This is a genomic window from Saccharospirillum impatiens DSM 12546, assembly GCF_000423605.1.
Taxonomy (GTDB): domain Bacteria; phylum Pseudomonadota; class Gammaproteobacteria; order Pseudomonadales; family Natronospirillaceae; genus Saccharospirillum; species Saccharospirillum impatiens.
The window spans coordinates 27,701-258,386 of the sequence record NZ_AUIH01000001.1; the positions used below are offsets into that span (position 1 = coordinate 27,701).

Here is a 230,686-nt window from a genome sequence, read left to right on the forward strand (position 1 = left end):
AGAGTACGGACACGCTTGGTCCTGAAGAACCGAATTTTTGAGAAGCAACAGACTTGATTAGAGCGCATTCGGTGCGCTGTTACGAGCGGGCAGACCTGGCAACGGGCACTGCACAGAGCCGCCATACGACAGCCGCCAACCAGTTTGCTTGACGACGATAGAGCTGTGGAACCACCTGATCCCTTGCCGAACTCAGAAGTGAAACGCAGCCTCGCCGATGGTAGTGTGGGGTCTCCCCATGTGAGAGTAGGTCATCGTCAAGCTTTTAAATTAAATAACCCCGGTACCGAAAGGTATCGGGGTTTTTTATTGGGCGCAGGAAAGACAAACCGAAAGAGAACCTTCTTCCGCGGGACGGGAGAGGGGCGATGAGTTGGGGAAAGGTAACCGGCGCCAAGATAATAATGATCGTACAAAGCCGGCAAGTTTCTCTATCATAAACCGGAACTGACATTAAAAACCGGAACTGTCTGTATGCACCACGCCATTAGCCTGGGCGTTCAAAGCGATTTCATCGTCTCTCATCTTGAATCCGATCTAATCGATCAAGCCGACTTTGCGGTATACCGGACACTTGGATCACCTGATTTCCATTTCGGTAATTTCCTGGCTCTCAAAGTGCCACTGGCAACAAAAAATAGAGTCGACTGGGAGCAAGAATTTGACGTCTCTTTTTCGGGTGTCGAGGGCATTGCACACCGGAATTTCATCTGGCCGATCATCGCGTCGGAACCGACGCCGGTTATCAGTGACTATGAGAGGGCGCATTACGAATACATTGAAAACCATGTTCTGATGATGCCGAGCAATGCTCTGTTAACACCAAGCCGTTTGAACACCGCATTGCGCATTCAGCCTTTCCGTGACGATGAACAGATTTGGTCGCAATGGAGGGATATTTCAGTGGCTCAGCGCGATCAGGGGCATGATGAAGCGGGGTTTCGACACTATCTGGCGGGTCGCGAACGGACCTATCGAACCCTGGCCCGATTTGGCCATGGTGACTTCTACGCTGCCCTGCAGGGGGAGCGTCTGGTGGGATTTGCCGGGGTGTTCATGTTGAATGATATGGCACGGTATCAACTGGTGCGAGTTATCCCTGAGTGTCAGAATCAGGGTATTGCGCGTACGCTGATTCACCAGATGGCCCAATACGTTGGGAGCAAGGTTAGCCAGCAAATCATCATCGCCGATGCTGACTACCATGCCAGTGCTTTGTATCAACGCCTGGGATTTTCACTGGCTCAACGGGGAGGGTGTCTGTGTCAGTGGCCCGGCTATGCCAGGCCGCCAGTCGACGCCTAAGGGGGGCACACTGGCGAGAGCTCTATCATCGTACAAGGTCTATTAAGCGGTTCTGTACTCTATATCCCAGACACCATGCCCCAGACCGATACCACGGCGCTCGTACTTGGTTTCCGGGCGATGTTCGGGTCTGCCAGGTAAGTAGTTACCCTGGCCCTGAGTGTTTTCCCACCCTTCTGCCGCTTCCATTACTTCTACCATATGTTCGGCATAGTGCTGCCAGTCGGTAGCCATGTGGAACGTGCCACCCGGTTTCAGTTTATTGCGCAATAAGGCCGCAAATTCGGGCTGAACAATGCGTCGTTTGTGGTGGCGCTTCTTGTGCCAGGGGTCCGGGAAAAACAGTTGTACGGTATTGAGGCTGTTGTCGGCAATGCAGTGACTCAGAAACTCCACTGCATCTTCTTTGCACACCCGTAGGTTGTTAACGCCTTCTTCCTGAACATGGTGCAACAAGCGTCCGACACCGGGCGTATGGACTTCCACACCGATAAAGTCTTTCTCGGGAGCTTGTTGGGCCATGTTCAACAGGGAGTCACCGTTTCCAAAACCTATTTCAAAGATAACGGGCGCATTGCGTCCGAATACTTGTGAAAGATCGTAGTGACCGTTACTGAGATTGAGCCCCAATGTTGGCCAGCCTGTTTCCATTGCCAGCTTTTGGCCTTCGGTCATGCGACCAGTGCGCATGACAAAACTGCGAACCTTGCGTTGGATTGGGGTGAGTTCTTTGGTCATGGAGTTTCCAAGTTTGAGCTTGAGTTCGTCAGTGTTTACGGATCAGATACCAGGCCAGTGTAAACCAACCGCTGATTAACAGGAGGCCGCCTATCGGGGTAATGGCACCCAGCACAGGAATATTCAGCAAAACAAGAGCATATAGGCTGCCGGAAAATACCAAAGTGCCCGCTAGTATCAAGCCCGCGGAAACCATGACACCCCGACGCGGGTAGTGGTGTAAATACAGCCCGAGCCAGAGCAGCGCGATTGAATGAATCATATGGTAGTGAACTGCCGTGCCCCAGGTTTGCAGTCGTTCCGGGGTGACCATGGTTTCCAGTGCGTGACTGCCAAAGGCTCCCAGAGCGACGCTCAGCCCGGCCAGTAGCGCCGCTAAAGCGGTGAATCGTTGAATGTCAGGCATAATAAGTCGGTTTCCAGCTAACAACTGGGTTAGCAGATCTGGGTTAACAGGATTATCGCACGATTCACTCAGACATAAAAAAGCCGCTTTTCAGCGGCTTTTTCAGGCCTTTGTCATCATCAGAACTCGATGGACATGGCCTTTTTGACTTTCTTCATCGCATTCTTTTCAAGCTGACGTATGCGCTCGGCAGAGACACCATAGACATCAGCCAGTTCATGCAATGTTGCTTTGTTATCGCTCAGCCAACGCTTCTGAATGATGTCTTTGGACCGGTCGTCCAGGTCTTCCAGGGCCGCAAACAACTGGTCGTTTGCATCGGTTTCGTAGTTGTCCTGCTCTACCAGCGCTGCCGGATCGGCGCCCTGAGACTGCAGGTAGTGAACCGGAAACATGGCCGGGCCTTCGTCATCGTCTTCATTGGGCGCGTCGAAGGTGGCGTCATGGGCCGTCAGGCGACCTTCCATCTCGTAGACCGTTTTCAGGTTAACGCCCAGATCGTCGGCAATTGCCTGCGCCTCACGCTCGTTTAACCAGCCGAGGCGCTTCTTGGAGCTGCGCAGGTTGAAGAACAGTTTCCGTTGCGCCTTGGTCGTCGCCACTTTCACGATGCGCCAGTTACGCAGAATGTATTCGTGTATCTCGGCCTTGATCCAGTGCACAGCAAAAGAAACCAGGCGCACGCCCACTTCGGGGTTGAAACGACGTACAGCTTTCATTAACCCTACGTTGCCTTCCTGAATCAGGTCGCCCTGGTTGAGCCCATAGCCTGAATAGCTTTTGGCGATGTGAACAACAAAGCGCAGGTGAGACAACACCAGGCGGCGAGCCGAATCGATGTCTTCCTGATAGTACAACTGCTCAGCCAGCTCTTTCTCTTCCTCAGCCGTCAGCAGGTCAAACGTATTGACTGACTGAATGTACGACTCAAGGCTTTGACCCGGGGCCAAAGAATCCAAAGCAAGTGCAGGAACACTGTTGTTCAGTTTCACGTTTTCTCCCTCCCCCGGAAGCATCAGATTCAAGACTAATGCACGCGGTGGAAATCAAATTAATTCACCAACTATCTTAACAGAAGTCGGCTCTTGGACCCAGTATCGGCGGTAAATGTTGTGCAAACCAGCAATCAACTTTAATGTTTTCGATAGCGATATACTATAGCCAATAGTCATTGGGAGGTTGAGTTCAATTGGCCGCTGTAACACGGCCTTGTTACCCATATACACGCGGCGCAAGGCGCGCTGGTTCAACGAGGTTCAGCATCTTTTAGGTGGCGTTGCAGCGCAATATGGGCGCCGGCAAGGCTAACGCCGATCGAAGCGAGAATAAGGACCAGCGTATCGGTAAAGCCCAGCCAGGCTACGTTGGCTTCCAGCCCATAGGTACCCAAAAAGGCGGTGAGGGGACTGCGTAGCCACCAGGCGACCGTCGTAACCAGAATCCAGGCCGCAATACCGCCTAACAGGCCATACCAGATTCCCAGGTAGACAAAGGGCCGGCGCACGAAGGCTTCAGTGGCGCCGAGCAGCTTGATGACGCGAATTTCGTCCTTGCGCGACTCGATGGCCAGACGAATGGTGTTGCCAACCACTAGCAGTACGGCCACTCCGAGCAGCACTGCCAAACCGGTCACAACGCTGTAGATGAGTTCCAGAAACCGGTTCAGGCGATCGATCCAGGCCAGGTCCAATTGCACATCGTCAACCTCCGGCAGGCCTCGAATGATCAACTGCAGCGCTTCCAGTTGGCTGCTGTTTTGTTGTGACGGTATGACCACGATACTGGCCGGTAGCGGGTTGCTGCTGAATCCTAGGGATTGTTGGCTGAGGCTGAGGGTTGTCTGAAACGACTCCCAGGCATCTTCCGCACTGATGTAGTAGGCGCGGGCGACTTCCGGCCGTGCATCCAGCTCCCGTGTCAGTCGGTTACCGTCTTCGTCAGCCAGGCCCTGCTCCAGATAAAGGGTGATCTGACCGCCTTCCTGCCATTGTTCTGTTTGAGCTTGCAAGGATGACAGAGCGAGATAGAACAGAGTCGGTAAGGTCAGTGAAATGGCAATAACCAACCAGGTTAAGGCGCTGGATACCGGGCTGCGCAACAACCGCAGCAGGGAATCCCGGGCGCAATCGCGATGGTGGCGTAACCAGGCTGAGCGGTTACCGGTTGCACTGTCTCGCCGCCGGTTAGCTGTGTTTTGAACGGGCTTTTTGGCGACGGGCCGCTTCGGAGGTTGATGCTTCATGAGCGCCTCCCCTCAAATGGGGTGCTCATAAGCTTACCGTCCTGAAGCGACGCGACCCGGTAGTTGAGGCGCGCAATCAGACCCAGGTCGTGACTGGCAATCAGTACGGTAGTGCCAACCCGGTTGAATTCGGAGAACAGCTCCATGATGTCTCTGGATAAGCCGGGATCGAGGTTCCCGGTAGGCTCATCGGCCAGTAAAATGGCGGGTTTCTTAACCACTGCGCGGGCAATGCCAACGCGCTGTTGTTCGCCACCGGACAGCTGTATGGGGCGGTATTTTTCTCGCTCCAGCAGGCCAACCTTATCGAGTGCGGCTCTGACTCGTCGGGTCACGTCTTTTGGGTGTTCACCGGCGATGATGAGGGGCAGCGCGACGTTGTCGTATACGGTTTGATCCATCAGCAATTGATGATCCTGATGCACGATGCCCAGGTTTCGCCTGAAGTGCGGAATTTGGGAACGCCGTAAACGGTTCAAAATTTGACCATTGACCCTCAGTTGCCCGGAAGAGGCTTTTTCTATTCGGGTAATCAGTTTGAGCAGGGTACTTTTGCCCGCCCCGCTGTGACCGGTCAGGAATACCATTTCCCCTTTTTCAATGTGCAAACTGACACTTGATAAGGCTTCGTGACCGCCCTCGTAGCGTTTGCTGACCTGATCGAAATGAATCATTCGGCACGGGTATCCAGCAGAGCATCGACAAAATCGCGAGCGTTGAAGGGTCGCAGGTCATCGACTTGCTCTCCGACTCCGATAAATCGGACGGGAATGCCGAGTTTCTTTGCCAGAGCAAAGATAACGCCACCCTTGGCGGTGCCATCCAGTTTGGTCAGTGCAAGACCGGTCAGGTTGACAGCGTCGGTGAAGCTTTGAGCCTGATTGATGGCGTTCTGACCAGTACCGGCATCCAGCACCAGGAGTACTTCATGAGGTGCTGTGTCGTCCAGTTTCTTCATGACCCGGACCACTTTGGCCAGTTCATTCATGAGGTTGTCTTTATTGTGCAGACGGCCAGCGGTATCAGCGATGACGACGTCTACACCCCGTGATTGCGCCGCCTGGACTGCATCAAAGATCACCGAGGCACTGTCTGCCCCGGTGTGCTGGGCAATGACCGGAACCTTGTTGCGTTCACCCCATACCTGCAATTGCTCTACGGCTGCTGCGCGGAAGGTATCGCCGGCTGCCAGCAACACGGAATGGCCGTCGCCCTGAAATTTTTTGGTCAACTTACCGATGGTTGTGGTTTTGCCAACTCCGTTTACGCCGACCACCAGTATCACGTAAGGTTTTTGTGAGCCGTCTATTACCAGAGGTGACTCAACCGGCTGCAGTTGGTGTACCAGCGTATCGCGCAGTGCATAGAGCAATGCGTCACCGTCTTTCAATTCCTTGCGACCCACTCGCTCGGTGAGTTCTGCCACGATGGCAGCTGTTGCTTCTATGCCGACATCGGCCGTCAGTAGCTGGGTTTCCAGCTCTTCAAGCAGGTCATCGTCGATGCTTTTTTTGCCCAGAAACAGGGATGCCAGGCCATCGGTGAAGGTTGAGCGGGTGCGCCCCAGCCCCTGTCGAATGCGGGAAAACAAGGACTCGGTTTTTACTTCCGGCTTGTCTTGTTCAGTCTCGGGTGTAGATTTTTTTTTGCCAAAGCCCAGCATGGTGAGGTTGTTGCCTGTATAAACGGGTGAATGGTTCATTGCTGATCAATGCTGCGTATAGCAACAGACCTCGGGACTGGGCCCGATGTGTTGCCGGGCAGTTCAGAAAAACTGCAATAGAAGCCGCACTATGCTAGCAAAATGCACCCGTCAGCCAAAGTCTTATTCTACACAGGGGTGAATGCCTGTGATCCATGCGCAACGTTTGGTTGCCGGGCGTGTCTCCACCCCGCTCTGCTGGCATGGTATAAACGGGCGGGATTCAGTACATTGAAGCCCCCTAAAGGTTTAACACAGGAACCCCTCGCGCATCATGTTTCATTTCAGTCGCCGGACGCTCTGGCTCATCATCATTGTGACCATCCCGCTGATCGTGGTGCTCAACAGAGTGGGCCAGGATGAAACGGTTGATTCCGGCGTGCCGGAGTCCCGAACCTGGTCGCTTGATGAACTGGCCATTGAGCGGGATGACCAGAGCCCGGGTCGAAAGCTATGGACCGTTGATCTGGACCAGGCCCGCCAGTTGCGACTGACCATCACCCAGGAGCAGATACCGACGGAGCAACTGGGCATTGCCGTTGACGCGGCCATGGGTACCTCGCGCCAGGGTGGGCAGTTCCAGGTAACAGTGGTAAACCCGGCCGATACCTCTGCTTTGGAAGCCAGTGTTGATTTCCTGCAAACCTGGTTGCCCGATGGAGACAATCGAGCTGTCGTGCTCAGTGGTAAACTGGATGGCGAGCGTATTGCGATTGCCGAGCGTCTGCTGGAACCGCTGCAAGGCAGCGGCATGACCAATCAGGTGGCCCCACAACCCTCTTTGGGCCGGTTGAATTCTCCGCCTATGGGAACCAGCGAACAATTGGCCTTTTTGCTCTGGGTGGGCGTTTTGCAACAACGATTGAGTGGCTATGATCCGCAGGTTCGCTGGGATCATCGGGCCAACATCAGCCAGGTATTGATCAATCAGACATTGAATCCGGGTCTGTTCCAGCCGGTCACCGCCGAAGAGCTGGAGCCCCTTCGGGTTGCCTACGCCGCCTCGGCGGCCCAACGCAGCCGCAGTGCCGAACAGATCCATCGTTATCTGGTAACCTCTGCGGTTTATGATTTGCCATCTGATTTTCTGGTGTCACAACAGCAACGGTTGTCGGCGATTACATTGAGCGATGTCAATGCTGCCAGGGCGAACAGCCGGCCTTAACCGGACGTGAAATACCTATTATCGAGAGGACTTTATGCCCAGAACCGTTCGAAAGGGGCCTGCCAGGGGCGCTGGCTCGCTGCGAATCATTGGCGGACAGTACCGGGGAAGGCGGCTCGACATTGCCGATCTGGAGGGGCTAAGGCCCACCGGAGATCGCCAGCGCGAAACGTTGTTTAACTGGTTGCAGATACAGACCCCGGGTGCGCGGGTACTGGATGCCTTCGCCGGTACCGGCGCTCTGGGGCTTGAAGCAGCATCGCGAGGCGCGCAGCAGGTTTGGCTATTGGAAAAACAGCCTCGGGCCGTATCAAGCCTGAAGGCAGCGGTAGCCACTCTGGGTTGCACGGCGACCGTGGTTCAATGCGATGCCCTTGTTTGGCTTGCCCGGGCAGAAGCCGACCCTTTTGACCTGGTTTTTCTGGACCCGCCCTTTGCTGCCGTATTGTGGGAGGAAGCGCTTGCCGCGCTGATCGCTCACCAACGGCTCGCTGACCGGGCGGTCGTTTACCTTGAATGTCCACGCCATCAGGCAATTGCGGTACCGGCAGGGTTGGAATTGATGAAGGAAAAGCACAGCGGCGATGTCAGTATGAGACTCTATCAATGGAGCGGGCAGGCAATGGCCAGTAACTGACCGCCGCACATTGACCTGGCTTCGCTTGCTGACCTAGAGTGATTTTTTGCCTTGCATTGAGGTGCAAATGACTCCGGACATGCTCAGAACCCAGTTTGATCACCAGCAAGCCTCGTATCGGTTGCATCCTTATCCCAGTCTGGCTGAACGCCGGTATCGGTTGCAGCAGCTAAAACAACTGATTCTTGGCAACCAGGATGCACTGATCGAGGCTCTCGATCAGGATTTTGGTTGCCGTTCGGCTGGTGAGACGCTGAATGCCGAAGTGCTGCCGTCCATTCTGGGTATTAACCACACCTTGCGCCACTTAAAAGGCTGGATGAAGGCTCGTAAGCATCGCGTGCCCCTGTTGTTTCAACCCGCTCACAGTAAGGTGCTGCCTCAGCCGTTAGGCGTGGCCGGTATTATCGTGCCGTGGAATTACGCTCTTTACTTGGCGATTGGACCTATGACCGCTGCGTTGGCGGCGGGCAACCACTGTATGGTCAAAATCTCTGAGTACACGCCGGCCTTTGGTGCGCTTTTTCAGCAATTGGTCGACCAGACGTTTGACGACGGTGTGATAACCGTGATCAATGGTGACGTTGAGATGGCGCAGGCGTTTTCGTCCCTCCCGTTTGATCATTTGCTGTTTACGGGCTCCACCGAGGTAGGCAAAGCCGTTATGGCGGCGGCGGCTCAGAACCTGACTCCGGTTACGCTTGAGCTGGGCGGGAAAAGCCCGGCCGTCATCGACACCAGCATCCCCATTGAAGTAGCCGCTGAGCGTCTGGCGTTTGGCAAATGTCTGAACTCAGGGCAGACCTGCATTGCACCGGACTATGTGTTGTGTCCGCCGGACCGTATTGATGCTTTTATTGAGGCGTTTCACCGTTCAGTCAGTCGGATGTACGGTCAGGTGATCGACAACCCCGAATACACGTCGATCATTAATGATCGTCAGCGCCAGCGACTGGATACCTGGCTGCGGCAAGCTGAGACCGAGGGTGCTCACCTTCACTGGGGCGATCAGCGGCCCGGGCTGGACGCCGCCAGCGGTAAAATGGCGCCCGTGTTGCTGACCAATGTGTCACTGGACAGTCAAGTGATGCAGCAAGAGCTGTTCGGGCCAATCTTGCCCGTTATTCCCTGTGAAACCGAGCTGGAAGCGCAGCGATTCATTAACAGCCGACCCCGGCCGCTGGCCCTGTACCTGTTTGGGTACGACCGGGCCTGGCAGGCTAAGTTCGAACACAGCACCCACAGCGGTGCCCTGGTGATTAATGAGGCCCTGTTTCACGCAACCCTCGATAACATTCCATTCGGGGGCGTCGGAGCCAGTGGCATGGGGCATTACCATGGCAAAGCGGGGTTTGATACTTTTTCCAAACTGAAGCCGGTGGTGGGCAAGCAAAGGCTGAACAGCCTGAAACTGGTGTACCCACCCTACGATGGATGGGTGCAGCGGCAACTGAGGCGAATGTTTCTAAAGTAACCTAAAGCATGCGAGTGCAAGCGTGCGACTGCCGGGTACCGGCGGGAGTCTGCATTTGTGCCGTCCGGGCGGCTGGGGTAACATTCGCGCGCGTTGAATAACCGGGAGCGCAACATGGTACGCACCGTAGTATACCCAGGCACCTTTGATCCCATTACCTATGGGCACATGGACCTGATTGAACGTGGTCTGCGGCAGTTCGATAAGGTCATCGTTGCTGTCGCGGCCAGCCCGAAGAAAAAACCCCTGTTCAGCCTGGAGCAACGCGTTGCTCTGGCTCGCAAAGTGACCAAAGACATGGGCAATGTCGAAGTGGAAGGGTTTCGTAACTTGCTGGTCGATTTTGCCCACGAGAAGGGTGCCCAGACTATTCTGCGTGGATTGCGGGTGGTCAGTGACTTTGAGTATGAGTTCCAACTGGCTAACATGAATCGAGTGCTGGCGCCGGATGTCGAGAGCTTGTTTTTAACTCCCTCAGAGCAGTACTCGTTTATTTCGTCTACCTTTGTGCGTGAGATCTCGTTGCTGCATGGGGATGTCACCAAGATGGTGCACCCGGTTGTGCAAGAGGCACTCGCCGAGATATACCAGCAGAACGACTGATTCAACATCTCGCCCCGCGGCCGTGGGGCGACTTGTCAGAGGACAGTATAATGGCCCTGTACATCACCGATGAATGCATTAACTGCGATGTGTGTGAGCCGGAGTGTCCCAACGATGCGATTTCCGAAGGCGAGGAAATCTACGTCATAGACCCGCAACTGTGTACAGAATGCGTGGGGCATTACGATGAACCCCAATGTCAGCAAGTCTGCCCGGTCGACTGCATTCCCCACGACCCTTCCAGGGTTGAATCCAAGGTTCAGTTGCAAGACAAGTACGAACGCATCATGGCCGCTCAGGCCTGATAGGGACGTATCTGTTAGTAACTTAACTGAGTACCCGGGGCGATTTGCTGGTCCTTGCTGGCGATCATACCAATGCTCGCACCGGGTGACGTCAGAAAGGTATTGGTTTGGCTGAACAGGCGACCGGTCGCGGGCGCCGGGACCGGAATTCGTGCTGGTCGACTGCTATCCAACAGGACAATCTCTGCCAGGAGTTCGCCCTCATCTACCCAGTCTCCGAGCGACCGGTGATACACCACCAGACCATTGGCGGGTGAGGGAACCACTTTTACCTTGTCAACATTGATGCTTAGGGTCTCGCCCTGTTGTGGCTGGGCAGCGGCCCCGCTGTTTGAGACGAAGCCCTGCCGCTCTAGAAAAGCCAGCAGGCCTTCGGCGTCGCGCCGGGCCAGTGCGTCACTGACGTCTTTCTGGCCGCGCAATTCCACGGTAGCTGCAAAGCAGGGTTCAGCAAAGGGCATGCCTGTGCTCTCAGCCAGTGAGACCCAGGGTTGGGTGTGGCTGCCATCAAAGGCCACGGTGCCTCGAACGTCTTCTTCCAGACGAATGGCAAAGCCGAGACAATCGCCCAGCTGATCACCGGTTGAGCGTTGATGATCGCCGTAGAAAACATGCGGCAACGCCTCGTCATCACAATGCAAATCGAGCATCAGATGCGCGTCTATGGATTGGCTTAGCAGGGCTTTGTGCAAGGCTTCTATTTCATAGCCTCCAGATTTTTCGCTCACTAGCTGACGCATGGCTTCACGCAAATGACCATCGTTCAGTTCTGCGTCGGCTCCCAGTAAATGCCCAACTCTGTGGGTCAGTGCGCCGATGGACAGTGACATGCCCCGATTGAAATTTTGCCCGGTGGTGGCATCAAAACGCCCCGGAAATTTCCCAAACAAGCGCTGATTCATACCGACCGGGTTGGCAAATGGCACGATCACAACGCGCTGATGAATATGACCGGCCTGCTCCAGAGTGTCCAGGCTTGCCATCAAGTGCTGTAGGGTCAGCAAGCCTGGCCATTCATCGGCATGCAGGCCGGCCTGCAGATAAGCCTTGCGCGGGCCACTACCGTATTCATGGACCATCAGGTGGCGTTGCATGCCCGGTGCCGGCGATGGCAAAGGGAGGTGTTTGGTTATCATCGGTACATCCATCAGGGTATTGGCAGAGACCGCCAGTCTACTGGTGCCTGAATGGCAATAACAGGGGCATAAAAGACGGCCAGTTGGGGTTATTATCCTGTTTCGGCATTATAGAGGGGCAGACACCGGGTTGGCGCAATAGCAACCCCGTGCCAGTAACGGGATATGGAGCGTCGGGTCCCCCGGGCTGCTCAACTTGGTGTCGAGAAAGCTGGAGGTTGAGGTACAGGTAACACCGCTGTTGACGGGTCCGGCGTACACGAGGCTTCCATCGGATCGATGAACCATCACGAAAGGGGTTGCCGGTATGAGTGCTTGCATTGCCGCAGGCAAATCGTTCAACCGGGCTGAAGCAAACCGGGTCGACACGTCATAGCGCCCCTCAAGTGCAGCAAGGTGCTCCGCTGAGTAGCGATTGCATCGGCAACCTGGGTGCCGGACGATGGTCACCCGGGCTTTGTTGTCTGGCACGGTCGCTGGCAGTGCCCGGTGTAACGCTTCGCCATAATCCCGCACCCGGGGGTATTGGTTCAGAATAGACTGGTCGGCGTCGAAAGTGACGATGAGCCTGGCCTGAAACCACCAAAAGCCAGTTACGATGGCGACAATCCAAACGATAACCAGCACGCCGAGCAGGGCGGTTTTTGGGGTTAGCCTAGACATCAAATCGATTCAGCTCCAGGTTCAGTGCTTTAAATGTCAGGGTTAGGTTGCCCAGGTCGGATTTTGAATCACCCATGGCACTGGTAACCTTGCGGGTCAGTTCGGCCAGGGTGCCAATGTCTTGCTCCAACTGCCGTGTGGCGTCAGCCTGATCTTCAGTGATTCTGCGAATGCGGTCGTTTTCGGTGACGATAATACCGATCTGTTCATGCAATTGGGTGGCACGTTGCTGTACGCCCTGGGTTTGTACCGTATTGGTGTTTACTTGTTCAACGGCAGTCTCCATTGCCTCGACCGCTGCTGTTGATCGCTGTGTCAGGCGTTGCAAGACGTCATTGATTTCAACGGTCGATGATTGAGTTCGGGTAGCGAGCATGCGGACTTCATCAGCAACAACGGCGAAGCCGCGACCCTGCTCGCCAGCCCGCGCTGCCTCAATGGCTGCGTTCAGGGCCAGCAAATTGGTTTGCTCGGCAATGGTATTGATGACCGCCAGTGTCTTGCCGACTTCTGCACAATCGTCAGCCAGTTGGCCAATGACCGTGCGGGTATCGTTTAACTGTTCAGACAGTGATTGTGATGAAACCAGCGTTTCTGCCACCTCCTCTTGTACGGCATCGTTGACTGTCTTACTGTCTGCGGTCGAGATTGCCACGGTGTCGGTCGCTTCGGCGACATCCCGGGCGTTCTTAGACCATTGCTGCAACTGGTTCAGGGTTTCCTGAAACCGATGTTCCTGGTCCTGCGTATCACTGACCAGTTGCGCAATTCTGTTCTCCATTGCATCAGTGGCGGTGATCAGCACTTTACTCTCCCCAAGCGATTTGGCCGTCACCGAACGCATGTTTTCAAGCATCTCATTAAAGCTGCCTAATACCGGGCTGCCTTCATCGTTGGCCCGTCGGGTCAGATCAATTCGTCCCGCCACGGCGGTCATCAGGTGGCTGACCGCCGCCAATTCCCGGGCTGTATCCAGCATCAGACGGACCGGTTTGGTAAGCACAACCAGGATCAGCGTTTCAACAATGGCATAGGCCGCATGCAACAACACGAATCCGAGCGGTTTCAGTCCGGCCGATTGCAAGTACGCCAAGTCGTAAACATAGACCGGACTTCCCGTGTATTGCAGGTAGGCGAAACTGAGGTGATGTACGGCTATAACGGTCAGAGCTGCCAGCAGTGCCCAGATGTCCAGAAAGGCAAATACAACGGCCAACAGCACAAAGAATCCGAAGTGCATTTCGATCAGCCCGTGCATCTGATGCACGTGCAGGGCTGTCATTGCCATGAAGGCAGCTCCATAGGCCATACGTACCAGTCGTGTACCCGGGCTCAGACGGTTCAGTATCAGTGGTCCACCAGCAATGAGAGTCCCCAGCACCAGAGCCTCAAACCAGGTTTGGTATACTGAGGCCAGGCCGAGTGAAAGCAGCCAGAGGGCAATCAGCACCAGCGACAGCAAGTTGGTTATCTTTTGCTCAAACGTAAAGATCAGACTATCGGATTGCATGGCGTGTTACTCATTCAGAGGGATTGGAGCGTTACTGCGCAAACCTTGAAGCACCCTTGGCACAGTTATGCGTTTATATCGGCTATTCCATGAACCTACTTTAGTTGTTTTGAAGCTAAACGTGTGTGTCCGCCAATTGACCATCTCGTTGCGACGTCTATTTTAATAGTAGCGGCAAACTGCCATGTTGACCTGATAAAGGTCAGGCAACAGGCACTGGTTTGGCGTGTATCTTCTCTGCCAGCACGACGGACTGGAGCGCCGATAGCACGGCCCGCTGTGACGTTTGAATCTGCAAGAAGATCTCCTGGTGCAGTCCGGCATCCTTGTCGTCACTGGCTGAACATTCCAGGCTGTATTGCGCAAACAGCGTCAGTTCATGAAGGATGCCCGCCAGGTGATTCGGGCACTCGCAGTTAAGCGACGGTTTGATCTGCATCAGCGAACTGAGTTCTTCCAGGCTAAAGCCGCCGGTTCCTGGTGTCAGTTTGCCGAGCCGGTCCAGCAGCCAGCGGGTTGTCGGTCGGCCTTTGTGGCATTCGTAGCCCAGCCGCTCCAATTGATTCAGTTGCCGGCGGTTAGCGTATTCATACCAAATAATGGATAACACCTCGCGGCTTTCTGGCAGTTGTTCAAGTTGATCATCCGTCAGAGTAGGCCACTCGATCACCCAAACATCGGCGCCAGGAGGGCGTTTGCTCAGGGCGTCTGATGGCACAAAGTCAGCCTGCGGCACCTGGGCAGCAAAGGCGCTATAGAGACGACCACACCAGCCAATGACCAGTCGTCGCTGATTGCGCTCGGTGTGCTGGCGCAGACTGGCCATCGGCCATTCCGCCAGAGTGGCCAGGCTAAACCCTTGCTGGCGCAACCGGTCGATGCGCTGAATGCGTTCAATGTCCTGGTCACTGTAGCGACGCTGACCGCCTCCACTGTTGAAGCTGGGGCCAATGTCGTAGCGCCGGTGCCACTGGCGCAGTGCGTGCGCACTCAGGCCTGTCAGGGTGGCGGCCTCGCCGATCCGTTTTCCGGTGTTCATGGGGTCTCTCTGTGATTGACCCGACAGCAGGGCATCGGTTGCTGTACAGGTTCTGTCTAATCTCTGTGGTGCTCCAGCCCGATAATTAATCTAAAACTGCTACATCCTACGAATGAATGGACGAACCGTATCTTTCTACGCGGGTTGAATGCTGATGAATGTGGGCCAACCTAGTTGAGTGATTCGGTGAATGTCGAACGACTTGGTAAAGGTGCAACGATGAATGCTCATAATCCGGCCTGGTTTGCTGCGGCGGCCGACGCAGAGTACAACAGTTACGCCGAATGGAGCCGACTGCACCCCCTGCTGACGGCAGAACAGGAGCGCGCCTGGTTGCAACAGCATCAGGATGCGTCCCTGGCATTGGTGCGTCTGACACAGGGCATTGGAAAATCCTGGTGGCAAAGACGCTACCCTGGCCTGAACTGGGAGCAGCGCGACTGGGTGAAAACGATTTGGGACAAGCGTCCCAACCATGCGGACATGAACGCCTTGCGCCTCTGGTATCTTGAGCAACATAGCGGCCCTACGATGGTGCCGCGTCTGTGGAGGCGTCTGCTTCAAGCTCGGGAAATGTTACTTGGGTCAAACATTCGCCTGGTGTTCAGTGTGGCGCACCAGCACGTTAATCAGGGCCTGGAATTGACCGATCTGGTTCAGGAAGGTCAGTTAGGTCTGATGCGCGCTCTGGAGAAATTTGACGTGAAGCAAGGCACCCGCTTTTCCACGTACAGCCATTACTGGATTCAACAGTTCATTCGTCTCGGGCTGAAAAACCAGGCTGCGCTGATTCGTAAACCGACCAATGTGGTGGACGATGTCAAACGTTTCCAGCGCCAGTTGGTAATGGTGCAGCAAAGCGCTGGCAAGCCTGTGTCGGTGGCGACCATCAGTAAAGAGCTGAATATGGATGAGGCCCAGGTGCGTCATTTTCTCGAACTGGGGTTAAACCCTCTGTCACTCGATGCGCCTGTGTCAGACGATGGCTCTGACAGCTGGGCCAGCCATCTGGAAGCGACCGATCTGACAACCTACGAGGCAACCGAACAAAGTGAAGTCATTGACCGGATACGTCAGTCTTTGGGCGTGCTCGGCCACCGTGAGAAAGTGATAGTGGCGCTGCGCTATGGGATTCAGCAGGGGCGCGAGTATGGCTATCGCGAAATTGCTGATCAGCTTGGTGTTAGCCGTGAGCGAGTGCGTCAGCTGGAGAAAGAGGCGCTTAACAAACTGCGAGCACACTGGGACAGGCCAGACCCAATGGAAGCGTTTTAAAGCGCGAAGGGCCGCTTTACAGGCTCATAGTAAAGGCAGTCGGGCGATGATGTTTTCGCCTTGCTGCCACAGTGCTTCTCGCTCCGCTGAGCTCTTTTTGTCCAGGTTGCGATACATCAGACCCATGCGTCCATTGCTGCGAAAGCGGTCCTGATGACGCATCAGAAAATGCCAGTAAAGGCCGTTGAACGGGCAGGCGCGTGAGCCGGTTGTCTCCTTCACGTTATACCAGCAGGTTTTGCAATAGTTTGACTGTCGATTAATGTATTGGCCGGAAGCGGCGTAAGGTTTGCTGGTCATGCGTCCGCCGTCGGCGTGAAGCGCCATGCCCAATGTGTTGGGCCGTTCGACCCACTGATAGGCATCGACATAAACGCCAAGGTACCATTCACTGACCGCTTCCGGATCGAGACCTGCGATGAGCGAAAAATTCCCGGTCACCATAAGACGCTGAATATGATGGGCGTAACCGAGGGCTCGGGTTTGTCTGACGCTCTGCTGAACACACTGCATGCGTGTGTCCGCTGTCCAGAAATAATCGGGGAGGGCGTTGTGATGGTTAAGACTGTTTTGTGGCTCGAACAGGCGTAAATACCAGTACATGCCTCGCACATACTCTCGCCAGCCAATGATCTGGCGAATGAACCCTTCTGCAGCGTTGATGGGAATCCGGTCACGGTAATAAGCGTCTGCGACCGCTTCGCACACTTCCATCGGAGTCAATAAACCCTGATTCAGGGCCGATGAAAGCCGGCTGTGGAACAACCAGGGCTCGTCACTGGCCATGGCATCCTGAAAATCGCCAAAATGACTCAGATGACTGACTGCATGGGTTAAAGACGCTTGTGCCTGGCGACGAGCGACTGGCCACAGACCGGGTTGAACGTCCCCCCAGCCATCCGGGAAAAGTTGCTCTATCATGGTCGCGACGTTTTGGTCGATACTGTCCGGTTCGAACAGCATTGGCTCGGGGGCTGAGGGCTCGCCACGCCAGGCTCGTCGATTGTCGGCATCGTAGTTCCATTGGCCACCCTCTGGTTGATTCTCCTCATTCATCAGCAGGCCGGTGCGCTGACGCATCAAGCGGTAGAAATACTCCATACGCAGTGCTTTGCGACCTTGCGCCCAGTGGGCAAAATCGGCCAGCGACATGAGAAAACGAGTGTCTTCGAGCAGCTCAACAGGGCAGTTGAAGTGCGACTCCCAGTTTGCCATTTCCGATAGCAGACGCTGCTCACCGGGCTCGGTGAGGACAATGCGGTCAATTGAGTATTCATTTTTTACGGCGTCAACAGCTGCCTGCAGGCTGGCGAAGGCGGTGTCGCCGTCCAGTGGAAGGTAACGGACTTGCCAGCCCGCCGTCTCCAGCTCTTCGGCAAAATGTCGCATGGCGCTGAAACAGTTGAACAGTTTTTGCCGGTGGTGCGCCACATAGCGGGCTTCAGCCCAAACCTCGGCCATCACAATGATGTCTCGTTCGCGGTTCAGGCGCCGAAAGGTGGGCAGAGTCCGGGATAGTTGGTCACCGAGTATCAGACCGAGGTGCATGCAAGCCTCTGTAGAATTGAATTGAAGTCTGCTCAAATACGGTAAGAGTCAGTGTCTGGATGGCTGGTCCGGTTTAGAGCGTGTGTTGCCAGCGTTGCAGCCATTGCTGGCTGTCGCTGAGCAAGTCACCGGTATGTACGAAACCGGTTTGGGCGAGCACGGATTGAGACGCCAGGTTACCGGCGGCGGTGACAGCGACAACCCGGGTAAGGCCTTGCTCTGCAGCGAAGGCGCATAACCATCGCACCAGTCCGGAGGCATGTCCCTGTCGGCGCCAGTCAGGGTGAGTGCGATAGCCCAGCTCAACGGTTCCTTTGACGGGAGGCCCCTTGAACCCACCGGCAGCAATGGCGCTGTCACCTGCATAGACACAAGCCGGTCGATACCAGCGAGCCTGGGTTGGCTGCTTCTGCATCAGGGTGTGCAATTCCAGCAGCAGGGCCGGGTGCCCGAACAGAAACCGGCATTGCTCGGGCCGGGCCTGCAGGGCATTGATATCCGTGTCACTGAGCCAGTCAATTCGCTGGGATGCGCTCGGGTCTGACGGAGTCGGGGCGATCATTCGTTGTCCAGCAAATCCCGTGAACGCAAGTCGGACAGTCGCTTCATCAGGTGCTCGAGCTCGGCGTGCTTTTCACGGCGTTCATTGACCCGGTCTTCCAGAAAGTCGACGACCTGTTTTTGCAGCTTCACCTTGCTCAGACGGTTGATATTGGTGATACCACCCGGGTTGCAGACGTTGACTTCCAGCAGACGCTCGCCGATCAGATCCAGACCCACGAAATCAAGACCATCGGCCACCAGCTTGGGCCCAATCTTCCGGCAAACGCGTTTTTGTTCTTCGGTCAGCTTCCAGGCATGAGCACTGCCACCAGCCTGGATGTTGGCGCGAACGTCACCTTCTGCCGGCTTGCGGTGGTAAGCGCCAATGGCCTTGCCATTGAGCATGAGCACCCGGACATCGCCGTCTTCGGCCCCGTCGATATAGGCCTGAAGAATCACATAATTGTTGCGTTCACGGTCTATGTAGAAATCGAGCAAACTTTTGATGCTCGACTGGGCTGCCTTTTCCAGCACGATAACCCCGTGCCCGCCGCTGCCGTCGAGCGGCTTTAGAATCCACTTGGCCCGGTCACTTTCACGGATGACGCGCAGCAGGTAATCCTTGTTCTTGGACACATGGGTTTCCGGCAGAAAGTGGTTTTCCGGATCGTGAAAGGTCGTCGTGTAGAGCTTGTTACTGGCTTTGCGGACGCCGTCTACGTCATTGATGACCAGCGTCTCGTTCTTGACCGCATCGAGGAAGCTCAGGATGGTCGGGTCGATCGGCGGATCCTTGCGGATCATAATGCAGTCGAAAGCGTGCAACGGCAGCATTTTTTCATCGAACCGGATTTTTTTGTACAGGGTAGCAACGCTCTCCGGCACTTTGTCGATTGGCTGGATAACCCGTGAAAACCCGTTTACCACGTTGTTACGCACGGTCAGGTTCTGGGGGTAGAGCAGCGCTACTTTATGGCCGCGAGTCAGGCATTCCTGGATCATCACCAGGGTAGAGCTTTTGCCGGGTTCGATGTCTTCCCAGGCGTTGATCAGAAAAGCAATGTACATGGCTTACCCTTTGCGAATGGTCGAAGTTGGTCGTGATTTGGTGTGGTTGTTGAGTCAGCCTAACCCCTTGAGGGCCAGGCGGCAACCGGGCCGCGGAGTTTACGGTTTAAACCCCGGGTGCTGCAAAGGCTTTGTGAATCAGCCTGCGTCGGTAGCCTTTGCCGGGTCGTCCTTCAGGCTGTGATAGCCGCCAACCACCCGGGTCATGGTGGTGACTGCACAGAGCCCGAAAAAGCCCCAGGCTAGCCAGACAAAGTGCCCCGGAAACAAGCACATAGCCACCAGAAAGGCGATGGTTTCGGTGCCTTCAGCCAACCCTTCCAGATAATAAAACCCCTTGCTCGGGTAAGTCATGCTGCTCAATTTGCGGCGCTCTGCCAGAATGGCATAGGCGAGGAAGCTGCTGGCTGTGCCCATAAAACCCCACAGTAAAAAGGCGGCTGCCAGAGCATTATTCGCCGGGTTGGCCAGGGCGAAGCCCGCGATCACAGCGGCGTAAAAGACAAAGTCCAACACAATGTCGAGCAGCGCGCCTCCGTCGGTGGCGCCCTGCAACCGCGCCAGCTCGCCATCCAGTCCATCGGCCAGGCGGTTCAGTAAAATCGCGATCAGCGCTGCGGTATAGAGCTCCAGAGCCAGCAAGGGCACCACCAGCATGCCCAGTGCGAAGCCGGTTAACGTAACCTGGTTGGCGCGAATGCCTGCCCGGTCGCAGTGCCTGGCCAGTCGGCTCAGCGGCGGTTTGATCAGGGTGAGGGTCCAGCGATCAAGCATGGGAGGTCTCCAGTTCTATGAGCGGGCCCTGGCTGGGCCGGTCAGCCGGGTCGTGTGTGACCATCAAGGCCGGTATGCCCATGTCGGTGATTCGGCTGAACACCCAGTCCCGAAACTGATTGCGCAGGTGTTGGTCCAGTTTGGAAAAAGGCTCGTCCAGCAAGACCAGACGCGGCTCTGCCAGCAGGGTGCGCAACAGGCTGATACGAGCTCGCTGCCCGCCGGACAGGGTGGCGACGTCTCGCTGTTCAAATGAAGCGAGTCCGGCACTGCCCAGTGCCGAGGCGATGCGCTCGCGTTGCTGTGGCCGGGTCAGTCTGCCGGGAAGGGCGAAGACCAGGTTCTGGTAAACGTTCAGATGGGGAAACAGCAGGTCATCCTGAAACAGTATCCCGACCTGGCGTTGTTCGATCGGCACCGTTAGCAGGCTTTGGCCATTCAAAAGAATGTCGCCACTGAGGTCGAAAATCGGCGGCAGGGTTCCGGAAATAGCCGCCAGCAGGGTCGATTTCCCTGAGCCGCTCGGGCCCATGACGGTCCCGATCTCTCCGGGTTCCAGGCGCACTGTGAGCGGCTGAAACAAAGGTTTGTGGTTGAGCTTCAGGCTCAGGTGGTCGATGTTGAATGCCATGCGTTGTCCGTTCAGATCAGGTTTGGCCCTGTTGCAGGGCTCGGTGATGCCGGTAGCGCCAGGCGGCCAGAGACAGCGCCAGCGCAAAGCCGATCAACGGCAGTAGTTGTTGAACCAGCGCATAAACCGCCATGGTGCGCCGGTTGCTGCCACTGGCCAGGCTGACCGCTTCGGTGGTAATGGTGGCGAAGCGCCCGCCGCCCATGAACAGGGTGGGCAGATACTGGGCGACTGATACCGCAAACCCGGTCGCCAGGGTGTAGCCAATGGGCCGCCACAATTGCCCGAGTTTAATGCGCCAGAAGGTCTTCAGCCGGTGACCGCTGAGGCTCAGGCCGACCCAGACATAGCGTTCGTCAAACGCCCGGTAAGGGCCGCTGAGAGTCAAAAAGGTATAAGGCAGAACAAACACCAAATGCGACCAGACCAGCACCCACCATTGTCCACCGAGCTGTAGCCAGGCCAAACTGACCTGAAACCCGAACAGGAAGGCAATTTGAGGCACCAGCAGCGGCAGATACAATACCCAGAGCAGCCTCTGGGCGGTAAAACCGGGCTTTAGCTGGCGCAGCCGAACCTCGTTTTCCAGCGCACCAATAACCAATATTAGCGCGATCAGGGCTGCACTTAACCCGGTACTGAGCGTGAGCCACAGGGGGTCGAGAAGGCGATCGGGTGCGCTTGACCAGGCCCGCGCACTCAATGGGGACGGCCAGAGATCGGGGAAGCGCCATTGACCGGCAAATGACCAGAGGGTCAGCACCAGCAGCGAGGTCAAATAGAACAGGGTACCGGGCACCAGAACCAGGGATGCCCAGAAACGCAGGCCCAGCGCAAGGCGCGGGCGTTTGCCATTAGCCAGCAGGTGCCGGCACAACAACCGCAACGGGCGTTCAAAGCTGAACAGGACAGCCAGCGTCAGCACGGTGACCAGCAATAAGGTAGTGGCCGCGGCAGCGCCGGGTAATCGCAGTAGCAGGTCAGGGTCATTGAACAGCCGCGTTGCCATAACCGCCAGTGTAGGCGGAGCGGTAGGCCCGGCAATGAGGGCAATGTCGACCACCGACAAACTGAAAGCGACCACGGCGTAGAATGGCAAGCGCAACCGGTCATACAAGACCGGCCAGATCAGCGTGAGCCAAACCTTACCCGGGCGATATCCCAGGCTGGCCCCGAGCCAAAGTGTCTTGTCCACTTTGAGAGCGGGCAGCGAGGCCAGGGCCATAAACAATAGAAATGGAATCTCCTTCAGGGCCAGAACCAGTATCAGACTGAAGCCGTGGGGGTCCCGGAAGGTCATCCAATTGGGTGGATATTCGGGCCAGCCAGTGAGGACGGCAAGCCACCGAACCAGCCAGCCACTGGGTGCCACCAGAAAACCGATGCCAATGGCAAAGGCCGCATGCGGGACCGACAAAACGGGCGCCAACAGTTTTTCCAGGCGACGAAAGCCAGGCGACGGATAGAAGGCCATCAGAATCAGCAAGGTGGCCCCCAGTGCCAGCACGGCAGAACCGATGCCGGTCAGGAGCGACAGACGCAAAGCTGACCCGGCTCCGGGGTAATTCAGCAGGTCGATCCAGGGAGCGAGCGACAACGAGCGCTGCCCCAGCGCCGGAAACCAGCCAAAAGCCGGAAGCCAGGTTCCGGCGAGTCCAACCAGAACCGGGGTCAAAAACGCCAGCAACAGCAGGCGCGGAAACCAGGGCAGTATACGGGTGATCAACGTGCGTAACGTTGTTGCCAGGCACGTTCGAGAGCCGGAACCCAGCTTGCATCCGGTTCGCGCAACACCGCACCGAGTTCATCGGCAGAAAGTGTTGCCGGGCCTTGTGATCCTTGTTCGAACAGGGCCCGATCCGCGTCTGACAGCTTGTCGAGCGCCAGCACCGTGGGATCGCCCCAGACTTGGGTATCGGCCTTGTACGCCTGGGCTTCCGGCGACATCAGAAAGTTGGCAACCACTTGCGCTGCAGCAGTGCTGTCACTGTTGTAGGGAATGCCAACAAAGTGAGTGTTGCCGATGGAACCGGCATCGTGAACATAGGTGCGCACGGTATCCGGCAATTCGCCGTTGGCAATAGCATTGCTGGCATCGTTTGGATTGAATGACAGCGACAGCATGATTTCACCATCGTTCAACAACTGCGTCATCTCGGGTGCGCCACTGGTAAAGGTTTCGCCGTTGCGCCACATGAACGGGTGCAACAGGTCCAAATAGGCCCACAAGGGTTCTGTTACCGCTTCGAAGTCGGCGTCGTCAACCGGTTCGTAGAGGGGCGCGCGGTCAGCGGCCAGTTCCAGAAGCGCCTGCTTGAGGAAAGTGGTGCCGTGAAAGGCCGGTGGGGCAGGGTAAGTCACCCGCCCCGGGTTCTGCTGGGCGAAATCGAGCAAGTCGAGCATTGAACGAGGTGTTTCATCGACACGCGCTGTATCGGCCATGAACACCAGTTGAGCCATACCCCAGGGCGCCTCCAGATTGTCCACCGGTGTGGTGAAGTCATAGAGGGTGGTGGGTTTGTTGTCGGTGTCGACCAGTTCGTAGTTCGGCAGATTTTGGGTGAAAGGACCAAAGAGCAACTCATTGTCTTTCATTGCCGCAAAGTTTTCGCCGTTGATCCAAACCAGGTCGGCCGCCCCGCCGCTGTCCCTGCCAGCTGTTTTTTCCGACAGAATCTGGCTGATGGCAGAGCCAATCTCAGCGACTTTAACGTGCTCCAGTGTGACGTCGTAGTCGTCTTCAATTCGCTCAGCGGCCCAGCGCAAGTAATCGTTGATGACGTCGCTGCCACCCCAGGCGTGAAAATACACCGTCTGGCCCTGGGCCTGCTCAAGAGTGTCGGTCCAGTCGGTTTCAGCCAGGGCAGTGCCCGTGGCCAGTGTGGCAGTCAGGGTCGCGGCGAGCGCCCAGTGATTCGGTGTCATGCGGCATCCTTTGAAATAGATTGTCAGGCGTGGCATCGGGGCCACGGGGTCAGGCTATGCTGTTGGTTGTTGAGGCAGAGGTCTTCGGGACTTACCCATCCCTGTCGGGATTAATGGTACCTTAAATCAGAGTCGGACGATGGCCGGCTTTCTTACACCTGTTGATCCCAATGCCGTCCACTTTTGGTTTGCTCAAACCAATACGCTGTCTGCCAAGCAATTGGATGCGGTTTTCATGCGTCCCGGGTTTTGGCAGTATCCAACCACCCACGACTGGTAAAGAGAGAACTGCTGTGACACCACCCCCCCAACTCGACGCTGCTTATCAGGCCAGATATGAACAGGGCGTTTCGGCCGGATTGTCCGCTGAGGTTGCTGGCTGGCTGGCCAAGACGGCCGCCTGTAGCCCCTGGTTCGACGAGCTGCTGACATCAGCCGGTTTTGCTGAGGTTGCTGGTTGGGTGACCGACCCGCAGCCTGCTGAAGCTGAGCTGGATGCGCTCAGTGCGGATTGGGTACTGGACGAACCGGATAGGGTGAAGGCTGATTTGCGTGGCTGGCGCAACCGGCAAATGGCCTGGCTGATGGTTCAGGATGCGAACGGATTGTCGAGCGCCCGGAAAACCGCCCGTGCCGTTTCTGACTTGGCCGATGTAGCCATTCGTCGCGCGGTCACCTTCGCCGAGGCACACTGGACCGAGCAATGGGGGGCTCCCGGTCCGTCAGACTTTGAAGAGCAGCAACAAAGCCTGGTGGTAGTGGCCATGGGCAAGCACGGTGCGCGGGAACTGAATTTGTCGTCGGATATTGATCTGATTTTCGCCTTTCCCAATCAGGGTGAAGTCGTTAACGGGCGCAGTCACGAAGAGTTTTTTACCCGGGTCGGGCGCACCGTTATTCAATTGCTGGATACGCGCACGCCCGAAGGGTTTGTGTTTCGGGTTGATATGAGGCTGAGACCCTGGGGGCAAAGTGGGGCGCTGGTCAGCAACTTTGCCGCCATGAATCACTACTACACTCACCAGGGGCGCGAATGGGAGCGGTTTGCCATGGTCAAGGCGCGGCCAGTGACCGGTGCAAGGGCCGCACAGGCAGCCCTGGAACAGGATCTGAAGTCTTTTGTGTATCGCCGTTACGTTGACTTTCATGCGCTCGGTGCCCTGCGTCGTCTCAAATCGATGATTCAGAAAGAGGTGCGCCGGCAGCAGCTGGAAGACAACATTAAACTGGGTCAGGGAGGCATCCGTGAGGTTGAGTTCATCGCTCAGGCGTTTCAACTGATACGGGGTGGCCAGGACGTGTCATTGCAGGAACGCGGTACCTGGCCGGTGTTGACAATGCTGGCAGATGAAGGCTATTTGCCGGCTGAAGTGACCCGGGAATTGGTCGATGCGTACACGTTCCTGCGCGATCTGGAGCACCGAATACAGGCATTGCGCGACGAACAAACGCAGCGTTTGCCAGCGGACGAGACTGATCGGGCCCGTCTGGCCTGGTCGATGGGTCACAACTCGATCGAGGCTCTGTTGGAGCAGTTGGCCCACCACCGTGAGCGAGTGCATCATCACTTCCAGCAGGTGGTGGCTGAGGATGCCGGCTCCACCCGGACGCTGAACCCGGACATGGTGGCGTTGTGGCGTGATGGTCAGTCAGATTCGACAGACATTGAAAGCAGCGAGACTCAGGCCGTTCTGGCTTTTCGAAATGAAACGGCTGTGCAGCGATTGCAAGGCCAGGCACGCGATAACCTCGATCAGTTAATGCCTCTGCTGCTGACGGAATTGGCGGGCAGTGGGCAGTTGGGCCGTGGTTTTGAGGCCTTGCACCCAATTCTGGAGGCCATTCTCAGGCGGTCTGTGTATTTCGTGTTGTTGGCTGAGAACCCGGATGCACTGCACCAGCTCTGCCGGCTCGCCCCGGCCTCACCCTGGATCGCCAATCTTTTCATCCAGAAACCCTATCTGCTGGACGAACTGTCCGACCCCGACAGCCTGTATCGCTTGCCGCAACGCGGCGAACTGACCGACGACCTGCATCAGACCCTGTTGCGGGTTCCCGGCGATGACCTGGAACAGCAGATGGAAGTGTTGCGTCATTTCCGCCATGGCCGGGTGCTGCGGGCAGCCGCTTGTGAAGTCGCTGCCATGTTACCGCTGATGAAAATATCGGATTACCTGGCCTGGGTTGGCGAGGTCGTGGTTGAGCAGGCGCTCGCTCTGGCCTGGCAACAGATGGTGAGCAAACACGGGCGCCCCAGTCGTGACAATGGCGACTGGTGTGAGCTCGACTTCGGCGTTGTCGCTTACGGCAAAATGGGCGGCCTCGAGTTGTCTTATGAGTCCGATCTCGACCTGGTGTTCTTGCACCAGGCCTCGCCACAGGGCGAAACCGAAGGACCGAAAGTGATTGATAACGTCGTTTTTATGGCGCGGCTTGGCCAGCGTTTGATCCACCTGCTGAGCACTGCCACGCCCAGTGGCACCCTTTATGAGGTGGACACCCGGCTGCGACCCTCAGGAAACTCGGGTTTGCTGGTGACCAGTTTAAAGGCGTTTGAAAAGTATCAGAACAGCAAAGCCTGGACCTGGGAACACCAGGCTTTGGTCAGAGCCCGCTTCATCGCCGGAGACCCTGAGTTGCAGACGGCCTTTAACGCCGTCCGGCACGATATCCTGCAACGGCCCCGCGACCGCGCCACGCTGCGCGAAGACGTCATCCAAATGCGCCGGAAAATGGTGGGGCATCTGTCCAGCCAGGCTCAGAAGGGCAAGGCGGGTGAGGTGTTTCACATCAAACAGGATCCGGGTGGCATCGTTGACCTGGAGTTTTTGGTGCAATACCTGGTGCTGGCTTATGCCAGCGACCACCCGGACGTTGCCCGGTGGTCGGATAACGTTCGTTGCATAAAAGCGTTGCGGGATGCCGGGGTGCTGACGGATGAACAGGCCGAGCAGTGGCTCGATGCCTATCTGACCTTGCGCGAGCATACTCACCACGCTGTGCTGTCGGGAACCTCAACCACGGTGCCAGTAGCGCAAATGACCCCTGAACTTGCCCGGGTGCGGCAATTGATTCGGGATCAGTGGCAGCAGTGGCTGGGAGCAGAATCGCCGGCTGAGCAGGGAGATTAAGGAGCCTGTGAACAATTCCCCCGGGGAGTTCTTTAGAGGCACCCTTGCGTTTCGCTTCGCTGCCGGGGTGTCAGGTAGGGAATACAGTGTTGATAGGAATGCATGGTGCTCAGGGCTATTGTCTCTAGAGTCTGACTCTGCAGATGACATACAATGAGGCATCGTTTGCCCCACGGCAGGCGCCTCGACAACGGGCTTTTCAATTTGGGGCCCACAGCATTGGGAAATAGTAATGGCCGCATTTGGTACCGTATTCATGCCGCAGATGGCACTGGCTCAGTATGACAAGGGTGAGTGGAGTCAGACCGAGGTGGTGTCGTCCAATTCACTGACGCTGCACCCGGGCGCGCACGTTCTTCACTATTCCAGCACCTGTTTCGAGGGGCTCAAGGCATTTCGTCATGCTGACGGCTCGGTCAACATTTTCAGAATGGACGCCAACATTGAACGGATGGCACAAAGCAGCCAGTTGCTCAACTTGCCAGCCATCGACAAAGTTCAGTTGAAACAGATGATTATCGATATCGTTGCGCGGTTTAAAGATGAAGTGCCCGACACTCCCGGATCGATGTACATCCGGCCGACTCATATCGGTACCGAAGCGGCCATTGGCAAGGCTGCCGCCCCTACCGAGAGTTCGTTGCTCTATGTTCTGTTGTCCCCGGTCGGTGACTATTTCGCGGGCGGTGGTAAGGCGCTGTCACTGCTGTTAGAGGAAGATGGCATGCGCTGTGCGCCGCACATGGGCATGGTGAAGAGCGGTGGTAACTACGCCAGCGCGCTGGGCCCTATTCTGGCGGCGAAGTCGCGTCACGATGCTGATCAGGTGTTGTTTTGCCCGAATGGGGATGTCCAGGAAACCGGGGCTGCCAACTTTATCCTGATCGATGGTCAGGAAATCATTACCAAGAGCCTCGATCGTTCCTTCCTGCACGGCATTACCCGGGATTCGATTCTGACCCTGGCCAGAGACCGGGGTATGACCGTCAGTGAGCGTAGCCTGAGTGTCGATGAGCTGCTGGAGCGAGCGGCCAAGCCCGGTACCGAAGCCGCTTTGTCCGGAACGGCGGCCGTGCTGACGCCGGTGGGTACATTAATTCGGGGTGAACAACGATTTACGGTCGGGTCAGGCGAGGCGGGCGAGACAACGCTGGCCCTTCGCAAAGCCTTGAATCAGGTGCAATGGGGTGAGTCCGACGATCCGCATGGTTGGCTAACGCCGGTCAGATAGCCTTTCGTGGCCCTGCCGGTTGTTAATCGACCCGGATAGACGGGAGCTTACCAAAGTTTTACACCGGGCCCGGGTTACGTCCGCGCCCGGCTGCCGCCGCCGGGATCAGTTACCGAGTCGGGTGAGGTTGGATAGCTTGGGGTTGGGTTTCTTCGCTTTACGCAGCAGCAGGGCTACGCGGCCTATCGACTGAATCAGTATCGCTCCGGTCTGCTCACAGGCAGACTGGATCAGAGCATTTTTCTGGTCGCGATCGGCAACATTGACCTTAATCTTGATCAGTTCGTGGTCATTCAATGCCCTGTCGATCTCTGCCAACACCGTCTCTGCCAGGCCTTTTTCGGCGACAGTCACCAGCGGGTTCAGATCGTGACCTATGGTACGGTAGCGTTTTCTTTGTTCCTGACTCAAACTCATGGGTGTCTCTCAGACTCGGTTGCTTGCAAAAAACGGCATTGTACTTTAGAACACGCTGTCAAACACAGCCTATCCGGGGGGTACTGGCAATCAATTGGTGCGATAGCCCGGTTGTTCTTGCATTTTGAATCCGGCACCCCATTATTTCCGGGTGTGAAAAGCCTGCGCAGATCATTGCCAAAGGCTAAAGGGTGGGCTTATTTCCCGATTTCCGGGGAGGTCCGCCAACAGAATTTACGCGTAAATACCGGCTGAGTAACGCACTATCATGCTGGCATTGCGCATCCGGTTCCTGACTGCCCGAGGGTGAGTCGGGACGGAAACAAACGACCTATGCAGCCTGGCTGCCAACGAGGGTAAAAGTTGAACGATATGGCTAAAAATCTTGTTCTATGGCTGATTATCGCGGCAGTTCTGCTGGCCGTTTTTAACAATTTCGATACAACAGCCACGCCAGATGAAATGAACTACTCCCGCTTTGTACAGCAGGTTGAGCAAGATCAGGTTCGGTCTGTGGTGTATCAGGGGTTGACGATTAACGGTGTTCGTCGCGACGGTTCAACATTTGAAACGGTGCGGCCGCCGTACGTCGACGATTCCGAATTGATCGACAATATGATCGAGCACAACGTTGAAGTGCAGTCCAAGCAGCCGGAGCAGCAAAGCATCTGGTCCCAGTTGTTGGTTGCCGCCTTCCCGATTCTCATTATTCTGGCGGTGTTCATGTTCTTCATGCGTCAGATGCAGGGCGGCGCCGGTGGCGGTAAGGGCCCTATGAGCTTTGGCAAGAGCAAGGCCAAAATGCTCAGTGAAGACCAGATTAAAACGACGTTTGCCGATGTGGCTGGTGTAGAAGAAGCCAAAGAAGACGTTCAGGAGCTGGTTGAGTTCCTCCGCGATCCTGGCAAATATCAGCGTCTTGGCGGTCGAATTCCACGGGGCGTGCTTATGGTGGGCTCTCCTGGTACCGGTAAAACGTTACTGGCCAAGGCCATTGCCGGCGAAGCCAAGGTGCCGTTCTTCTCAATTTCCGGTTCCGACTTTGTTGAAATGTTTGTCGGTGTCGGTGCGTCGCGGGTGCGCGACATGTTCGATCAGGCCAAGAAACAGGCGCCCTGCATTATCTTTATCGATGAGATTGATGCCGTTGGCCGGTCGCGTGGCGTTGGCATTGGTGGTGGTAACGACGAGCGCGAACAAACGCTGAACCAGTTGCTGGTTGAGATGGATGGCTTCGAAGTGAACGATGGCATCATTGTTGTTGCCGCAACCAACCGTCCGGACGTACTTGACCCGGCGCTGTTGCGACCTGGCCGTTTTGACCGTCAGGTTGTGGTAGCACTGCCGGATGTGCGCGGTCGTGAGCAGATTTTGAAAGTTCATATGCGCAAGATCCCGATGGGTGACGACGTTGATGCATCTGTGATAGCGCGCGGTACGCCTGGATTCTCCGGTGCCGACCTGGCCAACCTGGCCAACGAGGCCGCACTGTTTGCTGCTCGCTTGAGTAAGCGCACGGTGTCGATGGAAGAGTTCGACCGGGCTAAAGACAAGATCATGATGGGTGCCGAGCGCAAATCGATGGTCATGTCCGAGAAAGAAAAGATCAATACGGCTTACCACGAGTCTGGGCACGCCATCATCGGCCGTCTGGTGCCCGAGCATGACCCGGTCTACAAAGTCAGTATCATACCCCGTGGCCGCGCCCTGGGTGTGACCATGTACCTGCCTGAAGAAGACCGCTACTCGATCAGCAAGCGCCAGTTGGAGAGCCAGATTTGCTCACTCTACGGTGGCCGGATTGCCGAAGAGATGACCAATGGCAAAGACGGTGTGACCACCGGCGCGTCGAATGACATTGAGCGGGCGACTCAACTGGCCCGCAACATGGTAACCAAGTGGGGCTTGAGTGAGCTTGGTGCACAACAATTTGAAGAGGAGCAGCAGGGGTATCTGGGTAATCAGTCGTCCATGGCCCAGTTGTCGTCCGAGACCGCCCGGGCTGTTGATAGCGAAATCAAGACAATTCTTGACCGCTGTTACAAGATCGCCAGCGATTTGCTTGAAGCGAATCGGGACAAGCTGGAAATGATGAAAGATGCTCTGATGCACTATGAAACCATTGATGCCGCGCAAATCAATGACATCATGAACGGCAATAAACCCCGCGCACCTAAGGGTTGGGATGATCGGGATTCCGGTGGCGGCGCGGCTAAGGCTGACGAGCCGGTCGATGCAGCGACGGATTCATCCGCTGAGAAGTCTGACCTGGACCGGGACGGCCAGACCGAATAAGCCACTCGCTCGGCAAGAAATCTCTAACGGCGCCTCGGCGCCGTTTTTTATGTAAGCAATTGTTTATGGGAGCCTGCGCGATGGCTGGTACTCAAACGCACCCGTCTGACTGGATGTTTGGCGACCGCTCACTGGACCTCGGCACCACCCGGGTAATGGGGGTCGTGAACGTCACGCCTGACAGCTTTTCGGACGGTGGCCGGTTTATCAGTGCCGATGCTGCGTTGGCTCAGGCTCGTCGTTTGATGGCGGCTGGCGCCAGTATCTTGGATGTGGGCGGTGAAAGCACCCGCCCGGGTGCGACACCGGTCAGCGTGCAACAGGAACTGGATCGGGTTGTGCCTGTTATCGAATCGCTGGCGCAAGAGACTGACGTCATCCTGTCGGTCGATACCAGTACACCGGAGGTGATGCGGGAAGCCGCGCATGCCGGTGCCCATTTGATAAACGATGTTCGGGCATTGTCGCGCGATGGCGCTCTGCGGGCAGCGATGGACACGGGTCTGGCGGTGTGTCTTATGCATATGCAGGGTCAGCCGGGTACCATGCAAATGAGTCCGGAATACGATGATGTTGTTGCCGAAGTTGAGCGCTATCTGAATGAGCGCATTTTGGCCTGTGAGGCTGCTGGTCTGAAACGTCAGCAACTTTTGGTTGACCCGGGGTTTGGTTTTGGCAAGACACTGGGCCACAATCTCAGTTTGTTGAAGCATTTGCAGCGGTTTACGCAGTGGGGGTGTCCCGTGTTAGTCGGAATGTCGCGCAAATCGATGATCGGTGATGTTCTGGATAAACCGGTGGACCAGCGCCTGTACGGGAGCCTTGCCGCCGCAGTAGCGGCTGCCATGAATGGGGCCTCAATAGTGCGTGTTCATGATGTGGCCGAGACGTCTGATGCAATTGCCGTGATCAATGCCCTTAACGGGGCCAGTTAAGCCGAGTGACCGTTTTGTGCGATGCCTCCGGCTGATTCAAGACAACCAAGGAGAAAAGTGAGTGACTCAGGAAAAGCAATATTTTGGCACGGATGGCATACGGGGCCGGGTGGGCAGCGGCGCTATTACTCCTGAATTTCTATTGAAGCTGGGCTGGGCTGCTGGCCAGGTGTTCGCCAGTGAAGGGCACAGCAAAATACTGATCGGAAAAGATACCCGAATCTCGGGGTATATGTTTGAGGCGGTACTGGAAGCCGGGTTATCGGCCGCCGGGTGCGACATTTTGCTCGTCGGACCTATGCCAACCCCCGCAGTTGCCTACCTGACCCGCGCGTTTCATGCGGATGCCGGCATTGTCATTTCTGCATCGCACAACCCCTATTACGACAATGGCATTAAATTTTTCTCGGAAGACGGGACCAAACTGCCTGATCACATAGAGTTGGCCATCGAAGCTCAGCTTGCCAAGGTAATGACCACGGCCGAAAGCCACCTGCTGGGTAAGGCGGTAAGAATCAATGATGCTGGTGGACGATATGTTGAGTTTTGCAAGAGTACATCGGGTTACCTGAATCTGGATGGACTGCACATCGTGCTCGATTGCGCCCACGGCGCGACATATGATGTTGCCCCTAAGGTGTTCCGTGAGTTGGGTGCCAGGGTCAGCCTGGTCGGTGCGACACCTGACGGTCTGAATATCAACAAAGGCGTAGGCTCTACTCACCCTGCCAGCCTGCAACGCGCGGTACTGGAGCAGGAGGCTGATCTCGGTATTGCCTTCGACGGTGACGGTGACCGGGTACTGATGGTCGATCATGAGGGTGAACTGGTCGATGGTGATGAGTTGTTGTATTTGCTGGCTGTTCATTTGCATAACCAGAACCTGTTGCAAGGCGGCGTTGTTGGCACGCTGATGACCAATCTGGGCCTTGAAGTGGCGCTGAAAAAAGAGGGTATCGAATTGGTTCGGGCCCAGGTCGGTGATCGCTATGTCATGGAGCAGTTGCATCAGCGTGGCTGGGTTCTGGGCGGCGAGAGTTCCGGGCACCTGGTTTGCAAGCACGTCACCACCACGGGAGACGGCATTGTCGCCGCGTTGCAAGTGCTATGTGCTTTGCGCACCGCCGACCAGACCCTGTCTCAGGCTAAATCCGGCATGCGCAAATACCCACAGGTGATGATCAACGTTCAGATGCCCACCAAAATGGATGTTCAGGCATTGCCAGAGGTGCAGGCTGAATTGACCGAGCAGCAACGAGTATTGGGCGACGCAGGTCGGATACTGCTGCGTCCTTCCGGAACCGAGCCGCTGGTAAGGGTGATGGTTGAGGGTGAGGACATCAGCCAGGTCAAGCGCAGCTGTGAGCGCCTGGCGAGCGTTGTGAAGGCGGCCGTCGACGGAACAACGGCATAATTGCTTGTTGCAGAAGCTTTGTAACCCGTGATTGTTGGGTACTGGATGGGGGGTTTGCAGGGTAAGCTGTTGTTTTAACCCTGTTTTTCCCCGATAGCCTGTTGCTCGTCCGATTGAAAGGCAGTACACTCTGCGCCCGATTTAAGGAGGTCAGGCATGCGACGCAAACTGGTAGCCGCAAACTGGAAGATGAATGGCGACAAGGCTGCAAACAGCGCTTTGTTGGCGGCATTTGTACAGGGAATCGATACCGCAGCGGTCGATGCTGTTGTGTTTCCTCCGGCCGTTTACCTGGATCAGGTAGCATCGGCGCTGACCGGAAGTGGCATTCGTTACGGTGTTCAGAATGTCCACGCAGCTGAGAAAGGGGCCTACACCGGTGAAGTTTCACTGGGTATGGTTAAGGATTTTGCGGCTGATTACGTCTTGGTTGGTCACTCAGAGCGCCGGGAACTGTTTGCTGAAAGCGACAGTATCGTCGCCAGTAAAGTCCAGGCAGCCCTGGCAGCGGGTGTCGTGCCCATGCTGTGCGTTGGTGAGACTCTGGACGAGCGCGAAGCGGACCAGACTGAAACCGTTGTCGGGCGTCAGTTGCAGGCGGTCTTGGATGTCGTCGGAATAGACGCGTTCACAACCGTCGTTATTGCTTATGAGCCTGTATGGGCGATTGGCACCGGTAAGACCGCATCGCCTGAGCAGGCGCAAGCGGTGCACGCATATATTCGTGGTTTGTTGGCGCAGGCTTCCGAGTCTGTCGCTCAGAAGTGCCGAGTGCTCTATGGTGGCAGTGTTAAGGCTTCCAGTGCGCAGGAATTGTTTCAGCAACCCGACATTGATGGCGGGCTGGTAGGTGGGGCATCGCTGCTCGCCGACGAGTTTGTTGCCATCTGTCAGGCTGCGAAAGGGGTTTAATCGAATGGCTATCGAAAATTTGGTGTTGGTGGTTCATGTTTTGCTGGGGCTGGGCGTGGTCGGTTTTGTACTGATCCAGCGTGGCAAAGGCGCCGATGCAGGAGCCTCCTTTGGTGGCGGTGCCTCGCAGACGGTTTTTGGCAGTGGCGGCAGTGCTAACTTTCTAACCCGCACCACAGCCGTGCTGGCAACCGGTTTCTTCCTGACCAGCTTTGGTTTGGCTTATATTGCCAAGCAGAAAGCCGAAGGGCTTGATGACCTGGGGCTGGACATTCCTGCGGCCGAACAGGTTGAGGATGCACCAGTAAGGCCAGAACAGAATACTTTGGATATACCGGCCGAGTAAGGAATAGCCCGGCCGGGTAGCGCTTTTGCCGACGTGGTGGAATTGGTAGACACGCCATCTTGAGGGGGTGGTGGGCTTATGCTCGTGCTAGTTCGAGTCTAGTCGTCGGCACCACTTAAAAGGCCTGTGCAAGCAGGCCTTTTTCTTTATTGGGGGACTTTCCGGGCTTTGCCTTGAAAGTCGGGCGGGGCATCCCTATAATGCCGCCGCCTGAGGAGTTTGAATTCCTCAGCGTTTTTATTGCGGGGTGGAGCAGTCTGGTAGTTTGTCGGGCTCCCCATCCCGAAAAGCCGAAGGGAGTCATCGACCTTCGGTTTATGAGTCCGACCCGGTTGGTCTCAGTGTTTGAAGATGGCACAGGTTTATTGCGGGGTGGAGCAGTCTGGTAGCTCGTCGGGCTCATAACCCGAAGGTCGTAGGTTCAAATCCTGCCCCCGCTACCAATTAGTAAGATGGTTTGCGAAAGCGCTCCGAAGGTCGTAGCCGGGGCGCCGGCCGGTTAAATCCTGCCCCCGCTACCATTTTATAAGGTGCAAGCAACCACTGAGGTGGTGTAAGCACCGAACAACATACACGGATGGTATGTTGTAGGGTCTGCAGACCCTCGGAAGCCAGAGGGCCTTCCGACTCATAGACTGGTCTGCGAGACCACGACTTGAAGCCCCTCCTAGCAGGGGCTTTTTGTTAGCAGGCTGGTTGGTTTTTGTGGAGGGTTATCCTGCGGGGTAGCTCACCTGCGTTAACCGCGAGTAATGCGGAACCGTTGGGATCTCAGTGCGTAATCAGTCTGGGCCTGCGGAGCCAACGGAAGGCGTTGGTTCCAAAGTCGCCCTTTTTTTGGCTCTGAAAAAGCCGTTGCCGACGCGGCAACGCAACCAAATTCAGGTCGGTGGCATGGCCGCTGACAACAAACAGGCCCGATCAAAGGGCTTACAGAGGGTTTTGAATGGCAAAGGTTGACGAACTGAACGCAATGATTGGTCCGGTTATTACCGGGTTGGGCTTTGTGTTTTGGGGTCTTGAATTTTCAGCGCAGGGCAAACACAGCACCTTGCGTGTCTACATTGACCATGAAGAAGGGATCAATGTAGACCAGTGCGCTGAAGTCAGCCGCCAGATCAGTGCAGTGATGGATGTGGAAGACCCCATCAGTCAGAACTACACCCTGGAAGTGTCTTCGCCGGGTATGGATCGTCCTTTGTTCAGCCTGGACCAGTTCGCAGCGTATCTGGGGGAATGGGTTCAGGTGCGTTTGCGTGCGCCATTTGAAGGGCGTCGTAAATTCAAAGGTGTGCTGTCTGCCATTGAAGATCAGGACATCTGTGTGACCGTTGATGGTATGGACTATTTGTTGCCGATCGAAAGCATCGACAAAGCCAGCCTGATACCGAATTTTAATAAGCAATAAACCGATTAACCGAAAGGAAAGCCCGGTCAACCGCCCGGCAAACAAGAGGCTGAGACGATGAGTAAAGAAATTCTCCTGGTCGTGGACGCAGTAGCGAATGAGAAAGGTGTGTCCCGAGAGGTCATCTTTGATGCCATGGAGCTGGCTCTCGCGGCCGCTGCCAAGAAGCGCTTTGATGAAGATGAAGAAGGCGAGATCGACATTCACGTTGTGATCGACCGGAAGACCGGTGAATACCAGACCTTTCGTCGCTGGACTGTGATGGGCAATGAAGGTGTGCCGACGCTCGGTTGCGAGTGGACGACCCAGGAAGCGCATGAGGTTGATAAGACCCTGCAGCCGGGTGACATCTATGAAGAGGTGATCGAAAACGCTGAGTTCGGACGCATCAGCGCCCAGGCAGCCAAACAGATTATTGTCCAGAAGGTGCGTGAAGCCGAACGGGCGAAAATTGTTGAACAGTACCGTGAGCGCGTTGGTGAAATGGTGCTGGGTACCGTTAAGAAAGTTACGCGAGACAACATCATTGTTGATCTTGGTAATAATGCCGAAGCCGTTATGCCGCGCGAGTCTGTGATTGGACGCGAGACTTTCCGGATCGGTGACCGGGTTCGCGCTGTCTTGCAGGACATTCGCGCCGAGGGCCGTGGCCCTCAACTGGAACTGAGTCGAGCCAGCAACGACATGCTGATTGAATTGTTCCGCATTGAAGTGCCGGAAATTCAGGAAGAAGTGATTGAAATTCGTGGCTGTGCCCGTGACCCGGGTTCTCGCGCCAAGATTGCAGTGAAGACCAACGACGGTCGTATCGACCCGGTCGGTGCTTGTGTGGGCATGCGTGGTTCACGAGTGCAGGCGGTATCGAACGAACTGAATAATGAACGTGTCGACATTATACTGTGGGACGACAACCCCGCTCAGTTGGTGATCAACGCCATGGCACCGGCTGAAGTTGCCTCCATTGTGATGGATGAAGACACCAACACCATGGACGTTGCGGTTGCCGCCGATAATTTGGCGATTGCGATTGGTCGCAGTGGTCAGAATGTCCGGTTGGCCAGTGAGCTTACTGGCTGGGTTATCAATGTGATGACCGAGGAAGAAGCTGACGAGAAACAGGAAGAGGAAGCCGGTCGCCTGGTTACCTATTTTGAAGAGAAGCTGGATGTCGACGAAGACATTGCTGCCATATTGGCGGAAGAAGGCTTCACCACACTGGAAGAGGTCGCGTACGTACCTCTAGAGGAAATGCTTGGCATTGAAGGGTTTGACGAAAACATCGTGACCGAACTGCGTCAACGAGCAAAAGATATGCTGCTGACGTTGGAACTGGCAAGTGAAGAGCAACTGGATTCCGCAACACCCAGTGATGACTTGCTGAGCCTGGACGGCATGGATGAGCACCTGGCGCGCCTGTTGGCGAGCAAAGGCATCGCCACGATGGAAGATCTAGCGGAACAGAGTATTGATGACCTGATGGACATCGATGATATGGACGAGGAACGTGCAGGCCAATTGATTATGGCGGCGCGGGCACCTTGGTTTGAGAATGAGTAATCACGGGTAGGAGGAATCCATGGCAGAAGTCACCGTTAAACAACTGGCGGAAAGCGTTGGTACACCCGTTGATCGTTTATTGAAACAAATGAGCGATGCTGGTCTGCCGCAAAAGTCTGAGGGCGAAGCGGTTAATGACGACCAGAAGCAGACACTGTTGACGTATTTGAAAACAAGTCACGGTGAAGACAGCGGAGCCCCCAAGAAAATCACGTTGAAGCGCAAGGTCACCACCACTTTGAAAACCAGTGGCGGCGGTCGTGGCAAGACGGTCAATATTGAAGTGCGCAAGAAACGCACCTACATGAAGCGCGATGCGGTGGAAGGCGGCGAAAGCGCGCCGACTGAAGCGGCCGCACCGACCAGTGCCGATACGTCGGCCAGTCGTCGTGCTGAAGAAGATGCCAAACTCGAAGCGGCCCGGGCACGGGCTGCTGACGAGAAGGTGCGCGAGGAAACCGAGCGTCGCGAGGCTGAAAAGCAGCGCACCTCGAAGGTAGAGCCCAAGAAAGTTGAGGAAGAAGTCGATCCGCAACAGGCGGTTGCCGATGCCGAGGCCAAAATGGCCAAGGAAGATCGCACTACCGACAAGAAAAAGCATAAGACCGAACGTCCGGTCCGGGTCGACGATGGCCCGGCAGCCGACAGCCGTAAGGCGGGTCACAAGAAAGGTGGTAAAAAGGCGGAAGTGGCTCAGCGTGTTAACACCGGTCGTGGTGGCAACAAGCATCAACAGATGCTGTCGGCCCTGGACGATGGTGATGGCATGGGTCGTCGTCGTCGTGCCAAGCGGGGTGGTAACAAGAAGCGTGATCACCAGTTTGAGCGTCCGACGGCACCTGTTGTGCGTGAAGTGCAACTGGGTGAAGCCATCACTGTGTCGGAATTGGCCAGCCAGATGTCGGTCAAGGCCGCTGAAGTGGTCAAGATCCTGTTCAAAATGGGCGTAATGGTGACCGTTAACCAGGCCATCGATCAGGACACTGCCATTCTCGTGATTGAAGAGATGGGTCACAAGTACACCGTGGTGAATGAAAACGCCATGGAAGACGATGTGATGGAAGTGAGCTACAGCGGTGAAGAGTCACCCCGCGCACCTGTCGTAACCGTAATGGGTCACGTTGACCATGGTAAGACCAGCTTGCTTGACCACATTCGTCGTACCCGTGTTGCATCCGGTGAATCTGGCGGTATTACCCAGCACATCGGGGCGTACCATGTCGAGACCCAGAAGGGCATGATTACCTTCCTCGATACTCCGGGACACGCGGCCTTTACCGCCATGCGTGCTCGTGGTGCCAAGGCTACGGACGTCGTGATTCTGGTGGTTGCTGCCGACGATGGCGTAATGCCTCAAACCGAGGAAGCTGTGCAGCATGCTCGCGCTGCAGGCGTTCCGCTGATCGTGGCCATCAACAAGATGGACAAAGAATCGGCAGATCCGGATCGGGTAATCAACGAGCTGTCTCAGCGCAATGTCATCCCTGAATCCTGGGGTGGTGACACCCAGTTTGTGCAGGTTTCTGCGCATACTGGCGCGGGCATCGATGAATTGCTCGACGCCGTTCTGTTGCAGGCCGAAGTGCTTGAGTTAAAAGCGCACCACGAAGGCCCGGGTAAGGGTACTGTTGTGGAATCGAGTCTCGACAAGGGTCGCGGTGCCGTCGCTACTGTGCTGGTTCAGTCTGGTCGTCTGAAGAAGGGCGATGTGGTTCTGGCCGGTACGTTCTACGGTAAAGTTCGTGCGCTGCTGGATGAAACCGGCAAGCAGATCGAAGAAGCAGGTCCCTCAATTCCGGTCGAGATTCTTGGCCTGAATGGTACGCCCGATGCCGGTGACGAGTTTGTTGTCTCGGAAAGTGAACGCTCGGCTCGTGAAGTGGCTGAAATGCGTTCCATGCGGACCAAAGAGTCTGCACATGCCCAGCAGCAGGCGGCGAAACTTGATGCCTTGTTCCAGGGTATGGGGTCGACAGACAAGAAAGTGCTGAACGTGGTACTGAAGACCGACGTTCGCGGCTCACTGGAAGCGTTGATTGCCTCTTTGCAGAAGTTGGGCAATGAGGAAGTTAAGGTGAACGTGATTGCCAGCGGCGTTGGTGCGATCTCGGAGTCGGATGCTAACCTGGCGATTACCTCTCAGGCGGTTGTCTTTGGCTTCAACGTTCGTGCCACTGGTAAAGCCCGGACGGTCATCGAGCAGGCAGGTCTGGATCTGCGTTATTACAACGTGATCTATAACCTGATCGACGATGTCAAAGCGGCGCTGAATGGCCTGTTGTCTCCGGATCTGCGTGAAGAGATTGTCGGCCTGGCTGAAGTACGTGATGTCTTTAACTCGCCCAAATTCGGGCAGGTGGCCGGTTGTATGGTCATCGAAGGCAGCATGCACCGCAGCAAGCGCATACGTGTACTGCGTGAAGAAGTGGTCATCTATGAAGGCGAGCTGGAATCCCTGCGTCGCTTCAAAGACGATGTCCAGGAAGTGCGGCAGGGCATGGAATGCGGTATCGGCGTCAAGAACTACACTGACGTTAAAGCCGGTGACAAGATCGAAGTCTTTGATGTTAAGGAATTTGCGCGCACCATCGATGATTGATGCGTAGTGAGTTTCAGACAACCCCGGCTAGTCCGGGGTTGCTTGTTTTATAACTCAAGTTTCGGCGTTCGGTTGGGCTAAGTGGCACTGGCCCGCACCGGCTACCTGGGGCACCTCTGTGGGGTCGGCGTAAATCCGTCCATGGAGCCTAGGCCGCAGCATCCTTGCTGCGGACTACCCCACAGAGGCGCCCCAGGTAGCCGCCGCTTATCCTTCCAGCGAACGTCGAAACTTGAGTTATAAATCCCAAGTTATTTCCCCTATTCGCAAGAGGGCCACATCATGGCCAAAGAAAACAGTCGTATCCGGCGCATTGCCGACCAGATGCAGCGTGACCTGTCGGTGATTATCCAGCAGGAAGTGAAGGATCCGCGCCTCGGCATGGTGACCCTGAATGATGTTAAGGTCAGCAAGGATTTATCCTATGCCGACATCTATTTTACCTGCATGGTGTTCGGCGAAAGTGCCGAAGCCGATATCGAGCGCAGTGAACAGGAAGCGGTGCTGAACAAGGCTGCTGGCTTTCTGCGTAGTAATCTGGCTCGTGAGCTTAAGCTGCGGGTTATGCCGTTGCTGCGCTTTCACTACGATCCAACGCTTGAGTCGGGTGCGCGCTTGTCGGGGCTGATCAACGAAGCCGTTCGGCAGGATAAAGCCAGAAACACCGACGTCGACGACGATTCAGGCGAAAACGTCTCAGACGAAGACCCTTCCTGATTCATGGCACGTCGCAGAAAAGGACGCGCCATCGATGGCGTCATCCTGCTGGATAAGCCATCGGACTGGTCATCTAACGGTGTGTTGCAGAAAGTACGCTGGCTGTTTCAGGCACAAAAGGCTGGCCACACCGGCGCGCTGGACCCACTGGCAACGGGCTTGTTGCCGATTTGCCTGGGCGAAGCGACCAAGTTTACCCGCTTTTTACTGGAAGCCGATAAAGCCTATCGTGCGGTTGCCCGGCTGGGTGAACGCACCGATACCCTCGATGCCGAAGGCGTCGTGACTGAGACGCGTCCTGTCCCCGAACTGGATTCGGCGACGGTAGAGGCGTTGTTGGCTGAGCGTTTTACTGGTGATATCGAACAAATCCCACCCATGTATTCGGCGCTCAAGCGCGACGGCAAAAAGCTGTATGAGTTGGCCCGCGAAGGCAAGCATGTAGAGCTGGAACCCAGGCCAGTCACTATTTTCAGCCTGGCTTTGGTCAGTCTCGACGGTGATGAGCTGGTGTTGGACGTTCATTGTTCCAAGGGAACCTACATTCGTACTCTGGTCGACGACATCGGTGAAGCCCTTGGTTGCGGCGCGCACGTCACTGCGCTGCGACGTACAAAGCACGGTCAGTTTTCACTGGAGAGCGCTGTCCCGCTGAATGCGCTGATCAGCGAACAGGAAGCAAACGGCCCCGAGTTTCTCGATGGGCACCTCTATAGTCTTGACGATCTGCTCGTCGACCTGCCGGTCGTCACCCTCAGTGAAGGCCAGACGCGCCGCTTCAGTCACGGTAACCCGGTTAGCGACGGCCTTGACCTTGAGCCTGGTCAATACCGGGTTAAGGATGTGGATAGTGGTTGTTTCTTAGGTGTGGGAGAAGTTGTCGCTGATAGTCTTTTACAGCCGCTTAGACTGGTTGCCAGTGGTACTTAAGCCTGTTAGAGGAGCCTGACAGTCGAGCGGTGGGTGTCGGTTATGCCTCTGAGGGGGAGTCCGGAGCATGGATGCTGCGGTCTAGGTCCCATGGAAGGGTTCACACCGACCCCTCAGAGGCATAACCGGCAGCCACAGCGGGCCAGAGCCACGGAAGAAACCCAGCCTCAGCACAGCTTTGTTCCTGATGAACTGTCATGTATAATCCCGCTCGGTTTTGGCCTTTGCGGCCGGGGCTGGAATGTCACTGTTAATATGCACGGTGGCCATTTCACATTGATCGCATATTCGTGGAGAGTTAGTACCATGGCATTAACTGTTGAGCAAAAAGCAGAATTGGTTAAAGAATTCGGTGGCAGTGAGAGCGACACCGGTTCTTCCGAAGTCCAGGTTGCCCTGCTGACCAAGAACATCGAAGGTCTGCAGAGCCACTTTAAAGAGCACGGTAAAGATCACCACTCGCGTCGTGGTCTGATCCGCATGGTAAACCAGCGTCGCAAGTTGCTGGATTACCTGAAGCGTAAAGACGTTTCCCGTTACGCCAGCCTGATCAAGCGTCTCGGTCTGCGTCGCTAAGCATTGGCTTCGTGTTTCAAGGGCTCCTGTCAGGGGCCCTTGTCATTTCTGAACTGCGCTCCCGGTTTGCCTCGCATGTTGCTAGACTTCCCCTCGCTGCTGTCCGGACTGCCCAGGCTAATTGCCCGTCGCACGCCTGACTGTCAGTGAAACATCAGGACTACCGTGAACAACGATATCTTCCCAGTGCCGGGGTTAACCCGCCTGAGGAGCTTCTATCACTGGGCTTTTGCTGCCCGTATGACTGGCTTGAAAGCCCAGTGATAGAAGCATCGTTGGGATCGGCGTCCATCTTTTACCGTGAACAACCTAAAGGAGACTCCATTGAGTCATTTAACGCCGAAAACGCACAGCTTTGAATTTGGTGGCAAAACCGTCACTCTGGAAACCAATCGTGTTGCCCGTCAGGCGACTGGTGCCGTTTGGTGCACCATCGACGAGACCGTCGTTCTGGCAACCGTTGTAGCCGTCAAGGAAGCCCGTCCGGATCAGCCTTTCTTTCCGCTGTCGGTTCACTATCAGGAAAAATTCTACGCCGCCGGTAAAATCCCCGGTGGTTACCTGAAGCGCGAAGGTCGTCCTTCCGAGAAAGAGACACTGACCTCGCGCCTGATCGATCGCCCGATCCGTCCTTTGTTTCCCAAGGGCTTCATGAACGAAGTTCAGGTCGTTCTGAACGTAGTCTCTTCCAATAAGGAAGATGATCCGGATATCTGCGCCATGCTGGCCACTTCAGCGGCCCTGGCGGTTTCGGGTGTGCCTTTCGCCGGTCCGATCGGCGCAGCGCGTGTTGGCTACACAGACGATAACGGCTATATCTTGAACCCGACTTACAGCCAGCTGGAAGACTCACGTCTGAACATGGTCGTTGCCGGCACCAAAGATGCGGTACTGATGGTTGAATCAGAAGCCGATGAGCTGTCTGAAGACCAGATGCTGGGCGCGGTCTTGTATGCCCATGAAGAGTATCAGGTTGCTGTTGCCGCCATTGATGCGTTTGCACAGGAAAACGGCAAGCCGAAGTGGGAATTTTCGCCTGCTGCGGAAAAGACGGCGCTTATCGAACAGATCAACAGCACTTTCGGGCAGCGCATCGCCGAGGCCTATCAGGTCTCTGACAAGATGGAGCGGTACGGAATCCTTTCCACGTTGAAAGCCGACATTGTTGAAGCGCTCGCCGGAGATGACGAAGGCCAGCCGTCTGCAGACGACGTCAAAGGCGTGTTCGCCAAAGTTGAAAAGAAACTGGTACGTGAGCGCATTGTCAGTGGTCAGCCGCGGATTGATGGTCGTGATAACAAGACCGTGCGCGCCATCGAAGTTGAAGTGGGCGTATTGCCGAGTGCACACGGCTCCGCGCTGTTTACCCGCGGTGAAACTCAGGCGCTGGTCACGACCACGCTGGGCACCATGCGTGATGGCAAAATGGAAGACATGCTGCACAAGACGGTCACCGACAATTTCATGTTCCACTACAACTTCCCTCCGTTCAGCGTTGGTGAAGCCGGGCGCATGGGGGGTGTTGGTCGTCGTGAAATTGGCCACGGTCGTCTCGCCAAGCGTGGCGTGTTGTCGCTGATGCCGAATGAAGAAGCCTTCCCTTACTCGGTACGGGTGGTTTCAGAGATTACTGAATCAAACGGATCGTCCTCCATGGCCTCGGTCTGTGGTGCCTCTCTGGCCCTGATGGACGCCGGTGTGCCGATTAAGCGTCCGGTCGCCGGTATTGCCATGGGTCTGGTCAAGGAAGGCGATGACTTCGCTGTACTGACTGACATTCTGGGTGATGAAGATCACCTGGGCGACATGGACTTCAAAGTGGCGGGTACCGATACCGGTGTCACTGCGCTGCAGATGGATATCAAGATCCAGGGCATTACCGAGCAAATCATGGAGATCGCGCTGGAACAGGCTCACGCGGCCCGTACCCACATTCTGGGTGAAATGGCACAAGTCATTTCCAGCTCGCGTACCGAACTGTCCGACAATGCACCGACCATGGATACGATGAAAGTCGACACCGACAAGATCCGTGACGTAATCGGCAAGGGTGGCGCTACTATTCGCTCCATCGTTGAGGAAACCGGTGCCCAGGTCGATATTCAGGACGACGGTACTGTGCGTCTGTACGCACCGACTAAAGAGTCTGCGTTGGCTGCCCGCAACAAGATCCTGTCGATTGTAACCGAGCCGGAACCCGGTTCTGTCTACCAGGGTAAAGTTGTTCGGATCGCCGATTTCGGTGCATTCGTCCAGTTCTTGCCGGGTAAAGATGGCCTGGTGCACATCTCCCAGATTGCTGATCGTCGCATCGCCAAGGTGACTGACGAGATCAATGAAGGTGACACGGTTATCGTGAAAATTCTCGATGTCGACAACCGTGGCCGGGTCAAACTGTCTATGCGTGAAGTAACGGCCGAAGAAAAAGCCGGTTTCGAAGACGCTGACGCGGTTACCGTCGAAGAATAAACCTCGTTGGTGTGAAACCAGTGCAGCCCCGACTCGTTCGGGGCTTTTTTTTGCCTGCAAGCTTTGCGCCGTAGTGGCCGGGAGGCAAGTTCCGCCCGGTGTAAAGGCCGATATGGCGGTTGCGCGCCGGCTCATCCAGTGGTTGAATGTTAACATTATGAAACCAGCTATCGATTCTGACATGGACACTTCCCGGTTCTGGGTACACCACCCTGACTCAACTCAGGCTGCTGTGCATCTGGCGCTGCAATGGCTTGCGTTTGTCTATCCCACCAGTGGAAAGTACCTTGATGCGACCTTGCATGACGCCTTGCCTTATACCGATGATGAGCTAAGCCAACGCTGGCGCGTTTTTCTGGAAGAGAAGGACATTGACCAGCATGTCCAGGCTCTGCAGTGGTTGTCATCCACCCTATCAAAAGAGCAGTTGCCTTTTTTGATCGAGAGTTGCTGGCGTTTGTTGCTGGTTAATCACGACCTGCCCAGTCACGTCCCCCTGGCACTGCGATTGCTCGGCAGAGTTCTGAAAGTCCCTGAGTTCCACATCCTCGATATTGGTAAAAAAGTTCAGCGAGAAATTGAACAGCAGCCGGCAGAGGTGTCACGCAGCCCCTTGTTGCCTGAAGATCCGCGTTATCTCGATCGGATTGAATGGCGTTTGTATGGTATGAGCGATCCTATTCGGCGCACCAGCAACACAGACGATATCAAACCCGGAGGTCGTTTGCGTCTGGCAAGTACCTTTATGGCTGGAGTTATCGTGGGTGCGGGTGCTCTGGCGTTCATGGTCTGGGGGCCGCCACAACTGGGTCGTGAACCGGTACCAAGAATGTCGCATCAGAGTGCCACTGAGCCTGCAGCCTCGGTAAGCGAGCGCAATGGTAGCCAGGCGACCACAAGCAACGACCCGGGGACGGTACTGAATACCGACACCTTTGATCAGTCAGCCTTGCCTGAGGCAGACTCCAGCCAGGCCAGCGAGCTTGCTCCGCCGCCAGAGAGCCTTGCCGACGAGGCAGTAACTGACGATGCAGAAGACAGCATCACCGGTGACGCTGCTGGCACGTCACAGGGCGAATCTGCGGCTCAGAACGCCGCCGCACCAGAACCCTCTGAAACTGACGCGGTTGTTGGCCGTGACGCAACGCCAGTAGTCGATGAGCCCGACGTTTTGATGAGCGTGACCGCATCGATACTGAACGTACGCGCAGCACCGTCTACCAACGCTGACATCATCATCAAGCTGGGCGAAGGGGCCAGGGTCTGGATGGAGCCGGAAGGCACACAGGGAACCTGGAACCGAATTCGGGTAGAGGGGCTTGTGGGGTACGCCAGCAGTAATTTCATGGAACCGGTGAACTGAGCAGTGTTCATCCGGGTCGCAGGATGATGAGGCGAAGCACATTAGCCAAACGCCTCTATTTTGGCAGTGAGACACTCACCCCAAGCGCTTCCAGCTGCTGTCGGCTGTGTTCGCGGTAACGTTCCCGTACCTCTGTGTGGGCCGGTTTTTCCAGGTAATAGGCCAGCTTATACGCTGTCGGGGCGGGCACACCGGCCTGCTCCAGTGCGCTGACCAGGTTCAGTTCCTCGCTGGTGTCGGGGTCCGGCAAGGCAATGGATGGCTCGCTAACCTCCAATTCCTCACCACGCGCTACCTGATTCACCCGTCCCTGATACGCCTTTTCAAAAGGCGGCCAGCTGTAGCGTTCTGCCTCAGTGCGCATTCTGAAAAAGCCGACATCGCGGGCCGCCAGGTGCACGGCGGCGTGCGACCAATGACGGTTGGCCGGTGAATGGCTGTTCTGGCAGGCCTCAAGATAAGCATCGCGGATGCCCGGCAAACCAAGGGCTTCGGGCTGTGGCTGAAGCAGCTGAACGAAGTCGGCTATGGTGGGTGGCCAGGTGAACTCGAGCTTACACCGTTCCAGCGCATACTCCACCAGATGGGCTGGTGTTCCGGCCAGGCTGTACGCCCACTCTCGCTTCGCCAGCGTCAGCGTGGATTCATCGCCGTAGGCGCTCTCGAACTTGTGCGTATAGATATGGTGAAACCGCGCGAAGATCATATTGACCAACAGCTTGGTCTCGTGGTCGAGTGCGCCGCTGCTACCAGTCGGTGTCCCGGATGTTGCGGAGAGCTTCCCGGACTTTAGCCCGTTTTTCGCGAGCAGGGTTTGCAGGCTCTTGGGTGTGCTGTTGGGTTCGCTCATGTCGGCCCTTGTTGTTCAGTTGATCGTGCCAGGAACGCTGGACCCAGTTCAAGAAGCGGACGTCCCAGCTGAATTCGGCTCTGTCTTTATCCTGATAATACTGTCTGAATTTTGCCAGTTCCGCCAATGCATAGGTCAACGGAATGTCGTGAAATGATAATAGCCCCGGGAATTCCGGACCGGGCTCCCATTCTGCGTGCATGCGCGTGCGCTCTGCGCGCACGGTGTTCATGTCGGGTTTTTCCGGTTTTAGATAGGCCAGATCATCCTGAACCTGGTTGCGGCGACGGGCATCATTCATATCCTGTGCCGGCGGGTTACCGGGTTCGGCTGCCTGTACAGGGCGGTTCATGGTTCTGACCGGGACTCTTTCGACCGGTATGTCTTCCCCGGCATTGGTGCCGGCCCCGGTAGCAGGCCAGGGCTGCTCTGGCGGGATTAAGCTGTCGTCGAGATCCTCCAGATGCACTTGCCAGGGGTCTTCATTATGGACGGTTAGTAACCCCTGTGCCTGAACCCGGCGCAAAACGGCACTGAGCTGAGTGTTGCTCCAGAACGGCAATAACTGTTGGCGATGCTGTTCGGTCAGGGCAACTCGCGGCCCAAGCAGCAAGGCCATTTCGGTCAGGAGTTGGTACAATAGTGCCTCTTCCAATCCCAGGGTTTCTGCCAGGGCGGGAGAGACCACTAATACTTTCTCAGGGATCACACAGAGTCCTCAACGGTTAAAGTCCGGCCAGGTTCCGCACTCGTCGTTAAATCTCAAACGGGTCGGGTTCGGGCCGGTTAAATGCAGACTGGCCAGTCTAGCACTGGCACCCCCCGGGCGGAAATGACTTATCGGCTATGGCGAGCGAAACCGGGTCACGGTACCCTGCCGCAGCGTTTTGGCGCCGGTTAGTGGCTGTTGGCGCGTGTTACCCCGGCTAACGCCGATACTTGAGTCCAGAAACAAGGCAATACGATGACCGACCTTCTCAGTGTGCACAATCTGGTGAAACGCTACAAACAGCTTACGGCCGTCGATGGCGTCAGTTTTTCGGTGGCTAAAGGACAATGCTTCGGACTCCTGGGGCCCAATGGAGCGGGCAAAACCACCACGATCGAAATGATGGAAGGCATCAGCAAGCCGACCTCAGGAGAGGTGAGACTCTTTGGCGAGCCGGCATCGCGCAAGGCATTCGAGCGTGTGGGTATTCAATTTCAGAATACCGCCTTGCAGGACTATCTGACGGTGGCCGAAACGTTGGCATTGTTTGCAGCGTTTTATACCAAAACCATTGACCGGGAAGAGCTGATCGGGCTGTGTTCTTTGGGCGATTTTCTGAACCGGGATGCGCGCAAATTGTCCGGTGGGCAACGCCAGCGTCTGTTGTTGGCACTGGCGCTGATCAATGACCCCGACCTGGTGTTTCTGGACGAACCAACCACCGGCCTGGACCCGCAGTCGAGACGCAATTTCTGGGAGCTGGTGCAGGCAATAAAACACCGTGGCAAAACCATTGTGTTGACCACGCATTACATGGACGAGGCCGAAACGCTGTGTGATGACATTGCCATCATGGATCAGGGTCGTATTGTCGAGCGGGGTTCTCCGGCGCAATTGCTGGAGCGCCATTTCGACGGCGTGATGGTGAATCTGCCGGCCACAGCGGTTGAGGGTAAGGTATTGCCTTTCGAGATGCTGGCAAATCGGGACCGGGTTGAGATTCAAACGACCGCGGTGGACGCCATCGTGCGCCAGCTCGCCGAGGCGCAAGTGCCTCTGACCGGGTTGCAGGTTAAAAGCCCCAACCTGGAAGACTTGTTTCTAAAACTCACCGGCCATGCCCTGCGCGCCTGATCTTAAGGAGACTACCCGATGATGAGCCGTCTGCTGGCTGTTTTTAATGCCCGTAACAAGGAGTTCTGGCGCGACCGGAGCTCTCTTGCCTGGAACTTTGCGTTCCCTTTTTTACTGGTTTTTGGCTTCTACTTTATTTTTGGTCAGGGCATGCCAATGTTCAAGGTAGGGGTCATCGGTGAACAGGATGCTTATATTTCACGACCCGCCTTCATGCAACTCAGTCACATCCAGTTCGTCCCTTATGACGAATTGGAAACGGCACTGAATCGGGCCCGGCGTCACCAGATTGATCTGGTGCTGGATCTCGATCGCCAGCTGTACTGGGTTAACGAAGAAAGCCGAAATGGTTATGTCGCCGAGCGACTGCTGGTCAATGCAGACCCGGACTTTAACCGGCGGGTGGTGCAGGGAGAGCCTATTCGATACGTTGATTGGGTGCTGCCTGGCATCATCGGTATGAACATCATGTTCAGTTCCCTGTTCGGGGTCGGCTACGCCATTGTGCGCTACCGGAAAAATGGGGTGTTAAAGCGTCTCAAGGCGACACCTTTGTCAGCCTTTGAGTTCGTATCGGCGCAGATTCTATCGCGGTTGTTGACCGTGATGCTGGTGGCTTCGATCATCTATTTTGGCAGCCACTGGGCATTGTCTACGTTGATGCTGGGTAACCCGTTCAGTTTGCTGCTGACCCTCTTTGTGGGGGCTCTGGCAATGATATCTCTGGGTCTCGCCGTGGCGAGCCGGTCACGCAGTGAAGAGTTGACTGGCGGTCTGATGAACATGGCGACCTGGCCGATGATGGGGTTGTCGCAAGTATGGTTCTCGCTGGAAGGGGCGCCGCCGACCGTCCAGTCCATTGCCAATGCGCTCCCGCTGACCCACCTGGTCAGCGCCGCCCGGGAAATCACCACCGAAGGCGCAACTTTGATGCAGGTCAGTGATCACTTGCTGGTGCTCGCCGGTATGACTGCCTTGTTTCTGACGATCGCCGCTCTGTTGTTTAACTGGGACAGCGATCACCGTTAGCTATTTTTTGCGCAAGGTCGACAACCCGAACGGCAAGTAAGCGGGGCATACGCGAACCGCAGCGGTGGCCACCAACACAACGCCAATGATGCCCCACCAACCGATGACACCGGTCAGGCCCAGTGCAATGAGAATGATCCCGGCGACGAGGCGGAGCGTACGGTCGGTTGTGCCCATATTGATTGTCATGACGATACTCCTTTAATTAGATTGATCTAATGTAGTAGAGAAGTTCGGTTTTGTCATCTGATTAATGCGATAGCGGGTATTTAACCCGCTTGATTTACACCGGTTTAGTCTATACTGCCGGGTTTCAATCTCTGTTCCAAAGCCGTACGGAAGTGGTATGCGTTCAATTCTGGTTTCGATCATGGCCCTGTTTCTGGGCATCTGTTTATTACTGTTGGGCAACAGCCTGCTGAGCACCCTGCTTGTGCTTCGTGGTGTCGCTGAGGGTTTCTCCGGACAGTATCTGGGGATCATGACCTCGGTGTACTTTCTTGGGGCTCTGGTGGCGACTCTGATGGCCTCGACCATGATCAAGCGCATGGGGCACATTCGCTGTTTTACTTTTTGTACCGCTTTGCTCGGCTGCAGTATTCTGGCGTATGTGCTGATTATTTCGCCAGTAGCCTGGCTGGTCATCCGGTTTTTTACCGGCTTCGGTGTATTTGTCATGTACACAGTGATCGAGAGCTGGCTAAACGGTCAGACTCAGGAAGCGTACCGCAGTCGGGTGTTTTCGATTTATACCCTGGTGAATCTGGTTGCCATTGCCGCGTCTCAGCAGTTGCTGCGTATTGACAGCGCGACCAGTTACACCTTGTTCATACTGGCCAGTTTTCTGGTAACGGCGGCCATTATGCCGGTCTCCTGGACCCGGCTACAGCAACCTCATGTACCAGTCGACATGCCGTCGATGAGCATTTTGAAGCTATTCGATGCGGCGCCGGTTGCGGTCACCGGCGTGGTGGTGTCCGGGTTGATCATGGGGCCTTTTTGGGGGCTGACACCTTTGTTTGTCGCAGGGCTGGGTTATACGGAAAACCAATTGGCCGCCTTTATTTCGTTATCGATTCTTGGCGGCGCACTGATTCAATACCCGGTGGGTCGCTGGTCGGACCGCATGGATCGCCGCCGGGTTATGCTGGTGGCGTTTGTTTTCGGTACCTTGCTGGCATTGGCGATGGCGCTCAGCGCCTGGTACTTGCCCATTGAGCGGGCTCTGATGACATCGCTGTCGGTTGTATTCTGCGGGCTGGTATTGGCTGTGTATCCTATTTCAGTAGCGCATCTGGTCGACAGGATTCACAAGGATCATCTGGTGGCCGGATCCAGTGGTTTGCTGATGCTTTATGGTTTGGGGTCGTTCGTCGGGCCCGCCATGGCTGGGGTTTCATTGCAATATCTGGGCGCTGGTGGCCTGCCAGCCTACTATCTGATCGTATTGGCACTGTTCAGTTTGGTCCTGAGTGTTCAACTGATTCGTTCGCGCATTATTGAGCGCCCGGAAGACCATGAAAGCCAGTATGTTGCCATGGTACGGACCTCCCCTAACGTCTTGCCGCTGCACCCGGAATCTGAACAAGCGGTAGGGAACCCTGAAGAGCGCCGCAGCGAGCAAAGAGAGTCAGCCCAGCCGGGCTGAGCTTCTTCCGGCAAGACGGGTTCCGGGGCACCGGTGTTTGGTGCAATCAGCAAACAGCACAGCTGCCTGCTGACCCTGTATTGGCGCAGGCTCCCTAGAGTTCGTCGGTACCGATTTCTTCAATATCTTCGTGCAGATCGGTAAAGCCTTGTTTGGCTTCATAGCGGTCCAGCGCGGCAGCGCATAGCTGGTAACCGTCGTCGATCATTTCACTCGCCAGGTGGTAGTCAAACAAGCCACCCACTCCCCTGGGGATTTCTATCAGAATATCGGGTTGATGCGCGGCCAGCTTCATGTGCGCGATGGTATTCTGCATGGTATCGATGGAGCGGTTCATGAGTTCGAGCATACTCCACTGACTCTGTGGCTCGGTGGTGTCCGTTTTCTCTGACCACCAGCGATCAATAAACCGGTTGATGGCGCGGTGTACGGTGTTCTGAGCCTCCACAGACACCTTGGCTGGCTTTTTGTGGTTGGCTTTTTCCGGTTTGCCAGGCATGTCGGCACGACCATTGAGGTTGACCGCCAGCGTCAGGTCGGTTTGGGTTCGCAAGGTGGGTGCAATGGGAACCGGGTTCAGTACCCCGCCGTCGACCAGCATCATGCCCCGGTAGGGGTGTGGTTTGAATACGGAAGGAATGGCGATTGAACCCCGGATCGCCTCAAACAGCGAACCATCGTTGAACCAGATCTCACGCTGGCGTTCGATGTCCACCGCGACAGCGGTAAACTCAATGGGCAAATCCTCGATTCGGGCATCGCCGACCTGGCGTTTTAACACTTCCATGATCTTGTAGCCTTTGAACAGGCCGCCACCGTTGAACGACAGGTCGAGCAGGCGCAGCACATCTCTGCGTTCCAGGGCACAGACCCAGCGTTCATATTGGTCCAGTTTTCCGGCAGCGTAAAATCCGCCCACCAGCGCGCCGATGCTCGCTCCGGCAATGTTGGCTATACTGTAATTGCGGTCTTCGAGGCAGCGAATAATTCCAATGTGAGCCATACCCCGAGCACCGCCACTGCCGAGTACCAGCGATACGGTTTTCTGTGCATTCACGCGATTGCTCCTTTGGTCATGAAGAGTGTTCAGAGCCTCCCTGAGGTCCCGTTGTTAAAGTATGATGCCAAACGGTTGAATTGCTACCCTGCGCGACAACCTGTGATAGTGGTTCCATCTGCGCGGCTGTACACTATTGCAGACCGCAGGCTGCTATATCGGCAGTAGGCCGTGAACCCTGAAACGCCCTGTTTAGGAGTCCTGAGTGTTAGATTCAGTCCAGATCGCCTTTGATCCTTCCAGTCTCGATATGTTGAATTTCATGCTCGCGATCATGATGTTTGGTGCTGCACTGTCGGTGAAAGTGGCTGATTTTCGTTATGTGCTGAAGTCGCCCAAAGCGCCCGTTATAGGGCTGATCTGTCAGTTCATTTTGTTACCCGCCGCTACCTACGGATTTACCCGTGTCATGGCACTGGAACCCTCGTTGGCACTCGGTATGATTCTGGTTGCAGCATGCCCTGGCGGGAGTTTCTCAAACATCATTACCTTCCTCAGTCGCGGGCACGTGGCTACCTCGGTTAGCATGACCGCCATATCATCGCTGGCGGCGATTATTATGACGCCCCTGAATTTTACTTTTTATGCATCACTGGCGCCTGAGACCCGGGCCATTGTGCAAGCCATTAACGTTGAACCTCTGGCTATGGTGCAGTTGATTGGTTGGGTGCTGGGTGTGCCACTGGCACTGGGCATGCTGGTGGGTCACAAGTTTCCAGCCTTTGCGGCCCGGGCAGACAAGCCCGCCCGCTGGGTCTCACTGTTAATCTTTCTGATGTTTGTAGGCGTTGCTTTCTCGCGCAATGGCGGGCTTTTTGTGGAACATGCCACGGCCTTTGCCGGCTTGGTTGTGTTGCATAACGCTCTGGCTCTGGGGTTGGGCTGGGCCGCGGCATCCTGGGCCCGTTTGCCCGATGATCAGCGACGAGCGGTGATACTTGAAGTCGGTATTCAGAATTCCGGTCTTGGACTTATCATCCTGTTTTCGTTTTACCCGAATCTCGGCGGTATGATGCTGATTACGGCGTTCTGGGGTGTTTGGCATCTGGTCAGCGGATTACTGCTGTCAGCTTACTGGTCTCGCCGGCCACCCCGGCTTGGTTTGGGCATCGTCTGATGGCCCAGTTGTCCGGTGGCTAATCGGTTTTGTAGCCATAAGGCCTGATCCGGCAGGCTGCAGTCTGCCGGCAGGTCACTGACCGCGATGACCTCGACTACCCGCATATGAATTGTCTGATGTTTGCCCAGGCGATACGCCCAAACCTGAACGACGGCACGCAAAACCGGGTGAATTCGATGCAGCAGTTGCCGCATCGGCGCCCGCGGCATTTGCACGTCTACCAGAACGATGGGTCGATCGGTCTCGCGAGCCAGGCGAACAATGCCGGTGCGCCAGGCCGGGTCGGTAGCATTTTTCCAAAAAGGCCGTGCCTGACTTAACCCTCCGGCTGGGGTAATGACCAGTCTACCTTCCTCGCGTAGCCATTGGCTGGCGGCGGTCAGTGTTTTGCTACCGCCAACAGAGCGACGTTCTTTGTCAAGGTTGACCGACAGGAACACTTTGCGCAACGGCCCGAAAATGTTCAGAAAATTACGCGCCATGATCCGGGTCGGCACTCTGGATTGACTGGCCAGCCAGGCCAGCCCCAGGCCATCAAACAGACCGTGTGGGTGATTACCAGCGACAATGCAACTGCCCAGCCCGTCGAGTAACTCGGTATTGTCTGCACTCAGGGAAAAATTATTACGGCGTAACAGCGAGTCGAGCATGCCATGCAAATCACCGTTGCCGGTTTGCCAGGCATCGTTCAATAATTGCTCCGCCCAGTTGACGCCCACCAATTTAAACAAGGTTCGGCGCAAAGGGCCGGGCCAATGATCTAACATAGTTGTGTATCCAGCTGGATCGTCCCTGACGTGATTGGTAGCGGGTTGGTCTAACGCCAACCTCAACCCGGAATATGGGCGTTCCGGTGAAATCGATGACTGCTCAGTGAGTTTTTAGCAGACCTGTTGGAAGAATAAGTCGGTTATACGGTGGATACAAGCGATGGTCTAACTATTGCCTGATGAGCGTTAGCCGGGTTGGCAGGCAGCTCGTACACTCTGTTCAAAATTAGCCAGTGGCACCGGGTAGCCGAAATAGTACCCCTGAAAAGCCTGGCAACCAAATTGCTTTAGTAGCATCGCTTGCTCGGCAGTTTCGACACCTTCGGCGATGGCGTTAATAGACATACTGGAAGCCAGTGAAATGATGGTTTTGGCGATGTCGGAATCATCCGGATTGATGGTCAGATCATTGACGAAAGACTGGTCGATTTTTAACTGGTCTAGTGGAAGTTGCTTAAGATAAGACAGTGATGAATAGCCGGTACCAAAATCATCGAGTGAAAACCCGATGCCATGCAAACGAAGTTGATGCATTTTCGCAATGGTGTCCTGAATGTTCTCCAGTAACATGCTTTCTGTCAATTCCAGCTTAAGTTGTGCAGCCGGTACTCCAGTGTGTTGAACAATGCGGACCACGTCGGCAACAAAGTCATGCTGGTGCAATTGTCGCGCGCTTATATTGACCGACATGGTCAGACCAGACAGGACAGAATCGTTCGCCCAGCCAGCGAGTATTTCGCACGAGCGCTCAATCACCCAGTGTCCAAGAGGATTGATCAGGCCAGTATCTTCGGCCACTTTTATGATCTCAGCCGGAGTCACCAGCCCCTTGGAGGGGTGATGCCAGCGCAGTAAACTTTCTGCACCGATAACGAGGTGATCGGAATCGACCTGAGGCTGCAAGAATAGCTCGAATTGCTTATCCTTGATGGCCGTGCGAATTTCGTTGGCCATCTGCAGATGTTCCGATACCCTGGCTTGCATGTCGGGGGTAAAAAAGCGGGCGGTATTCTTACCCGCATCCTTGGCCTGGTACATGGCCAGGTCTGCTTGTTTGAGTAGCTCATCGACATTGTGTGAGTGATTGCTGAACAACGTCATGCCAATGCTTAATGTGCTGAAGTGCTCAAGATTGGGCATGATGAAGGGTTGTCTGAAGGCATCAAGCACACTGGCCGCCAATGCTTCGGCAAACTGCCTTGCCTCTGCTTCGCTACCAGAGAGATTCTCCAACAGTATGATGAATTCGTCGCCACCAATACGTGCAACGGTATCGGTGTGGCGGATACGACTTCCGAGCCGCTCGGCAACTTGTTGCAGAAACAGATCGCCGGTGTGATGCCCCCGGGTATCATTCAGTGTTTTGAAATCATCAAGATCAATGTACAGCAGAGCGCCATATTGCTGACTGCTGGTGGCCACTATCAAGGCCTTGTTCAGTCGGTCAATCAGCATGCGTCGATTGGGTAGGCTGGTAAGCTGGTCGTAGAAGGCGAGTTGTTCGATGCGTTGCTCAGCAGCTTTACGTTCAGTCGTGTCGATGATGGTAACCACAAAATTCTGCACAACATCGCCTTCATCAGATAAGACCGCAGTAATGTGCATCCACTGCAAATAGTACTCGCCGTTTTTGCGTCGACCCCATGCCTCCCCCTGCCAGCTGCCATTGATGGCTAGGCTGTCTTCGATGATTTGGTTGATGCTCTCATCATGAAGGTCTGTTTCCACCAGATTCATCAGCTCGCCTGCAATGTCTTCCTGATGGTAACCGGTCATACGGGTGAAGGCTTTATTCACTTTCAGAATTCGGGTTGCCCCGTCTGTGACCAGCATTCCCTGTGCAGATTCAAAAACATTTGCAGCGATGTTCAGTTCGTAGACCATGCTCTGCATCGCGAGTCCGACCTGGTTGTGTTCATAGATACCGCCCGTTTCAAACGGAGCGGCTCTCGTGCCCTGGCGTGTGTTGGCGATGTATTGCAACAGGTTGCTGATACTGCGGTTGTGGTTCAGGTGTACCAGCCAGGTCGCAAGTGTAAATAACAGAATAAACCCGGCTGACAGAACAAAAAATGTCTGTTTATAGGTTTCCGCCACCGGTGGGAAATTATTGGCCGACAGACCGAGTTCAATCCAGGCGTCGTCGCGATTGCTGGCGATATTAAGCGGCAGTGTTTTTGAGTAGACATTGTCTTTTAAGACGACCCTGTCGAAAGGTTTAGCGTAGGAAGCGGCGCCTTTGTATTCCAGTTCGGTCTGTCGAATCAACTCCTGGTCACCCAACCCGACTTTAATGACATCAACGCCGGATTGGCTGGCAATATCGCTTACCAGGGCACGGTTTTGTCCGATGGCCAATCCTATATACAGGTAACCGCGAAGGCGCAGTGAGGCCGGGTCAAATAGTGGCGCCGCTTTAAGCACCACGGTCAGGGTGGTGGTGTGCTCGATCAGCCAGCGTTGGGTATAGTACACCGGTGAACGCAATGTTTGCATCATAGGGTCAATGTCGTATAAAGGCAGGCTTGCATCGAAAAGTAGCTGTCCGCTGGCATCGGTTATGAACAGGACATCGATGTTATTGCCTAATGCCGAGTCCTGAAACATGTAGGCAATGTCGTCGATCGCCGAATCGAGTCCGGTTGTGCCGCTGGCGATCGACGTGAATACCTGGTTGGCTGCTGCACTTTGCAAATAGGCATCAAGCAGGTCAAGTCGATTGGCGTAAAGGTTGGCAGCAGTGCGATGATGCTGGCGCAGCGCATTTTGAATTTCACTGTCGAGACTGTTCTGGGCGGTCTTGACAGCGTAGAGCATCGAGAAAAAAAGAGTGATTAGCCCCAGAGCACCGAAGACCAGAGCGATGCGGGTAATGAATTTCAGTTCGAGGAATCGCTTTCTCACTGACTGAGTAACGTTAATTGTCGAATGCTTAGGCATTCATACTCCGGTCGTGAATCAGTTTTGACTGTTCAGTTCTCATCAGGCTCACCGTACTCCTGAATCAACCAGCGATAGTCGTCAACTTGCTGTTCGAAGTAGGATTGAAGCCGGGCTTCATCCCAAAAGGTGATGGGCAGTCGTACTCGCCCGGTCGCTTGAATGAAGCGTGGGTCCTGTGTTGCTTTGAACAGAGCCGCGGAAAGAATGCTGACCTGATCGTCCGGGGTGTCTTCCGGGACCACCAGCACCCGCGGATTCTGCATTGACACGTCGTAACCGAGCTCGCCAATAGCTGGCGCATCAGGGTATCCAACCAATCGTTCTTCCACGAGTCCCATCAGCACGACCATCTCGCCTGATTCCGTGTACTGGGTGTGAGTACCGCCACTGAACGCGAAATCCACATCGCCCGCTAGCACCATGGGCGCCATACCAGCCCCACCGGTTGTAGGGACTATGCGCATGGGAATGCCTTCACGGCGTGAAATCATATTAATGACAAACCGATCCTGTGAAGTCTGGGAGGCGACCGTCAGCTCGTCTTTGCCCTGAGCGCGAGCGTACTCAAGAAATTCTTCCCAGGTTCGGTAAGGCTTGTTGCCACCGGTTACCAGAGCAGATTGATCCAGGGCCAGAGCCGACACATAGCGAAAACTGTTCAGATCGTAAGAGGCGTCGGTAACGAGTGGCGTAAAAGTGTAGGGCAGCGATGAGCCAAACATCATGAGATAGCCCTGGTCAGTACTGCTGGCAACAAGGGCGGCTGCAACGCCACCGCCAGCTCCGGGCAGATAGAGCCGTTCTACAGGTTGACCGAGTTCTTCTTCCAGGATGTCAGCCAGGGCCTGAGCCTGAATGTCAGTGCTGCCCCCCGGATTGAAGCCAATGACCATGGTCAGCGGGCGGTTTGGGAAGCCGGACGCATGAACACCCAATAGTGCGCTGAGAGCCAGTAGCCCGGCGACACACACCACAAAGGGGGACGATATCACCCGGCCCATTCTGAGCCTGAAGGCTTTGTTGTGCCTGCAAAGGGAGCCCCGGGTGGATACCTGCATCAGTTCACTCATACGTCAAACCCTGAGTTGTGTCGGGTGAACCCCGGTGGATTAAGTTTAGGATTGGACCTCGTCTTTGTCTAGGGAGTCTACGACGGGTGAATTGACTACCCGAAAGCGGAGCCGAGGTCCCACATGGGTAGAAATACTCCCAATGCCAGCACCAGAACCATCATGCCCATAAACAAGAGCAGGATGGGTTCTATGGCCTCAGCAAGTCGTTTCAGATCGTATTCAACTTCCTGGTCGTAGAAATCCGCAATGTCGACGAGCAGTCCACCAACGTTACCGGTTTCTTCACCGACCGCGATCATTTGCAGAATCAGGGGGTTGAACAGCCCACTGGCCGATGCGGTAGCCTGAAGGGACTCACCACGTTCAATACCAGACATCATCCCTTCAATGCCTTTGCCTATGTATTTGTTGCCCACCGTTCGACTGGCCACGCCCAGTGCTTGCAGCAGGGGAACGCCCGCTTCGAGCATCATGGCGAAAGGCCGGGCAAATCGTCCCAGCGCAATGCGTTCGTAAATGCCCCCCATCAGTGGAAATCGCAGAATCTGGCGGTCCCAGGTCAGTGCACCCTGAGGGGTTTTCTTCCAGCGTTTAAACGCGTAGACCCCGAGTACAATCAGACCCAGCAGGTAGGGCCAGGTACTGATCATGATGTCTGAGCTGGTCATCAGAATCCGGGTTGGAATGGGCAGGTCGGCGCCAAGTTTGGCAAATACGCCAGCGAAGGCCGGAATCACCATGAAGTTGATGACCACCATGGCCAGTGAAATAGCCGCTACCACAATGATCGGGTATCGGGTTGCCGAGGCGATGCGCTTGCGGGTGTCTTTTTCCAGTTCCAGATGACTGACCAGTTGTTGAAAGGCGGTATCAAGCCGGCCAGTGGATTCGCCCATGCGAATCATCGCGATAAACAGGTCGTTGAAGACATCCGGGTGGCTTCGAAACGCGGTCGACAGCGGCGACCCCTGAGTCAGAATGCGCGCGACATCGCTCAGCACTTCGCCCAGGCGGGGCGAGCGAGTGGCATCGGAAAGACCATTGATGGCACGCATCAGCGGAATGCCCGAGCGAGACAAGGCATACATCTGACGACAGAACATGATCAACTCGTCGATGCTGACTTTGGCCTTGCGCTGGGTGTAGCGACCAAGCAGAGCAGACACATCGATGTTTCGGGAAGTCGGTTTGGCAACTGGTTCAATGCGTGTTGCAATGATGCTCTGACGCCTCAGAAGTTGCAGCAATGCGCTTTGCGAAGCCGCTTCAAGCTGTCCCTCAACCTGGCGACCTTCCGCGTTGCGGCCCTGGTAGAAGTACTCAGCCATGGTCGGCCACCAGATCGTTCAGGTCGATGGAGATTTTGAAGACTTCGGACAGGTCGGTTGTGCCCTCCATCGCATATTCGAGTGCCCACTCTTCCATTGGTTTGAACTGGTCGTTGGCACGTGCGGCCTGGACAAAGGCATTGTGATCCTGGTCGCGCAGTGCGATCAGCATGGCTTCATCAAGTTCCAGCCATTCATAGACACCGATTCGACCGCGATAGCCGGTGTTATTGCAATGGTAGCAGCCAGTACCCCGGTAAAAGGAGTGCTGTGCAAAGCGACCGCCCGCCAGATTGTTGAGCCACAATTGTTCGCGCACTTCCGGTTTGTAGGGTTGGCGGCATTCTTCGCAGACTTTACGCAACAGTCGCTGTGCCATGATGCCACGCAAGGCGGATGCCACCAGATAGGATTCAACGCCCATATCGGCCAGTCGCATGGCGCTGGAGACTGCATCGTTGGTGTGCAATGTGCTCATCACCAGGTGGCCAGTCAGGGCGGCCCTGACACCGATGGAGACGGTTTCCTGGTCGCGCATCTCGCCGACCAGTATGACATCGGGGTCCTGACGCAACGCCGAACGTAGAATGCTGGCGAAGTCGAGATTGATGCGCGGGTTAACCTGTACCTGATTAATGCGCGACATGCGATATTCAATCGGATCTTCAGCCGTAATGATTTTTCGGTTGGGCTGGTTTAACAAATTAAGTGCCGAATACAGTGTCGTGGTTTTACCGCTGCCGGTCGGGCCGGTGACCAGGATTAAACCGTGGGGCCGTTCTACCATTAACTCGAATCGGCTGCGGATGGTGTCGGGCATGCCCAGGGCTTCAAGTGACAGCAGGCCGGACGACTGGTCGAGCAATCGCATGACTACCGATTCACCGTATTGCACTGGCATGGTGGATAGCCGCACATCAATTGATTTGTTATTGACGCGAATGTTGAAGCGTCCATCCTGTGGCATGCGTCGCTCGGAGATATCGAGATTCGACATGATTTTTAACCGCATCACCAATGCCGATGCCACCCGTTTTTCTTTGATAACCTGTTCCTGTAAAACGCCATCGACCCGCATGCGAATGCGAAATACGGATTCATCCGGTTCAATATGCACATCAGAGGCATTCACCGCCACCGCGTCTTCGAGCAGACTTTGCAGAAGTCGCACAACGGGCGCGTCTTGCAAGTCGCCGTCATCGGCCAGGTTGGCCAGGTCGAAGTCGCTCTCGCGCAGCTCACCTTCCAGCTCCACGGCAATGGATTCAATTTCACCGGTACGCCGGTACACCGAGTCCAGTGTGGCCAGCAGTTCGGCTTCACGTACGATGGCCGGTTTGACGGTTTTCTTCAGTCGCTTTTCAACTTCATCGATGGCCATCAAATCCAGAGGATCGGCCATGCCCAGCAGCAACCCATCGGCATTGTCGGCGAGCAGCAGGCAGCGAAAGCGTCGCGCGACGGACTCGTCCAGGCGCTGCATGACGTCTTGCTTAAGCTGAAACTGGCGCATCTCGATGAACGGAATCTTCAGGTGTTTCGACAACGTCGTGAGCAATTTGTTCTCGGGTACCAGTCCCATGTCGACCAATACGCGGCCGATTTTCTTGCCGGTGTGCTTTTGCTCTTGCAAAGCGAGGCCAAGCTGGCCTTCCGAAATCAGCCCGGCTTCGACCAGCAGGTCACCCAGGCGAATTTTTTTGCGGTTTTTCGGTTCGGTGTCCAGCGTGCGCGTTTCAGTCATTTAGCCAGCCAATATCGTTGAGCGTTGTTGGGCGAATTGTTGCAATTCGGGGTCATTGTTCAGCGCCAGGAATGTCTGATAGTTTTGTTTGGCATCCATGTTCAGTCGGGCGCGTTCCAGCGACAGTGCCAACTGCATATACCAGATAGGTTTCACCCGGGGCAGACAGGCGAGCTTTTGAAAGTGGTTGATCGCCAGCAGGTGCTTGCCCAGTGCCTGTTCAGCCAGGGCCATGTATTCGACCAGGGGATACACCGAAGGGTTGAGTTTTAGTCCGTTCTGGCAGCAGGTGATCGCGTCTTTGAATTGCTGGCAGCGGCAATAGTGCCAGGCCAGCAAAACCCGGATACGCATTGATTTGGGAAATTCCTCCAGCGCATCAATCATTAGCATTTCCGCTTCCTGGGCCTGATTCATCTGCGCCAGTTCAAGTGCCATGTCAGCGACCTGCTTTTCATCGGTACTGGTGTCGCGAAAAGACTTAAGGCTGGGCGTTGGAATAGGCAGGTTGACGCCAATGTCGATCAGTTCAATCTGGTCGACCGGCAGGTTGTCTTCAGTGATGCGATACCGGGTGGTATGAGTGTTGGGCTTGATCACCTGATGGCGCTGACGAGCTTCAGCCAGTCGCCTGAGCAGTGAATCTGCTTTCGGAAACAGGTCGTGTTTAAGCGCGATTTCCATAATGCCGGACAGCTTGATTTGCCTGGCCTGAATCAGCCGTCTACCGAGTTCACGTTCATCGTCTTCGTTGACCAGAGTGTGGTAGTGCTGCTCCAGTGCCTGTAGGCTGATATTTGAATGGTCTTTTAACAGTTCATATAAACGGTTCATGCCGTGTTACCCCGCCAGTGCCCGATAACGCTCTGTTGCAAAGGCTGTCAGCCGCGCGTTATGACCGGAAAACTGCTCCAGGTAAGTCTGGTACAAAAGCCGCGCTTCCGCCAGCCGGCCGCTGTTCTCCAGGTTGATGGCCCAATGCAGCCACCACTGAGGGTTACCGGCCTCTTCACGAGTCAGTGCTTCAAACACTCGTGCGGCATCGGAATAGCGCCCGGTTTTCTCAAGAATCAGCCCTCTTAACCCCAGCGCTTCATTGCTCTGCAACCCGATCAGCAGTGACTCGGCTTGTTCGGCACCCCCCTGGCTCAGAGTTACTTTTGCCAGCCAGATGCGGGGTTCTTCCAGTTGTGGCTCACGCGTTATCCAGGACTGCAGGTGTTGTTGTGCCAGCGCCAGGTCACCCCTGGCAATGGCGGTTTGAATAGCCTGGCGCTTAGCTGCGTGTTGCGGTGCTGCGCTGGCAACGCTGCTGACCGATGGGCGTTCCGCCACAACTCTGGTTACCACAGGGGTGGTTTCAGGCGGGTTATCGGCACGAGCGGGCAATTCTTCAGCAGAGTCCGGTATTGAGGGCTCACGCGCAGGCTCCACTGGTACCGGGGTTATGTGTTCAGGGGTTGACCGGTTAGCCGTATTGCTGGTTTCAATCGCCTCCCCGCGCAGTTCGGCGGTGGCTACGGGCGCTTCGGTAATGGACGTTTCTGCTGGCAGGGGTTCCGGTTTCTCGGGCAACACCGGCGTCGCTATGGCTGTATCAGTGGCTACAGGACTAATGGGTGTGGCGGTCGGCCCGGGTTCAGCTGGCAAGGTGTCGCCGGGGTTGGTCGTTGCGCTTGGCTCTGCCAGCGCAGTCGCAGCAATGGGTGCTGCTTGAGCAATAGCCGGTAAAATCGGGTTGGTTGCGGGGCGCCATTGCGACCAGGCGAGTACTGCCAGGGCAACCAGCATGGCCGCTGCGGCAATGATCCACCACGCCGATTGAGACTGGTGACCAGGGCGCTTCAGTGGATTGTAACCGCTGGTACGGCGCTGGCTTTGTGCTGCAGGGCGGTCGAGCGCTTGGTGCATCAGGCTCATAGCAGACTCCAGGCGGACACCAGTATCAGCAGAATCAGCGCGGCGGTCGCTGCCAGCGGCGCCAGTCGCGCTGACCGTGCGGGCGTATCCGGCTTGCTGTCGCGCCAGGCCCGGTCGAAATCGGTCGGATTCAGCCGTCGGCGCTGTTCGGCATAGGCTGACAGCAGGGCCTTGTGTGTCAAAACGTTGATCATGCGCGGCACACCACCCGAGAGGCGGTGCAGGCGTTTGATGGCGCGGTCGCTGATCAGCGCGGGTCCGTTGTAGCCACTCTGGGTCAATCGAAAGTCGAGGTATTGACGAACAGCGATGCGTGACAAGGGCTTCAGGTAGTGAGCGAACGTAATGCGCTGACGCAATTGCCGGAACCGGTTCTGATCGAGCAATTCATCGAGTTCAGGCTGGCCAAACAGGATCACTTGCACCAGTTTCTGTTGCTCGGTTTCCAGATTGGTGATCAGACGCAAGGCTTCCAGTGTGGCAGGCGGCAGGGACTGAGCCTCGTCAACGACAATAACCACGCCGCGCTGTTGTTGGGCAAGGCTGAGGATTTTCTGGTTGATGCGTTCGAGCAGGGCGGCATTGTCGGCCTGTAGCGGAGTATCGAGCCCCAGTTCCTGACCGACGGCGCGGTATAAGCCAACCGGAGACAGCATCGGGTTGGGAATATAGACACTGTGAAAACGGTCGCGCGCAACCGGGTCGTCACTGAGAAAACGCAGCAACCGACGGCACAGAATGGTTTTTCCAGTGCCGACATCCCCGATGACCTTCAAAAAGCCTTCACCGGTTTCGAGGACATGGGTCAGCAGCTGATAGCAAGCCTCGTGATCGTCCAGTCGCACGAACAGGGCCGTATCGGGAGACAGGCTGAACGGCGGCTGTTTGAGTCCAAAATGGGCTTCGTACATGGCCGTGAGTTGCCTCTACATCCGGTTCAAAACGCGGTCGAGATCATTGCGGGTGGTTTCTTCATCGTACACCACCGGTTTCAGCAGGATGACCAGTTCACTTTTCTCCTGAGACTCCCGGTTTTGACCGAACAGATAGCGTAACCCCGGCAATTGAGACAAGCCCGGCAAACCGGTTGCCGATGCACCCTGACGCTGGGACAAAAGACCACCAATGACGACAATTTGGCCACTGGATGCCCGGATGATGCTGTCGGTTTCGCGAATGCTGGAAAACGCCAGCGGCAAGTCGAACTCGGTACCGCCTACGGTAATGACTTTGGTGCGTTCAACCACTTCGGTCACCGAGGGTCGTACGTGCAGGATCACGTTGTTTTCAGCACTGATCTGGGGGGTGACGTCCAGCGCAATGCCGGAAAAGAAGGGCGATAGGGTGAATTCCGGCGAGCTGGAAGTGGCATCGTCGTCGTCATTGTCCCGCGAGCTGACTTCGGTGACAAAGTACTCGTCGGTGCCGACTTTGATGACCGCTTTCTGGTTGTTTACGGTAGAGACGCGCGGGCTGGACAACACCTGAACATCGCCCTGGTTTTGCAGCAATTGCAGCATGGAATTAAAGTTGCCGTCGCCCACGCTTAAGCTGAATACTCCGCCGATATCCCCAATACCACTGAGAGGGTTGGCGCTGAGCCCGGCGCTGGAGTCGGTACCGACGGCGATAAGGTCGTTGGCAAAGGTGTTCCAATTGATGCCGGAGCGAAATTCGTTGTTGAGCGTTACCTCCACCACCTTGGCCTCAATGACGACCTGGCGTTGCAAACTCAGTTGCGCGTCATCAAGAAACTCGGCAACCACTTCGTGTTCGCGCGGTGTGGCCCGAACAACGAGTAAACCGGACTGGGCGTTGACCACAACCTGACGATCTTCGGCTTGGTCGAGAAGTCCCATGATGGTCATTTCCATGCCTTGCCAGAAATCAGCACTGGTTTCTGTAGCGACGCTGCTGCTTTGGTTGTTGGCGCTGTCTTGCTGGCTGATCTGACCCCCACTGACGGTGGTGTCGGAGCGACCGGAACGGGCGACGTTCAAGTAATTGAGGCGGTAGATGCGAGTGGCAATTTGATTGGGGAGCACCCGGTAGCCGTAATCGGTGCGTTGATAGTCGTATCCGTAAATATCACGTACCGCCGACATAACCTGATCGAGCGTAACCGAGGTCATGTTCAGGGTCAGTGTGCCGGTAATGGCAGGATCAACCAGGATGTTAACACCCTGGGTACGGCCCAGGTCAGAGAAAAACCGAGTCAGGGGCACATCGGTCGCCTGAACATCGAACCGCTGGCGGGTAACCGGCGCCTGGCTGAAATCGAGCAGGTCACTGCTCAGTTCCTCCGGTGCAGTGACCGGGCTGCGTTCTGGCGCTGGCGGCGTGGCGTCGTTGAGTTCCTGTTCGATCACTGACCGGGTATCGAGCCCGGGTGCCTCAGCTGGCTCCCGGGGCTGGGATATGGAGGTACAGCCTGTCAGGCCCAGGGCGACGACCAGAGCAACAGCGCGCGCGCTGCCCTGACTGGCGGTTACCGGGTATTTGGCAATCCAGGTAAGTAGCGGGTAGGGCACTGGGTTATTCCTCATCAGTCGGGGTAATGGCCAGGGTGCCGGCCTGTTGTAAGGTCAGGGTTCGGGTTCGATTGCCGCGTTGCAACAGGACCCGATCGCTGCGTATGGCCATCAGTTGATAGTTATTAAGGGTGTCATTGACGCTGAGCCACTGGCCATTGATGACCGCATAGGCTTGCTGGTCCAGGCGGTAGATCGAGGTCAACCGAAAGGTCGGCTCGGGCTGTACCACTGGGGCCGGTGCTGTTTGTGGCTCGGGCCTCAGTGTGTCAGGACGCATCGGGTCGGCCAGGGCATGTCCGGTGATGAACATGGCCGTGAATGACAGCACCAACAGAAAGCGTGTTGTGAACCCTGCTTCAGAGTTAGACATTCAGCCAGGCCTCCTGATCGCTCAGCGTATGGACTTTCAGGCGAATACGAAGATCGGGGTATTGGTCGGTTTCGACACTCAGCTCATCCCAGAACAAGCGCCAGGGCAGTGCCTCAATGGTCCGCAGGTAGCGGGTCAGAGCGTCGAAATTACCGGTTAACTCGATATCCAGCTGATGCCTGTACAGCTGTGCTTCTCCGGTATCGTCCCGGGCCAGTGGTTGCGCCGACAAGGCACCAAATCGAATCAGCGTCAGGTCACTGCTGCCCAGTAACTCGCGCAGCAGGGTGGCCATGGTGTCAGGTGGGATCAGAACCTCGGTGATGCCGCTGATACGATCATTGAGCTGCTGTACTTCCTGGCGCAGCCGTTCATTCTGATTGCTCAGTGTTTGCACTTGCGGATTATTGCTGGCTTGTTCCAGTGCCAATTGTGCGTTTTGGTTGTCGATCGCCTGGCTTTGCAGTTGTGCGATTCGGTCGCGCACCGTGCTTTGGTCTGTCCAACCCAGGTACCACAGCCCCGCATAGCTTATACCGGCCAATAACAGCACCATACTGACCAGCAGGATAGCGCGCTCCCGGATGGACAGTCGATCAATGACCAGGCGCAGTTGAAACAGGGTCGCATTCATTGGCTTTGCGCCCTGCGATTCAGTGCAGCGCCTACATTGGCTGAGTCCGCCAGTGTAAACCGCCACAGACTAGGATCATCGGGGGCTTGTTCGATGTTCAGGTTTTGAATACTGATGCCGCGAAAAACAGACCCTTCGAGTTGACTGAGATACCGGGGCACCAACCCGGGCTGACGAGCAAAACCAGCCAGACCGAGATGTTGCTGACTATTGCGCAGTTCAATGTGGCTCAGCCAGAGTCCGTCGAAATCAATGTCCGATAACTGGGCCAGTGGAGTCGAAAATCCGCGAGCTGATTCTCCCAGCTGCGTGGCCAGGCCACTGTAGGCCGTCTCACGAGCGTTCTTCTGGCGAGTTAACTCGGCATTTTCCTGAATCAGCGCGGCTTCTGTATCGAGTTGAGGGCTGACCGAACGGGCTTGCCTCAGCGCCTGTTCACTGCGTGCCACCTGCTGCTGCCAGTCGGCAAGATCGTCCTGTAAACGTTGTTGCTGATGCCAGCTAAGCGCGATCCAGGCGGCAGACCCGACCAATGCCAGCACCAGTACACCCATAAAGGCGGGCAATTGCAGGCGGCCATGCCCTGGCAGCATATCAGCCTGCATCAAATTGATGTGGCGGGTCATGCGGCATTCTCCCGAAAGGCGGCGCCCAGGGCCGGTGTTAGCTCGACCGGCCAGTCCGTTTCGCTGGGGGTCAGAATGAAGTCTTCCGGATGCAGCAGGCTGAACCGGGTATCGAGTTTGGCGCTCAACTTCTCGCCAATACCGGGGTCCAAAGGCCAGCCAAGTAGCGCCACTTCAGCGATGGCGCCGAGCCCCAGCTGGGCTTCGTAGTAATCGAAAGAGCGGCGAATTTCCAGCGATAATGAGTCAAGCTGAATGTCTGCGTTGCCTTCCAGCTCCAGCCCGGAATCGCCTTCAACGGCAAGCCCCAGGTCGGTATAGCCAATCTCGAACTGGCGGCTGAGTACGATCTCCCGGTTATACAACAGGATCAGCCGGCAGCGGTCTGCTTCCATGTACAGCAGGCCGCTCTGGTCCCGCTCCAGAGTGCGAATGGCGGTATTGCGCAAAGTAAGTTGGTCGATGTCGATGCATTCGATGCGCTGTCCACGCCGGGCCATCGCCATGGCCCAGTCGGTCAGGGGCTTCTTTTGCGCAGCGATGACAAACGCCATGCGCAGCCGACCACGGTAGGCTTCGGCCGGTAGCAGAATGACGTCAATGCTGGCGTCGTCGAGGTCGTAGTTGATCAACTCGGCCGTTTTAAAGCGCAGGGCGGCATCCATCTCGGCGGCGGGAACGTCAGGAACATCAACCAGCAGCATCTGGTAGGCCGGGTCACTGAGCAGCAGGTTAAGCTGACCCCGGGTGTGCTTGGCTACCCAGTCTGCCAGTAGCTCTGCGTTCATCAGAGGAGTCTCCTGCTCACGCCACAAGCTGGTGATCACCCTGGTGATTCCCTGGCGGGAGTGCTCCAACACAAGCACACCGATGCCCGTTTCGGTCAGGTAGACCCAGGTTTGCTGGCGTGCTGGTCGTTTGCGCCGTTTTATGTCACCCAAAAGTTCGCTTCTCCGCTCGTTCGCTGTTTGAGTCTAGCAATAACCGTGCGCATTGTTCGGACACAGTGAGCATGGGGTTTTTGGTGTGCAGCGGCATTGTAGATTTGCGATTCACACGTTCTGTTTTATTCGGTCGAAAAAGTCGGTAACCACCCACGGGGCCGCCTGGCAAGATCATACAGACTGGAGTTCGTTGGTAATGGTTCGAAATTGAAGACTGCGTCACATTCTAGGGCAACAAAAGTCAAATGTAACGACCGTAGCCTGAATGAATACGGTCAGTCGTCAATTTCGCGGCGGGTGAAAAATGATTGGGTGACGTAGAGCGTCAATTATTTGCTGTCCGGGTCGCCATGGGCGTGTCTCTTTTTAACAGCCTCCGGTAAAACCCTGTTGGCGCCAGGCTTCGTAACTGACCAGAGCAACAGCGTTTGACAGGTTCATGCTTCGATTGTTGGGCAGCATGGGAATGCGCAGGCACTGTCCGGAAGGCAGCGCTTCACGAATCGCGGCGGGCAGCCCGGACGTTTCTGAGCCGAACAATAAGACATCCCCGGGTTCAAAGCTAACCTCAGCATAGGTGTGGTCGCCTTTGGTGGTCAGCGCAAAGATGCGCCTGTCTCCCATCGCTTTCAGGAAGGTCGGGTAATCCGGGTATCGGGACATGCGGCCCAGGTCCTGATAGTCGAGCCCGGCCCGGCGCAGTTTCTTTTCTTCGAAATCAAAACCCAGCGGTTCAATCAGGTGCAACTGACAGCCGTTGTTGGCGACCAGCCGCATAATGTTGCCGGTGTTGGGCGCGATCTGGGGTTCGTGCAAAGCAATGTGAAACACGGTGTATCCCTGTCTGGTTCTTTGGGCGGTGAAGGTTCGGTGCGGGAGCGAGCCCCTGTCAACTGGCTCGGGGGCGACCCAGAGCAGTGCTGATCAGTGGGCGTTTGACCAGAGGCAGCCGGTTCAGTTGGCTCATGCCCCAGTTGCGGCCCAGTACAGCCAGTGGGTTATCGCTGCCATACAAACGCTTGAACCCCTCCATAGCAGCCATGGCAGCCAGGTTGTGGCCCTGACGCTGGCGCTGATAGCGGCGCAGTGTGCGCTCACTGCCCGGGTCTTCGCCACGCTGATGGGCCCGGTGCCATTCTGCCGCCAGCGCAGCGGCATCCTGAAACCCCAGGTTGACCCCCTGGCCAGCCAGCGGGTGCAGGGCGTGCGCGGCATCGCCGACCAACGCCAGGCGCGGGGCAATGTAGTGTTTGCTGTGCATTTGTTGCAGCGGAAAACTGAAGCGCGGGTCGCAGTCAGTCAGCTCCCCAAGCGTGTTTTCGAAGGCCCGGTTCAGGGCCGTCAGGAAGTCCGCTTTGGGCAGGTCGAGCAGTGTTTGCACGGCATCGTTGTCGACACTCCAGACGATGGAGCTGGCCTGCTGGTCGCCGGTTTCATCCTGCAGCGGGAGAAAGGCGAGTGGACCCGTATCCAGAAAGACCTGGTGCGCAACACCCCGGTGAGGCTGGCGATGGCGTACGGTGGTGACGATGGCCTTTTGCTGGTAGTCCCACTCCCGGGTGGCCATGCCCGCTTCGCGTCGAATGGTCGAGAAACGGCCATCACAGGCTGCCAATACCGACGCAGTCGCAGTAGTGTCATCGCTCAGCCTGGCCTGTACCTGTTCACCTTGAAGGGACCAGTGCTGCACCGTTCGGCCTGCCAGCACAGTCAGACCCGGGGTGTGTTCAGCCTGGTGCCACAAGGCACTGATCAACCAGCGGTTTTCAATGATATGGCCGAGATTATCGGCTTGCACTTCATCAGCATGAAAACCGATACGGCCCTGACCCAGACGGTCCCAGACCTTCATTTCGTGATAAGCGCAGGGGCGTTTGGCCGGCAGGTGTTGCCAGACGCCCATAGCGGTCAGCCAGTCCCGGCTTTGTCGGCTGATCGCGCTGACCCGGGGTGAATACACCCCGGCAACCGGTGTTTCGGGCTCGGGCAGCTCCTGTTCCACCACCAATGTGGCCAAGCCCTGACGGGCGCTGTCTATGGCCAGCGCCAGGCCAACCATGCCGCCACCCACAATCAGAATGTCGTAAGCGGTGCGCGCAGAGTCGTGCGAAGTTTGGGTCATGGTGACATCAGTCCATCGGTGGCCAGGGTGGGTTCCGGGTGTGGTAAAGGGGCACCTTGCAGCAAACCCATGCTGGCCAGTGCAAAGCTGCGTCCCAGTAGAGGGTGCCGGTCCAGTGCATTCAAGCCCAGGGTGCGACCGAGTTGCAACCAGGGTCGGGCTGACCCAAAGCTGCGCACCAGGGTGTCGGAAAAGCCGGCGGTGACCGACTGGTCGGCTTGAATGGCGGCGGCCAGAGCATGCAGCGGCCCGATGGCACCGGCGTCTTCGCCCAGAATCAGGTGCTGATTCAATACGGTGGCGGTGCGCAAGACGCTGCGCAAGGCCAGGTTAAAGCCTTGTCCGGCGACCGGGTGCAGTGTCGCTGCTGCATTGCCCAATACCAGCAACCGATGTCGAACCAGTTCAGTAGCGGTGCGACGCTGCAGCGGGTAGCCGGTCAGCGGGCCCAGTTCGGTGATTCGGCCCAGGCGTTGTCCGAAGTGCTGATTCAACAGGGTCAGGCGATCATTTTCGTTCAATGCCTGAAACCGCTTTTCCAGGCGTGCGGGTATGGTCCAGACCAGGGCTGAGAAATCTCCGAAGGGCAACAGAGCGATGGGGCCGGATTCTGTGAACCGCTCATAGGCCCTGCCGGCATGAGGCTGCTCGGTTCGGGCAGTGGCAATGACGGCACGGGCATTGTAGTTACGTTGTGTGTGCCCTATGCCCAACTGTTCGGTCAAAGGCGAGCGCCCGCCATCGCACAGGATGATCAGACGTGCCGACAGGGTTTCACCATTGTCGAGCTTGAGGGTGCTGTTTGTCTGTCCCGGTTTGATCTGCTGTACCCGGGTGCCGAAATACCAGTCCGCGCCAGGCAATGACTGAACACCTTGCCACAGTATCTGCCCGAGGGCAGCATTGGCGATAACCCGACCAAAGGCACCGTCTGAGTGATGGGCGGCATCCATCACCTGGTAGCCAGCGTGCCCCCTGTCGCTGACCTCAATCCAGCGAATGGCGCTGCTGTAGCGCTCAACCGGCTCTCCCAGTCCCAGTCGGCTCAGGGCCAGGCAAGAGTAAGCAGACAGAGCGGTAGCCCGGTCATCAAAACTGGGTGATTGTGGCGCCTGATGGGTCGGTTTGGGTGCCGGGTCAATCACGACCAAACGTGCACCGGCAGTGAGTGCCGGTTGCAGCGCACGCACCAGGGTCAGGCCCACCAGGCCACCGCCGACAATCGCAATATCAAAGGGTTTCATCATGAAGCGACCTTAAAACACAGGCCGCCGATAATAACAGGCGCGACCGAAACGGTCATCGGTCGATCTACTTAACCGCCCCTGACGTCAGTCCGCTGATCAGCTGCTGAGAGAAAAACACATACAACACAAGAATCGGCAAGACGGCCAGAGACAGTGCTGCCAGAACCGAATTCCAGTCGGTTGCATACTGGCCAATGAATTGTTGCACGCCCAGTTGTATGGTTCTGGTGGCGTCACCCGGTGCCAGGATCAGGGGAAACCACAGGTCGTTCCACATCGGCACCATGGTGAAGACGGCTACCGTTGCCACCGCTGGCCGAACCAGAGGCAGTATGATCTGAAAAAACAGTCGAATCTCGCTGATGCCATCGCAACGTGCGGCCTCTTTTAGCTCGTTGGGCACCTGGCCGATGAACTCAGTCAGAATGAAGATGGCCAGCGGCAGCCCCATGGCGGTATAGACCAGTATGAGGGCCATATGAGTGTTCACCAGGTTCAACGTCACCATCGTTTCCAGAATACTGACCGTGCCCAGCCGGATGGGCACCATGATGCCCATGGCGAGAAACAGGGCCAGTAGCCGACTGCCGCGAAAGCGGTATTCACTTAAAGCCCAGGCAGCCATGGCGCCAAAGAGCAGAACCAGAAACAGCGGAATCACCGTTACCAGCAGGCTGTTGCCGAAATACAGCAAGATGTCGGACTCTTGCAGTACCTTGGTGTAGCCGATCAGGGTAAAGCTGGTGGTGTCCGGCAGGGCGAGCGGGTCATTGAAGATCGCTGACCGGGATTTAAACGAATTGATGATGACCAGCGCGATGGGAAACAGCGCAATCAGGGTATAACCCAGCAAGGCCAGATGGACCAGGCCCATCCGGGCTTTCTCCTGATATCGATAAGACGGTGTCATGCGTGGCTCCTTATAACTGGTAGCGGGTCAGGCGGCGTTGAATGAGGTAGAAATAGGCCATGACCCCCATCAGAATGACCAGGAACATCATGGTAGCGACGGTGGCACCCATGGTGGCGCTGCCCAGTTGCGACTGGTAGCCAAAGAACGTCCGGTAGAAAAAAGTGCCCATGATGTCGGTTGAATAATCAGGGCCTGCCAGCGCGCCCTTGACGGCATAGACCAACTCGAAGGTATTGAAGTTTCCAACAAAAGTCAGAATGGTCACCAGCCCCAGGGTGGGCAAAATCAGGGGGATTTTGATCCGCCAGAATATCCGAAGTGGTGAAGCACCATCGACTTTTGCTGCCTCCAGTAACTCATCGGGTATCGACAGCAAGCTTGCGTAAATCAGCATCATGGGAATGCCGATGAATTGCCAGACGGAGATCAGGGAGAGCGTGATCAGCGCGGAGCTTTCCTTGCCAAGCCAGGCATCAAAGAACTGACCCAGCCCCAGTGCATACAGGAAGTTTTCCGACACGCCCCACAGCGGGCTTAGAATCAATTGCCAGATAAAACCAATAATGACGACGGATAACAGAGTCGGTAGAAATATCAGTGTCCGGTAGGTGCGGGCACCGCTAAGACCTTTGAGGCTCAGCAGGGCTGCCAGGCCCAAACCAATAGGGTTTTGGACCAGCAAGTGAATCAGAAAAAACTGGGTGTTGTTCCACATGGCATTCCAGAATGCCCCGGACCAGACAGCGTTACCCAGCAGCGTTGCAAAATTACTCAGCCCGGAAAAGCTGCGCTCGCCACTGTCGCTGTCGGTAAAAAAACTCAGTCTGAGGGTGTCGAACAATGGGTAGGCACTAAAGACGGTATAGATGAGAACCGCCGGAGCCAGAAAAAAGATCAGATGCCAGGGAAATGCGCGTTGCATGAATGCTAACCTCGGTGTGTTACATGAACCGTGTGGAAGGTGTGCGTAGGAACCGGCCGGGATAGAACTGGGAGGCTGGTAAAAAGGAGAGCGTCTCGCTGTAGAAAGACGCCCTCAAAACAGCCCGATCAGTCAGGCTGAGGTTCATACCATTGAGCAAAGCCAGCCTGGATGCGTTCGGCCGCGTCTTGCGGCGTTATTTCGCCGTTTAATACCTGGCTGCTGACGATCCACAATTCCTGTTCCATGTTAGGCGTGCCACGATTCATGACCTGGGCATTCAGGCGAATGGTGGAATCGCATTGATCACGCCAGCCGATCATTTCAGCGGCAACCGGGTCGTTCACGTCAACCGGATGGTTTGACAATGAAAAGAAGCCGGTGACCTCATTGGTAAACAGGTCGGCAAAGTCAGCACTGGCAACCCAGTTCAGAAAGGCTTTTGCCGCTTCCGGGTTGTCCGAATTCGGGTTAATGCCGATCCCCATGTCGGTGTGGTCGGAGATATAGCACGAGTCACCGGCAGCGGGAACGGGTGGTTTGAACGCCCCAAACTCAAAACTCGCCTGGTCGTTAAAATAGGACGTGTCCCAGCTCCCCGTTGGGTAGATCGCCGCACGACCCAGCGCGAACAGGTTTTGTGAATCACCGTAGGTCTGAGCCGGGTAGCCGCGCCCCATATAGTCACTCCAGCGTGCCATTTCTTCCCAGGCAGCCACGTAGGGCGCGTCGGTAAACGTTGCATCGCCACTGATCAGTGCCAGGCGGCCCGCCTCGCCTTGCCAGAAGTTGGGGCCGATGTTGGTAAAGACGATCTGGTTGGCTTCCCACTGGTCATTGGTACCCAGGGCGATGGGCGTGTAACGGGATTCCGATTTCACCGTTTCCAGTACGTCATGGAACTCATCCAGCGTATGTGGCGGCTCAAGGTTTAACTCGTTGAAAATGTCCTTGTTGTAGAAAAAGCCGTGAATGACAGAAGCCATGGGCAGGCAAAAGGAGGTTGCGCCATCGTCAGTACTCCAGGCGCGCTTGGCAAAGTCCTGATAGTGGTCCAGTCCCGGTAAACCGCTGAGGTTCATGAGATGACCCTGGCGGTAGAGGTTCAGTGACACATCAAAGGGCCGGCAAATGACCAGGTCACCGGCTGTTCCGGCTTGCATGCGCGCATTCAACGATGAGTCGTACTCGGTAGGCGATGTCGGATTGAAACTGATCTCGATGTCAGGGTGTTGCTGATTGAATGCCGGGATCAGCACATCTTCCCAGAGATCTTTGTCGTCGACTCGCCAGCTTTCGATGGACAGCGTTTGCGCCTCGGCAGCGAGACTGAGTGTGAGAATGGCCGCAGTCAGTGACAGGGCGGGTTTTGGCGACAGCATGTTACTTCCTCTTCTTGTTGGTATTGAGGGGGGTACTGGATGCTCCGGTAAGTTGAATCCAGTGTCATGACTGTATGACGAACGGCCGTCTTACCGGAAAACAGGTATCGGTTATTGCGAAAGGTGAGAGGCGGCGATCTAACAAATTGATTTATGGGTGGTTTATGTGAAAGGTATTGACATGCCAGTCCTTTCGGGAGGTTACAAAGCGCGGTTGATCATAGGGTGGGATAGTTCCCGGTAAGAATTTGATAGAAATATTGGAGACAGAGTAAGGTAAGATTCCGGCAGGTTTGAACCGAATAATAATGATGAACAATGTGAAAGTGTGCCTGGTACTTTCTTTTCTGTGCATGGTGACTGTCGGCCATTCGACGATGGCCTCTGCGATGCGATCCATTGAGGTGTTGCACTGGTGGACTTCCAGTGGCGAACAGCGCTCCGCAACTGTGCTCAAGGAAGGGTTGGCCGCCAGCGGCGTGAACTGGATCGATTATCCGGTACGGGGCGGAGGTGGAGATTCAGCCATGGCGGTACTCAAGGCTCGTGTTATTGACCGGTCACCACCCGGAGCAGCCCAGATTATCGGGCCTGATATTCAACACTGGGCGCAACTGGGTTTTTTGAGTCCGCTGGATCATGCTGAACTGAACAATACGGCACTGTTTTACCCGGTTATCAATGAATTGATACGGCTGCAGGGGCAAACCGTTGCGATCCCTTTGAGCATTCATCGCATCAACTGGATGTGGCTGAATCCCAGGGTGTTTGAGCGCCTCGACATTCCATTGCCAACGACCTGGAGCCAGTTGGAATCGTCAGCGCCGATTTTGCGCGATGCGGGCATCATTCCCCTGGCTCACGGCAACGAACCCTGGCAGAACGCCACACTGTTTGAGATCGTCTTGCTCAGTCAGGCAGGAGCCGGGTTTTACCGGAAGTATTTTGTCGATCGCGATGAACAGGCCCTGACCGACCCGCACGTGGTCGCAGCGTTTCAACAATTGCGCGAGCTGAAATTGTTGATGGACCCGGGAATCAACCATCGTGAATGGCAGCAAGCCAGTCGTCTTGTAGCCGACGGAGAGGCCGCCATTCAAATCATGGGCGATTGGGTGAAAGGCGAATTCAGTGCCTGGGGGCTGGTCCCCGGAGAAGACTATCTGTGCCTGCCCGTTCCAGGAACCAATGAGCAGCACCTGTACAGTATCGACACCTTCGTGATGTTTCACGATCAGCCTGGGTCCATTCCGATGTCTACGTTTATTGATACGCTCTTGTCACCGGCTATTCAACGCGATTTTAGCCGGGCTAAAGGCACCATCCCGGCTCGAATGGACATACCGGTTGGCGCGTTCGACGATTGTTCACGGGCGTCTCACTATGTGTTCGGGCAGGCGAGCCAGCAGGGGCTGCTGGCACCGAGTATTGCGCATTCAATGGCGATGTCGCCGGAATCCGAAGATGCTGTTTTTGAAATCGTCCATCGTTTCTTTAACGAAGAGCGAATGACCCCCGAACTGGCGGCGATTCAATTGGCACAAACGCTGAGGGCCCTGAAATGAAAGCGCCTAAACACATTTATGTGGTTGATGATGATTATAAAATTCGTGAACTACTGAAAACCTATCTTGAGAAAAATAATTATCAGGTATACGCCGCAGCGGACGGTGAAACCTTTCTGGCTGAATTTGAGACACGCAGCAAAGAGGTCTCCCTGGTCGTGCTTGATATCATGTTGCCGGGTCAGGATGGTTTCAGTGTATGTCAGAAACTGCGCACCGCATCCGACGTGCCGATTATCATGCTGACCGCCAATGCCGAAGAAACCGATCGGGTTGTCGGCCTTGAAATGGGTGCGGATGATTACATTGCCAAACCGTTCAGTCCGCGCGAACTGCTGGCGCGCATCAAGGCCATCCATCGACGATACGAACCGGCCCAGTCCGCTAACGAAGGCGGGCGATTCTACCGGTTTCGTCATTACCTTCTGGATTCCCTGGAGCGTTCGCTGCAGTTGCCCACGGGCCAGAGCATCACCCTCAGCGCAGCGGACTATCAGATGCTTGTTCTGTTTCTGGATCAGGCCGGTGGTGTCTTGTCACGCAGCTTTTTGATGAAGGCGACACGCGGGCGAGACCCTGGCCCGCTGGATCGCTATCTGGATGTACAGATCAGTCGGTTGCGAACCTGTCTGGGAGATACCGGTCGAAACGGACAACTCATTCAAACCGTACGCAATCAGGGGTATGTGTTTACCGCTGAGGTTGAGCGCTTTAACCATAGGCCCGATGGCTCGGCGGGGGCATTGTGAACAGCGCCTGGCAATGGTTACCCCGTTCGCTGTTTGCTCGCCTGCTGTTGGTGATGTTATCGGGTGTCTGCGTGGCCCAGATAATGACCAGTCTGATCTGGGCGGGTCAACTGGACAGCGACAGCCGCAACCGGGTAGCGGAAAATGCCCAGTATCTGGCCATTACCCTGGCCGCCACCATACGCTATTTTCAAGCCTTACCCGATAACGTGCGACCCATTGTGATCGATCAGCAACGAGAGGTGGGTGGCAGTCGACTTTTTATGAGCGTCAACCAACAAAGGGTGATCGACGAAAGTTCGTTTTCAGCCCCGCTGAAAGAGGCTTTTCTGGTTGCAATAGAGGGCCAGCTGACAGCCGATCTGGGTCAAAGTGGAGTCCAGCTGGCTCTCGCCTTACCCGAAGAAGTGCGCGTGTATGATCAGCGGGTGCCCATCGCTGACATTCCGATACGCTGGATTCGTCAAAGCCTGATTCTTGAGCCGGAACCGGCACCCATACTCACCGTACAGGTACCACTGCCCAGCGGTGAATGGCTGTATTTGGCAACCTTGCTGCCCGACCCCTATATCCTCGATAAAAACCGGGTGCTTACGCGTGAGCGGTGGTGGTCTCTGGGGGTGACTCTGATGGCGGTTGGGGTGTTGGGTTTCTGGTTTGTTCGCTGGCAAACCCGGCCCCTAAGGCGGCTGGCCGATGCGGCCGATTCATTTGGTCGCGGAGTCGCCCATGAACCGCTTATTGAATCAGGCATGCGCGAACTTGATGCGACTGCCGAAGCGTTCTCGGCGATGGAGTTGCGCATTCAGCGTTACCTGGATGACAGAGAGCGTCTGTTTGCCGCTATTTCACATGATCTGCGCACGCCCATCACCCGGTTGCGTTTGCAAACAGAGCTGATCGAAGACGAGGCATTGCGATTGTCACTGGAGGAGGATCTTGAGGAGCTCGATATCATGGTCAAAGGCGCGCTTCAAACCGTGCGCGATTCGGACATTCACGAAGACCCCAAAATCATTGAACTGGGCACGTTGATCAACAGAATAGCCAGTGAAAAGCAGCTGGGCGGGCACCGGGTTTTGGTGCAGCAGATGGCGCCACTGGAAGTGGTGGGCAAGCCCCTGGCGTTAAAACGGTGCCTGACCAATCTGATCGACAATGCGGTCTTTTACGGGGACGAGGCCGTGATCACCCTGGCCGTTGAACGGGGGCAGGCGGTCGTGCGTATTCGCGATAGCGGACCGGGCCTGGGCGCAACTGACCTTGGCCAACTATTCAAACCCTACACCCGGTTAGCGCATGGCCAGGCACGCAATGCCGGTGGTATGGGGCTTGGGCTGGGTATTGCACAAAGCATCGTGCATGGTCATGGAGGCGAGTTGACGTTGTGTGATCATCCACAAGGCGGTCTTGAAGTGACGGTTCATTTACCCTGCGACTATACTGCCAAGCCGAGCAGTCAACAGGAGCGCAGTCTTCGACCAAGGTTTGATTGACCGGAACCCCTGTGGTTTGCAAGGGTGTACAGGTTGTTACGCAAGAGGCGTTCAGTGCCATCCTGGCCCAAACCCTCTTCAAAACACTGCTAGGAGGTTTATTCATGCCATTTGCACTTTCGCCCATGACCTTAACCAGTTCCGACTTTCCGGCCGATGGCGTCATTCCCCGCGATTGCACGGGCGAGGGGGCAGACCGGTCGCCCGCGTTGAGCTGGGATCAGGTACCGGAAGGAACCCAGTCTTTTGCCGTCATTTGCCATGACCCGGACGCACCGCTGGTGTCGTCTAATGGTAACTACGGTTTTGTACACTGGGTCTTGTATAACTTGCCAGGCACTGTGACCGGACTGGCCGCTGGCAGTGACCTTGGCACCGCTGGTCAGAACAATTTTGGCCGTTCCGAATACGGTGGGCCCATGCCACCGGAAGGACACGGCACCCACCGGTATTATTTCTGGGTGCTGGCACTGGACACTCAGGAACGCTATGCACCGGATCTGACCCTGTGGCAATTACTGGAGAGAATCGAACCCAACATTATTGGCATGAACCGGCTGGTTGGGACCTATCGGCGAGAAGGCTGATGATAGAATGTACGCCGGAATCAATCCGGCGTTTTGATCTGGTGCCATTGTTGTTGTAACGCGTCGAGCACGTCACGGGCATCCTGCTCACCGTACCCCATATGCGGAATAAACTGAATCAACTGAGGAATCGGAAAACCGAGCGCTATGCCAAACATGGGGTGCGCATCGGTAAACTGCAGCCGGTCCAGTTCTTGTTGCAGAATGGGGGCGGTGCGGCTGTCACTGAGCCAATCTTTAACGGTGTCATCCAGCGTTGGGAGAAGCCGGACATCGGTGTCGGATTCGAGAGTCACCCAGGTGGTCAGCCTGATATCCCGGGAAGAAAACCCCAGGCGCAATTCGAACCGGCCACTTTCCTCTGCAAAACGGCCCAGGTGCGGAACAAAGTAGGCGAAGGCATGTTCGTCCAGTGGCAGCGTGATCGTGCGTTTTTCTCCGGGTACCAGCCTGATTTTCCGAAAGGCTTTGAGTTCGTGAACCGGACGCTGGTAGGTGCTCGCTTCATCATGAATGTACAGTTGGACGACTTCGGCTCCCTCGGCGGGCCCCTGATTGGTGATGCTGAAACTGACCTGGCGTTGTTTGCTGTGGTAGTTCAGATCGGCCAGCGTAAACTGGCTGTAGCTCAGCCCGTGGCCGAAAGGGTACTGCACGGGCAGCGCCTTGGTGTCGTAAAACCGATATCCGGTAAAAATGCCTTCACGGTACTCAACGGTGTCTTTGGTGCCGGGAAAGGTTTCAAAGGTCGGGTTATGTTCCAGGCGCACCGGAAAGGTTTCACTCAGTTTGCCACTGGGGCTGGTTTCGCCAAACAGAATGCGGGCCAGGGCTTCGCCGCCGCCTTCGCCGGGTAACCAGGCTTGCAGAATGGCAGGAACCTGATGCTCGAACTGGCGGGTTTCAATGGCCGAGCCGGTGTGCAGCACCAGGGTTAGATTGGGGTTGGCATCGGCGATGGCGCTGATCAGCATCAGGTGATCCGGTGCCAGTTTCATATCGGCCCGGTCGAAGCCCTCGCTTTCCATCGAATCGGTTGTGCCGGTCAACAGGACCACCTGGTCTGCCTCGGTGGCGGCCCTGATCGCGGCTTCCAGCTGTTCTGGCGTCACCCGGGTTTCGGTATATCCATCAGCAAACACCACCTCAGCACGCTGTCCGATGGCGTCCAGCGGGGTGCTGAGCTGGTGGGGCGTCATGTGTGAACTGCCACCCCCCTGAAACCTCGGGTTCCGGGCAAAGTCACCGATCACAACCAAGCGTTTGCCCGGCGACAGTGGCAACTGATTCGAGTCATTTTTTAACAGCACCATCGACTCAACCGCCAGTTGGGTGGCGAGTTCATGGTGCGCTGGCCATTCAACCGTGACGGTTCGGTTCTGATCCAACACCTGTTTGATCAGGGTCAGTACGCGCGCCACACGCCTGTCGAGTTCGGCTTCGCCGAGGCGGCCATCGGTCAAAGCGTCATGCAATTGCGCATCGCGCTCACCCGGGCCAGGCATTTCCAGGTCCAGTCCGTTGATGTGCGAGGCGGCTTTGTCTTTGACCGCCACCCAGTCAGACATCACCAGGCCATCGTAGCCCAGCTGATTGCGCAGAATACGCTGTAACAAGTCGGCAGACTGGCAGGCGTGTTCGCCGTTGACCGCGTTATAGGCCCCCATCATTGTCCAGGGTGGGTTCTCACGAAGGACCTTGGCGAACGGCTCAATGTAGAGCTCCTGCAAGGTGCGCTCGTCGATGTCGGCATTGATCAGAAAGCGGCGGGTTTCCTGTTCATTGCCGGCAAAATGCTTCAGGCAGGCGCCTACGCCGCGCGACTGGATACCCCGCACAAAGGCGCTGGCCATGGCCCCTGACAGAAACGGGTCTTCCGAAAAGTACTCGAAGTTGCGACCGCCCAGGGGCGTACGCTTTCCGTTCACACCAGGACCGAGCAGGATGCCGACGTCCATTGACTGGCATTCTTCGCCGATGGCTGCGGCCACTTGCTCCAGCAACTCCGGGTTCCAGCTAGCGGCCATGGCGGCCTCGACCGGAAACACCGTGGCTGGCAACGCTGAATTATCCAATGCCTGGGATTCGCTTAACCGAACGCCATGAGGGCCGTCGGTCAGGGTAATGGCGGGAATGCCCAGGCGCTCGATGCCATGCAGGTGCCAGGCGTCTTTTCCGCACAACAACCGGACTTTTTCTTCGGTACTGAGTTGGGCCAGAGTGGTGGCTACATCAAACACAAGCGACTCCTCATGCTACTGCTGTCGTTACAGCTCAAAGGTGCCCAGAGAGGGGCGCTGCAACCAGTTTTCGGGGGCATAGGTGTATTGGCCATCGACCACGTGAAAGGTCAGCGCCAGTCGGGATTTGTCTGAGCGGTTGGGCGCGCTGTAATGCGGCAAGTGGCCATGGAATACCAGTAAGCTGCCGGCTTTGACGGGCATGGGTGTGCCCGATGTGTTGTCGGGCCAGGGGGTGTCGTTCAAAGGTTCCATGCGCAAGTCACGTTTGTCGCGATAGTAGCGCTCACGCAAGGGCCCGGTATGGCCACCCGGTTCAACCCAGAGACAGCCGTTGTCGAGGGTGGCGTCTTCCAGTGCAAACCAGTAGGTGATAACACTGGTGGGGTCGGTATAAAAGAAAGTCGCATCCTGGTGCCAGGTCACTTCGCCGCCGATGCGCGGTTGTTTGAAAATCACCATGGTCTGATACAGGTTCGGGGTCGAGAGCCCCAGATCGCGGGCAAGCGCACCGAATTCCGGACGTTTGGCAAAAGCGTTATAGACGTCATCGAAATCGTGCAGGGCATGGCCGATTTTGTTGATACTTTGCGCGCGAGGTTGAGTCAGTTGACCCTGATCATCAAAGGCTTTTTCTTCGAAAAAACAACGGATGGTCTCGGCAGAGTCAAGAAAGAAGTCGTTGTTGATTTGCGCCCGGTCAGTGGTCGAGAACCGGTTATGTTCGGTCAGGTCCGCCTGCTCAATCAACTGATAAGCCCGTTCGATCAGTTGCTGTCTCAGGTCAGCCGGAACCCAGTTTTCCAGCAACAGTAAGCCGTCTTCCCGGTATTGCTGTTGCTGCTGCGGGGTCAGCACGGTGGGTGCGGTTTCAGGCAAGCGTTGGTCAGTACTCGACATCAGGTGAGCTCCGGATTGCATTAGCCCCGATCAGGGACTTCTTCTGCGTCAATGGTTTCGGTTTCGTTACCGGCATCATCCAGCCAGGCTTGCAGTGCTGGCAGGTCAAATAGCTGGTCAATCCAGGCGGTAACCAGCTCGGGCGTCTCTATCCGGTAACCGCGCAGACGGATTGCCACGGGGGCAAAAAAAGCATCGGCAATGGAAAAACGACCGAGCAGGAAGGGTCCGTCAGATTGTGTCAGGCAGGCAGTAAGCAGGGCGAGCATGCGTTCGATGTCTGCCTGGGTGGCGGTATCCGGTGTGAAACCGCTGACGACGCGACGGCAGTTCATTGGCATGGTCTGGCGTAAAGCGCCAAAGGCGCTGTGCATCTCGGCACAGGCTGAGCGGCCAATAGCGCGTAAATCCGGGTTGGATGGCCAGCCAGCGCCTTGCAGAAAGCGCTCGTTGACGGTTTCACAAATGGCCAGTGAATCCCAGACACTCAGCTTGCCGATTTTCAGTACCGGTACTCGTCGGTTCGGGCTGTGAGTGTCCATCAGCGCAGGCGTGTCGGGTGTATCCAGGGGAATACGAACTTCCTGAAAATTGACTTTGAACTGGGTCATCAGCAGCCAGGCGCGAAGCGACCAACTGGAGTAGTTCTTATTGGCTATGACGAGCGTTAGGTTATTCATCCCTGGTCTCCGGCTGAGTTGGGCTCAGCAATTGGGTTTGCAGCTTTTTGGGTAGGGAGCGAACGACAAGCTGGTAGGAGTCGTCGATCCAGTCAGTGATCAAATCCGGTTCCAGCCCGGCGGTCAAGTCGACCGTATTCCAGTGCTGCTTGTTCATATGATAGCCGGGTGTGACCGCAGTGAAAGCCTCTCTCAGTATCAGCGCATCCTGAGGGTCGCATTTCAGGTTCAGAATAAAGCGATCGCCCACGCCAATCAGGCCGAACATCTTGCCGGCCACTTTGTAAACCAGGGCATCGGGGCCGAAGGGTGTGTCTTCCTGGCTCCCCGGCTTGGCGAGCATGATTGCGCGCCAGCTTTCCAGTGATTGCGCCATACGCCCTCCTTGTTTAACAGTCGCTGCTTTGTGTTCGCTGAGTCGAGCTTACCACAGGGACAGGTGCACCCGGTCGCCGCCAGGCGTTCAAAACGCCCGTTTGATTCTGGCCCAGCAACCCCGGTAAAGGAGCAGCAGGTCTGCATGGTTCAGCAACAGAGGCATTAGAGGCTGTTAAGGCGGCGTTCTATCGAGGCTTGCAGGCCCGTCGCGTCCAGACCAGCACTGGCCAGTAAGTCCTGAGGTTTGCCATGGTCTATGTAGGTGTCTGGCAAGCCCAGCTGCAGCACAGGGGTCGTCAGACCAGCCTGATGCAGGCACTCGGTCACAGCAGAGCCCGCGCCACCGAGTATGGCGTTTTCTTCGGCGGTGACAATCAGGTCGTGGGTGCGTGCCATGTCCAGCACCCGAGCGGTATCCAATGGCTTAATGAAACGCATGTTCACCAGGCTCGCATTCAGTGCTTCGGCTACGCTTCTGGTCGGTTCGACCATGCTGCCGAAGGCCAGAATGGCGACGCGTTTACCGTTGCGCAGGGTTTCAGCCTCGCCCAACGGCAATGTCGTCAGCGCCGGATCTATGGTCGTGCCCGGCCCGGTGCCGCGCGGGTAGCGCACCGCTGCTGGTCCGGGATGTTGGTAGGCGGTACTGAGCATCTGACGGCATTCGTTTTCGTCTTTGGGCGCCATAATGACCAGGTTGGGGATGCAGCGCAGAAAGCTCAGGTCGAAGCTGCCCGCGTGTGTTGGCCCATCTTCACCGACCAGTCCGGCGCGGTCGATGGCGAAGGTGACATCAAGGTTCTGAATGGCGATGTCATGAATCAGTTGGTCATAGGCGCGCTGCAAAAAGGTTGAATAGATTGCGACCACCGGCTTGGCACCCTGGCACGCCATGCCTGCGGCGAGAGTCAGGGCGTGCTGCTCGGCAATGGCGACGTCGAAGTAACGGTCCGGGTAGCATTCGGCAAAGGCGACCATGTCCGAGCCTTCGCGCATCGCCGGGGTAATGCCCAACAGGCGGTGGTCGCTGGCGGCCATATCGCACAGCCACTGGCCAAAGACATTGGAGTATTTCGGACCGGCTGGCGGTTTGGCGGCGGGTTCTATGTCTTTCTTTTCCAGTTTGGTGATCGCGTGGTATTTGATCGGTTCGTTCTCGGCTGGGGTGAACCCTTTGCCTTTCTGGGTGGCTACGTGCAGAAACTGGGGGCCGTTAAACGACTTCAGGTTGCGCAGGGTATGCACCAGCTCAATGACATCGTGGCCGTCAACCGGACCGACGTAGTTGAACCCCAGTTCTTCAAACAGAGTGCCGGGTGACACCATGCCCTTAACATGTTCTTCTGCCTTGCGCGCGAACTCCAGGATGGGCGGCAGGTTTTGCAGTACTTTTTTGCTGTTTTCACGCATGTGCGAATAGGTTTTCGAGGAAAAAACCCGGGAAAACGTCTTCGACAGTGCACCCACGTTTTCCGAGATCGACATGTCGTTGTCGTTGAGCACAACCAGCATGTCGGCGCCATCGTGGCCGCCATGATTGAGCGCTTCAAAGGCCATGCCGGCCGTCAGGGCACCGTCGCCAATTATGGCGACACTCTGGCGCGGAGTGCCGGTCAGCCGGTCGGCGATCGACATGCCCAGTGCCGCCGAAATGGAGGTGCTGGAGTGGCCGACGCCAAAGGTGTCGTACTCGCTTTCATCGCGCTTGGGAAACGCGGCCAGACCATTGGCCTGACGCATGCTGTGCATGCGTTCGCGTCGCCCGGTCAGAATCTTGTGCGGATAGGCCTGGTGTCCCACATCCCAAACCAGTGATGCCGCCGGGGTTTCGTAGACGTAATGCAAGGCAATCGTCAATTCTACAACGCCCAGCCCGGCGCCAAAGTGGCCCCCCGTCTGGCCGACGGTGTACAACAGGAATTCGCGCAATTCGTCGGCCAGGCGGGGCAGTTCGTCCAGCGTGAGCAGCCGCAGATCTGCGGGCGAGTCGATGGTGTCGAGCAGGGGCGTGACGGGTGGTGTTTTGGGAATGTGCGTAAAAACCTTCATGAAAATGCGCTTACCTGCCTTCGAGCCTGTTTCTGCAATGGAAACAGTGATAATCATTAGGATGTGGGCGTCCTGGCCTGCCTCGCCCGGGCTCCGCATTGTAACGGAAAGCCCAGTCAGACCCTAGTGGACCGTGCGCAAAGTTCCGTTACTGTTCGCGTCGCCAGCAAGCGCAGTGCCTGAGCGGCGAGTCTTGACCGTGCGGTGCTATTGCGGTGATCTGTCTACTCGCCCTGAACAGGTTGGCTGCGCACCCTAGTCACCTCACATTAAGCATGGACCACGCTGACCTAGTAGTCCCGGTTCAGCACATAGCCAGTCAGTGCTCGTAAGGGAGACTGGGCATTAACGCCCAACTGATCCAGTGCCGCCAGAGCGGCTTCCGTGTGCTGGCGAGCTTCGCGCCGGGCACCCTCCAGGCCGAGCAGTTGGACATAAGTAGACTTGTTCAGCGCCATATCACTGCCTTGTGGCTTGCCCAGCGTAGCGGTATCGGCGGTGACATCAAGAATGTCGTCGGTGATCTGAAAGGCCAGCCCCAGTGCCTGGCCGAACAGTGACAGGTTGCTGCGGGTAGCGCTGGACAGAGGTTCGTTGGTGCACAGCGCACCCAGATGCAGGGCTGATTCAATCAGTGCACCGGTTTTAAGACGGTGAATGTGGGCCAGGTCGTCCAGCCCCAACTGTTGCCCCTCCGCCTGCAAATCCAGCATTTGGCCGCCTGCCATGCCAGCGTGACCAGCCTGGCGTGCCAGAAGGCCGACCATCGTTAACCGGTTGTCGGCACTGAGGCCCGGTGCCAGGCTGAGGTGTTCAAAGGCAAGGCTTTGCAAGGCGTCGCCCGCCAGTATGGCGGTGGCTTCATCGAAGGCGCGATGGTTGGTGGCTTTGCCGCGGCGCAGATCGTCGTCGTCCATGGCTGGCAGATCATCGTGGATCAGGCTGTAGACGTGCACCATTTCGAGTGCGGCGGCCGGGTAGAGCCAGGTGTCAGCCTCTGCTTTAAGGCTCTCGGCTGCAGCGCGGACCAGTGTCGGGCGCAGGCGTTTGCCACCGTCGAGCAGGGAATAACGCATTGCCTCGGCCAGGCGGGTTGCGACCGGGTTTTGCAACAGGCCGTCAAGGTGTTGCTCGAGTCTGTGGCGGGTATCGTTCTGGAAAGACGCAAAGGTCATCAGGGCTTTGGCTCACTCGGAATCGGTTAACGGGGAAAGCTTTTCCTGTCCGGGCTCGCCCAGTAAAACTTGTACGGTTTGTTCGGCCTGGTCGAGTGCAGACTGGCATTCACGCGTCAGCTTGATGCCCTGCTCAAACGTTTTCATGGCATCGTCCAGTGATAATTCGCCAGACTCCAGTTGACTGACCAGCGTTTCCAGCTGGCCCATTTTGGCTTCAAATGAATCGGTTTTGGTATCGGTCATGTCAGAATCCTGGGTGGTTACCGGGCTGGGATTGCCGCGTAAGGTACGAGGGCGAACCTGAAGGGTCAACCATTGGCTCCCTAGCCCATACTTTACACTCTGCTGATATTCTTTTCCCGAAATGGGCGTTTTGCAGTCAAACATTGATCACATCTGCCGATACACCGGTTAAGATGTGCTCAGCGGCCCTGTTAGCCGGGGTTGGGCAGGGGATGTGCAACACCAACACCTGCTAGACTGTAACCAGAATAACAGGATAGATGATTCAACGGGACCAGACCGGGAAGCTTACACTGTGGATTTAGCGATGATCATAGGCCTTATCGGGGCCTTTGCGATGGTTTTAATGTCGATGATGCTGGGTGGCAGCATGGGCATGTTCATCAACGTACCCTCCGTGCTGATTGTGTTCGTCGGCTCTATTTTCGTATCCATGTCGAAACTGACTCTGGAAAAATTCCTGGGCGTCGGAAGTGTTGTGGGTAAGGCGTTTTCATTCAAAATGGTGACGCCAGACGACATGATCGACGAAATTGTCGAACTCGCCGATGCCGCCCGAAAGGGCGGTTTGTTGTCTCTGGAGGGTCGCGAGACCAGTCATGAGTTTCTGTCCAAAGGCATTCAGTTGCTGGTCGACGGGCACGACCCGGAGGTGGTCAAACAACTGCTTACCAAAGACCTGAAAATGACCTCGGCCCGGCACGACGAAGGGACTACGTTTTTTACCGCCCTGGGCGATGTGGCACCTGCGATGGGCATGATCGGCACCCTGATTGGTCTGGTCGCCATGCTGGCCAACATGGACGACCCTAAATCCATCGGGCCCGCCATGGCCGTTGCGCTGCTGACAACACTCTACGGCACTCTGATGGCCACCGTCGTCGCGATCCCCATTGCGGACAAGCTAAAATTTCGTGCCATGGAAGAAGAGCGTATTCAGAAAATGGTAATAGACGGGTTGTTGTCGATACAGGCCGGGCAAAACCCGCGCATCATTGAATCCATGCTGAAGAGCTATCTGCCGACCTCGAAGCGCGGTGCGGAATAACAAGGTGATGTTGCACTGATGAGTGACGAATTCGAAGACGACTGTCCCGAATGTAAAAAAGGGTTGCCAGCCTGGTTGGCTACCTTCGCCGATCTGATGGCGCTACTGATGTGCTTTTTCGTCTTACTGCTGTCGTTTTCGGAAATGGACGCCCTTAAGTTCAAGCGGCTCGCCGGGTCTTTGCGCAACGCCTTCGGTGTGCAGGCTGAATTGCAGTTCAACGAGGTGCCCAAGGGCACCAGCATCATTGCCCAGGAATTCAGCCCGGGTCGCCCTGACCCAACCCCGCTTAATGTGATTCGCCAGGATACGGTCGACGACCTGAGGGATTCGCTGGAGGTTCTTTGCCAGGATACGACGCTGATGCAGGAGGAGGCTGAGGGTGAGTCCGGCTTGCAGTCGCGTCAGGTTAGGGTCTCGGATGCCGAAGCCCAGCGTCAGGTGGATGAGCAGGCTGAGCGGATCGCAGAAGCACTGGCGGATGTCATCGCCGATGGCATGCTGGATATAGAAACCGTTAACCAGACGATCATTATCAGGGTTCGCGAACAATCGTTTGGCGCGGGCACTGACTTTGTGGCCGATGAGTATCTGCCCATTCTGGATCGGGTTCGGGATTTGCTGGTGACGGTGCCCGGTACCTTGTCAATTGAAGGGCATACAGACGATGTACCCATAGCGACGGCGCGGTTTCGCAGTAACTGGCTACTCAGTGCGGCCAGAGCCCTGTCGGTTGCCGAATACCTTTGGGCGGCTCCCGAAATGAGTGAAAACCGCTTTACCATTGTCGGCCACGGATCCACCAAACCCATTGCCAGCAATGACACACCGGAAGGCCGTGCGACCAATCGCCGGGTGGAGATCATCGTGCGTCAGGATAACCCGGATTTCGACGGCGAAGTAACGCCGGAAGAAGAGCAGGGTGAGGCTGTAGACCCGGGCGACCATTCTCTGTTCGGGCTGGACCCAGCCGATATTTTTTAGCTTGGTGGCAAGTGGCGGTACGCTTGTCGCCTGATGGCCACAAGCGACGTCAACCTCTAACCTCTAACCTCTAACCTCTAACCTCTAACCTCTAACCTCTAACCTCTAACCTCCCATTGGGCAAAGACGTGCTGTCCGCTCCATCAAGGTGCGCATCGGTTCATAATTTGCCAGTTAATTGACTTTCATTAGGGGTGAAAGCTCCGTTTGAGGCGTCAGATAAACGTCAATGCTGTTTAAGTCGAGGTTTTATGTTTCGATTTTTAATGGTTTGTGTGAACTGCCTCTCGATTGCAACATGGAACGCTGCGTCTACGATTGCCTGCGTCGTACCCTGTCAAGGGTCACGGTAACCTCAAGTCAGGCTAACATCCGGTTACATTTAGCAGAGCAACGCCGAACCGGACCGCTTGCTGATCATGGTAAAGCAGCTTGGCCCGCCCAATATCTCAAGTCAATTGCCGAGCAGGCTTTGCCTGATGGGCAGTTATCACCACAAACAACAACGAATGTGACGGGTCATTTGTCGGCTAAGGCTGTGAGTGGCCTGTCTGGTGTAAGGAGCGCTCATTGTATGACGGACAGCAACCACCGGTTGACGGTTAATCCAGGTAAACGCTTACCTCTGATTTTCCTGGCAATTGCCGGTTTGGCCAGCTTGGTTGGCACTGCTCAGGCAGAGGAATTCCAGTTTCGGTTGCATCACTTTTTAGGCCCAGACTCCCCGGCTCAGAAAGTCTTGCTGGAGCCTTGGGCTGAACGTATCCGCGAGCAAAGCAACGGTCGCATCGATATCAGTATTCATCCGGGCATGTCGTTGGGTGGCGCACCTCCGTCGTTGCTGAATCAGGTTGAAACGGGTGAGGTGGATATGGTTTGGACGCTGGCCGGTTACACGCCAGGTCGATTCCCGCGTACTGAAGTGTTTGAATTGCCTGCCGTTCATTTTCGCAGTGCCTATGCCACCAACCGGGCCATCTTTGCCAACTATGATCTGATAGAAGCCGATTACCGCGGACTGAAACCTTTGCTGGTTCACGTGCATGCCGGAAATGCGCTCCAGATGGCTGAACAAAATATCACTGAGCCGGCTGATTTGCGCGGCCTCACCATACGGACACCCTCCCGCACAGGAGGCTGGTTGATCGACGCCTGGCAAGCCGAACAGGCAGCGATGCCGGCGCCGCGTATTCGTGACGCACTGGCCGAAGGCAGTATCGACGGTGCGCTGATTCCATTCGAGGTGTTTTCGTCGATCGGTCTGGAAGGGCTGGTCGGGCGCTCGGTCGTTGGGTCTGACGGAAGTCGCTTTGGCACGTCGGTGTTTCTGTTTCTGATGAACCAGGATCAGTTCGATGCGCTGCCTGCTGATCTGCAACAGGTTATTGATGACAACATTGGCATCGATTTTGTGAAAGAAATGGGCCTGGCCTGGGATGATCTCGAAGTCCCCGGGCGGATGGTGCAGTACTCGAACCTGACCAAATTGTCGGTCGATGAGATCTACGCCTTTGAGGACATCAGTGAGCAGGTGGTTGAGCGTTGGATCAATGATGCCTCTGCGCAAGGTATCGACGGTCGGGAGCTGGTCGATGAAGCGCGCCGTTACATTGCCCGCTACTCACGCATTATTACAACACTGGACTAGCCAAACTCGCTAACGGTTGTGCCTTCCCTGGGTGGCCCGGAATATCCAGGGGAGGTTGTCAGGCCAGCAGTTTGGTCAGATCGTAGAGGTCCTGTTTGAACGGACGAGGCATATTTTCGATGGCATCGATGATGTCATGATGCACCAGCCGGTTGCTTTGCAACCCAACGCACCGGCCACCGTGGCCCTCCATTAATAACTCCACCGCATAGGCGCCCATCTGGCTGGCCATGACCCGATCAAACGCACAGGGCACACCCCCGCGTTGAATGTGGCCGAGTATGGTTGCCCGCGTTTCCAGGCCGGTTCGCGCTTCAATGCGCTTTGCCAGCGCGCTGACATCGGTCACGTGTTCGGTGATGGCTATAATGGAGTGCTTCTTGCCAGTGATGACGTTATTGGCGACGGTTTTAATCAGCGAGGCCTCATCGAACCCCTTCTCCGGAACGATGGTGTACTCGGCACCGCCACCGATTGAGGCCATGATGGTCAGGTCACCGCAATACCGGCCCATGATCTCGACAATGGAAATGCGATTGTGCGACGAGCAGGTATCACGCAGTCGGTCTATGGCGTCGAGTACGGTGTTCAGCGCCGTGTGAAAGCCGATGGTGTAATCGGTTCCGGCGACGTCGTTGTCGATGGTTCCTGGCAGGCCGACACAGGGAAACCCCATTTCAGTTAGCCGTTTGGCGCCCATGTAGGAGCCGTCGCCGCCGATGACAACCAGGGCGTCGATGTCGTGCTTGCGCAGGTTGTCGATGCATTCGCGTCGAACGGATTCTTCCTTGAACTCAGGAAAGCGAGCGGACCCCAAAAACGTGCCGCCGCGATTGATCATGTCGGATACATCCTGACGTTTGAGCGGCGCGATCCGGTCCAGATGCAAGCCCAGATAGCCATCCCGAATGCCATAAACCTCCAGGTCCTTGATGATGGCATTGCGCACTACGGCTCGTATGGCCGCATTCATTCCGGGCGCATCGCCACCGCTGGTTAACACTCCGATTTTCTTGATCATGGCAGCACAACCTATATCGGCTCCAAAGCTCCGTATCTGCGGATCAGACCCCGGGCCCCGGGCAATAGAAGAGAATTCCTGATGCAGAATGTAACAAAATTACAGGTTCGGTGGCGAGTTTTTACCGAAGGGAGTCATTGATGCCATAAATAGCCCCGGTAGCGGCCACTGACTTTAGCGTCGATGTATAAACTTGAAGAGCAAGGCTTATGCGAGCGGTGTCAGATAGCTTTTTACCAAGGTAGTAAACTTCCATCCCAGCTCAAAAAGGAACCGCTGTCTGCCGGGGTGGCCTGGTCGATCAGGTTTGCCAGAGTCTGGCCGGTATACTCCGGGCTGTGCAGCTGGCCTTCGGGCAGGCGTTTTTGAAAGGGAGCCGACAGGCCAGAATCTGTGGTGCCCGGGTGAAGTGCCAGTAACGTACTTTTGGGCAGTCTGTGGCGCCACTCGATGGCGGTGGTGCGTACCAGCATATTGAGCGCCGCCTTGCTGGCCCGATAACTGTACCAGCCCCCCAGATTATTATCGCTGATGGAGCCAACCTTGGCTGAGATCACCGCCAGAGTAATGCCCTGGTCACGCCGGGCCCGGGTGGTGACTGCGGCAGCCAGTTCGCCAAACGGCTGGGTGTTGATGGCGACTGAGCGGGTGAACCAGTCGCGGTCAAAACGAGTAATGCTTTTTTCCGGCTGGTTGTCAGCGCCGTGAAGGATGCCGGTACACAGCACCAGGGTGTCGGGCAGCTCCGGTCCGGCGGCGTCGAGCAGGTCGTCGGCCCAGCCTGGCTGTAGAACATTACAGGGCAACCAGTTCTGTTGGCGCTCATCGGGTTGATGTTGAAAAAAGGTACCTATCCGGTCTTTGCCTTCCCAGGCCTTCATTAGGCCCTGGCCTACGCCACCGCTGGCGCCAATGATCAATTTCATAACGATACTCCGATCAGTGCAGCGGCCGCGGGTACATGGCTGGCGGCCACGCCCCAGCTCAGCAATGTGCGTAACCGCCGGTAGTCTGGTGTGTAGCCTTGGAAAAACCGGTCCCGTTCCTGCCACCACAGTGCCGGGTAGGCGATGCCAAGCAATGCCAGGGCTATGGGGGCGGGCAGGAATAAGGCCAGCCACGCCAGTAAAAAGTACCCCATGGTGAGGTTGAGCGTGCGTCGGTTTCGACGCGTATCCTGGCTGGCACTCTGGACCCAGAGGCTGCCAGAGAGAAAGCTCAGAATCAGGGCGCTGAAACTGATGTATATCTCGACCCAGGTCGGGTCTAAAAACAGCAACAGAGCGCCTACCCAGAAAAACATCAGGCCCCCCAGGGACCAAAACAGCAAGGTCTGAGTAGGTGTCATTGAGCAGACTCCGGTTCGTCGGGGTGAGTTAGGCGAATGGGGACTCGCAGCGTATTGTCGGCCTCATCCAGGCCGATCATTTCGCCAAAGGCTGAGCGATGGACCAGCTCTGCCTGGTCCAAAGGCAATTGGTTGAGCAAGACCCGCACGCCAGGCAGTGACTTCACTTGAACCGGACGGCCCTCCTCGTCGACCAGCAAATGACCTCGCTTGTTGTCGAACAGGTGAATCTGGTAGAAAGTGCCCATCAATGCCTCGACTTCCGCCCGGTTAAAACGGGCATTATGGTGTCGGGCTTGCTTGAGTGTCAGCGACATCCGGGGTTCCAATAAGACTGTCCCTTACCTACGAAACCGTTCTGAAATCGGCTTACTCTGGAGCCTGGAGAGTTAACGTGCTGTAATCAGGATCCATCTTTCAGGGGCCGGGATTATGAAGGTTGTCGCTATTCACAGCCAAAAAGGCGGGGTCGGAAAAACCTCGATCACCCTGAATCTGGCTCATGAGGCCATGTCCTACGGGTTCGAGACCCTGGTCATCGATATGGATGCGCAGGGCTCCGCCACGTTTCTGCTTGGCCAGGGCAGTGCTCCCAGGTTACGCGCCAAAGACTGGCTCAAGTCTGACATTGACTGGAACTCGTTTATTGAAACGACGCCCTATAACGGCGTCTACATACTGCCGGCACGCAAAGGGTTGCGGAAGCTGGACCGGTTGATGAGTGATGCGGTGTCAGCAAAGCACCTCAAACAGCTGCTGAAGTCACTGAAAAAACAATTTGATCTTGTGCTGATTGACTGCCCGGCAGGCATTAATACGGTGACCGAACAAGCTTATCGGGCGGCTGATCTGGTGCTGGTGCCCCTGACCCCAACGCCCCTGTGCCTGCAGAGTTATGCCGACCTCGAAGACTACGCTACTCGTGAGATTAACGTAGAGGCGGGTAACATTGCGCCATTCTTCAATCGCGTCAATCAGCGTTTGGCTCTGCATCGCGAGTGTCTGGGTAGCTTTGCTGCTGGTCAGGCACTGCCGCCGCTGGGGTGGGTCCGCTCGACGACACTGATGGAGCGGATGGCGCTGAACAAGCAAGCGGTAACGGACAGTCATCCTGAGCATCCGGTCTCTAAAGACATCGATGAGCTTTGGAAAGCCGTGGTTCGGCGGCTGGATCTGCACCATTCGCGTTGATTATTAAGCAGTCACTGTAAGGAAAGTGTCGGCTATACGACAAATACGGGTCGGCCTTGTAGTCTTTGTTGCCTGAGTTCTGAAAACGATGTCGTTTGAACAGTTTCAGGTAAACCACAGTAACAGATCAGGGAGCCGACCAATGGGAGATACCGTTTTGCCCGGGGAAATGCCGGTTGAGAAATCACCTGCGAATCACTTAACCGATCCTGCATTTCTCGCGGACCTTCGGCGACAAATGCTCAAGTTCGCTGTTTTGCAGCTTGATAATGAAGCTCAGGCCGAGGATGCGGTGCAAGAAGCGCTGGTTGGTGCGCTGAAAAACGTGGCCTCGTTTGAACGCAAGGCGGCGCTTAAGACGTGGGTGTTCGCCATTTTGAAGCATAAGATTACCGACCTGCTGCGTTACCGGCAGCGATGGGTGGATGTAGAAAAGCACCGGGAACTCCCCGACGAAGAATCCCTGCCTTCCGTGTTTGACACCCGAGGGTTCTGGCACCAGGACGATCGTCCCAACCGTTGGGCTCAGCCGGTTGAAGCCATAGACGATGCCCATTTTTGGCGGGTTTTCGAGGCCTGCCTGGAAGATTTACCGCCCGCACAGGGTCGGGTGTTTATGATGCGGGAATTTATAGAGCTCGACAGCGACGAAATTTGCCAGTCGGTTGATATTACCACCAGTAATCTGCATGTCCTGTTACATCGAGCCCGACTGCGATTGCGTCGGTGTCTTGAAATGCACTGGTTTTGTGAGGACGAAGCGTTATGATGAATTGCGAACAAGCGACCCGGCTGATGTCTGATTCACGCGAGCGAACGCTTACTCTTCGGGAGCGAGCGGCGATCAAAGTCCATAATCTTTTGTGTGACGGCTGCAAAAATTTCAACGTTCAAGTGCAAGACCTTGGCCAGATAGCGCGTCGCTACGCGCGGGAACGGGATGATTCTCAGGCCAAAACGTCTCATAAGCCTGAACAGCCCCGGTCTACGGAGTAGGCTCGTGTGGCGAGCCACTGGCGCGACTGTTTTTCCAGGCGCTGTACCAGGCCACGCAAAATGGAACGGCGTAATTCATGATCACATGAGGCACGCTGAGCGTGCCAGCCCCCCAAAGAACATCCCCCTGATTGATCAGATTCAGAACGGTCCCGACAAACAAGGCAATTTTTAACGAATTGGTCGTCCGCTCCCGGTCTATTCCCATGGTTTCCAGATGCCTTGAGTCTTCAGTTCACAGCAAGGATAGGCCGTGTAATTCGCCGCGTAAAATGCTTTTGTGAACAGAGGGCAGGTGCATGACTTCGTTTTTTAAGAGAGTCAGTGGTCACCACTGACTCTCTTTGCTGGCTGGTGCTGGTATGGTCAACCTGACTCGAGGCTTATGTAGCGGACGGAGGTGCCCAGGCAAAGGACTCCAGTTCCGGGTTCAGGGCCGGTTGAGTGAGGTGGTTGCTGTAGTTCGACAGCGTTTTCAGAGCTACCGCTGTAATCACGTCAAACACAGCCGCTTTGCTGAACCCGGCGTTTAAAAACGCATTAACATCAGCATCGCTGGCCCAGCCACGTTCGCGAACCAGTGTTTGGGTGAAGGTGACCAGAGCCGCAAATGTGCCATCGCTCGGTGTTGTTCCGGTTCTCACCGCTTCGATGATGCCTGGCTCTACCTTGGCCATAGTGCTGCCCGCGCTGTGGGCAGCCACGCAAAAACGGCACTGGTTTTCAACACTGGTCGCCAGCAGGGCAACCTGCACTTGTTGTGGTGTCAGGCTTGAGTCAGCCAGAAGGGTGTTGAGTTCATTGTAAGCTTTAATAGCTGTCGGTGACTCTGCAATGTAGCTGTATAGCGTGGGTACGAATCCCATCTTGTTGCTGACGCCTTGCAATAGGTTTGCACTGGCTTCAGGTGCGCTTTGCTCAGTATGTTCAGTAAACAAGGTATTTCCCCTGCAATGAATGTAACGGCAATTCTAAGGCGACTGTTGATCTGATACAGTTCATTATGTATCAATAAGATGCTTAGGCGTATCAAATGACACCTTTTGACGACTATTTTCGATTGCTGCAACTGAGCTGCACGGTTTACCATAATCAACAGGTATGCGGTGACTGGGCGCTGACTGAACACCGGATTGGTCAGACCTGTTTTCATCTGGTGACGTTTGGTCACTGTACTCTGGACGTGGGTGGCCAGCATGATGTCCTGGGTGCGGGCGATATCGTTTTGTTTCCGAGAGAATTGCCGCATCGGCTCAGGCCGGTTAAGCCCTCCTCCGGTGAAATGCAACAACGGCCTGTTACCGACACTCGAATGCCTGACAGCACGGGCTTGCTCTGTGCCGAAATTCAATTTGAGCACGCGGCATCGACGTCCCTACTCGACACTCTGCCGGACTATTTGATCATAAGGGCCGATTCATCCGAAGCGGTGGATGTCAGGCCGGTGCTGGGCGAACTGATGCGTCACAGTTTGGTCAGCGGACCCGGGGGAGCGGTGGTTGTAGACCGCCTTGCCGAGGTTGTGTTCCTGTTAATGGTGCGCCAGGGGTTGGCCCAGACCCGGGCCGACGTATTCGCAGCCTACGCGCATCCTGTACTGGGCCCTGCTTTGGTGGCGTTTCATCAGTCTCCCGACCAACCCTGGACGCTTGCCGACATTGCCACCCAGGCTCATGTTAGCCGGGCCAGCTACGCGCGGCTGTTTAAACGAGTCAGCGGTAGAACCTGGAACGAGTATCAGCGTTGGTGGCGAATGCAACTTGCCTGGGTACTATTGGGGCGCGGTGAGTCTGTACTCTCAACGGCCCTATCTGTGGGCTACCAGTCGGAAGCCGCGTTCTCGCGGGCGTTTAAAGATCAGTTTTCCAGAAGTGCAGGCGAGGTTCGACGCAGTAGAAAGGTGCGCATTTGAACCAGTATTTCCAGTCGGCCATAGTCACAGATTGACGACCAATCGAGCATGGAGCATAGGCAGCAGGCACGGGTTACTTACGCCGTGATGCGGTGATCAAAGGGGCCTCTGATGCTGCGAGTATTTCGCATGAGTGAGCGTTGCCCCTGACCTTTTGGTTCAGCCGCAAAAATAATGTCATTGATTTATACATTCTGTGTAATGAATTGACTCTGTCTTACGACAGATCAGTACGAGAACCTGCAGTCAATACTGATTTGGTTGCCGTCCGGCTGGCCCGAATGACGGGTGTCGATTTCAACAGAATGGAGTAACAAACAATGAAACATTCCATGTCTATTACCACTGCACTTCTTGCCGGTTCAGTGATGGCCATGTCTGGCCATTCACTGGCAAAGCCAAACAATGGCTTGTCACTTGAAGCAAGCGCACCATCCAATGTTCAGGAAAACTTTCAGAAGTGGATGGCGGGTGAGCGGGTTGCCGGTCGGAATGATAAATGTTTCGGCATTGCACTGGCCGGAGAAAATGATTGCGCGGCCGGGCCGGGTACCAGTTGCGAGGGCACCGCCACCCTGGATTATCAGGGTAACTCCTGGACTTATGTGCCCCGCGGTACCTGTGATTTCATCGTCACGCCGGATGGCGAAGCAGCGTTGTCTGCGCTGGACCGGAACCTGCCTTAAGCCGTTTTGTCGAACCTGGTTGCTGGATTTGGCACTAAAGCGAATAAGTGTCGAGTCCGGTAATTCTGTATGAATGACGCATCACAGGTGACCCTTATGTCCGCCCCTGAGTTACCGACATGGTCAGCCACACATGTCAGTGCCGGTGTCAGTCTCAAGCCTCAGCATTTCGATCAGGCGATGACCAGTCGTATGAGCGGAATTTGGTTTGAGGTGCATCCGGAAAACTATCTGATGCAGGGCGGACCCCGGCTTCGTGGGTTAAAACAGATCGCTGCTGAGCGTGACATCAGCTTTCATGGCGTTGGCGCGTCTCTTGGTGGGCCTGGTACGCCAGACGCCGGGCATTTGAAAGCCATTCGCAGGTTGGTTGACGAACTCAATCCGATTCGACTGTCCGAACATGCTGTATGGTCTGCTTTTGAACAGCAGTATTTTGCAGAATTACTGCCTCTGCCCCGAACTCACCAGGTGCTATCGCAATTGGTAGCTGGAGTGGATGCGTATCAGGCGGCTATGGGTCGCAGCATTCTGATCGAGAATCCGACGAACTATCTGAGTGTCCGCAGCGACATGGATGAAGCAGACTTTCTGTTGGAAGTGTCCCATCGTACCGGTTGTGGACTCTTGCTGGATATCAATAATCTGTATTTGTCGGCCCATAACACCGGCGTCGATCCCAGGGCCTATATTGACGCCCTACCTCCGGATAGCGTTGGTGAACTGCATATCGCAGGGTTCGATGCGGATCCGCAATTTGGTGACCGACTGTTGATCGACAGTCATGCCTCGGCGGTGGCCGATCCTGTTTGGTCATTGCTCGACTATGCGCTGAAGCAGTTTGGCCCCAAGCCGGTGTTGATCGAACGCGATGCCAATCTGCCCGCGTTCTCGGTACTGGAGCAGGAAGTTCGCAGGGCGCAACGAATGCTGGCCAATAGCCAGGAGTGCGACCATGCATGACAGTTACCAGGGGCTGAGTGACTTTCTTCAGCAGGGTAAAACCGATGGGCTACACCAGATTTTCACAGATGCAAACCCGGAGAAAGTAGCGGTTTTGTATCGCAATGGTTATCTTCGCGCTTGCCGTGAAGCGCTGGAAGCCCGGTTTCCTGCAGTGGCTATAGCCATGGGGGATTCCGAGTTCCGTTCAGCGTGTTATGCCTTCACTCGCGAGGCTCCGCCGACCCAGCGAACCCTTACCTGCTATGGTTCAGACTTCCCGGACTGGTTGGCGCAATATGACCGTGCCAGGTTAAACCCAGTCTGGCCGGACCTCGCGCGACTCGATAATGCCTGGCTCGATTGCCTGTATGGTCTGGACGAGACGCCGTTAACTGCGATTCAGTTGAATGAGCGACTCCAGTCCGTTGGCGGGCTAACGGTTTCACCGCGACTACCACGTAACGCCTGCCTGGTTCCGCTTGATCTTTCGGTGTTTGACGCCTGGGTTGCAATCCGACAGGGAGCTGCTGTGGCGTTGAATCAGGTTCAGCAGGAACCCGGGTTCGTCTTGTTCTGGCGCCCTGATATGACAGTGTTCAGTCGTCAGCTGAATGGCTGGGAGGTGGCCTTTTATCGGGTTTTTCTGGTCACTGGCAATTTGGAAAAAGCTGTTAGCTATTGGTCGCCACCGACCATTGAGAACGTCGACTACCCGGTAACCCTGGATCAGTATTTCGCTCAACTGATCAAGGCTGGCTTGCTAACTTTTGGGGTTTAAAACAATGACATTTACCGAACGGGTTCAGCGGGGCTATCAGGTTTCCACGCAGTGGCTATCGAGGTACCTTGAGCCGATTGCATTACTGATGATGCGCTTGCTGGTGGCACGGGTCTTCTTGCAGTCAGGCCTGTCGAAGTGGCATGGCTGGTTCGACTTTAACGAAACGAAGTACGATTTGTTCCTGTACGAATTTTTCTGTCCGGATCCGGTTCGACCGGGGGCTTTATTGTTGTGCGATCCGCAAACACTTGATTACCAGAACGGCTCTCTGACCGTGACCCTGATTGAAACGCTGGCGTTGGTCGCGGGCATCGTTGAGGTGCTGTTGCCGTTGATGCTGGTTGTTGGCTTGCTAACGCGACCAGCGGCCCTGGGGCTGATTGCCATGACATTGTTTATTCAATTGGCGGTATTTCCAACCTGGAGTCACTGGTGGAACCCGGCTGCCTGGTGGTTTGTCGTACTGCTCGGAATTTTTGCAGCCGGACCGGGAGCGCTGTCACTGGATCGTTGGGTTAAGCTGGAAACCAGACGAAGTTAACCTGCTGTCATGTGAGATTAATGATGGCCTGATAAAAAACGCGTGTTAGGAATCTCTGCAGAGGTTGCTTTGTCGGCCACACTGATTCTGGTGGGGCTGATTATCACGCATGGATCGCATGTATTACCCGGAGCGCAATGGTAATGTGCACATACTGGTCTGATCTCTGGTTCCTGAAACGTTCCGCTTGGGTGTTCTTCATGTTGAGCATGCTGACGACCGCGTTCGTGGCTGCTGAGCAGATAAGCGGAGCAAGGTTTGCCAAACCGGTAGATCGATACGGGCATTTTGCGCTGGGACGGCCGCATGAATATGCGCAATTGGTCGCTACGACGGATAGGGGGCAGGATGTGGTTCTGGAACTGCCTGGTCACGAGGTGTTTGAAGATCTGTCACCGCGCATGGTGACATTGACAGACCATGGGGCCATTCGGTTGTTGGCGATCGTCAGTTCAGTCGATCAGGGCGCTCGCCTTGTTCTGTTTAAGCTTGAAGAGAATCAATTGGCCATACTGGCCCAGTCGGCGCCGATCGGTACACCCAACCGATGGCTTAACCCGGTTGGCGTGGCGGATCTCAACGATGACGGAGAAGCAGAAGTAGCCGCCGTCATAACCCCGCACATTGGTGGTACCTTAAAGGTTTACCGACGTGAAGGTGCGCGTCTGGTTGAAATCGATTCATTGCCCGGCTTTTCCAACCATGTCTATGGTTCTGCTGAGCTGGAGCTGTCAAGAGCGGTGCTCGTCGGCGGTCACCGTCAACTGCTGGTGCCTGATGTTTCCAGAAAAACGATACGGGCCATTCGGCTTACCAGAGATGGGCTGACTGAAACTGAACGGTGTTTTTTGAGCGTTCCTGTTACAGGCCCGGAGGCATTGGGTGACTGCGACATTCAATTGAATAGCTCGCCAGGTAGTGAGTAGGTCTGTGCTCTTTCCCAATATGCAGGAGCTTCAGGTTGTCGTTGAATGGCGGTAACGATCACGCAATACCAACGGTATCAGGCCATTTCTCCTGACTCAGCGTGACCCGGGATGGTTTCAAAGTAAAGAGTGGGATCGAGACGCGCGTCATGATGTTGGGTTTCGGACACCTGCACGATCAACTGAACGACTCTGACGATGTAAAAGGTGAGAACCCATTCCAGGATGTTCGTGTCCGTCGGGCAGCATGGCAGGCTAATAACATCGATGCGGTGAACCGGGTGGTGATGCGCGGCCAGGCGGAGCCGGCCAGTCAGTTAATGCCTCCTGGCCTGAGTGACTATTCCAGCGTGTATGACGAACGCCTGCATTATGATCCGGAAGCGGCTCGGGCGCTGCGGCAGAAACAGGCTAAAATTAAACGTTGGCTACCTCAAGTGCACGGAAATAGGATGCTGTGGCGGGTGCCTGACCGATGGTATCCGGTAAACGAATACCTTTCTGCTCAAGCAATAATTTGATGTACGCCAGGTGATGAATGTTGTGGTGAATCACGTACATTACTTCCCGCCACAAGGTCGACTGCAGAACCAGGGTCTGGTGGTCTGTGACACTGATTTCCGAGCGCACCTCGACAGGCCGATCCGACAAGTCAGCGCTGAGCCAGGCTTGTCTGAGTTGCTGGCTGGTCGTTAGCGCTATCTGGAAATCCTGTTCCCCGGGGTCACTCCGGTGGCGCTTGTTGTAGTTGACGACACCACTGCTCAGACTGTCTTGAACCGCGCGTTCATGATCGTGCATGTGTCGCAGGTGCCGACTGACGCCTGACCCGGTAAATGCGGCTAATTGATGGTTGGTATCCAGAGCATTCAGTTGGTCGAATACCACACTGGTCTGGTCGTGGAGACTATTGATGGCGTTATGCAACATGCCGATCCTCCCGGGTCATAGGGGGGACATTCATAAGACGGAACCGGTCGGCCCCGGAGCGACCCAGGTAGCGATTCAGATACTGGTCGGGAGTCTGGCGCAGGTCGACCATGATCAAACCGTCGAGCGATTGGTTGAAACCGTGGTTGACGGTAAAGCTGAGGAACTTGCCGTTAAGGTTCAGGTAGTGGCGGATCAGGGTCGGAATTTTCCGTTCGGTCGGGCAGTGGTCGAGCAGTGCGTTGACGGCGGAGACGTTAGTCAGGGTTGATATCAGATCATCGGTCCACAATCGACGTTTGAACTGCAGGGGTGCCCGTGGCCTGATCAGTGGGTGCAGGTTACTGTCTGCCCGGTGGTGGGCGAGCAGGGAATCAGCGAGCAATGCCCGGGCGACAGGGACGAACCGTCCTGAGATGCTCACACAGCCGAACAGAGTGTGTACCTGCGGTTGCTGATTGACAAAGGCACCGATGCCTCGCCAGAGCAAATCCAGGGCTCTGGGGTGTCGCTGGTAATCTTCAGTGACAAACGAACGACCCACTTCAACGCAATGGCCCAGTGCTGTCAGGAAGGCATTGTCATAGTCGAACAGAGCATGGCTGTATAATCCGCTCAACCCCTTGCTTTTAACAACCTCTGTTACGCGTGCCAAACGATAGCCGCCAGTGATTTTCTCGGCGGCACGGTCCCAACCCCAGATGTGCCAGTAATGCGGGTCGAAGCGGTCTACATCCTGCGATAGGCCGGTGCCTTCACCGGCAGCGCGAAAGCAACGTTCACGTTCCACCGCCAGATGCTCGGCAATGTCTCCCAGTTGTTCATAGGGCGCCAGATACACCGATAAATCACCTTGCTCGGCGACTTTGAACTCAGCCATGCGTGCCATGCTGGCTTTCAGGTTCGAGTGTGCATTGGCCAGAGTTTTGTGGTTGGCCAGCGTCGACTGGCCGGAGCCGGACGGATCAAGCAATTCGCAGCTCACGCGCAGACGCTGGGTTAAAGAAGCAGCCGTCGTTTCGGCTTTTTTTTCGCCTGCATCGAACAGGGGGCCGAGCGTCGCTGCGACTGTTTGCCCCCGGTTTGCCAGCATGGCCCTGGGCAGTAAGGCGGTGCGCAGGCGTTTGTTGATCACACCCGCCCAATAAAACCACATCGGGTTTCGCCCTTGAATATGAATCGGTAGTACCCGGGCCTGGTGTCGAAGTGCCAGATGACCGGCAAGGGTGTTCCAGAGCGCGTCGTCAATCTCGCCGGTTCGCGGGTCCAGTCTTGAAACGGTGCCCGCGGGGAAAAGCAGCAGGGCACCCCCTTGTTTCAGGTGACGGTCTGCGTCTCTGAGCCCCCGAGCATTGCGTCGCTGCTGACCCTCGTGCAAAACATCGACACCTATGAACAATGACTGGAATTCAGGCAGCGACAATAAGATCTGATTGACCATGACTTTCAGGTCCGGTCGTTTGCGCAATAGCCACTGACTGAGCAGCATGCCTTCAAGGGCCCCAAGGGGGTGATTGGCCACCACCAGAAACGGGCCATGCCCTGGCACCTCATCTGCCCGTTCGGGATTGCTAATGGTCAGGGTAGCGTCCAGTTTGCCTAAACTGAAATCAAGAAACCGGGCCGCTACGGAAGCCCCCGGTGTGCTGGCAGGCAGGTCGCGAATGGCGAGCCATTCGTCGTACCAGTTGCGCAGTACAGACAGCCTGGCGATGCCATTGAGTAAGGTCTTGAATACCGGGTTCAGACCGGTCATCGCAAAGGGATTGGAAGCCGGTGTGGCGGTGCTGTTGTTGGCACTGCGTTGCGCTTTACGCTGAATTGGCTCATGCATTCTTGTCATCCTCACTCGGTCTCCGGGTAGTGTCGGGTGAGGCGTTTTTCCAGACGCCAGTGTCGGATGAGTCGGCGTATACCGGGTGGCGTCAATCCCTGCTGTCGATGGTAGGCACCCAGGCTGAACAGGGTGCGGTATTGCCAGAGCAGGGTTTTGATGGCATCAAGTAGCCGGGCATCTTTGTCCCAGATGTGAATCGATTCTGCACTGGCGCCGTTGATCTCGACGATCTCCAGTGTTTGACCCTTGCGCAATGAGTCGATATCGGCAAATTTCACGTCGAGCCTGCCGTAATAGAAGTCAGGCAGGTCTGCCATGATGCGTTCGATGCTGGCGTTCAAGGCTGGCGTGATGTCCGCCCGTGCATCCTTGAAGACCGCTCCCCGACAATGGCTGGCTGAGAACACCAATCGTTTTCGCTCGCCCTGATCCAGCACCCGATGCCAATCCTGTTTCAGGCGGGATTCATAGAGGTGTTGCAATTCACCGGCCCGGGCATCCCGGGCAACCAGTTGCTGCAGGGTATGGACGCCATCACCCGTGACTCCCGGTGAGTGCTTGTAGGTCAGTGACACAACCTGACCGCGTCCGGTATCGGGGTCTTTGACGTAGAAAATCCCCACCTCGGGTTCCCAACTGGCCAGTTTCTGGCAAAGCAAGCTTGCGCCTTCGGGGTAAACGCTGATGGCTTCGGCCAGTGCGTCCTCTGTACTCACCAGTCGAATGCCAGCGCCCCGGCAGCCGATGTCCGGCTTGCAGACAAAGGGCAGTTTTATCCCAGCGCGCTCTGCCTGTTCGATGCAGTGGCGAGCTTGCTGTTGTGGACTCTGTGCGTTGCGCTGGTGACAGATCCAGGGCAATAGAGCATTTCGGCACAGGCCTGTAGCCTGGCTCATGAGTTCATGCTTGGACTCGCCCACCATACCGGCAAGTGGCAGTCTGGGATTGGCCAGCAGTGGCAAGGTCAGGGAGCGGTGCTTCAAGGCCAGCCAGAGCCATTGCAAGACAACCGGAGCGTACATCAGCCAGGTTGGCCAGAATTCAAACACAGAGGTTGTTTTACCCTCAGAGCGGGCTTGGTTCGTACTCGTTTCGTGCACTGGTTCAGTGACCATTGAGGTTACTCCGACTGGATAGCTGGTTGCCTGGGCGTATGGAACAGCGTTGGTTGTTTGAATGAGTCGGTCGCGGCGGGTTGTTCTTACAGGTGGCCTGATTCAAGAGCTTCAGATGACGGCGAGAGGGTAGAGTGGGCTGGAACGTTTTGCTGAGCCAACAGGTGTAAGCAATTTCGCTTAGCAGCGACTGTTCACTGACTCCATACTGCCGTTGAGTACCATGAATAAAACAATACCCGCATTACAGCCGCCTCAGGTGCTGCCAGAACTGGCGTTGAAGGACATTAGTGGCGAACCGATTGCCACACCGACTGGCAGGAAACTGATGATCTCACTCTTTCGCGAGGCGAGTTGCCCGTTTTGTAACATTCGTGTCTATGAGCTGACCCGGCATCATCGCGAGCTCAAGTCGCTGAATATCGATATCGTTGCGGTATTTCAATCCACTGAGGACGATGTCAACCGGTTTATTGCGCGTCAGCCCCGACCCTTTCGAAGTGTTGCCGACCCGCAAGGCGCCTTACATCAAAGGTTAGGCGGGCAATCCTCACTGGCCGGCAAGATGAAAGCGATGGCGTTTCGGATGATCGGTCTGTTCAAAGGGATGTCCTCCGTGGGCATGGCAGGCATGAAAACGGGCAATGCGATGCCGGTGGACATACTGGTCGATGAATTTGGCCGGATTGAGACGGCCTACTATGGTCGCGACGCGGGGGATCACATGCCGCTTGCTCAAATCATGGCGTTTGCGATTGGAACAGCAGTCAGCCCGGTTGACGAGAGGTCCCGCTCGTAAACGGGAACACCATTATTTGTACCGGCAGACATCGTTGAATTCACGTTAGAAAACAGAGGTTGCTATGTTGATCAGGCAATACCCTATTTTTACAGTACTGTTGATCCTTTTGCTGTTAAACCCGATGCTGGCAAGTGCTTTTGATCACAGCCAGTTTGACCGCTTGCTGGTCGAGCACGTGGCCTGGACTGATGAAGGCCATGCCTCTGTCGTTGATTATGCGTCGCTGCAAGAGGACCACAGAGCGCTAGTAGACTATCTGGATGTACTCGCCGATGTTTCCCGACAGGAGTTTGATGACTGGCCGGAGAAAGAACAGCTGGCGTTTCTGATTAACGCCTATAATGCCTGGACGCTTGAACTGATCTTGACGGAGTACCCTGATCTGGAGTCCATTCGGGATCTGGGTTCATTGTTTCGGTCTCCCTGGAAACGGGAGTTCGTCAGTCTGCTGGGTGAGGAACGCTCGCTCGACAATGTGGAGCATGATCTGATTCGCGGTTCAGACCGGTATAATGACCCCAGGATTCATTTCGCCGTAAACTGTGCCAGCATAGGGTGCCCGGCGCTTCGTACCGAAGTTTATACCGCCAATAAACTGGATCGGCAGCTTGAGGGTCAGACGCGTCGCTTCTTGTCTGATCAAAGCAGAAACCGATTGAGTGGTTCGGAGTTGCAGGTCTCTTCGATCTTCAAATGGTACCGTGAGGATTTTGAGGCTGGCTGGCGTGGTGAAAGTTCCCTGACCGGGTTTTTGAGTCTCTATGCCGATTCTTTGTCGCTGAATTCAGCGCAGATAGCCCGATTAAAAGCCGATGATATTAAGGTCAGTTTCCTGGATTATGACTGGGTACTGAACGATAGCGATCGGTAATTTACCCTATCGATGTACACCTATACCGGAGAACACGTACCTGTGAAAAAGAAACTAGCAATTGTCGCGGTCATTGCCATAGCCGTCGCACTGTTCTTTATTTTTGATCTGCAACAGTGGCTGACTCTCGATGGTCTGAATGCCGGCCAGGCACAGTTTCAGGCCTGGCTCACTGATTACCCGGTGCTGGTCAGCGCCGCCTACTTTTTTATCTATGTGATTGTTACCGCGTTGTCGTTGCCTGGTGCCACCATCATGACATTGGCTGGCGGGGCCCTGTTCGGGTTGGCCTGGGGTCTTCTGCTGGTCTCATTTGCCAGTACGGTGGGAGCGACCCTGGCATTTTTGGTAGCCCGGTATCTGTTGCGAGATACCGTGCAAAACCGGTTTGGTGAACGCCTTAAAGCCATTAACCAGGGCGTTGAAAGAGAGGGCGGTTTTTACCTGTTCACCTTACGCCTGGTGCCTGCATTCCCGTTTTTCCTGATCAATTTGCTGATGGGCCTAACACCCATTAAAGCCTGGACATTCTACTGGGTCAGCCAGGTTGGTATGTTGGCAGGCACTGCGGTCTATGTTAATGCTGGGACACAGCTAGGCCAACTCGACAGTCTGTCGGGTATCCTTTCGCCCAGTTTGCTGATTTCCTTTACCTTGCTGGGGCTATTTCCATTGGTTGCCAAAAAAGGGCTGTCCCTGATCCGCACTCAACGGGCAACAAGCTGAGGGGGCGTATCATTCTGGTAGAGCTCGGGCGAGCCGCTTTGTCAAACACCGGCCGCAATTATTGACAGGCTCATACCCTTCTGTCTGTTTCGCGACAGTGGCTGGTCAGTTGGCAAACATCAGTAAGGCACTTTGATGTGACGGTTCTCGGTGAACATAAAAAAAGGGGCGCCTGGCGCCCCTCTCGGTTTTAGAGTTCGGTAGACCGGGTTCAGAATTCTACGAATAGAGCACTGTTACTGTTGCGTTCGAACACATTTATTTTCCCGCATTGTGCCATGTGGTTGCCTGAGCTGTAGGGTGTACCGCTTTGGTTGATCGTGCCTTCCCAGCCCGGGCCATTCGAGATGTAGCTTTTTACTTCAAACCAGCCGTTGACGGTGTTTGCGCAATCCATCTGCACGTCCAACATCCAGTAGTGGTCGCCATAGGTGTTGAGCGCTGATTCGCCATAACCATCAAACGGTACGGTGCGCAGTGTTCCCCAGCTTCCGGGCCAGTTGTTGGTGGTCCAGTCCATGGCTGTGCCTTCTGCACCCGCACCCTGATTCGCCTCGATGCCATACCAGTCCAGATACAGGTCCCCGCTCTTCCACGACGCTGTCGTGCTGTTCAGCAGATTGTTGTGCTGTATGCGTAACGCACACTCGGTATTCCAGGTTTGGCAATTGCGACCAAGACTCGTGTTCGCGTAGGTGTGATCGATACCGCCGCGGATGAACAGATCCTGTCCGGACTCGGTCGGCCCGTACATAAAGATAACCGTGCGCTGAAAATCGCCGGGTTCATCAATAGTTAGATAATTGTTAATGAATTGCTCGTATCGATACTGACCGGTGCCTCCGGAAGCAACCTGATTGATGCGCAGTACGGTCATGCCACTGTAGCTGGCGTAGTCAAAAGCGTTTTCAATGTTGTCCCAGCCGGTGTCAGTGGTTGCGCCTCCGGCCAGGGCATTTTCACCTTTGATTGGTACGCCCTGGGCTTCGGCTTCTTCTGCGACCCAGAAGACAAGGGTTTGGGCCAGTGACTGGCCGCTGCCATTGGGATCATCGCTCATTTCCAGGGCGGTAAAGTGCAATACAACACCGCGCTGTTCCTGTTGGTAGCTCGCAGCGACACCCACGATGTCTGCATAGCCATGCCCAGTGGCGGGGCTGGTCAAGTCGATGTCTGATGGGATCAGGCCGGCTGCTATTTCCGCACTGCGTCGGGTGTTGTCGGAAGCCGACATTTTCCAGTGAATGCCCGGTATTTTCATGCCCAACTCAATGTCAGCAAAGGCGCCGTTGAAGCCGACCAGTGCGGTATCCATCATGTTGTAGCCATGACCCATCAGGCTGTCGTGGTACCAGCGCACGAAATCCTGTCCGTACTGGGTGTAGAAGTGCTCACCGTTGCTAATGAAACTCCCTGCGTTTGCAGGCGGGTTAATGTCACTGACCTGTCCCAGTGAAAACCCCCAAGCGTTGTTGACGCCAGTCAGGCTGCCGTATTTGTTGATAGCCCAATTGCGAAAATCCGCTTTTGCCGGATCGCTGTAGGACTGAAACCCTCCGCGTGTAGGGTATCCGGTGCCAGTATCATGACTGTTGTAGGAGGGGTAACGCAGTTCTCCGGCAGGCCCCATTGAGATGTTGATTTCGTCAATGTCACCGGCCAGTTGGCTGTAGCGTGCTTCAAACGCCTCCATGAACTCCTGATATTCGCTCAACACATAGCTGTCTGCCCAAAGCGATACGGTTTCTATCGACTCATTGCCCTGTTCACTCTTGTAACGCAGGTCAGACGCGGGCACGGGGAAGTGATTCCAGATCCATCCCGGTATGGGGATATTGCAGGTATCGCCGACGTTGCCGCCGCATTGGTGAAACGACATGATGGGCACGATATCAAGGCCCGCGGCCGTGATGCGCCCAAACAGGTCGTCGTAGTAACTCCAGTCAAACTGCTGGTCACCGGCTGCTTCGACTTTCCCCCACCAGACATCGACCGAGACGGCGGTTACGCCCATGGCGTTGGCGGTGTTCATCTGGTATTCAAAGGCGCCGTAATCGTTGACTTCAAGCGGAGCCATGACATTGGCGGACTGGGCCATATCGGCCAGTGCAGGCGCTGTAAAGGCGCACAGGGCCAGGGCTGTGCCCAGTACATTGCCCATGAGTGATCTGGATTGGCGGTCTGGTTGCATGTTGGTGACCTCTTCTTGTTGTCGTTGTAAGGAAAACCCATCCTGAAGTATCCACATTGGGCTCGCCCTGTAATCCATCCGGGGGGCGTAATTTGAGGGGGGTTGGGTAATTGGGCGGGTCTGGTGACGGTTAACGGCCCATTGGACTCCCTTCTGGTGCGCGGTTATTGTTGCAACCCGTCGTTGCCGCGCTGCGTGAATTGAGGAAGCTATGCCACTGCTCTATTTTTTGGCCCCATTGGGGACTGTATTAATCTGGTCCGGGAATATGACCATCAATCAACTGACGGTGGGGGCTATCGCGCCTAGTAGTATCGCGTTTCTGCGCTGGTTGCTGGCTTTGTTGATTCTGACCCCATTCTTGATGCCGAAAGCCTGGCAATATCGCGCAACGATTCGTCGTGAGTGGCCCAAACTGGCCTTTCTGGGGCTGCTGGGCATGGCGCTGTGGCAGGGGCTGGCCTATGTGGCAGCGGAAACAACCTCAGCCACCAATATGGGCATTCTGGCGGCCATGGTGCCGCTGCTTACCGTCTTGCTGAGCGCGGTGATTCTGCGCGAACCCCCGACACTGGGTGGCATTTTGGGAGGCCTGCTGGCCCTGGTCGGTGTGTCGGTTCTGCTCGGCAAGGGCAACCCACTGATTCTACTGGACTTGAACGTCGCACCCGGCGATGCGCTGATGGTGGTTGCCGCCACCTGCTATGCCCTGTATGGCGTCATGCTGAAGCGTTGGCCCTTTGATCTGCCGCCCTGGGTGCTGCTCTATGCCCAGGTGTGTTTTGCGGTGCTGTTCTTGTTGCCCGGTTACCTGCTGGGGCCGATGACACCGATCGACGGCAGTAACCTGGGGTTGATTCTCTATGCGGGCATTCCCGCTTCCATCATCACCACGTTTTTGTGGATGCGAGCCATACGTCAAATTGGTGCCAGTCAGGCCAGTATTTTTATCAACCTGATGCCGCTGTTCAGTGCGCTGATCGCCATGGCGTTTCTGGGTGAGCGGGTAGCACTGTTTCATCTGGTCGGCGGGTTGTTGGTGTTGGCCGGGGTGGTTATGGCGCAAACATTAACCCAGCCCTTCAGAAAGACTGCAGGCATGAGTGGATAGCCTAAAGGCCGCCCGGGTATCACCGGCCTTTATTAACGTGCGTGCTGCGACACCTGCACGGGCAACCCAGTATGACCGCTATCCTTTTTGACCGCTACCGGGCTTCCTTCAGTGGGGCCCTGCTCATCTGGTTAACCCCTGCAGTGGCTTTCTGCAGCAATTGAATGAATTGCGATCGTTCCTCTCCATCCAGACCGCACAGCATTTGTGTCTGTGCCGCTTCTACCGCAGGAGCCAGTGTTTGCAGCGCGCCTGAGCCGAGGTCGGATAATTTCAACACCCGGGCTCTACGGTCTGTCGGGCTGACTTCCCGCGCCAGCAAGCCCTTCTGCACCAGCCGGTCTACGACCCCGCCAATGGTCGTGCGGTCATAGGCGATCAACCCGGCCAGAGTCACCTGGTCGATGCCCGGGTGCGCTTCAATTTTGGCGAGGGCCGCGTATTGAACCGGTGTCAGGTCGTAACCGAGTTTTGCTACTTCTGCGTGAAAAATAGCCACAGAGGCCTGATGGTAGCGCCGTATCAGGTGGCCGGGCATGGTGTTGACGTCGGTCATCCAAGTCTCCGATCGGGTCATTATTTGACAGGCATACTGATGATCAGCATACTGAGTATATGTTCTTCCAACAGAGTGCTCTGTTGGTGTTGGGCATCCATACTACCATTGAGCAGCCTGAACAGGCTTGGGGGAAGGTTATGCAATTTCATTTGGAAGGCTTTAAAACCGGAGATCCAATGGTGTTGGACCCATCAGAGTCGGCAAGAACCTGTCCGCAGGCTGATTCGCTGCCCGAGCAAGTCGACGTACTGATCGTCGGTTGCGGACCAGCCGGCCTGACACTGGCTGCTCAATTGGCGGCTTTCCCTGACATCAGCACGCGTATTATCGAGCAAAAAGACGGCCCTTTGCAGCTAGGCCAAGCAGACGGTGTGGCTTGTCGAACCATGGAAATGTTCGAGGCTTTTGGCTTCAGTGAGCGGTTGATGAAAGAAGCTTATTGGGTCAATGAAGTAACCTTCTGGAAACCTGACGGCGCCCAGCCAGACAATATTGTTCGCAGTGGCCGCGTTCAGGATACCGAAGACGGTTTGTCGGAATTCCCGCACGTCATTCTGAACCAGGCGCGGGTGCATGACTTTTATCTTGAGGCGATGCGTAACAGCCCTAACCGTCTGGTGCCGGACTATTCGCGCAGTCTGCTAGATGTTGAGGTTGATCGTTCCCGTGCAGACTACCCGGTGACGGTCCGCGTTGGCAGAATTGATGCGCAGCACCAGGGTCAGGAAGAAGTCGTCAGGGCGCGGTACGTTGTCGGTTGTGACGGCGCCCGCAGCGTCGTGCGCAAGTCCATTGGTCGCCAATTGCGCGGTGACTCGGCCAATCAGGCCTGGGGCGTGATGGATATTCTGGCGGTAACCGACTTCCCGGACATTCGCCTGAAAGCCGCCATTCACTCCGCCAGTGACGGTAATGTGCTGATCATTCCGCGCGAAGGCGGTTATCTGGTGCGACTCTATGTGGAAATGGACAAGCTCAGCGACAATGAGCGCGTAGCCAGCAAGAATATTACCGTCGACCACCTGATCGCCGCTGCTCAGCGTGTTTTTCATCCCTACACGCTCGATGTCAAGGAAGTGGCCTGGTGGTCGGTGTATGAAATCGGTCAGCGCATTTGCGATCACTACGACGACGTGGCCGACGACGCCAGGGCAAGTCCGGGCGTTCTGGATTCGCAGCCACGCGTGTTCATCGCTGGCGATGCCTGCCACACTCACAGCCCCAAGGCAGGGCAGGGCATGAATTTTTCCATGCAGGATACGTTCAATCTGGGCTGGAAACTGGCGTCGGTTCTGCGCGGTCAGGCCAAGCCCGAACTGCTGCACAGCTACTCGCAAGAGCGCCAGACGGTGGCCCAGGAACTGATCGACTTCGATCGCAAGTGGGCAAAAATGTTCAGTGATCGTCCGACAGAGGGCGGCGGCGAAGGGGGTGTTGATCCCAAGGAATTTGAACACTATTTTGTCAAGCAGGGCCGCTTCACGGCAGGCACTGAAACGCATTATCAGCCCTCCTTGATTTGCGGGGACCGAAGACATCAGCATCTGGCGGAAGGCTTCACCATTGGCAAGCGTTTCCATTCAGCGCCGGTTGTACGTCTGGCCGATGCCCGGCCAATGCAGTTGGGCCATATTGCCAGAGCCGATGGTCGCTGGCGGATGTACGCCTTTGCCGGTGCCGGTGATTCTGCGGGTACACACTCAGCTGTACGCGCGCTCTGTGAGTTCTTGTCGGACTCTCCCGACTCTCCGCTAAAACGATTGACTCAGCAGGGTCAGGACATTGATTCGGTTTTTGACCTGCGAGCCATTTTTCAGCCATCACATCGGGATCTGTCACTGGAGGCATTGCCAGCCCTGTTGTTACCGCGCAAAGGTCGCTACGGGCTGACCGATTATGAGAAAGTGTTTTGTGCGAACTTGAAAAACGGACAGGATATTTTTGATCTTCGGTCTGTCGACCGCACACAAGGGTGTCTGGTGATTGTGCGTCCGGATCAATATGTGGCTCAGGTGTTGCCGCTGGAGGCACATCAGGCACTGGCTGATTTCTTTGCTGGTTTTATGCTGCCCCAACATTGACCGGCACTGTTCCAGGCCCCCTTGTTTCGTCAGTGGTTGCTAGCTGCTAGGCTAAAGGTTGTTTGGCGCGAAGGGGGCCGCATGTCGACAATCGCCACAAAGGCAGAGGGATCTGAAGCTGTTGGGAAGAGCGCTTCCCTGCAGCACAGGGAGTACCCTGCCTGCCGCACACTTGACCCCTTTGTGACTCGCTATTTGCACAGTTACGGACCGACTGCAGCCACCGTCGTAGTGCCGCCAACCGGGGCGCACTACATCACGCATGTGATTGGTGAACCCATGCAAATGCGGTTTGCCAATACCTTCTGGCCGAGGTGTCCGAGTGTGTTTGTTGGCGGGCAGCTGAGAAAAGAAATGCCGGTCGCCACCGTTGCTGAAGGCACGCAACTGCTGGGCGTAGAATTCCGACCAACAGGCTTCTATCGGCTGTTCCATAACGATTGCCGGCAATTTACCGACGGCATAACTGATATCCGTGAAATTGCCCCCGAATGGGCCGCCGGGCTGTATTCTGCTTTGTTCGACGCGAAGTCGATATCGGCGAAAATCAACGTTCTTGAGCATTATCTAAGTTGTCGTATCGATGCTGCTTTGGCCACCACGGAAGTAGACCGCGCAGTTGCATTGATAGAACGAAGCAACGGGTGTGTGCGAGTGGATGAGTTAGCAGAACAGTGCAATTGCAACGCCAAGAAACTCTACCGCCATTTCCAAAAAACGATTGGAGTCTCGCCCAAATATTTTTCAAAAATTGTTCAGATCAACAGTGTCGTCGCGCACATTAAGTCCGGACATTGCGAAGGGTTACAGCAGATTGCCCTCGCGCAGGGCTATTACGATCAAGCCCATTTCACTCGGGATTTTCAACGTTTTATCGGTACCAATCCGCTCGATTTTCTGCGCCACCCCACCCCTTTCCTAAGCACCTATCTCGGTCGAATGGCCAACTGTGATGCGCTTTCCGAGCCTTGAGTGGCTCCTCTATTTGCTGCGGTCCGCTGTTGCTGAACTGTCTGATTTTTACAAGACGCGCCGCCTCGCAAGCGTTAAGTTTCGGGTGGCGGTTGAGATTCTGTGAATTTCAACGAATAGCCCCGGTCCACGGATGTGCCGGTGAAATCAGTGACTTAATAGCCACTGGTTTCGTGCGAAAAGTAACAGTGAATGTTTGCTTTTCATCTGTTGAAAAAGGCAGGAGGCCTTTTTCAACAACCTGCTAAACAGGTAACCAGGAGCACTGTGATGATTCCAGGGGAAACCAGTCATCGGCCGGAATACCGGTTTGCGGATAAAGGCTGGAGCCGGGTGGCGATGGCAGCCACGCTCGTCTTACTAACCGCCTGCGGTGACAGCAGCGGCGACGGTGAAGATAACAGCCCGAATGGTGAACCCGGCGTGAGCGGCGCCGCACAAAAGGGGCCGTTTCATATGGGCGGTGACGCAGTCGCCACGAAGTTAACCGCCCAGGGTGATCTGTCGGAAGACTCGGTACAGGGTGAGATTACTGAGAATGGCGGCTATAACCTGCCGCTGTCGTCCATTGATTGGAGTGGCCCCACCTTACTGGTGCTCTCCGGTACCTATTTTGACGAAACTACGGCCAATTTCAGCAGTGATAGCCGGGCTTTGCATGCCGCCATCGATGTCGGCAACAGTGTGATAAACGCCAACGTCAATCTCTATACTCACTTCAAGGCTGCTCGTGCACGGATATTGTTGTCCGATGGCGATTCCTTTGCTGACGCTATGGACCAGGCTCAGACTGAGCTGGAAGCGTTGACCGGCATTGAGAACGAGCCGGGCGAGCTGAACCTGCTGTCTGCGGGAACCGACATTCAGGCCGACAGCGCAAATCTGTTGTTGTTTTCAGCCGCCAGCCTGGCTGCTGGTCTGGATCAGCAGGCGCTGGACGCCATTGCGGATGACTTTGCTGATGATGGGTTGGTCAACGGCTCGGGTGAGGCGGCTTTTGTCGATGTACAGGAAGCCGCAGAGAAGGATCCGGATCTGTTAGGGGATGCGCGGCTTGCGCTGCAAAACCAGTACAGCACTGAGCCTCCCCCAGGTGGCACAGGAGGGATGGCCTGGATGCTGGACGCCTGTGCGGCCGCCGCGCTGACTGAGCCAAGGGTCATGTGTGAAGGACTGGATTTTTACGGCAGTTCTTTCGATGACAGCGAAGCGTTTGTTACTTTTATTCCAGCCGTCAGTGGGCATTATGCGATCGAACTCTTTGGTGACCCCGGTGCTGATGATGACAACGCTGGTCGGTGTTCCTGGACCGTATACAGGGAGGCTGACACCTCTGCCGCAGACTCTGGCGACAGCGGATCAACCGATGGCTGGTGTGGCGTTGAGGATGTTACGTCGTCGCGCCTGAGGGGCGAGCGCGAATACTTTGTCAGGCCGATGGTCAGTAAGGATGATAACGATGGCCCAATCGCACAATTTAAACTGTCAGTGAACCGGGTATCCGATGGACGGGAGTCCGCCGCAGGTGCTGTCGACATTCCAGTTGGAAGGGCTTTTGAGGCCGTTGTCGGAACGCTGATCAATACGTCCGACGAGAGCTTTTATCGTTTCGATATTCCTGCGGGTGCGCAAGGCAGTTACACCATCATGGCCGGTGGTTACCCGTGCGGAAACGGCGAGCTGGAACTGACTCTGTACGAAGAAGCCTTTAGTTCGGAAGTTGACAGTGTCCGCGAAGCGGATGCGTGCAGCCAGTCGATGACTGTATCGTTGCAATCGGGTACGTATTTCCTGGCCGTACAGAATTGGCTGGGAGGCTGGAACCGGGAGACCTTCAGACCCGCACCCGCAGGCATTGAGTTTGATTTGCGGGTAATGCCCGACCCCTGACGGGCGATGGATGTGGCTCGAAACAGGCAGGGAGCCTTCATCAATACGCTGCCAGCGTTTTTACAGTTGCCGGATCAGTTCCTCGAACTGCTGGTTGGCTACTGTCGTAAAAAGTGGATCTTGCCGGTGTTCTACCCGGTCGAGAATGACTGAGCTGGCAGCGTTATCCAGCGCTTTGATGTCTTCGAAAACCGTCTTCTCTTCACGCTTGAGATGGTCGATCTGCTGGGTATGAAACTGATCCAGTGTTTTGTGCAGCGTGTCCAGGGGAACCGCTTCTCCGAGGTTGATCGCATTGAGCAGTGTCCTGACTTTGCTAGCGCTTTGTTCCAGCTCCTGATGCTCAGCCCGAATGGCGTCCATGGCGGCGGTATCCCCCAGTTTGTTATCGATCAGATAATCGAAAGAGGCTTCTTCCAGCGGGTGGTGAAAACGGTCCGGGTAGTGCTGAATGTAGTCCATGACATCAAGAATTAGCGCGATATCGGGCTTTTCGGTACCCTCTTCCTCACGTGTATCGTACAGCGCGATTTGCCGTTCCAGCACATCCAGTACCTTCACGAGATTCCGGTGATCTTCTCTTAATTGGACGTAGAGCTTCGTCATGACAGACCTCCGCGGGAGCTGTGTTTAGGGTCACACTACGCTTTGATTAAAGGGCGGGTGATGATCTGTGTCAAGGTTCATGCAGAGCCTGAATCCGGGAGGCAGATGATCAGCGGGGCTGACTTTAACGGGGTAAATCAAACATGCATGGCGGGAGACTTCACGTTAACCTTTGAACACACATAACGACGACACTGGCATCGATACCCTTCACCTGTTCCGTGTAGCCGATCGATAAAGCACGTTGTGGTGTTTCTTCAAAAGGGGAGGAGCCAAACTTGTGCTCGATGGTCACTGGAAAATCGCCGATGCTGATAAGCTGAGGCAGACCAGAGTCTGACAAATGGTAGCCAGTATTGTCACTTTCACAGGTCTATCATTAGGTTGAACGTTTGAATGAACGTGCTCTAAAATCTGTGTTTTGAAAATCACACGGCGCTAAGTTCATGTTGGCTTTTCAGGTAAGCCTGCAATCGAACATCGCGTTCCGCCTGGGGAAATAACACACAGGTAGAGCAATAGGTGGCCGCCTCTGTCGTGTAATAGCGGCAACACCCACCCCGGGCGCGAAAGTGTTGGCGGGCCACCGGGCGGTCCGGTTTGTCCGGATCAGTAACGGTGACTTCGAAATAGCCGGTTTGCTTGTTGTGGAGTGGTGAGCCCTTTTGTTTAATCAGGGCCAGTGCCTCTTGTCTGGCGTAGTCTTCATCGCCCAGTTGGCGGCCTGCATTCAGGAAGGCGGCGGCCAGTGCATCGGCGACCAGGCGCCATTGTGCGGCCTTACCCAGTCGGTAATGCTGGTAGAGGCGTTCAATGAGGGGCTGGTAGAGCTGCTCCAACTGTCGTCTCAGGTTGTCTCGCAGCGCTTCCAGGCTGGGTAGGGGTATCGCATCGCGGATCAGGTGGTGTGGAGCGAAAGCCCAGCAGGTTGAGTTCAATAATTGGACTTCAAGCGCTTTATAGGTGCCGCTCTCTCCGTTCACGTCCCAATGGACGTCGTAGTCGGCGAGTGCCAGGTCCCCAGCGTCCAGGGAGGGAACGATACCCTCTGCCAGATACAGGGCGGCAACGGCCGTCAGCAGGTAATAAGCGGTATCACCCACCAGAAATGCCACCTGGCCTTTCTCATCGAGGCCCGGGCATCGCTGTGCCTCATAGCTCATCAGCCGGTCTGGGCAACACCCTTGCTATGAGGCAGGTTTCAGCAAGCTTCGGTTTTTATTGAACCAGTCTTTGTACGTCTGGGGTGCGCGGCCGGTTAGCTGCTTGAAGTCCTCAGTCACCTGCGCAACGTGGCCCTGGCGGGTGTTGGTGTCGAAGCTGGCCAGGGCTTTCGCAATGACCGGTGGCAGCCCGGCCTGTTCCATCCCGGCTTGTTTTTGTTCATCGGTAATCGGCACGACCGTGATCGACTTTGCGCTGATGTCACTGAGCAACGTAGCCAACTGGGCAGTGGTTAAGGCCTCGCTACCGGTGAGGGTGTAGGTGCGGTTGCTGTAGTCGTCTTTGGCCAATGCGGCTGCCGCGGCAAGGGCCAGGTCAGCGCGGGCGATGTTCGCCATCCGGGCATCACCGGCGGCACTGAACCACTGACGGGACGCCAGAATCGGGTCTGACTCCATTAGTAGGTTTTCGAAATACCAGCTGTTGCGCAGAATGGTCCAGCTCATCGAGCTTGGAGCCAGCGCTTGTTCGGTACCCAGATGGTCACCGGCGAAGGTAATGGCGGAGTTTGGTCATTCTTTTTACGCGAACTTACAACCGATGGTGACGTGGGCGGACACGCACCATGACGACATACGCAAGGCGCGAGAAGCCTATGTGGCCAATGAGCCGTATCAGGCATTGTAGTGCCCCGCACCTGATTGGCTAACGGGCCGCTCGAACTGATCTCACACTTTATTTTCCAGATAGGTGATCAGTTGGGCCACCGTTTGCAGTCGGGCAAAGTCGGTGTCGGGGATGTTGACGCCCAGCCGTTTGTGAATGGCTGCTGCCAGGTTGAAAGAGTCCATTGAATCTAGGTCGTAGTCGTCTCTGAGGCTGGCGTCGTCGGTGACTTCATCCGGTAATAGGTCGGGTGCGATGCTGGTGATTTCTTCTACCAGGGCTGTTCTCAGTTGGTCGTAGCTCATCATCAGGCAGTGTCCTTTTGTGCAGGTACATTTAATTGCTCGGGATGTTGTAGGTTTTGGTCGATGCGGCCGAGAAACAGACCACCGCGGTGGCCATCGCTGACTCTGTGGTCGGCGGCGAGCGTGGCTTGCATGACCGGGCGCACCGTCAGTGCGTCGCCAACCGCCCAGGGCCGGGGGCTGACTTTACCAAACCCCAGAATCGCGACCTGAGGCGGGTAAATCACACCGTATACCGAATCGACGCCACGCTCACCCAGGGCCGTTATGGTGATGGTGCCGCTGGTCATCTCCGAACTGCGCAAACCACCCAGGCGGGCGCGCCGGGTCAGGTCCTGGAGTTTGTCCATCAAGTTGGCCAGATCAAGCTGCTCGGCATTAAGCAGGGCCGGTGTGATCAGGCCGGCACTGCGCAAATTAATGGCGACACCGAGATGAATCGACGGGCAGGGCTGATATACACCTTCCTGGTAGTAGCCGTTCATTTCGGGAAAATCGAGCAGGGCGTTGGCAACGGCCTTGAATATAAGTACCGACATCAACAAGCGCCCTTCCGGTGGTTGGGCGGCGTTGTAGCTGTCGAGCCAGCGTGTGGCGGGCAACATATCGATGGCGGTTGACAGGTAGTAGTGGGGAATTTCCCGTTTCGATCGTGCCATGGCCGCAGCAATGGCTTTGCGCATCTCTGCCGGGTCAAATCCTTTACGGGGGGCTTTGCCAGACGTTTTTGTTGTTGGTGGCTGAGACCCGGTCAGGTCTGAAGCCAGAATGGCACCCTGGGGCCCGCTGCCTGTCAGTCCTTGCAGTGACTGGCTTGAATCCCGGGCACGCTGACGCGCCAGAGGGCTGGCTTTCAGTCGGTCTCCCTGCTGGGGTTTGGTTTCGGAAGTCTGTTCATTGATTGGCGGCTCGGGTGTCGTTGTCGCTTGCGCGAGTGTTCGCTCAATAGGCTGCCCACTAACCTCGACAGGGCGCTCCCCAATGGGTTCTGGCTCTGGCGTTTGCGGATCAGGAGGTCGGGTGGCGGAGGCTGTCGCCAGCCTGGCAATGGGTTTGCCAACGGGTACTGTGGTATCCACGGGAACATACAGCTCTTCTACCACGCCTTCTTCAAATACTTCGACCTCAATGGCGCCCTTGGCGGTTTCAACGACCGCAATGACATCACCTTTGTGAACAGTATCGCCTGCCGCGACCTGCCATTCCACCAGCACGGCTTCGTCCATATCGGCACCCAGTGAGGGCATTAGAAAATCACTCATGGCCACCTCGCAGCGTTGCCCTGGCAGCGTTGACAATGTCGTCGATCTGGGGCAAAGCGGCCGCCTCCAGATGAGCGGCATAGGGTATCGGTACTTCCTTGCTGGCTACCCGGGCAATGGGCGCATCCAGCTCCCAGAATGCCTGCTCCATGAGTGCGGCGCTGACTTCGGCGGCCATGCCACCGGTTTTCCAGGCTTCCTCAATAATTACAGCCCGGTGAGTGCGTGACAGCGACTCTATCAACGTGCGGGTATCCAGTGGCCGCAGCACTCTCAGGTCTATGACTTCAGCGTCGATGCCTTCCTGACTCAGCATTTCGGCGGCAGTGAGCGTTTTATTCAGGCTGCCACCGTAGGTGATCAGAGTGATGTTTTTGCCGGGCCTGCGAATGGCTGCCTGATCAATGTTAACGCCATCCGGACAGGGTGCCAGAGTGCCTTTGTCGTTGTAGTGAGCGGCATGTTCAAAGATCAGGACCGGGTTGGGGTCCTGCAGGGCCGACCACAGCATGTAGCGTGCGTCTTCGAGCGTCGCGGGCGTTAGTACCCGTAACCCGGGGACATGGGCATACCAGTGTTCCAGGCTGTGTGAGTGCTGTGCGGCCAATTGACGACCGGCACCGGTGGCCATGCGGATTACCAGCGGCACATTGAACTGCCCGCCGGACATATGCAGCAGGGCCGCTGCGGTATTCACAATCTGATCCATCGCGAGCAGACTGAAGTTTACCGTCATGATCTCGACAATCGGGTGCATGCCACCGAGTGCCGCGCCGACACCGGCTCCGGTAAACCCATTTTCAGCCAGCGGTGTATCACGTACCCGCTCCTCGCCAAACTCGGCCAGTAAATCGTGGCTGACGGCATAGCAACCACCGTAGTGACCAACGTCTTCGCCCATCAGGAAGCAGAGGTCATTGTGCTGCAGGGCTTCCTGCAGACCGAGATGGCAGGCTTCGCGATAGGTTGTCTCCAGAGGGGCTCGGGTGGCGTTAGGCGGCGGCAGGAAGGACGCTGTCCCAGCCAGGCTGACATGATGCCCAAGACTGGCTGCATCTTCCCAGGGCGATGACTCGGCGAAAGCAACGGCGGCTTCTATCTCGTCTGCGACGTCCCCCTCGATACGTTCTAGATCCCCGGGGTGCAGTAACTGGTTGTGTTCCATCCATTGGGTCAGCAGTAAAATGGGCCCTTTTTCTTTCCAGGTTTCCACTTCCGCCTTGTCGCGGTAAAGCTGAGGGTCAAACATGGAGTGAGCGCGAAACCGGTAGGTATGGCACTCCAGAAACTGCGGGCCTTCACCCTGGCGTATTGACTCGATTGCACGACGTGCAGCCGCCTCTACATCGACCACATTCATGCCATCAACACTTTCAGCATGCAGCTGGTAGGCTTCTGCTTTGCGATACAGGTCGGTTTGTGATTGAGACAAAGACAGGGCGGTGCCCATGGCGTAGTTGTTGTTTTCGCAAACGAACAGCACCGGCAGCTGCCAAAGGGCAGCAAGGTTCAGGCTTTCATGAAAAGCCCCTTCTGCAGCGGCTCCTTCACCGAAAAAGCACACGGTGACCCGGTTGCGACCTGACATCTTGTCAGCCAGCGCCAGACCAACGGCGAGGGGCAAACCGCCTCCGACGATGGCGTTGCCACCAAAGAAGCGTCGTTCGGCGTCGAACAAATGCATGGAACCGCCCCGTCCCTGACTGCAACCGGTCACTTTGCCATACATCTCGGCCATGACGCTGTTCATCGACAAGCCACGCAGCAGAGCATGACCGTGCTCGCGATAGGTGGCGACGACAGCATCATCGTCATTCAAGTGACGGGTTATGCCCACGGCAACGGCTTCCTCGCCGATATAAAGGTGCAGAAAGCCACGAATTTTCTCCCGGGTATACAGTTCTGCACACTTCTCTTCAAAGCGACGAACGCGAATCATCTGGGAGAGCAAACTGAGCAAGTGGTCGCGGGATAAGCGCAACTTGCGACTGGGGTCCAACTGACCCGGCATGGGTGATGTCGTGCTCATTGGCCCGATCCCTCCAGTGTCGAGGTATCGCCCTCTGGGAGCCCCAACTCACGGGCTTTGAGCAGGCGGCGCATTATCTTTCCGCTTCGGGTTTTGGGCAGGTTGTCGCTGAAGGCGAGGGACTTGGGTGCCACTGCTGACCCCAGTCGTTTACGTGCCAGGCCCAGTATGTCTTTGGCCAGGGCATCACTGGCCGTGTAGCCGGGCTTCAGACCGACGAAAGCTTTCACTACTTCACCACCGACTTCATCGGGAATACCGATGACACCGGCTTCTGCGACGCCCGGGTGCTCCATCAGTACGCTTTCAACTTCGAAGGGGCCGATCAGGTGTCCGGAAGATTTGATCACATCGTCGGCCCGGCCAATGAACCAGAAGTAGCCTCCATCGTCTTTTCGCGCAAGGTCGCCGGTAAAGTACCAGCCGTCGATAAACGCCTTTCGGTAACGTTCATCTTCATGCAAGTAACCGCGAAACATCGATGGCCAGCCGGCCTTTAACACCAGTTCGCCGGTTTCATCGGGATCATTGATCAGGCGCATGCCACCGTTTTCAGTGCGTTCGGCAATAGCGGCTTCAATGCCCGGAACGGGGCGGCCCATTGAGCCGGGTTTAATGTCCATGCTGGCGTAATTGGCAATCATGATGCCGCCCGTTTCTGTCTGCCACCAGTTGTCGTGAAACGGCAACCCCAGGGTTTCCATGCCCCAGATGACGGCCTCGGGGTTCAGCGGTTCGCCCACACTGGCGAGAAACCGCAGGGAGGATAAGTCGTGCTGATCGGCCAGCTCGCGGCCGTATTTCATCAGCATGCGAATGGCCGTTGGTGCCGTGTACCAGACTGTAACCGCCTGATCCTGCAGTATTCGGTACCAGCGTTCAGCGTCAAAATCCGCTTCGTCGATAACCAGGGTGACACCATGGCACAGTGGCGCGATGATGCCGTAGGACGTACCTGTGACCCAGCCGGGGTCCGCAGTGCACCAGTAGATGTCCTGTGGGTGCAGGTCGAGGGCGAAGGCCGCTGTCATATAGTGTGCCAGTACCGCCTGATGAACATGAATAGCGCCCTTGGGTTTGCCCGTTGTGCCACTGGTAAAATGCAGCAGAGCCATGTCTTCCGGCTGTGTTTTCACGGTGTTGAACTTAGCACTGCTGTCTGCCAGCAAAGGTTGCAGTGACAGCACCTGATCTGTGGTCAGTTCCGGGTCTTCGGGCGAATCCAGTAACAGCACATAGCGTAACGAGGGCAGTTCTGTTATCCAGTCAGCCAGTTTCTTTTTGTACAGACGGGTGGTGGTTACTATGGCCGTTGCATTGCCAATCTCCATTCTTGCCCGAATGGGTTCTGGCCCGAAGGCAGAGAATAAAGGAGAAAATACGCACCCTGCCTTTAGCGTGCCCATAATAGCCATGTAAAGATCAGGGGTGCGCCCGCACAGACAAAATACCCGGTCACCTTTTTGCAAGCCCAGGGACGTCATGACATTGGCAAACTGGTTGGCTCGTTGCCACAAACCCAGATACGTGATGTCTTCGGGAAGAGCGGTCGGGTCCTTGCTGAGAAAACGCAATGCGACCTGGTCTTTTTTGGCTGATTGCTGATGACGGTCGAGCGCGATGGCGGCAATGTTTATCGAGTCAGCCTCTGCAGGCAGGCTTATGCCGTCAGCTGCCTGTTGCCACCGGAAATTTTTAAAAACGGTGTCATAGTCGTTCAAGTTAGGCTGAATGCCTGAATTTTTTAAGGCTTTGGACACGATCGGGTAGGTCATCTTTGACACTCCACTGAATCCTGTCTACAGCCTTTATGGCAGGATCGTTTCTGGTTAAACGATATTGCCAGTGTAGTACTGGAACAGAAATAACGGGGTGATCTGTATCAATATTTCAGGCCGGAAGCGGTTCAGCGATACAAACTGGTTTTTCGTAATGTTGAACGGTATTTTTGTAATGATTGGGTCTCAATGCTTGATAAAGATCAACAAAAGGATCATGAAAGAGGCCATAGTGTTATTCGGGGATTTGTCGGGGTTTGCGTGTTGCGTTGTGGGACCTGCTGTAGGCATTTTGGAACGTCACAAAACACCGGTAGAGGCCATGTAAGATGCAGTCTGGAAGCGTCAGTCAGCAAGTTAAATCATTAGCAGAACAGAGCATGGCCTTGATTCTGGCCGGGGGCCATGGAACCCGGTTGAAAAATCTCACGCGCTGGCACGCGAAGCCGGCCATTCCTTTTGGTGGGCAGTTTCGAACCATCGATTTTTCCCTGTCCAATTGTTTGCATTCGGGTATACGACGCATTGGTATTCTCACTCAGTACAAATCCTATTCGCTTAATTGCCATATCCAGCGCGGCTGGAATTTTCTCAATAACGGCATGGGGGATTTTATCGATTTGCTGCCTGCTCAGCAGCGTACCGGCAGTGGCTGGTATCAGGGTACAGCCGATGCTGTTTACCAGAACCTTGATATCATTGAAGAACATGCGCCTACCTACGTTGTTGTACTGGCGGGTGATCACGTTTATAAAATGGACTACGGTCAACTGCTGTTACAACACCAGGCATCGCAAGCACCCATGACCGTGGCGTGTGTGGAAGTGGATGTGCAAACCGCCGAGGGGTTTGGCGTGCTGGCAGTAGATTGGCAAAATAGAATCTATGCCTTTGAAGAGAAACCAGTTAAACCCCGCACAGTGCCAGGCAAACCCGATCGTGCACTCGCTTCAATGGGTGTTTACGTGTTCAACACGGATTTTCTGCTAGCGCGACTGAGAGACGATGCCAGTGACCCGGACTCCAGTCATGATTTTGGCAAAGACATCATTCCACGCCTGCTCGATCAGTGGCCAGTCAATGCCTACCCCTTTGTTGCCGCCAATGGCGAGCCGGCGTACTGGCGAGACGTGGGTACACTGGATCAGTTCTGGCAAGCGAACATGAATCTGCTCGGCGACCAACCCCTTCTCGATTTGTTTGATCTGCGCTGGCCTGTTTGGACAACGCAGGAACAACTGCCACCGTCCAAGTTTGTGTTTAATGCCCAGCGCGGCAGGCATGGGCAGGCGATTGACTCGATGGTCAGTAATGGTTGTCAGGTCTATGGTGCGACGGTTCGCGGCAGTATTCTGTTCAACAACGTCAGCGTTGGTCCCGGGACTGACATCAGTGAATCCCTGATATTATCGGGCGCTCGTATTGGCAGCGATTGCCGGCTGAATAAAGTGATTATTGACCAGCGGTGTGTAGTGCCCGACGGCACCGTGATCGGAGAAGATGCCATCAGTGACGCCAGACGTTACACCCTCTCACCCGGCGGCGTTGTGCTGGTCTCCTCGTCAGACTGTGGTTTGCCGGTGGAAGACAGTCGTTACAGAGTACCTGCCGTTATATAGCCGCAGTCACTCTGTGCTAGCTAGGGTCGCTGGTCAGGCGGCGTTGAATACCTCCGTTCACTCGGCACGGTAGTCGGTAAGGGGTTAGCCCGCTACCTGATCGCCGGAGGCGACACCCTTCTATCTCTGCCAGTGCGCACCCTTAAGTCAGTAAGTGGCAAGTCGTTGTGCAGCACTGGCTACGAAAGTTGCTTCACGCTTTACCATACCGGCCAATGTCTTCGGCTCCTGATTTGATTGCTTTGTAAGGCTATTGCCTCCCTCCTTCATACCTCTGTTTCAACTTCCCGGACCTGGTCTGTGGATTTTCCGGTCGTCAGACGACGAACATGCTGGTATTTAGCCGGTATTGACTGGCACAATCGAAAGACCCTGCTTTCGGGGTATTTTGTTGGGTGGAGGTCCCTATCATCTGCCCGGTCGTCCTGAACCGTCAGACTGGAGTGGTGTGTGAGTCACCGCTGGAATGAGTTGGAGGTTGCTGAGTGAAGCTGGCATTTACCAAGAAGGAATATCTGCAGCGCGTCAAGAAGGTGCGACGCGAAATGCGGATACGGAAGGTCGATATTTTGATAGCGACCGACCCGGGCAACATGAACTGGCTGACCGGCTATGACGGCTGGTCATTCTACGTGCATCAGGGGGTGGTGATTCATGTCGATCAGGAGGAACCTATCTGGTTTGGCCGTCGAATGGATGAAAGTGCCGCACTGATACGGTGTTTCATGAAAAAAGAGAACCTGACCAGCTACCCGGAAGAGTACGTTCAGAATCTCGAGAAACACCCGATGACCTGGCTGGCCGAGCATCTGTTTATTGAGAACGGCTGGAGCGGGGCGACCATTGCCACTGAAATGGACAATTATTACTACACGGCAGATGCCCACCGATCCTTGAGACTGGCCCTGCCGGAAGCTCGTTTTGTCGACAGTCATAACCTCGTGAACTGGTGCCGGGCGATCAAATCGGATAAAGAAATCGAGTTCATGAAGATCGCCGGTAGAATCACCTCTAAGATTCATCAGCGTATTCTGGATGTGGCGCGCGTCGGCGTTCCCAAGAGTCACGTGGTATCTCAGATTTATGAAACGGCCATTGCCGGTGTCGATGGTTACAGCGGTGACTATCCCTCCATCGTGCCCTTATTGCCTTCGGGTAAGGAGGCATCAGCATCGCACATCACCTGGGATGAGCGGCCATTTCGCGCCAACGAAGGGACCTTTTTTGAAATCTCGGGTTGTTACAAACGCTATCATGCGCCCATGTCCCGTACGCTTTACATGGGCAAGCCCAGCGCTCGCTTTCTCAATGCCGAAAAGGCGTTGCTGGAGGCGATAGATGCCGGTCTGGAGCAGGCCAAACCGGGTAACCGGACCTGCGATATTGCCAATGCTGTTAACGCGACCATGATGAAGTACGGTATTGACCGGCAAGGTTCGCGCTGTGGGTACCCCATTGGCGTCAGTTACCCGCCAGACTGGGGCGAGCGGACATCCAGCTTGAGGGAGTCGGATGAAACTGTGTTGCAGCCGGGCATGACGTTTCACTTCATGCCGGGCATCTGGCAGGAAGACTGGGGTATTGAGATCACCGAAAGCATCCTGATCACCGAGACGGGTGTGGAGATGCTCTGCGATTTTCCGCGCAAGCTTTTCGTTAAGTAGCGACGCCCGAGCGCCAGCCTAACCCCAGGTTGGCGTTTTTTCTCAGGTCTTTGTGCTTTTTCTTCGCGCTTTGTAGCCAGCCAAACGCTTCTTCTGTGAGCGGACCGCTTCCGTCATAAACTCCATCAGCGAGTGAATGCGTGAAACGCCGCGCAGATCCGGATGCATCAAGAACCAGAGGCCGTAACCCAGCGGCGGTATCGTGTCGGTCAATTGCACCAGTTCCGGCTCACTGTCGGCCAGGTAGCAAGGCAGTATGGCGACCCCGACACCGGCTTTCACGCTGCTGAGCATGCCGATCAGGGTGTCTACCCGAAACGTGCAGCAGTCATCGTAGCCTTGCTCTGCCATCCATTGCCGCATCGGTTCGTCGAACAAGCGTGAGCCCGGCCCAACCCAGGGGGTTTGGTGTAAATCGACTGCCCTGGCACCAACCTGGTCTTTCTTGCCATACACCGCCATTCCGATGTCGGCCAGCTTGCGTCCAATCAAATGTTCGGGGGGTGCGTTGGACGGTCGAATGGCCACATCGGCCTCGCGTTTGGTCAGGTTGAACAGCTGATTGGAGACGGCGATGTCCAGTGTGACGCTGGGGTATTGCTGTTGGAACTGGCCAAACAAAGGCGCCAGCAGGCCAGCCATCATCGAGTCGGTGGTGGTAACCCAGACCGCGCCGCTCGGTTGCAGATCGCGCCCGACGACACGACGTTCAGCCTGCAGCACAAACTCCTCCATTTGCCGGGCCGTATCGGCCAGTTCTTCCCCTGCAGGCGTTGGAAAGTACCCGGAGCGGGACCGTTCGAACAGCATCACGCCCAGTCGCTTCTCGATCTCGCCCAGGCGCCGGAAGACCGTTGCATGATTTATCTGCATCCGCCGTGCTGCTCCAGACAGGGAACCCGCCTCCGCGATGGCCAGAACGGTTTCAAAGTCATCCCAGTGAATCTGGTAGGGCCCGCCTTTACGTTCATGAGGTTTACTTTTTGGCTGTGCGATTTTGCAAACTCCATTTGGCTTTTTTGGGAATTAACTTGCGAAAAATGTCAGCGTACCATACTTGCCAGTTCCTTGAAGATCAGTCGGCTACTTCAGCCGGGGCCGTTCATTCACCATTCTCAGGAGGTTTCTACCATGAGCCAGCTAAATATGAACAACAGTGCGATGTTTCAGGCGTATCGCAGCGCATTCCTGCTTGGGACGGCGTCGACCCGCCTTGCGGAGCCTTCAAGCATCCCCGAGCGCTACCGTGACACCGGGGGGCGGATCCGCAGTGACCGGATTAACCTGGATGCACGCAGTGCCAGAGCGCAATGGTTGAAAAGCCTGTTCATTCGTTAAAGTCTTCAGGTTCACTTGAGCGCAGCGCCCAAACTAACAGACTTCCCAGGCCCGGTTTAGCCGGGCTTTTTTCGCGTCTCGTTTTTCGACTGGAGCGCAGCTACGGGCTGCCTGGGAGAGGTGCGGGCCACTCTGAAGCCCACACCCACTCAGCAGGCCTGAGTGCCGGATTCTGAGCCAGAATCGACTGCGCTATGTCAGTACCTCCGTTGCGTGGGCACCGACCGCCTCGCGAAGCTTTGACATCGCACTGCTTTCCGTTTGCCAGTAGTGCCAGAACAAGGGTACATCCAAATGGTAAGGCGGGCTTACATCAATCAGTTCACCCCGATCCAGGTGTGGCTGTACCTGCAGCTCCGGGAGCATGCCAAAACCCAGCCCGGAAAGGGCCATTTGCACGAAACCTTCTGACGACGGACACCGGTGTATGCGTTGCGGTGGGGGCAGCCCCCGAGTGTTGAGAAACTGGTGTTGCAACTGGTCGTCGTGGTTGAAGATCAGACAGGGTATTTGGCTGAGGTTGTCTGGGTCACAGTGCGTTTGATAGCGGTCGACAAAGTCGGGGCTGGCCAGAGCTCGGTAACGCAGAACTCCCAGCGACATCACAGCGCCACCGTTGACCGGACGCGATTCCGCGCAGATGCAGGCCATCACCTCGCCTTGTCGCATGCGCTTTAATCCCACCTCCTGATCCTCGACCACCAGGTCAAAATCCATCTGCGAACTCAACGCGCAACGGGCCAGTGCCGGGGCCAGCCAGGTGGCCATGGAGTCGGCATTCACCGTCAGCCTGAGTTTGAGCGGAAAGGCATCGCGGGTAGCTACCAGGTCCATTTCCAAAAGCCTGACTTGCTGCAGATGATTGTGCAGCCGCCAACCGAGTGCGGTTGCCCGGGGCGGAGACGTGCGCAACAGAACAGGTTGCCCGAGCCGTTGCTCCAGTTGGCGAATGCGCTGACTGATGGCCGATTGAGTCAGGTGCAGTTTTTGGGCGGCTCGCTCGAAGCCGCCGGTTTCGATGACGCCAGCCAGAGCGTCAAGTAAGCGATAGTCGAGCATGGAAGCCCCCCGGTAATGCGTGAAAGAGGTTAATCTACGGTAATTAAAATTACTTATGAAGGATTAAAATCATTCGTTGGATTAATACTATCCGGCTGGATAGGATGCGTGGCATCGACTGTCAGCGGAAGCGGTTATGATCGGGTCTCTTATTACAGGTTTTGGTATATCAATCGGGTTGATTGTGGCAATTGGCGCCCAGAATGCGTGGGTGCTGAACAAGAGCATGCGCGGTGAACATCCGGCAACCGTGGCGTTGGTGTGCTGCACAATTGATGCCCTGCTGATAACGCTCGGCGTATACAGTGTTGACCGGGTGCAGCAACAGATACCTGCTCTGGTTCCGGTACTCACCTGGCTCGGTATTGGCCTGCTGTGCTGGCTGGCAGCCCAGGCGTTCTGGCGGGTGTGGCACGGGTCTGCTGGTCTGGTGGTGATCGGGGCGGCTTCCGGGGTCAGTCGATGGCAGGTAGCGGGCCAGGCCGTGGCCATTTCGCTGCTGAACCCGCATGTGTATCTCGATACTGTTGTGCTGGTGGGCAGTGTTGGTGCGCAACAGAGCAACCCCGGCTATTTCATTTTGGGTGCCGCGTTGGCATCAACCACCTGGTTTTTTGGGTTAACCGGTTTTGGTCGCTATCTCGGCCCCAAATTGAGTTCGCCCAGGGCATGGCGCTGGTTCGATGCTAGCGTCGGCAGCGTTATGGTGCTGGTTGCCGTTTCTCTGGTGCCCTGAGGGTGCCTTATTTGGGGTTGGATTCGACGATCCAGGCTGGAAAGTCCTGAGCGTGCAGCTCGATCCACTCACGGGCAGCCTCTTCCGGCGTTAGGTCCCGGCCCTGGCGTTCCCATTGTTGCCGGTATTGTTCAATATGGCAGATCTGCTCAACCATGCGCACAGCAAATGCACTTTCCTGGTTGTCGAAACGAATGCCAATAATGAAGTGGTCATCGTGGGGGTGGCACCAGACCACCTGACCTTTAGTCTCGAAGGGTGGGTCACCGACCCCGATGCTTACCTGAACAATCTGTCCGGGTGCCAGGGCTTCTTCTGCACTGAAACTGAGGCCGCCCTGGCTGATATCCAGCAATTCTGTCGGGTTGGGGTCGGTCGGTTGCTGGCACTGGTACTTAAGCGGCACGGCGGCCGGGTGTCGAATGTACTGACGCACGCTGTACTCCTCACGCTGCCTAACAATACCTTGACTCAAAACGTGCAGCGGATACTGCCAGTATAGACGAAACAGCTCAGATTGCCGGTTGACATGAAATCTCCACAGGCTTGCACTAGACTCAAACGATTGCCTTTCTTTACACCGTTTTACAACGTATAAAATGAAAACGCATTAGGGGGAGATGTCCAGGTGGGTACCATTAAAAGCAATCAACAAGGCTGGGTCGCGGTAACGCTGGCGGTTATTCTCGTTATCGGACTCGCCGTTGTGGCCTACTTTTATCAGCAGTACCGGTCGCAACTGGCCCAGTCGCAAGACAGTGTAACGGCTCTGGAACAAGCACAGGAGCGTTCTCAGTCCGAGTTGAATGCGGTGCAGGGCCGTCTGACCGACGCTAACAGCAAGGTGCGGGAGCTGGAATCCGACCGCAGCCGGCTACTCAGCGAAGCCGAAGCGACCAGTGCACGCATGGTGGCCTTGCAAGCCCGCTACGATGAACTGCGTCAGGACTCCCAGTCGAGCGTCGGAGATCTGCAGGCCGAACTGGAGCAGGCACGACAGGACAGAGCAGAGCTGGAACAAACTCTAAATGAAGCCGATGGACTGATCGCCAGGCAAGCCGAGCAACAGGCACGTCTTGAAGCCGAGTTGAATGACACCATTGCCGCCTTGGCTGCGATCGAGGCGGAGCTGGTTGCCGCGCAGGCACAGCTGGCGGATGCCGCATCTGACAGAACCGCAGCAGAAACGAGTTTGGCTAATTCGGCCCGTGAATTGGCGGCCGCCGAGGCTGAGTTGGCGTCAGAGCGAACAACGACTGACGGTTTGAATCAGCAGTTAGATGCCAGTCAGGCCCATGTGCAACGGCTGTTGAACGAACGAACAGCGCTACTGGCCAGTACCCAGGGCATGGAGCAGCAAGGTCGCGAACAGCAAGCTGCTAACGCCCGGTTGCAACAACAACTGGACGAAACGCTGGCGGAATTGAACGTGGCGGAAGTGGAGCTGATGCGTCGCGAAGCCAACCTGGATGAAGCCGTGGCCGAGCGGGAAAGCGTGGTTGATGAGTATCGTCAGGCGCGAGAAGAGTTGGCGTTGCAGCAAGCACGCAGTGACAATTACAGCGACACGATCACAGAGCTGGAATCACGCCTGAACCGCGAAACTCAGGCGATGGATGCTCTGCAAAACCAGCTTCAATCACTGAGCAATGAGCGGCAAACGCTGGTATCACGCCTGGAAGATGGCACTACCGTCATTAAGTTGCCGGAGAGTATTGTGTTTGCCTCGGGCTCTGCGGACATTGGCGATGCCGGGCGGGAAACGTTGCAATTGCTGGCGGATGCGCTGGTGAGTTTCCCCGATCACCTGATCAGTATTCAGGGCCACAGTGATGGCCGGGCGATATCCCCGTCTTTACAGCAGAAGTATCCGTCCAACTGGGAGCTGTCGACTGCACGAGCGGCGTCTGCTGTTCAGGTGTTAGGCCAATCGGGTATCGACTCTGGCCGCATGCAGGCCGTGGGGTACGCCGACACACGGCCGCTGGTGGAAGAAACCGATGCTCAAAGTCGCCGGGCGAATCGGCGTATCGAAGTCTTGTTGTACCCGAATCAGTTCACCATGCGGGTGCTCGACCAGGCGGGTCTGGAGACCCCCTGAGCGCCGGCGTTAAGAGCGGTATTATGGTTTAATGGTCGGGTTCATCTGCGATAGGGATCTCTCAATACATGTCGAACCCGACTGCGCCTGCTCAGCCTGCTGGATCCGATGCTGAGCCCTCGCCTCAAGCTAGCCGCCTTATTGAATTCATTGTTCTGTTCGCGCTGCTGACCTCACTGACCGCTCTCACCATTGACGCCATACTCCCGGCTTTTCCGGCGATGGCGGCCAGCTTCTCGGTAACCGACGCAACGGACCTGCAACTGACCATCAGTCTGATGGTATTGGGCATGGTGTTTGGCGAGCTGGCGTTTGGTCCACTGGCTGATTGCTATGGCCGTAAATGGGCCATCGTGACGGGCTTGCTCATCTTCACCGCAGGCACCTTGGTCGCTATGTTTGCCCAGTCTTTGACCGTGTTGCTATTGGGAAGGCTGGTGCAGGGTATCGGCGTAGCCGGTTCCAAAATTGGGACGCGTGCCCTGATTCGGGATCGGTTCCAGGGCGATGCAATGGCGCGCATCATGTCCTTCGTGATGATGATTCTGATACTGGTGCCCATGCTGGCTCCGGCGCTGGGGCAACTGGTGCTGTGGGTCGCTGGCTGGCGTGCCATCTTCGGGGTGTTGCTGGTACTGGCGCTGATCGCCGGTACCTGGCTGGTGCTGCGCCAGCCCGAGACGCTGACCGCTGAACGTCGCCTGCCAATCCGCCCGGCGCCGCTGGCACGGACGACCCTGCGCATCCTTAAGCACCCGCAGGTCATGGCCTACACCGTTGTCGCTGGCCTGGTGTTTGGGTGTCAGGTGGTTTATTACAGCATCGCCCATTCATTGTTTGAGGACCTCTATCAGGCTGGCGCCCGCTTTCCTCTGTACTTCGCCATTCTGGCGGCCGGTATCGGGTTGGCGTCTCTGACCAATGGCGCACTGGTCATGCGGCTGGGTATGTTTCGCCAAACCATAACGGCACTGATTGGCATGCTGGTTATCAGCACTTTGTTAGCTGGCCTGGCGTGGCTGGGTGAGGGTAAAACGTCGTTGGCTGTGTTCCTGTTTCTGGGCTTTTGGCTGTTTTTTGGAGTGGGGTTGTTGTTTGGTAACATCAACGCTCTGGCCATGCAATCGCTGGGTCAGGTAGCTGGACTGGGCTCTTCGATCATTGCGTCGTTTTCCAGTCTGGTCGCAGTCGCCGTGTCATTCGCAGTAGGCCCCTTTTATAACCAGACGGTTTACCCGCTGGCCCTGGTGTTTTTTGGCGCGGCTGCGGTCAGTTTGGTCTTGGTTCTGAGTGTTCAGGGGCGGGAGTGTGCCGAGGTGGTGCCTGTTAGATAACACAGAACCCTGATGAAAAAGCCTTGGCCAGTGCATCAGGGCGCCGCAGTCAGGAATGGTGTGCGTACCAGAAATCGATACCAGCCTGAGCGCAGGCAATGTCCTGATCCGGTGTGCCAGAACTGAGACCAATACCACCGACGCAGTCATTGTCAGCCCAAACGGGCAAACCACCGCCAACCACACTCAGTTCGGTATGAATACCGAACACCAGGTTTCCGGGCACACAGGCCGCGTTGTATTCATGGGTTGCCTTGCGGGCGGCTCCAGCGGTATAGGCCTTGTTTTGGGCGACACCAATGCTGGACGCTTTGCCTCCATCCATCCGCTCGAACGCAATGAGGTTGCCGGACTCATCAACCACCGCGATGCACATGGGCACGCCGATATCGATGGCGTGCTGGCGCGCGCCGTCAATCAACAGAGCCGCATCGCTCATACCCAGTCGTTTGATGTTAAGCATTAGCGGTCTCACGTTCTTCGAGGGTCAGTTCCGGTGCATCGACGTCCAGGGTCGTTGCCCGGCGCAATTCACGTACCTGTTTCAGGTTAAAGCGTCGACCGCGATGCAGGGTGCAGCGGTTGTCCCAGATCACCAGATCATTCGGCTGCCATTGGTGACGATAGCGGAATTCCGGCTGGGTGGCATGTTCCAGCAAGTCAAACAGCATCATGCGGCCCTCGGCGAGTGACATACCCTCAATGGCACGGGCATGGGAGCTGACAAACAACACCTTGCGGCCCGAACCCGGGTGCACCCGTACCATGGGCCAGAGCACGGGCGGCAGGGTGGCTTTCTGTTCTTCGGTGTAATCGGTATCACCCAGTAGAAAGCGTGAATGCAGCGCATAGTGCTCCGCCTGCAATTCAGCCAGTTCCGACTTCATCGGCTCTGACAAGGCATCATAGGCAGCACGCAAATCAGTGTATTCGGTATCGCCACCGTCGCTGGGTACGCGCACGGCCGCCAGCATGGAGTAACGAGCGGCCGGTCGTTGAAACGAAGAATCACTGTGCCAGAGCTGGTTGGCAATGTTGCCAACGATTTTCTTGTGGGTAGGTTCCACCACGCCGCTGGCATCGTCAGTCACGTTGGACAGATCGGCCAGCTCCGGGTGTTCCAGTCGGTCTTTGCGGACCTTGAGCTTTTTCAAACCCATATCCAGCGGGCCGAATGACTTGGCCAGATTCAACTGTTCGGTTTGCGTCAGCGGTTGGTTGCGAAATACCAGCATGCCGTACTGGTCCATGCCGGCGTTAATGGCGTCAATCATGTCTTGTGTGAGTGGCTGACTCAGGTCGACACCGCTGGCTTCGCCACCGAGATGCCTGGTCAGGGGTTGTATGGTCAGTGTCATTGTGAATTCCTCATACTTAACCGTGGTTCACTTGAACCTGTGGTTTGCCTGATTGAGTCTCAGATCCGGGTCTGGACAGGTAGGTTTCCGGTAATTGTGCCCAGGGCTTTAACAGCAGTGTCAGTGAGACCATGGCAAAGCCGACGAGTGTGGTGATGGCTTCCGGAAAACCGATCAGCAGGCCACCGACAATCAACACGGTGCGGGCCCAGGCGCGAACCCGTCCGTATTTGAACAGATAGCCTTCAGACCCCCCGGCGATCAACACAATGGCAATGATGTTCATCGTTAGCCAAATCGCGGTCAGATGCAGCGGTCCCTGGAAAATCAGGGCCGGTTCGAACAGGAAAAAAATCGGGATGAAATACAGCACGATACCCAGTCGGGCAGCATGCATACTGGTGCGTATCGGGTCTGAATCACTGATGCGCGACGCCAGAAACGCCGCCAGTGCCACCGGTGGTGTTATGGCTGCCAGGGTGGCGTAGTAGGCGATGAACAAATGAATGGCCAAGGTATTCAGGCCCGCCATCTGTTCCAGTGCCGGTGCCAGGGTTAACGCCAGCATCAGATAGGCCGCGACAATCATGCCGAGCATACCGAAGATAATGCACACACCGACGCCAATGGCGAGCACAATCACCACACTGCCGCCGCCCATACGCACCAGTTCGGAAGCAATGACCGGGGCAACACCGGTCGCCATCAAGCCACCCAGAATAAAGGCAGTCGGTAACAGTAACCCCATGGTTTGGCTCAGCATCTTGCCGATCTGGAAAATAACGCCGGGGACTTTCCTCGGGCTGATGCGCAGCTCTTTTTTGAACGTGGTGAGGATGATCAGTAGCGCGGAGGCATAAAACGGTGCGAGTCGCTCAAGGCGCAACACCACCAGGGCATACACCAGAAAACCGAGCACAATAATAAAAGGCCAGCCTTCCAGCACGGTATCGCGCAACCTGGGCAGGTCTTCCTGGTCCATGCCCTGAATGTTGTTGCGTGAGGCGTAGCCATGCACATGGACGTACAGGCCAAAAAAGTACAGTGCACTCGGGATGATCGCCGCGATCACAATGACGCCGTATTCGGTGTTGGTGAAATCCGCCATGATGAAGGCGACCGCTCCCATAACCGGTGGCATCAACATACCGCCAGTCGAAGCACAGGCTTCCAGTGCGCCCGCATAATGGCCGGGAAACCCTGCCTTTTTCATGCTGGGGATCGTGACTGAGCCGGTGCTGACCACGTTACCGAAAATGCTGCCACTGAGGCTGCCAAAGAAGCCGCTGGCCAGCACAGAGACTTTGGCAGGGCCACCGCGGGCACGACCCATCATTGCCATGGCAAGTTTCAGGAAGAAATCGGCGGCCCCAGTGGCAACCAGCAGCGCCGCAAGAATCAGAAACCCGATGATGGTTTCGGCGACAACGCGGGTCACAATGCCCAGCATGGCATCGCCGGAATACACGTTAAAGGCAATGGTGCGGGCCAGGGTGGTCGGCGGCCCCCACAGCATGCCGGGCATGAAATCGGCGTAAATGGGATATAGGCCCAGAGCCAGGACGATGGTCAGGAAAATCATGCCGCCAGAGCGACGTGCGGTGTCCAGGATCAATACAAAGATGGCACTGGCGACCCAGAGTTGCCAGGGTTCGCCGACGGGAACCCAGGTCTGAAACACCAGGTTACGTCCCTGATAGGCCATCAGTAGAGTCAGACCAAAAATAGCCAAGGCGGGCAAATAACTCAGCCAGCCAGCTCTTATTTCGCGTTTGTGTGCGGGCAACAGCAGAAAGGCCACTGGCAGGTACATGGCCATCAATAAAAAGTAGTAGGTCACATCCAGCAGCGGGATGATGCCGAAAATATACACGACGGCAAGGACTGCCCCGGCACCGGACATGGCCAGCAACAGAAAGCGGACAAACGCCGGCATCGACTCGTAGCGTTCCTGAGTCCGATCGACGTATTCGTCCGGAATCTTCGCTGCGATGGTCGGATCATCAAATTGAGAAGTCATGGCCTTGGGGCCTCCACCTTTCTTGTTCGGAGTCGTTGGCCTGATCCGGGGATGCAGGCCAATAGAAACAGTCAGGTCTTCCCAGTTGCAGGGAAGGCCCTAACAACAAGGTTATTTAATTTCCGAAACCATGGTGCCGTACGACTTGTCATGACCACGGTCGGCACGGTAGTCAGCCCAGAATTGCACCCACTCATCTTCGCCCGCGGCGACGCGAACACCTTCCGCTTCGGCAGCGGCGATGGCGTCATGAAACAGTTGCTCACGTGCAACCGCCAATTCGACCAGTGCTTCCTGACGTGTCTGGTAGGCATCCGTCCAGAGGCCTTTCTCTTCCAGATAACGAATAGCACCTTTATGCAAAGGTTGCAGATGACCTTCATTCAGAAAGTTAACCATGTTATCGACGGTCATCATGTGGGCATGGGTGAAGTCATCTTTGTAGCTGTCGTGGTTAACGTCCATCCACTTGTATAGCTGGTAGACAAACTCTTCGTCTTCATCGGCGCGGACATGGTTGGTCTGGTAGGCATGATCCATACGGATGCCTTTGGCTGACGTGACACCCGCTTCGGTTACTGCCGGTACATAGCCAGTGTGCAGGGCACGATAGCGCGCATAGGCTTCAGGGTCGGCAGAGGCATCAGGCAGTTCCAGCCAGCGAATGCCGTTGGGGCCGGCTTCCGCTTCATAGCTTGGGCCCGAGAGCGGCGAAGTAAAGGCAACGTCGGCACGGCCCTCAGCCACAATGGCGGTGTTGGCACCGTAGTTACCCACTTCAACCAGGGTTACGTCATCGTGGTCCAGATCAAGATAGGCGAGCAGCGCGTCCACCCCGACAAGCAGGAAGGAAGAGCTTGCAGCGTAGGCGATACGAGTGCCGGGTCCAATGTCGTGAATGCTCTCGATGTCGGAGTCGCCACGCACCATGTAGCCCCAAGGGGTCACCATATTGACGTTCATGACGCGGGTATCGGCCGGTCCGGCATTTTTAGCGGCAAAACCTTCAACGCCATCCATCTGATCGAAATAGTCGGAAGCCTGCAGCATGGCAATACGGCCCTCTCCGGTTTCCAGCCAACTGGAGCGTGAGAAACCGTTTGGCCCGGGTAGAACCCGCGAACGTGCGTTGGTTTGGGCCGAGAATTCTGACGTCCAGGCGACAGCCAGAGAATGGTTTGCGGTGCCCACAATGGGCGTGATGACGTTGAAAAATCTCGGCCAGTCGTAGGTGTCTTCGGCGGCTACTGTTTGGCTGACGCCTAACAACAAACCACCCGCTACCAGTGCACTGCTGCCTATCACTCCGAGACTTCTTATTGTTTTCCGGAACATGGGTTTCCCCTCATTGGTTGTTATGTAATACCCTGAAGCAGGGTTGTTTTTGCGTATTGACTCCGTTCTTCGTCACTCCAATCGTTATTTTTTTAATCAGTCTGTCTGCTTTTGGTAATGCGAACTTCACCGGCATCGGCATCGACCTCGACCCAGTCGCCGGTGCTGATGTGCTCGAATGGATCCTGTTCAAAATCGGTCATCGACGGCACCCGGGTGACCACGGCTCCAAGCGCCATCTTGGTGGTCATGCGGGTAAACAGCATGGCCGCAGGCGAGACACCATTGAGTCGTGTCATGTGAAAGAAAGCCGACCAACCCGATGAGCCTTTGGCACCCGGGAACAGTAAAACTTTTCCGGCGAACGATTGCCCAACCAGCTCATGGCGGCGTTCGATCACCGTGCCTTCGCGTTCGTTGATGCCACCCCAGCCAGAAATGGTTTCCCGGGTAACCAGGGCTTCACCGTATGCCCTGCCTTTTACCACGGCGCGGCCTTTGATAACGATGGTCTGTCCGGCTTGTGCTTCTACTGGTTGCGACCTCATTACACTCTCCCCTGCCATTGGCCGGAGATCGCTGCGTTAACGCAATCACTGACCGAACCAAACCAGCCCTGAACATTGGCAATGGCGGGCAGGTAATGTGCCTGCTTGGCCGAGTCGGTTGCGATTACCCGTACACCTTTCGGCATGCGCCGCGAGATGGCCGGACAGGTGTCACTCATGACCACACCACCGGCGGCTTCAATCGCACGCAAATACCCATTGCGTTCGGCTACCTGTTTGATGGCGCGTGGTGTATGAACCCACAGCTCCGTGTCGTGGTGAATGCGTTTGCCGCGCAGCAGTTCGGCGATCAGAGCCATCTGTTCGATGGAATTGTGCGGGCAGCCGAGCATGATGAAGTCCACTTTGCGATCTGTCGCGCTCTGCAGCTTCTGGTACATTTGTTCGCGTTCTTTGCGGCCGTAGTGAAGAGTTTCGACTGGTTTGCCATGGCCAAAGGCTTCAGCCAGTGAATTCGCCTCGGCAGTAATGCCAGGAATGTGATACAACTCGACACCACCGGAGGACGCGGCGGCTGCCCCAAAATGTTTTAACTTCACCATATTCGGGTGGTGCATGATGTTGTTCAGTACTGGTTTGTTTTCCTCGACCTGTTCGCCGACAAAATAGCCCAGTAAACCCCAGTCCATCATGTCATCAACGGCGATGTCGACTTCAATCAAATGAGTACCAAAGCGGTTCTCTGGCAGGTGGTAGCCCCAGTAGGGGATGCGTCCGGTCAGGGCGGCGGCACCCGTGCTTTCCTTGCCTTCCACGTTGGTGCGTGCGCCCAGTACCGAGTTGCAGTAGATCACAGCGGACGATTCCATCCAGGCGCAATGCTCACCTTTGATGGGAACATTGCCGACCTGATAGGGCGTGCAGGTGGCGCACATGTTCACACCCTTGTCGCCGAGATAAGCTTCCGAATCTCGCTGGCTCTGTACCAAGGATTCGTCAGCGCCCTGGAGTTTCCAGTTGTCGTTGTCGATACCGGTGATCAGTTGCCAGGTGTTGACCGCCATGTGCGGAATCTCGACTACTTCGTCACTGTCGAGATTGAGTTCGGAATAAACCGCATCGAACCCTTTGTCGACAATATGACGCACCGAGGGGGACGAAGCGTTGAACGCCCCGGCGACATTGTTGGTCTCGACCAGACGTTCTGCACCGACTGCTTTACCGTAGCGCACCAGTAGGTCCATGGCCGCAGCCTTGGCCCGGCCGTTGACACCGTCGAGCATGGCTTTTTCATAATCGGTCAGTTGCATCAGTTTTTCTCCGCAATCAGGATGCCAGAACGGGATTGGCCAGTTGTTCTTCAGTCCAGCGATAACGCTGTTTTTCGACGTTGTCGCGAACCCGTTCGCGCAATGCGTTCTTATCTATTGTGTGAACATTGCCGTCTTCAGCCAGATCCAGTGCATGCGCTGCCGCCATACCCATGGCGATGCAAGGGCCCATCACTCGCACACTGGACAGCGCAGCCGAGTCGGCATCGATACAACGACCGGCAGCGACTACGTTTTCACAGGTTTTGGGAATCAGGCTGCCAAGCGGCACGTAATGAACGTGGTCTTCATCAAAAGTAATCCAGTGATGACCATCGCCGTGGTCGTGCAATTCAATTGGCCAGGCAGTACGGGCAATGGCATCGTCAAACTTCTTACCGCTTTTCAGTTCGTCAACCGTCAGGTGGTGCTGACCCACAATCCACCGGGTCTGGCGGATGCCAGGCAACCCGAATGACCGGATGCGAGACTTGCCAAAACAGGCCGGGAATTCTTTCTTTAGAAAATCGACCGCGATCGATGCCTGGTGTTTTCCTTCCAGTGCACTTTGTGATGCAGCCACCGGCTCAAGCGGCGTTTCAATGTGGGTCATGTTCATCGCGGCGATGCCGCGACCGGGTATGGTGAAACCCAGCCCTTCACGACGAAGTAATCCGTATTCATCGCCTTTTTCTTTCATGCGTTGGCCAATTACGTCACGCGTGGGTTGTTGGCTTTCGTCAATGTTTTCCAACACTACCATCTGGGTACCGAAAACGGTCTGCTTTTCCGGTTCGCGACATTCAAACCCAGCGTTCCACAACAGGGCGGCATCGCCACTGGCGTCTACAAAGCCGTCCGCTTCCACCGTGATAGCCCCATAGCGGGTCATAAAATCAACGCTGGTGATGCGGGCGCCTTCGACTTTGGAGGTGAGGATCATTGCGCCCATGATCGGTGTGATGCTGGTCTTCAGAATGCTTTCTTCTACCCAGCGGCCCAGTGCAACTTCATCATAGTAAACCACGGTCGTGCGGGGACCGTTTCGAAAGTGTATTGCCTGGTCCTGATCGGCCAGGTAATCCATGATGTCGTCAGCAATGCCATAGGTGAACTGGTAGCCATGGGTTCCGTTTGAAAACAGGCCGCAGAAGGTAGCTATAATGGAGTTCACGGCCTGACCACCCAGTGCGGGCTGACTGTCCACCATCACCACCTTTTTCCCCAGTTTTGCCGCTTCAAGTGCCGCAGACATCCCTGCGATACCTGCACCGACAACACAAATATCGGCTTTTATGGTCTGGAACGGAGCGTTGCCATTGTTCTTTACAATACGCGTTTCAGTGCTGGGTGTGCCTGCCATTCTGATTCTCCTCGACTGACGTTGTGAATATACCGTTTACCCGGTCAGGGACTGCTGCTTAGCGGCACGACGGTTTGTGTCTGGAAACCGGGTTACCCGATACTTTTTTATTGTTGGGATACCCTTTGAACCAGAGATTAGGCTGATCCGACCGTCGGAAAAACAGTGGATTCAAGTCAGCACCTTTCGCGTTTCGCGAAAAGTGATTTATGCTGAGGTAACGGTGAGTTGGTTAAGAGCGATCATGGATACCCTGGATAACATCAAAACCTTTTTGGCTGTGGTTCGAACGGGCAGTTTTTCGGCCGCTGGCCGTGAGCTCGATATTGTGCCATCGGTCGTGACCAAACGAGTCAATCAGTTGGAGCATCAGCTCAAGGCCACGCTCTTTATTCGCTCTACACGCAAGCTTGAACTTACTGATACCGGGGAACGTTACTACCCACGCTTTCTCGGCATTGTCAGTGATGTAGAAGAAGCCTTTCGGGATGTGGCCAGTACCCGCTCGCGCATTGAAGATCACTTGCGCATCAAGTGCCCGACCACGCTGACCGTCATGTATTTTGGCAAGATTTTTACCGCCTTTCAGAAAGCGTATCCGGGAGTTCGACTGGATCTCGTGTTGATGGACAGGTCCGTGAATCCTGTGGAAGAAGGGTTTGATATCGCCATTGGGGCATTGCCATCTTCTTACACTAATGTAGTGGATCTGCCGTTGTGCAGGATGCCAAGGACGGTCGTCGCGTCACAAGGGTACATTGAAAAATACGGCGAACCACAGCACCCGAGGGATTTGCTGAGCCATCATTGCTTGTCCTTTCTGGCGACGGGTAACAGCTGGTTTTTCGATGGCCCAAGTGGCTCGATCAATATTAACGTGTCCCCCAGTCTGACGGTCAACGACAGCCTGGTGTTGCTTGATGCCGTTAAGGACGAACTGGGCATTGCTATTCTGCCCCGGCACATCGTCCACCCCTTCATCAAGTCTGGAAAGCTGAAATCGATAATGCCTGAGTTTCCCGTTGGGGATTTGTGGGTAAAGGCGCTGGTACCTGAAAACCGCCAGAGCATTCCGGCGGTAAAAGCAGCGTTGGATTGGTTGCAGGCAGCGACACAGCCGCAAGCACCCTGGGACAGGACCGATGTTGATGACAACAGTTAGTTGGCAAACGGATGGAATGGCAATCTGGTGTTCAATTAATTGCTTTGTTGGAAAACAGAATATTGAGACAAGTGAACCAGTCTCAACATTCTGTTTCCAGGCGGCGATCAGTTAAAAGTGAACTCCATAAAGCCGGCATCATCGAGATTGCCTGGCTCTACATTGTCTGCCGCCAACTCTTCGGCCTTGGGTGAGGTTTTGAACACGACTTCGGCATCGCCCCAGCCGGAGAATTGCCAGTTGTCGTCGGCTGAAGGGTTGAAGGTTCCCTGAGACAGCAAGTAATTGGCAATGACATCGCGGTTTTTATCCGGTGCGTCGATCACGACGGTGCTGCCATCCAAACCGGGGAAACTGCCACCACCGCCAGCGCGGTAGTTGTTGGTCGCGATCAGAAATTCCTGATCCGGATCGATCGGTTCACCATCGAACATGACATCAACAATACGATTCTCGTCGTTGATGACTTCACCGTCGTTGTTGTAACGCGGTGGCACCGTGACATCAATGCGGTAGCTGATGCCGTCGATGACATCGAAGTTGTAGGTCGGGAAGCTGTCGTTAACCAGCGGTTGTGCGTCACCGGCATTCGGGTCGATGGTATTGAACTGCCCTGCAGAACGCTCCAGCCATTCGATCACCTGGTTCCCGGTCAATTTGACCACTTTCAAATCGTTGGGGTAGATGTAGAGGTCGGCGACGTTTTTCAGTGCGATGTCGCCAGCCGGGACGTCGGTGTAGTAATCCGGGCCGCCCCGACCACCTGCTTTGAACGGTGCGGCAGCCGACAGAATGGGCAGTGCCTCCAGTTCGGTTCCGCGAACGATGTTTTCGACGTACCAGGTCTGCGCATTGTTCACCACCTGAACAGACGGGTCATCCTGAACCACGGCAAAGTAACTGTTGATGCTGGCGGTGGTTTCGCCGACACGTTGCGCCATGTAATTGAGCGTGTCCTGATGATCGCGGTCGACAGCATCTAGGATCGCTTGTACCGGCTCGACCAGTGCTACGGTTTCGCCATTCTCGCGGCTGTAAATCGGCCGGGCCTCACTGCGGCTACTGGCGACTCGCCAGTTACCGGCTTCGCCTTCGAGAGTCAGGTCGATGATGCCCAGATGGCTGCCCCAGAAGCCGGGCATTACTGCTGGCACACCAAAGATCTTGCCGGTGTCGTTGTCTACATTGTCCATGTTGTCGTAGGCCGAACTGCCGGGGAAGACGGCATGGGCGTGGCCGAACATGATGGCGTCTATGCCCTCAACCTGAGCCAGGTGCCAGGTCGCGTTTTCGTCCATGCCCTGACGGGCCGCATCCGACAAGCCACTGTGCGGAATGGCAACAATGATGTCGGCGCCCTCTGCTTTCATTTGTGGTACGAAGCGTTCAGCACTTGTGACCATATCGTCGGCCACGACCAGGCCTTCCAGGTTGTCTTTATCCCAGTTCATGATTTGCGGCGGGACAAAACCGATGTAGCCAATGCGCAGGTCGTGTGGCTGCCCGGCACTGTCGATGACTGTTTTTTCCTGGATCAGATAGGGCTGGAAGTAGGGCTGATCGTTGTCGTCGCCAAGGTCAACCATGACATTGGAAGAGATGTAAGGGAAGTTGGCGCCGTTTAGTGCCTTGATCAAAAAGTCGAGCCCGAAATTGAATTCGTGGTTACCAATGTTACCCACATCGTAGTTCAGCAGGTTCATGGCTTTATAGGCTGGGTGTGTTTCGCCGAAACGCAGCACATCACCTTTGGCGACATAATCGCCCAGGGGATTGCCCTGAATCAGATCGCCGTTATCGACCAGTACGCTGTTGCCGCGTTCATTGCGCGCAGCGTTGATGAGGGCGGCGGTGCGCGCGAGGCCGACGGTGACATTCTGATTGTCGGTGTAATAGTCGTAGTCGACGATGTGCATGTGAATGTCGGTGGTTTCCATCAGGCGCAACTCAACGGTCGCGGCTGACGCAGTTACGGCTGCCAGCGCGCTTGCACCGAGGCCAACCGTCCCGAGGCTTAGTAACACTTTGTTCATGGTGGGAGTCCTTTTTAGCGAATTCGACAACGAAATTGTGCATCGTCAGGGTATTGATTGTGCGCGGCGTTTTCATGACAGCGGGGCTGTTGGGGTGTCATAAATTGACCGCAAGGTCAGTATAGAAGGGCTGCCTTGTCGGGCAACCATTAATCGACAGGGTTGAGATCCCGGTCAAAACGGAGCGCTCGGACCCGGTAGGTATTCTGGTAAAGTAGGGGCCGTATTTATCGTGAAGGATGGAGCCATGGGCTGGATAACTGAAACAGCGTGGGTCGAATGTCATGCCAGATGAGACTGCACTCGATGCCGGTGAGTCGTATGTCGGGGCTACCCTGTCACGCTGGGCCCGTGAGCAACCCACCTTACTGGCGCTGCAGTGCGAGTCACAGACGGTGTGTTGGGCTCAATTGCACCGTCGGGTAGAGCGTCTGGCAAGCAGGCTGCATGCCGAACTGGGGGTTGGCTGTGCGGTTGCGCTGGATGTGTCGGATCCGATGAGTCTGATTCAGGCTTTTCTGGCGGTGGGTCGCTCGGGTAACCGGGCGCTGGTGCTGGATACCGCCTGGCCTGACGCTCAACGAGCCGACATCGATCGCCGGACCGAACCCGACCGGGTGCTGGACAGTGAGGTTCTGTCGCAATGGTTGGCTGAATCAGAACCAGTCGATATCGACAGCCACCCCTCAGCCCCCCTGCCGACACCCGACCAGCCGTTTTACGTGGGGTTCACCTCGGGGTCGACCGGTGTCCCCAAAGGCTATCGCCGACGTCATGCTTCCTGGCTGGCCAGTTTTGAGCTGAGCCGCGTGCTGTTCGCGTTGCAACCGGGTGACCGGGTCATGGCGCCGGGTAGCCTGGCCACTTCGCTGCATCTCTATGGCGTCATTCAGGCACTGCAAGCTGGCATTGCTGTGGTGCTGGTGCCGCGCTTTCGGCCACGAACCGTACTTCAGGCGATGGCTGATCACAGCGTATCGGCTCTGTATGGCACACCGACCCAAATCAAGTTGCTGTTGCAAGCGGCCCAACGAGATAGCCGGGCGCCACTGCCTGACGTAAGGCATCTGATTATCAGTGGTGCCAAGTGGCCCGACGATACCCGTCAGGCTCTGCGCCAGCCTTTTCCCAATGCTGCGTTGACCGAATTTTATGGCACTTCAGAAATGAGTTTTATTGCGCTGCACAATGACCAGACTCGCGCGCCACAGGGCTCTGTCGGTCGCCCTGTTCCTGGGGTTGAAGTGCGTATCGGGCCCTCGGCGCAGGCCCCGGTTGCGACCGGTGAGCGGGGTCGGATCTGGGTGCGCAGTGCCCTGGTATTCGACGGTTACGAGTGCGGCGGCGGCGATGAAATCGCCCGCGACGGGGACTGGTTAACCGTCGGCGATCACGGCTATCTGGATGACGCCGGTTACCTCTATCTGGTCGGACGTGAGAAACGCATGATCGTCAGCAGTGGCCTGAACCTCTACCCGGAAGAGGTGGAAGCCTGGTTGTTGCAACATTCCGGGGTCAGCCAGGCAGCCCTGCTCGGGCTACCGGACGCCTTACGCGGGCAAAAAGTAGCCGCAGTGATTCAGTCAGAGGCCTCCAGCGTGTCGGCCGAGTCGTTGCGACAGCATTGCCGACTGAGGTTTCCGGCTTCTCAGGTGCCGAAAGTCTGGTACTTCCTGGAGCAATGGCCGTTGACACAAAGCGGTAAAACCGATTTTGTTGCGCTGGAACGCTGGCTGAGGGTGGTCGAAGCCGGGACAGGCCCCGATAAGGCGATCCCAACATGAACCCGGTCTATCTGGTTGCTGCACGAAGAACCCCCGTCGCTCCGGTTAACGGGGCGTTCAAAACACTGGAAGTCAGTGATCTGGCTGTGCCCGTGATTCAGGCATTGATGACGGACACCGGGCTAAACCCCGGTCAGATCGATCAGCTCATTCTTGGCAATGCGCTGTATGGCGGTGGTAACCCGGCCCGGTTGGTTGCGTTGGCAGCTGGCTTACCTGAATCTGTCCCGGCGCTCACTCTGGATACGCAGTGTTGTTCGGGTCTCGATGCCCTGCGCCTGGGGGCTCAGGCCATTGCCAGCGGCCAGGCAGACGCTATTCTGGCGGGTGGTGTCGAAAGCACCAGCCGACGGGCATTGCGAGCGCATCGCCCCATTAACAGGGACGCAGCACCGGAGTATTACGAACGCCCTGCCTTTACTCCCTGGCCTGACCGCGACCCCGATATGGCCGACAGCGCGGCGCGTCTGGCACACGAACACGGGATTGGCCTTGACCCGCAAAACACCTGGGCGATCGACAGCCACGCGAAAGCCCTGGCCGCCCGGGAACGGGTATCCCATGAATGCGTTCCATTGGCGGGCCTGAGCGCAGACGCAGCCACCCGGCCATTGTCGGAACGCCTGGCCAACCGAACGCCGAAAGTAGCCGAGTGGCAAGGCGCGGCCATAAACGTCGCCGGTACTGCCTTGCAGGCCGATGCCGCTGCTGTATGCCTGTTGGTGAGTGAAGCCATGCTAGCGCGCATGCCCGCCGGAACCCGAGCCATGCGCTGGGTGGCTGACGTCAGCGGCGGTGGCCCGGCCGACTCGCCACCCTGGGCCATAGTGCCGGTGGTACAAAGGCTCTTTGAACGCAACGGTCTCAACGCCGACCATTTCCACCGCATCGAACTGATGGAAGCCTACGCCGTGCAAGCCATCGTCAATGCCCACCAACTGGGCCTGCCGCTGGATAAGCTGAACCAGGGCGGTGGTGCCCTGGCCCGGGGCCACCCAATCGGTGCCTCGGGTGCGATCCTGGCAGTCAGGGCCTACCACGAGATGGCGTCAGCCCCCAAAGGTAGCCTCGCCCTTGCGGCTATCGCCGCTGCGGGCGGGTTGGCCAGCGCAGTTGTCCTGGAGGCTTAGCTGCTTGGGCGGCTCTCGTTCGTGCTGACCACCGGGTAGTGCTATACGGGTGGTGCGACACCTCGCTCGGCGTGAACCCGTCCATGGGGCCTAGGCTTCGGCATCCATGCCTCAGACTACCCCGGATAGCACTACCCGGCAGCCAGCACTTGGTTTCGTGCAAAACTAGCGACTAGCAACAACATCTCGAGGTATGACCGAAGGTGAAGTTTAAACGTGAGTACGGAATCAAAGGGGTGCAGGGCAGTGTCATGCAGCAGCGGGCAGGAAGCCCGCGTCCCGTGAAGTGGCACAGGGATGTGCCTCTGAACGGTGGCAGCATGGCACTGGCCTGTACCCCGAACTCATGCCACCGGTCAATGCAACCACAGTTCCAAACCACAGCCACCTAAAAACTCAACCACAGCCCACAACGAAAACTCTCAGAACCCAAAAAACCGCGCGTACTCGTCGAGCGGAGCGCGGGGTGTCTCGAACTGGTTTTCGGGTGCCTGGGGGTCGCCATAGCCCAGGGCCATGCCGCAGACGATGACTTCGTTGTCGGGAATGTCCAACTGATCGCGGATGATGTGATGGTAGCTGGCCAGGGCACCGATGCCGCAGCTATCGACGCCTTCGCCCTGGGCGGCCAGAAAGATCGACTGGATGAACATGCCCAGGTCCATGTAGCAGCCTTTGCCCATGGCGCGCTCGATGGTGATGACCAGGCCGACCGGGGCGTCGAAAAACTGAAAGTTACGCCGGTGTTGGGCGAGGCGACCGGGGATGTCGCGGCGGGCGATGCCGAGACTGTTGTAGAGCGCATAGCCAACTTCACGCTGGCGGGCCTTGAGGTAGGCAGGCATCGGTTGCGGGAAGTAGTCGTATTCTTCAGGGTGGGTATCGGACTGCTCGAAGGCCATGCACAGGCGCTCACTGAGTTGCGCCAGTGGGTCGCCGGCGAGCATGTGAACAAAGCCTGGCTGCAGATTGGCGCCGCTCGGTGCGCGTCGCGCGCTGGTCAGAATGCGTTCCAGTGTTGATTGTTCAACAGACCGGTTCAGAAAGCGGCGGGTAGACCGGCGTTGTTGCAGGGCATCAAACAGAGTACTCATAGTGTGCTGGCTTTATCTCTACGTGACTGGAGGATACCAGTGAATTAATGGGTGAAGGCGTCGCGCTTGAGCCCGTATTTCTGCATTTTCTGGTTCAGGGTGCGCCGGGGCAGGTCGAGTACGTCCATGACCGCCTTGATGTTGCCCTGATGGTGGCTGAGTTCGGCGCTGATCAGGGCTTTTTCGACCTGTTCGAGCCGGGCTGAGAGTGAGCCTTCGCCGCTGTGGGTATTACCCCGGTTGCGTGAGCCCAGTTGCAACAGTTCAGACACCGAGACCTGGTTGAAGCTTCGCGTCAGCAGATAGCGCTCGGCGGTGTGCCTGAGTTCGCGCACATTGCCGGGCCAGTCGTGCAGCTCCAGCGCGATTAGATCGTCGTAGCTTAACTCAGGTACCGGAATCTGGTTTTCTCGACTGGCGTCTTGCATAAAATGACTGAACAGCACGGGAACATCGCGCGGGCGTTCGCGCAAGGGCGGCAGTTGTATCTCTGCGACCATCAGGCGGTAGTAAAGGTCTTCACGAAAGCGACCTTCGTTGGCGGCCTGGCGCAGATTTTCTTTGGTTGCGCTCAGAATGCGGACATTGAAGGGAATAGGCGTATGCGAACCAACGCGGACGACTTCTCTCTCTTGCAAGACACGCAACAGCTTGATCTGAAACGCCATCGGCATGCTTTCAATTTCATCGAGAAACAGGGTGCCCATGTGAGCCGCTTCGAAAATTCCCTTGCGTTGTTTTTGAGCACCGGTGAAAGCCCCGGCTTCATGGCCAAAGAGTTCACTTTCGAGCAGATTCTCCGGAATGGCCGCAACGTTAATCGCCACGAAGGGTGCTTTTTGGCGGATACTGAGGCGGTGCAAGCTGCGCGCTACCAGTTCTTTGCCGGTGCCGGTTTCCCCGGAGATGATGACATCCGCGTTAACCCGGGCCAGTGCCTGAATGTGCTGACGCAGCGTATGCATGGGATCGGAGTCACCGATGATGGTGTCGGCCAGTTCATCGGTATCTGTGTGAGGGGCATGCGGCTGGGTGGCCAAATGAACACGGCGCTGTTCGCTGGCGCGTTGGATCATGTCGACCAGACGTTCAGGCTTGTAGGGTTTTTCAATAAAGTCGAAAGCGCCAAGTTTCATCGCTTCAACCGCCTGGGCAATACCGCCATGGCCAGTGATCAGAATGACCGGAATGGCCGGATCGACGGCCTTCAGCAGACTCATGCCATCCATGCCGGGCATGCGGATGTCGCTGACCACTACGCCATCGAAGTCGGGCGTCAGCATAGGCAGGGCGGCATCGGCTGAGGCGAAGGTGTGTACCCTGACATCCGCCAGATCCAGCCATTGTTCCAGCGAGGCCAGTACTTCGGGGTCGTCGTCGATGATGACGGCGGTGGTGTCACAAATCATTTCATTGCCTCGGGTTGCTGAACGGCAGGGCGTAGAGAGTGGGCAAAGGTCAGATAAAACACCGTGCCTTGCCCGGGTTGGCTGTGTACGGTCAGTTCGGCGCCCAGGTCACTGGCCAGATTGTAACTGATCGCCAGCCCAAGCCCCATGCCATCACCGACGGCTTTGGTGGTGTAAAAGGGTTCAAATATATGCGCCAGTTTGTCGGCTTCGATGCCGGGGCCGGTGTCACGGATGGCGAGCTGGAGTCCGGTGTGCTGATTCGGCGTGCCCGCAGAGGCGCCTGCTTCACCCAGCGTGATCGTGATCTGGCGATTCGGGGCATCGGCCAGGGCATCGATGGCATTGCTGATCAGGTTCACCACAATTTGCTCCAGCATCATGGTGTTGGCCTGGACCTGGCGGTCTGAGTGAATGTTGAGCTGACAATCAATGTGGGCGGCAAGCAGACGTGGCCTGAGCAGTTCCAATGCATAGCGAATTGGGGCCTCAAGGCTAACCTGAGTGGCGCCGGTATTGCGCTTGCCAGAGAATATGCGCAGCTGGCGAGACAGGTTCGACAGCCGGGTGACCAGGTCTTCGATTTTGCCAAGGTTCGTGCCCACGGCATCCAGTTTGCCGCGCTGTAGCAATAAATGGCTGCTGGCAGCGTAGTTCGACAAGGCCGTAATCGGCTGGTTCAGCTCATGGGCGATGGCGGAAGACATTCGTCCGAGTGCGGCCAGTTTCTGGTTTTGAGCGAGAGCCGCCTGGGCTTGCTGCAAGTCCTGGGTACGTTCTTCAACCCGTTGTTCCAAAGCCGTGTTGGCGTCTTCCAGAGCTTGCTGGGTGGCGGTCAGTTCGGTGATGTCCTGCACCGTGACGATGTATTCCCGTGCGGAGCCCACCCGAATCGGATTCAGAGTGTAAAGCACCGGGAAGCGGCTGCCATCGGTGCGCAGACCCTCGGCCCGAACAGTCGCCTGGCCGGACTGGCCCGGTTGCCAGGGCGTCAGCAACTGCCCCGGACGGTGATTGAGGTCATTCTGAGACAACGCAAAGAGGCGACGTGCCTGTTCATTAATGAACAAGGGGCGAAACTGGTCGTCCAGGTTGAGCAGCCCGGCATCGGTGTTCTGGATGATGGCGCGCTGGTGGTGTTCGCGCTCGGCGGTTAGGTGGCTAATGGCGCGCTGGGCATCGGTTCGGCGGCGGCGTTCCCGGTAGTACAGTAAAGCACCCGCCAGACTGGCATAGGCGATCAGTACCAGGCTCTGGCGAGCACGTACGCGTGCCTGGGCTTCGGCCAACGGTTCGCGCAGATGCATTTGCCAGGGGTAGTTGTCGATGGTTGACGCGAAAACGAGCTGTATGCCATCGGTGCCCAGATCAAACGTAGACCAGCGCTCCGATTGCCATTCGGTGACCGGTTGTAATTGTTTTACCGGGTCCTGACCGAACTGGCGTGTGCGGGCGAGCTGGTCCTGGTGGACTTCGCTCAGCGGGCGGGTAGCGTAATAGTGCCAGCGTGGCGACGACGACAGGAACACAATGCCTTCCTGATCAGTCACCCAGACGCTGTCGCCGGAGGCCTGCCAGCTTTGTTCCAGGGGCTGTAGATTGATTTTAACCACAATAACGCCAAGGACCGTCTCGTCGCCGGCGCGCACCGGTGCAGACAGGAACAGGCCCGGTATACCCGACGTGGCCCCGACCGCAAAATAGAACCCGGGTCGGCCATTGATGGCGTCCCGAAAATAGGGCCTGAATGCATAGTTGGAACCCACAAAACTGAATTCCGTCTCGAAATTACTGGACCACTGAGTCATGCCACTGGGGTCCATCAGGAAAATCTCATCAGCCCCGGCCTGGCGCTTGATGGTGCGCAGCAGAATGGAGGTTTCCGTTGAATTTTCGATCGCCGGTTGTTGCGGGTCCCGTTGCGCCAGTGCGGTAACGATGCGGGGGTCGTTGGCCAGAATGTGAGGCAGATACAGGTGCCGGTCGATCGAAGCCGAAAGCGACGTTTCAAAGGCACCCAGTCGCTGTTGCGCGCGTTCAGAGGCCTGGGCGATGTCGAGTTGCATCAGGCTGCGTTGAGCCATTACCAAAACGAGCAATACCAGACCCAACCCCACAATCAGCCAAAATGGCAGCGACCTGATCCAGCGACCGGGTTGACTGCGTCTTTGTAACGCCTGAAGGGATGCAGTTACCGGCATGGGTTTTTATCGTTGTTGTGCTTGAAGCTTAAGTGTACCGCAATGGCAGGGTGGGGCGAACCTGTCGGGGAAATGCTTTGGCCAGTGGTTTACAAAGTTTGAGCCATAAAAAAACCGCGCCGGGGCGCGGTTTTTCAGTATGACGCGAGGGTCTATTCGTCGAGGAAGCTGCGCAGGTGATCGCTGCGGGTTGGGTGGCGCAATTTGCGCAACGCCTTGGCTTCTATTTGACGAATTCGCTCACGAGTAACGTCGAACTGTTTACCGACCTCTTCGAGCGTGTGGTCGGTGTTCATGTCGATGCCGAAGCGCATGCGCAGTACCTTGGCTTCACGGGCAGTGAGGCCTGCCAGCACTTCGCGGGTCGATTCGCGCAGGCCAGTGACGGTAGCCGAGTCGATTGGCATTTCCATGGTGTTGTCTTCGATGAAGTCGCCCAGCGAGCTGTCTTCGTCGTCGCCAATGGGGGTTTCCAGCGAGATCGGCTCTTTCGAAATTTTCAACACCTTGCGGATCTTGTCTTCCGGCATGTCCATCCGTTCGGCCAGTTCTTCCGGCGTCGGCTCGCGACCCATTTCCTGCAACATCTGACGGGAAATGCGGTTGAGCTTGTTGATGGTCTCTATCATGTGCACCGGAATCCGGATGGTGCGTGCCTGGTCGGCAATCGATCGGGTGATCGCCTGACGAATCCACCAGGTGGCGTACGTTGAAAACTTGTAGCCGCGACGGTATTCGAACTTGTCGACCGCTTTCATCAGGCCGATGTTGCCTTCCTGAATCAGATCCAGGAACTGCAAGCCCCGGTTGGTGTACTTCTTGGCGATCGAAATCACCAGACGCAGGTTGGCTTCGACCATTTCTTTCTTGGCACGACGGGCCCGGGCTTCACCGATGGAAATACGGCGGTGAATGTCTTTGATTTCACCCAGAGCGATCTGGCTGTTTTTCTGTACGTTGCGCAACTTGCGCTGGGCGCGACGCAGTTCGACGTCGAAGCGGAAGGCTTCTTCGGCAAACCGGCTGTCTTCGAGCAAGTTGTTCAGCCACTCTTCCTCGGTCTCGTGACCGACGAACATCTTGATGAACTCCTTGCGCGGCATGTTCAACTGACGCACGCAGATGTGCAGAAGCTTGCGCTCCTGGGAGCGTATCTCATCGACGGTCTTCTTGATGATCACCAAAGACTCTTCAAACTGACGCGGAGCCAGTTTGAAACAGGAGAAAGTCATGCCCATGGCGTCGAGCGCGTTGGTCGCCTCTTTGCTGTAGCGACCTTTCTTTTCTATGACTTTGGTGGCGGTTTCGAGCTGCTCTGCCAGCAGGGTAAACCGCTCGCGAGCCAGTTCCGGATCCGGTCCGCCTTCATTCTCGTCGTCATCGTCATCGTCGTCGTTATCCGAGTTGTCGTCATCGTCGGCTTTCGCCTCAATGATGGCGTCCGGAGAGTCGGCGGCGGGCGACGGGTCGGCTTCATCCGGGTCCTGGAAGCTGGTCAGGATATCGGAGAGACGACCCCCTTCTTCGGTCTGGGTATGGGCATAGGCCGCCAGGATGTTTTCGACAACACCCGGGAAGTAAGCCATGGCCTGCATGACCTCACGGGTGCCTTCTTCGATGCGCTTGGCGATCACGATCTCGCCTTCACGGGTCAGCAGTTCGACCGTACCCATTTCGCGCATGTACATACGCACCGGGTCGGTGGTGCGACCGGTATCCGTTTCGACCGCTGCCAGCGCCGCCGCCGCTTCCTCGGTGGCGTCGTCGTCGTCGGTGCTGCTTTCATCGGTCATCATCAATTGTTCGGCGTCCGGGGCCGATTCAAAGACCTTGATGCCGATGTCATTGATCATCGCAATGATGTCTTCCACCTGGTCCGGTGAGTTAATCTCTTCCGGAAGATGGTCGTTCACCTCGGCGTAGGTCAGATAGCCCTGCTCTTTACCGCGGGCGATCAATTCCTTGAGGCGCGACTGTTGCTGAGATTTTTCAGCCATAGAAACCCTGTAAGTTCAGTAGTGGATCATGCGAAGGCAAATAGCCCTTTAGTTTACCGTAAATCAAAGGGTTAGCCAATTTTTGATCAATGCGGCCCGTCATTGGCTGCATTGAAAGACCTGAAACAGGTCGGGTTCGTACGCTCATCTGGGAGCGCCAGCAGGACAGCGGGCTGTAGACCCTGGCCGAAGTCAGTTTCTGGTCACAGATTTGCCCTGTCACAGTTTGCGTTTCTTCTGCAGCTCTAAAAAGCGCCGCTTGTCTTCCGGGGTGATGGAAGGGTCTCTTTCAATGATGATGCGCCGTTTGAGTGTTTCGTACTCGGCATCAGGTGCCCTCTTGGTTAGGGCGGTTACCAGTTTTTCAAGCTCTGCGCGCGCTAAAGTCATCGGGTCGGTGTCGGATGTGTGCTCCTCAAGCCAAAGATAGTCGGACGCGGCTATAGGTGCCAGGGTGTCGCGCAGCCCGTGTTGGCACAGATAGTCGAAGGCGTGATAAATGTCGGCCCGGGGGGCTTCCTGCAGCAGGCGCACGACCCGGCTGAGCAGGGCTTTGCCTTCCTGCTCGGGCAGATGCTCCAGCTGTTCAAGGTCCAGTTCATTGGCCAGGTGAGGGTGGCGAATGAGCCAGGCCAGGCAACGGTGCACCAGACTGAACTGGACGCCAAGGTTGGCCCGGCTGGCGGGTTTGGTTCTTGGGCTGGCTGAGTAGCCGCCGTAACCATTATCCGCGTCGTATCCGGATTCACCATCAGCGTAGGGTCCGTCATAACTGGGCATCCAGTCATCGGCCATGCCGGCGTCTGCAGGGGTGTCTGATGCCTCATTGCGCGGTTTAACCGGCTCTGGTATCACCGGTTTTACCGGTGCATGGGTGGTCAGAATTTGCTCGACCGACAGGCCCACCAGCTTTGACAGCTGCTGCATCAGCAATTGACGCAAAATACCCTCGGGCATCGGTTCGATCCAGCCCCGGGCCAGGCTGGCCAGGCGGGCTTTGCCCTCCAGGGTGGTCATGTCAGTCTGGGTTTGCAGGTGCTGGAACAGGAAGTCTGCCAGACTCTGAGACTGTTTGACGCGGCGCTGAAAACCGTCGAACCCTTCATTGCGAACCAGAGTATCCGGGTCTTCTCCCTCGGGTAAGAACAGGAACTTGGCTTGTTGTCCGTCCCGAACTTCCGGCAGGGCGTTTTCAAGTGCACGAAGCGCAGCGCGCCGTCCGGCTTCGTCGCCGTCGAAACAGAAAATAATTTCCGGAGTCAGTTTGAACAGCCGTTTAATGTGCGTCTGGCTGGTGGCTGTTCCCAGCGTAGCTACGGCGTTCTTGACGCCAAACTGAGCCAGAGCAACGACGTCCATATAGCCTTCGACGATGATGATGTTGTCGAAGTTACGCAGTGCCTGGCGCGCTTCATAAAGGCCATAGAGTTCATTGCCTTTGTGGAAAATCGGCGTTTCCGGACTGTTCAGGTATTTTGGTTTGTCATCCGGTGTCAGTACCCGGCCACCGAAGGCAATGGTTCTGCCGCGTATGTCGCGGATTGGGAACATCAGGCGCTGCCGGAAACGATCGTATTCGCGGCCTTTGTCGTTGCGCACCATCATGCCGGTGGCCAACAACTGCTCGGCACTTTGTTCGGTGCCGGCAAAATGCTGTATCAGGTTTTGCCAGCCGGGAGGTGCGTAACCAATTTGGTAGCGTTGTATGACCTCTTCGCTCAACCCTCGACCAAGAACGTATTGTTGGGCAATACTGGCTTCCGGATGATTGAACAACTGATGCGCGAAATACTCAGCGCTACTGCCCATTAGGTCATACAGGGTTCGGCGCTTGCGTTGCTGGGCTTGCTGGGCCGGGTTTTGCTCTTCTCTGGGTACCTCGACGCCGGCGGCACGCGCCAGTTCTTCCACCGCTTCGGGAAAGCTGAGGCGCTCGTATTCCTGCAGGAACCGTAAAGCCGTTCCGGAAGCGCCACAGCCGAAGCAGTAGTAAAATTGTTTGACCGGGTTAACCGAGAAAGAGGGGGATTTTTCGTTGTGAAAGGGGCAGCAGGCCCAGTGGTCCTTGCCCTTTTTCTTCAATGGCACGCGATGACCGATGATCTCGACGATGTCAGTGCGTTCGAGCAGGTCATCGATGAAATCGTTGGGTATCAGGCCAGCCATAGGTTCCTCAAGGGGATGAATGCGCGGCGTATCAAACCATCATAACGGGCACTGCCGGTCGAGCAGAAGGCGTGGCGGGTCCGGTTAAGGTCCAGCCTTGGCGTAGCGTTGCAACCGTCTGTTTCGGTCGTGATAGCTAGCTGATCGCTAAAAGGCCCTATCTATCGAAGGTCTTTTGGTGATCAGTTGACGCCATTGGGGTCGGGAAGCCCCGGGATCAGCCCAGCCGGGCTTTGATCAGTTTGCTCACCGCTGCCATATCGGCGCGGCCTTGTAATTGAGGTTTAAGCACCCCCATTACCTTGCCCATGTCTTGCATGCCTGCAGCGCCTGTATCGGCGATGGCAGTATCAATCAGGGCGTTGATGTCGTCTTGCGAGAGCGCCGCCGGGAGAAACGTGGCAATCACCTCCATTTCTTCTCGCTCGATTGCGGCCAGATCATCGCGTCCGGCAGTCTCGTACTGCGCTATGGAATCGCGACGTTGTTTGTTCATTTTATCGAGGATCACCAAGACCCGGGCGTCATCGACGTCGATACGTTCGTCAACCTCTACGCGTTTGAGCTCAGCCAGAATCAGCCGCACCGTACCCAGTCGCACCTTGTCTCTGGCGCGCATGGCGTCTTTCATGGCTGCGGTTATCTGTTGCTTGAGCTCAGACATGTCAGGTCAACCCACTTAATAAAGCGTTTTTTACCAATAACTGTACCGGGCAAATACATTAACGGGCGCACACAAACTGCTTATTGCTCGTTAACCCAATGCAGAAATTTTAGTACAAACGTACCAGACGCTTGTTTTCACGCTGCAGTTTCTTAGCGTGACGCTTAACCGCGGCAGCAGCTTTGCGCTTGCGAACCCAGGTCGGCTTCTCGTAGTGCTCACGACGACGCACTTCAGACAAAACACCGGCTTTTTCACAGGAACGCTTGAAACGGCGCAGAGCGACGTCGAACGGCTCGTTTTCTCTTACTTTAACTGCTGGCATTAAAAAGACCTTTTCAGTGTGGGTTTGACATCTCGCAGCGGGTTCCGGTCGCAGAACCCCCAAATTCGAGGCGCGTGATTTTACGGCCTGAGCCCTGCGCTGTAAAGCCCTATGAAGAACCGGTGACGATTGAGTGATTTCCTTTATGGCACCGCATTCTTTAAACTCTCGCCTCTTTGTGACCCAAGCTTCGACGTTTATTGGGGAGGGAGCAACGGCTGCCGGGTACGCCCTTGTGGGGTAGTCCGCAGCAGGGATGCTGCGGTCTAGGCTCCATGGATGGATCTACGCCGACCCCACAGGGGCGTACCCGGTGGCCGTTGCGGGCCAATGCCTCCCAATTAAACCGGACTCCGAATCTTTGGTTTATACAACACCCGGCCGATTCCGACTCAGTATTGGTGGCTGGCTTTGCCCATTGGGAGCATGAATGCGCGTTCTGGGAATTGAAACCTCTTGCGATGAGACTGGTGTTGCCCTGTATGACTCTGATCAGGGTTTGCTGGCTCATACGCTTTTTAGTCAGGTGAAAATGCACGCTGAATTCGGCGGTGTGGTGCCCGAGCTGGCCTCGCGAGATCACATTCGCAAGCTGGTTCCTCTGATTCGCCACACGTTCGAAAAGGCGGATTTGCCGCTTGGTAAGGTCGATGGTGTAGCCTACACCTCAGGCCCTGGCCTGGTGGGCGCTCTGATGGTGGGGGCCGCTCTGGCGCGCTCTCTGGCCTGGACCTGGGACGTGCCGGCGCTGGGTGTGCACCATATGGAAGGTCACCTGCTGGCTCCGATGCTTGAACCCAACGCACCCCCGTTCCCCTTTGTTGCCCTGCTGGTCAGTGGCGGGCACACCCTATTGGTCGATGTGCGCGGCGTCGGGGAGTATCGGATTCTGGGTGAAACCCTCGACGATGCCGCCGGTGAAGCCTTCGACAAGACGGCTAAAATGATGGGCCTGCCATACCCTGGCGGACCATTGCTCAGCAAACTGGCCGACAGCGGCACGCCGGGTGTGTTCGAGTTCCCGCGTCCCATGGTCGACCGCCCGGGAATGGATTTCAGTTTCTCGGGTCTGAAAACGGCAGTGCGTAACACCGTCGCGACCCATGCGGTTGAAGAGGCCGTGCCACCCCAGATAATGGCCGATATTGCCGCCGGCTTTCAGGAGGCGGTCGTTGATACGCTGTCCATCAAATGCCGACGAGCGCTCAAAGAGACAGGTCACCGGTCGCTGGTCATCGCCGGGGGCGTCAGCGCCAACCGGCGCCTGCGTGAAAAGCTGGAGACGATGGCCAGCGAGCGGCGTTGCAAGCTTTACTACCCGCGCCTCGAATTTTGTACCGATAATGGCGCCATGATCGCTTACGCTGGCTGGCAGCGCCTTAAAGCCGGTGAAACCAGCCCATTGGCGCTGGATATCCGGGCGCGCTGGTCGCTCGATGAACTGGAGGCCGTGCATGCCTGAACAGCAGACAGTTACCAACCGGACAACCGACAAGGTCTTTCTTGAAGGTCTGCAAGTCGAGACGGTGATCGGTGCCTACGACTGGGAGCGCAGCATTCGCCAAACACTCTGGCTCGACCTGACGCTGGCATTCGATTGCCGGCCGGCCGGCACCAGCGACGACCTGGCCAAAGCACTCGATTACGATGCCCTGAGCAAGCAGATCCGGGCCTGGGCTTCGGAGCAGTCTTTTGAGTTGATAGAGACCTTCGGGGAGCAGTTGTGCACCCTGATTTACGAGTTTGCGGGCATTCGCGACATTCAGCTTCGCATCAATAAACGCGGTGCTGTGGCAGACTGTGCCGGAGTAGGCATCCATATCAAACGGACTTTTTAACGTGACTCATACTTCCCGCCCGACCGACGCCACACCTACCGTTGTTGCACTCAGCCTGGGTAGCAACATCAACCGCTACCGGCACCTGGGCCAGGCGCTGGATGCCCTCGCGGATGCGTTTGGCCAGTTGCGTTGCTCACCGGTTTACGAGAGCGAGTCGGTCGGTTTCGATGGCAGTAATTTCCTCAATTCGGTAGTGGTGATCAATACCACGTTCGGGCTTGAAGACATCAGTCCGATTCTGAAACAGATCGAGGACGACAACGGCCGCGACCGCAACGGACCCAAGTTCGGCCCGCGAACGCTGGACATCGATGTGCTGACCTACGGAGACCGGGTAGGCGACTACCAGGGCATAGAGCTGCCGCGCCAGGAAACGGCGCGCAACGCCTTTGTGCTCAAGCCTATGGCCGACACCCTGCCGGATACCCTGATGCCCGGGTCAGGCCTGACCTACGCCGAGCTATGGGCGCAATACCCCAAAGAGAAACAGAAACTCTGGGCGGTACCTTTCGAGTGGCGGGGCCGGGTGTTGTCTTAACACTCATTTTGCACTTTTCAGTCTCGCCGCTCATGTCTCAAAGTCGGCGCGGACCAGGGCCACTGAGTAAACTTCTAATTCACGTTGTAATCTTTGCGTCAAGATGACGTCTGGCTCAGGGCTTCCTGCACCAGCGGCCATACATTGTCCAGAATGATCGGTTGAGCGTCACTGGTTGGGTGCAGGCCATCGTCTTGCATCAAATCACGGTATTGGGCCACGCCTTCCAGCATAAAGGGCAGGTAAAGCACATCGTGCTGATCGGCCAGGGTAGCGTACTGTTCAAAAAACGGCTCGGTGTAGCGAGAACCGAAGTTGGGCGGCAAGCGTATCCCTAACAGTATGACCGTGGCGCCGGACTGCTGTGACAGTTCGATCATCTCGCTCAGATTGCGGGTGATGTGGTCGATTTGAAAGCCTCGCAGGCCATCATTGGCGCCAAGCTCCAGGATAACGACGTTCGGCTTATAGTCACTCAACAAGGCTGGCATGCGTTCCAGGCCGCCGCGAGAGGTTTCGCCGCTGATGCTGGCATTGATGACGGTGTAATCGGAATCGCCCTCGGTCAGTTGTTGCTCCATAAGCGTGACCCAGGTGGCTTCAGGCGGCATTCCGTAGCCAGCGCTCAGGCTATCACCCATAACCAGCAGTGTGTTTGCCTGCACCGTAGCGACCAGGCTGAAGCCTGCCAGGCACAGCAAACGACCTGCCCATTGACGAAAAAGAGACCCAGACAACATGAATGATACGTCCAAAATGATGATCGAGACCCGAAAGCTTAAACAGGAAGTGGCCAGTGGGGAAGGGTCGCTGGTCATCCTGAAGGGGATCGATATGGCGATTTACGCGGGCGAAAGCGTTGCCATTGTTGGTGTGTCGGGGTCCGGCAAGTCAACTTTACTGGGCATGCTGGCGGGTCTTGACCGGCCCAGCAGCGGTGAGGTATTTCTCGCAGGCACCGAAATTACTGGCCTGGACGAGGAGCAAAGAGCTTTGTTGCGAGGCGAGCAAGTGGGTTTTGTATTCCAGAACTTTCAGTTATTGCCGAGCTTGACGGCGCTTGAAAATGTCATGCTGCCGCTGGAGGTAAAAGGCGCGAAAGAACCTCAGGTTCGTGCCGCTCAATGGCTCGACCGGGTCGGTTTGGCCGGGCGGGCCACGCACTACCCGCTGCAACTGAGCGGCGGTGAGCAACAACGCGTGGCTGTGGCCCGGGCGTTTGCCAGTGAAGCCCCGATTCTGTTTGCCGATGAGCCCACGGGTAATCTCGATCGCCGTACGGGTGAAAAAGTCGCTGACCTGTTGTTTTCCCTCAATCGCGAGAGCGGCACCACTCTGGTGCTGGTTACTCACGATCCGAAACTGGCCGCTCGCTGTGACCGGCAGTTGGAAATGGAAGACGGTACCTTGCGCGAGGTGGCGCTGGCATGACAGTTTCCGTGAAATCAGAAACGCGCCAATCGGGAGCAGGCAAAGCCGGAGCGGCGCGTTCACTGGCCCTGAAACTGCTGTGGCGCGACTGGCGCAGCGGTGAGCTGAATATCCTGATTGCCGCCCTGATGGTGGCGGTCACTACGGTGACCAGCATTGGCCTGTTCTCCGACCGAATTCGCAATTCGATACAGGACGAAGCGGGATCCCTGTTGGCGGCCGATGCCCAGATTCGCAGTCGCAGTGCCATTCCGATCTCCGATGAATTGCGCCAGCAAGCCGAGTCGGCGGGGCTGGCTACGGCCGATATTGTCACCTTTCAAGCCATGGCGTTTGGCAACGACGATGCATTGCAGTTGAGCGCCGTTAAGGCGGTTTCCCCCGAGTACCCGCTGAAGGGTGAGCTGGTGATTGCCGATCAGCCCTTCGGTGAAGGACGTTCGGTTCAGGCCGGGCCCCCCGCCGGAGAAGCCTGGATCATCTCGCGGTTGTTCCTGTCGCTGGGCATTGGCATTGGCGACACCATTGGCGTTGGCGATGCCAATTTGACGGTAACCGCAGCGCTGATCACCGAGCCGGACGAAGCCGGTTCTTTTTTTGATTTTAACCCCCGGGTGATGATTAACACCGCCGATGTGGAGCAAACCGGAGCCGTGCAACTGGGCAGTCGTGCTCGCTACCGGCTTTTGCTGGGCGGCGATGTCGAACCGTTCAAAGCTCAGGTTGAGGATACGTTACGCCCGGATTACCGCTGGGCCGACGTACGCGACGCCAACGAGGGCGTGACCTCGGCTCTGGACCGGGCTGAAAGTTTCTTGCTGCTTGCGGGATCACTGGGCGTGATGCTGGCCGGGGTGGCCCTGGCGCTGGCCTCGCGGCGTTACGCCAGTCGTCAGCTAAGCCACGTTGCTTTGTTGAAAACCCTGGGGCTGACGCCCAACGCCATTGCCCGGCTGTATGCTGGCAACCTGGTGATATTGGGCGTGATTACTGTCTTTGCGGGCCTGGCGCTGGGCTGGATACTGCACTGGGCTTTTCTGGAGCTGGCCTCCGGACTGTTGCCGCGAGAACTGGAACCGGCAGGCTGGCGCCCAATCTGGATCGGGCTGCTGACCGGCATGGTCTGCCTGATGGCCTTCGCGTTCCCGCCGGTCTGGGTGTTGCGGCAGGTGCCACCGGCCAAGGTGTTGCGGTCTGAGCTGGAAGGCGGAACGCTGAGCCAGCGCATGGTCGTTGCCATCGGTGCGGTGGCGGTGGTCGGGCTGGTCTGGTTTTACAGTGGCGATGTGTTGCTGACGGCAGCATTGCTCGGCGGTGGTCTGATCGCCTTGTTCGGCGTCTCATTGATGGCGGCGGTGCTGATTCGTGTGGTGCGCCGTTATGGCAGCCGCCTGGGTACGACCTGGCGCCTGGGGTTGTCCAATCTGCAGCGCCACAGCCGACAGAATGCCTTTCAGATCATGGTGTTTTCCATTGCACTGATGCTGCTGTTCATTCTGACGTTGTTGCGGTCTTCGCTGATCGGAGAATGGCAGCAGCAGTTACCCGAAGGCGCGCCCAACCATTTTGCCTTTAACATATTCGAAGATGAACTCGATGGTTTTCAGGGCATTCTGGATGCCAATAACGTCCAGCGGGAGCCTCTCTACCCGATGATTCGGGGTCGGCTGACCGACGTTAACGATGAGGCCCTTGTTGATCGGCTGGACCGTCTGCAGCCCAGTGGCGACGATTTCAGGCGTGAGCTGAATCTTACCTGGTCCGACACCCTGGCCGATGACAATGCCGTGGTGGACGGACAATGGTGGGAGCCGGGTGACGCTCAGCGCAACCTGATTTCCGTAGAACAGGATTTCGCCGAGCAACTGGAGATCGGGCTGGGTGATGAGCTGACGTTTACTATCGGTGGCCAGCCGGTGGACGTGACCGTCAAGAGCATTCGCACCGTTCAGTGGGACAGCCTGGCGCCGAACTTTTACGTGATATTCAGTGGCCCGATTCTGGAAGGCGCCGGTGCGGCCTACATCACCAGTTTTTATCTGGATGCTGACCAGAAGCCTTTGTTGGCTGAACTGTTGCGCCAACACCCAACCGTCAGCGTGATTGAAGTCGATGCCATTATTCGGCAGATTCAGGATATTGTCGGCCAGGTGACGGTAGCGGTTGAGTTCATACTGGGGCTGGTGCTTGTGGCCGGTTTCATTGTGCTGCTGGCCAGCGTGCAGGCGACGCTTGATGTGCGTCTGGTTGAAAGCGCCATTCTGCGTACCCTGGGTGCCCGGGCGGCGCTGGTGCGTGGCGGCCTGTGGATCGAGTTCGCGTCACTCGGTGCTCTGGCCGGGTTGCTGGGTGCGCTGGGCGCTGAAGTCGCGCTGGCCTATTTCCAGACGGAAATGCTGAACCTGAGCTGGACGCCGCACCCGCTGCTGTGGGTTACCGGCCCGATTCTCGGGGGTGTGGTGATCGGCGTCATTGGTGTGGTGTCGACCCGCCGGGTGATAAAGGTTCCGCCGATGGTGGTGCTGCGCAGCGTTTAACGCCAGCAGTGCAGTGAGCGGGCCATTGAAATGGCCCGCTTTGCCCTAATAATAGCGGCCAAGGTTCGGTTGCAAGAACAGGCTTGAAAGGTCTGAACAGACTGTCGAACACTCCCCTGAACTGTAAAAGTCAGCCATTGACTTGGTAGACTGCGGTTGCACCGCAGGCCAATGGTTCGGGCTGTGATGCCTGTTTTTTTAAAATCCCTGTTATTTACCCACCCACTCAAGGAGATTTCATGAGCGTATTACTGGGTCGTAAGGCCCCTGATTTCACCGCACCGGCGGTTAAAGGCAACGGCGAAATCGTTGATAACTACAGTTTGAGCCAGTCCATCGAAGGACGTTATGCGCTGGTGTTCTTTTACCCGCTGGATTTCACCTTTGTATGCCCCTCTGAGCTGATTGCGCTGGATAAGCGTGTTGAAAAGCTCAAAGAACTGGGTGTTGAGGTGATCTCCGTGTCAATTGACTCGCATTTCACCCACAACGCCTGGCGCAACACGCCGGTCAACCAGGGCGGTATTGGTCCGGTTCGCTACACCATGGTGGGCGATATGGATCACAGCATCACCCGTGCCTATGGCGTCGAATCTGAAGGTGGCGATAGCTACTACCCACCAGGGGTGGCATTCCGTGCGTCTTTCGTCATCGACAAAAAAGGCGTCGTTCGTGCGCAGCACATGAACGATGAGCCGATTGGCCGCAACATCGATGAATTGGTCCGGGTCGTGGAAGCACTGCAGTTCTTCGAAGAGAACGGCCACGTTTGCCCGGCTGGCTGGCAGAAAGGCGATGAAGGCATGGTTAACACGCCAGATGGCGTTGCTGATTACCTGGGTAACAACTCCGGCAAGCTCTGATCTGTTGAGTTACTCCGGAACCCGGCTTAGGCCGGGTTTTTTATGGATTGAGTTTGGCGCTGTATGACCCACAGGCACCGGGCATTACCATTCGGGGATGTCTGAGGCATAGATGCCGAAGTCAAGCGTACAGGGATGTATTCACAGCGACCCGGAATGGTAATGCCCGGTGCCTGTGGCTTCTGGCGAGGAATTGATTTCACAAAAGGCTGTAAAGCCTCCCAATATGATTTTGAAAATGGTCCAGAAACAGCTGCGTTTTCAATGGTAGCTGGCGGCTGCGGTAGACCACGGTCAGTTGCTGGGCAACCGGTTTTCCTTCCAGGGTGACTTCCAACAGCGCGCCACGCCGGACGGCGGGTTCAGCCTGATAGCGGGCCAGGCGGGCGATGCCCAGGCCGCGCACGGCGGCTTGTAATTGCATGTCCGGGCTGTTTAGGACGAGTCTGCCTGATATGGGTTGAACCGTGAGGGTTTGGCCGGTCCGGAATGCCCATTGGGTTTCGCCGGTTTGCAGAATGCAGCGGCACTGCCCGAGTTCCGCCAGGGTGGCCGGAGTTTTGTCGGCGCAGTGGCTGGCGATATAGAGCCCCTGGGGAATGCTCATCAGTGACCGGGCAATCCAGTCGCTGTCGGGCAGAGGGGCATCGTGCAAAATGAATTGCAGATCGTGCTCTGGCGATGGCAACGGGTATTGGCCGCTGTATTGAGTGCACCGGAGGCTGATGTCCGGGTAGCGTTGCAGGAATTCGCTGATCAGTTCACCCATCTGAGTCGTGAACAGTTCCTGTGGCATCTGGATCGACAGGGTACCCTTGGGTTGTCGCTGATAGGCCAGCACCGAAGACTGAATGTCGGACAGTTCGTCGAGAAAAGGCGCCGCATTGTCGTAAAGGCTCTGGCCGGCTTCAGTCAGGTCCATGCGTCGTGTCGAGCGTTCCAGCAGGGTTACGCCCAGTGTCTCTTCAAATTGGCGCAGTTGGCGACTCAGAGTGGATTTGGGCATGCCCCGCCGGGCCGCCGCTGCGGTAATACTGCCCGCATTAACGGTATCAACAAACAGTGACAGGCCATTCAATTCCATGCGGAGTACCTTCCTCTTCAGGTAAAGATTGTTCCAAATATGGCATAAAGATGCTCAAAAATACTGTCTAGTATCGAAATGCAAAGTATCTATTATAGAGGCATCAAAGTCATTGACCTGAAGAGGTACAGAATATGTCAAACGTGAAATTGCTGGATGCGGAACAGTTTACTGCGACGGTCGAAGGCGGCCAGGGCCTGACTCTGGTCGATTTTTACGCCGACTGGTGTGGCCCCTGCAAGATGATTGCGCCCGTGCTCGAAGACCTGGCCAGTGAATACGAAGGCAAGGTTAACGTGGTGAAGCTCGATGCCGATGCACACCCGGACGTGTTGTCCAAATACGGCGTTCGCGGCCTGCCGACGCTGATGATGTTCGAAAACGGCAAGCCGGTTGGCACTCGTGTTGGCGCTCAGCCTGCCAGTGCACTGAAATCTTTTATCGGCGAGCATTCTGCCTGAATCTGGTTGCTTTGCCTCCCGCGAACGGGAGGCGACTCTCCGGCGTCGGGCGAATAGTCGCCCACTCTACCTTCGAGGAGAGACGGCACAGCAGCCTTTATTGTGTAGACCTCTCCCGATAGTTACCCTCAGCACCCGATTTTCGGCGGGCAGCCAACGGCGAGACTCGACTTTTTTATTCAATACTCTCCTTTTAACCGGGCTTGCCCGGTTTTTTTCATTGGATCTCCGCTAAGCTGTTGATTCGTTCCCCTAGGTCAAAGAACACCGCAAAGCGTTGCATTGGGTTGGCAAGTTGACTCGTAAGTCGCTAAGTTTCAAACATGTGTTTAACGATTAGACTGGCTGGACTGGTCAGCGAAGGGCAACTTTTCCATTGATTGGGAGATCAATATGAACCATCTGTTGATTCTGGCGTTGGCGGTAGTCGTCAAGCTGGTTATTTTACGTCGTGAGATGGGCGCACTGGCCCTGGTGGTCGGTTTCGCCGTCGTGGGTGTTATCGGTTTCTGGTGGCAAAGCCCCTGGCTGGGCGGACTGTTGATTCTGGCGGCTGCCGGCACCGCCGTCGGTGGTTTGCCGGCGCTGCGCAGCAGCTGGCTGACCCCCAAGCTGTTTTCTATTTTCAAACAAGTGGCGCCCAAGGTATCCGCTACGGAACGGGTCGCTCTGGAAGCCGGTACCGTTGGCTGGGACGGCGAATTGTTCTCCGGCCGGCCTGACTGGCGCGTGCTGATGGACAAGCGCAACGATGGCCTGAGCGAAGAAGAACAGGCCTTTGTTGATAACCAGTGTGGTGTTGTGTCGGGCATGTGCAACGCCTGGGACATTGCCCATGAGCGTGCTGACTTGCCGGCCGATGCCTGGAACTACCTGAAAAAAGAAGGCTTTTTCGGGATGATCATTCCGAAAGAATACGGCGGGCTCGGCTTTTCGGCCAAGGCACAGTCGGCGGTGTTGCAGAAACTGTCGGTGAATGAATCCCTGATGGTTGTCGTCGGCGTTCCCAATTCGCTCGGCCCGGGCGAATTGCTGCTCAAATACGGCACCCAGGAACAGAAAGACCATTACCTGCCACGCCTGGCCGATGGCCGTGAAATTCCCTGTTTTGGCCTGACTGGCCCGCGTGCCGGCTCTGACGCGACCTCGATTCCCGATACCGGCATTGTCTGTAAAGGCATGCATGAGGGCAAAGAAGTTCTGGGTGTGCGCCTGAATTTTGAAAAACGCTGGATCACCCTGGCCCCTATTGCCACCGTGGTTGGCCTGGCGTTCCGGATGTTTGATCCGGAGAAATTGCTGGGTGATACCGAAGATATAGGCATCACCTGCGCGCTGATTCCGCGCGACACTGAAGGCATGGAGATTGGTCGTCGTCACGCGCCTATCGGTAGCCCCTTTATGAACGGCCCGATCGTCGGCAAAGACGTGTTCATTCCCATGGACTGGCTGATTGGTGGTACCGATATGGCCGGGGAGGGCTGGCGTATGCTGGTCGAGTGCCTCTCGGTCGGTCGTTGCATCACATTGCCATCCGGTGCCAGTGGTTCAGGCCGTTACATGGTGGGTCTGGCGGGTGGCTTTACGCGCATTCGGCGTCAGTTCAATGTGCCGGTTGCGGATATGGAAGGTGTGCAGGTGCCGCTCGCCCGCATCGCATCAATGGCCTACATTGCACGTGCGACAGTGCGGCACACCGCCAATATGATCGACAATGGCGAGAAGCCTGCGGTGCCCTCGGCTATTCTGAAAAGCCAGCTGACCGAGTTTCAGCGCCAGATGGTGACCGACGCCATGGATGTACACGGCGGAAAAACCGTCACCCTGGGACCGCGCAACTATCTCGGTATTGGATACTCTTCAACGGCAGTGGCAATCACGGTTGAGGGGGCGAACATCATGACCCGCAGCCTGATGATCTTTGGCCAGGGCGCCATTCGCTGCCACCCCTGGGTTCTTCAGGAGCTGGAAGCAAAAGACAACGACGACATTCGTGGCTTCGACAAGGCCATATTTGGTCATATCGGCATGGCGGCGGGTAACGTGGCCCGGTCACTGACCGCGGCCCTGGGCATTCCGACCGGTGAAACGCCGTTCTATGGCGACGCTGGCCGTTATGCACGGGCGGTGAATCGCTTCAGTGCCTCGTTCAGTTTGTTGGCCGATGTGGCCATGGGCACACTCGGCGGTGGTCTTAAGCAGCGTGAAATGCTGTCGGCCCGGCTCGGGGATGTGTTGTCGAACCTGTACATGACCTCAATGGTGCTCAAAGAATGGCATGAAGGCACCAAAGTCGCCGGAGAAGAAGCGCTGATGCGGTACAGCTGTGAGTTCATGTTGCATCGCGCTGAATTGGCCATCGATGAGATTCTCGATAATCTGCCAAACCGTCCGGTTGCGATCGCGGTGCGTCCGGTGGTGTTGCCGCTCGGCAAGCGCTGGCCCATGCCGTCGGATACGTTGGTAGCGCGGATTGCACGGGATGTGTCAACTGATTCGCCATTGCGCAGCCATCTGATTGAAGACACCTGGCAAACGCAGGAAGACGGTCAGCAAGAGAACCCTCTGGCCCGTTACAATGCGTTGCTCAAAGACAACGATCGCGCGACAGCCTTGTACAAGGTCGTTAACAAAGCCTATGCCAAAGGCGACTTGCCGATGACGGCGCTGCACCCCGAACAGCGCTTTGAGGAGGCTCACAAAGCTGAACTGATCAACGAGGACGACTTCAAGTTCATGGTGGCCTATGAAGCTGATGTTCTGGACATGCTGACCGTCGATGATTTCGCGTTCGATGAGCTGGCACGCAACAAGAGCAAGATTGTCTGGCACAACGGCCGACCCAAAGCCAAGCGTAAGCCGGCGGCGAAGAAAACTGAGGCTGCTACGGGCGAGTAAAAGGAGGGTTCAGGCCGGGTTAATTGCCCGGCCTGAACAATGCCCAGGCTAGCGCCATGAGCCAGGCATTCGCTAAAGAGTAGCTAAACGTTATCCAAGGAACGTCAGGTGCGTCTACTGAAGGTCGTTAGATCGCATGGATGCGATCTTCGAGCCCCCATGGATGGGTTTACGGCGTACCTTCAGTAGATGTACCTGACGGTCCGACCAGCACCAATGCATATGTTGATAACGCTGAATTTTCGCCTGCGAATTCCTGGCTCATGGTGCTAGCCGATCTTCCACTGCCCCTATCTTGTCATCAAAGGTCTGGTCTTTGTCGGTACGGGTACCGACCTTGATGGTGGATGACAGGCGGGTTACGCCGCCTTCATGGAGCTCGGCATGGCAGGCTTTGATGGCGGCGAAGACATCATCCCAGTGGCCGTAGAGGTTGGTGCCATAGGCGTGCATGCGAGTTTCTATCGGAAAACGCTGTAAAATACGCTGGCAACCGGCGATTTCATCAGCGACCGAAACGCCCTCACCGATGGGGATGACGCACAGGTCGGCCATGCATTTCATGAGCCCTGCTCCTGTCTGTCCATGAACTCCTGCTGGGTTTCAAATTCCCCGACCTCTGGCACCAGAGGCCAGCCGCCGAGTTGTTTCCAGCGGTTGACCATATCGCAAAACAGGTCGGCGGTTTTACGCGTATCGTACTCGGCACTGTGCGCTTCGCGGTCGTTGAATTCGATGCCGGCCGCTTCACAGGCTTTTTTGAGCACCGTCTGGCCATAGACCAGACCAGCCAGGGCTGAAGTGTCGAAGGTTGAGAAGGGGTGGAACGGGTTGCGTTTTATGTCGGCGCGCTCAACAGCGGCCATCAGAAACGAATGGTCAAAGGTCGCGTTGTGACCGACCAGAATGGCCCGTTTGCAGTCTTCATCCTTGACGCCGTGGCGGACCATTTTGAAAATGCTCTTCAGAGCATCGGCTTCATCAATGGCCTCGCGCAACGGGTTGTGCGGGTCAATCCCGGTGAATTCGAGCGCCGCTTTTTCCATATTGGCGCCTTCGAATGGCTTTACATTGAAAAACACAGTTTTATCCGGTGACAGCCAGCCTTCTGAGTTCATTTTCAGAGTGACGGCGGCAATTTCAAGCAGAGCATCGGTGCGGGCATTGAAGCCCGCGGTTTCAACATCGATGACAACCGGGTAATAACCACGAAAACGCTGCGACAACAGCCAGTGAGCTTCGGGGTGCGACACGCGCGCTCCAGACCAGGAATTTGACGATCATCTTAATGAACTGGTCAGTTATGGCAAGGCGTTTGCTGTGGTTTTATAAATAGGGCGCAAATAGGCCTTTTCTGGGCTTATTATTAGCCGATAACCGGCAAAACACGGGAGACACACTGATGACCGTTCGGCAACGATTCGCCCGGGCACCCCGGGCAGCGGCCATTTCTGGCCGCGATTGCCTGATCGCCCTGGTACTTGGGTGTTGCCTGCCAACGGCCTGGGCGGCGAATTACGGCACCGGCCTGTCCGATACCACCTGGCAGCTGGATGCTAACCAGTATTACTGCAAGTTTTATCAACCGATTCCCCAGTATGGGCTGGCTGTCTTCTTTCACCAGGCCGGAGAGGAGCTTGAGTTCTATTTACAGGCTACCCGCAACCAAATGGCACTGGGGCAGGCAGCATTGACCATAGAAGCGCCTGACTGGCGCTCAAGTGCCCTGACCAATGAACTCGGCTATGTTCAGGTGCGGAATCTGGATATCCCGCTGCGGGTTGAGCCAGACCGGGCCCGGCGCATTATGGGCGAACTGGCCAATGGCATGGCACCAACGTTCACCCGCCAGGCTCGCTATGGCTCAGAACCAATCAGGGTGCAAGTCTCCCCGGTCGAGTTCAAGAGTTACTATAACGACTATCTGGCCTGCTCGGCCGGGCTCTTGCCCGTTAATTTTGGTCAGGTTGAGCGCAGCGTGGTGAATTACCCGAGCGGTGGCGAACTGATCGACCGTGCGGCGCAGTCTGTACTCGATGACCTGGTTGCCTACGTTGAGGCCGATGAGCGCATATTGGCCCTGGAAGTGGTTGGCCACAGCGATAACGTGGGCACCCGGTACGATAACCGTCGGCTCTCCGAGCGCAGAGCCAACCGGGTGACGGACTATCTGGTCGAGCAGGGTGTCGACCCGTCGATCATTCTGACTGACTATCAGGGTGACCGGTATCCCATTGCCGATAACAACACCGTGGCAGGTCGCTCCGCCAACCGGCGAACCACCATTCTGGTGGTCCGGGATTCAGGCGATGCAAACGACCCGCTGAACGGCCTGCCGGACTTCGACGCCCGATGATGCATTCTTTGCGACGAGACAATCGAAGAACCGCCGGTTATGAACCGACGGTTGTATTAACGGACGATCATCTGGTGTATTGCCGACCCAGCGGCGCGCGCACTGAGCTCGATTTGGCAGACCTGACCCGGGTAACCGTATTTGCTGTTGGCAGTGGCCAGTGTTTCTGGCACATCGAGGGAAAGGGCTGCAGCGAGGCTATTGTTCCGCTCGACGTGCCCGGTGAATCACTGATTCGCCAGTACCTGAGCCAGTGGCGCGGTTTTGACTATGATGGGCTGGTTAGGTTTGTCAGTGCTGAAAAGCCGCACGGGCAGACGCAGGTGTGGCCGCTGCCCAATTATTAGGATCTCGGCTCAGGGCTCTACTTCTCGCCAATAGATTATCCTGTCGTGTCCACGATATACGCCGAACGTCACAGTGGCTTCGGGAGTGCTCAGGGTGTTATCACCATTGAAATCATCTTGTAGCCATATCGGAACATTCATTGTCAGTCGAGCTGAACCGGTATTGCCTGCGCCAGGCGCCTGTAGCACGAGTTCAGACCCGGGTTTTACTTCGCCCGTCAGTAAGGTGTCTGTGACCGGCAGCAGAGACGTTATGCCCGTTGACAGGCTGGCGTTAGAATCGCTGTATACCCAGCAACTTTCAGCTTCGTTCAACGTCATTGTTGTGCCGTCATAGTATTCTGCGCGCATCGGCACGACAAGATCCCGGGTCTCGGGCCCATAGCTGTTTTCCAGTCTGATTCGGCCATAACGCAGTTCAAAATTTGCCGTCGGGGTAAGTACTGCCGGCAAAGCACTGGCGCTCACTGCATCACCATCGGTCAGCGCTGCCAGGCTAACGCTGACCTGAGGCATAAAGGGGCCTACCCGACTGTTCGTTGTCTTGATGTAAGTGAGAGTGTCAGACGAGGAAAACCGGTAGCGCTGAACACCGGGCGTAACACCATCCAACTGGCCTGTATTGAGCGTCAGTGTTAATGGGAATGGCAGCCCCTGATCATCCAGAGCATTGTTGTCACTTGTTGGCGCCACCCGGTTCAAGCTTGAGGCCAATAGTTTGTTAAAGCCACCCAACGTATAGTTTTGGGTCAGAGTGCCTTCTGCGTTAACAGCGCTAATCTGCAGTTCAGGAGGGGTCAGCCAGCCGAGCGCCTGGCCGGAGTAGGCCATGGGTGATGTCAGGTCGCAGCTTGGATTAAAGGCACCCGGAGATTGCACCAGATCAAAATCGGCCGGGATCATTCTGGCAGTAAGGGCGCTGAGTGTGGTGCCAAGATCAATGCCGAAGTAGGTCGGTGGCGTCAGCGTAAAATCGAAAACACCGACTTCGCTGAGCCGTTGTGTTAATTGATTTTGCCCGTCGACAGAGGCCGAGTGGTTGTAGCTGGCTAGCGTGGCGGTGCCTGTTTCACCACTGGCAGGAGCCCGGAGCGTGGGTGAAAGAATAAGACCGTTCTGTACGAAATTGGGCGTCGGTTCGTTGTCGCTAAAATCGGTATCACCGTCACTTTGCCAGGCTGTGGCAGTCACGGTTATGCCAAAGTCAGTGCCAGCCACATTAGTATTGTTACAGCTGCTGTCGGCAGTATTGCAACCGTTTTCCGGTGTAACAACAAACCCTGCAGGGTAACTGACGAATATATCGTTGCCAGGCATAACAAGGCCGTCGTCATCGCTGGCAATGCTGCCGAGATAGCGGGCATTCAGTTGCATGAGGCCAGCATCGGCATAATGAACATCGATTAGTGCTTCGCCATTGCTGTCGAAGGCGAGCGTCAGGCTGGTCGCATTGGCTTCGTCCTGCCCTACATCTTGGCTGTTGACAGACAAAGGCCAACTGACCGGCCTGCCAATGCTGCCCGGGTCAACGTAGTTGGACCAGAATTGAACCTCCCGGCTCACATCAGAAAAGGCTGGAGTGCATTGCAGTGTCTCAGTATCGGTATCCACTGCCGCGACCCGAATACCTTCACTGGATTTATTGGCCAGTTGATCCGGTAAGGTAAATGCCAGACCACTGTTGAAGAATTGCAGGTTACAGAGACTGGCATTTGGTCCGCTTCCTGCGGAGATACATTCGGTTTCTGTGAACGGCCGGGTGGTCGGTGTTGAGCTGGCAACACCCAGGGTAATGGTTCCTGCGTTCGTGCTCTGAAACGGAACCGTGGTTAAACCTCCTGAAAAAGTAATCGAATTACCGCCGACCCAGCCAGCAGGCGTCAGGTTTGCGGTAACCTCGTCGTTATAGAGTGAATTGCAATCAGCGTCGAGACAGGCGCGTATTATAATCTCTTCAGGCTGGCAGGTAATGCCACTGCCACTGTGAATCAGTTCGAAATGGTCGAGTTGGTCGCCAATTGGATTTAACTGATCGGCACAGATCTCGAAACTGCCAAACTCGTGTACGTTGTTTGAGCCACCGGTCGATCCGGTCAGTGACAGCAGAAAATTGTCCGGTACAGAAGCCTGGTTGGTGTCGCTTAGTACATCGTAAGGTCCTATGAGCGTCGTATAGCTGTTGCCGGTACCGGTGGTGTCTCGCTCTATAGAAATGGTTGCTGTTCCCAGCGCACGTGAATCGACGATAACGCGATATTTATGTGGGTCGGTAGAAGTGGTGGAATCGATTCCTGGAGACAGAACACCGGTGCCTGTCAGGTATCGATAACCCTCAGTGCCGGAGCCGGATCCACGTATGGTTACAGAATTCAACGTGCGACCTGGGCCGCCAATTCGGCCCTCTGTTGGGTTGGCGAAATTACCATACTCGTCAAGCCCAATGCCCAGCCAGCCACCGGCAAACCCCGGATCACCATTGTTGCGTTGTGCGTAACCCAATGAGCCGCCGAAACTTCCAGGTTGCGGGGTGAGAGCAGCATCGGACAAAACGATCGCCAAACCATCGGCGCCGTTTCCTCCGTAGGCATAGTAGTCAAATTCAAGAATGACGAGGTTGTCAGCTGCTGGAATCAGGCGTTGTAGTGTAGCTGCGGTTGACTGATTGCTCTGAGCTTGTGTCATGCGTAGCCGGTTAGATCCGGAGACGTTTACAATGCCCGGTGTAAAACTGCCAGTTGCAACGCTCGTTACCCAATCGTCACCGAGCGTCCCACTGTCGAAATCGTCACTGAAGCATGTCTGGACAGCTGCGCAGGGCTTTCGATAGTTATAGACAGTATCAATCTCGGTTGCTGTTAAAACCCGGTTGAACAGTCGTACTTCATCTACATTTCCGTTGATACCATAAGTTCCATTTTCCGCGGAACCAAAGATCAATCCACCGGTCACCGTGTTCAGAGGTGGTCCGCCGCCAACGTTTTCTGTTTCGGCTAACGCGTTGTTGATGTGCAGCTGTAGAGTCCGTGAATCACCATTGTAGGTTGCGGTAAGGTGCTGCCAGTCACCGTTGAACAGGGTGCCGTTGTTTAGTTCTACGGACCGCGTTGCTCCGTTTGTGAGTCGCACTTCTAGAAACAAACGATTGCCTAACCGATATACTTCAAACCGGCCATCGTCTGACAGTGTAGAACCCCCGTAGGCCGCGAGTGTTTGAAAGGAACCCGTCTGTTCGGTACTTTGCAATGTAAACCAGAAAGACAGAGAGAAGGATTGTTCGTTGTTGATCAATGGCGAATTGGGAGTTTCAACCCGGCTTCCACTACTGAATTCACCATACTCACAGGTACCTGGGTCACCACTCAGGGCAGGATCGGCGTTGCTCGTGTTTGCACCAGACTGGGCGGTCCCGTGCAGATCATTACCGGAGCTGTCCAGCACTTCACCGGTTGAGCCGAACCACGCGGTTTGGTCCAACTCCCAAAAGCCAACCATACCGGGCGGCACGGCGATTGCGGGACAATCTCTCAGGGTGCCATCCAGATTTCTTTGTTCGAGCTGACGCTGGTACAGTTTCGCGACCTGATTGTCGTTCAGTACGTCATCAAAAATGACCACTTCGTCCAGGTCCGCCTGAAGAAAGTTGGCTCCTGACCCATTGGAATAGAGAACTCGGCCGATATCGTTAAAACTGCTCCCGACAATACCGGTAAGCGCGCTGCGTGTGCCGTTCCTGTCCAGCGTGCCATCAATGAATATTTGAAATGAGCCGTCTAAAGCATCACGCGTCAGAACGACGTGTCGGAAAACACCGTCATTGATCGCCGTATTGGATTTGGTTGCATTGAAATCGTCGCCTTTAGTGAGGCCAATACGACCACTGGCGTCAATCCAACCCCAGAAAATGTCATCTGCCCCCCCGCTTTGTTCGACCCCGGCAACAGCCGGAGCTTGCCAGCCAGTGTTGTTTCCCGTGGCCGTAGTGCGAATCCAGAAGCTCAGCGACGATGTTCCCTGCAATACCGACAGATCGGGCGTGCCGATGAAGTCTGTACTGCCGTTGAACTGGCCAGCATTACAAATCTGACCGGGATCGACAGTTTGACTCGACCCGAAAGGTGTCCCATGGCGGTTATTACCGCTACTGTCCAGAACTTCTCCAGAGATTCCCGACCAATCCTGTTCATCAAATCGATACTCGGCAAAAGACGATGGGATTGCACCAGTGCAGTAATTCTCATAGTTGCCGCCGCTGGCAGTGCAGTCACCATCTACCCCGGAATTATTACCGATTTGTATGTTTCCGCTGGCTTCCAGGCTCCCCACTATATCGGCGTTGTTGCCAAAATTGATGTTTCCACCTGCCGAAATATTGGCGTTGAACGTGGCGTTGTTACCGACCGATAGGCTACCGCCGATCTGGATATCCAGGGGAAAGTTGTTGGACAGGTTAATAGCCGCGTTGTTGCCAATGGACAGGCTGCCACCAATGGTCAATGTGACTGCTTCGGTCAAAACGATTTCGTCGAAATTATTGTTCGATAAAGTGATAGAGCCCGCACAGTCAATATTGCCACCGCTGACTGTGCAAGAGGAAAATAATCCGGTGTCTCCATCTTCGGGGAAGGTGTAGGTTTCCGCCAGACCATATCCTACGGACAGCAAGCTTAGCAATATCAGCGTTTTGCTAATGAACTGAAACGCTCTGTTAAACGCCGTCATTGTGCTCGCACCTCTACGAAACGGCGCCCCTGGTCCAGTCCGGATCCGCAGGTGCCTTCGCTAGTCAAGGTAAAGTAGGTCGTAGATCCCAGGTTGTCTTCGCTGCAGGAAACGCGAGCGCTGCAGCCATTCAAACCGGGGATTGTGAAGGTGTGCTCATAGATTGGTGCGGAACAGCTGGCACCACCACTGCCATCCAGAGGAAACAGCAATGCCAGAGCTGCCTGTGAACCGGATTCGGCGGCATAAAATGCGCGCGTGGATTGCAAATCCTGTATTTCCATTTCGGCAGTGCCCTGCTGTAACTGGGTAATAGTAACCACAATCAACGCAAGCACGGTAATAATGAAGATCGCCAGTGGTAGGCCTGCGCCGCGTTGTCTGGATGCGCGTGGCTTAAGTTTAGGGAACATTGCGTAATTGTACCTCCTGCGCCACATAGATGCGTTCAGCGGATTGGTCGGATTGTACGGCAAATTCGAAGGTAACCAGCCCATTGCGCTGAAGGCTGGGTGGCACGACATTGAACAACAATGAATTGGGTTGCAGTGGCGCGCCTATGACTTCCCGACCGTCCGTAAAGGTGTCAGGCAAGGCGGCACCCACCGTTGTCTGGAAGCCATAGTCACTGTACCGGTAGACAAAACGACCTTCCTGGCAAAAGGTAACCGGTGTATTCACCACGAACACACGACGAATCGGCGAGTCGGTGATGAACTGGTGGTTGCCCGAGTCGAACGAAAGAATCACAGTACCCGATCCAGTCGGCAAGGTTACTGTCATGGGGGAGAGCACACCGGGTGTTGTCGGGCTGTAAAGTTCATCGGTGGTAGCCGCATACGGATAAATAACCGCATGCCCCGCACTGTCAGCGCCATCTGATAGCGCTAACACGGGAAAGCTTGGGCGCGCCGACCGGATTGGCGCGTTGCGGTAAACCGTGCTGGCTAGTATTGGCAGGTATTCCAGGCATCGACTGTCGGCGCTCAGACGAACACTTCCCGGCAGGGCAGTGCGCATGTCCCTGCTGATCTGTTCCGATATTACACCGGCGGCCATTGCCAGTCGCTGACGATTGGCGGTATCCAGCGCGCCCTGGGCCGAATAGCGAATAAAACTGATTGGAATCACCGAGATAATGCCCAATAGCACGATCACAATGATGAGCTCAGTCAGCGTAAAGCCGCTTTGTCTGGCAAGGCGGCCCATTAAAAATTGCTCCGGTAGGCGCTGAAGACGGCAGTTTGATTGGTTGGACTGCTGATGCTGACATCAATGCGCTTTGCCTGGCCAATATCACCGTCTCCTAGCTCGGCACTGGTATCAACACAGCTAACGCTAATGCTTACCGTGTATCCTTCATAGCCTTCACTGATAGCCCCGGAAGCCAGTTCAGGCGGGCTGAATACCAGGCCATCGTATTGATCTACACTGCGAAAGGTGTCCCGGTCGTCTTCATCGCCACCAATGACGCGGCAAGAACCCATGTAGGGGGGTGCTCCGCCTTCGGGTGTTGCCTGGTCGAAGGGTTGCCCCAAAATTTCATCCAGATAGGCTTGGGCCAGTGCAATAGCTCTGCTCTGAAATAACGTATCCGAACTGCGCCCAACCACATTGGAAAAGGCGACGATTGTGCCCGCCAGCGCAATAGCGATAATGACAACCGTGATGATCAGTTCAATCAGGGTGACTCCTCGCTGCGCAGTGAACGATCGCGTCATGGCTCGCAACTCCCTGTGTAGGCGAAGCCGGTAGAGCCCAGGCAAGCAAGATGACTGCTACCATTGCCACTGAAGTTCAAGTCTCTGTTGTTACCAACGCGCCCGCGCCGATCGAACGTAAAAACCTGAGTGGACGCAGCGGCACTGCCATCAATGGTCAGTTGAGCATTCTTGCGATCTGCAGTTCGGGTGTCGAAGGTGGTGGCGCTCTGACTGATTAGATAACGCCATTCAGTGGAATCCTGCTCTAAAGTCAGAGTAACGGCATTGGCTGCGTCTGTATTGGCCAGAGCGCGTTTTTGAGCCAGTAGGGCTGAGGCAATAAATTGGTCGCGGGCTAAGAGAGTGGCGTAACCGCCTGAGTTTGCGAATAGGCTTATGCCGATAGCGCTTAGGATGCCGAGGATCACAAGGACGATTATTAACTCTGTAAGTGTGAACCCTTGTTGATGGCGGGGATTGGGCATTAAGGTCCCCTTCGGTTCGCTATTCAGGCTTTTGGATTCGTCAGCGTCATATGGAGGTTTGCCTGTCTCCTGCTATTCCCTTAAAGATAGCGTTGAACTAATCGCCTTTTTAAAATTGACTCAGCTTCGCTAAAAACTACGTCCAATCAAATGAGAAAGCAGGAGGCAGAAAATCGTCCAAATCAGTGTTTACTAGCAGCCTGTGGTCACTTTATTCTCGACCTGACCGTTACCAGGATTGTACTCGAACTCGCAATCCGTTAGCAGGCTTATAGTAGCATTGTCAGCATCAACATCAGTTCCGGCGGTAAACGTATAGTTGTCGGAAAGCTGGCTTGCGGCAACGATTCCATCAGCATCTGAAGTGGGGTATCCGGTGGTAGACATGGTAATAGTGACGCCACCATCAACGTCAACGTCAGTGTTACCGTTAATTAACCATGAGGCTCTTGTGATAGCAGCTGAAGATCTTACCGAGCCTTCTGCGCCTTCTAGGCTGGAAATCCTAGCATCACCGCTTAAGTCAACGAATCTGGGTAGAGCAAACGCCGCCAGTATACCCAAAATCACGATCACCATGATCAATTCAATCAGCGTAAAACCTTTTTGATGTTTCATAGTCAAATTCCCAAAGTTAAAAAGTGTGCCTGTCTGGTATTAAGCGAGAACCGTGCCAATTAGTAAATTCCAGACATCAACCCGGCTATAATCACCATTTCTGAAACCTAAAAATGAGACTTGGCTCTCAATTACGACGAGTTTATGCGCTTTTTCTGGCGTTGCAAAGCTTTAGTCGTTGTTTCTTCTCTGTCTGTGACAATGTTTTGACGTTTGGGTGTTGTTGACCGGAAAAATGGATTGTAGGGGTTCAAATGTGACGTCTGTCGTCAGGGGGGGTAAAGACGCAAAACAAGAAAAGACGTGAACCAGGAAGTGACGCGGGACAAGGACAGGCGCAGAACAGGAACAGACGCTAAACACGAACCGACGCCTAGCCTTCTTCCAGGTTTAGCGTCTTTCAGTGTTCCACGTTATTAACTGTTTTGCGTCCCTTTATGTACTGCGTCTTTCAATGTCCCACGTCTTTCAAAAACTCCATGTCAGTCATTAGCCTTCCTGAACCGTTCAATCAACCGTGCGGTAGAGCTGTCGTAGCCTTCAATGTTGCCGGATTCCAGTGCATCAAACACGCTGTTACCCAGCACCTTACCCAGCTCGACACCCCACTGGTCAAAGCTGTTCACGCCCCAGATAACGCCTTGCACGTAAACTTTGTGTTCATAGAGCGCGATCAGAGCGCCAACAACCTGTGGCGTCACTTGTTCGAACACCAGGCTGTTGCAAGGGCGGTTACCCGGTACCACTTTGTGCGGCATCAGTTCGGCAATGGCGGCGGCATCGAGGCCTTTGGCTTTAAGCTCGGCGGTGACTTCCGCTTCGGTTTTGCCTTCCAGTAGCGCCTGTTGCTGGCCCAGGTAGTTGGCGAACAGCCATTGATGATGATCAGCAACCGGGTTGTGGCTTTTCAGTGGCATCAGGAAGTCGGTGGGGATCAGGCGGGTGCCCTGATGCAGCAGTTGGTGATAGGCATGCTGACCGTTGGTGCCGGTACCACCCCAGATGACGGGCCCGGTGGCCCAACCGACGGGTCGGCCATCCTGAGTCACGGCTTTGCCGTTTGACTCCATATCGACCTGCTGCAAATGCGCGGGCAGATCTTTCAGGCTTTCGTCGTAACTGAGTACCGCATGGGATTCCGCGCCCATGAAGTTGTGATACCAGACCCCGAGCATACCCAGGATAACCGGCACGTTGTGCTCAAGGCCGGTGGTGCGAAAGTGTTCGTCCATGTCATGGGCGCCACTGAGCATCTGTTCGAAGGTAGTGAACCCGAGCACGATGGCCTGAGCCAGGCCAATGGCTGACCACAGCGAATAGCGCCCGCCGACCCAGTCCCACATCGGGAACAGGTTGGCTTCATCGATGCCAAATTCAGTCGCGGCTTTGATGTTGGTCGATACAGCGACAAAGTGATGTTTGACTTGCTCGGGCTTGCCACCTTGCTGGAAAAACCAGTCACGCGCGGCTTCGGCGTTTTTCAGGGTTTCCAGGGTATTAAAGCTTTTTGAGGCGACCACGAAGAGTGTGGTTTCCGGGTCGAGATCCCGACACACGCTGGTAACGTCGGTGCCGTCGATATTGGCGATGTATTTGAGGTCATAACCGTCCTGCCAATAGGGCTTCAGCGCGTCGGAGACGACTTTCGGCCCAAGATAGGAGCCGCCAATGCCAATATTCACGATGGTGCGTAACTTTTTACCGGTATGGCCAGCGAAGGCGCCGCTGTGAACCGATTCGGCAAAGGCTTTCATTTTGGCCAGAGTGGCGTTGACGGTCTCGTTGATGTCTTCGCCGTCTACCTTGATCGGGCGTTGGCTGCGATTGCGCAGTGCCGTGTGCAAGGCGGGCCGGTTTTCGCTGCGGTTGATGATGTCGCCATTGAACATGGCCTCGATCGCTTCCGGGAGCTTGGCCAGGCGTGCCAGCGCCATGAGCTGGTTCATGGTTTCATCGGTGACGCGGTTCTTGGAATAGTCGAGCTCAATGCCCGCGGCCTGCTCAGTCATACGAGGACCGCGTTGCGGGTCTTTAGCAAAAAGATCGCGCATGTGTACATCGGCGATGGCTGCTTGGTGTGCTTCGAGCTTTTTCCAGGTTGAAAGCTGGGTAGGATCGTAGGCCATGGGTCTATTCCCGATTGTTCTTGTGAATGAAAAGGGTGAATGAATAGAAGGTTAGTTGGGGTTGGCGAACTAATGCCAACCCATATTTTAAGGTTATCTTGTAATTTAATTACAAAATGGAGGCAAAAACCACCGATTGGTGAAATTTTCATACAATAAGGGACGTAGAACAAACAAAGGGACGTGGGACATGGAGTGACGCAGAACATTGAAAGACGCGACACACCAAAAGACGCAGAACAGTAAGAGACGCACAAGCCGGGGCTTTGCAGGTGGTTGAAACGTCTTTTCCTGTCCTGCGTCTACTATTGTTTCGCGTCTTTTGGTGTTCTGCGTCCGTTCATGTCCTACGTCACTTAATGTGTTGCGTTGTTTAAGCTAACTGGACGGGCAGGGCGTTGCTGGTGTGGCTGACGGTGTTGTCGTCGTTCATGTAGAGCATGCGGGGTTTGAACGTCTCCAGTTCGGCTTCTGCGAAGTTGGCGTAGGCGCAAATGATGACGGTGTCACCGACACTGGCTTTGTGGGCGGCGGCCCCGTTGACTGAGATCATGCCACTGTCGTCTTCACCGCGAATGGCGTAGGTGGTGAAGCGCTCGCCGTTGGTGACGTTGTAGATCTGAATTTGTTCAAATTCACGAATGCCTGCCATATCGAGCAGGTCGCCGCCAATGGCGCAGGAGCCTTCGTAGTTCAGTACCGCATGAGTAACCTTGGCCTTGTGTAATTTGGCCTTGAGCATGATTAATTCCATTGCGCACCTCGTAATGAACCCCGGACAGCGTTGGGCGTGATCCGGAAGCAGGGTTTTATCGGAAATGGTGAGCGGGCGTCAGTCGCCTATCGATCTACCTGAACGTTATCAATCAGTCGTGCTTTGCCGAGGAAAGCCGCTGCTAAAATGACCAGTTCATGATCGTCTTCAGTGGCGGGTTCCAGGTCGATGCGGCGGCTTATATTGAAGTAATCTGGCGTGAAACCAGCATTGTGCAGGGCTTCCTTGGCGGTCCGGGTCACTTTGGCGAGGTCATACTCGCCCTGCTCGATGGCCGCTTTTGCTGCGCATAAAATGCGGTACAGCGCCGGTGCCTGTTCACGCTCGGTCGCCGTCAGGTAATTATTCCGCGAACTGTGCGCCAGGCCATCATCGGCTCGGCCGGTATCAACACCGATCATTGTGATCGGCAGAAATAGGTTATTGACCATGGTTTTCAGCACGGTAAATTGCTGGAAATCCTTTAGGCCAAAGACCGCGCAGTCCGGTTGTACCTGATTGAAAAACTTCAGAACGATGGTCGCAACGCCAACAAAGTGCCCCGGACGGCTGGCGCCGCAGTGCAGGGTGGTGATTTTGTCGACACTGACCCGGGTCAGGTCCGGCTCCGGATACATGACGGCTCGGGTCGGGGTGTACAGCAGATGGCACCCCTCGGCGATCAGTTTATTGGTGTCTACTTCCAGCGTGCGCGGGTAACCGGAAAGGTCTTCGTTTTCGCCAAACTGAGTCGGGTTGATAAAGATCGACGCGACCACGATGTCGGCGTTCTCCCGGGCGTTTTTAATCAGCCTCATGTGGCCTTCGTGCAGGTTGCCCATGGTGGGCACCAGCGCCACACGTTTTCCGTCTGCGCGCAGGTCGGCCAGGGCAATACGAAGGTCGTCGAGCGTTGCAACGATTTTCATAACAGAGTCACTCAGGGTCGGTTGTGTAGCCGGTGTCGGATTCAGTTTTGGGCGATGTATCAGTCAAACCCATGCTCAGGGCCGGGAAAGGCGCCGGATTTCACGTCTTCCCGATAGCGGGTAACTGCCTCTGCCAGAGTATTGGGTTCCGCCATGTAGTTTTTCACGAATTTGGGCAGCCGATGCTGGGTGAACCCGAGCATGTCGTAACTGACCAGTACCTGAGCGTCGGTCACGTTACCGGCACCGATACCGATTACCGGAACGGGCACGGCCTCGGTTATGGCGCGAGCCAGGTCCGTCGGGACACACTCCAGCAACACAAAGTCGGCACCGGCTTCTACCAGGGCAATGGCATCGTTGATCATGGTCTGGGCGGCGGCTTCATCGCGCCCCTGAACCTTGTAGCCACCAAACTTGTTCACAGACTGGGGCGTCAGGCCCAGGTGTACGCAGGTCGGAATGCCAGCGCGGCTGAGTGACACAATGTGGTCTGTGAGCCAGGCACCCCCTTCCAGTTTGACCATGTGAGCTCCGGCCTGCATCAGTTGCCCGGCACCGGCCTGGCACTGGTCTACGCTCGAATAGCTGTTAAACGGCAGGTCAGCGATGATCAGCGCGCCCTGATTGCCCCGGGCAACCGCGGCGGTGTGGTACACCATGTGATCCATCGTGACAGGCAGGGTCGAGTTTTGGCCCTGAATCACCATGCCCAGCGAATCGCCGACCAACAGGGTTTCGACACCCAGAGTAGAGAACATCTGCGCAAAAGACGCGTCATAGGCGGTCAGCATGCTGAATTTCTGGCCGTCGGCGACGAGCTGTTTCAGGGTTGCTACCGTGTGATTCTTCACCATCGGGGCTCTCTCGATAGGTTAGGTGGGGGCGAATGGTTGCTATTTGAGGGGGCTAAGTCAAGCCGGGGGAGGGGGTTCCCGGATAATGGCACTGTTCAGTGGTTTTGCCAGGGTGCTTTTTGCACTATTCAGGGCATTGGAAGGGTATTGTTGAATGGTGGTTGGTAATGGCGCTACCGGCGGCTTATCGACTGATTTTCGGTCTGCTTCAGCCAGTGGGAGATTGTCTCGCCATGCAGCGTCAGATCAGGGGCAATGTCCATGAGCGGCCGAACGACAAAGGCTCTTTCGTGTGCCCTTGGGTGTGGCAGTGTTAATTCGGGGGCGGTTGACGTGACGCCTTCGTACCAGACGATATCCAGGTCCAGGGTGCGAGGTCCCCATCGGACCTGACGTTCCCGGCCAAAGTGATGCTCTATGCGATGCAGTGCTTGCAGCAGCGGCTGTGGTTCTAGCCCGGTAGCGATTTCACAGACGGCGTTTAGAAAGTCCGGCTGATTGGCCGGCCCCCCGATGGCCGCACTGCGATACCAGGGCGATACCTTCTGCACCTGGGTTTCTGCCAATGCATCGAGCTCTGTCAGTGCGCCGTTAAGCGCCTCGGCGCTGACCCCCTGGTTGCTGCCCAGCGCAATATAAGCCCGATACCGATGAGTGGTCGCTGACATTACTGGAACCCGGAAGTGGTGGTCAGGAAGTCGGCTCGCCGCGATTTTGCGGTGGACGACGTCGACGGCGCCGGCGCGGCCGATCACTGGCGGCTTCGCTGGCCATATCACGGCGAATGTCCGGGTTTTCCGTTTGGTAATCGGTCCACCACTGGCCCAGGTTGCCGGTTTTCTCGCCGGCACTTTCACGCAGCAACAGAAAGTCGTAGGCGGCCCGAAAGCGCGGGTGGCTGGCGACTTGCTCGGCACGCTTTGGCGTGCGCTTGGGTAATCGCAGTTGCAGCTCCCAGATCTCCTTCATCGGGATCGAAAACCGCTTGGGAATGGCGATGGAGGAAATTTGATGAGCCACGATTTTACCCATGGCCTGTAGCCACGCAGGCTGTTCAGGCGTGCCCATGTTGATGCTGTGCTCAGCTTCTTCACGGACGGGTGGCCAAAGCAGTGCTGCATACAAAAAGGCCGGGGTGACCGGCTTGCCCCGATTGATGCGATCGTCGGTATTGACCAATGCTTGCTCTATGAAGGCGTCGTAGTAGCCGTCAGTCGAGGCTTTCAAGGCGGCATGAGTGGCCGGTAGCAACGGTTCAACCAGGTTGTATTCGCGCATCAGACGCCAGGTTGCCAGGCCCTGACCAGACATCAGCATTTTAATGACTTCGTCGAACAGTCGCGCTGCAGCGACATTGCTCAGCAACGGTGCCAGTTCCGGAATCAGGTCGCCCGTACGCGGTTCGATGCTGAAGCCGAGTTTGGCGGCAAACCGCACCGCACGCATCATCCGCACCGGGTCTTCCCGGTACCGGGTTTCCGGATCACCGATTATCCGCAACACCTTGTTTTCCAGGTCGTCCATGCCCGAGCCATAGGCTTTCAGGGTGAAGTCTTTGGGGGTGTAGTAGAGGGCATTGACGGTGAAGTCGCGTCGTTCGGCGTCTTCTTCAAGTGAGCCGTAGACGTTGTCGCGCAGCAGCAGGCCTTCGTCAGACTGTTTCTGCAGGTGGTTGTCGTTATTGTCGTCTGTGCGGCCGCGGAACGTTGTGACTTCGATGATTTCACGGCCAAAGGTGACGTGAACGATGCGGAAACGGCGACCGATCAACCGTGAGTTGCTGAACAGTTTGCGTACCTGCTCGGGCGTGGCATCGGTGGCGACGTCGAAATCCTTGGGTTTCAGGCCGAGTTGCAAGTCGCGGACACAGCCGCCGACCAGGTAACCTTCGTATCCGGCGTTTTGCAGGCGATACAGCACTTTTAAGGCGGTATGGTTGATGTCTTTCCGGGATACGCGGTGTTCGTCCCTCGGGATTGTACTCAACTCGATGCTGTTCGATTTTTGCGGTAACCAGCGTTTGATCCAGTCCACTACCATGGTTTGCACATGATCTCGCATTGTTCAAAGAGCGCGCAGTTTAGCGGAAGCAGCCGTCATTCTCTATGCCTAGCGCCCGTCAATCTGCTCATTTGATGGCTAAAACCGGTCTGATGGCGCGAAATACCCGGTAACAACACCTCTACGGACGGTGAGCTTTGGCAGATTGGCGTTAGCAATGAGGTCTTCGGTGGGCGATGTTCTGGTTTGAGAAACGGTAGGGTGGCAATACGAGCGGCCGGCACAAGGCCGGCTCTAGCAACGTGATGATACATCACGATCTAAACCTGCAAACTGTAACAGGTGAGTGGGGCTTATTATTCTTGATGTCCGGGGATCTTAAAGTCCCCATGACCTTACACTGTCATTTGTTTTCTTATTATTAATGTCTTTTATTGTTCTTATTATCGATTGCTGACAATGGTGTTTGCCCGTTGTTAATGCTACCCCCTTGTTATTGTTTTTGGGTGGGGGTTGCTTGTGGTTGGCCCGTTGTTGTTTTTGTTGATGGGCCGATCTTCTCTTGCCCGTTAGATATTGCAGGTGCTGTGCCATTTTTTAAAAATGCTTATAAAACAATAAGTTACGGATTGTTGTTCAAAATGTAAGCAATCTGTCAGCAGTGAGATCCAACAGTTTGTTACCGTAAGTGTCAGTGTTGTTACGTAGGGGGGGGGGGGGAGGGAGAGACGTGGGACAAGAAGGGACGTGGGACATTAACTGACGCGGGACATTAACAGACGCAACACATTAAAAGACGCAGAACATGGAAAGACGTTAGGGGCGTGTATTGCGTGTCGTGCGTCTTTCCATGTGTTGCGTCCCTTCTTGTCCTACGTCCCTTAGTGTGTTGGTCTTTGCCAATCCTACTGCGTGGTTGTGCTGGCGGACGAGGCTGCACTGGCCTTTTTTGGGCGAGGAATGCCCAGGCGCTGGCGGCGTTCCCACAGGCATTTGCGGCTGATACCCAGCTTTTGGGCCAGTTCCGTCTCCGACATGCCTTCCTGATGTTCGAGCACAAAATGCTGGAAGTAGTCTTCCAGTGACAGGTCGTCGACGTCTTGTGAGTGGTTGTTAAGGCCGGGTGCATTGGTTGGGGCTTCTTCACTGACCAGAGTGTCCGGGATTTTCCAGTCTTCCTGGTCGAGGCCCATTTCATCCAGATTGATTTCGCCGCCTTCACTGAGAATCAGCGAACGCTGTATGGCATTTTCAAGTTCGCGCACATTGCCGGGCCAGTCGTACCGTAACATGGCGTCCCGGGCTTCGCTGGATAGCAGCACAGGTCCGTCAAACTTGAGTCGGCGGGCGTGTTTGGTAATGAGGTGCTCGGCAATTTCGACGACGTCCTGTCCGCGGTCACGCAACGGGGGCAGGGTTACCTCGATTACCTGTAAGCGATAGTACAAATCTTCCCGGAACCGGCCTTCTTTGACCAGTTGTTTCAGGTTGCGGTGGGTGGCGGCGATCAGCCGGACATCGACGGTTCGCGAATTGACCGAGCCCACGCGGCGAACCTCACTTTCCTGAATAACCCGAAGCAGGCGGGCCTGTGCCTCCATGGGCAGTTCACCAATTTCATCGAGAAACAGGGAGCCACCTTCGGCGGCTTCAACCAGGCCCTGGCGGGCCGCTGTAGCACCGGTAAAGGCGCCTTTCTCGTGGCCAAACAGTTCCGATTCGATCAGGCTCTCAGGAATGGCGGCACAATTGACGCTGATCATGGGCTGGTCGTGCCGGGGGCTGTGCTGATGGATGGCGCGGGCGGCCAGTTCTTTACCGGTACCAGACTCACCGTGAATCAATACGGTAATGTCTGCGGGCGCTACGCGCCGAATTCTGTGATAGAGGCGTTGCATCGACTCGCAACTGCCGACCAGATCGCCGAGCGTGCTGTGTGGCTGGTGATGGCCTTCTTCAGCGTCGCTGTCGCCCGTTTCATGCTGTACCCGCTGTTGACGGTGGGTGCTGACAATGCGACCGACGGTACGCACCATTTCTTCGTGATCAAAGGGTTTGGCAATGTAATCGATGGCACCCATTTTCATTGCATCGACCGCGGAGCGCATACTCGCATAGCTGGTCATGATCAGCACCGGTACGTCTCCGGCCATGTCGATCAAGTCGGTGCCGGGCGCACCGGGGAGCCTGAGGTCGGTGATGATCAGGTCGAAGCGCCCCAGATCATGCTGGCTGGCTTCAGTGACTGATTCGGCTTCCGTGACCTGGTATTGATGACGCTCCAACAGTCGTTTCAATGCTGAGCGGATAATACTCTCATCTTCAACTACCAGAATGTCACTCATATCTGACCTCCGTCACTGCCCGGTCTGTTACCCGCGCTATGGAATGTGTCGAACTGCTTTGTGTGCCGTATCAATCACCTTTTCAGGCCAGTCGATCGCGGCACCCCGGGTTTGGTTGGCCCTCGTGTCAGGCCGTTAAAAGCAGAAAAGCCCGGGTGTGTCGTGTTCAGGGTGTTACCTCAGGTAACAGCCGATGTAAGGGTAACCGAATTGTGAAGCGAGTGCCAATGCCCTCAGCAGCGAACGCGGGGCTGTCGACGGCCATATGACCGTAGTGCTCTTCAACAATGGTATAGGCCAGAAACAAGCCGAGCCCGGTGCCTTTACCGACCTCTTTGGTGGTGAAAAAGGGGTCGAAAATGTGGTCGATGACGTCAGCCGGGATACCCGTCCCCCGGTCGATGACTTCAACAATCGCGCTTTCTACCTCGGCTTCTGCCTGAATCCGGATCACTTCGCCGTCGGGGCTGGCATCCCGGGCGTTGCCCAGGAGATTGATGAAGACCTGGCTCAGTCTCTGGGCTTCACACAGTACGGTCAGGTCATCTGCCACTTCATTGATAAAGATCACCCGCTGGGCATCGCGCGACAACGATAGCAAGTCAATGGCGTCCTGAACGACCTGGCGCAGCGGGTAGGGCTGATGATCGGTCTTGCCATCACCCTGGCCGGCGTGAGCGAAGTTGACCAGTGAACGTACAATTTTTGTCACCCGTCCGGCTTGTTCCCGGATTTGATCGGCAATCAGCTGCTGCTCGGCCGGGTCGGATACGTACTTCAGATCCTGGGCCAGGCAGTCGATGCCAGTGATGGGGTTACCAATTTCATGGGCAACACCAGCCGCCAGCCGGCCAATGGAGGCCAGGCGCTCGGAGTGAACCAGCTCAGATTCCAGGAGTTTATGCTCGGTTTCGTCTTCAAGCAGGATGACGGTGCCTTCGAGCGGTTCGTCCCGGCGCTGCACCTGGGCGCTGCGATGCAGACTGAACCAGCGCTTGCCCCGGCCATCGGCATTGGGTTGTTCCACGGTCAATTTGTTGGACTGACCCTTGAGGAAACTGTCGAGTAAGTCGTACCAGTTGGCAGGCAGGGAGTCGAGCCGGGCTCCAATAGCCTCTGCCTCAATAATGCCGGTCATATCAGCCATGACGCGGTTCCAAAGCAGAATTTCGCCATCGCTGGCCAGTGAGCAGACGCCGATGGGCAGGTTGTACAAGGTTTCCCGGTGGTGGCGGCGCAGCCGGTCCAGTTCGGCGGCCATACCGGTGAGCTGGTGGTGGTAGCCGTCGAGCCGTTGCTCAAAAAAGTAGATGTCGTCCCGCTCGGCCCGCTCGCTTTGTTCGTAGGGTAGATAGCGGGCGACCAGCGCCTGGGCAACACTCGGCCCCATCAGCCCCGAGAGATTGGCTTCAATGGTGTCACGCAGGCGGCGCAGCGCATAGGGGCGGTACTCCCCAAGGGGGAAGCCCAGCGTTTTCAGCGCCCGTTTGACTTCACGTTCGGCCATGATTCGGCCCAGCGGGCGGCTGAGTGTCTCGATGAATTCGCTGACATTGCGGGCTTTCAGCGGCAGGCGATGGCGCCGGTCAACCGAGGTGATCACACAGGTATGGGCGGCGTCTTTCTCTTCTTTACTGGTGCGCGTGAACAGGGACACCAGTACAAAGGCCAGTGCATTGATGCCCAGGGAAACCAGCGTGGTCAGCGACCAGTGATCGGCTTCCAGTGCAAAGCCCATGCGCAACTGGTTACCGAATGACAGACTCTCCGCCAGCATTGGAATGGCGAGACTGGAAGCCCAGATCAGCAAGCCCAGCGTTAACCCGCTGACGAACCCCTTCCGGTTTGCTCCGGCCCAGAACAGCAAACCCAGGATACCGGGCAGCAATTGCAGCAGGCCTGTAAATGCGGTGATGCCCAGTGACGTCAGGTTCTGAACCTGGTTCAGTAACAGATACAGGGCGTAGGACAGACCGATGACCACGCCGATCAGCAGGCGTCGCACCCACAGCAGCCAGCGGTAGACGTCGGCACTGAAACTCGGTTTGTAAAACGGTAGCACCAGATGGTTCATAGCCATACTGGCCATGGAGATCGACGCCAGTACGGTGATACCAGCGGCAGCGGACAGCCCACCCAGGTAGGCCAGCCAGGTCACCCAGGGTTTGTCGAGCAACAAGCCGAGCGACAGGGAAAAGTACTCCGGGCTGGTGGTGGACCCGAGCGATTGGCCCGCCCAAAGAATGGGCATGACAGGCAACGCCATTAATAACAGGTAAATGGGCATCGCCCAACTGGCCATGCGCAAGCGCGACAAATTCGAGGTTTCCCGGAACAACAGCTGGAACAGATGCGGCAATACCAGTGGGGCTGAGACAAACATCAACAGCAGAGAGAACCACTGGACCGGTTGCAGGGGGGGCGTTTGAAATTGAGGGTTGAGTGCCAGGGTTGACCACTGGGTGATTCCCTGCCAACTGCCGAAGACTTCCAGGGCGGCAACTCCGCCGATAATCAGAAACGCCACCAGTTTGAACAGTGATTCAAATGCCAGCGCGAACATCAGTCCCCTATGCTTTTCAGTGGGTGCGATATCGCGTGCACCGAACAGAATGGAGAACGCCAGCAGAATAAGGCAGATCAGCAGGGCCAGCGGCCAGGCCATGGTGTTCGGGTCGAGCAGGGTGATGGTATCGGTGATCGCCTGAATTTGCAGGGCAAGCATGGGCAGCATGGCCAGTACGACGCCCAGTGTGGTCAGGAAGCCGACCCAGCGGCTGCGGTAGCGAAAGGCGAACAGGTCGGCCAGCGAGGCGAGCTGATAGCTGCGAGACAGATCGTGAATCGGCCGCAATATGATTGCGGAGAACACCAGGGCAATGGCCAACCCAAGGTACAAGGCCAGGTAGCCATAACCCAGATGGTAGGCGAGGCCGACGCTGCCGTAATAGGCAAAGGCGCTGCAATACACGCCCAGCGCCAATATATAGACCAGCGGGTGGCGAGCCAGGTTCTGAGGAATCCAGCCACGCTCTGCGCAGTAGGCTGTGAGGAACAGCAACAGCAAATAGCCGAGGCTGACACTGATTAGGAGTTGCCAGCTAAAGTCCATCAGCGTCGGCTCCTCAAATACTCAGCCAGCGCATTGACCAGGATCAGTCCGGTCCAGATCAGGAAAGGCAGGTACCAGAGTTGCACTGTCTCGGTGCCGTCCAGCGAGAATGGCAGCAACAGGTAAAAGGGTAGTATCAACAGCTTGAGTAATAACGACAGTGACATGGGTCGCCCGCCCGTGAATGCGGGCGTTATCCTACCCTTACAGCGGCCAGAATTTAAGCAGCGACTGAAGATTTCCCGACAGGTGCTGTTGGGATTCAGTCCGGGTATCGGTTTTTGATTGCGATGACTTCGTCGAAATGGGTCAGAACAACGTCGACCAGTGCCGGGTCGAACTGACGGCCACGCTCCTGCTCTATCAGGGCTCGGGTATCGTCAAAAGACCAGGGCTGCTTGTAACAACGCTCACTGGTCAGTGCATCAATGACGTCAGCCAGGGCGGCTATTCGGCCTTCAATGCTGATTTCATCACCCTGTTTTCGGTTGGGGTAGCCAGTGCCATCCCAACGCTCGTGATGGTCAAGGGCGATCAGGGCGCCGATCCTGAGGATGGATTTTTCCGACTGGTGCAGCAGGTCGTAACCGATCTGCGAGTGGGTTTTCATGACATCCCATTCCGGTTCATCCAGTGGCCCGGGTTTGTTCAAAACCTGGTCGGGAATGCCAATTTTGCCAAGGTCGTGCAGCGGCGCAGCTTCCCTGATTAGCTGAGCTTGCTGTTCGTTAAGGCCGGCTTTTAGAGCAATCAGTTCGCTGATGTGCGAAACCCGGCGCAAATGCTGGCCGGTTTCCCGGGACCGGTGCTCCACGGCATCGCCAAGAATAAACACGATTTCGCGTTGGCTGTCTTCCAGTTCTGTACGCAGTGCCAGGTTTTCAAAGGCAGTCAGCGCATTCTGGCAAAAGACTTCAAGCAGGTGCCGTTCGATTGGACTCTGGGGCGTCAGGCCCTTTAAGAACAGCATGCTCAGATGCAATTCGTTGGACCGGTAGAGGCACAGATAGCCATTATCCATATAGCGTGAGTGATAGCCGAGTTCGGTGCTGTCAATAAAATTACGAACACGGTCGGTAAGCAGTTGGGTGACCGGTACGCCGACCTTGTTGTGGTATGCCCCAGTGCCGGCGACAACCATCAGTTTGCCCGATTGCTCATGGGCGGCAATGCCCTCGCACTGGGCATAGAGCGCGTCTTCATCCGGCGACAGTATGGCGGATATCTGTTCGAGAATGCCCAGAGCAAAGTCGGTTAGAAACGTTTTCTGCTGCAGGTGAATGGAGGCGCTGAGGATGCGTTCCAGACCCTGGCGGCTGCGATCAAGCGCTATGATGTCCCGATAACTGCGCAAGCAGGAGTACAGCAGGGTGTGCAACTTGCTCCGGGTCAGCTCGGTTTTTTCTTTGTAATCATTGATGTCGTAGTCTGCAATGATGGTCTCTTCCGGTGCCTGGCCGGGCTGGCCGGTGCGCAACACGATGCGAGTAAAGGTATTGTTCAGCCGGGTGCGAATCACCTCGGCCAGATCGAGCCCGGCATGATCCGTTTCCATCACCACGTCGAGTAGGCACAAGGCGGTATCCGGGTTGTCTCTGATCACGGCTTCACCTTCATCAGCGCTGTAGCTGTGCAGGAAGGTTAGGGGGCGGCCGTCAAATCGAAAGTTGCGCAGAGCCAGCGTAGTGATGGCGTGAACCTCTTCGTCGTCATCGACAATGACCACTTTCCAGGGGGCCATTGGCTCGGATTCAGTGGGTGAGCGTTCACTCGCAAAGGTCAGTGTTTCGTTCATGATGCGGTGTCCGGTTGTGAACTCGATGCTGGCGCAGTGTCTATCGGTGAAAAGGGAATGCTAATGATCAGGCGACAGCCCTGATACGGAGGGCTGTCCAGCCGTATTTTCCCATTCAGCTTACCCGTGACCAGGTTGAAAACAATGTTCATGCCCAGGCCGCTGCCACCACTGGATCGGCGAGTGGTGAAAAACGGGTCGAACATGCGTTTTTGAGTGTCGGGTCCCATGCCTTCACCATCGTCTTCATAAATCAGCTCCAGTGTGTTCTCTTGAACCCGGTTGTACAGACGGATCTCACCGGTGCGGGTGCTGTCATCGAAACCATGCAGCAGTGAATTGATAATCAGATTGGTGATGATTTGCGCCAGGGCACCGGGTGTTAGCTGTAATAGGATGTCCGGATCGATGTTGTTGGTGACCGTCACCTGGGTGTTTTTGTATTTTGGTTTCAGGCTGGCCAGAATTTCATCAACGTAGATTTGCAGGTTGATATCGCGTTGTTCATCGCTGGTCTGGTCTACGGCGACTTGCTTGAACGACCGGATTAACTGGGCGGCCCGATCGAGATTGCTGGACAACAGCGCCCCGGTTTCCAGGCACTCGTGGAAAAACCGCTCCAGATCTGATTTGGTCAGCGTCTCCTGTTCCAGTTCGCGTTGTGTCTGGCGAGCTTCCGAGGTGAGATGACTGGCAGCAGTGATGGACACGCCAAGGGGCGTATTAACCTCGTGAGCGACGCCGCTGACCAGGTTGCCCAGTGAGGCCAGCTTCTCACTTTGCAGCAATTCATCCTGGGCAATCTTCAGTTTTTCGAGCGATTCGCTCAGGTCGGTATTGCTGCGTTGCAGCGCTTCGGTGCGTTCGCTCACCGTGGCTTCAAGTTCAGTTCTGTATTCGAGCAGTTCCTGTTCATGCTCAATCAAACGATCGCGTTGGTCGTTGAACGACTGATAGAGTTGGCCGATTTCGTCGGTACGGGCTTCCAGGGAGGGGTCGCGCTGCACGACCCAGGTGGAGACGTCGCCCGTTGAGGTGTGTTCAACAAAATCGGTGAACGCCTTGATCGGAATCGCTACCATACGGTCGACCAGCGCATAGAGCCCAACGAGGAGCAACACTATGGTCAGTACGGCCGAGACGATGACGCCCCCGAGTACCAGTCGAACCTGCTTGTCAATCAGGTCATCATCGCTGCGCAGATAGATCCAGCCAATGGTGGATTCCCCTTCATTGAATGCGTGGACGACAGGGGTGCTGATATACAGGCCGTCGGCGTCGTTCCATTCAGTTCGCTCTTCGTTTGGGGCCCGATCCGTAAAGCTTTGCTCTTTAAGGTCGCCGAGGTTCAGGTTGATCTCACCTTCAGCGCTGTGGACCGCTACGCCGGAAATATAGGGGTCACGCAGCAGCGCATTGGCAGCCCGGATGACACCGCTGTCGTCAAAGGCCCACATCGATTTCTGAATGATAGGCAGCATATTGCCGAGGGAGGCGTCCACATTCTGATCGCGCAACCCCTCCATGGTTCTATTAAGGGTCGAGTATTGCATCAGAATGGTCACCAGTATGGCGATGCCCACGCCAAGTGTGATGAACAACAGCAGACGGCGCGCCAGCGAAGCATTAACGGTCATGTAGTAGAGCTACTCGTCAGCAAAGTCTACTTAGCGTAAACCCGCATTCTGGTTAGCGCCAGCAAACAGGCGTCGATCGACGTATTGAACCGGTTTTGTCCCGGGTTTAAAGGGGCAGTTCCTGGCGTGCTTTCAGACAAGCGGGTGACCATTGCTTGCTGGCTTCAACCAACATGCGTTCCGGCGTGTCCCGCTCGATGGCGAGGCCGAGCCATGGCCAGAGTTGCATTAAATTGTTGATCGCCTGATGGTCATCCAGAGCTGGGGCAAAGTTCTGTTTGCTGAGTTTTTGTCCGGCATGAACCAAAACCGGGAAATGCGCATAATTTGGGCATGGCTGGCCGAGGGCTCGGTACAGGGCCCGTTGCCAGAAGGTAGAGCTGAGCAGGTCAATTCCGCGCACGATGTCGGTCATGCCCTGGTCGCAATCATCCACCACCACCGCCAGTTGATAGGCGAACAGGCCGTCTCGCCGACGAACCACAACATCACCGTAGTCACTTGCCAGCTTGGTATGTTGGGCGCCCTGGAACAGGTCGGTGAACGCATCGTCGACCTCGGGAGCTTGGAAGCGGATGGCCGCATCAGACCGGGGCTGCCGGCAGGCACGACAGGTTCCCGGGTAGACCCGATGCCCGGCCAGTTGCTTGCGGCTGCAGCGGCACCAGAATAGCTGGCCCCGATCGGACAGTCTCTCGATAGCCTGTTGATAGGCATCGCTGCGCTGACTCTGATACATCACCGTCGAATCCCAGAGTAAGGCGTGTGCTTCCAGGCTGCGTAAAATGGCATCGCTGGCACCCGGCTGGGTTCGTGGGGGATCCAGGTCTTCGATGCGTACCCACCATTCGCCGCCATGACGGCGGGCTTCAAGGTAACTGACCAGAGCGGCCAACAGAGAACCCAGGTGTAGCGGTCCGGTGGGCGAAGGGGCAAAGCGCCCGCGATAACGGGCTGGCTGGACAATCATTCAGGCATTGGTCTCCACGCCGTATTGAAATGATAAGGGCACTGGTATTGGACTGGGCGTCACCGATTCTGCATTATGCCCACGGTTTTCAGTCTTTGCAGGTTGTTGTTATGTCTTCTACCCGGCTCGCCGATCGTACCCGACGCATCGCGCCTTTTCACGTTATGGGCGTACTCGCCAAAGCCAGAGCCATGGAAGCGGAAGGTCGCTCCGTCATTAGCCTGTTTGTGGGTGAGCCGGATTTCGGCACTCCACAAGCCATCATAGAGGCGGGCCAGCAAGCGTTGGCGGACGGCCACACCGGCTATACGGCGGCGATGGGCATACCGGCACTGCGGGCCGCCATTGCAGACCGCTACCAGCGCTGGCACGGTATCTCTATCGAACCACATCGCATTGCAGTCACCCCGGGCGGTTCGAGTGCCCTGTTGCTGGCATTTGCCGCCACCATCGACCCCGGGAAAACGGTGTTGTTGCCAGAGCCAGGGTACCCCTGTAATCGTCACTTTTTACAGGTACTGAATGGTCAGGGTATCTCGGTACCTTTGTCGAATGATGGCCTGCGTCTGGATGTAGAGGCGCTCGAGGCAGCCGTCACCAAAGACACCACCGGTCTGTTGCTGGCCTCACCCTGTAATCCAACCGGGCAGGTACTCTCCCTTGATGAATGGACCGCCGCCTCGAATTTTGCCCGCAGGCATGATCTGACGCTGTTTGCCGATGAAATCTACCATGGCCTTACCTTTACCGAGTCGCTACCGCCGACCGCATTGGAAGTGAATGACGAGGCCTGGGTCACCCAGAGTTTCTCGAAATTTTATGGCATGACCGGTTGGCGACTGGGTTGGGCCGTGGTGCCCGAATACGCGGTCGACGCGGCAGAGCGCCTGGCGCAGAATCTGTTTCTATCGGCCCCGGCCATGGCGCAGCAGGCCGCATTAACCGCCTTTACTCCCGAGGTAGAAAAAGAATGCTTTGCCCGCGCTGCTGAACTGAAGGCACGTCGCAATACGCTGGCACCGGCTATTGAAGCGTTGGGGCTCCCGCTGTTGGCCCAACCGGATGGCGCTTTCTATCTTTATGTAGACGTGTCATCGGTTTGCGATGACGCCATGGACTGGTGCCAGCAATTGCTGGAAGAAACCGGTGTGGCTATCGCCCCGGGCCTGGACTTTGGCGGGGCGACGGAACACAGCGCGGTGCGCATTGCCTATACCGTATCGATACCTCGCCTCGAAGAGGCGGTTAGTCGGATTGGTGACTTTTTGGCGCGGCATCCTTATCTGCGGCGTTGCCAGTGATTATCGCTCGTTGATAGTGGCAGTCAGGTAAATACGTCAAACCTGGGGGCAACCCCCGAATGAAGTGTTGACTGACCCGGTGGTCAGCACGAACTCATAGCACCTCAGAACACCCTTCGGCTCCAGGGGCTCAGGAAAGCAGATACAAAACCTGATCCCTGACGGTAAATTCAGCGGGCTTCAAATAATCCCCCTGGCAAGGGCCAGATAAACAGTGACCGGTTTCTATCTCGAACAGGGCGCCGTGGGTGGAGCACTGGATCAGGGCGCCGTCGAGGTCCAGAAAGTCGTTTTCCTGAAACTCGAGTTCGACGCCCAGGTGCGGGCATTCGTTGTGGTAGACGAAAACCTCCCCGTCCTTGCGCACAGCAAAGACCGGTTTGTCGGCAATATCGAAGCCGAGTGACTGGCCTTCGTGCAGGTCGTGAACAGAGCAAAGTTCGATCATTGAGACTCCTGGGTCGACATAAATAAATCGGTTAATCGGGAATGATAAGCGGGCAATCATGGTGTGGATGGCGCTGAACGGTGACGGCCACGTCGAAATACCGTTGCAGTGTGTCGGCTTGAAAAACACGATCCGGCGTTCCCCGTTCGACGATGCTCCCCTGGTGCATCAATACAACCTGGTCGGCGTAACGAGCGGCCAGGTTAAGGTCATGCACCACCAGCAGAATGCCCGCTTTGCGCCGGGCGAAATGCTGAACCGCCTTAAGCAGGGCCTGTTGGTGACTCAGGTCCAGACCAGTGGTCGGTTCATCAAGCAGTAGCAAGCAAGGGCCTTCCGGCTGTGACTCCCAGATTTGTGCGAGCACCCGGGCCAGGTGGACCCGCTGCCGTTCCCCGCCACTGATGTCGTCGATACTGCGTTCGCTCAAGTGGTGTAAATCACACAGTTCCAGGGCCTCCTGCACAATCTGGTTGTCCCGCCGGCGGCCGGTAGCGTGCGGGTATCGACCGAGTGCAACCACTTCCTCGACGTTGAATTCAAAATTCAGCGCATGTTGTTGCGGCAAGACCGCCAGTAGCCGGGCTCTGTCCTGGCCGTCCCAGTGGCGGATGGGTGTGTCATGAAGGCTTACCTCACCCTGTTGCGGCGTCAGCTCGCCGCTCAGAGTGTTCAGCAAGGAACTCTTACCCGCGCCGTTCTGACCAACCAGAGCCGTGATGTGGCCTGGTTCAATGGCAATTGAAACATCGCTCAGAACAGGTTGGCCAGGCGTCAGGCTCAGTGTCAGCTGGTCGGCTCGCAGTGTCATGACAACCGGCCCCGTTGACGATGGATCAGGTAGATGAAAAATGGCCCGCCAATCAGTGAGGTAATGATACCCACCGGTAACTCGGCCGGGCTTAGAACGGTGCGGGCCAGCCAGTCAGCCCAGAGCGTCAGCAGGGCGCCCAGTACCAGGCTCAACGGCAGCAGGCGGCGATGGTCGGCCCCCACCAGCATGCGCACGATGTGGGGCACAACCAGACCAATGAAACCGATAATACCGGTAAAAGCCACGGCGGCACCGACCCCGGCCGCACTCAGATAGACGATGCGGCGTTTTAGCACGGGAACGTCAAAACCAAGATGACGGCACTCTGACTCGCCCAGCAGAAGCGCGTTCAACGGACGCCAAAGCCGGTAAGCCAAAGGGGCGATGATCGTCAATACGGCCGCTGTGATTCCCACTGCAGACCAGGTAGCGGCGGAGAAACTGCCCAGACTCCAGAACGTCAGGGTGCGTAATTGTTCATTGGTCGACAGATATGCACACAGCCCAATGCCGGCGGCGGCCATCATATTGAAGGCGACACCGGCGAGAATCAGACGCAACGGAGCTGCGTGACTGTTGTGACCGAGCAGCATGACCAGCCGGGTGGCGGCCAACCCCCCGACAAAAGCGACCAGTGGCAGCAGGAAGGGCCGCAGCGCGCCGGGCAGGGTATTTGACAGGTTTCCGGCCATCACAATGACAACAACGACCATCAAGGTAGCACCGCTGGATACACCCATTAACCCAGGTTCGGCCAAAGGATTTCTAAACAGTCCCTGAATCAGCACACCGCAGACAGCCAGCAATGCGCCCACGCACAGAGCCAGAAGGGTGCGCGGAATTCGGATTTGCCAGAGTATCAGCCCCTGTAGCTCTTCTCCGGGGCCGGTAAACAGGTGCTTGATCAGCGTTGGCCAGGGCAGATGGGTGGGTCCGGTCGCCAGGCTCACCGCCAGAGACAGCGCAAACGCCAGTGCGAGCCCTGCCCACAGCCAGGCTGCGGGCAAGTGTTTCATTGCGCCTCCAGCAGGGTGCGTGCCTGTGACCGCAATAGCTGATCCTGATTGCCGACAATGGCGTCCAGCTCCCAGACTTCGAGCCTGGACCCGTCCGAGAGTGTGATATCACGCACCAGTGATACTTCAACGCTCCGGTTCAGCTCGCTGTCCTGTAGCATGGGTTCAGCCAGATAGAGGGTGTCTCGCGGTTGCAGGGCGCTGACCTGTTGCAACCACTGAGAGGCATCCCCGGCGACCAGGGGCAGGGGTATGCCGTGTTTGGTGGTTCTCGATACAAAGGCGGGGCCAGCACTCAGTGAATAGCCGAAACTCGGTTGTTGCCGGCGAGACTGGTGATTCAATTGCTCAGCGGCCATTTGCAACACCCGGGCAGCGCAGACGGCATTCATGGCGTAATGCTCATCGTCACCCAGGCCAAACACCAGGGTAAAACCTTCGGGCAGGAGCACGCCACCGTAGAGTTCGCCCACTTGGGTGATGAGGTGTTCATACCGGGCCCAGAGTCCTTGCAGTTGATGAGCATCGTACTGGCGCGTCAGGGCATCCCAGTTATGACACTGCACATTGAGCAGGGCGACGTCGCAGTAGGCCCCTTTTTCACCCACCAGATGTGTTTGCTCAAGCAAGCGTTCCGCTTCAGCGGAATCGGTTGAGGTTGCCAGAGTGCGTAGCACCTGAGCATTCCGGTCCAGGGCATTGCTCAGGCGTTGCACCAACATTCGGATCTGATGCTCGGGCGGTCCACTGAAGGCATCGCGCCATTCGGGTATTTGTTCGCTCAATTGTGTCGCCAGCTTCCGGGTCGCCTGATCTTGCAGGCGAGTTCGCCAGACGATCAGGCCGGTGGCGAGCATCAGCGCCAGCAGGTTGAGTAGAAACCACGCCCGGTAAGCTCGCTGCTCCCAGGCGCGCAGCGGTCGGTCATCCAGTTGTACTTCGACGTTCCCGAGTAGATCCGATTCAAAGTACACCGGGTGGCTGAACCGCTGTATGGCATCGGGATTGCGCCCGCCGGGGCGAGACGTGAGTGTGATGTTCTGGCTGGTTGAGTTCAGGCTGGTGTTGAACACCAGAGGCTCTTCAGCAGTGCGATTGAGCAGCAGGCTGATGGCCAGGCGGTCGCCGCGCTGCAGCGGCGCAGCAATGTCGAACGCGAGGGTTCGCGCCAGGCTATCGCCAAGACGCTGACCTGCCTGCCCGAGTGCGTCACTGGCAGGCTGATACCAGAATACCCAGAGCATCAGATTGACCATAAGCAGCAAGGCCAGGCTAAACCCGGTCAGAGGTTGCCATAACCAGCGCTGCCAGTGCCGGAGCAGGCGTTTGTTCGCGCGTGTATCGGGTTGCGCCTGGGGGATGCGAGTGTCTTGCGTCATACAGGGTATCGGGATGCTCTGCTGGTGAATAAAATCCGGGTCCGGTGTTGGTGAAGCTCGTCACCTGCCTCGCATTGCGATAGGTATGCGGTTCAGCGCTTCCTTAATTGTTCCGCGGCGTCCCAGTCGATACAATACGGCGGCCTGTCACCATGGTGGCGGCCGCGGCGCGGTCAGCGGCGCTCCCATCAACTGCCGGGAGTCGTCCTTCGAGCTCAAGGCGGCTATGGTAGCGGTATTTCGGGCTATAAAGAACCCGCGGTTCAGTGAATCCGGTGCAGTCCCTACTCCGTCCCAATCAATGAGGAAACATCATGAGTAATGCGGTAGAGCAGTTGCAGACGCAACTGAGTCAGATCAAAAAAGGCCTGTTTATGATGGGTCCGGACCGGGTTCGCGCCATGTCCACCCATGAAACTGAAGACCTGATCGTTGAGTTGCAAGCAGTGACAGACCAGGCGCTGGCCGAGCTGGCCACGCTGAAAGGCGAGTAATTCCACCGACCGGAGCCGTGCCTGGTGAGTTCCATTTTAATGTTAAAGGTGAGTGGTCACGACCGTATGGGCCTGACCGCCGAGCTCACCACAACGCTGGCTGAATTTGGCGTCATACTCCTCGACATGGGCCAGTCGGTCATTCATGACCAGGTATCGCTGGGCATGTTGCTGCAATTACCGGACGGTGCCGACACCTCGGGTGTGCTCAAGGAGATTCTGTTCAAGGCTCATGAGCTGGGCATTCACGCCCGCTTTACGCCAGTGGAAGAGTCGGCCTACACCGACTGGGTCGGGCAGCAGGGCAAAGACCGCTATGTGCTGACCTTGCTGGCGCGCCGCATCACCGCCCAGCAACTGGCGCGGGTCTCCACTGTGGTCAGCGAACAGGGTCTGAACATTCAGGACATCACCCGCCTGACTGGCCGCATTCCACTGGATGCAACGGCAGACAGCGGCAAAGCCTGCATTGAACTGACTTTGCGCGGGCAGCCGGTCAACCCGGATGCGCTGCGTCTGGCGTTTCTGGATATCAGCAGTCAGCTCGATATCGACGTCGCCTTTCAGCAGGACACCGTGTTTCGGCGTAACCGCCGACTGGTGTGTTTTGATATGGATTCAACGCTGATTGAAACCGAAGTCATTGACGAGTTGGCTAAAGCGGCGGGTGTTGGCGATCAGGTGGCGGCCATCACTGAACAGGCGATGTCCGGTGAACTCGATTTTCAGCAAAGTTTCCGACAACGCATGGCATTACTGAAAGGATTGGATGAATCGGTGCTGGCCGGAATTGCAGAGCAACTCCCAATCACCGAGGGCGCTGAGCGTCTGATTCGAACGCTACGGGCTTATGGCTTCAAAACGGCCATTCTGTCCGGCGGTTTCACCTATTTCGGGCACTATCTGCAGCAGCGCCTGGGCATTGATTATGTTTATGCCAATGAGCTGGAGATCGCCGATGGCCGTGTGACCGGCGAGGTGAAAGGTACCATCGTTGATGGCGCTCGAAAGGCTGAACTGCTGCGAGAGTTGGCGCAGCGGGAAGGTATTCAATTGGAGCAGACGATTGCCGTGGGCGACGGTGCCAATGATTTGCCCATGCTCAGCCAGGCCGGACTGGGTATCGCTTTTCGCGCCAAGCCCATTGTTCGGGAAAGTGCACGCCATGCGATTTCAACGCTGGGTCTGGACGCTGTTCTCTATCTGCTGGGATTCAGGGATCAGGATATTCACTGATTCAGGTTGCAGAGTTTGCTCCCAAACGAGTGACGGGTGCTGGGTGTACCTATCCGGGGTAGTCCGCAGCAAGGACTAAAACGCCAGGAGCGTTTTAGCACGAGCGAAGCGAGCCCGAAGGGTGATTCCCATGGAGGGGATTCATATCCTGCGGTCTAGGCCCCATGGATGGGTTGAGTGGGCGGCATTCCGCCCGACCCCGGATAGGTACACCCAGTGCCTGGCACGGACCAGGGGCAAAAAAGGTGCAAATTCCAAAACGTGAGTTATTACACCGCTTCTTCTTCATCGTTGGCATCGAATTCGTAATCCATGCCGGTCAGTGGTGCCTGCACGTAGTAACCCTGAATGTAATTCACCCCCAGTTCCCACAGTGAGGCGAGGACTTCAGCACTCTCGATTTGTGGAACGATGGAGTTGATGTCCTGTTTGTGGATCGCGTTGACCAGGGTTTCCAGCGGTGCCATGGCTTTGTCGTTGGCTGACAGGGCTTCAATAAAGCTGCCATCGACCCGAATGTAATCGATGTCGAGGTGGCGCGTTACCGACAGGCCGCTTTCAATCATGCCGAAATGCGTCAGTGCCAGCTTGCATTTGAGCAGCGCCAGCCCCTTGCTGAAGGCCTTGGCGACTTTCAGGTAGCTTTGTGCCTGTTCTTCGGTGATCTGGAAGGTCAATGCATCGCCGGGCAGCTTGGAGGCCTTCAATGCGCTGTTCACCCAGGGCAAAAAGGTAGGGTCCTGAATCGAGCTGGGCGTCAGGTGTATGAACACCTGGGTGTTGTGGCCGCGCTTACGATGCTCGGCCAGCGTTTTTATGGTGTTCAGTACGACCCAGCGGTCGAGCTTGGCACCCTGGTTACGGGCTTCGATCAACGGCAGGAATTCTTCTGGCAGAACATCGGCGCCGTCTTTGTCGACCAGACGCAATAGCACGTCGTAGTGCTCTCTGCTGTCACCCCTCAGGCTGATGATGGGCTGGAACATAATGCGGAAGCCATCGTTTTCGAGGGCGTGATCGACCTTGCCCGCCAGGTTGTCGTCGGATAAATTGGCAATGTCAGATTTGTCGTAGTACTGCACTCCGGTCTTTTCATGGATCGCCCGGGTATAGGCCTGATGTGCATGGCTTAATGCTTCCTGCCCGCTCTGACAGCGCTCGTCGATGTGCGCGATGCCAAACATGACGTCGACAGGCAGGGTGCGGCCATCGACTTCAAACAGATGGTCGGCGATTTCCTTGCGCACCTTGACGGCGTCCGCTTTGATATTGTCTATGTTGCCGGTGGAAAGCAGCAACGCAAAGCTGTCATCGCCGTAACGTGCCAGCAACGAGCCTTCCGGCTGGTATTTGGCGTAAACCTCGGCCAGTTCTTTCAGAATAACGTCAGTCCCGGCGATGCCGGCTTTGGTTTTAAGATCACTGAAGTTGGTGATGCCAATGTGCAGGACGATCTGGCTGGCGTTGGACTTCAATACTTGCTGATAGGCCGTTTTCAACACATCGGTGAAGTGCTGGCGGTTGTAAAGCCCGGTCACCAGATCCTGTGAACTGATCTCCTTGATTTTTGCTTGCAGCTCTTCATTGTCGGCATCGTTGCGCCGAATCACCAGTTGCGTGCAGGGTTCACCTTCGTAGCTTGCGCCTGACAAGGTCATGCGAATGTTGAATGGCTCGCCATTGACGTGTTCAGCGACGCAAGCCAGCTCACCCGTGGAGCCATCGCGGTAGGTTTTCAGTGAGCTTTTGAGTTTGTCGAGATCTTTGCGGGCGATCAGGTCCATGATCGGGGTACTTTGCAGCTCTTCCAGATCATCGTAACCGAACAGGGTCTGGTAGGCTTCGTTGGCGTAAATGTGCATGCCTTCGTGAACGTAGGCGATGGCATCAACAGAGCTGTCGAGTAACAGTTGGCAGCGTTTCTCGGTTTCCTGCAGGCTGGCGCGCGTCTCGCGCAATTCGCGGCGAGCCCTCAACGCTGCTTTTTCCCGTTTCACTGCACTGACCAGATGCTGTTCTTCGCCTTCAACCAGGACGTCGGTCAGTCCTGCTTCCAGGGCTTCGCCGATACGCTCTGCGTTGTAGGTTTCAATGAGTGCCAGAATGGGCAAGTCTTTACCGGCGCGTTGTATGGTTGCCACAGCGGCTGTCGGATCGACGGTCTGGGTGTCCAGCTTAACCAGCAGCATGTCCCAGTGTTGTTCCGACAGCACTTTTTCCAGCTCGCTCTGGCTGGCAATAAAGTGAGAACGAACGGCCTGGCCAGCATTACGCAGGCTACTGAGCAGAGGTTCTGCTTCACTTTGGGTGTCATGAATAACCAGGAGTCGGAGCGCGCTTGCGTTACTTTCAGGCATAAATCAACTATCGCGACGGAGTTTTTAGACTAGGGGTTCGAGTATAGTGACGAACGGTCGATCTTGACAGTCGCTCGCCGGTTTTTTTGGCGTGGCTGGTTCAGGCTGAGAGCGTGGTCTCGCTTTTTAGACAAGCCTCGCGCTTTTTGCCGCCCTGACTGCCCGGTTAACGGTAAGTGCGCCTCAGAGCTGGCGCCAGAGGCTTTCGAAGCTGTCATCGGCGCCGATGGCCTGGCTTTTCTCGGGTTCAGCCAGTTTGTGCGCAACTTTGCGCACCTGGAACTGACTCAGAATGCCGGTGCTCAGGATCCGTTTGGTGAGCTGATATTTGCCTTCATTGCCCGATATATTGATGGTGACTTTGTTGCCAACCTGGAACGGCAGTCGTGGCGTGAGCACCGAGGCATCCTGGCCGATCGCCCGGATCTCCGGGATAAACAGGCCGCGCAGGTAGTCGCCGTGGGCCCCGGTTTTGTGTAATTGCCGAATTCCGCAGGGCTGACTGTTGGGCGCAATTAACTCTACGCCCATCTGGGTACCACTGTCTTTGCTCTGGCGCAGCCAGCGAACAACGCCCAGGTTCCAGTGTTGCAGTTTTTCTTCCTTGACAGCAACGACCTCACCGGTTTTCAGGTTGTTTGCTGCCTTGTCGGTCCATTGAATGCAGTAGCCGCGCGGGCTGACATTGACCAATAAACCGGAATAGCTGGGGTGGTCTTCCAGAGCGTCTTGCGGGAACTCGATGGCTTCCTCTTCACTGCCGGGCATGCGCCGTTGCCCGGCATCAAACGAGTCTTCCCAGACATCCTTTTGCGACTGTACAGCTTTGGTCTCGAACGCTGCGAAGCGAGAGCTGACGGCGCCAATAAAGGGGTTTTCTGCGTTCGCCGACTCACCATAGAGCTGGGAGTAAAAGCCGACACCCCCCGACATGTGAAAATGCGTTCCGGTCAACCCAACGGTGAGTGAGACCTTGCCGCTGGATTGAGTGCGTGAAAAGGCTCGCTGCTTCATGCCGCCCCAGGACTGAACCAGATGCTCCAGCAGCGCCTGGTTGAAGTCTTTGGGCAATATGCGGCTGGGTGCTTTGTCGTCGGTTCCGGTGGATGCTTGAGTCCGTTTTAGTTCGTCGTGCAGTGGCCGGACCAGCGGCAACGTATTAATACCCAGGTATTCGGAGAAACTGGCTTGCTTGATCAGGTAACTGTATTGCGGCGGCTGGTCGGTTTCGGGGTTGATCACCAGCACGGATTTATCGTCGGCCACATCGTCTATGTCGAGCAGCGGCGCCCAGCGCGGCAGGGCAGCGTAGACATCGGTCAGTTCGCGCTGCAGCAACTGGTTGGCCTGGCTGGTCCCGAGCAATACCGCTCTGAGGTATACCTCCTGAATCGTCGAGCGTCTCCCCTGTTCGTTTTCTTCGACCGGTGTGGTGTGCAGGTTGAATGCCGACGCTATCTGGTACAGCTGGTGAATTTCTCGCCACAGCCCGGTCGGAGTTGGAATGTACAACTGATAGGAGCGCAACAGGCTTGGAATCAGGTCGCTCAGCGTTCTGTGTACCGCTTTGGCCATCAACGCCTTTTGCTTGATGGTGCCTTGCGCCAACATGTGTTGAACGATGATCTTGTAGCCGATTGCCAGGTGAGTTTGCAGTGCCTGGGCCAGGTTGGCGACTTTGCGTTGCTGGTCATCCAGTGCAACGCCCTGATTCAGGTATTTTTGGTTCAGTGAGTTGCAGACGTAGTGAATCGGTTCGCGCACCATGTCCATCAGTTCCAGGCGCGACGCGTCGCTGATGCGCAACTGATTGAATTCGATAACAGCATGGTACAGCTGACGTGAGGTTTCCCCGATATTGGCCATCGGCAAGCCCGTTACCCAGGCCTTCAGCTGGCGGGCATTGGGTTCACAGAATGACAGGGTCGTCAGGGTCTGCTGCGGGATATTGAGATAGTGTTTCGGCCTGTAATCCATTCAGTGCTCTACCCAGTGTCTTGCCGAAGTATAGTCGTGTTGCCGCGGTGTCAATGTCATTGATGCTGTCGCCGTGCCTTTTGACTGGTCAGATGTCGCCAGGGCAAACGCGAATCGTCCAGTGTTTCAGGCCCTGTAGTACCGTAGATTAACGACCTATTACGTCTATGGGAACCAGTAGCTGACAGAAAAACGGCAATTTACGCCCTTTTTATGACAGTCATTAGTGTGATGTGCCTCACATTTTTGGTGCGCAGACCGTAATCATGCCTCGTTTATCCAGCGTTTATGGTCATCTCCGGGAACTTCTCGAACCAGACGCGGTAACAGATAACCCGGCAGCCGGGACTGCAACTGTTGCCAGATTAACCGAGCTTTGTCGTCGGCTGTATCGAAATGCGCTGCCCTGGCAACCGGGTCGAGAACGTGCAGGTAGTACGGCAACACGCCCTGATCAAACAGCGCATGGCTGAGTTCAGTCAGGGTGTCGACCTGGTCGTTGATGCCTTTTAAGAATACCGCCTGATTCAACAATACCGTTCCACTGGTACGCAGGGCAGTCAATGCCGGATGCAGTTCTTTATCAATTTCCCGGGCGTGATTGGCGTGCAACACCAGAACGGTCTTGAGGCGGGTCTGCGTCAGTAATGCGACCAGGCCCTCATCGACGCGTGCTGGCAATACGATGGGGGTGCGGCTGTGCAGGCGCAGGGTCGTCAGGTGGGGTATCTGCTCCAGTGCAGTAATGAGCTCAGACAGGGCTTTGTTGTCGAGGCTCAGTGGGTCCCCTCCACTGAGAATGATTTCGTGAATATCAGGTCGCTGACGCAAGTAGTCGAGGGCCGGTTGCCATTGCCGGGCCGTAAGGCGATTGTCCGCATAGGGAAAGTGCTGGCGAAAGCAGTACCGGCAATGTACGGCGCAGGCCTGGGTGGTAATCAGCAAGGCCCTGCCCGGATATTTGTGGACCAGACCGGGTACCGGGTTATGGTGTTGTTCCTGCAGCGGGTCGTCGATATAACCCTGCGCTGGCTGGCGCTCAACACTCAGCGGCAGAACCTGAAGCAACAGCGGGTCGTTAGCGTCGCCGGGCGTCATACGGCGGATATAGGACAGCGGCACCCTCAGTGGAAAGTGAGGGCTCTCATCGACTCGGGATGCGATGGGATCCTGGCTCAGGTTGACCAGTCGCAGCAATTCAGGGACCGAACGGACGGCTTCTTTCAGTTGCTGCTGCCAGGATGTTGAGCAATCGATGCTGGAAATGCCCGCGGGGGAGTCCACACGGGGGCCAAACTCAGTTAACATAGCGCCTCTTTGAGCAGTGCACTTAGCAGGAAAAGGTTAATGGCCACATATTCTACCAGTGAATTCAAAAGCGGTCTGAAGGTTCTTCTTGAAGGCGACCCTTGCGCGATCGTTGAGAACGAATTCGTTAAACCCGGTAAAGGTCAGGCCTTTAGCCGGGTCCGTTTGAGAAACCTGAAAACCGGCCGGGTCTGGGAGCGTACTTTCAAATCCGGCGAATCCATCGAAGCCGCTGATGTACTCGACATCGACATGGAGTACCTCTACAGCGACGGCGAGTTCTGGCATTTTATGAAGACTGACGGCTCTTTTGAGCAACTGCCAGCAGACGTATCGGCGGTCGGCGATACCAAAGACTGGCTGAAAGAGCAGGAGCAATACGTGGTGTGCCTGTTTAACGGTACACCGATCTCCGTATCGCCGCCAAATCACATTGAACTGGAAATCGTTGAAACCGATCCGGGCCTCAAAGGCGACACCGCCACCGGCGGTTCCAAGCCCGCGACGCTGGCCACAGGCGCCGTGGTTAAGGTGCCTTTGTTCATCAACCAGGGTGAGATCATCCGGGTTGATACAAGAACGCGCGAATACATCAGCCGCGCCAAGCAGTAAAACAGGGGTTGACTCATCGTAACGCAAGTTACGGAGTTGGAGTCGGCCTGGTGGTAATGGTCCGCACCGGCTACCGGGGGTATCCCTGCGGGGTCGGGCGGAATGCCGCCCACTCAATCCATCCATGGAGCCTAGACCGCAACATCCCTGCTGCGGACTTCCCCGCAGGGACACCCCCGGCAGCCGCCGCTGGTCACCTCGGCTAACTCCGAAACTTAAGATCGCAGAACCGCCTTTCTGGCGGTTTTTTGGTTTTAGTGCGACACGAGACGCGTTTCAAAGGTGAAATCATGACTGAATGGACTCCAACAGCGGATATCGAGACTCTGCGTCGTCGTGCCATGCTGATGACGGCGATTCGGCAATTCTTTGCTGACCGCCAGGTGCTGGAGGTGGATACGCCAGTGTTGTCATCCGTTGGCGTGACCGATGTGCACGTTCACAACCTGCGTACGTTGGACGGCGGTTTTCTACTGACCTCACCCGAATACCCGATGAAGCGACTGCTGGCCGCTGGCCTGGGTGATTGCTACCAATTGGGTCATGTGTTCAGGGCTGATGAAAGCGGAGCGCGCCACAATCGCGAGTTTACATTGCTGGAATGGTATCGGCTGGGCTGGGATCACCATCAACTGATGCAGGAAGTGACGGCGCTGTGCGACTGGGTGCACCGTGCAGCCGGAGGTTCAAGCGCGCTGGCGTCGACATTTCTCAGTTACCAGGCGGCGTTTGAAGGCGCCGGGCTTCCGGATCCGCATCGGGTTTCTCTGCGGGAGCTGCGGCAGGTAGCGGCGCTGCAGCTAAGTGCTGATACAGCTAAGTGGGATCGGGATGCCTGTTTGGATGCCCTGATGGCCCTGGTGGTCGAGCCGGGCTTGCCGCTTGAGCGACTGACCTTTGTGACCGATTACCCGGTCAGTCAGGCCGCGCTGGCACGTACGCACACTCGTGGGGGGGTTGAATTGGGTTATCGGTTTGAGCTGTATTGGCAGGGCATGGAGCTGGCCAACGGCTATTGGGAACTGACCGACCCAAAAGAGCAGCGACGGCGTTTTGAGCAGGATGCCCAGCGGCGAGTATCGCAGGGTTTAGCAGTGCCGGAGGTCGATGAACGTTTATTGGCCGCCATGCAGGCCGGAATGCCGGAATGTGCGGGTGTGGCCCTGGGTGTGGATCGATTGCTGATGGCGGTGCTGGGAAAATCCCACATCAGAGAAGTACTGCCGTTTGACGCTGACCGGGCCTGAGCCCGGTCGGCCATTCATGGCATCAGTTTTTGGTTTTATTGACCAGCATTTCCAGTTTGCGCTTCATCCGGTCTTCCGGAGGGAGCGAGTCTTCAGGCTTGGCGGTCTCAGGCGCTGGCTGCGATGCAGCTGGTGCCGTCTGATTGTCTTTGCGAGGTCTGCTTGGACGCGCGCCCCTGGGCTTACGAGCACCTTCAGGCTTGTCGCCATCTGCCCGTGGCTTGCGATTTGCGGCCGGTGGCCGCTGCTTGGCTCGTTCTGCCCGGCGCTTTTCAATGGCATCGAACTTTTCTTTGGCGTGGGCCGCATCTTCGGCGCTGACCTGGCCGGTCGGTGATCCGTCGATGGTGACGCGGTCGACCCCTTCGAGCATGCAGGCGTAGTAGCTGCGTAACCGTACATACACATTGAGGGCCCGGCGAATGCGGGTCTTCGACAGTTTGCCGTCTTCAGCCAACGCTTCGTGGATGCCAATTTTCAGCGGTTTGGGCTTGCGCGGATTGAACGCCTCCGGATACAGCTCACAGAGCTCGTCCATGGCCTTCCGGTTGGCGTCAAATTCTTTTTTACGCTGGGCATCGGTTTTGCGTTTGGCCGGCGCCTGGGCTGCTTCGGTGTCTGTCGGGTTCTGTTCGGTCATTGTGGATCCGGCAAATTCGTTGAGCGGCGCAGGATACCCCGTTAAACCGGTTTTGAAAACCCGGATTTGGGTCGCTGTGACGCAAGTTAGTGTACTTACTTGGGTTTGGTCATGTTACGCCCGGGTCGATTAGAAGCGAAGCAGGCGAGTGTTGGCAACCGGGTAAGCCTGTCTGGGGAAGTCCGCAGCATGGATGCTGCGGTCTAGGAGTCTGTCGGACTTAGGATGAATTGGCTCCGGAAGCGGGACGACGGCCCAAATATCCGCAAATTTCGAGCACATAGGCCCACTATGCACACGAAATTTGCGAAAATTTGGTCTCGCCGTCCCACTCCCTCGCTTCTATCCCCCTAAGTCCGACAGACTCCTAGGCCCCATGGATGGGTTGACGCCGACCCCAGACAGGCTTACCCGGTTGCCAACACGTATTTTGGCTCAAAGGCCAATGGAGTCCTCTAATGGCTGACCGAGTTGTACTTGTTTTCCCGGAGAAATTGCCTCGCTCCAGGCCAGCGTATTCGGTTCGAATAGCATGACCACTGTGCTGCCAAGCCGGAACCGACCCATTTCCTCACCTCGGCTGAAGGTTAGCTGCGGATTGTTGTAGTTCAAGTGCTGGATCTGGCGCCGCATGGGGGCAACTACGCCGGCCCAGGTGGTTTCTATGCTGGCAACAATCATGGCACCGACCAATACCATCACCATGCGGCCACGCTCGGTCTGGAATTCGCAGACCAGGCGTTCGTTGCGGGCAAACAGGCGCGGAACGGCTTCAGCCGTGGTGCCATTGACGCTGAACAGGCGACCGGGAACGAAGGTAGTGCGCACCAGAGTGCCGTCACAGGGCATGTGAATCCGGTGATAGTCTTTGGGGGACAGGTACAGGGTGGCAAATTCACCGTCCCGGTAGCGTCGGGCCTGTTCGGCATCGCCGCCGAGTAATTCGGTGACGGTAAAGCTTTGTTGCTTGGCCTGAATGATGCGGCCATCAGTGATAGCTCCGGCCTGGCTGACGCTGCCGTCTACCGGGGAGCAGAGCGTTCGGGCGTCGTCGGGAAAAGAGCGGGCATCCGCGGTCAGTGAGCGGGTAAAAAAGTCGTTGAAGTTGCGGTAGTCATCCAGGTTCGGGCGCTCCGCCTCACTCATATTGACCTGATAGTGCCTGGCAAAGGTGCTGATGAAGCGTCGCTTCAAGGGGCCCCATTCAGATTCGGCCAGCGCGCCTGCCAGGCGCGACAGGGCGTGATGTGGGGCAAGGTATTGGCTGGCGACAAACAAGCGGTCTTTAAGGCGTAAAGTCATTGACGTATCCGGTTCAGGGCGGTGTTCCAGTCGGCGCAAAATTCGCGAAACAGGCGGTAGTCGGACTCACCCAGGGGCTCCGGGTCACCTTTGGCATCGGCGTAGATCATCATGGTGACCTCACGTCCTATGGTGAAGGAGCGCAGGAAAAAGTCTTCATCATCGGCGGCTTTAAACAGAGTGTCCGGTAGTTGCTTTTTGGCTTTGGCGCGGTTGCCTTTATGCAACCAGGCGGCAGTCACCCGGCGGCTGAACTCTTGCAGAGCGCTGCTGCCCGCAATGGGCAACTTCAGATGCTTGAGCAACAGGTAATGATCGCAACCTTCGTGGTCAAAGGCTTGCCATTGCCCCTTCGTGTGCTCCATGACGACGATTCGGTGTAACCCCAGGCTTTGTTGCAAACAAAACAAGGCGCTTTCCTGTATCTCGACCGGGGAATGCCAGGTTTTCTGGTTGCGAAACTGACGGCGCACTTCACGCAGGCTGTTCAGATTGACGCTGTGACGGTAAGTGACTGTGCCGGTGGTGGTTTGCTCACCGGGCGTATCCATGCGAGCTGGCGGTGCTGTTTTTTTCACGGGCCTGGTGCTGCCCGCCGGTGTTAGCGGCTCCGCATTGCGCGTGTGTGACGTTGCATAGGTTTTGCTGATTTCCTCTGCCCAGGCCCGGTCGGCCTCGCTGAAGCCTGAGCTCTCAGCGGTTCCCTGTGTGCTCACTGGTGGTTGATGTGCCAGCAGGCGGCGGGCGGCTGTGGCGGCCTGGGTTAGCTGGTAGTCGCGTGCGGCCGAGGTGATCCAGGTTTTCAGCATAGGCCGGAATTCCGTCAGGCCAAGGGCAATTTCACCGGTGCGGAACAGAGTGTCCAGCTGTTCGGATTCCCAATTCTGACGCACCTGGTACGCCAGCTCGTGGCTGAAGGGCAGAAAGAACTTTAACGCTGAGAGCTTGTGCGGCTGAATGCGGTTTTCAATGTGTTCGTTTTCTTCGTTGCTATTGGTTTCCGGAATCGCCGGCAATTGGAAGTGGCGGCACAGTTCATCGTTCCAGTCACGCACCGACATGCCGATCATGCCTTCGATCAGTTTGTTGCGGTTTTCACCGCGTTCAGCGCGGAATTCGAAGCCATCCATCATTTGCGGTTCGAGCAGCCAGAGTGCCCATAAGCCGACATCGTAGAACAGGGTCATCCAGTAGTCGGCTTCGGTCCAGGGGATCTGACGCATTTCAAACCACTGACGCATCAGGCTGGCAGCGACCAGGCTGTCTCCGACGTTGCTTTGCAGGCCGGAAAAGGCAGTGCTGGCAGGGTCAAGCCGGGGGATGCTTTCGGTAAGTTTGATCAGCCGCTGAGAGCCAATCAGGGCGACGGCGTGTTCCAGCGTGCGCACCAGTACCTGCCGGTTCGACATCATGCGATTGGCGTAGCGGAAAATCAGCATCGCCAGCAACGGATCTTCGCTGACCACCTTGATCCAGTCCATCAGGGGGGCGGAAGGTCCGGGTAAAGATGTTTGTGGCAACAAGGCAGGTAGGGTGACAGCCTTAATGCGTTCCAGCCAGGGATCTTGTGGGTTCATGCGACGCGTGAGCAAAACCTTAGGGTTGCCGGTGAATGTCGGCCTGCGCCATCACAATGGACAGCGCAGGTTTATAACCCTCGATTCTGACTTAAAACCGGCTATTTAACCAGCCGCCTAGCGCCTGACGTTGTGCATCGGTCATATCTGTACGATTCATGAACGGCATGTCCTTGCTGACCACGGTGCGTGCGTGAATACGACTGGCCCAGCGCTCAACGTCATCGAGGTTGCTGAATACCACCCCGGCCGGTGCGGTCGGAAACATGGAGTCAGATGGCTCGCGACTGTGGCAGGTCGCGCATTTGTCCATGACCAGCGCCAGGCCTTCATCGTCACTGAGGGTCACAGCGGTTTGTCCGTCGCCGCTGGCCGCGCTGGGCTGGCTTGAGCCGGGCCAGGAGAGAGCTCCCGCCACAGCGACAAAGGCAAGACTGGCAACGACCAGAATCAGCGGTTTGCGGATACCCCGGTGGGCCAGATTGAAATAGTGGCGAACGACGACCGTGATCAGGATCAATGCCATCAGGATCAGCCAGTTCAAACTGTGCTGATAGGTCATCGGGTAGTGATTGCTGATCATGATGAAAATGACCGGCAGGGTCAGATAGTTGTTGTGAACGCTGCGTTGCTTGCCGACCAGCCCTGGCCTGGCGTCGGGTTGTTCACCCCGGGCGACGGCGGCGACCATTTTTTTCTGGCCGGGTATGATTTTAACAAAGACGTTGGCGGCCATGATGGTACCGATCAGCGCCCCCATGTGAATGTAGGCGCCGCGCCCCGAGAAGGTTTCGGTCATCAGCCAGGCCATGCCGGTACCCAGAATGAACAGCACCGCGCCAAAGGCTTTGTGTTCAACCAGGGGGGTGCGGCAGAGCCCTTCGTAGATCAGCCAGCCTATGGCTGTATAGAGCACGCCAAGGCTTATCGCCATGCCGGTGCTGAGCGCCTGAACGCTCGGGTCGATCAGGTAAGCCTGAGCGCCAAAATAATAGACCCAGGTCAGCAACAGCATGCCGGTGATCCAGGTGGTGTAGGCCTCCCACTTGAACCAATGAAGTTCTTTGGGCATTTCTGTGGGGCCTACCTTGTACTTGGCGACTTCGTAGAACCCGCCCCCGTGAATGGCCCAGAGGTCACCGCCGATGCCTTTGTCTTGCTTCCATTGCGGCGGGTCGGTCAGGTGATTGTCGAGCCAGATAAAATAGAACGACGCGCCGATCCAGGCGATGCCGGCGATGACGTGAAACCAGCGCAGCAGCAAGCTGACCCAGTCGGCAAAAAAGACATCCATCGGTTAACTCCCGCGGTAGGTTGAATAGCTGTAGGGGCTGACCAGCAGCGGCACGTGGAAGTGGGCATCGGGCCCGGCCAGTTCGAAACAGATGCTGGCTTTCGGGTAAAACGCCTGGCCGTGCTGATGGGTCAGGTAGTCGCCGGTGTGAAAGGTCAGTTCGTAGACACCGTTGTGAAAACCGTCGACGGGCCAGTCGTTGAACCGTCCATCATCGTTGGTATGCCCTTCGGCAATAATGCGCCCCTGGTCATCTTTCAACGTCAGCGCCAGGTTCCGTGCAGGCTGACCGAGGGTGGTGTCCAGCACATGGGTAGAGAGGGTGTGGCTCATGCAGTACTCCTTGGCTTCATTCGTAATGACACGAATGGATCAGTCTTCGGTGAGCTGGGTTTCCAGCCTGAGCAAAGTGATTTTTAATTGTTGGGCTGCCGCCAGTTTCAATTCCTGTCCGGTCGAGTTGTTGATGCGGGCGCGTAACTGGTCGAGCATCTGATCGGCGCTTTTGCCGCTGGCAAACACAATAAAAATAAATCCGTGACGGTCCAGATAAGCCTGGTTTTCATCGGCCAGGGCACGCAAGGTTTGGTCGCTGGCACCATCTACACCCGACTGTTCCTGGCTGGAATGGCCACGGCTGCTTTGATATTTGGCGCGCAAAGTTTCCAGATTACCGATCATCGGGTGGCCATCGAAGGCTTCACTCCAGTCGCTCTCGGTCATTGTCGCCCAGTGCGTCCGGGCGGCAGTCAGCAAGGCTTCTTTGCTGGTAAACGGGGCGCTTTGGGTCATCCGCTCAACCCAGCGTTGGGCGGCGCACTGAGTGTGGAAAAAGTCGGCTTGCTGATGACCGCTTGCCCGGTTCAGTTCATCCAGTGTCATTTGTCTTGCCCCTTGTAATCGATCTCTGCAACCGGGCTCTTGGCTGTGTCGCGCGATGGGTTGGACAGTGTCAGACCCGTTTTCCAGTTGAGTCCGGAGGTTTTTTTACGGGTTTCAGCCGGGCGCTGCGCATGCAGTCGGTTCAACAATTGCGCAGCGATGGAGACGGCTACCTCGGCGGGTTGTTTGCCGGGAACCTCACTCAGGCCGACCGGGCAAATAACCCGGTTTATGTCGTGCTCGCTCCAACCCCGGTGTGCCAGGCGTTGTTGAAATCGCGTTGCTTTGGTGTCGGAGCCAATCAGCCCGATGTAGCGGATATCCGGGCGCTTGAGGCTGGCCTGCACCAATTCGAAATCGAGTTGGTGGTTGTGGGTGATAATCAGCACCCAGGCGTTAGCGGGGGCATCGGCAATGGCATCAACCGGGTGCTCCAGCGCCTGACGACAGATGCGGGTGTCGGTGTTTTCAGCCAGCCAGTCCGGGCGTGGGTCGACCCAGGTCAGGGTAAGGTCGAGCGGGGCCAGAATCGGCATGAGGTGCTGGGCAACGTGCCCGGCGCCGAAGACCAGCAACGGCTGCCCCTCGGGAATCAGCACTTCAAACAGCAACTGGGTTGCTCCGCCGCAGCACTGTCCCAAACTGGCCCCGAGACTGATGCTTTCGACGTCGGTGGTGTTTTTGCCGGCCTGAAGCAGCTCGCGTGCCCGCGCAATGGCTTTGTATTCGAGGTGGCCGCCGCCGATCGTATCGAAGTGCTCCGCCGCGGTAACCACCATTTTGGCTGCGGCATCCCTGGGCGTGGAGCCGGCGGTGCTGAGCACGGTAACCAATACCTGGGGTTCGCGTTTGTGCTGGCCCTTATGCAGGGCGTCGTACCAGCGATGATGATGTCTCATGACGCCTCCCGAACCTGATCGGCCAGTCGTTCAAGAGCAAAGAGAACCTCTTCGGGTGTCGCCGGAGTGTTGAGCGACGGGTTAATGCGATAGTCCGCGGTACTGGCGATGGCATCGCGCAGTGCACACCAGACTGAAATGGGCAGCATCAGTGGTGGTTCACCCACGGCCTTGGATTTGAAGACGGTCTCTTCCCGGTTCGGCTGGTCGAACAACTCGACGTTGAAGATGGGCGGTGTATCACCGATTGAGGGAATCTTGTAGGTCGCCGGGCTGTTCGATAACAGGCGACCTTCATCGTTCCATTTCAATTCTTCGGTGGTCAGCCAGCCCATGCCCTGAATGAAACCGCCTTCAATCTGACCAATGTCGATGGCCGGATTCAGACTGTTGCCCACATCATGCAGGATATCGACCCGGTCGACGGCGTATTCGCCTGTCAGGGTATCAATGGTGACTTCCGAGCAGGACGCCCCGTAAGCGAAATACAGAAAGGGTCGGCCCTTGCCGGTTTCAGCATCCCAGTGGAGCTTGGGTGTGCGGTAGTAGCCGGTCGCTGACAGGGAGATGCGGTTCATGTAGGCCGTTTGCACCAGGTCGGCGAAGGTCAGGCGTTGCTCACCTATCAGTACCTGACCGTTGTCGAATTCGATTTGATCGGGGCGAACCTGGTAGTGGTCGGTCGCGAATTCGATCAGGCGTTGCTTGATGGTTCTCGCCGCATTCTGTGCCGCCGCGCCGTTCAGATCCGTGCCACTTGACGCGGCGGTGGGCGAAGTATTGGGCACTTTGTCGGTGCGGGTCGCCGAGGATTGAATCGTCGCCAGCGGCACTGAAAACTCGGTAGCGACAATTTGTGCCACCTTGGTAAACAGACCCTGGCCCATTTCAGTGCCGCCATGGTTCAGGTAAATACTGCCGTCAGTGTACAGATGAATCAGCGCACCGGCCTGGTTCAGGTGTTTGGCGGTGAAGGAAATGCCGAATTTCACCGGGGTCAGTGCCAGCCCTTTTTTGATGATGGGGCTGTTGGCGTTGAATTCACGAATAGCGTCGCGGCGTGCCCAGTAGTCGGCACTCGTCTCGAGTCGGTCAATCAGTTCGGGCAGTATATTGTCGGTGACCGTCATGTGGTAGGGCGTGACATTGCGGCCCTCGTCACCATACAGATTGCGCTTGCGGATGGTCAGGGGGTCTTCACCCAGAGTGCGGGCAATGCCATCCATGGCGGCCTCGATGGTCATCATGCCCTGCGGACCACCGAAACCCCGAAACGCGGTGTTGGAAGCGGTGTGGGTGCGGCAACGGTAACCGGTAATGTGAGCGTCATTCAGGAAATAGCCGTTGTCGGCATGAAACATAGCCCGGTCGACGATGGCGTTGGACAGGTCGGGTGAATAACCGCACAGACCATTGACTTCGATATCGGCTGCCTGAATTTGCCCTGCGTTGTCGTACCCCAGTGTCCAGCGATTCACAAAAGGGTGGCGCTTGCCGGTGGTGGTCATGTCCTGGCTGCGCGGCAGGCGCAGCTTGACGGCACGGCCGGTTTTACGCGCCAACAGTGCTGCGATGCAGGCCCATTGCGCGGCCTGGGTTTCCTTGCCACCAAAACCTCCGCCCATGCGGCGAACATCGACGGTGACCTGACTGAATGGGATGCCGAGCACTTCAGCCACCAGTTTCTGAACTTCACTTGGGTGTTGGCTGGAGGTGTAGACCAGCATGCCACCGTCTTCCTCGGGGATGACCAGGCTCACCTGACCTTCCAGATAAAAATGCTCCTGTCCGCCTATGTGGATCTCACCACTGCTGGTGTGGGTTGCGTTAGCCAGTCCGGTCAGTGCATCGCCGCGTCGAAACTGAACCGTGTCGCCGACATAGGTTTCAGCGGCCCGGGCCTGATCAACGGTTAAAATGGCGTCACCCGGGGTAATCGTCCAGTCAGCCAGTAACGCCGCATGGCGAGCCTGTTCGACTGTCTCAGCGGCGACTGCGCAGAGCGGTTGGCCGTGAAACAGGATGTCGCCATCGGCCAGAACCGGGTCGCCAGGGAACACCGCACCGATATCGGTATGACCCGGAACATCGGCCAGCGTCAGTGTTGCGATGACGCCGGGTGCCCGCGCCATGGTATTGATGTCGAGACGGGCGAGGGTACCCGCCGCGACGTCGGACAGCGCCACTGCTGCATGCAGCAGGTTGGCCGGCTCTGGCAGATCATCGACATAGCGCGCCTGACCGCTCACCTGGCGAACAGCGCTCTCGTGCGCAACCGGTGCGCCGCGATGACCCTGAGACAAAGCCAGGGGCAAGCGGGATTCAGTGAGCTTACGCATGAGCTGAGCCTCCATGACCGTGGACCCGGGTGCGGGCGTCAGGCTGAGTCGTTTCCAGATGAAACCGTTTGAACAAATTGGCGGTAACCTGCACTCGGTAACGGGCACTGGCGCGAACATCATCAATGGGTGCCAGGGCCTCGGCCAGGGTGCGGCTTAAGTCATTGACCGCTAGCGCTGGCCAATGCTCTCCAATCAATGGTTCCTGCCAGTCGGTCAGTTGCAGCGGTGTCGCCGCCAGGCCGCCGAACCCAGTGCGCAGGCAGGTGACGATGTCGTTCTTATCGGTCTCAAGATAGAAGACGGCACAAACGGTGGAGATATCGTCTTCAAAGCGTTTTGAAATTTTATAAGCGCGGAACAGGCTTCCCGGCGTGCGACGGGGAATGTGAATGGTATCAATCCACTCATCGTCGGCCAAAACGGTCTGGCGATACCCGGTAATCAGTTCGCTGACAGGCAGGGTCCGTTCGGACTGTCCATTGCTAAGCGTTACGGTCGCATTCAGCGCAATCAGCAACGGTGGAGTGTCCCCAATGGGCGAGGCATTTCCCAGATTGCCGCCCAGGGTCCCCCGATTCCGAATGGGTCGGGAGCCGAGTCTTTCGAGCCATTCACGGGCTTCCGGGTAATCAGCCAGGAGCACCGGTTCAAGTTCTGTGTAGCTGACCGCTGCGCCAATATGGAGGCCTTCAGCGTCAACGCTCAGGTGATTCAGCTCTGCCACCTGGCTCAGATCGATCAGGGCGTTCAAGTTGGCCAGGCGCTGGGTCTTTTCGAGGGCCAGATCGGTGCTGCCCGCCGTGTAGCGAGCTCTGGGTGACCGGGCTTTAGCCCGGGCCAGCTCTTCACGATTTTTAGGTTGCCAGAAACCGACTGATTGGTCAGGTTTTGTTTCTTCCGGTAACACCGGTGTTCCCAGACTTCTCAGTTCGGCTTCAATGTCGGTCATTTGAGCACTGAAGGCATCACCGTGACGGGCTTCGAGCAACGCCATCCCCGCATCAATGATGGGTCTGTAGCCGGTGCAACGGCAGAGATTGCCCGACAGTGCGGTTAATACCGCATCCCGGCTGGGCTGGACATCACTGTGATAGAGTGCAAACAGACTCATGACGAAACCGGGCGTGCAGAATCCGCACTGAGAGCCATGATGATCGACCAGCGCCTGCTGAACCGGGTGCAGGGCACCTTCCTGCTCAAGGTGTTCGACGGTCAGCAATTGTTTGCCATGCAGGCTGTGTACGAAAGTAATACAGCTGTTCAGGCTGCGGTAGCGCATGCCCTGTTCGGTTGGCTCACCGACGACTATGGTGCAGGCGCCACAGTCACCGGAGGCACAGCCTTCTTTGGTGCCTGTCAGGTGTGCCTGCTCGCGCAGAAAATCCAGAACCGTGAGGTCGGGGTCGGTCGTAGCCAGAGTCACGGGCTGGCGATTTAAAAGAAAGTCAGTCATAGCGCCTCTCAAAGACAACCGAAGGGCTGAGCCGGGTTGCGCTTTGTTGTTAAGTCGGTTTCTGCTTCTGTGAGCATGGCCTGAACGTTATTCGATGCTTGTAATGGCCAAACTACAGCAAGTTCAGGGCCATAATATGACCGACTGGTCAGGAAAGGTAAAGTCTCATTGTTACCACAGAGGTCATGGTTAAATCCTGCAGCTGTGCCAGTGGCCGGTATCAGGCACCGGGTAACCCGTGTCGGGTCTGGGGTGCTTCGCTTGCTCTTGCCGGACTGACAAATCCGGCACCTGCAATCCGATCGGTTCGCAAGCAGAGGCGTGTGACTTCCGAGGCGTTCCAGATAGTCGGTTGCCTGTACGATTGGGCAGGCCCGATCCGATCACGGTGCACTACTTTGGTGCGTTTGAGCTGAAAATGCAGCCAGCCAGTGCGAATGCTGATCGCTGATCAGTTCAACCAAAGAGGCCAGGCGCGCGTTTGAAAGCTGCCGGTAGTCGAAATAGGGGGTCACGATGACAGCCTGTTTCGGGTGCTGAATAAAAGGCTGCTCAGCGGGCAGTGTCTGGCCGCTTGTCAGCCAGCCTTCCGTTCTGCCAAAGGTTTGCCCCATGACCAGGCAGAGTTGTCCTGGCTCGGGGGTGTGACTCTGTTCAAACAATAATGCACAGGCTGAGCCAGAGCGCAGCAGTCGTTGGTCCCTGCAGGTTTGCCAGTCGGATTCCAGCGGCGTCAGACCGTGCAGCAATTTTGCATAGAGATTCAGGATTTTGCGCCAATGGTTGCCCCCGGCTTGAACCAACTGTTGCAGTTCGCCGTCAGTTACGGGTGAGTACGGTTCCGGTTGATCTGGTTCACAGCGGGGTGGCCGGTGCGGAGCATAGACGACGAGTAAAGGTGAGCGATCTCCTAAGCCTGGTAGGTTTGACATTGCCGGTTAGCTTCCCGTGTCATGCATTAAAATGGCGTGCGTTAAAAATTGTTTAGTGGACAGATTCGTGTCTAAATATTTGCATGTTCGTTGCGTATGACTCAAGTAACTTGAGTATCAGACATTCGACTCACTGTATTTGGAGATGTGTGTGAACCACCCGACATTTGACCCTTCCTACCCGAGAGACCTGATTGGTTATGGCGCTCATCCACCCAAGGCAAACTGGCCCGGTAACGCCCGGGTAGCGGTTCAGTTTGTGATCAACTATGAGGAGGGCGGTGAGCAGTGCATTTTGCATGGCGACAACGAATCGGAACGCTTTCTGTCTGAAATCGTGGGAGCGGAGTCTTACGCTGACCGGCATCTGAGCATGGAGAGTCTCTATGAATATGGCAGTCGTGCCGGTTTCTGGCGGTTGCATCGCCTGTTCACCGAGCGGGACATTCCGGTCACGGTGTTTGGCGTGGCCATGGCCATGCAGCGCAACCCGGATGCGGTTGAGGCCATGCTCAAAGCGAACTGGGAAATTGCTTCCCATGGCTACCGTTGGATTCATTACCAGCATGTCCCTGAATCGGTTGAGCGCGAGCATCTTGAACGGGCGCTGGATATTCACCGGGCCATGACCGGTTCGACACCCGCTGGTTGGTATCTGGGGCGAACCTCGCCTAATACGCTAAAGCTGATTGCCGAGCGAGACGATATTCTTTACTGCGCAGACAGCTATGCCGATGATCTGCCTTATTACGACCTGAATTACAGCCGGCCTTTGTTGATGGTGCCTTACACTCTGGATACCAATGACATGCGGTTTGCGGCACCACAGGGGTTTAACAGCGGTGATCAGTTTTTCAGTTATTTGCGAGATGCCTTTGATGTGCTGTACGAAGAGGGTGAGGCGGCCCCAAAAATGCTGAGTATCGGCTTGCATTGTCGCCTGGTAGGCAGGCCAGCCCGACTGGCGGCACTGAAGCGCTTTGTTGATCATGTGCTGGCGCACGACAAGGTTTGGGTGACTACCCGTGAAGCCATAGCCCGCCATTGGGTTGCAGAACATTCGCTGGGGTAGGAATCTGCAGACTCCCATAACAGAAAAAGCCGACCCTGTCGTCGGCTTTTTTTTGACTCTCTTGCTTGTTAGGTTTCCGAGTTGGCAGCCAGATTAAATCACCTGAGTTGCCAACCCAGCCTGCAAGTTATTAGACAGAGTAGTACATGTCGAATTCGACCGGGTGAGTCGTCATGTCCAGCGTGACGATGTCTTCGCGTTTCAGGGCGATGTAGGCATCAATCATGTCGTCGTCGAAGACACCACCGGCTGTCAGGAACTCGCGGTCCTGGTCCAGTGCGTCCAGTGCCTGAGTCAGGCTGCTGCACACGGTCGGGTAATCGTTTTGCTCTTCCGGCGGCAGGTCGTACAGATCCTTATCGGCAGAATCGCCAGGGTGGATCTTGTTTTTGATGCCGTCGAGGCCAGCCATCAGGAAGGCAGAGAACATCAGGTACGGGTTGGCAGTCGGGTCACCGAAACGCACTTCGACGCGTTTGGCTTTTGGTGAAGACACGTACGGCAGGCGGATAGAGGCCGAACGGTTACGGGCTGAGTAAGCCAGCATGACCGGTGCTTCAAAGCCAGGAACCAGGCGCTTGTAAGAGTTGGTTGAGGCGTTGGCAAAAGCGTTCAGAGCACGGGCGTGTTTGATGATACCGCCGATGTAGAACAGGGCCAGTTCGCTCATACCGGCATATTCGTCACCCGCAAACTGGTTCACGCCGTCTTTGGAGAAAGACATGTGAACGTGCATGCCGCTGCCGTTATCGCCAACCAGAGGCTTGGGCATGAAGGTCGCTGTTTTGCCATAGGCATGGGCAACATTGTGTACGCAGTACTTCAATACCTGAACTTCGTCTGCTTTCTTGGTCAGGGTGTTGGCGCCAACGCCGATTTCGCACTGACCAGCTGTGCCCACTTCGTGGTGGTGCACTTCAATTTCCAGACCCATGGACTCCATGGCGTCGCACATGGCTGCACGCAGGTCGTGCAGGCTGTCGACCGGGGGCACCGGGAAGTAGCCGCCTTTGACTTTCGGGCGGTGACCCAGGTTGCCATCTTCAAAGACGCGCTCGGAAGACCATGCCGCTTCTTCAGAGTCGATTTTGTAGAAGGAACCGGAGATGTTTGAGCCCCATTTTACATCGTCAAAGACGAAAAATTCTGGCTCGGGACCAAACAAAGCGGTGTCGCCCAGGCCTGTTGATGCGAGGTAAGCTTCGGCGCGCTTGGCAACAGAGCGCGGGTCGCGGTTGTAGCCTTCGCCAGTAGAAGGTTCGACGATGTCGCAACGAACGATAACCGTAGGGTCTTCGAAGAACGGGTCGATCATGGACGCAGAGTCGTCAGGCAACAGAATCATGTCGGATTCGTTGATGCCCTTCCAGCCAGAAATTGACGAGCCGTCGAACATTTTACCTTCAGTAAAAAAGGTATCGTCAACTTCCGAAGCAGGAATGGTAACGTGCTGCTCTTTACCTTTGCTGTCTGTAAAGCGCATATCAACCCAGCGTGCTTCACATTCTGCAATCAGTTTCATCGTATGATCTGACATGGTACGTCTCCAAATTAAACGGCCCTTCGGCCGGTGAGCTTTGATTCAGTATGACAAGTTGAGGTGACCGCAGCAGCATCGCACAATCGTCTGCTATTTTCACCGTCGAACCATCTGGTTGATGCCGGGGCACCGCTGTTCGAACTTGAGCGCCATCTGAGCACTAACTGTGTGCACTGGTTTAGCAAGGCCTGTGCCAGCCCAATTGGACGCCGAGAAATCAGGGTTTCCGGCGAGAGGCGCCTCATCCTGATGGCTGTGCGTGCTCTATATCGGTGCGTTATTTCTGACGCTGCACCGAGTAAGGGCACTACTTTGGTGCGTGTCGTACCCATTGTGCCGGAAAAGAGGGCGAGGGGGGTGTCATCCATCAGCCGGATATTGGCGACGGTTTGTAACCCGGCGTGAAAACAAGTTGAGGAGCGGGTATAATCGCGCGCCTTTTCCTATTGAGTGATCTTTGATCAGTTATGAAGTTTGTAACCAAGTTGTTCCCGGAAATCACCATTAAAACGCGGCCTGTGCGCAAGCTCATGGTCAAGAGCCTGGCGCAGAATATGCGCAATGTATTGCGCCGTATATGCCCTGAAGTGGTGGTCCGTAATGATTGGGACAGCATCATTGTGCGCACGCCCGATACCACGAGCGATGCGATCAACCAGACGGTCGCCGGTGCGCTGGAATGCATTCCGGGTATTGCCCAGGTCAGTTCGGTGCTGCAATTTGAGCTTGGCGATTTTGACCGGATTCTGGCGGATACCGAGTCAGTCTGGGGTGAGGCTCTGGCAGGCAAGACATTCTGTGTGCGGGTAAAACGTAACGGCAATCATGATTTTACGTCGGTTGAACTGGAGCGCTATGTCGGCGGCGGACTGAACCAGCGAACCGGGGCAGCAGGGGTGCGTCTTAAAGATCCGGATGTCGTCGTTAAGCTGGAAATCAAACACGAACGCCTCTTTGTGGTGCAGCAACAGAGGCCCGGTCTCGGTGGTTACCCGCTGGGCACGCAAGAAGAAGTAATGACGCTGATGTCCGGAGGGTTTGACTCAACCGTAGCGGCCCACCAGATGATTCGCCGCGGTGTAAAAAGCCATTTCCTGTTCTTTAATCTGGGCGGTTCGGCTCACGAAAATGGCGTGAAAGAGGTGAGCTATTACCTCTGGAAGAAGTATGGCAGCTCGCACCGTGTGTTGTTTGTATCGGTGCCGTTTGAGTCGGTGGTGGAGGCGATACTGACGCAGGTGCCAGACCGATACATGGGGGTGGTGCTCAAGCGCATGATGATGAGAGCGGCTGAAAAAGTGGCTACCGGGTTGGCTATTCCCGCTGTGGTTACCGGTGAAGCCCTGTCCCAGGTCTCAAGCCAGACGCTGCCCAACCTGAGCCATATCGATGAAGTCACCGATCTGCTGGTGCTTCGACCACTGATCGTGACCGGTAAGCCGGACATTATCGATCAGGCTCGCGCCATTGGCACGGCCACCTATGCGGAAAAAATGCCGGAATTCTGTGGCGTTATTTCACGCAAGCCCAATGCCGCCTGCAAGCGCGCTGATGTTCACGCAGCCGAGGCGGGTTTTGACTGGGCCGTTCTGGATGATGCCATTGCCAGTGCAAAGCGAGAGAGCATTGAAACCCTGAGTTGGGATTCCCAGAGCGATCTGTCGATGGGCATAGCAACCGTGTCGACGGCAGAGCAGGCGGTGGTCATCGATGTCCGCCACCCGACCGAAGCAGATGATATGCCCTTGCCAACGATCAATGCGCCGGTCATGCAGATTCCGTTCTACAGCCTAAACCGCAAGTTCGCTGACCTGGATCAGGACCAGCATTACCTGTTGTATTGCGATAAGGGCGTTATGAGCAAGCTGCACGCCATGCATTTGCATGATGCCGGTTTCACAAATGTCGGCGTTTACTCGCCAGATCGTTGAATCCTGCTGGGTGCCATGAGTGCGGGGTGCAGGCCGATGTCATTTCGCCCGCGATCAGAGGCACATCCCTGTGCCGCTGATCGGGACGCGGGCGTCCTGCCCGCTGCTGCATGACATCACCCTGCACCCCTTTGATTGGAGGCTATTTCAGGCTAGTGCCGTGAGTTTGAAATTCGTGTTGATTCAACCTCATGCTTTCCAAGGAATGCCGGGTGCGCCTGCTGGAGGTCGTCATGCCGCATGGATGCGGCATCCGAGCCCCTATGGAAGGGTTTACGGCGTACCTCCAGCAGGCGTACCTGGCGTTCCGAATGCCATCGCAACACCTGTAACCACCAGGGTTAATTGAGCTGCGAATTGCAAACTCATGGCACCAGCCGGACTCTGCCAACTATCTTGCCAGTGCCTCAATCCAGCCGCGCATGACCTTGGCTGTGATATCTGCGTCTTCGGCGGTGACGGCTTCATCGGGGTGGTGGCTGATGCCCTTTTCGCAGCGCATGAACAGCATCGCGACCGGGCACAGGGCTGCCATGGCCATGGCGTCGTGGCCGGCGCCGCTGACCAGATAGCGGGGGCGTATGCCTTCGGCCTCTATGGCGCTGGCGAGAGCCAGTTGCAAATGGTCGGCGCAGCTTACGGCCGGAGCGGCGTGGGTTTCCTGCCATTGCATCTGGATGCCACGTTCGTGGCAGGCGACCCGGGCGGTGTCCCAGATCATGGTTAGGGCGGCATCGCGTTCGCTGTCTTGTTCACTGCGAATGTCGAGGCTGAAACTGGCTTGTCCGGCGATGACGTTGACGGCACCCGGTTGTGCGCTCATCCGGCCCACCGTCGCGACAACGCCGTGTTCGCGGGCGACGCGTTCGACGATCAGGGTGATTTCTGCCGCAGCGGCCAGCGAATCCTGGCGCAGGTGCATGGGTACCGTGCCTGCGTGGCCAGCCATGCCGGTCAATTCGATGTTAAAACGACGGGCACCGGCGATGGCGGTGACAATGCCGACCGGTAACTCTTCCGACTCCAGCACGGGGCCCTGCTCGATGTGCATTTCCAGAAACGCCAGAGGAGGGTTGGTTGTGCGGGCTGCATCGGCAATGTCGGCATAGTTTAGGCCAAAGGCTTCAAACGCTTCGGGCAGGCTTTGGCCGTTGGCGTCTTTAAGGGTTTCCCATTTCGGGTCCCAGGTGCCTGCGATGGCGCGGCTGCCGAGCAAGGTGGCGCCAAAACGCGTGCCTTCTTCATCGCCAAACCCGACCAGATCCAGATGGAAGGGCAGGGAAACACCGTCTTTTTTCAGGGATTCTATGACCAGTAGAGGCAGTACTACGCCGAGAATGCCGTCATAAATGCCGCCGTTGGGCACGGTGTCGAGATGTGAGCCAATGACGACTGTCGGGGCCTCCGGGTCGGCAGCGGCCAGTCGGCCCCATTGATTGCCAGCTGCGTCTTGCCAGGTCTGCAGGCCGATCTCCTGCATCCAACCGGCCACCTGATCGTTGGCCAGGCGGTGTTCCCGCGTCAGGTAGCGTCGATCCATCAGGCCGGGGGTTTGAGTCAGTTTGGCCAGGTCATCGCACCACGAGAGTGCGCGTTCGCCCAGTGTGCTCATGATGCGGTTCCTTGTTCTGCGTTTTGGTAGACCTGGTAGGCGGCGTCTGTGGCGGCACCGGCGGTCAGGGTTTGTCCGGCGCGGCGCAGTGTATTTTCCAGCGCAGCGAGGGTGACCAGCACGGCGTCGGTGCGGGCGTTATAGCCCATGGTGCCCAGGCGCCAGACTTTGCCTTTGAGTGGCCCGAAACTGGTGCCAATTTCGATGTTGTAGTCATTCAGCAGGGTGCTGCGCACGGCTTCGCCGTCTACGCCCTCGGGGATATAGGCTGCGCAGACGTTGTGCATTTTGTGGCGCAGGTCGCCGAAGGGTTTCAGGTTCATGGCAATCAGCCCGGCCAGCATGGCATCACCCTGAAGTTTATGGCGAGCAATGCTGGCGTCTAGTCCCTCTTCCAGCAATACCTGACCGCATTCTCGGGCGCAATACAGCATGCTGGTAGCTTCTGTGTGGTGGTTCAGGCGTTTCTCGCTCCAATAGTCGAGAATCATCGGTAGATCGAAGTAGTTCGAGCGAATGCGCGGGCCCAGGGCGTCGGTATCGTCTTCGGTGCGGATGCCGGCTTCGATGTGGTGACGACGGCGAATGGTTTTGACAAAGCGGTCGCTCAGCGTAATGGGTGCGATGCCGGAAGGGCCACCAAGGCATTTTTGCAGGCCCACTGAAACGGCATCAAGCCCCCACTCGTCTACTTTTAAGCGGTTGCCGCCGATTGAGGCGGTTGCGTCGCAATAGAACAGGGTGTCGTACTGGCGGCACAGGGCACCCAGTTGCTCCAGAGGCTGCAGCATGGTTGTCGAGGTATCCCCCTGCACTGTAGCCAACAGTTTTGGCCGGATACGGGCCAGGGCTTCTTCGATGACTTCCGGTTCAAACACTTCGCCCCAGGGAACTTCAAGCGTGTGAACTTCGGCGCCCGCTCGCTCTGCGATCTCGGTGAGCAAGTGTCCGAACCGGCCGAAAATGGGCACAAGCACTTTATCGCCAGGCTCGATTACCGACACCATGACGGCCTCAATGCCGGCCCGGGCGGTGCCGTCTACCATGAGTGTCCATTGATTGCTGGTTTCAAAGACGTCCCTGTACAGGGCCATTACGTCGTTCATGTAACCGGTCATGACCGGGTCGTATTGACCAATCAGTTGGGTCGAGAGGGCGTTCAATACTCTTGGGTAGGCGTTGATAGGACCTGGCCCCATCAGCAAACGGGGTGGAGGCGATAGTCGGGACAGAGAGGAAGACGGCATTTGGCGTGGCTCCACGGTGTATATGGCAATTACTGTAACATTCGTTTCTATTTTTTTAAAATGAAACAAATGTTTCTTTGGTCGGTCTTGGCGTGAGTCAGTCATTGGCAGGTTGCTTTGGGGCTTGGCCCGCTCAGGGCTCCAGTTCGCCCAGATCCTGGTATTGCTGTTCGATCTGCTCAATGCGCTGACGCGTGGCCTCGGGGAAATGCTGCATCATGCCGTTCGACGCGTGTGCGATCCAGCTTACCGGGGCGGCGTAACTGGCAAATGGACCCCGGCTTTCAATCGATAACTGGATATGGGCGGTCAGGTGCGGCTGGGTCGGGAAGTCGGGTTCGGTGATGAGCACGGTTTTGGCGCCGCTGCGCAGCAATGCTTTGAGCAGTTGTTGAAAGCCCCGGTAACGTCGGCGAAAACCAAATACGACGACAACATCTTCCGGGTCCAGCTGCACCAGGTGTTCAGACAGGGACTGCCCTGGTTGGGGAATCAGACGGGTATTTGCGCGCAGCTGAGTCCATTGCGTGTGGGCATGCAGTGCCAGCGGGAAGTTGTTGCGCTGGCCGAGGCAATAGAGCGTCTTTGCGGTAAATAGCAGATCAATGATCTCGGCGCTGTGCTGCAAGCTGGTTTCAGACAGCCACCCAGCGAGGTTGCTGGTCTCTTGTTGGACATGATGATACAGATCATCGGATTGGGTGATTGGCCTGGCCAGGGGGCTGCCGGGGTTCGGTTGCTGGCGCATGGCTTCTCGCGCCTGGTTGAAGTCGTCGTAGCCGAGTCGGCGAAACAATCGGCTAACCGTCGCCTTGCTTACCCCATGAATCTGACTGAGTTCGGTGAGTGAGTAGGTGGCCGCCAATCTTGCCTGGGCGGCGACAAACTGAGCGACGCGGCGCTCGGAGGCCGGCAGTTCATGCCAATAATGCTGGATGCGTTCGGCGAGCAGTTCAGACGCGGTCACAGGCTCTCCCCCGGCTTCGTTAAAACGCTATTGAAACATGCGTTTCATCCAGGTGCCAGTCCGGGTGATCGGCGAAGACGGCGCAGCGGCTACTGGTCGGAAACTTCCATCCGGTTCTTTCCGGTGGTTTTGGCTTTGTACATGGCCAAATCCGCGGCCTGATAGAGCGTGCTGAAGTCGTCGCCTTGCTCCGGGTAAAGGGCCACACCCAAAGAGCAACTGCAATAGAGCTCGGTGCCTTCCCAGTCGATGGGTTTTTGCAGTTGTTCGTGGACCTTGCTGGCCACCAGTGAGGCTTCTTCGGCGTCATCCAGGGCGGCCAGGATAATGAATTCGTCGCCACCCAGTCGGGCCACTGTGTCGCTCTGGCGCACGGTTTGAGTCAGGCGATTGGCGATGGCGCGCAACAAAGCATCGCCGGCCGGGTGGCCGTGACGGTCGTTTATCTCTTTGAAATCATCGAGATCGATGACGATAACCGCCACCCGGCCATTGCAGCGGTTGGCCTGAAAGTTCAGTTGCCTGAACCGGTCTTCGAGCAGCAGCCTGTTGGGCAGTTGCGTGAGAGAGTCGTGAAACGCCATGCGCTGGAATTCATCCCGGTCTTGCTCAAGGCTTTGCTGGCGGTTCTTGAATTCAGTGATGTCCTGCACCGCACCGACTACATAGGTGATACCCTGAGTGTCAATGGCGG

General features: G+C 56.2%; 203 protein-coding genes, 2 tRNA genes, 1 rRNA gene and 2 pseudogenes (1 of these 208 only partly in view). 80 read left to right on the forward strand and 128 right to left on the reverse strand.

What is annotated here, in order from left to right; all coding sequences use genetic code 11:
• The first annotated feature begins 147 nt into the window (after positions 1-147).
• Together rrf and G565_RS0100120 are read left to right on the forward strand one after the other, a co-directional pair.
• Positions 148-263 (forward strand): 5S ribosomal RNA (gene rrf, locus G565_RS0100115).
• Between the two features lie 211 nt (positions 264-474).
• On the forward strand, positions 475-1,305 hold the full coding sequence (locus G565_RS0100120; RefSeq protein ID WP_028669163.1) for a GNAT family N-acetyltransferase: 831 nt from the start codon (positions 475-477) through the stop codon (positions 1,303-1,305).
• 42 nt (positions 1,306-1,347) lie between these two features.
• On the opposite strand, the gene trmB is transcribed toward G565_RS0100120, so the two are convergent.
• From trmB to ftsY, 6 genes are all read right to left on the reverse strand, one after another.
• Positions 1,348-2,043, reverse strand: a complete 696-nt coding sequence (gene trmB, locus G565_RS0100125) for a tRNA (guanosine(46)-N7)-methyltransferase TrmB (RefSeq protein WP_028669164.1) — start codon at positions 2,041-2,043, stop codon at positions 1,348-1,350.
• Between the two features lie 28 nt (positions 2,044-2,071).
• Positions 2,072-2,449: a DUF423 domain-containing protein gene (locus G565_RS0100130; protein ID WP_028669165.1), complete on the reverse strand. Its 378-nt coding sequence runs from the start codon at positions 2,447-2,449 to the stop codon at positions 2,072-2,074.
• 119 nt (positions 2,450-2,568) lie between these two features.
• On the reverse strand, positions 2,569-3,441 hold the full coding sequence (gene rpoH, locus G565_RS0100135; protein ID WP_245584090.1) for an RNA polymerase sigma factor RpoH: 873 nt from the start codon (positions 3,439-3,441) through the stop codon (positions 2,569-2,571).
• 254 nt (positions 3,442-3,695) lie between these two features.
• Positions 3,696-4,691: a permease-like cell division protein FtsX gene (gene ftsX, locus G565_RS0100140; protein WP_028669167.1), complete on the reverse strand. Its 996-nt coding sequence runs from the start codon at positions 4,689-4,691 to the stop codon at positions 3,696-3,698.
• Positions 4,688-5,365, reverse strand: coding sequence for a cell division ATP-binding protein FtsE (gene ftsE, locus G565_RS0100145; protein WP_028669168.1), 678 nt, complete (start codon positions 5,363-5,365; stop codon positions 4,688-4,690). The genes ftsX and ftsE overlap by 4 nt, the downstream gene beginning before the upstream one ends.
• The gene (gene ftsY / locus G565_RS0100150) at positions 5,362-6,393 is read right to left on the reverse strand and encodes a signal recognition particle-docking protein FtsY (protein ID WP_245584091.1); all 1,032 of its coding nucleotides are present in this window, start codon (positions 6,391-6,393) and stop codon (positions 5,362-5,364) included. The genes ftsE and ftsY overlap by 4 nt, the downstream gene beginning before the upstream one ends.
• A 274-nt stretch (positions 6,394-6,667) precedes the next feature.
• Between ftsY and G565_RS0100155 the strand changes: the two genes are divergently transcribed.
• The 5 genes from G565_RS0100155 (at position 6,668) to G565_RS0100175 (ending at position 10,577) form a co-directional block, all read left to right on the forward strand.
• Positions 6,668-7,558 carry a hypothetical protein gene (locus G565_RS0100155; protein ID WP_028669170.1) on the forward strand — a complete coding sequence of 297 codons (891 nt, stop codon included), beginning with the start codon at positions 6,668-6,670 and terminating at the stop codon, positions 7,556-7,558.
• A 34-nt stretch (positions 7,559-7,592) separates the two neighbouring features.
• Entirely contained in the window at positions 7,593-8,195 is a 603-nt protein-coding gene (rsmD, locus tag G565_RS0100160; RefSeq protein WP_028669171.1) for a 16S rRNA (guanine(966)-N(2))-methyltransferase RsmD, read from the forward strand.
• A 67-nt stretch (positions 8,196-8,262) separates the two neighbouring features.
• Positions 8,263-9,669 (forward strand): coniferyl aldehyde dehydrogenase, encoded by a 1,407-nt coding sequence (locus tag G565_RS0100165; RefSeq protein WP_051207016.1) that lies wholly within the window; start codon positions 8,263-8,265, stop codon positions 9,667-9,669.
• A 114-nt stretch (positions 9,670-9,783) separates the two neighbouring features.
• Positions 9,784-10,272 (forward strand): pantetheine-phosphate adenylyltransferase, encoded by a 489-nt coding sequence (gene coaD, locus G565_RS0100170; protein ID WP_028669173.1) that lies wholly within the window; start codon positions 9,784-9,786, stop codon positions 10,270-10,272.
• A gap of 50 nt (positions 10,273-10,322) precedes the next feature.
• The gene (locus G565_RS0100175) at positions 10,323-10,577 is read left to right on the forward strand and encodes a YfhL family 4Fe-4S dicluster ferredoxin (protein ID WP_028669174.1); all 255 of its coding nucleotides are present in this window, start codon (positions 10,323-10,325) and stop codon (positions 10,575-10,577) included.
• A gap of 14 nt (positions 10,578-10,591) precedes the next feature.
• On the opposite strand, the gene G565_RS22295 is transcribed toward G565_RS0100175, so the two are convergent.
• From G565_RS22295 to G565_RS0100195, 4 genes are all read right to left on the reverse strand, one after another.
• Positions 10,592-11,713 (reverse strand): succinylglutamate desuccinylase/aspartoacylase family protein, encoded by a 1,122-nt coding sequence (locus G565_RS22295; RefSeq protein WP_169579600.1) that lies wholly within the window; start codon positions 11,711-11,713, stop codon positions 10,592-10,594.
• 108 nt (positions 11,714-11,821) lie between these two features.
• Positions 11,822-12,376 carry a DUF6436 domain-containing protein gene (locus tag G565_RS0100185; protein WP_028669175.1) on the reverse strand — a complete coding sequence of 185 codons (555 nt, stop codon included), beginning with the start codon at positions 12,374-12,376 and terminating at the stop codon, positions 11,822-11,824.
• Positions 12,369-13,886 carry a methyl-accepting chemotaxis protein gene (locus tag G565_RS0100190; RefSeq protein WP_028669176.1) on the reverse strand — a complete coding sequence of 506 codons (1,518 nt, stop codon included), beginning with the start codon at positions 13,884-13,886 and terminating at the stop codon, positions 12,369-12,371. The genes G565_RS0100185 and G565_RS0100190 overlap by 8 nt, the downstream gene beginning before the upstream one ends.
• A 202-nt stretch (positions 13,887-14,088) precedes the next feature.
• Positions 14,089-14,925 (reverse strand): MerR family transcriptional regulator, encoded by an 837-nt coding sequence (locus G565_RS0100195; RefSeq protein ID WP_028669177.1) that lies wholly within the window; start codon positions 14,923-14,925, stop codon positions 14,089-14,091.
• 219 nt (positions 14,926-15,144) lie between these two features.
• On the opposite strand from G565_RS0100195, the gene G565_RS0100200 reads away from it, so the two are divergent.
• Positions 15,145-16,200 carry a sigma-70 family RNA polymerase sigma factor gene (locus G565_RS0100200; protein ID WP_028669178.1) on the forward strand — a complete coding sequence of 352 codons (1,056 nt, stop codon included), beginning with the start codon at positions 15,145-15,147 and terminating at the stop codon, positions 16,198-16,200.
• A gap of 24 nt (positions 16,201-16,224) precedes the next feature.
• On the opposite strand, the gene G565_RS0100205 is transcribed toward G565_RS0100200, so the two are convergent.
• The 7 genes from G565_RS0100205 to G565_RS0100235 all read right to left on the reverse strand — a co-directional run bounded on the left by G565_RS0100205 (position 16,225) and on the right by G565_RS0100235 (position 23,689).
• Positions 16,225-17,748 carry a cryptochrome/photolyase family protein gene (locus G565_RS0100205; protein WP_028669179.1) on the reverse strand — a complete coding sequence of 508 codons (1,524 nt, stop codon included), beginning with the start codon at positions 17,746-17,748 and terminating at the stop codon, positions 16,225-16,227.
• 73 nt (positions 17,749-17,821) lie between these two features.
• Entirely contained in the window at positions 17,822-18,310 is a 489-nt protein-coding gene (locus G565_RS25625) for a GNAT family N-acetyltransferase (RefSeq protein WP_051207020.1), read from the reverse strand.
• The gene (gene gshB / locus G565_RS0100215; protein ID WP_028669180.1) at positions 18,307-19,359 is read right to left on the reverse strand and encodes a glutathione synthase; all 1,053 of its coding nucleotides are present in this window, start codon (positions 19,357-19,359) and stop codon (positions 18,307-18,309) included. The genes G565_RS25625 and gshB overlap by 4 nt, the downstream gene beginning before the upstream one ends.
• A 138-nt stretch (positions 19,360-19,497) precedes the next feature.
• Entirely contained in the window at positions 19,498-20,133 is a 636-nt protein-coding gene (locus G565_RS0100220) for a CDP-alcohol phosphatidyltransferase family protein (protein ID WP_028669181.1), read from the reverse strand.
• A complete protein-coding gene (locus tag G565_RS0100225; RefSeq protein WP_028669182.1) occupies positions 20,126-20,764 on the reverse strand; it encodes an ATP-binding cassette domain-containing protein in 639 nt (212 codons plus the stop codon). The genes G565_RS0100220 and G565_RS0100225 overlap by 8 nt, the downstream gene beginning before the upstream one ends.
• A 16-nt stretch (positions 20,765-20,780) precedes the next feature.
• On the reverse strand, positions 20,781-22,490 hold the full coding sequence (locus G565_RS0100230) for an ABC transporter permease (RefSeq protein WP_051207023.1): 1,710 nt from the start codon (positions 22,488-22,490) through the stop codon (positions 20,781-20,783).
• The gene (locus tag G565_RS0100235; RefSeq protein WP_028669184.1) at positions 22,487-23,689 is read right to left on the reverse strand and encodes an ABC transporter substrate-binding protein; all 1,203 of its coding nucleotides are present in this window, start codon (positions 23,687-23,689) and stop codon (positions 22,487-22,489) included. The genes G565_RS0100230 and G565_RS0100235 overlap by 4 nt, the downstream gene beginning before the upstream one ends.
• Positions 23,690-23,982: 293 nt before the next feature.
• On the opposite strand from G565_RS0100235, the gene glnE reads away from it, so the two are divergent.
• On the forward strand, positions 23,983-26,820 hold the full coding sequence (gene glnE / locus G565_RS22305; RefSeq protein ID WP_051207025.1) for a bifunctional [glutamate--ammonia ligase]-adenylyl-L-tyrosine phosphorylase/[glutamate--ammonia-ligase] adenylyltransferase: 2,838 nt from the start codon (positions 23,983-23,985) through the stop codon (positions 26,818-26,820).
• Positions 26,821-27,052: 232 nt separating this feature from the next.
• Entirely contained in the window at positions 27,053-28,051 is a 999-nt protein-coding gene (locus G565_RS0100250; RefSeq protein WP_028669185.1) for a branched-chain amino acid aminotransferase, read from the forward strand.
• 105 nt (positions 28,052-28,156) lie between these two features.
• Here G565_RS0100250 and G565_RS0100255 read toward each other — a convergent pair whose 3' ends face one another.
• The gene (locus G565_RS0100255) at positions 28,157-28,468 is read right to left on the reverse strand and encodes a YhbY family RNA-binding protein (RefSeq protein ID WP_028669186.1); all 312 of its coding nucleotides are present in this window, start codon (positions 28,466-28,468) and stop codon (positions 28,157-28,159) included.
• Between the two features lie 372 nt (positions 28,469-28,840).
• Between G565_RS0100255 and ftsH the strand changes: the two genes are divergently transcribed.
• The 15 genes from ftsH (at position 28,841) to G565_RS0100335 (ending at position 45,989) form a co-directional block, all read left to right on the forward strand.
• Entirely contained in the window at positions 28,841-30,763 is a 1,923-nt protein-coding gene (ftsH, locus tag G565_RS0100260) for an ATP-dependent zinc metalloprotease FtsH (protein WP_037336880.1), read from the forward strand.
• A gap of 80 nt (positions 30,764-30,843) precedes the next feature.
• Positions 30,844-31,698 (forward strand): dihydropteroate synthase, encoded by an 855-nt coding sequence (folP, locus tag G565_RS0100265; RefSeq protein WP_028669188.1) that lies wholly within the window; start codon positions 30,844-30,846, stop codon positions 31,696-31,698.
• Positions 31,699-31,759: 61 nt separating this feature from the next.
• The gene (gene glmM / locus G565_RS0100270) at positions 31,760-33,112 is read left to right on the forward strand and encodes a phosphoglucosamine mutase (RefSeq protein WP_028669189.1); all 1,353 of its coding nucleotides are present in this window, start codon (positions 31,760-31,762) and stop codon (positions 33,110-33,112) included.
• Positions 33,113-33,268: 156 nt separating this feature from the next.
• Positions 33,269-34,024, forward strand: a complete 756-nt coding sequence (gene tpiA / locus G565_RS0100275) for a triose-phosphate isomerase (RefSeq protein WP_028669190.1) — start codon at positions 33,269-33,271, stop codon at positions 34,022-34,024.
• 4 nt (positions 34,025-34,028) lie between these two features.
• Complete coding sequence (gene secG, locus G565_RS0100280) at positions 34,029-34,370, forward strand: preprotein translocase subunit SecG (protein ID WP_037336883.1); 342 nt, start codon at positions 34,029-34,031, stop codon at positions 34,368-34,370.
• 27 nt (positions 34,371-34,397) lie between these two features.
• Positions 34,398-34,484 (forward strand) — tRNA-Leu (locus tag G565_RS0100285).
• A 252-nt stretch (positions 34,485-34,736) separates the two neighbouring features.
• Positions 34,737-34,813: transfer RNA gene (locus G565_RS0100290), tRNA-Met, on the forward strand.
• 503 nt (positions 34,814-35,316) lie between these two features.
• On the forward strand, positions 35,317-35,778 hold the full coding sequence (rimP, locus tag G565_RS0100300) for a ribosome maturation factor RimP (RefSeq protein WP_028669193.1): 462 nt from the start codon (positions 35,317-35,319) through the stop codon (positions 35,776-35,778).
• Between the two features lie 57 nt (positions 35,779-35,835).
• Positions 35,836-37,335: a transcription termination factor NusA gene (nusA, locus tag G565_RS0100305; protein ID WP_028669194.1), complete on the forward strand. Its 1,500-nt coding sequence runs from the start codon at positions 35,836-35,838 to the stop codon at positions 37,333-37,335.
• Positions 37,336-37,354: 19 nt separating this feature from the next.
• Positions 37,355-39,934 carry a translation initiation factor IF-2 gene (infB, locus tag G565_RS0100310; protein ID WP_028669195.1) on the forward strand — a complete coding sequence of 860 codons (2,580 nt, stop codon included), beginning with the start codon at positions 37,355-37,357 and terminating at the stop codon, positions 39,932-39,934.
• 282 nt (positions 39,935-40,216) lie between these two features.
• Positions 40,217-40,651, forward strand: a complete 435-nt coding sequence (rbfA, locus tag G565_RS0100315) for a 30S ribosome-binding factor RbfA (protein WP_028669196.1) — start codon at positions 40,217-40,219, stop codon at positions 40,649-40,651.
• Positions 40,652-40,654: 3 nt separating this feature from the next.
• On the forward strand, positions 40,655-41,581 hold the full coding sequence (gene truB, locus G565_RS0100320) for a tRNA pseudouridine(55) synthase TruB (RefSeq protein ID WP_028669197.1): 927 nt from the start codon (positions 40,655-40,657) through the stop codon (positions 41,579-41,581).
• Positions 41,582-41,887: 306 nt separating this feature from the next.
• A complete protein-coding gene (rpsO, locus tag G565_RS0100325) occupies positions 41,888-42,157 on the forward strand; it encodes a 30S ribosomal protein S15 (RefSeq protein WP_028669198.1) in 270 nt (89 codons plus the stop codon).
• A 324-nt stretch (positions 42,158-42,481) separates the two neighbouring features.
• A complete protein-coding gene (pnp, locus tag G565_RS22310; protein WP_051207027.1) occupies positions 42,482-44,626 on the forward strand; it encodes a polyribonucleotide nucleotidyltransferase in 2,145 nt (714 codons plus the stop codon).
• Between the two features lie 157 nt (positions 44,627-44,783).
• Entirely contained in the window at positions 44,784-45,989 is a 1,206-nt protein-coding gene (locus tag G565_RS0100335; RefSeq protein ID WP_157599963.1) for an SH3 domain-containing protein, read from the forward strand.
• A 55-nt stretch (positions 45,990-46,044) separates the two neighbouring features.
• On the opposite strand, the gene G565_RS0100340 is transcribed toward G565_RS0100335, so the two are convergent.
• On the reverse strand, positions 46,045-46,839 hold the full coding sequence (locus G565_RS0100340) for a replication protein P (RefSeq protein ID WP_157599964.1): 795 nt from the start codon (positions 46,837-46,839) through the stop codon (positions 46,045-46,047).
• Complete coding sequence (locus G565_RS0100345; protein WP_028669201.1) at positions 46,736-47,527, reverse strand: DnaT-like ssDNA-binding domain-containing protein; 792 nt, start codon at positions 47,525-47,527, stop codon at positions 46,736-46,738. Before G565_RS0100345 ends, G565_RS0100340 begins: the two co-directional genes overlap by 104 nt.
• Positions 47,528-47,803: 276 nt before the next feature.
• On the opposite strand from G565_RS0100345, the gene G565_RS0100350 reads away from it, so the two are divergent.
• A complete protein-coding gene (locus G565_RS0100350) occupies positions 47,804-48,682 on the forward strand; it encodes an ABC transporter ATP-binding protein (RefSeq protein WP_028669202.1) in 879 nt (292 codons plus the stop codon).
• Positions 48,683-48,700: 18 nt separating this feature from the next.
• The gene (locus G565_RS0100355) at positions 48,701-49,711 is read left to right on the forward strand and encodes an ABC transporter permease (protein ID WP_028669203.1); all 1,011 of its coding nucleotides are present in this window, start codon (positions 48,701-48,703) and stop codon (positions 49,709-49,711) included.
• Here G565_RS0100355 and G565_RS0100360 read toward each other — a convergent pair whose 3' ends face one another.
• Complete coding sequence (locus G565_RS0100360) at positions 49,712-49,900, reverse strand: YgaP family membrane protein (RefSeq protein WP_028669204.1); 189 nt, start codon at positions 49,898-49,900, stop codon at positions 49,712-49,714.
• A 157-nt stretch (positions 49,901-50,057) separates the two neighbouring features.
• Here G565_RS0100360 and G565_RS0100365 point away from each other — a divergent pair, with 157 nt between their 5' ends.
• Positions 50,058-51,359, forward strand: a complete 1,302-nt coding sequence (locus G565_RS0100365) for an MFS transporter (RefSeq protein ID WP_028669205.1) — start codon at positions 50,058-50,060, stop codon at positions 51,357-51,359.
• A 94-nt stretch (positions 51,360-51,453) separates the two neighbouring features.
• On the opposite strand, the gene G565_RS22315 is transcribed toward G565_RS0100365, so the two are convergent.
• Positions 51,454-52,416, reverse strand: a complete 963-nt coding sequence (locus G565_RS22315; protein WP_157599965.1) for a patatin-like phospholipase family protein — start codon at positions 52,414-52,416, stop codon at positions 51,454-51,456.
• A gap of 205 nt (positions 52,417-52,621) precedes the next feature.
• Between G565_RS22315 and G565_RS0100375 the strand changes: the two genes are divergently transcribed.
• Complete coding sequence (locus tag G565_RS0100375; RefSeq protein ID WP_028669206.1) at positions 52,622-53,533, forward strand: bile acid:sodium symporter family protein; 912 nt, start codon at positions 52,622-52,624, stop codon at positions 53,531-53,533.
• On the opposite strand, the gene G565_RS0100380 is transcribed toward G565_RS0100375, so the two are convergent.
• From G565_RS0100380 to G565_RS0100470, 19 genes are all read right to left on the reverse strand, one after another.
• Positions 53,488-54,303 carry a 1-acyl-sn-glycerol-3-phosphate acyltransferase gene (locus G565_RS0100380; RefSeq protein WP_028669207.1) on the reverse strand — a complete coding sequence of 272 codons (816 nt, stop codon included), beginning with the start codon at positions 54,301-54,303 and terminating at the stop codon, positions 53,488-53,490. The genes G565_RS0100375 and G565_RS0100380 overlap by 46 nt on opposite strands.
• 189 nt (positions 54,304-54,492) lie before the next feature.
• Positions 54,493-57,246 (reverse strand): EAL domain-containing protein, encoded by a 2,754-nt coding sequence (locus tag G565_RS25630; RefSeq protein WP_051207030.1) that lies wholly within the window; start codon positions 57,244-57,246, stop codon positions 54,493-54,495.
• Between the two features lie 32 nt (positions 57,247-57,278).
• Positions 57,279-58,319 carry a tripartite tricarboxylate transporter substrate binding protein gene (locus G565_RS0100390; protein WP_051207032.1) on the reverse strand — a complete coding sequence of 347 codons (1,041 nt, stop codon included), beginning with the start codon at positions 58,317-58,319 and terminating at the stop codon, positions 57,279-57,281.
• Between the two features lie 95 nt (positions 58,320-58,414).
• Positions 58,415-59,650, reverse strand: a complete 1,236-nt coding sequence (locus G565_RS0100395) for a type II secretion system F family protein (protein WP_028669209.1) — start codon at positions 59,648-59,650, stop codon at positions 58,415-58,417.
• Complete coding sequence (locus G565_RS0100400) at positions 59,643-61,394, reverse strand: GspE/PulE family protein (protein WP_051207034.1); 1,752 nt, start codon at positions 61,392-61,394, stop codon at positions 59,643-59,645. The genes G565_RS0100395 and G565_RS0100400 overlap by 8 nt, the downstream gene beginning before the upstream one ends.
• Positions 61,395-62,228 carry a tetratricopeptide repeat protein gene (locus G565_RS0100405; protein ID WP_028669211.1) on the reverse strand — a complete coding sequence of 278 codons (834 nt, stop codon included), beginning with the start codon at positions 62,226-62,228 and terminating at the stop codon, positions 61,395-61,397.
• A gap of 6 nt (positions 62,229-62,234) precedes the next feature.
• Positions 62,235-63,314, reverse strand: a complete 1,080-nt coding sequence (locus tag G565_RS0100410) for a tetratricopeptide repeat protein (RefSeq protein WP_028669212.1) — start codon at positions 63,312-63,314, stop codon at positions 62,235-62,237.
• Positions 63,311-64,225: an ExeA family protein gene (locus tag G565_RS0100415; RefSeq protein WP_028669213.1), complete on the reverse strand. Its 915-nt coding sequence runs from the start codon at positions 64,223-64,225 to the stop codon at positions 63,311-63,313. Before G565_RS0100415 ends, G565_RS0100410 begins: the two co-directional genes overlap by 4 nt.
• Positions 64,226-64,240: 15 nt before the next feature.
• Positions 64,241-65,845 (reverse strand): pilus (MSHA type) biogenesis protein MshL, encoded by a 1,605-nt coding sequence (gene mshL, locus G565_RS22325; protein WP_169579601.1) that lies wholly within the window; start codon positions 65,843-65,845, stop codon positions 64,241-64,243.
• A gap of 4 nt (positions 65,846-65,849) precedes the next feature.
• On the reverse strand, positions 65,850-66,218 hold the full coding sequence (locus G565_RS22330; protein ID WP_037336894.1) for a hypothetical protein: 369 nt from the start codon (positions 66,216-66,218) through the stop codon (positions 65,850-65,852).
• Entirely contained in the window at positions 66,211-66,852 is a 642-nt protein-coding gene (locus tag G565_RS0100430) for a hypothetical protein (protein WP_028669214.1), read from the reverse strand. Before G565_RS0100430 ends, G565_RS22330 begins: the two co-directional genes overlap by 8 nt.
• Positions 66,849-67,478 carry a PilN domain-containing protein gene (locus G565_RS0100435; RefSeq protein WP_028669215.1) on the reverse strand — a complete coding sequence of 210 codons (630 nt, stop codon included), beginning with the start codon at positions 67,476-67,478 and terminating at the stop codon, positions 66,849-66,851. Before G565_RS0100435 ends, G565_RS0100430 begins: the two co-directional genes overlap by 4 nt.
• A complete protein-coding gene (locus G565_RS0100440) occupies positions 67,475-68,419 on the reverse strand; it encodes a type IV pilus biogenesis protein PilM (protein WP_028669216.1) in 945 nt (314 codons plus the stop codon). The genes G565_RS0100435 and G565_RS0100440 overlap by 4 nt, the downstream gene beginning before the upstream one ends.
• 369 nt (positions 68,420-68,788) lie before the next feature.
• On the reverse strand, positions 68,789-69,253 hold the full coding sequence (locus tag G565_RS0100445; protein WP_028669217.1) for a tRNA (cytidine(34)-2'-O)-methyltransferase: 465 nt from the start codon (positions 69,251-69,253) through the stop codon (positions 68,789-68,791).
• A 58-nt stretch (positions 69,254-69,311) separates the two neighbouring features.
• Positions 69,312-70,544, reverse strand: coding sequence for a UbiH/UbiF/VisC/COQ6 family ubiquinone biosynthesis hydroxylase (locus tag G565_RS0100450; protein WP_028669218.1), 1,233 nt, complete (start codon positions 70,542-70,544; stop codon positions 69,312-69,314).
• Positions 70,541-71,791 (reverse strand): FAD-dependent monooxygenase, encoded by a 1,251-nt coding sequence (locus tag G565_RS22335; protein ID WP_051207036.1) that lies wholly within the window; start codon positions 71,789-71,791, stop codon positions 70,541-70,543. Before G565_RS22335 ends, G565_RS0100450 begins: the two co-directional genes overlap by 4 nt.
• Positions 71,792-71,855: 64 nt before the next feature.
• Entirely contained in the window at positions 71,856-72,701 is an 846-nt protein-coding gene (locus G565_RS0100460; RefSeq protein ID WP_051207037.1) for a carbohydrate ABC transporter permease, read from the reverse strand.
• 10 nt (positions 72,702-72,711) lie between these two features.
• Positions 72,712-73,626 carry a carbohydrate ABC transporter permease gene (locus G565_RS0100465; protein WP_028669220.1) on the reverse strand — a complete coding sequence of 305 codons (915 nt, stop codon included), beginning with the start codon at positions 73,624-73,626 and terminating at the stop codon, positions 72,712-72,714.
• Positions 73,627-73,754: 128 nt separating this feature from the next.
• Positions 73,755-75,008 (reverse strand): ABC transporter substrate-binding protein, encoded by a 1,254-nt coding sequence (locus G565_RS0100470; RefSeq protein ID WP_028669221.1) that lies wholly within the window; start codon positions 75,006-75,008, stop codon positions 73,755-73,757.
• Positions 75,009-75,316: 308 nt separating this feature from the next.
• Between G565_RS0100470 and G565_RS0100475 the strand changes: the two genes are divergently transcribed.
• The 4 genes from G565_RS0100475 (at position 75,317) to G565_RS0100490 (ending at position 79,405) form a co-directional block, all read left to right on the forward strand.
• Positions 75,317-76,573 carry an ABC transporter substrate-binding protein gene (locus G565_RS0100475; protein ID WP_084649146.1) on the forward strand — a complete coding sequence of 419 codons (1,257 nt, stop codon included), beginning with the start codon at positions 75,317-75,319 and terminating at the stop codon, positions 76,571-76,573.
• Positions 76,570-77,322: a response regulator gene (locus tag G565_RS0100480; RefSeq protein WP_028669223.1), complete on the forward strand. Its 753-nt coding sequence runs from the start codon at positions 76,570-76,572 to the stop codon at positions 77,320-77,322. The genes G565_RS0100475 and G565_RS0100480 overlap by 4 nt, the downstream gene beginning before the upstream one ends.
• Positions 77,319-78,818, forward strand: coding sequence for an ATP-binding protein (locus G565_RS22340; RefSeq protein WP_211227104.1), 1,500 nt, complete (start codon positions 77,319-77,321; stop codon positions 78,816-78,818). Before G565_RS0100480 ends, G565_RS22340 begins: the two co-directional genes overlap by 4 nt.
• A gap of 104 nt (positions 78,819-78,922) precedes the next feature.
• On the forward strand, positions 78,923-79,405 hold the full coding sequence (locus tag G565_RS0100490; RefSeq protein ID WP_028669224.1) for a YbhB/YbcL family Raf kinase inhibitor-like protein: 483 nt from the start codon (positions 78,923-78,925) through the stop codon (positions 79,403-79,405).
• A 20-nt stretch (positions 79,406-79,425) separates the two neighbouring features.
• Here G565_RS0100490 and G565_RS0100495 read toward each other — a convergent pair whose 3' ends face one another.
• From G565_RS0100495 to G565_RS0100525, 7 genes are all read right to left on the reverse strand, one after another.
• Positions 79,426-81,645 carry a beta-glucosidase gene (locus G565_RS0100495; protein ID WP_028669225.1) on the reverse strand — a complete coding sequence of 740 codons (2,220 nt, stop codon included), beginning with the start codon at positions 81,643-81,645 and terminating at the stop codon, positions 79,426-79,428.
• Positions 81,646-81,672: 27 nt separating this feature from the next.
• On the reverse strand, positions 81,673-82,545 hold the full coding sequence (locus G565_RS0100500) for a phytanoyl-CoA dioxygenase family protein (protein ID WP_245584092.1): 873 nt from the start codon (positions 82,543-82,545) through the stop codon (positions 81,673-81,675).
• Between the two features lie 20 nt (positions 82,546-82,565).
• Positions 82,566-83,225 carry a glutathione S-transferase family protein gene (locus G565_RS0100505; protein WP_028669227.1) on the reverse strand — a complete coding sequence of 220 codons (660 nt, stop codon included), beginning with the start codon at positions 83,223-83,225 and terminating at the stop codon, positions 82,566-82,568.
• Positions 83,218-83,601, reverse strand: a complete 384-nt coding sequence (locus tag G565_RS0100510) for an MmcQ/YjbR family DNA-binding protein (protein ID WP_028669228.1) — start codon at positions 83,599-83,601, stop codon at positions 83,218-83,220. Before G565_RS0100510 ends, G565_RS0100505 begins: the two co-directional genes overlap by 8 nt.
• Positions 83,602-83,765: 164 nt before the next feature.
• Complete coding sequence (gene dxs / locus G565_RS0100515; RefSeq protein ID WP_028669229.1) at positions 83,766-85,652, reverse strand: 1-deoxy-D-xylulose-5-phosphate synthase; 1,887 nt, start codon at positions 85,650-85,652, stop codon at positions 83,766-83,768.
• A gap of 290 nt (positions 85,653-85,942) precedes the next feature.
• Positions 85,943-86,827 (reverse strand): polyprenyl synthetase family protein, encoded by an 885-nt coding sequence (locus G565_RS0100520; RefSeq protein ID WP_028669230.1) that lies wholly within the window; start codon positions 86,825-86,827, stop codon positions 85,943-85,945.
• 12 nt (positions 86,828-86,839) lie between these two features.
• Positions 86,840-87,073, reverse strand: coding sequence for an exodeoxyribonuclease VII small subunit (locus tag G565_RS0100525; RefSeq protein WP_028669231.1), 234 nt, complete (start codon positions 87,071-87,073; stop codon positions 86,840-86,842).
• A 295-nt stretch (positions 87,074-87,368) separates the two neighbouring features.
• Between G565_RS0100525 and pomA the strand changes: the two genes are divergently transcribed.
• The 3 genes from pomA to G565_RS0100540 all read left to right on the forward strand — a co-directional run bounded on the left by pomA (position 87,369) and on the right by G565_RS0100540 (position 90,753).
• A complete protein-coding gene (gene pomA / locus G565_RS0100530; protein ID WP_028669232.1) occupies positions 87,369-88,121 on the forward strand; it encodes a flagellar motor protein PomA in 753 nt (250 codons plus the stop codon).
• An 18-nt stretch (positions 88,122-88,139) separates the two neighbouring features.
• Positions 88,140-89,105: a flagellar motor protein MotB gene (locus G565_RS0100535; RefSeq protein WP_037336900.1), complete on the forward strand. Its 966-nt coding sequence runs from the start codon at positions 88,140-88,142 to the stop codon at positions 89,103-89,105.
• A 574-nt stretch (positions 89,106-89,679) separates the two neighbouring features.
• On the forward strand, positions 89,680-90,753 hold the full coding sequence (locus G565_RS0100540) for a TRAP transporter substrate-binding protein (protein WP_051207038.1): 1,074 nt from the start codon (positions 89,680-89,682) through the stop codon (positions 90,751-90,753).
• A 58-nt stretch (positions 90,754-90,811) separates the two neighbouring features.
• On the opposite strand, the gene pfkA is transcribed toward G565_RS0100540, so the two are convergent.
• From pfkA to G565_RS22350, 4 genes are all read right to left on the reverse strand, one after another.
• Positions 90,812-91,774 carry a 6-phosphofructokinase gene (gene pfkA / locus G565_RS0100545; RefSeq protein ID WP_028669235.1) on the reverse strand — a complete coding sequence of 321 codons (963 nt, stop codon included), beginning with the start codon at positions 91,772-91,774 and terminating at the stop codon, positions 90,812-90,814.
• A 233-nt stretch (positions 91,775-92,007) separates the two neighbouring features.
• Complete coding sequence (locus tag G565_RS0100550) at positions 92,008-92,700, reverse strand: SDR family oxidoreductase (RefSeq protein ID WP_028669236.1); 693 nt, start codon at positions 92,698-92,700, stop codon at positions 92,008-92,010.
• The gene (locus tag G565_RS22345; protein WP_037336903.1) at positions 92,697-93,122 is read right to left on the reverse strand and encodes a DUF3429 domain-containing protein; all 426 of its coding nucleotides are present in this window, start codon (positions 93,120-93,122) and stop codon (positions 92,697-92,699) included. Before G565_RS22345 ends, G565_RS0100550 begins: the two co-directional genes overlap by 4 nt.
• Positions 93,119-93,439, reverse strand: coding sequence for a DUF6482 family protein (locus tag G565_RS22350; RefSeq protein WP_037336906.1), 321 nt, complete (start codon positions 93,437-93,439; stop codon positions 93,119-93,121). The genes G565_RS22345 and G565_RS22350 overlap by 4 nt, the downstream gene beginning before the upstream one ends.
• A gap of 115 nt (positions 93,440-93,554) precedes the next feature.
• On the opposite strand from G565_RS22350, the gene G565_RS0100565 reads away from it, so the two are divergent.
• The 3 genes from G565_RS0100565 (at position 93,555) to G565_RS27860 (ending at position 95,309) form a co-directional block, all read left to right on the forward strand.
• On the forward strand, positions 93,555-94,313 hold the full coding sequence (locus tag G565_RS0100565) for a ParA family protein (protein ID WP_028669237.1): 759 nt from the start codon (positions 93,555-93,557) through the stop codon (positions 94,311-94,313).
• Positions 94,314-94,455: 142 nt separating this feature from the next.
• Positions 94,456-95,082, forward strand: a complete 627-nt coding sequence (locus G565_RS0100570) for an RNA polymerase factor sigma-70 (RefSeq protein WP_028669238.1) — start codon at positions 94,456-94,458, stop codon at positions 95,080-95,082.
• Between the two features lie 26 nt (positions 95,083-95,108).
• Positions 95,109-95,309: a hypothetical protein gene (locus G565_RS27860; protein WP_483826392.1), complete on the forward strand. Its 201-nt coding sequence runs from the start codon at positions 95,109-95,111 to the stop codon at positions 95,307-95,309.
• On the opposite strand, the gene G565_RS0100580 is transcribed toward G565_RS27860, so the two are convergent.
• Positions 95,299-95,517 carry a hypothetical protein gene (locus G565_RS0100580; RefSeq protein WP_037336914.1) on the reverse strand — a complete coding sequence of 73 codons (219 nt, stop codon included), beginning with the start codon at positions 95,515-95,517 and terminating at the stop codon, positions 95,299-95,301. The two genes, G565_RS27860 and G565_RS0100580, sit on opposite strands and share 11 nt — an antisense overlap.
• Positions 95,518-95,692: 175 nt before the next feature.
• On the reverse strand, positions 95,693-96,247 hold the full coding sequence (locus G565_RS0100585) for a carboxymuconolactone decarboxylase family protein (protein WP_028669240.1): 555 nt from the start codon (positions 96,245-96,247) through the stop codon (positions 95,693-95,695).
• Positions 96,248-96,342: 95 nt separating this feature from the next.
• On the opposite strand from G565_RS0100585, the gene G565_RS0100590 reads away from it, so the two are divergent.
• From G565_RS0100590 to G565_RS27685, 7 genes are all read left to right on the forward strand, one after another.
• Positions 96,343-97,221 carry an AraC family transcriptional regulator gene (locus tag G565_RS0100590; RefSeq protein WP_028669241.1) on the forward strand — a complete coding sequence of 293 codons (879 nt, stop codon included), beginning with the start codon at positions 96,343-96,345 and terminating at the stop codon, positions 97,219-97,221.
• 332 nt (positions 97,222-97,553) lie between these two features.
• Positions 97,554-97,907: a BufA1 family periplasmic bufferin-type metallophore gene (locus G565_RS0100595; protein WP_245584093.1), complete on the forward strand. Its 354-nt coding sequence runs from the start codon at positions 97,554-97,556 to the stop codon at positions 97,905-97,907.
• Positions 97,908-98,003: 96 nt separating this feature from the next.
• A complete protein-coding gene (bufB, locus tag G565_RS22360; RefSeq protein ID WP_051207039.1) occupies positions 98,004-98,870 on the forward strand; it encodes an MNIO family bufferin maturase in 867 nt (288 codons plus the stop codon).
• Positions 98,863-99,630 (forward strand): HvfC/BufC N-terminal domain-containing protein, encoded by a 768-nt coding sequence (locus G565_RS25635; RefSeq protein ID WP_028669243.1) that lies wholly within the window; start codon positions 98,863-98,865, stop codon positions 99,628-99,630. The genes bufB and G565_RS25635 overlap by 8 nt, the downstream gene beginning before the upstream one ends.
• A gap of 4 nt (positions 99,631-99,634) precedes the next feature.
• Positions 99,635-100,174 carry a DoxX family protein gene (locus G565_RS0100610; RefSeq protein WP_028669244.1) on the forward strand — a complete coding sequence of 180 codons (540 nt, stop codon included), beginning with the start codon at positions 99,635-99,637 and terminating at the stop codon, positions 100,172-100,174.
• 200 nt (positions 100,175-100,374) lie between these two features.
• The gene (locus tag G565_RS25640; RefSeq protein WP_157599966.1) at positions 100,375-101,100 is read left to right on the forward strand and encodes a hypothetical protein; all 726 of its coding nucleotides are present in this window, start codon (positions 100,375-100,377) and stop codon (positions 101,098-101,100) included.
• Between the two features lie 101 nt (positions 101,101-101,201).
• Positions 101,202-101,621, forward strand: coding sequence for an ABC transporter substrate-binding protein (locus tag G565_RS27685; protein WP_425413959.1), 420 nt, complete (start codon positions 101,202-101,204; stop codon positions 101,619-101,621).
• Here the strand turns inward: G565_RS27685 and G565_RS0100620 are convergent.
• The 3 genes from G565_RS0100620 to G565_RS0100630 are packed head-to-tail and all read right to left on the reverse strand — an operon-like array spanning position 101,518 to position 104,982.
• Entirely contained in the window at positions 101,518-102,030 is a 513-nt protein-coding gene (locus G565_RS0100620; RefSeq protein WP_028669245.1) for a DinB family protein, read from the reverse strand. The genes G565_RS27685 and G565_RS0100620 overlap by 104 nt on opposite strands.
• Complete coding sequence (locus G565_RS22375) at positions 102,020-103,864, reverse strand: bifunctional lysophospholipid acyltransferase family protein/GNAT family N-acetyltransferase (protein WP_051207042.1); 1,845 nt, start codon at positions 103,862-103,864, stop codon at positions 102,020-102,022. The genes G565_RS0100620 and G565_RS22375 overlap by 11 nt, the downstream gene beginning before the upstream one ends.
• An 11-nt stretch (positions 103,865-103,875) precedes the next feature.
• Positions 103,876-104,982 carry a hypothetical protein gene (locus tag G565_RS0100630; RefSeq protein WP_051207043.1) on the reverse strand — a complete coding sequence of 369 codons (1,107 nt, stop codon included), beginning with the start codon at positions 104,980-104,982 and terminating at the stop codon, positions 103,876-103,878.
• Between the two features lie 223 nt (positions 104,983-105,205).
• Between G565_RS0100630 and G565_RS22380 the strand changes: the two genes are divergently transcribed.
• From G565_RS22380 to G565_RS0100645, 3 genes and pseudogenes are all read left to right on the forward strand, one after another.
• On the forward strand, positions 105,206-105,781 hold the full coding sequence (locus tag G565_RS22380) for a redoxin family protein (RefSeq protein WP_051207044.1): 576 nt from the start codon (positions 105,206-105,208) through the stop codon (positions 105,779-105,781).
• A 64-nt stretch (positions 105,782-105,845) separates the two neighbouring features.
• The gene (locus tag G565_RS0100640; protein WP_051207045.1) at positions 105,846-106,655 is read left to right on the forward strand and encodes a DUF547 domain-containing protein; all 810 of its coding nucleotides are present in this window, start codon (positions 105,846-105,848) and stop codon (positions 106,653-106,655) included.
• A 12-nt stretch (positions 106,656-106,667) separates the two neighbouring features.
• Positions 106,668-107,369, forward strand: a pseudogene (locus G565_RS0100645) (TVP38/TMEM64 family protein); the annotation flags it as partial.
• 223 nt (positions 107,370-107,592) lie between these two features.
• On the opposite strand, the gene G565_RS22385 reads toward G565_RS0100645, so the two are convergent.
• The gene (locus tag G565_RS22385) at positions 107,593-109,572 is read right to left on the reverse strand and encodes a family 14 glycosylhydrolase (protein ID WP_084649159.1); all 1,980 of its coding nucleotides are present in this window, start codon (positions 109,570-109,572) and stop codon (positions 107,593-107,595) included.
• A gap of 211 nt (positions 109,573-109,783) precedes the next feature.
• On the opposite strand from G565_RS22385, the gene G565_RS0100655 reads away from it, so the two are divergent.
• The gene (locus G565_RS0100655) at positions 109,784-110,683 is read left to right on the forward strand and encodes a DMT family transporter (RefSeq protein WP_028669249.1); all 900 of its coding nucleotides are present in this window, start codon (positions 109,784-109,786) and stop codon (positions 110,681-110,683) included.
• 94 nt (positions 110,684-110,777) lie between these two features.
• Here G565_RS0100655 and G565_RS0100660 read toward each other — a convergent pair whose 3' ends face one another.
• Entirely contained in the window at positions 110,778-111,239 is a 462-nt protein-coding gene (locus G565_RS0100660; protein WP_028669250.1) for a MarR family winged helix-turn-helix transcriptional regulator, read from the reverse strand.
• Positions 111,240-111,379: 140 nt separating this feature from the next.
• Here G565_RS0100660 and G565_RS0100665 point away from each other — a divergent pair, with 140 nt between their 5' ends.
• From G565_RS0100665 to G565_RS0100680, 3 genes are all read left to right on the forward strand, one after another.
• Entirely contained in the window at positions 111,380-113,323 is a 1,944-nt protein-coding gene (locus G565_RS0100665; RefSeq protein ID WP_028669251.1) for an FAD-binding monooxygenase, read from the forward strand.
• A gap of 81 nt (positions 113,324-113,404) precedes the next feature.
• Positions 113,405-114,295, forward strand: a complete 891-nt coding sequence (locus G565_RS0100670; protein ID WP_084649151.1) for a helix-turn-helix domain-containing protein — start codon at positions 113,405-113,407, stop codon at positions 114,293-114,295.
• Between the two features lie 270 nt (positions 114,296-114,565).
• Entirely contained in the window at positions 114,566-116,185 is a 1,620-nt protein-coding gene (locus tag G565_RS0100680) for a hypothetical protein (protein WP_028669253.1), read from the forward strand.
• Positions 116,186-116,245: 60 nt separating this feature from the next.
• Here G565_RS0100680 and G565_RS0100685 read toward each other — a convergent pair whose 3' ends face one another.
• The 7 genes from G565_RS0100685 to acsA form a co-directional block, all read right to left on the reverse strand.
• On the reverse strand, positions 116,246-116,791 hold the full coding sequence (locus G565_RS0100685; RefSeq protein WP_084649152.1) for a hemerythrin domain-containing protein: 546 nt from the start codon (positions 116,789-116,791) through the stop codon (positions 116,246-116,248).
• Positions 116,792-117,219: 428 nt separating this feature from the next.
• Positions 117,220-117,954, reverse strand: coding sequence for a (2Fe-2S)-binding protein (locus G565_RS0100695; RefSeq protein WP_028669255.1), 735 nt, complete (start codon positions 117,952-117,954; stop codon positions 117,220-117,222).
• Between the two features lie 24 nt (positions 117,955-117,978).
• Positions 117,979-118,461, reverse strand: coding sequence for a Rossmann-fold NAD(P)-binding domain-containing protein (locus tag G565_RS22390; RefSeq protein ID WP_051207046.1), 483 nt, complete (start codon positions 118,459-118,461; stop codon positions 117,979-117,981).
• 222 nt (positions 118,462-118,683) lie between these two features.
• Positions 118,684-118,929, reverse strand: coding sequence for an acyl carrier protein (locus G565_RS0100710; RefSeq protein ID WP_028669256.1), 246 nt, complete (start codon positions 118,927-118,929; stop codon positions 118,684-118,686).
• A complete protein-coding gene (locus G565_RS0100715) occupies positions 118,929-120,188 on the reverse strand; it encodes a dihydrolipoamide acetyltransferase family protein (RefSeq protein WP_028669257.1) in 1,260 nt (419 codons plus the stop codon). Before G565_RS0100715 ends, G565_RS0100710 begins: the two co-directional genes overlap by 1 nt.
• Complete coding sequence (gene pdhA, locus G565_RS27380; RefSeq protein ID WP_245584094.1) at positions 120,181-122,217, reverse strand: pyruvate dehydrogenase (acetyl-transferring) E1 component subunit alpha; 2,037 nt, start codon at positions 122,215-122,217, stop codon at positions 120,181-120,183. The genes G565_RS0100715 and pdhA overlap by 8 nt, the downstream gene beginning before the upstream one ends.
• Entirely contained in the window at positions 122,214-123,992 is a 1,779-nt protein-coding gene (gene acsA, locus G565_RS0100725; protein WP_028669259.1) for an acetate--CoA ligase, read from the reverse strand. The genes pdhA and acsA overlap by 4 nt, the downstream gene beginning before the upstream one ends.
• 332 nt (positions 123,993-124,324) lie before the next feature.
• On the opposite strand from acsA, the gene glgC reads away from it, so the two are divergent.
• Entirely contained in the window at positions 124,325-125,614 is a 1,290-nt protein-coding gene (gene glgC / locus G565_RS22395; protein WP_051207047.1) for a glucose-1-phosphate adenylyltransferase, read from the forward strand.
• 485 nt (positions 125,615-126,099) lie between these two features.
• Positions 126,100-127,278: a M24 family metallopeptidase gene (locus tag G565_RS0100740; RefSeq protein WP_028669261.1), complete on the forward strand. Its 1,179-nt coding sequence runs from the start codon at positions 126,100-126,102 to the stop codon at positions 127,276-127,278.
• Positions 127,279-127,320: 42 nt separating this feature from the next.
• On the opposite strand, the gene G565_RS0100745 is transcribed toward G565_RS0100740, so the two are convergent.
• The gene (locus tag G565_RS0100745) at positions 127,321-128,274 is read right to left on the reverse strand and encodes a LysR family transcriptional regulator (protein WP_051207049.1); all 954 of its coding nucleotides are present in this window, start codon (positions 128,272-128,274) and stop codon (positions 127,321-127,323) included.
• Positions 128,275-128,409: 135 nt separating this feature from the next.
• Between G565_RS0100745 and G565_RS0100750 the strand changes: the two genes are divergently transcribed.
• Complete coding sequence (locus tag G565_RS0100750) at positions 128,410-128,616, forward strand: hypothetical protein (RefSeq protein WP_028669263.1); 207 nt, start codon at positions 128,410-128,412, stop codon at positions 128,614-128,616.
• A gap of 192 nt (positions 128,617-128,808) precedes the next feature.
• Here the strand turns inward: G565_RS0100750 and G565_RS0100755 are convergent, their stop codons facing one another.
• Entirely contained in the window at positions 128,809-129,675 is an 867-nt protein-coding gene (locus tag G565_RS0100755) for a LysR family transcriptional regulator ArgP (protein ID WP_028669264.1), read from the reverse strand.
• A 136-nt stretch (positions 129,676-129,811) separates the two neighbouring features.
• Here G565_RS0100755 and G565_RS0100760 point away from each other — a divergent pair, with 136 nt between their 5' ends.
• Positions 129,812-130,411 (forward strand): LysE/ArgO family amino acid transporter, encoded by a 600-nt coding sequence (locus tag G565_RS0100760; RefSeq protein WP_028669265.1) that lies wholly within the window; start codon positions 129,812-129,814, stop codon positions 130,409-130,411.
• Positions 130,412-130,418: 7 nt separating this feature from the next.
• Here G565_RS0100760 and G565_RS0100765 read toward each other — a convergent pair whose 3' ends face one another.
• Positions 130,419-130,847, reverse strand: a complete 429-nt coding sequence (locus G565_RS0100765; RefSeq protein ID WP_028669266.1) for a PilZ domain-containing protein — start codon at positions 130,845-130,847, stop codon at positions 130,419-130,421.
• A 192-nt stretch (positions 130,848-131,039) separates the two neighbouring features.
• On the opposite strand from G565_RS0100765, the gene G565_RS0100770 reads away from it, so the two are divergent.
• On the forward strand, positions 131,040-132,512 hold the full coding sequence (locus G565_RS0100770) for an OmpA family protein (protein WP_028669267.1): 1,473 nt from the start codon (positions 131,040-131,042) through the stop codon (positions 132,510-132,512).
• Positions 132,513-132,580: 68 nt separating this feature from the next.
• Positions 132,581-133,846, forward strand: a complete 1,266-nt coding sequence (locus G565_RS0100775; RefSeq protein WP_028669268.1) for a multidrug effflux MFS transporter — start codon at positions 132,581-132,583, stop codon at positions 133,844-133,846.
• Positions 133,847-133,895: 49 nt separating this feature from the next.
• Here the strand turns inward: G565_RS0100775 and G565_RS0100780 are convergent, their stop codons facing one another.
• The 7 genes from G565_RS0100780 to G565_RS0100810 all read right to left on the reverse strand — a co-directional run bounded on the left by G565_RS0100780 (position 133,896) and on the right by G565_RS0100810 (position 141,741).
• On the reverse strand, positions 133,896-134,309 hold the full coding sequence (locus tag G565_RS0100780; RefSeq protein ID WP_028669269.1) for a GlcG/HbpS family heme-binding protein: 414 nt from the start codon (positions 134,307-134,309) through the stop codon (positions 133,896-133,898).
• On the reverse strand, positions 134,302-135,204 hold the full coding sequence (locus G565_RS0100785) for a TauD/TfdA dioxygenase family protein (RefSeq protein ID WP_028669270.1): 903 nt from the start codon (positions 135,202-135,204) through the stop codon (positions 134,302-134,304). Before G565_RS0100785 ends, G565_RS0100780 begins: the two co-directional genes overlap by 8 nt.
• A gap of 16 nt (positions 135,205-135,220) precedes the next feature.
• The gene (locus G565_RS22400; protein WP_051207054.1) at positions 135,221-137,224 is read right to left on the reverse strand and encodes a TRAP transporter permease; all 2,004 of its coding nucleotides are present in this window, start codon (positions 137,222-137,224) and stop codon (positions 135,221-135,223) included.
• A 111-nt stretch (positions 137,225-137,335) separates the two neighbouring features.
• A complete protein-coding gene (locus tag G565_RS0100795) occupies positions 137,336-138,529 on the reverse strand; it encodes a TAXI family TRAP transporter solute-binding subunit (protein WP_028669271.1) in 1,194 nt (397 codons plus the stop codon).
• Between the two features lie 122 nt (positions 138,530-138,651).
• Entirely contained in the window at positions 138,652-139,107 is a 456-nt protein-coding gene (locus tag G565_RS0100800; RefSeq protein WP_051207056.1) for an aconitase X swivel domain-containing protein, read from the reverse strand.
• Positions 139,107-140,378, reverse strand: a complete 1,272-nt coding sequence (locus G565_RS0100805; protein WP_028669273.1) for an aconitase X — start codon at positions 140,376-140,378, stop codon at positions 139,107-139,109. Before G565_RS0100805 ends, G565_RS0100800 begins: the two co-directional genes overlap by 1 nt.
• 16 nt (positions 140,379-140,394) lie before the next feature.
• Complete coding sequence (locus G565_RS0100810; RefSeq protein ID WP_028669274.1) at positions 140,395-141,741, reverse strand: FAD-dependent oxidoreductase; 1,347 nt, start codon at positions 141,739-141,741, stop codon at positions 140,395-140,397.
• Positions 141,742-141,985: 244 nt separating this feature from the next.
• Between G565_RS0100810 and G565_RS0100815 the strand changes: the two genes are divergently transcribed.
• A complete protein-coding gene (locus G565_RS0100815; protein ID WP_028669275.1) occupies positions 141,986-142,903 on the forward strand; it encodes a LysR family transcriptional regulator in 918 nt (305 codons plus the stop codon).
• Between the two features lie 107 nt (positions 142,904-143,010).
• On the opposite strand, the gene G565_RS0100820 is transcribed toward G565_RS0100815, so the two are convergent.
• Positions 143,011-144,936, reverse strand: coding sequence for a bifunctional 2',3'-cyclic-nucleotide 2'-phosphodiesterase/3'-nucleotidase (locus G565_RS0100820; RefSeq protein ID WP_051207057.1), 1,926 nt, complete (start codon positions 144,934-144,936; stop codon positions 143,011-143,013).
• 284 nt (positions 144,937-145,220) lie between these two features.
• On the opposite strand from G565_RS0100820, the gene G565_RS22405 reads away from it, so the two are divergent.
• Both G565_RS22405 and G565_RS0100830 read left to right on the forward strand, forming a co-directional pair.
• Positions 145,221-146,720: an AMP-binding protein gene (locus G565_RS22405; protein WP_051207059.1), complete on the forward strand. Its 1,500-nt coding sequence runs from the start codon at positions 145,221-145,223 to the stop codon at positions 146,718-146,720.
• Entirely contained in the window at positions 146,717-147,850 is a 1,134-nt protein-coding gene (locus G565_RS0100830) for a thiolase family protein (protein ID WP_028669277.1), read from the forward strand. Before G565_RS22405 ends, G565_RS0100830 begins: the two co-directional genes overlap by 4 nt.
• 422 nt (positions 147,851-148,272) lie before the next feature.
• On the opposite strand, the gene G565_RS0100835 is transcribed toward G565_RS0100830, so the two are convergent.
• From G565_RS0100835 to rpsU, 7 genes are all read right to left on the reverse strand, one after another.
• Positions 148,273-148,944, reverse strand: coding sequence for a nitroreductase (locus tag G565_RS0100835; RefSeq protein ID WP_028669278.1), 672 nt, complete (start codon positions 148,942-148,944; stop codon positions 148,273-148,275).
• 44 nt (positions 148,945-148,988) lie between these two features.
• The gene (locus tag G565_RS0100840) at positions 148,989-150,353 is read right to left on the reverse strand and encodes a sigma-54-dependent transcriptional regulator (RefSeq protein WP_028669279.1); all 1,365 of its coding nucleotides are present in this window, start codon (positions 150,351-150,353) and stop codon (positions 148,989-148,991) included.
• Complete coding sequence (locus G565_RS0100845) at positions 150,350-152,554, reverse strand: sensor histidine kinase (protein WP_028669280.1); 2,205 nt, start codon at positions 152,552-152,554, stop codon at positions 150,350-150,352. The genes G565_RS0100840 and G565_RS0100845 overlap by 4 nt, the downstream gene beginning before the upstream one ends.
• A 152-nt stretch (positions 152,555-152,706) precedes the next feature.
• Entirely contained in the window at positions 152,707-154,551 is a 1,845-nt protein-coding gene (gene rpoD / locus G565_RS0100850) for an RNA polymerase sigma factor RpoD (RefSeq protein ID WP_028669281.1), read from the reverse strand.
• A 219-nt stretch (positions 154,552-154,770) separates the two neighbouring features.
• Positions 154,771-156,717, reverse strand: a complete 1,947-nt coding sequence (dnaG, locus tag G565_RS0100860) for a DNA primase (RefSeq protein ID WP_028669282.1) — start codon at positions 156,715-156,717, stop codon at positions 154,771-154,773.
• Between the two features lie 217 nt (positions 156,718-156,934).
• Positions 156,935-157,381, reverse strand: coding sequence for a GatB/YqeY domain-containing protein (locus tag G565_RS0100865; RefSeq protein ID WP_028669283.1), 447 nt, complete (start codon positions 157,379-157,381; stop codon positions 156,935-156,937).
• Between the two features lie 109 nt (positions 157,382-157,490).
• A complete protein-coding gene (gene rpsU / locus G565_RS0100870) occupies positions 157,491-157,706 on the reverse strand; it encodes a 30S ribosomal protein S21 (RefSeq protein WP_028669284.1) in 216 nt (71 codons plus the stop codon).
• Between the two features lie 430 nt (positions 157,707-158,136).
• On the opposite strand from rpsU, the gene tsaD reads away from it, so the two are divergent.
• The 3 genes from tsaD to folK (G565_RS0100885) are packed head-to-tail and all read left to right on the forward strand — an operon-like array spanning position 158,137 to position 160,085.
• Positions 158,137-159,168: a tRNA (adenosine(37)-N6)-threonylcarbamoyltransferase complex transferase subunit TsaD gene (gene tsaD / locus G565_RS0100875; protein WP_028669285.1), complete on the forward strand. Its 1,032-nt coding sequence runs from the start codon at positions 158,137-158,139 to the stop codon at positions 159,166-159,168.
• On the forward strand, positions 159,161-159,544 hold the full coding sequence (gene folB / locus G565_RS0100880) for a dihydroneopterin aldolase (protein ID WP_051207061.1): 384 nt from the start codon (positions 159,161-159,163) through the stop codon (positions 159,542-159,544). Before tsaD ends, folB begins: the two co-directional genes overlap by 8 nt.
• Before the next feature lies 1 nt (position 159,545).
• On the forward strand, positions 159,546-160,085 hold the full coding sequence (gene folK / locus G565_RS0100885) for a 2-amino-4-hydroxy-6-hydroxymethyldihydropteridine diphosphokinase (RefSeq protein ID WP_051207063.1): 540 nt from the start codon (positions 159,546-159,548) through the stop codon (positions 160,083-160,085).
• Positions 160,086-160,183: 98 nt separating this feature from the next.
• Here the strand turns inward: folK (G565_RS0100885) and G565_RS0100890 are convergent, their stop codons facing one another.
• Positions 160,184-160,825, reverse strand: a complete 642-nt coding sequence (locus G565_RS0100890; protein WP_028669288.1) for an arylesterase — start codon at positions 160,823-160,825, stop codon at positions 160,184-160,186.
• Between G565_RS0100890 and G565_RS0100895 the strand changes: the two genes are divergently transcribed.
• The 3 genes from G565_RS0100895 (at position 160,824) to G565_RS0100905 (ending at position 164,916) form a co-directional block, all read left to right on the forward strand.
• Positions 160,824-161,516: an ABC transporter ATP-binding protein gene (locus tag G565_RS0100895; RefSeq protein ID WP_211227105.1), complete on the forward strand. Its 693-nt coding sequence runs from the start codon at positions 160,824-160,826 to the stop codon at positions 161,514-161,516. The genes G565_RS0100890 and G565_RS0100895 overlap by 2 nt on opposite strands.
• On the forward strand, positions 161,513-164,053 hold the full coding sequence (locus G565_RS0100900; protein WP_051207065.1) for an ABC transporter permease: 2,541 nt from the start codon (positions 161,513-161,515) through the stop codon (positions 164,051-164,053). Before G565_RS0100895 ends, G565_RS0100900 begins: the two co-directional genes overlap by 4 nt.
• 239 nt (positions 164,054-164,292) lie before the next feature.
• Positions 164,293-164,916: a peroxiredoxin gene (locus G565_RS0100905; protein ID WP_028669291.1), complete on the forward strand. Its 624-nt coding sequence runs from the start codon at positions 164,293-164,295 to the stop codon at positions 164,914-164,916.
• A 199-nt stretch (positions 164,917-165,115) separates the two neighbouring features.
• Here the strand turns inward: G565_RS0100905 and G565_RS0100910 are convergent, their stop codons facing one another.
• Positions 165,116-166,000 (reverse strand): LysR family transcriptional regulator, encoded by an 885-nt coding sequence (locus G565_RS0100910; protein WP_037336930.1) that lies wholly within the window; start codon positions 165,998-166,000, stop codon positions 165,116-165,118.
• A gap of 134 nt (positions 166,001-166,134) precedes the next feature.
• On the opposite strand from G565_RS0100910, the gene trxA reads away from it, so the two are divergent.
• Complete coding sequence (gene trxA / locus G565_RS0100915; protein ID WP_028669293.1) at positions 166,135-166,461, forward strand: thioredoxin; 327 nt, start codon at positions 166,135-166,137, stop codon at positions 166,459-166,461.
• Between the two features lie 393 nt (positions 166,462-166,854).
• Complete coding sequence (locus G565_RS0100920) at positions 166,855-169,359, forward strand: acyl-CoA dehydrogenase (RefSeq protein ID WP_028669294.1); 2,505 nt, start codon at positions 166,855-166,857, stop codon at positions 169,357-169,359.
• Positions 169,360-169,620: 261 nt separating this feature from the next.
• Here the strand turns inward: G565_RS0100920 and G565_RS0100925 are convergent, their stop codons facing one another.
• On the reverse strand, positions 169,621-169,923 hold the full coding sequence (locus tag G565_RS0100925) for an MTH1187 family thiamine-binding protein (protein ID WP_028669295.1): 303 nt from the start codon (positions 169,921-169,923) through the stop codon (positions 169,621-169,623).
• Positions 169,920-170,612 carry a ribonuclease T gene (gene rnt / locus G565_RS0100930; RefSeq protein ID WP_051207067.1) on the reverse strand — a complete coding sequence of 231 codons (693 nt, stop codon included), beginning with the start codon at positions 170,610-170,612 and terminating at the stop codon, positions 169,920-169,922. The genes G565_RS0100925 and rnt overlap by 4 nt, the downstream gene beginning before the upstream one ends.
• A gap of 149 nt (positions 170,613-170,761) precedes the next feature.
• On the opposite strand from rnt, the gene G565_RS22410 reads away from it, so the two are divergent.
• A complete protein-coding gene (locus G565_RS22410) occupies positions 170,762-171,715 on the forward strand; it encodes a flagellar protein MotY (protein ID WP_157599967.1) in 954 nt (317 codons plus the stop codon).
• Positions 171,712-172,062, forward strand: a complete 351-nt coding sequence (locus tag G565_RS0100940) for a hypothetical protein (protein ID WP_028669297.1) — start codon at positions 171,712-171,714, stop codon at positions 172,060-172,062. The genes G565_RS22410 and G565_RS0100940 overlap by 4 nt, the downstream gene beginning before the upstream one ends.
• Positions 172,063-172,071: 9 nt before the next feature.
• On the opposite strand, the gene G565_RS25650 is transcribed toward G565_RS0100940, so the two are convergent.
• The 4 genes from G565_RS25650 to G565_RS0100960 are packed head-to-tail and all read right to left on the reverse strand — an operon-like array spanning position 172,072 to position 178,502.
• On the reverse strand, positions 172,072-176,781 hold the full coding sequence (locus tag G565_RS25650; protein WP_051207069.1) for a DUF6701 domain-containing protein: 4,710 nt from the start codon (positions 176,779-176,781) through the stop codon (positions 172,072-172,074).
• The gene (locus G565_RS0100950; RefSeq protein WP_028669298.1) at positions 176,778-177,194 is read right to left on the reverse strand and encodes a hypothetical protein; all 417 of its coding nucleotides are present in this window, start codon (positions 177,192-177,194) and stop codon (positions 176,778-176,780) included. Before G565_RS0100950 ends, G565_RS25650 begins: the two co-directional genes overlap by 4 nt.
• On the reverse strand, positions 177,184-177,990 hold the full coding sequence (locus tag G565_RS0100955; RefSeq protein WP_037336933.1) for a prepilin-type N-terminal cleavage/methylation domain-containing protein: 807 nt from the start codon (positions 177,988-177,990) through the stop codon (positions 177,184-177,186). The genes G565_RS0100950 and G565_RS0100955 overlap by 11 nt, the downstream gene beginning before the upstream one ends.
• Positions 177,990-178,502, reverse strand: coding sequence for a type IV pilus modification PilV family protein (locus G565_RS0100960; RefSeq protein ID WP_028669300.1), 513 nt, complete (start codon positions 178,500-178,502; stop codon positions 177,990-177,992). The genes G565_RS0100955 and G565_RS0100960 overlap by 1 nt, the downstream gene beginning before the upstream one ends.
• A 50-nt stretch (positions 178,503-178,552) precedes the next feature.
• Here G565_RS0100960 and G565_RS27385 point away from each other — a divergent pair, with 50 nt between their 5' ends.
• The gene (locus tag G565_RS27385; RefSeq protein WP_245584096.1) at positions 178,553-178,723 is read left to right on the forward strand and encodes a hypothetical protein; all 171 of its coding nucleotides are present in this window, start codon (positions 178,553-178,555) and stop codon (positions 178,721-178,723) included.
• Between the two features lie 165 nt (positions 178,724-178,888).
• Here G565_RS27385 and G565_RS27690 read toward each other — a convergent pair.
• From G565_RS27690 to gluQRS, 14 genes and pseudogenes are all read right to left on the reverse strand, one after another.
• Positions 178,889-178,969 (reverse strand): annotated as a pseudogene (locus tag G565_RS27690) (type IV pilin protein); the annotation flags it as partial.
• 192 nt (positions 178,970-179,161) lie between these two features.
• Positions 179,162-179,587: a prepilin-type N-terminal cleavage/methylation domain-containing protein gene (locus G565_RS27560; RefSeq protein WP_051207073.1), complete on the reverse strand. Its 426-nt coding sequence runs from the start codon at positions 179,585-179,587 to the stop codon at positions 179,162-179,164.
• Positions 179,588-180,069: 482 nt separating this feature from the next.
• Complete coding sequence (gene pgi / locus G565_RS0100975; RefSeq protein ID WP_028669301.1) at positions 180,070-181,713, reverse strand: glucose-6-phosphate isomerase; 1,644 nt, start codon at positions 181,711-181,713, stop codon at positions 180,070-180,072.
• A gap of 373 nt (positions 181,714-182,086) precedes the next feature.
• The gene (gene panD, locus G565_RS0100980; RefSeq protein ID WP_028669302.1) at positions 182,087-182,467 is read right to left on the reverse strand and encodes an aspartate 1-decarboxylase; all 381 of its coding nucleotides are present in this window, start codon (positions 182,465-182,467) and stop codon (positions 182,087-182,089) included.
• Between the two features lie 86 nt (positions 182,468-182,553).
• The gene (gene panC, locus G565_RS0100985; RefSeq protein WP_028669303.1) at positions 182,554-183,396 is read right to left on the reverse strand and encodes a pantoate--beta-alanine ligase; all 843 of its coding nucleotides are present in this window, start codon (positions 183,394-183,396) and stop codon (positions 182,554-182,556) included.
• Between the two features lie 59 nt (positions 183,397-183,455).
• On the reverse strand, positions 183,456-184,253 hold the full coding sequence (gene panB / locus G565_RS0100990; RefSeq protein WP_037336937.1) for a 3-methyl-2-oxobutanoate hydroxymethyltransferase: 798 nt from the start codon (positions 184,251-184,253) through the stop codon (positions 183,456-183,458).
• 173 nt (positions 184,254-184,426) lie between these two features.
• The gene (folK, locus tag G565_RS0100995) at positions 184,427-184,921 is read right to left on the reverse strand and encodes a 2-amino-4-hydroxy-6-hydroxymethyldihydropteridine diphosphokinase (protein WP_028669305.1); all 495 of its coding nucleotides are present in this window, start codon (positions 184,919-184,921) and stop codon (positions 184,427-184,429) included.
• Positions 184,922-184,943: 22 nt separating this feature from the next.
• Complete coding sequence (pcnB, locus tag G565_RS0101000) at positions 184,944-186,293, reverse strand: polynucleotide adenylyltransferase PcnB (RefSeq protein ID WP_037337097.1); 1,350 nt, start codon at positions 186,291-186,293, stop codon at positions 184,944-184,946.
• 866 nt (positions 186,294-187,159) lie between these two features.
• The gene (locus tag G565_RS0101005) at positions 187,160-188,599 is read right to left on the reverse strand and encodes a sigma-54-dependent transcriptional regulator (protein ID WP_028669307.1); all 1,440 of its coding nucleotides are present in this window, start codon (positions 188,597-188,599) and stop codon (positions 187,160-187,162) included.
• A 166-nt stretch (positions 188,600-188,765) separates the two neighbouring features.
• On the reverse strand, positions 188,766-191,711 hold the full coding sequence (locus tag G565_RS0101010) for a sensor histidine kinase (protein ID WP_028669308.1): 2,946 nt from the start codon (positions 191,709-191,711) through the stop codon (positions 188,766-188,768).
• On the reverse strand, positions 191,711-191,878 hold the full coding sequence (locus tag G565_RS26680; protein ID WP_157599969.1) for a hypothetical protein: 168 nt from the start codon (positions 191,876-191,878) through the stop codon (positions 191,711-191,713). Before G565_RS26680 ends, G565_RS0101010 begins: the two co-directional genes overlap by 1 nt.
• Positions 191,879-191,973: 95 nt before the next feature.
• Positions 191,974-193,506 carry a DUF3369 domain-containing protein gene (locus G565_RS0101020; protein WP_028669309.1) on the reverse strand — a complete coding sequence of 511 codons (1,533 nt, stop codon included), beginning with the start codon at positions 193,504-193,506 and terminating at the stop codon, positions 191,974-191,976.
• Positions 193,503-195,143 (reverse strand): sensor histidine kinase, encoded by a 1,641-nt coding sequence (locus G565_RS25660; RefSeq protein ID WP_051207075.1) that lies wholly within the window; start codon positions 195,141-195,143, stop codon positions 193,503-193,505. Before G565_RS25660 ends, G565_RS0101020 begins: the two co-directional genes overlap by 4 nt.
• Before the next feature lie 106 nt (positions 195,144-195,249).
• Positions 195,250-196,113 (reverse strand): tRNA glutamyl-Q(34) synthetase GluQRS, encoded by an 864-nt coding sequence (gluQRS, locus tag G565_RS0101030; RefSeq protein WP_028669310.1) that lies wholly within the window; start codon positions 196,111-196,113, stop codon positions 195,250-195,252.
• A gap of 110 nt (positions 196,114-196,223) precedes the next feature.
• On the opposite strand from gluQRS, the gene G565_RS0101035 reads away from it, so the two are divergent.
• Positions 196,224-197,414: an aminotransferase class I/II-fold pyridoxal phosphate-dependent enzyme gene (locus G565_RS0101035; protein WP_037337103.1), complete on the forward strand. Its 1,191-nt coding sequence runs from the start codon at positions 196,224-196,226 to the stop codon at positions 197,412-197,414.
• A gap of 130 nt (positions 197,415-197,544) precedes the next feature.
• Here the strand turns inward: G565_RS0101035 and G565_RS0101040 are convergent, their stop codons facing one another.
• The 4 genes from G565_RS0101040 to G565_RS0101055 are packed head-to-tail and all read right to left on the reverse strand — an operon-like array spanning position 197,545 to position 201,071.
• Positions 197,545-197,862: a Rieske (2Fe-2S) protein gene (locus G565_RS0101040; RefSeq protein ID WP_028669312.1), complete on the reverse strand. Its 318-nt coding sequence runs from the start codon at positions 197,860-197,862 to the stop codon at positions 197,545-197,547.
• Between the two features lie 31 nt (positions 197,863-197,893).
• A complete protein-coding gene (locus G565_RS0101045) occupies positions 197,894-198,673 on the reverse strand; it encodes a heme ABC transporter ATP-binding protein (RefSeq protein ID WP_037336941.1) in 780 nt (259 codons plus the stop codon).
• Complete coding sequence (locus G565_RS0101050; protein WP_028669314.1) at positions 198,670-199,692, reverse strand: FecCD family ABC transporter permease; 1,023 nt, start codon at positions 199,690-199,692, stop codon at positions 198,670-198,672. The genes G565_RS0101045 and G565_RS0101050 overlap by 4 nt, the downstream gene beginning before the upstream one ends.
• Positions 199,689-201,071: a hypothetical protein gene (locus G565_RS0101055; protein ID WP_028669315.1), complete on the reverse strand. Its 1,383-nt coding sequence runs from the start codon at positions 201,069-201,071 to the stop codon at positions 199,689-199,691. Before G565_RS0101055 ends, G565_RS0101050 begins: the two co-directional genes overlap by 4 nt.
• Positions 201,072-201,385: 314 nt before the next feature.
• Between G565_RS0101055 and G565_RS0101060 the strand changes: the two genes are divergently transcribed.
• Together G565_RS0101060 and serB are read left to right on the forward strand one after the other, a co-directional pair.
• Positions 201,386-201,565 carry a hypothetical protein gene (locus tag G565_RS0101060; RefSeq protein WP_028669316.1) on the forward strand — a complete coding sequence of 60 codons (180 nt, stop codon included), beginning with the start codon at positions 201,386-201,388 and terminating at the stop codon, positions 201,563-201,565.
• 24 nt (positions 201,566-201,589) lie between these two features.
• Positions 201,590-202,801 carry a phosphoserine phosphatase SerB gene (gene serB / locus G565_RS0101065; RefSeq protein ID WP_028669317.1) on the forward strand — a complete coding sequence of 404 codons (1,212 nt, stop codon included), beginning with the start codon at positions 201,590-201,592 and terminating at the stop codon, positions 202,799-202,801.
• A gap of 269 nt (positions 202,802-203,070) precedes the next feature.
• Here the strand turns inward: serB and G565_RS0101070 are convergent, their stop codons facing one another.
• From G565_RS0101070 to epmB, 3 genes are all read right to left on the reverse strand, one after another.
• Positions 203,071-205,158, reverse strand: coding sequence for an EAL domain-containing response regulator (locus G565_RS0101070; RefSeq protein ID WP_028669318.1), 2,088 nt, complete (start codon positions 205,156-205,158; stop codon positions 203,071-203,073).
• Between the two features lie 183 nt (positions 205,159-205,341).
• Entirely contained in the window at positions 205,342-207,135 is a 1,794-nt protein-coding gene (locus tag G565_RS0101075; RefSeq protein WP_028669319.1) for a hypothetical protein, read from the reverse strand.
• A gap of 264 nt (positions 207,136-207,399) precedes the next feature.
• Positions 207,400-208,443, reverse strand: a complete 1,044-nt coding sequence (gene epmB, locus G565_RS0101080) for an EF-P beta-lysylation protein EpmB (RefSeq protein ID WP_051207077.1) — start codon at positions 208,441-208,443, stop codon at positions 207,400-207,402.
• Between the two features lie 39 nt (positions 208,444-208,482).
• Here epmB and efp point away from each other — a divergent pair, with 39 nt between their 5' ends.
• Together efp and epmA are read left to right on the forward strand one after the other, a co-directional pair.
• Positions 208,483-209,055, forward strand: coding sequence for an elongation factor P (gene efp / locus G565_RS0101085; RefSeq protein ID WP_028669321.1), 573 nt, complete (start codon positions 208,483-208,485; stop codon positions 209,053-209,055).
• Between the two features lie 290 nt (positions 209,056-209,345).
• Positions 209,346-210,302: an EF-P lysine aminoacylase EpmA gene (gene epmA / locus G565_RS0101090; RefSeq protein WP_028669322.1), complete on the forward strand. Its 957-nt coding sequence runs from the start codon at positions 209,346-209,348 to the stop codon at positions 210,300-210,302.
• A 22-nt stretch (positions 210,303-210,324) separates the two neighbouring features.
• Here the strand turns inward: epmA and G565_RS25665 are convergent, their stop codons facing one another.
• From G565_RS25665 to G565_RS22445, 10 genes are all read right to left on the reverse strand, one after another.
• Positions 210,325-210,942: a ProQ/FINO family protein gene (locus tag G565_RS25665; protein WP_051207078.1), complete on the reverse strand. Its 618-nt coding sequence runs from the start codon at positions 210,940-210,942 to the stop codon at positions 210,325-210,327.
• 435 nt (positions 210,943-211,377) lie between these two features.
• Positions 211,378-212,244: an archaetidylserine decarboxylase gene (gene asd, locus G565_RS0101100; RefSeq protein WP_028669323.1), complete on the reverse strand. Its 867-nt coding sequence runs from the start codon at positions 212,242-212,244 to the stop codon at positions 211,378-211,380.
• Positions 212,241-213,821 (reverse strand): HDOD domain-containing protein, encoded by a 1,581-nt coding sequence (locus G565_RS0101105; protein WP_028669324.1) that lies wholly within the window; start codon positions 213,819-213,821, stop codon positions 212,241-212,243. Before G565_RS0101105 ends, asd begins: the two co-directional genes overlap by 4 nt.
• 91 nt (positions 213,822-213,912) lie before the next feature.
• Positions 213,913-215,115 carry a urate hydroxylase PuuD gene (locus G565_RS0101110; protein WP_028669325.1) on the reverse strand — a complete coding sequence of 401 codons (1,203 nt, stop codon included), beginning with the start codon at positions 215,113-215,115 and terminating at the stop codon, positions 213,913-213,915.
• Positions 215,116-215,118: 3 nt separating this feature from the next.
• On the reverse strand, positions 215,119-215,448 hold the full coding sequence (gene uraH, locus G565_RS0101115; protein WP_028669326.1) for a hydroxyisourate hydrolase: 330 nt from the start codon (positions 215,446-215,448) through the stop codon (positions 215,119-215,121).
• Between the two features lie 39 nt (positions 215,449-215,487).
• A complete protein-coding gene (gene uraD, locus G565_RS0101120) occupies positions 215,488-215,997 on the reverse strand; it encodes a 2-oxo-4-hydroxy-4-carboxy-5-ureidoimidazoline decarboxylase (RefSeq protein WP_028669327.1) in 510 nt (169 codons plus the stop codon).
• On the reverse strand, positions 215,994-216,896 hold the full coding sequence (gene xdhC, locus G565_RS22440; protein WP_051207080.1) for a xanthine dehydrogenase accessory protein XdhC: 903 nt from the start codon (positions 216,894-216,896) through the stop codon (positions 215,994-215,996). The genes uraD and xdhC overlap by 4 nt, the downstream gene beginning before the upstream one ends.
• Positions 216,893-219,235 (reverse strand): xanthine dehydrogenase molybdopterin binding subunit, encoded by a 2,343-nt coding sequence (gene xdhB, locus G565_RS0101130; protein ID WP_028669328.1) that lies wholly within the window; start codon positions 219,233-219,235, stop codon positions 216,893-216,895. The genes xdhC and xdhB overlap by 4 nt, the downstream gene beginning before the upstream one ends.
• Complete coding sequence (gene xdhA / locus G565_RS0101135; RefSeq protein WP_028669329.1) at positions 219,228-220,691, reverse strand: xanthine dehydrogenase small subunit; 1,464 nt, start codon at positions 220,689-220,691, stop codon at positions 219,228-219,230. The genes xdhB and xdhA overlap by 8 nt, the downstream gene beginning before the upstream one ends.
• A gap of 383 nt (positions 220,692-221,074) precedes the next feature.
• Positions 221,075-221,623 (reverse strand): DUF6942 family protein, encoded by a 549-nt coding sequence (locus G565_RS22445; protein ID WP_051207082.1) that lies wholly within the window; start codon positions 221,621-221,623, stop codon positions 221,075-221,077.
• A gap of 151 nt (positions 221,624-221,774) precedes the next feature.
• Here G565_RS22445 and puuE point away from each other — a divergent pair, with 151 nt between their 5' ends.
• On the forward strand, positions 221,775-222,695 hold the full coding sequence (gene puuE, locus G565_RS0101145; protein ID WP_245584097.1) for an allantoinase PuuE: 921 nt from the start codon (positions 221,775-221,777) through the stop codon (positions 222,693-222,695).
• Between the two features lie 130 nt (positions 222,696-222,825).
• On the opposite strand, the gene glnA is transcribed toward puuE, so the two are convergent.
• Positions 222,826-224,232, reverse strand: a complete 1,407-nt coding sequence (gene glnA, locus G565_RS0101150; RefSeq protein WP_028669331.1) for a glutamate--ammonia ligase — start codon at positions 224,230-224,232, stop codon at positions 222,826-222,828.
• Positions 224,233-224,702: 470 nt separating this feature from the next.
• Here glnA and thiI point away from each other — a divergent pair, with 470 nt between their 5' ends.
• Positions 224,703-226,166: a tRNA uracil 4-sulfurtransferase ThiI gene (gene thiI, locus G565_RS0101155; RefSeq protein ID WP_028669332.1), complete on the forward strand. Its 1,464-nt coding sequence runs from the start codon at positions 224,703-224,705 to the stop codon at positions 226,164-226,166.
• Between the two features lie 391 nt (positions 226,167-226,557).
• On the opposite strand, the gene G565_RS0101160 is transcribed toward thiI, so the two are convergent.
• The 4 genes from G565_RS0101160 to G565_RS0101175 form a co-directional block, all read right to left on the reverse strand.
• Positions 226,558-227,778 carry an allantoate amidohydrolase gene (locus G565_RS0101160; protein WP_028669333.1) on the reverse strand — a complete coding sequence of 407 codons (1,221 nt, stop codon included), beginning with the start codon at positions 227,776-227,778 and terminating at the stop codon, positions 226,558-226,560.
• Complete coding sequence (locus tag G565_RS0101165) at positions 227,775-229,025, reverse strand: pyridoxal-phosphate-dependent aminotransferase family protein (protein WP_084649162.1); 1,251 nt, start codon at positions 229,023-229,025, stop codon at positions 227,775-227,777. Before G565_RS0101165 ends, G565_RS0101160 begins: the two co-directional genes overlap by 4 nt.
• A 133-nt stretch (positions 229,026-229,158) precedes the next feature.
• Positions 229,159-229,992 carry a MurR/RpiR family transcriptional regulator gene (locus tag G565_RS0101170; RefSeq protein WP_028669335.1) on the reverse strand — a complete coding sequence of 278 codons (834 nt, stop codon included), beginning with the start codon at positions 229,990-229,992 and terminating at the stop codon, positions 229,159-229,161.
• A gap of 89 nt (positions 229,993-230,081) precedes the next feature.
• Positions 230,082-230,686 carry the 3' portion of a diguanylate cyclase domain-containing protein gene (locus G565_RS0101175; RefSeq protein ID WP_028669336.1) on the reverse strand. The gene runs 1,390 nt beyond the window's last position, so only the last 605 of its 1,995 coding nucleotides appear in the window; the start codon falls outside the window, past its right edge — the gene reads right to left on this strand; the stop codon is at positions 230,082-230,084.

Coding starts and splice junctions, on each gene's coding strand:
- G565_RS0100120 (WP_028669163.1), top strand. CDS start 475: ATGCACCACGCCATTAGCCTGGGCGTTCAAAGCGATTTCATCGTCTCT.
- trmB (WP_028669164.1), bottom strand. CDS start 2,043: ATGACCAAAGAACTCACCCCAATCCAACGCAAGGTTCGCAGTTTTGTC.
- G565_RS0100130 (WP_028669165.1), bottom strand. CDS start 2,449: ATGCCTGACATTCAACGATTCACCGCTTTAGCGGCGCTACTGGCCGGG.
- ftsX (WP_028669167.1), bottom strand. CDS start 4,691: ATGAAGCATCAACCTCCGAAGCGGCCCGTCGCCAAAAAGCCCGTTCAA.
- ftsE (WP_028669168.1), bottom strand. CDS start 5,365: ATGATTCATTTCGATCAGGTCAGCAAACGCTACGAGGGCGGTCACGAA.
- ftsY (WP_245584091.1), bottom strand. CDS start 6,393: ATGAACCATTCACCCGTTTATACAGGCAACAACCTCACCATGCTGGGC.
- G565_RS0100155 (WP_028669170.1), top strand. CDS start 6,668: ATGTTTCATTTCAGTCGCCGGACGCTCTGGCTCATCATCATTGTGACC.
- rsmD (WP_028669171.1), top strand. CDS start 7,593: ATGCCCAGAACCGTTCGAAAGGGGCCTGCCAGGGGCGCTGGCTCGCTG.
- G565_RS0100165 (WP_051207016.1), top strand. CDS start 8,263: ATGACTCCGGACATGCTCAGAACCCAGTTTGATCACCAGCAAGCCTCG.
- coaD (WP_028669173.1), top strand. CDS start 9,784: ATGGTACGCACCGTAGTATACCCAGGCACCTTTGATCCCATTACCTAT.
- G565_RS0100175 (WP_028669174.1), top strand. CDS start 10,323: ATGGCCCTGTACATCACCGATGAATGCATTAACTGCGATGTGTGTGAG.
- G565_RS22295 (WP_169579600.1), bottom strand. CDS start 11,713: ATGATAACCAAACACCTCCCTTTGCCATCGCCGGCACCGGGCATGCAA.
- G565_RS0100185 (WP_028669175.1), bottom strand. CDS start 12,376: ATGTCTAGGCTAACCCCAAAAACCGCCCTGCTCGGCGTGCTGGTTATC.
- G565_RS0100190 (WP_028669176.1), bottom strand. CDS start 13,886: ATGCAATCCGATAGTCTGATCTTTACGTTTGAGCAAAAGATAACCAAC.
- G565_RS0100195 (WP_028669177.1), bottom strand. CDS start 14,925: ATGAACACCGGAAAACGGATCGGCGAGGCCGCCACCCTGACAGGCCTG.
- G565_RS0100200 (WP_028669178.1), top strand. CDS start 15,145: ATGAATGCTCATAATCCGGCCTGGTTTGCTGCGGCGGCCGACGCAGAG.
- G565_RS0100205 (WP_028669179.1), bottom strand. CDS start 17,748: ATGCACCTCGGTCTGATACTCGGTGACCAACTATCCCGGACTCTGCCC.
- G565_RS25625 (WP_051207020.1), bottom strand. CDS start 18,310: ATGATCGCCCCGACTCCGTCAGACCCGAGCGCATCCCAGCGAATTGAC.
- gshB (WP_028669180.1), bottom strand. CDS start 19,359: ATGTACATTGCTTTTCTGATCAACGCCTGGGAAGACATCGAACCCGGC.
- G565_RS0100220 (WP_028669181.1), bottom strand. CDS start 20,133: ATGCTTGATCGCTGGACCCTCACCCTGATCAAACCGCCGCTGAGCCGA.
- G565_RS0100225 (WP_028669182.1), bottom strand. CDS start 20,764: ATGGCATTCAACATCGACCACCTGAGCCTGAAGCTCAACCACAAACCT.
- G565_RS0100235 (WP_028669184.1), bottom strand. CDS start 23,689: ATGACACCGAATCACTGGGCGCTCGCCGCGACCCTGACTGCCACACTG.
- G565_RS0100250 (WP_028669185.1), top strand. CDS start 27,053: ATGGCCGCATTTGGTACCGTATTCATGCCGCAGATGGCACTGGCTCAG.
- G565_RS0100255 (WP_028669186.1), bottom strand. CDS start 28,468: ATGAGTTTGAGTCAGGAACAAAGAAAACGCTACCGTACCATAGGTCAC.
- ftsH (WP_037336880.1), top strand. CDS start 28,841: ATGGCTAAAAATCTTGTTCTATGGCTGATTATCGCGGCAGTTCTGCTG.
- folP (WP_028669188.1), top strand. CDS start 30,844: ATGGCTGGTACTCAAACGCACCCGTCTGACTGGATGTTTGGCGACCGC.
- tpiA (WP_028669190.1), top strand. CDS start 33,269: ATGCGACGCAAACTGGTAGCCGCAAACTGGAAGATGAATGGCGACAAG.
- secG (WP_037336883.1), top strand. CDS start 34,029: ATGGCTATCGAAAATTTGGTGTTGGTGGTTCATGTTTTGCTGGGGCTG.
- rimP (WP_028669193.1), top strand. CDS start 35,317: ATGGCAAAGGTTGACGAACTGAACGCAATGATTGGTCCGGTTATTACC.
- nusA (WP_028669194.1), top strand. CDS start 35,836: ATGAGTAAAGAAATTCTCCTGGTCGTGGACGCAGTAGCGAATGAGAAA.
- infB (WP_028669195.1), top strand. CDS start 37,355: ATGGCAGAAGTCACCGTTAAACAACTGGCGGAAAGCGTTGGTACACCC.
- rbfA (WP_028669196.1), top strand. CDS start 40,217: ATGGCCAAAGAAAACAGTCGTATCCGGCGCATTGCCGACCAGATGCAG.
- truB (WP_028669197.1), top strand. CDS start 40,655: ATGGCACGTCGCAGAAAAGGACGCGCCATCGATGGCGTCATCCTGCTG.
- rpsO (WP_028669198.1), top strand. CDS start 41,888: ATGGCATTAACTGTTGAGCAAAAAGCAGAATTGGTTAAAGAATTCGGT.
- G565_RS0100335 (WP_157599963.1), top strand. CDS start 44,784: ATGAAACCAGCTATCGATTCTGACATGGACACTTCCCGGTTCTGGGTA.
- G565_RS0100340 (WP_157599964.1), bottom strand. CDS start 46,839: ATGAGCGAACCCAACAGCACACCCAAGAGCCTGCAAACCCTGCTCGCG.
- G565_RS0100350 (WP_028669202.1), top strand. CDS start 47,804: ATGACCGACCTTCTCAGTGTGCACAATCTGGTGAAACGCTACAAACAG.
- G565_RS0100355 (WP_028669203.1), top strand. CDS start 48,701: ATGATGAGCCGTCTGCTGGCTGTTTTTAATGCCCGTAACAAGGAGTTC.
- G565_RS0100360 (WP_028669204.1), bottom strand. CDS start 49,900: ATGACAATCAATATGGGCACAACCGACCGTACGCTCCGCCTCGTCGCC.
- G565_RS0100365 (WP_028669205.1), top strand. CDS start 50,058: ATGCGTTCAATTCTGGTTTCGATCATGGCCCTGTTTCTGGGCATCTGT.
- G565_RS0100380 (WP_028669207.1), bottom strand. CDS start 54,303: ATGTTAGATCATTGGCCCGGCCCTTTGCGCCGAACCTTGTTTAAATTG.
- G565_RS25630 (WP_051207030.1), bottom strand. CDS start 57,246: ATGCCTAAGCATTCGACAATTAACGTTACTCAGTCAGTGAGAAAGCGA.
- G565_RS0100390 (WP_051207032.1), bottom strand. CDS start 58,319: ATGAGTGAACTGATGCAGGTATCCACCCGGGGCTCCCTTTGCAGGCAC.
- G565_RS0100395 (WP_028669209.1), bottom strand. CDS start 59,650: ATGGCTGAGTACTTCTACCAGGGCCGCAACGCGGAAGGTCGCCAGGTT.
- G565_RS0100400 (WP_051207034.1), bottom strand. CDS start 61,394: ATGACTGAAACGCGCACGCTGGACACCGAACCGAAAAACCGCAAAAAA.
- G565_RS0100405 (WP_028669211.1), bottom strand. CDS start 62,228: ATGAACCGTTTATATGAACTGTTAAAAGACCATTCAAATATCAGCCTA.
- G565_RS0100410 (WP_028669212.1), bottom strand. CDS start 63,314: ATGAGCCTGATGCACCAAGCGCTCGACCGCCCTGCAGCACAAAGCCAG.
- G565_RS0100415 (WP_028669213.1), bottom strand. CDS start 64,225: ATGTACGAAGCCCATTTTGGACTCAAACAGCCGCCGTTCAGCCTGTCT.
- G565_RS22330 (WP_037336894.1), bottom strand. CDS start 66,218: ATGTCTAACTCTGAAGCAGGGTTCACAACACGCTTTCTGTTGGTGCTG.
- G565_RS0100430 (WP_028669214.1), bottom strand. CDS start 66,852: ATGAATGCGACCCTGTTTCAACTGCGCCTGGTCATTGATCGACTGTCC.
- G565_RS0100435 (WP_028669215.1), bottom strand. CDS start 67,478: ATGACCCGCCACATCAATTTGATGCAGGCTGATATGCTGCCAGGGCAT.
- G565_RS0100450 (WP_028669218.1), bottom strand. CDS start 70,544: ATGACCCAAACTTCGCACGACTCTGCGCGCACCGCTTACGACATTCTG.
- G565_RS22335 (WP_051207036.1), bottom strand. CDS start 71,791: ATGATGAAACCCTTTGATATTGCGATTGTCGGCGGTGGCCTGGTGGGC.
- G565_RS0100460 (WP_051207037.1), bottom strand. CDS start 72,701: ATGACACCGTCTTATCGATATCAGGAGAAAGCCCGGATGGGCCTGGTC.
- G565_RS0100465 (WP_028669220.1), bottom strand. CDS start 73,626: ATGCAACGCGCATTTCCCTGGCATCTGATCTTTTTTCTGGCTCCGGCG.
- G565_RS0100470 (WP_028669221.1), bottom strand. CDS start 75,008: ATGCTGTCGCCAAAACCCGCCCTGTCACTGACTGCGGCCATTCTCACA.
- G565_RS0100475 (WP_084649146.1), top strand. CDS start 75,317: ATGATGAACAATGTGAAAGTGTGCCTGGTACTTTCTTTTCTGTGCATG.
- G565_RS0100480 (WP_028669223.1), top strand. CDS start 76,570: ATGAAAGCGCCTAAACACATTTATGTGGTTGATGATGATTATAAAATT.
- G565_RS0100490 (WP_028669224.1), top strand. CDS start 78,923: ATGCCATTTGCACTTTCGCCCATGACCTTAACCAGTTCCGACTTTCCG.
- G565_RS0100500 (WP_245584092.1), bottom strand. CDS start 82,545: ATGTCGAGTACTGACCAACGCTTGCCTGAAACCGCACCCACCGTGCTG.
- G565_RS0100505 (WP_028669227.1), bottom strand. CDS start 83,225: ATGAATAACCTAACGCTCGTCATAGCCAATAAGAACTACTCCAGTTGG.
- G565_RS0100510 (WP_028669228.1), bottom strand. CDS start 83,601: ATGGCGCAATCACTGGAAAGCTGGCGCGCAATCATGCTCGCCAAGCCG.
- dxs (WP_028669229.1), bottom strand. CDS start 85,652: ATGAAGGTTTTTACGCACATTCCCAAAACACCACCCGTCACGCCCCTG.
- G565_RS0100520 (WP_028669230.1), bottom strand. CDS start 86,827: ATGACCTTTGCGTCTTTCCAGAACGATACCCGCCACAGACTCGAGCAA.
- G565_RS0100525 (WP_028669231.1), bottom strand. CDS start 87,073: ATGACCGATACCAAAACCGATTCATTTGAAGCCAAAATGGGCCAGCTG.
- G565_RS0100535 (WP_037336900.1), top strand. CDS start 88,140: ATGAGTGACGAATTCGAAGACGACTGTCCCGAATGTAAAAAAGGGTTG.
- G565_RS0100540 (WP_051207038.1), top strand. CDS start 89,680: ATGACGGACAGCAACCACCGGTTGACGGTTAATCCAGGTAAACGCTTA.
- pfkA (WP_028669235.1), bottom strand. CDS start 91,774: ATGATCAAGAAAATCGGAGTGTTAACCAGCGGTGGCGATGCGCCCGGA.
- G565_RS0100550 (WP_028669236.1), bottom strand. CDS start 92,700: ATGAAATTGATCATTGGCGCCAGCGGTGGCGTAGGCCAGGGCCTAATG.
- G565_RS22345 (WP_037336903.1), bottom strand. CDS start 93,122: ATGACACCTACTCAGACCTTGCTGTTTTGGTCCCTGGGGGGCCTGATG.
- G565_RS22350 (WP_037336906.1), bottom strand. CDS start 93,439: ATGTCGCTGACACTCAAGCAAGCCCGACACCATAATGCCCGTTTTAAC.
- G565_RS0100565 (WP_028669237.1), top strand. CDS start 93,555: ATGAAGGTTGTCGCTATTCACAGCCAAAAAGGCGGGGTCGGAAAAACC.
- G565_RS0100570 (WP_028669238.1), top strand. CDS start 94,456: ATGGGAGATACCGTTTTGCCCGGGGAAATGCCGGTTGAGAAATCACCT.
- G565_RS27860 (WP_483826392.1), top strand. CDS start 95,109: ATGTCTGATTCACGCGAGCGAACGCTTACTCTTCGGGAGCGAGCGGCG.
- G565_RS0100580 (WP_037336914.1), bottom strand. CDS start 95,517: ATGGGAATAGACCGGGAGCGGACGACCAATTCGTTAAAAATTGCCTTG.
- G565_RS0100590 (WP_028669241.1), top strand. CDS start 96,343: ATGACACCTTTTGACGACTATTTTCGATTGCTGCAACTGAGCTGCACG.
- G565_RS0100595 (WP_245584093.1), top strand. CDS start 97,554: ATGTCTATTACCACTGCACTTCTTGCCGGTTCAGTGATGGCCATGTCT.
- bufB (WP_051207039.1), top strand. CDS start 98,004: ATGTCCGCCCCTGAGTTACCGACATGGTCAGCCACACATGTCAGTGCC.
- G565_RS25635 (WP_028669243.1), top strand. CDS start 98,863: ATGCATGACAGTTACCAGGGGCTGAGTGACTTTCTTCAGCAGGGTAAA.
- G565_RS0100610 (WP_028669244.1), top strand. CDS start 99,635: ATGACATTTACCGAACGGGTTCAGCGGGGCTATCAGGTTTCCACGCAG.
- G565_RS25640 (WP_157599966.1), top strand. CDS start 100,375: ATGTTGAGCATGCTGACGACCGCGTTCGTGGCTGCTGAGCAGATAAGC.
- G565_RS0100620 (WP_028669245.1), bottom strand. CDS start 102,030: ATGTTGCATAACGCCATCAATAGTCTCCACGACCAGACCAGTGTGGTA.
- G565_RS22375 (WP_051207042.1), bottom strand. CDS start 103,864: ATGCATGAGCCAATTCAGCGTAAAGCGCAACGCAGTGCCAACAACAGC.
- G565_RS0100630 (WP_051207043.1), bottom strand. CDS start 104,982: ATGGTCACTGAACCAGTGCACGAAACGAGTACGAACCAAGCCCGCTCT.
- G565_RS22380 (WP_051207044.1), top strand. CDS start 105,206: ATGAATAAAACAATACCCGCATTACAGCCGCCTCAGGTGCTGCCAGAA.
- G565_RS0100640 (WP_051207045.1), top strand. CDS start 105,846: ATGTTGATCAGGCAATACCCTATTTTTACAGTACTGTTGATCCTTTTG.
- G565_RS22385 (WP_084649159.1), bottom strand. CDS start 109,572: ATGCAACCAGACCGCCAATCCAGATCACTCATGGGCAATGTACTGGGC.
- G565_RS0100655 (WP_028669249.1), top strand. CDS start 109,784: ATGCCACTGCTCTATTTTTTGGCCCCATTGGGGACTGTATTAATCTGG.
- G565_RS0100660 (WP_028669250.1), bottom strand. CDS start 111,239: ATGACCGACGTCAACACCATGCCCGGCCACCTGATACGGCGCTACCAT.
- G565_RS0100665 (WP_028669251.1), top strand. CDS start 111,380: ATGCAATTTCATTTGGAAGGCTTTAAAACCGGAGATCCAATGGTGTTG.
- G565_RS0100670 (WP_084649151.1), top strand. CDS start 113,405: ATGTCGACAATCGCCACAAAGGCAGAGGGATCTGAAGCTGTTGGGAAG.
- G565_RS0100680 (WP_028669253.1), top strand. CDS start 114,566: ATGATTCCAGGGGAAACCAGTCATCGGCCGGAATACCGGTTTGCGGAT.
- G565_RS0100685 (WP_084649152.1), bottom strand. CDS start 116,791: ATGACGAAGCTCTACGTCCAATTAAGAGAAGATCACCGGAATCTCGTG.
- G565_RS0100695 (WP_028669255.1), bottom strand. CDS start 117,954: ATGAGCTATGAGGCACAGCGATGCCCGGGCCTCGATGAGAAAGGCCAG.
- G565_RS22390 (WP_051207046.1), bottom strand. CDS start 118,461: ATGAGCTGGACCATTCTGCGCAACAGCTGGTATTTCGAAAACCTACTA.
- G565_RS0100710 (WP_028669256.1), bottom strand. CDS start 118,929: ATGATGAGCTACGACCAACTGAGAACAGCCCTGGTAGAAGAAATCACC.
- G565_RS0100715 (WP_028669257.1), bottom strand. CDS start 120,188: ATGAGTGATTTTCTAATGCCCTCACTGGGTGCCGATATGGACGAAGCC.
- pdhA (WP_245584094.1), bottom strand. CDS start 122,217: ATGAGCACGACATCACCCATGCCGGGTCAGTTGGACCCCAGTCGCAAG.
- acsA (WP_028669259.1), bottom strand. CDS start 123,992: ATGACCTACCCGATCGTGTCCAAAGCCTTAAAAAATTCAGGCATTCAG.
- glgC (WP_051207047.1), top strand. CDS start 124,325: ATGCAGTCTGGAAGCGTCAGTCAGCAAGTTAAATCATTAGCAGAACAG.
- G565_RS0100750 (WP_028669263.1), top strand. CDS start 128,410: ATGAGCCAGCTAAATATGAACAACAGTGCGATGTTTCAGGCGTATCGC.
- G565_RS0100755 (WP_028669264.1), bottom strand. CDS start 129,675: ATGCTCGACTATCGCTTACTTGACGCTCTGGCTGGCGTCATCGAAACC.
- G565_RS0100760 (WP_028669265.1), top strand. CDS start 129,812: ATGATCGGGTCTCTTATTACAGGTTTTGGTATATCAATCGGGTTGATT.
- G565_RS0100775 (WP_028669268.1), top strand. CDS start 132,581: ATGTCGAACCCGACTGCGCCTGCTCAGCCTGCTGGATCCGATGCTGAG.
- G565_RS0100780 (WP_028669269.1), bottom strand. CDS start 134,309: ATGCTTAACATCAAACGACTGGGTATGAGCGATGCGGCTCTGTTGATT.
- G565_RS0100785 (WP_028669270.1), bottom strand. CDS start 135,204: ATGACACTGACCATACAACCCCTGACCAGGCATCTCGGTGGCGAAGCC.
- G565_RS22400 (WP_051207054.1), bottom strand. CDS start 137,224: ATGACTTCTCAATTTGATGATCCGACCATCGCAGCGAAGATTCCGGAC.
- G565_RS0100800 (WP_051207056.1), bottom strand. CDS start 139,107: ATGAGGTCGCAACCAGTAGAAGCACAAGCCGGACAGACCATCGTTATC.
- G565_RS0100805 (WP_028669273.1), bottom strand. CDS start 140,378: ATGCAACTGACCGATTATGAAAAAGCCATGCTCGACGGTGTCAACGGC.
- G565_RS0100810 (WP_028669274.1), bottom strand. CDS start 141,741: ATGGCAGGCACACCCAGCACTGAAACGCGTATTGTAAAGAACAATGGC.
- G565_RS0100815 (WP_028669275.1), top strand. CDS start 141,986: ATGGATACCCTGGATAACATCAAAACCTTTTTGGCTGTGGTTCGAACG.
- G565_RS0100820 (WP_051207057.1), bottom strand. CDS start 144,936: ATGAACAAAGTGTTACTAAGCCTCGGGACGGTTGGCCTCGGTGCAAGC.
- G565_RS22405 (WP_051207059.1), top strand. CDS start 145,221: ATGCCAGATGAGACTGCACTCGATGCCGGTGAGTCGTATGTCGGGGCT.
- G565_RS0100830 (WP_028669277.1), top strand. CDS start 146,717: ATGAACCCGGTCTATCTGGTTGCTGCACGAAGAACCCCCGTCGCTCCG.
- G565_RS0100835 (WP_028669278.1), bottom strand. CDS start 148,944: ATGAGTACTCTGTTTGATGCCCTGCAACAACGCCGGTCTACCCGCCGC.
- G565_RS0100840 (WP_028669279.1), bottom strand. CDS start 150,353: ATGATTTGTGACACCACCGCCGTCATCATCGACGACGACCCCGAAGTA.
- G565_RS0100845 (WP_028669280.1), bottom strand. CDS start 152,554: ATGCCGGTAACTGCATCCCTTCAGGCGTTACAAAGACGCAGTCAACCC.
- rpoD (WP_028669281.1), bottom strand. CDS start 154,551: ATGGCTGAAAAATCTCAGCAACAGTCGCGCCTCAAGGAATTGATCGCC.
- dnaG (WP_028669282.1), bottom strand. CDS start 156,717: ATGGCTGGCCTGATACCCAACGATTTCATCGATGACCTGCTCGAACGC.
- G565_RS0100865 (WP_028669283.1), bottom strand. CDS start 157,381: ATGTCTGAGCTCAAGCAACAGATAACCGCAGCCATGAAAGACGCCATG.
- rpsU (WP_028669284.1), bottom strand. CDS start 157,706: ATGCCAGCAGTTAAAGTAAGAGAAAACGAGCCGTTCGACGTCGCTCTG.
- tsaD (WP_028669285.1), top strand. CDS start 158,137: ATGCGCGTTCTGGGAATTGAAACCTCTTGCGATGAGACTGGTGTTGCC.
- folB (WP_051207061.1), top strand. CDS start 159,161: ATGCCTGAACAGCAGACAGTTACCAACCGGACAACCGACAAGGTCTTT.
- G565_RS0100895 (WP_211227105.1), top strand. CDS start 160,824: ATGAATGATACGTCCAAAATGATGATCGAGACCCGAAAGCTTAAACAG.
- G565_RS0100890 (WP_028669288.1), bottom strand. CDS start 160,825: ATGTTGTCTGGGTCTCTTTTTCGTCAATGGGCAGGTCGTTTGCTGTGC.
- G565_RS0100900 (WP_051207065.1), top strand. CDS start 161,513: ATGACAGTTTCCGTGAAATCAGAAACGCGCCAATCGGGAGCAGGCAAA.
- G565_RS0100905 (WP_028669291.1), top strand. CDS start 164,293: ATGAGCGTATTACTGGGTCGTAAGGCCCCTGATTTCACCGCACCGGCG.
- G565_RS0100910 (WP_037336930.1), bottom strand. CDS start 166,000: ATGGAATTGAATGGCCTGTCACTGTTTGTTGATACCGTTAATGCGGGC.
- trxA (WP_028669293.1), top strand. CDS start 166,135: ATGTCAAACGTGAAATTGCTGGATGCGGAACAGTTTACTGCGACGGTC.
- G565_RS0100920 (WP_028669294.1), top strand. CDS start 166,855: ATGAACCATCTGTTGATTCTGGCGTTGGCGGTAGTCGTCAAGCTGGTT.
- G565_RS0100925 (WP_028669295.1), bottom strand. CDS start 169,923: ATGAAATGCATGGCCGACCTGTGCGTCATCCCCATCGGTGAGGGCGTT.
- G565_RS22410 (WP_157599967.1), top strand. CDS start 170,762: ATGACCGTTCGGCAACGATTCGCCCGGGCACCCCGGGCAGCGGCCATT.
- G565_RS0100940 (WP_028669297.1), top strand. CDS start 171,712: ATGATGCATTCTTTGCGACGAGACAATCGAAGAACCGCCGGTTATGAA.
- G565_RS25650 (WP_051207069.1), bottom strand. CDS start 176,781: ATGACGGCGTTTAACAGAGCGTTTCAGTTCATTAGCAAAACGCTGATA.
- G565_RS0100950 (WP_028669298.1), bottom strand. CDS start 177,194: ATGTTCCCTAAACTTAAGCCACGCGCATCCAGACAACGCGGCGCAGGC.
- G565_RS0100955 (WP_037336933.1), bottom strand. CDS start 177,990: ATGGGCCGCCTTGCCAGACAAAGCGGCTTTACGCTGACTGAGCTCATC.
- G565_RS0100960 (WP_028669300.1), bottom strand. CDS start 178,502: ATGACGCGATCGTTCACTGCGCAGCGAGGAGTCACCCTGATTGAACTG.
- G565_RS27385 (WP_245584096.1), top strand. CDS start 178,553: ATGACTGCTACCATTGCCACTGAAGTTCAAGTCTCTGTTGTTACCAAC.
- G565_RS27560 (WP_051207073.1), bottom strand. CDS start 179,587: ATGAAACATCAAAAAGGTTTTACGCTGATTGAATTGATCATGGTGATC.
- pgi (WP_028669301.1), bottom strand. CDS start 181,713: ATGGCCTACGATCCTACCCAGCTTTCAACCTGGAAAAAGCTCGAAGCA.
- panD (WP_028669302.1), bottom strand. CDS start 182,467: ATGGAATTAATCATGCTCAAGGCCAAATTACACAAGGCCAAGGTTACT.
- panC (WP_028669303.1), bottom strand. CDS start 183,396: ATGAAAATCGTTGCAACGCTCGACGACCTTCGTATTGCCCTGGCCGAC.
- panB (WP_037336937.1), bottom strand. CDS start 184,253: ATGGTGAAGAATCACACGGTAGCAACCCTGAAACAGCTCGTCGCCGAC.
- folK (WP_028669305.1), bottom strand. CDS start 184,921: ATGTCAGCGACCACTCATCGGTATCGGGCTTATATTGCGCTGGGCAGC.
- pcnB (WP_037337097.1), bottom strand. CDS start 186,293: ATGGTAGTGGACTGGATCAAACGCTGGTTACCGCAAAAATCGAACAGC.
- G565_RS0101005 (WP_028669307.1), bottom strand. CDS start 188,599: ATGAGTGACATTCTGGTAGTTGAAGATGAGAGTATTATCCGCTCAGCA.
- G565_RS0101010 (WP_028669308.1), bottom strand. CDS start 191,711: ATGGACTTTAGCTGGCAACTCCTAATCAGTGTCAGCCTCGGCTATTTG.
- G565_RS26680 (WP_157599969.1), bottom strand. CDS start 191,878: ATGTCACTGTCGTTATTACTCAAGCTGTTGATACTACCCTTTTACCTG.
- G565_RS0101020 (WP_028669309.1), bottom strand. CDS start 193,506: ATGAACGAAACACTGACCTTTGCGAGTGAACGCTCACCCACTGAATCC.
- G565_RS25660 (WP_051207075.1), bottom strand. CDS start 195,143: ATGACCGTTAATGCTTCGCTGGCGCGCCGTCTGCTGTTGTTCATCACA.
- gluQRS (WP_028669310.1), bottom strand. CDS start 196,113: ATGATTGTCCAGCCAGCCCGTTATCGCGGGCGCTTTGCCCCTTCGCCC.
- G565_RS0101035 (WP_037337103.1), top strand. CDS start 196,224: ATGTCTTCTACCCGGCTCGCCGATCGTACCCGACGCATCGCGCCTTTT.
- G565_RS0101040 (WP_028669312.1), bottom strand. CDS start 197,862: ATGATCGAACTTTGCTCTGTTCACGACCTGCACGAAGGCCAGTCACTC.
- G565_RS0101045 (WP_037336941.1), bottom strand. CDS start 198,673: ATGACACTGCGAGCCGACCAGCTGACACTGAGCCTGACGCCTGGCCAA.
- G565_RS0101050 (WP_028669314.1), bottom strand. CDS start 199,692: ATGAAACACTTGCCCGCAGCCTGGCTGTGGGCAGGGCTCGCACTGGCG.
- G565_RS0101055 (WP_028669315.1), bottom strand. CDS start 201,071: ATGACGCAAGACACTCGCATCCCCCAGGCGCAACCCGATACACGCGCG.
- G565_RS0101060 (WP_028669316.1), top strand. CDS start 201,386: ATGAGTAATGCGGTAGAGCAGTTGCAGACGCAACTGAGTCAGATCAAA.
- G565_RS0101070 (WP_028669318.1), bottom strand. CDS start 205,158: ATGCCTGAAAGTAACGCAAGCGCGCTCCGACTCCTGGTTATTCATGAC.
- G565_RS0101075 (WP_028669319.1), bottom strand. CDS start 207,135: ATGGATTACAGGCCGAAACACTATCTCAATATCCCGCAGCAGACCCTG.
- epmB (WP_051207077.1), bottom strand. CDS start 208,443: ATGTTAACTGAGTTTGGCCCCCGTGTGGACTCCCCCGCGGGCATTTCC.
- efp (WP_028669321.1), top strand. CDS start 208,483: ATGGCCACATATTCTACCAGTGAATTCAAAAGCGGTCTGAAGGTTCTT.
- epmA (WP_028669322.1), top strand. CDS start 209,346: ATGACTGAATGGACTCCAACAGCGGATATCGAGACTCTGCGTCGTCGT.
- G565_RS25665 (WP_051207078.1), bottom strand. CDS start 210,942: ATGACCGAACAGAACCCGACAGACACCGAAGCAGCCCAGGCGCCGGCC.
- asd (WP_028669323.1), bottom strand. CDS start 212,244: ATGACTTTACGCCTTAAAGACCGCTTGTTTGTCGCCAGCCAATACCTT.
- G565_RS0101105 (WP_028669324.1), bottom strand. CDS start 213,821: ATGAACCCACAAGATCCCTGGCTGGAACGCATTAAGGCTGTCACCCTA.
- G565_RS0101110 (WP_028669325.1), bottom strand. CDS start 215,115: ATGGATGTCTTTTTTGCCGACTGGGTCAGCTTGCTGCTGCGCTGGTTT.
- uraH (WP_028669326.1), bottom strand. CDS start 215,448: ATGAGCCACACCCTCTCTACCCATGTGCTGGACACCACCCTCGGTCAG.
- uraD (WP_028669327.1), bottom strand. CDS start 215,997: ATGACACTGGATGAACTGAACCGGGCAAGCGGTCATCAGCAAGCCGAC.
- xdhC (WP_051207080.1), bottom strand. CDS start 216,896: ATGAGACATCATCATCGCTGGTACGACGCCCTGCATAAGGGCCAGCAC.
- xdhB (WP_028669328.1), bottom strand. CDS start 219,235: ATGCGTAAGCTCACTGAATCCCGCTTGCCCCTGGCTTTGTCTCAGGGT.
- xdhA (WP_028669329.1), bottom strand. CDS start 220,691: ATGACTGACTTTCTTTTAAATCGCCAGCCCGTGACTCTGGCTACGACC.
- G565_RS22445 (WP_051207082.1), bottom strand. CDS start 221,623: ATGTCAAACCTACCAGGCTTAGGAGATCGCTCACCTTTACTCGTCGTC.
- glnA (WP_028669331.1), bottom strand. CDS start 224,232: ATGTCAGATCATACGATGAAACTGATTGCAGAATGTGAAGCACGCTGG.
- thiI (WP_028669332.1), top strand. CDS start 224,703: ATGAAGTTTGTAACCAAGTTGTTCCCGGAAATCACCATTAAAACGCGG.
- G565_RS0101160 (WP_028669333.1), bottom strand. CDS start 227,778: ATGAGCACACTGGGCGAACGCGCACTCTCGTGGTGCGATGACCTGGCC.
- G565_RS0101165 (WP_084649162.1), bottom strand. CDS start 229,025: ATGCCGTCTTCCTCTCTGTCCCGACTATCGCCTCCACCCCGTTTGCTG.